The sequence below is a fragment of the Candidatus Enterococcus moelleringii genome, assembly GCF_017377575.1.
Classification (GTDB): Bacteria; Bacillota; Bacilli; order Lactobacillales; family Enterococcaceae; genus Enterococcus_A; species Enterococcus_A moelleringii.
In genome coordinates, this window is the sequence record NZ_JAFREM010000012.1 from 1 (window position 1) to 230,686 (window position 230,686).

Annotated in this window: 218 protein-coding genes, 1 pseudogene and 1 other annotated feature (1 of these 220 cut by a window edge); of the genes and pseudogenes, 120 read left to right on the forward strand and 99 right to left on the reverse strand. The window is 42.5% G+C overall.

Annotated elements, in window-relative coordinates; genetic code table 11:
* The 8 genes from JZO70_RS06950 to JZO70_RS06985 all read left to right on the forward strand — a co-directional run.
* Positions 1–303, forward strand: a 303-nt coding sequence (locus tag JZO70_RS06950; RefSeq protein ID WP_430748890.1) for a hypothetical protein, incomplete at its 5' end; no start/stop codon positions are given.
* A 105-nt stretch (positions 304–408) separates the two neighbouring features.
* Entirely contained in the window at positions 409–1,110 is a 702-nt protein-coding gene (locus JZO70_RS06955) for a class A sortase (protein ID WP_207672825.1), read from the forward strand.
* A 47-nt stretch (positions 1,111–1,157) separates the two neighbouring features.
* Positions 1,158–1,865, forward strand: a complete 708-nt coding sequence (locus JZO70_RS06960) for a winged helix-turn-helix domain-containing protein (RefSeq protein WP_207672826.1) — start codon at positions 1,158–1,160, stop codon at positions 1,863–1,865.
* 43 nt (positions 1,866–1,908) lie between these two features.
* A complete protein-coding gene (locus JZO70_RS06965; RefSeq protein WP_207672827.1) occupies positions 1,909–4,569 on the forward strand; it encodes a glycosyltransferase family 2 protein in 2,661 nt (886 codons plus the stop codon).
* A 47-nt stretch (positions 4,570–4,616) separates the two neighbouring features.
* The gene (locus JZO70_RS06970; protein WP_207672828.1) at positions 4,617–4,898 is read left to right on the forward strand and encodes a hypothetical protein; all 282 of its coding nucleotides are present in this window, start codon (positions 4,617–4,619) and stop codon (positions 4,896–4,898) included.
* A 55-nt stretch (positions 4,899–4,953) separates the two neighbouring features.
* Positions 4,954–5,745, forward strand: coding sequence for a DapH/DapD/GlmU-related protein (locus JZO70_RS22585; RefSeq protein ID WP_278252593.1), 792 nt, complete (start codon positions 4,954–4,956; stop codon positions 5,743–5,745).
* Positions 5,746–5,766: 21 nt separating this feature from the next.
* The gene (locus JZO70_RS06980; RefSeq protein ID WP_207672829.1) at positions 5,767–7,122 is read left to right on the forward strand and encodes a hypothetical protein; all 1,356 of its coding nucleotides are present in this window, start codon (positions 5,767–5,769) and stop codon (positions 7,120–7,122) included.
* Between the two features lie 48 nt (positions 7,123–7,170).
* Positions 7,171–7,941, forward strand: coding sequence for a helix-turn-helix domain-containing protein (locus JZO70_RS06985; protein WP_207672830.1), 771 nt, complete (start codon positions 7,171–7,173; stop codon positions 7,939–7,941).
* A 155-nt stretch (positions 7,942–8,096) separates the two neighbouring features.
* Here the strand turns inward: JZO70_RS06985 and JZO70_RS06990 are convergent, their stop codons facing one another.
* Positions 8,097–9,197 carry an NAD(P)/FAD-dependent oxidoreductase gene (locus JZO70_RS06990; protein ID WP_207672831.1) on the reverse strand — a complete coding sequence of 367 codons (1,101 nt, stop codon included), beginning with the start codon at positions 9,195–9,197 and terminating at the stop codon, positions 8,097–8,099.
* A gap of 227 nt (positions 9,198–9,424) precedes the next feature.
* Between JZO70_RS06990 and JZO70_RS06995 the strand changes: the two genes are divergently transcribed.
* From JZO70_RS06995 to JZO70_RS07005, 3 genes are all read left to right on the forward strand, one after another.
* Entirely contained in the window at positions 9,425–9,637 is a 213-nt protein-coding gene (locus tag JZO70_RS06995; RefSeq protein ID WP_207672832.1) for a hypothetical protein, read from the forward strand.
* A gap of 209 nt (positions 9,638–9,846) precedes the next feature.
* Positions 9,847–10,173 carry a PadR family transcriptional regulator gene (locus JZO70_RS07000; RefSeq protein WP_207672833.1) on the forward strand — a complete coding sequence of 109 codons (327 nt, stop codon included), beginning with the start codon at positions 9,847–9,849 and terminating at the stop codon, positions 10,171–10,173.
* Between the two features lie 2 nt (positions 10,174–10,175).
* Positions 10,176–11,147 carry a permease prefix domain 1-containing protein gene (locus tag JZO70_RS07005; protein ID WP_207672834.1) on the forward strand — a complete coding sequence of 324 codons (972 nt, stop codon included), beginning with the start codon at positions 10,176–10,178 and terminating at the stop codon, positions 11,145–11,147.
* A gap of 47 nt (positions 11,148–11,194) precedes the next feature.
* Here JZO70_RS07005 and JZO70_RS07010 read toward each other — a convergent pair whose 3' ends face one another.
* A complete protein-coding gene (locus tag JZO70_RS07010) occupies positions 11,195–11,941 on the reverse strand; it encodes an SDR family NAD(P)-dependent oxidoreductase (protein ID WP_207672835.1) in 747 nt (248 codons plus the stop codon).
* 144 nt (positions 11,942–12,085) lie between these two features.
* Complete coding sequence (abc-f, locus tag JZO70_RS07015) at positions 12,086–13,576, reverse strand: ribosomal protection-like ABC-F family protein (RefSeq protein ID WP_207672836.1); 1,491 nt, start codon at positions 13,574–13,576, stop codon at positions 12,086–12,088.
* 457 nt (positions 13,577–14,033) lie between these two features.
* On the opposite strand from abc-f, the gene JZO70_RS07020 reads away from it, so the two are divergent.
* From JZO70_RS07020 to JZO70_RS07040, 5 genes are all read left to right on the forward strand, one after another.
* Positions 14,034–15,779 (forward strand): glycoside hydrolase family 13 protein, encoded by a 1,746-nt coding sequence (locus JZO70_RS07020; protein ID WP_207672837.1) that lies wholly within the window; start codon positions 14,034–14,036, stop codon positions 15,777–15,779.
* Between the two features lie 632 nt (positions 15,780–16,411).
* Positions 16,412–19,036 carry a pyruvate, phosphate dikinase gene (ppdK, locus tag JZO70_RS07025; RefSeq protein WP_207672838.1) on the forward strand — a complete coding sequence of 875 codons (2,625 nt, stop codon included), beginning with the start codon at positions 16,412–16,414 and terminating at the stop codon, positions 19,034–19,036.
* 613 nt (positions 19,037–19,649) lie between these two features.
* Complete coding sequence (gene pepV, locus JZO70_RS07030; RefSeq protein ID WP_207672839.1) at positions 19,650–21,065, forward strand: dipeptidase PepV; 1,416 nt, start codon at positions 19,650–19,652, stop codon at positions 21,063–21,065.
* A 90-nt stretch (positions 21,066–21,155) separates the two neighbouring features.
* On the forward strand, positions 21,156–23,084 hold the full coding sequence (locus JZO70_RS07035) for an OPT/YSL family transporter (protein WP_207672840.1): 1,929 nt from the start codon (positions 21,156–21,158) through the stop codon (positions 23,082–23,084).
* Entirely contained in the window at positions 23,074–23,442 is a 369-nt protein-coding gene (locus JZO70_RS07040) for a PqqD family protein (protein WP_207672841.1), read from the forward strand. Before JZO70_RS07035 ends, JZO70_RS07040 begins: the two co-directional genes overlap by 11 nt.
* 120 nt (positions 23,443–23,562) lie before the next feature.
* Here JZO70_RS07040 and JZO70_RS07045 read toward each other — a convergent pair whose 3' ends face one another.
* Positions 23,563–23,946, reverse strand: a complete 384-nt coding sequence (locus tag JZO70_RS07045) for a hypothetical protein (protein WP_207672842.1) — start codon at positions 23,944–23,946, stop codon at positions 23,563–23,565.
* Positions 23,947–24,378: 432 nt separating this feature from the next.
* On the opposite strand from JZO70_RS07045, the gene JZO70_RS07050 reads away from it, so the two are divergent.
* The 5 genes from JZO70_RS07050 (at position 24,379) to JZO70_RS07070 (ending at position 31,644) form a co-directional block, all read left to right on the forward strand.
* Positions 24,379–25,500: an esterase/lipase family protein gene (locus JZO70_RS07050; protein ID WP_242703834.1), complete on the forward strand. Its 1,122-nt coding sequence runs from the start codon at positions 24,379–24,381 to the stop codon at positions 25,498–25,500.
* Positions 25,501–25,725: 225 nt separating this feature from the next.
* A complete protein-coding gene (locus JZO70_RS07055; protein ID WP_207672844.1) occupies positions 25,726–26,949 on the forward strand; it encodes a pyridoxal-phosphate-dependent aminotransferase family protein in 1,224 nt (407 codons plus the stop codon).
* A gap of 332 nt (positions 26,950–27,281) precedes the next feature.
* Entirely contained in the window at positions 27,282–28,763 is a 1,482-nt protein-coding gene (gene allW / locus JZO70_RS07060) for an allantoin permease (RefSeq protein ID WP_207672845.1), read from the forward strand.
* Complete coding sequence (gene allB / locus JZO70_RS07065; protein ID WP_347565110.1) at positions 28,759–30,153, forward strand: allantoinase AllB; 1,395 nt, start codon at positions 28,759–28,761, stop codon at positions 30,151–30,153. Before allW ends, allB begins: the two co-directional genes overlap by 5 nt.
* Before the next feature lie 234 nt (positions 30,154–30,387).
* Complete coding sequence (locus tag JZO70_RS07070; RefSeq protein ID WP_207672847.1) at positions 30,388–31,644, forward strand: MFS transporter; 1,257 nt, start codon at positions 30,388–30,390, stop codon at positions 31,642–31,644.
* A gap of 52 nt (positions 31,645–31,696) precedes the next feature.
* Here JZO70_RS07070 and JZO70_RS07075 read toward each other — a convergent pair whose 3' ends face one another.
* Positions 31,697–33,313 (reverse strand): PucR family transcriptional regulator, encoded by a 1,617-nt coding sequence (locus tag JZO70_RS07075; protein WP_207672848.1) that lies wholly within the window; start codon positions 33,311–33,313, stop codon positions 31,697–31,699.
* Between the two features lie 47 nt (positions 33,314–33,360).
* The gene (locus tag JZO70_RS07080; protein WP_207672849.1) at positions 33,361–34,119 is read right to left on the reverse strand and encodes an IclR family transcriptional regulator; all 759 of its coding nucleotides are present in this window, start codon (positions 34,117–34,119) and stop codon (positions 33,361–33,363) included.
* 166 nt (positions 34,120–34,285) lie between these two features.
* Here JZO70_RS07080 and JZO70_RS07085 point away from each other — a divergent pair, with 166 nt between their 5' ends.
* From JZO70_RS07085 to JZO70_RS07165, 17 genes are all read left to right on the forward strand, one after another.
* A complete protein-coding gene (locus JZO70_RS07085) occupies positions 34,286–35,965 on the forward strand; it encodes a thiamine pyrophosphate-dependent enzyme (protein WP_207672850.1) in 1,680 nt (559 codons plus the stop codon).
* Positions 35,966–36,062: 97 nt separating this feature from the next.
* Positions 36,063–36,965 (forward strand): sugar phosphate isomerase/epimerase family protein, encoded by a 903-nt coding sequence (locus JZO70_RS07090; protein ID WP_207672851.1) that lies wholly within the window; start codon positions 36,063–36,065, stop codon positions 36,963–36,965.
* A 14-nt stretch (positions 36,966–36,979) separates the two neighbouring features.
* Positions 36,980–37,936, forward strand: coding sequence for a D-2-hydroxyacid dehydrogenase (locus tag JZO70_RS07095; protein ID WP_207672852.1), 957 nt, complete (start codon positions 36,980–36,982; stop codon positions 37,934–37,936).
* An 18-nt stretch (positions 37,937–37,954) separates the two neighbouring features.
* Entirely contained in the window at positions 37,955–39,088 is a 1,134-nt protein-coding gene (locus JZO70_RS07100; protein ID WP_207672853.1) for a glycerate kinase family protein, read from the forward strand.
* Positions 39,089–39,103: 15 nt separating this feature from the next.
* A complete protein-coding gene (locus JZO70_RS07105; protein WP_207672854.1) occupies positions 39,104–39,466 on the forward strand; it encodes a cupin domain-containing protein in 363 nt (120 codons plus the stop codon).
* Between the two features lie 145 nt (positions 39,467–39,611).
* Positions 39,612–40,241, forward strand: coding sequence for a TetR/AcrR family transcriptional regulator (locus tag JZO70_RS07110; RefSeq protein ID WP_207672855.1), 630 nt, complete (start codon positions 39,612–39,614; stop codon positions 40,239–40,241).
* Between the two features lie 103 nt (positions 40,242–40,344).
* The gene (locus tag JZO70_RS07115) at positions 40,345–41,049 is read left to right on the forward strand and encodes an ABC transporter ATP-binding protein (RefSeq protein ID WP_207672856.1); all 705 of its coding nucleotides are present in this window, start codon (positions 40,345–40,347) and stop codon (positions 41,047–41,049) included.
* A 1-nt stretch (position 41,050) separates the two neighbouring features.
* Positions 41,051–41,755, forward strand: a complete 705-nt coding sequence (locus JZO70_RS07120) for a hypothetical protein (protein ID WP_207672857.1) — start codon at positions 41,051–41,053, stop codon at positions 41,753–41,755.
* Position 41,756: 1 nt separating this feature from the next.
* Positions 41,757–43,004, forward strand: a complete 1,248-nt coding sequence (locus JZO70_RS07125) for an MFS transporter (protein WP_207672858.1) — start codon at positions 41,757–41,759, stop codon at positions 43,002–43,004.
* Positions 43,005–43,240: 236 nt separating this feature from the next.
* Positions 43,241–44,470: an allantoate deiminase gene (gene allC, locus JZO70_RS07130; protein WP_207672859.1), complete on the forward strand. Its 1,230-nt coding sequence runs from the start codon at positions 43,241–43,243 to the stop codon at positions 44,468–44,470.
* A gap of 21 nt (positions 44,471–44,491) precedes the next feature.
* Complete coding sequence (allE, locus tag JZO70_RS07135) at positions 44,492–45,277, forward strand: (S)-ureidoglycine aminohydrolase (protein WP_207672860.1); 786 nt, start codon at positions 44,492–44,494, stop codon at positions 45,275–45,277.
* A 12-nt stretch (positions 45,278–45,289) separates the two neighbouring features.
* Positions 45,290–46,357 carry an ureidoglycolate dehydrogenase gene (gene allD, locus JZO70_RS07140; RefSeq protein ID WP_207672861.1) on the forward strand — a complete coding sequence of 356 codons (1,068 nt, stop codon included), beginning with the start codon at positions 45,290–45,292 and terminating at the stop codon, positions 46,355–46,357.
* A gap of 19 nt (positions 46,358–46,376) precedes the next feature.
* Positions 46,377–48,131, forward strand: a complete 1,755-nt coding sequence (gene fdrA, locus JZO70_RS07145) for an acyl-CoA synthetase FdrA (RefSeq protein ID WP_207672862.1) — start codon at positions 46,377–46,379, stop codon at positions 48,129–48,131.
* A 10-nt stretch (positions 48,132–48,141) separates the two neighbouring features.
* Positions 48,142–49,404 (forward strand): YlbE family protein, encoded by a 1,263-nt coding sequence (locus JZO70_RS07150; protein WP_207672863.1) that lies wholly within the window; start codon positions 48,142–48,144, stop codon positions 49,402–49,404.
* 45 nt (positions 49,405–49,449) lie between these two features.
* A complete protein-coding gene (locus tag JZO70_RS07155) occupies positions 49,450–50,268 on the forward strand; it encodes an oxamate carbamoyltransferase subunit AllH family protein (protein ID WP_207672864.1) in 819 nt (272 codons plus the stop codon).
* Positions 50,265–51,209, forward strand: a complete 945-nt coding sequence (arcC, locus tag JZO70_RS07160; protein ID WP_207672865.1) for a carbamate kinase — start codon at positions 50,265–50,267, stop codon at positions 51,207–51,209. The genes JZO70_RS07155 and arcC overlap by 4 nt, the downstream gene beginning before the upstream one ends.
* A 240-nt stretch (positions 51,210–51,449) precedes the next feature.
* Positions 51,450–53,837, forward strand: coding sequence for a Xaa-Pro dipeptidyl-peptidase (locus tag JZO70_RS07165; protein WP_207672866.1), 2,388 nt, complete (start codon positions 51,450–51,452; stop codon positions 53,835–53,837).
* A gap of 159 nt (positions 53,838–53,996) precedes the next feature.
* On the opposite strand, the gene JZO70_RS07170 is transcribed toward JZO70_RS07165, so the two are convergent.
* Positions 53,997–54,266: a hypothetical protein gene (locus JZO70_RS07170; protein ID WP_207672867.1), complete on the reverse strand. Its 270-nt coding sequence runs from the start codon at positions 54,264–54,266 to the stop codon at positions 53,997–53,999.
* 421 nt (positions 54,267–54,687) lie between these two features.
* Between JZO70_RS07170 and JZO70_RS07175 the strand changes: the two genes are divergently transcribed.
* Entirely contained in the window at positions 54,688–55,245 is a 558-nt protein-coding gene (locus JZO70_RS07175; RefSeq protein WP_207672868.1) for a hypothetical protein, read from the forward strand.
* A gap of 132 nt (positions 55,246–55,377) precedes the next feature.
* Here JZO70_RS07175 and JZO70_RS07180 read toward each other — a convergent pair whose 3' ends face one another.
* Positions 55,378–55,707, reverse strand: a complete 330-nt coding sequence (locus JZO70_RS07180; protein WP_207672869.1) for a hypothetical protein — start codon at positions 55,705–55,707, stop codon at positions 55,378–55,380.
* A 210-nt stretch (positions 55,708–55,917) separates the two neighbouring features.
* Here JZO70_RS07180 and JZO70_RS07185 point away from each other — a divergent pair, with 210 nt between their 5' ends.
* The 9 genes from JZO70_RS07185 (at position 55,918) to JZO70_RS07225 (ending at position 63,975) form a co-directional block, all read left to right on the forward strand.
* Positions 55,918–56,400: a hypothetical protein gene (locus JZO70_RS07185; RefSeq protein ID WP_207672870.1), complete on the forward strand. Its 483-nt coding sequence runs from the start codon at positions 55,918–55,920 to the stop codon at positions 56,398–56,400.
* Positions 56,401–56,404: 4 nt separating this feature from the next.
* Positions 56,405–57,619, forward strand: a complete 1,215-nt coding sequence (locus JZO70_RS07190) for an efflux RND transporter periplasmic adaptor subunit (protein ID WP_207672871.1) — start codon at positions 56,405–56,407, stop codon at positions 57,617–57,619.
* 1 nt (position 57,620) lies between these two features.
* Positions 57,621–58,325, forward strand: a complete 705-nt coding sequence (locus JZO70_RS07195) for an ABC transporter ATP-binding protein (RefSeq protein ID WP_207672872.1) — start codon at positions 57,621–57,623, stop codon at positions 58,323–58,325.
* The gene (locus JZO70_RS07200) at positions 58,322–59,536 is read left to right on the forward strand and encodes an ABC transporter permease (RefSeq protein ID WP_207672873.1); all 1,215 of its coding nucleotides are present in this window, start codon (positions 58,322–58,324) and stop codon (positions 59,534–59,536) included. The genes JZO70_RS07195 and JZO70_RS07200 overlap by 4 nt, the downstream gene beginning before the upstream one ends.
* A gap of 107 nt (positions 59,537–59,643) precedes the next feature.
* Entirely contained in the window at positions 59,644–60,138 is a 495-nt protein-coding gene (locus JZO70_RS07205; RefSeq protein ID WP_207672874.1) for an Lrp/AsnC family transcriptional regulator, read from the forward strand.
* Positions 60,135–61,304 (forward strand): aminotransferase class I/II-fold pyridoxal phosphate-dependent enzyme, encoded by a 1,170-nt coding sequence (locus JZO70_RS07210; protein ID WP_207672875.1) that lies wholly within the window; start codon positions 60,135–60,137, stop codon positions 61,302–61,304. Before JZO70_RS07205 ends, JZO70_RS07210 begins: the two co-directional genes overlap by 4 nt.
* A 142-nt stretch (positions 61,305–61,446) precedes the next feature.
* Entirely contained in the window at positions 61,447–62,328 is an 882-nt protein-coding gene (locus tag JZO70_RS07215; RefSeq protein WP_207672876.1) for a choline/ethanolamine kinase family protein, read from the forward strand.
* Positions 62,329–62,526: 198 nt separating this feature from the next.
* Positions 62,527–63,474 carry a hypothetical protein gene (locus tag JZO70_RS07220; RefSeq protein WP_207672877.1) on the forward strand — a complete coding sequence of 316 codons (948 nt, stop codon included), beginning with the start codon at positions 62,527–62,529 and terminating at the stop codon, positions 63,472–63,474.
* A gap of 93 nt (positions 63,475–63,567) precedes the next feature.
* Positions 63,568–63,975: a GNAT family N-acetyltransferase gene (locus JZO70_RS07225; protein WP_207672878.1), complete on the forward strand. Its 408-nt coding sequence runs from the start codon at positions 63,568–63,570 to the stop codon at positions 63,973–63,975.
* A 44-nt stretch (positions 63,976–64,019) separates the two neighbouring features.
* Here JZO70_RS07225 and JZO70_RS07230 read toward each other — a convergent pair whose 3' ends face one another.
* Complete coding sequence (locus JZO70_RS07230) at positions 64,020–65,429, reverse strand: helix-turn-helix domain-containing protein (protein ID WP_207672879.1); 1,410 nt, start codon at positions 65,427–65,429, stop codon at positions 64,020–64,022.
* Positions 65,430–65,854: 425 nt separating this feature from the next.
* Between JZO70_RS07230 and JZO70_RS07235 the strand changes: the two genes are divergently transcribed.
* The 9 genes from JZO70_RS07235 to JZO70_RS07275 all read left to right on the forward strand — a co-directional run bounded on the left by JZO70_RS07235 (position 65,855) and on the right by JZO70_RS07275 (position 74,996).
* Positions 65,855–68,482, forward strand: coding sequence for a pectate lyase-like adhesive domain-containing protein (locus JZO70_RS07235; RefSeq protein ID WP_207672880.1), 2,628 nt, complete (start codon positions 65,855–65,857; stop codon positions 68,480–68,482).
* Positions 68,483–68,491: 9 nt separating this feature from the next.
* Entirely contained in the window at positions 68,492–68,866 is a 375-nt protein-coding gene (locus JZO70_RS07240) for an EF2685/EF0750 family sortase-dependent surface protein (RefSeq protein ID WP_242703835.1), read from the forward strand.
* A 7-nt stretch (positions 68,867–68,873) separates the two neighbouring features.
* Positions 68,874–69,551: a WxL domain-containing protein gene (locus JZO70_RS07245; RefSeq protein ID WP_488473503.1), complete on the forward strand. Its 678-nt coding sequence runs from the start codon at positions 68,874–68,876 to the stop codon at positions 69,549–69,551.
* An 11-nt stretch (positions 69,552–69,562) separates the two neighbouring features.
* Positions 69,563–70,354 carry a WxL domain-containing protein gene (locus tag JZO70_RS07250; protein ID WP_207672882.1) on the forward strand — a complete coding sequence of 264 codons (792 nt, stop codon included), beginning with the start codon at positions 69,563–69,565 and terminating at the stop codon, positions 70,352–70,354.
* 12 nt (positions 70,355–70,366) lie between these two features.
* The gene (locus JZO70_RS07255; protein ID WP_207672883.1) at positions 70,367–71,098 is read left to right on the forward strand and encodes a WxL domain-containing protein; all 732 of its coding nucleotides are present in this window, start codon (positions 70,367–70,369) and stop codon (positions 71,096–71,098) included.
* Between the two features lie 69 nt (positions 71,099–71,167).
* On the forward strand, positions 71,168–72,241 hold the full coding sequence (locus JZO70_RS07260; RefSeq protein WP_207672884.1) for a WxLIP family cell surface protein: 1,074 nt from the start codon (positions 71,168–71,170) through the stop codon (positions 72,239–72,241).
* Complete coding sequence (locus JZO70_RS07265) at positions 72,228–72,989, forward strand: class A sortase (RefSeq protein ID WP_207672885.1); 762 nt, start codon at positions 72,228–72,230, stop codon at positions 72,987–72,989. Before JZO70_RS07260 ends, JZO70_RS07265 begins: the two co-directional genes overlap by 14 nt.
* On the forward strand, positions 72,986–73,576 hold the full coding sequence (locus tag JZO70_RS07270) for a hypothetical protein (RefSeq protein ID WP_207672886.1): 591 nt from the start codon (positions 72,986–72,988) through the stop codon (positions 73,574–73,576). Before JZO70_RS07265 ends, JZO70_RS07270 begins: the two co-directional genes overlap by 4 nt.
* A complete protein-coding gene (locus JZO70_RS07275; protein ID WP_207672887.1) occupies positions 73,560–74,996 on the forward strand; it encodes a helix-turn-helix domain-containing protein in 1,437 nt (478 codons plus the stop codon). Before JZO70_RS07270 ends, JZO70_RS07275 begins: the two co-directional genes overlap by 17 nt.
* An 8-nt stretch (positions 74,997–75,004) precedes the next feature.
* On the opposite strand, the gene JZO70_RS07280 is transcribed toward JZO70_RS07275, so the two are convergent.
* Positions 75,005–77,710, reverse strand: coding sequence for a transglycosylase domain-containing protein (locus JZO70_RS07280; RefSeq protein WP_207672888.1), 2,706 nt, complete (start codon positions 77,708–77,710; stop codon positions 75,005–75,007).
* A gap of 188 nt (positions 77,711–77,898) precedes the next feature.
* Between JZO70_RS07280 and JZO70_RS07285 the strand changes: the two genes are divergently transcribed.
* The 4 genes from JZO70_RS07285 (at position 77,899) to JZO70_RS07300 (ending at position 80,415) form a co-directional block, all read left to right on the forward strand.
* Complete coding sequence (locus tag JZO70_RS07285; RefSeq protein ID WP_207672889.1) at positions 77,899–78,852, forward strand: hypothetical protein; 954 nt, start codon at positions 77,899–77,901, stop codon at positions 78,850–78,852.
* Between the two features lie 284 nt (positions 78,853–79,136).
* A complete protein-coding gene (locus JZO70_RS07290) occupies positions 79,137–79,481 on the forward strand; it encodes a hypothetical protein (RefSeq protein WP_207672890.1) in 345 nt (114 codons plus the stop codon).
* A 191-nt stretch (positions 79,482–79,672) separates the two neighbouring features.
* Positions 79,673–80,071 carry a helix-turn-helix domain-containing protein gene (locus JZO70_RS07295; protein WP_207672891.1) on the forward strand — a complete coding sequence of 133 codons (399 nt, stop codon included), beginning with the start codon at positions 79,673–79,675 and terminating at the stop codon, positions 80,069–80,071.
* Positions 80,072–80,082: 11 nt separating this feature from the next.
* Positions 80,083–80,415 carry a hypothetical protein gene (locus JZO70_RS07300; RefSeq protein ID WP_207672892.1) on the forward strand — a complete coding sequence of 111 codons (333 nt, stop codon included), beginning with the start codon at positions 80,083–80,085 and terminating at the stop codon, positions 80,413–80,415.
* 46 nt (positions 80,416–80,461) lie between these two features.
* Here JZO70_RS07300 and JZO70_RS07305 read toward each other — a convergent pair whose 3' ends face one another.
* Positions 80,462–81,025: a helix-turn-helix transcriptional regulator gene (locus JZO70_RS07305; RefSeq protein ID WP_207672893.1), complete on the reverse strand. Its 564-nt coding sequence runs from the start codon at positions 81,023–81,025 to the stop codon at positions 80,462–80,464.
* A 407-nt stretch (positions 81,026–81,432) separates the two neighbouring features.
* Here JZO70_RS07305 and JZO70_RS07310 point away from each other — a divergent pair, with 407 nt between their 5' ends.
* From JZO70_RS07310 to JZO70_RS07320, 3 genes are all read left to right on the forward strand, one after another.
* Positions 81,433–81,621 (forward strand): hypothetical protein, encoded by a 189-nt coding sequence (locus JZO70_RS07310; protein WP_207672894.1) that lies wholly within the window; start codon positions 81,433–81,435, stop codon positions 81,619–81,621.
* A 242-nt stretch (positions 81,622–81,863) separates the two neighbouring features.
* Positions 81,864–83,054 (forward strand): GHKL domain-containing protein, encoded by a 1,191-nt coding sequence (locus tag JZO70_RS22680; protein ID WP_207672895.1) that lies wholly within the window; start codon positions 81,864–81,866, stop codon positions 83,052–83,054.
* 8 nt (positions 83,055–83,062) lie between these two features.
* A complete protein-coding gene (locus tag JZO70_RS07320) occupies positions 83,063–83,800 on the forward strand; it encodes a LytR/AlgR family response regulator transcription factor (protein ID WP_207672896.1) in 738 nt (245 codons plus the stop codon).
* Between the two features lie 34 nt (positions 83,801–83,834).
* Here the strand turns inward: JZO70_RS07320 and JZO70_RS07325 are convergent, their stop codons facing one another.
* Together JZO70_RS07325 and JZO70_RS07330 are read right to left on the reverse strand one after the other, a co-directional pair.
* A complete protein-coding gene (locus tag JZO70_RS07325) occupies positions 83,835–84,209 on the reverse strand; it encodes a hypothetical protein (RefSeq protein WP_207672897.1) in 375 nt (124 codons plus the stop codon).
* 285 nt (positions 84,210–84,494) lie between these two features.
* Complete coding sequence (locus tag JZO70_RS07330; RefSeq protein ID WP_207672898.1) at positions 84,495–84,851, reverse strand: hypothetical protein; 357 nt, start codon at positions 84,849–84,851, stop codon at positions 84,495–84,497.
* A gap of 692 nt (positions 84,852–85,543) precedes the next feature.
* Here JZO70_RS07330 and tnpA point away from each other — a divergent pair.
* Positions 85,544–85,945, forward strand: coding sequence for an IS200/IS605 family transposase (tnpA, locus tag JZO70_RS07335; protein ID WP_207673036.1), 402 nt, complete (start codon positions 85,544–85,546; stop codon positions 85,943–85,945).
* A gap of 23 nt (positions 85,946–85,968) precedes the next feature.
* A complete protein-coding gene (gene tnpB / locus JZO70_RS07340) occupies positions 85,969–87,087 on the forward strand; it encodes an IS200/IS605 family element RNA-guided endonuclease TnpB (protein ID WP_207672899.1) in 1,119 nt (372 codons plus the stop codon).
* Between the two features lie 289 nt (positions 87,088–87,376).
* Here the strand turns inward: tnpB and JZO70_RS07345 are convergent, their stop codons facing one another.
* Positions 87,377–87,913, reverse strand: a complete 537-nt coding sequence (locus JZO70_RS07345) for a prolyl-tRNA synthetase associated domain-containing protein (protein WP_207672900.1) — start codon at positions 87,911–87,913, stop codon at positions 87,377–87,379.
* A gap of 368 nt (positions 87,914–88,281) precedes the next feature.
* Positions 88,282–88,785, reverse strand: coding sequence for a hypothetical protein (locus JZO70_RS07350; protein ID WP_207672901.1), 504 nt, complete (start codon positions 88,783–88,785; stop codon positions 88,282–88,284).
* A 213-nt stretch (positions 88,786–88,998) separates the two neighbouring features.
* Here JZO70_RS07350 and JZO70_RS07355 point away from each other — a divergent pair, with 213 nt between their 5' ends.
* Positions 88,999–89,169 carry a hypothetical protein gene (locus JZO70_RS07355; protein ID WP_207672902.1) on the forward strand — a complete coding sequence of 57 codons (171 nt, stop codon included), beginning with the start codon at positions 88,999–89,001 and terminating at the stop codon, positions 89,167–89,169.
* Positions 89,170–89,197: 28 nt separating this feature from the next.
* On the opposite strand, the gene JZO70_RS07360 is transcribed toward JZO70_RS07355, so the two are convergent.
* On the reverse strand, positions 89,198–89,566 hold the full coding sequence (locus JZO70_RS07360; protein ID WP_207672903.1) for a YccF domain-containing protein: 369 nt from the start codon (positions 89,564–89,566) through the stop codon (positions 89,198–89,200).
* 127 nt (positions 89,567–89,693) lie between these two features.
* Here JZO70_RS07360 and JZO70_RS07365 point away from each other — a divergent pair, with 127 nt between their 5' ends.
* Positions 89,694–90,608 (forward strand): alpha/beta fold hydrolase, encoded by a 915-nt coding sequence (locus tag JZO70_RS07365; protein ID WP_207672904.1) that lies wholly within the window; start codon positions 89,694–89,696, stop codon positions 90,606–90,608.
* Positions 90,609–90,670: 62 nt separating this feature from the next.
* Positions 90,671–91,327, forward strand: a complete 657-nt coding sequence (locus JZO70_RS07370; protein WP_242703837.1) for a carbonic anhydrase family protein — start codon at positions 90,671–90,673, stop codon at positions 91,325–91,327.
* 78 nt (positions 91,328–91,405) lie between these two features.
* Here JZO70_RS07370 and JZO70_RS07375 read toward each other — a convergent pair whose 3' ends face one another.
* From JZO70_RS07375 to JZO70_RS07385, 3 genes are all read right to left on the reverse strand, one after another.
* Entirely contained in the window at positions 91,406–91,816 is a 411-nt protein-coding gene (locus tag JZO70_RS07375) for a YjdF family protein (protein ID WP_207672906.1), read from the reverse strand.
* 134 nt (positions 91,817–91,950) lie between these two features.
* The gene (locus JZO70_RS07380; protein ID WP_207672907.1) at positions 91,951–92,583 is read right to left on the reverse strand and encodes a pentapeptide repeat-containing protein; all 633 of its coding nucleotides are present in this window, start codon (positions 92,581–92,583) and stop codon (positions 91,951–91,953) included.
* Positions 92,584–92,599: 16 nt separating this feature from the next.
* Positions 92,600–93,430: a LysR family transcriptional regulator gene (locus JZO70_RS07385; RefSeq protein ID WP_242703838.1), complete on the reverse strand. Its 831-nt coding sequence runs from the start codon at positions 93,428–93,430 to the stop codon at positions 92,600–92,602.
* Positions 93,431–93,516: 86 nt separating this feature from the next.
* Between JZO70_RS07385 and JZO70_RS07390 the strand changes: the two genes are divergently transcribed.
* Complete coding sequence (locus JZO70_RS07390) at positions 93,517–94,524, forward strand: YeiH family protein (RefSeq protein ID WP_207672908.1); 1,008 nt, start codon at positions 93,517–93,519, stop codon at positions 94,522–94,524.
* A gap of 196 nt (positions 94,525–94,720) precedes the next feature.
* The gene (locus tag JZO70_RS07395; RefSeq protein ID WP_207672909.1) at positions 94,721–95,347 is read left to right on the forward strand and encodes a hypothetical protein; all 627 of its coding nucleotides are present in this window, start codon (positions 94,721–94,723) and stop codon (positions 95,345–95,347) included.
* 70 nt (positions 95,348–95,417) lie between these two features.
* On the opposite strand, the gene JZO70_RS07400 is transcribed toward JZO70_RS07395, so the two are convergent.
* The 4 genes from JZO70_RS07400 to JZO70_RS07415 form a co-directional block, all read right to left on the reverse strand.
* Positions 95,418–95,936 (reverse strand): hypothetical protein, encoded by a 519-nt coding sequence (locus JZO70_RS07400; protein ID WP_207672910.1) that lies wholly within the window; start codon positions 95,934–95,936, stop codon positions 95,418–95,420.
* The gene (locus JZO70_RS07405) at positions 95,923–96,411 is read right to left on the reverse strand and encodes a hypothetical protein (RefSeq protein WP_207672911.1); all 489 of its coding nucleotides are present in this window, start codon (positions 96,409–96,411) and stop codon (positions 95,923–95,925) included. The genes JZO70_RS07400 and JZO70_RS07405 overlap by 14 nt, the downstream gene beginning before the upstream one ends.
* A 351-nt stretch (positions 96,412–96,762) precedes the next feature.
* Positions 96,763–97,191 carry a type II toxin-antitoxin system CcdA family antitoxin gene (locus JZO70_RS07410; RefSeq protein WP_207672912.1) on the reverse strand — a complete coding sequence of 143 codons (429 nt, stop codon included), beginning with the start codon at positions 97,189–97,191 and terminating at the stop codon, positions 96,763–96,765.
* A 34-nt stretch (positions 97,192–97,225) separates the two neighbouring features.
* Positions 97,226–97,426 (reverse strand): type II toxin-antitoxin system HicA family toxin, encoded by a 201-nt coding sequence (locus tag JZO70_RS07415; RefSeq protein WP_207672913.1) that lies wholly within the window; start codon positions 97,424–97,426, stop codon positions 97,226–97,228.
* A 349-nt stretch (positions 97,427–97,775) separates the two neighbouring features.
* Here JZO70_RS07415 and JZO70_RS07420 point away from each other — a divergent pair, with 349 nt between their 5' ends.
* From JZO70_RS07420 to JZO70_RS07430, 3 genes are read left to right on the forward strand one after another with little or no spacing between them, the layout of a single operon-like run.
* Positions 97,776–98,618 carry a PRD domain-containing protein gene (locus JZO70_RS07420; RefSeq protein WP_207672914.1) on the forward strand — a complete coding sequence of 281 codons (843 nt, stop codon included), beginning with the start codon at positions 97,776–97,778 and terminating at the stop codon, positions 98,616–98,618.
* Positions 98,619–98,622: 4 nt separating this feature from the next.
* Positions 98,623–100,464 carry a beta-glucoside-specific PTS transporter subunit IIABC gene (locus JZO70_RS07425; RefSeq protein ID WP_207672915.1) on the forward strand — a complete coding sequence of 614 codons (1,842 nt, stop codon included), beginning with the start codon at positions 98,623–98,625 and terminating at the stop codon, positions 100,462–100,464.
* 18 nt (positions 100,465–100,482) lie between these two features.
* Complete coding sequence (locus JZO70_RS07430) at positions 100,483–101,928, forward strand: glycoside hydrolase family 1 protein (protein WP_207672916.1); 1,446 nt, start codon at positions 100,483–100,485, stop codon at positions 101,926–101,928.
* 53 nt (positions 101,929–101,981) lie between these two features.
* Here the strand turns inward: JZO70_RS07430 and JZO70_RS07435 are convergent, their stop codons facing one another.
* The gene (locus JZO70_RS07435) at positions 101,982–102,557 is read right to left on the reverse strand and encodes a DUF6630 family protein (RefSeq protein WP_207672917.1); all 576 of its coding nucleotides are present in this window, start codon (positions 102,555–102,557) and stop codon (positions 101,982–101,984) included.
* Between the two features lie 11 nt (positions 102,558–102,568).
* Entirely contained in the window at positions 102,569–103,198 is a 630-nt protein-coding gene (locus JZO70_RS07440) for a DUF998 domain-containing protein (RefSeq protein ID WP_207672918.1), read from the reverse strand.
* 72 nt (positions 103,199–103,270) lie between these two features.
* On the opposite strand from JZO70_RS07440, the gene JZO70_RS07445 reads away from it, so the two are divergent.
* Positions 103,271–104,233, forward strand: a complete 963-nt coding sequence (locus tag JZO70_RS07445) for a DUF561 domain-containing protein (protein ID WP_347565111.1) — start codon at positions 103,271–103,273, stop codon at positions 104,231–104,233.
* Between the two features lie 87 nt (positions 104,234–104,320).
* On the opposite strand, the gene JZO70_RS07450 is transcribed toward JZO70_RS07445, so the two are convergent.
* The gene (locus JZO70_RS07450; RefSeq protein WP_207672920.1) at positions 104,321–104,788 is read right to left on the reverse strand and encodes an Rrf2 family transcriptional regulator; all 468 of its coding nucleotides are present in this window, start codon (positions 104,786–104,788) and stop codon (positions 104,321–104,323) included.
* A gap of 114 nt (positions 104,789–104,902) precedes the next feature.
* On the opposite strand from JZO70_RS07450, the gene JZO70_RS07455 reads away from it, so the two are divergent.
* A complete protein-coding gene (locus JZO70_RS07455) occupies positions 104,903–105,748 on the forward strand; it encodes an SDR family oxidoreductase (protein WP_207672921.1) in 846 nt (281 codons plus the stop codon).
* A gap of 349 nt (positions 105,749–106,097) precedes the next feature.
* On the forward strand, positions 106,098–106,568 hold the full coding sequence (locus tag JZO70_RS07460; RefSeq protein WP_207672922.1) for a hypothetical protein: 471 nt from the start codon (positions 106,098–106,100) through the stop codon (positions 106,566–106,568).
* A gap of 145 nt (positions 106,569–106,713) precedes the next feature.
* On the opposite strand, the gene JZO70_RS07465 is transcribed toward JZO70_RS07460, so the two are convergent.
* The gene (locus JZO70_RS07465) at positions 106,714–107,859 is read right to left on the reverse strand and encodes a hypothetical protein (protein ID WP_207672923.1); all 1,146 of its coding nucleotides are present in this window, start codon (positions 107,857–107,859) and stop codon (positions 106,714–106,716) included.
* A 400-nt stretch (positions 107,860–108,259) separates the two neighbouring features.
* The gene (locus JZO70_RS07470; RefSeq protein ID WP_207672924.1) at positions 108,260–109,144 is read right to left on the reverse strand and encodes a DUF2382 domain-containing protein; all 885 of its coding nucleotides are present in this window, start codon (positions 109,142–109,144) and stop codon (positions 108,260–108,262) included.
* A 609-nt stretch (positions 109,145–109,753) separates the two neighbouring features.
* On the opposite strand from JZO70_RS07470, the gene JZO70_RS07475 reads away from it, so the two are divergent.
* The 5 genes from JZO70_RS07475 to JZO70_RS07495 all read left to right on the forward strand — a co-directional run bounded on the left by JZO70_RS07475 (position 109,754) and on the right by JZO70_RS07495 (position 117,783).
* Positions 109,754–114,514 (forward strand): SdrD B-like domain-containing protein, encoded by a 4,761-nt coding sequence (locus JZO70_RS07475; protein ID WP_207672925.1) that lies wholly within the window; start codon positions 109,754–109,756, stop codon positions 114,512–114,514.
* A gap of 203 nt (positions 114,515–114,717) precedes the next feature.
* Positions 114,718–115,590: a PD-(D/E)XK nuclease family transposase gene (locus JZO70_RS07480; RefSeq protein ID WP_207672926.1), complete on the forward strand. Its 873-nt coding sequence runs from the start codon at positions 114,718–114,720 to the stop codon at positions 115,588–115,590.
* A 92-nt stretch (positions 115,591–115,682) separates the two neighbouring features.
* On the forward strand, positions 115,683–116,453 hold the full coding sequence (locus JZO70_RS07485) for a DeoR/GlpR family DNA-binding transcription regulator (protein WP_207672927.1): 771 nt from the start codon (positions 115,683–115,685) through the stop codon (positions 116,451–116,453).
* A gap of 155 nt (positions 116,454–116,608) precedes the next feature.
* Positions 116,609–116,887: a PTS galactitol transporter subunit IIB gene (gene gatB / locus JZO70_RS07490; protein ID WP_207672928.1), complete on the forward strand. Its 279-nt coding sequence runs from the start codon at positions 116,609–116,611 to the stop codon at positions 116,885–116,887.
* Positions 116,888–117,018: 131 nt separating this feature from the next.
* Positions 117,019–117,783, forward strand: coding sequence for a DeoR/GlpR family DNA-binding transcription regulator (locus JZO70_RS07495; RefSeq protein WP_207672929.1), 765 nt, complete (start codon positions 117,019–117,021; stop codon positions 117,781–117,783).
* 45 nt (positions 117,784–117,828) lie between these two features.
* Here JZO70_RS07495 and JZO70_RS07500 read toward each other — a convergent pair whose 3' ends face one another.
* Positions 117,829–118,764, reverse strand: coding sequence for a 1-phosphofructokinase family hexose kinase (locus JZO70_RS07500; protein WP_207672930.1), 936 nt, complete (start codon positions 118,762–118,764; stop codon positions 117,829–117,831).
* Positions 118,765–119,038: 274 nt separating this feature from the next.
* Here JZO70_RS07500 and JZO70_RS07505 point away from each other — a divergent pair, with 274 nt between their 5' ends.
* From JZO70_RS07505 to JZO70_RS07585, 17 genes are all read left to right on the forward strand, one after another.
* Positions 119,039–119,485 carry a PTS sugar transporter subunit IIA gene (locus JZO70_RS07505; RefSeq protein ID WP_207672931.1) on the forward strand — a complete coding sequence of 149 codons (447 nt, stop codon included), beginning with the start codon at positions 119,039–119,041 and terminating at the stop codon, positions 119,483–119,485.
* Between the two features lie 19 nt (positions 119,486–119,504).
* Positions 119,505–119,783: a PTS galactitol transporter subunit IIB gene (gene gatB, locus JZO70_RS07510; protein ID WP_207672932.1), complete on the forward strand. Its 279-nt coding sequence runs from the start codon at positions 119,505–119,507 to the stop codon at positions 119,781–119,783.
* An 18-nt stretch (positions 119,784–119,801) separates the two neighbouring features.
* A complete protein-coding gene (locus JZO70_RS07515; protein ID WP_207672933.1) occupies positions 119,802–121,193 on the forward strand; it encodes a PTS galactitol transporter subunit IIC in 1,392 nt (463 codons plus the stop codon).
* Positions 121,162–122,205 carry an alcohol dehydrogenase catalytic domain-containing protein gene (locus JZO70_RS07520; RefSeq protein ID WP_207672934.1) on the forward strand — a complete coding sequence of 348 codons (1,044 nt, stop codon included), beginning with the start codon at positions 121,162–121,164 and terminating at the stop codon, positions 122,203–122,205. Before JZO70_RS07515 ends, JZO70_RS07520 begins: the two co-directional genes overlap by 32 nt.
* 3 nt (positions 122,206–122,208) lie before the next feature.
* Complete coding sequence (lacD, locus tag JZO70_RS07525; protein ID WP_207672935.1) at positions 122,209–123,216, forward strand: tagatose-bisphosphate aldolase; 1,008 nt, start codon at positions 122,209–122,211, stop codon at positions 123,214–123,216.
* A 55-nt stretch (positions 123,217–123,271) separates the two neighbouring features.
* Positions 123,272–124,171, forward strand: coding sequence for an aldose 1-epimerase family protein (locus JZO70_RS07530; protein ID WP_207672936.1), 900 nt, complete (start codon positions 123,272–123,274; stop codon positions 124,169–124,171).
* Positions 124,164–124,814: an HAD family hydrolase gene (locus tag JZO70_RS07535; protein WP_207672937.1), complete on the forward strand. Its 651-nt coding sequence runs from the start codon at positions 124,164–124,166 to the stop codon at positions 124,812–124,814. The genes JZO70_RS07530 and JZO70_RS07535 overlap by 8 nt, the downstream gene beginning before the upstream one ends.
* A 146-nt stretch (positions 124,815–124,960) precedes the next feature.
* A complete protein-coding gene (locus JZO70_RS07540; RefSeq protein WP_207672938.1) occupies positions 124,961–126,433 on the forward strand; it encodes a BglG family transcription antiterminator in 1,473 nt (490 codons plus the stop codon).
* Complete coding sequence (locus JZO70_RS07545) at positions 126,433–126,894, forward strand: PTS sugar transporter subunit IIA (protein WP_207672939.1); 462 nt, start codon at positions 126,433–126,435, stop codon at positions 126,892–126,894. The genes JZO70_RS07540 and JZO70_RS07545 overlap by 1 nt, the downstream gene beginning before the upstream one ends.
* Before the next feature lie 36 nt (positions 126,895–126,930).
* Complete coding sequence (locus tag JZO70_RS07550; protein WP_207672940.1) at positions 126,931–127,797, forward strand: ketose-bisphosphate aldolase; 867 nt, start codon at positions 126,931–126,933, stop codon at positions 127,795–127,797.
* Positions 127,798–127,813: 16 nt separating this feature from the next.
* Positions 127,814–128,122: a PTS fructose transporter subunit IIB gene (locus JZO70_RS07555; protein ID WP_207672941.1), complete on the forward strand. Its 309-nt coding sequence runs from the start codon at positions 127,814–127,816 to the stop codon at positions 128,120–128,122.
* A gap of 75 nt (positions 128,123–128,197) precedes the next feature.
* Positions 128,198–129,295, forward strand: coding sequence for a PTS fructose transporter subunit IIC (locus tag JZO70_RS07560; RefSeq protein WP_207672942.1), 1,098 nt, complete (start codon positions 128,198–128,200; stop codon positions 129,293–129,295).
* 18 nt (positions 129,296–129,313) lie between these two features.
* Positions 129,314–129,829 (forward strand): D-lyxose/D-mannose family sugar isomerase, encoded by a 516-nt coding sequence (locus JZO70_RS07565; protein ID WP_207672943.1) that lies wholly within the window; start codon positions 129,314–129,316, stop codon positions 129,827–129,829.
* A 60-nt stretch (positions 129,830–129,889) separates the two neighbouring features.
* On the forward strand, positions 129,890–130,852 hold the full coding sequence (locus JZO70_RS07570; RefSeq protein WP_207672944.1) for an aldose epimerase family protein: 963 nt from the start codon (positions 129,890–129,892) through the stop codon (positions 130,850–130,852).
* An 11-nt stretch (positions 130,853–130,863) separates the two neighbouring features.
* Positions 130,864–132,333: a xylulokinase gene (gene xylB, locus JZO70_RS07575; RefSeq protein ID WP_207672945.1), complete on the forward strand. Its 1,470-nt coding sequence runs from the start codon at positions 130,864–130,866 to the stop codon at positions 132,331–132,333.
* Positions 132,334–132,436: 103 nt separating this feature from the next.
* A complete protein-coding gene (gene xylB / locus JZO70_RS07580; RefSeq protein WP_207672946.1) occupies positions 132,437–133,936 on the forward strand; it encodes a xylulokinase in 1,500 nt (499 codons plus the stop codon).
* Positions 133,937–134,212: 276 nt separating this feature from the next.
* The gene (locus JZO70_RS07585) at positions 134,213–134,455 is read left to right on the forward strand and encodes a hypothetical protein (RefSeq protein WP_207672947.1); all 243 of its coding nucleotides are present in this window, start codon (positions 134,213–134,215) and stop codon (positions 134,453–134,455) included.
* Positions 134,456–134,526: 71 nt separating this feature from the next.
* On the opposite strand, the gene JZO70_RS07590 is transcribed toward JZO70_RS07585, so the two are convergent.
* Complete coding sequence (locus JZO70_RS07590) at positions 134,527–135,633, reverse strand: PLP-dependent transferase (RefSeq protein WP_207672948.1); 1,107 nt, start codon at positions 135,631–135,633, stop codon at positions 134,527–134,529.
* Positions 135,626–136,564, reverse strand: coding sequence for a LysR family transcriptional regulator (locus tag JZO70_RS07595; protein ID WP_207672949.1), 939 nt, complete (start codon positions 136,562–136,564; stop codon positions 135,626–135,628). The genes JZO70_RS07590 and JZO70_RS07595 overlap by 8 nt, the downstream gene beginning before the upstream one ends.
* Before the next feature lie 70 nt (positions 136,565–136,634).
* Positions 136,635–136,880, reverse strand: a binding site (T-box leader).
* A 214-nt stretch (positions 136,881–137,094) separates the two neighbouring features.
* On the opposite strand from JZO70_RS07595, the gene metF reads away from it, so the two are divergent.
* Together metF and xerS are read left to right on the forward strand one after the other, a co-directional pair.
* Entirely contained in the window at positions 137,095–137,973 is an 879-nt protein-coding gene (gene metF, locus JZO70_RS07600) for a methylenetetrahydrofolate reductase [NAD(P)H] (RefSeq protein WP_207672950.1), read from the forward strand.
* A gap of 827 nt (positions 137,974–138,800) precedes the next feature.
* Positions 138,801–139,898 (forward strand): tyrosine recombinase XerS, encoded by a 1,098-nt coding sequence (gene xerS / locus JZO70_RS07605; RefSeq protein WP_207672951.1) that lies wholly within the window; start codon positions 138,801–138,803, stop codon positions 139,896–139,898.
* 148 nt (positions 139,899–140,046) lie between these two features.
* Here the strand turns inward: xerS and JZO70_RS07610 are convergent, their stop codons facing one another.
* Positions 140,047–140,916, reverse strand: coding sequence for a LysR family transcriptional regulator (locus JZO70_RS07610; RefSeq protein ID WP_207672952.1), 870 nt, complete (start codon positions 140,914–140,916; stop codon positions 140,047–140,049).
* Positions 140,917–141,062: 146 nt separating this feature from the next.
* Between JZO70_RS07610 and JZO70_RS07615 the strand changes: the two genes are divergently transcribed.
* Positions 141,063–141,218 carry a hypothetical protein gene (locus JZO70_RS07615; protein WP_207672953.1) on the forward strand — a complete coding sequence of 52 codons (156 nt, stop codon included), beginning with the start codon at positions 141,063–141,065 and terminating at the stop codon, positions 141,216–141,218.
* Positions 141,208–141,798 (forward strand): LysE family transporter, encoded by a 591-nt coding sequence (locus tag JZO70_RS07620; RefSeq protein ID WP_207672954.1) that lies wholly within the window; start codon positions 141,208–141,210, stop codon positions 141,796–141,798. Before JZO70_RS07615 ends, JZO70_RS07620 begins: the two co-directional genes overlap by 11 nt.
* A 292-nt stretch (positions 141,799–142,090) precedes the next feature.
* Here JZO70_RS07620 and JZO70_RS07625 read toward each other — a convergent pair whose 3' ends face one another.
* Positions 142,091–143,113: a zinc-dependent alcohol dehydrogenase gene (locus tag JZO70_RS07625; protein ID WP_207672955.1), complete on the reverse strand. Its 1,023-nt coding sequence runs from the start codon at positions 143,111–143,113 to the stop codon at positions 142,091–142,093.
* A 134-nt stretch (positions 143,114–143,247) separates the two neighbouring features.
* On the opposite strand from JZO70_RS07625, the gene JZO70_RS07630 reads away from it, so the two are divergent.
* Both JZO70_RS07630 and JZO70_RS07635 read left to right on the forward strand, forming a co-directional pair.
* Complete coding sequence (locus JZO70_RS07630; RefSeq protein WP_207672956.1) at positions 143,248–143,790, forward strand: TetR/AcrR family transcriptional regulator; 543 nt, start codon at positions 143,248–143,250, stop codon at positions 143,788–143,790.
* A 345-nt stretch (positions 143,791–144,135) separates the two neighbouring features.
* Complete coding sequence (locus JZO70_RS07635) at positions 144,136–144,996, forward strand: acyl-CoA thioester hydrolase/BAAT C-terminal domain-containing protein (protein WP_207672957.1); 861 nt, start codon at positions 144,136–144,138, stop codon at positions 144,994–144,996.
* Positions 144,997–145,330: 334 nt separating this feature from the next.
* Here the strand turns inward: JZO70_RS07635 and JZO70_RS07640 are convergent, their stop codons facing one another.
* On the reverse strand, positions 145,331–146,212 hold the full coding sequence (locus tag JZO70_RS07640) for a PhzF family phenazine biosynthesis protein (protein ID WP_207672958.1): 882 nt from the start codon (positions 146,210–146,212) through the stop codon (positions 145,331–145,333).
* A gap of 64 nt (positions 146,213–146,276) precedes the next feature.
* On the opposite strand from JZO70_RS07640, the pseudogene JZO70_RS22400 reads away from it, so the two are divergent.
* Positions 146,277–146,427 (forward strand): annotated as a pseudogene (locus tag JZO70_RS22400) (tyrosine recombinase XerS); the annotation flags it as partial.
* A gap of 310 nt (positions 146,428–146,737) precedes the next feature.
* Here JZO70_RS22400 and JZO70_RS07645 read toward each other — a convergent pair.
* Entirely contained in the window at positions 146,738–155,587 is an 8,850-nt protein-coding gene (locus JZO70_RS07645; RefSeq protein ID WP_207672959.1) for a YDG domain-containing protein, read from the reverse strand.
* 1,713 nt (positions 155,588–157,300) lie between these two features.
* On the opposite strand from JZO70_RS07645, the gene JZO70_RS07650 reads away from it, so the two are divergent.
* The 5 genes from JZO70_RS07650 to JZO70_RS07670 all read left to right on the forward strand — a co-directional run bounded on the left by JZO70_RS07650 (position 157,301) and on the right by JZO70_RS07670 (position 161,631).
* Positions 157,301–158,026, forward strand: coding sequence for a hypothetical protein (locus tag JZO70_RS07650; protein WP_207672960.1), 726 nt, complete (start codon positions 157,301–157,303; stop codon positions 158,024–158,026).
* 379 nt (positions 158,027–158,405) lie between these two features.
* Entirely contained in the window at positions 158,406–158,795 is a 390-nt protein-coding gene (locus tag JZO70_RS07655; RefSeq protein WP_207672961.1) for a hypothetical protein, read from the forward strand.
* Positions 158,796–158,832: 37 nt separating this feature from the next.
* On the forward strand, positions 158,833–159,537 hold the full coding sequence (locus JZO70_RS07660) for a DUF2922 domain-containing protein (RefSeq protein ID WP_207672962.1): 705 nt from the start codon (positions 158,833–158,835) through the stop codon (positions 159,535–159,537).
* An 828-nt stretch (positions 159,538–160,365) separates the two neighbouring features.
* Entirely contained in the window at positions 160,366–161,223 is an 858-nt protein-coding gene (locus JZO70_RS07665) for an Rpn family recombination-promoting nuclease/putative transposase (protein WP_207672963.1), read from the forward strand.
* A 183-nt stretch (positions 161,224–161,406) separates the two neighbouring features.
* A complete protein-coding gene (locus tag JZO70_RS07670) occupies positions 161,407–161,631 on the forward strand; it encodes a hypothetical protein (protein ID WP_207672964.1) in 225 nt (74 codons plus the stop codon).
* Positions 161,632–161,927: 296 nt separating this feature from the next.
* Here the strand turns inward: JZO70_RS07670 and JZO70_RS07675 are convergent, their stop codons facing one another.
* Positions 161,928–162,086: a hypothetical protein gene (locus JZO70_RS07675; RefSeq protein ID WP_207672965.1), complete on the reverse strand. Its 159-nt coding sequence runs from the start codon at positions 162,084–162,086 to the stop codon at positions 161,928–161,930.
* Between the two features lie 117 nt (positions 162,087–162,203).
* A complete protein-coding gene (locus tag JZO70_RS07680; RefSeq protein WP_207672966.1) occupies positions 162,204–164,123 on the reverse strand; it encodes an aconitate hydratase in 1,920 nt (639 codons plus the stop codon).
* A gap of 107 nt (positions 164,124–164,230) precedes the next feature.
* Between JZO70_RS07680 and JZO70_RS07685 the strand changes: the two genes are divergently transcribed.
* The gene (locus tag JZO70_RS07685; protein WP_207672967.1) at positions 164,231–165,094 is read left to right on the forward strand and encodes a LysR family transcriptional regulator; all 864 of its coding nucleotides are present in this window, start codon (positions 164,231–164,233) and stop codon (positions 165,092–165,094) included.
* 679 nt (positions 165,095–165,773) lie between these two features.
* Here the strand turns inward: JZO70_RS07685 and JZO70_RS07690 are convergent.
* From JZO70_RS07690 to thrS, 14 genes are all read right to left on the reverse strand, one after another.
* Positions 165,774–166,070, reverse strand: a complete 297-nt coding sequence (locus tag JZO70_RS07690; protein WP_207672968.1) for a helix-turn-helix domain-containing protein — start codon at positions 166,068–166,070, stop codon at positions 165,774–165,776.
* Positions 166,067–166,444 carry a type II toxin-antitoxin system RelE/ParE family toxin gene (locus tag JZO70_RS07695; protein WP_207673038.1) on the reverse strand — a complete coding sequence of 126 codons (378 nt, stop codon included), beginning with the start codon at positions 166,442–166,444 and terminating at the stop codon, positions 166,067–166,069. The genes JZO70_RS07690 and JZO70_RS07695 overlap by 4 nt, the downstream gene beginning before the upstream one ends.
* Positions 166,445–166,907: 463 nt before the next feature.
* The gene (locus JZO70_RS07700; RefSeq protein ID WP_207672969.1) at positions 166,908–167,264 is read right to left on the reverse strand and encodes a DUF6483 family protein; all 357 of its coding nucleotides are present in this window, start codon (positions 167,262–167,264) and stop codon (positions 166,908–166,910) included.
* 266 nt (positions 167,265–167,530) lie between these two features.
* A complete protein-coding gene (locus tag JZO70_RS07705; RefSeq protein ID WP_207672970.1) occupies positions 167,531–167,893 on the reverse strand; it encodes a hypothetical protein in 363 nt (120 codons plus the stop codon).
* Between the two features lie 240 nt (positions 167,894–168,133).
* Positions 168,134–168,322 carry a hypothetical protein gene (locus JZO70_RS07710; protein WP_207672971.1) on the reverse strand — a complete coding sequence of 63 codons (189 nt, stop codon included), beginning with the start codon at positions 168,320–168,322 and terminating at the stop codon, positions 168,134–168,136.
* A gap of 115 nt (positions 168,323–168,437) precedes the next feature.
* The gene (locus JZO70_RS07715; RefSeq protein ID WP_207672972.1) at positions 168,438–168,698 is read right to left on the reverse strand and encodes a hypothetical protein; all 261 of its coding nucleotides are present in this window, start codon (positions 168,696–168,698) and stop codon (positions 168,438–168,440) included.
* A 260-nt stretch (positions 168,699–168,958) separates the two neighbouring features.
* Positions 168,959–171,049, reverse strand: a complete 2,091-nt coding sequence (locus JZO70_RS07720) for an FtsX-like permease family protein (protein ID WP_207672973.1) — start codon at positions 171,047–171,049, stop codon at positions 168,959–168,961.
* Positions 171,036–171,794: an ABC transporter ATP-binding protein gene (locus tag JZO70_RS07725; RefSeq protein WP_207672974.1), complete on the reverse strand. Its 759-nt coding sequence runs from the start codon at positions 171,792–171,794 to the stop codon at positions 171,036–171,038. The genes JZO70_RS07720 and JZO70_RS07725 overlap by 14 nt, the downstream gene beginning before the upstream one ends.
* Positions 171,795–172,089: 295 nt before the next feature.
* On the reverse strand, positions 172,090–173,289 hold the full coding sequence (locus JZO70_RS07730) for an ABC transporter permease (protein ID WP_207672975.1): 1,200 nt from the start codon (positions 173,287–173,289) through the stop codon (positions 172,090–172,092).
* The gene (locus JZO70_RS07735) at positions 173,286–173,969 is read right to left on the reverse strand and encodes an ABC transporter ATP-binding protein (protein WP_207672976.1); all 684 of its coding nucleotides are present in this window, start codon (positions 173,967–173,969) and stop codon (positions 173,286–173,288) included. Before JZO70_RS07735 ends, JZO70_RS07730 begins: the two co-directional genes overlap by 4 nt.
* The gene (locus tag JZO70_RS22590) at positions 173,966–174,088 is read right to left on the reverse strand and encodes a hypothetical protein (protein WP_278252596.1); all 123 of its coding nucleotides are present in this window, start codon (positions 174,086–174,088) and stop codon (positions 173,966–173,968) included. The genes JZO70_RS07735 and JZO70_RS22590 overlap by 4 nt, the downstream gene beginning before the upstream one ends.
* 298 nt (positions 174,089–174,386) lie before the next feature.
* The gene (locus JZO70_RS07740) at positions 174,387–176,858 is read right to left on the reverse strand and encodes an ABC transporter permease (RefSeq protein WP_207672977.1); all 2,472 of its coding nucleotides are present in this window, start codon (positions 176,856–176,858) and stop codon (positions 174,387–174,389) included.
* Positions 176,855–177,529 (reverse strand): ABC transporter ATP-binding protein, encoded by a 675-nt coding sequence (locus tag JZO70_RS07745; protein WP_207672978.1) that lies wholly within the window; start codon positions 177,527–177,529, stop codon positions 176,855–176,857. Before JZO70_RS07745 ends, JZO70_RS07740 begins: the two co-directional genes overlap by 4 nt.
* 335 nt (positions 177,530–177,864) lie before the next feature.
* On the reverse strand, positions 177,865–179,805 hold the full coding sequence (gene thrS, locus JZO70_RS07750; RefSeq protein WP_207672979.1) for a threonine--tRNA ligase: 1,941 nt from the start codon (positions 179,803–179,805) through the stop codon (positions 177,865–177,867).
* A 430-nt stretch (positions 179,806–180,235) separates the two neighbouring features.
* On the opposite strand from thrS, the gene JZO70_RS07755 reads away from it, so the two are divergent.
* Complete coding sequence (locus JZO70_RS07755; protein ID WP_207672980.1) at positions 180,236–181,330, forward strand: DUF3810 domain-containing protein; 1,095 nt, start codon at positions 180,236–180,238, stop codon at positions 181,328–181,330.
* A gap of 57 nt (positions 181,331–181,387) precedes the next feature.
* On the opposite strand, the gene JZO70_RS07760 is transcribed toward JZO70_RS07755, so the two are convergent.
* From JZO70_RS07760 to JZO70_RS07830, 15 genes are all read right to left on the reverse strand, one after another.
* The gene (locus JZO70_RS07760) at positions 181,388–182,206 is read right to left on the reverse strand and encodes a homing endonuclease associated repeat-containing protein (RefSeq protein WP_207672981.1); all 819 of its coding nucleotides are present in this window, start codon (positions 182,204–182,206) and stop codon (positions 181,388–181,390) included.
* 280 nt (positions 182,207–182,486) lie between these two features.
* Positions 182,487–183,632 carry a homing endonuclease associated repeat-containing protein gene (locus tag JZO70_RS07765; protein ID WP_207672982.1) on the reverse strand — a complete coding sequence of 382 codons (1,146 nt, stop codon included), beginning with the start codon at positions 183,630–183,632 and terminating at the stop codon, positions 182,487–182,489.
* 267 nt (positions 183,633–183,899) lie between these two features.
* Positions 183,900–184,256: a hypothetical protein gene (locus tag JZO70_RS07770; protein WP_207672983.1), complete on the reverse strand. Its 357-nt coding sequence runs from the start codon at positions 184,254–184,256 to the stop codon at positions 183,900–183,902.
* A 220-nt stretch (positions 184,257–184,476) separates the two neighbouring features.
* The gene (locus JZO70_RS07775) at positions 184,477–185,991 is read right to left on the reverse strand and encodes an AcpB/EbpR/MafR family transcriptional regulator (protein ID WP_207672984.1); all 1,515 of its coding nucleotides are present in this window, start codon (positions 185,989–185,991) and stop codon (positions 184,477–184,479) included.
* Positions 185,992–186,239: 248 nt separating this feature from the next.
* Entirely contained in the window at positions 186,240–186,770 is a 531-nt protein-coding gene (locus JZO70_RS07780; protein ID WP_207672985.1) for a hypothetical protein, read from the reverse strand.
* 181 nt (positions 186,771–186,951) lie between these two features.
* Positions 186,952–188,754, reverse strand: a complete 1,803-nt coding sequence (locus tag JZO70_RS07785) for a glycerophosphodiester phosphodiesterase family protein (RefSeq protein WP_207672986.1) — start codon at positions 188,752–188,754, stop codon at positions 186,952–186,954.
* Between the two features lie 84 nt (positions 188,755–188,838).
* Positions 188,839–189,264: a transcriptional regulator Spx gene (gene spx, locus JZO70_RS07790; RefSeq protein ID WP_207672987.1), complete on the reverse strand. Its 426-nt coding sequence runs from the start codon at positions 189,262–189,264 to the stop codon at positions 188,839–188,841.
* Positions 189,265–189,751: 487 nt separating this feature from the next.
* The gene (locus tag JZO70_RS07795; protein WP_207672988.1) at positions 189,752–190,489 is read right to left on the reverse strand and encodes a flavodoxin; all 738 of its coding nucleotides are present in this window, start codon (positions 190,487–190,489) and stop codon (positions 189,752–189,754) included.
* An 88-nt stretch (positions 190,490–190,577) separates the two neighbouring features.
* The gene (locus tag JZO70_RS07800) at positions 190,578–191,102 is read right to left on the reverse strand and encodes a cyclophilin-like fold protein (protein ID WP_207672989.1); all 525 of its coding nucleotides are present in this window, start codon (positions 191,100–191,102) and stop codon (positions 190,578–190,580) included.
* Positions 191,103–191,124: 22 nt separating this feature from the next.
* Positions 191,125–191,763, reverse strand: a complete 639-nt coding sequence (locus tag JZO70_RS07805; protein ID WP_207672990.1) for an NAD(P)H-binding protein — start codon at positions 191,761–191,763, stop codon at positions 191,125–191,127.
* A 13-nt stretch (positions 191,764–191,776) separates the two neighbouring features.
* Positions 191,777–192,610 (reverse strand): SDR family oxidoreductase, encoded by an 834-nt coding sequence (locus tag JZO70_RS07810; RefSeq protein WP_207672991.1) that lies wholly within the window; start codon positions 192,608–192,610, stop codon positions 191,777–191,779.
* A gap of 19 nt (positions 192,611–192,629) precedes the next feature.
* Complete coding sequence (locus tag JZO70_RS07815) at positions 192,630–193,013, reverse strand: MerR family transcriptional regulator (protein ID WP_207672992.1); 384 nt, start codon at positions 193,011–193,013, stop codon at positions 192,630–192,632.
* A 15-nt stretch (positions 193,014–193,028) separates the two neighbouring features.
* Positions 193,029–193,739, reverse strand: a complete 711-nt coding sequence (locus JZO70_RS07820) for a carboxymuconolactone decarboxylase family protein (protein ID WP_430748891.1) — start codon at positions 193,737–193,739, stop codon at positions 193,029–193,031.
* A 200-nt stretch (positions 193,740–193,939) separates the two neighbouring features.
* Positions 193,940–194,833 carry a LysR family transcriptional regulator gene (locus JZO70_RS07825; protein WP_207672993.1) on the reverse strand — a complete coding sequence of 298 codons (894 nt, stop codon included), beginning with the start codon at positions 194,831–194,833 and terminating at the stop codon, positions 193,940–193,942.
* A gap of 81 nt (positions 194,834–194,914) precedes the next feature.
* Positions 194,915–195,280: a nuclear transport factor 2 family protein gene (locus JZO70_RS07830; protein WP_207672994.1), complete on the reverse strand. Its 366-nt coding sequence runs from the start codon at positions 195,278–195,280 to the stop codon at positions 194,915–194,917.
* Between the two features lie 140 nt (positions 195,281–195,420).
* On the opposite strand from JZO70_RS07830, the gene JZO70_RS07835 reads away from it, so the two are divergent.
* The gene (locus JZO70_RS07835; protein ID WP_207672995.1) at positions 195,421–196,029 is read left to right on the forward strand and encodes an NAD(P)H-binding protein; all 609 of its coding nucleotides are present in this window, start codon (positions 195,421–195,423) and stop codon (positions 196,027–196,029) included.
* 201 nt (positions 196,030–196,230) lie between these two features.
* Here the strand turns inward: JZO70_RS07835 and JZO70_RS07840 are convergent, their stop codons facing one another.
* From JZO70_RS07840 to JZO70_RS07870, 7 genes are all read right to left on the reverse strand, one after another.
* On the reverse strand, positions 196,231–196,533 hold the full coding sequence (locus JZO70_RS07840) for a hypothetical protein (protein ID WP_207672996.1): 303 nt from the start codon (positions 196,531–196,533) through the stop codon (positions 196,231–196,233).
* 197 nt (positions 196,534–196,730) lie between these two features.
* Positions 196,731–196,985: a type II toxin-antitoxin system RelB/DinJ family antitoxin gene (locus JZO70_RS07845; RefSeq protein ID WP_207672997.1), complete on the reverse strand. Its 255-nt coding sequence runs from the start codon at positions 196,983–196,985 to the stop codon at positions 196,731–196,733.
* 22 nt (positions 196,986–197,007) lie between these two features.
* Positions 197,008–197,310, reverse strand: coding sequence for a hypothetical protein (locus JZO70_RS07850; protein WP_207672998.1), 303 nt, complete (start codon positions 197,308–197,310; stop codon positions 197,008–197,010).
* Positions 197,311–197,493: 183 nt separating this feature from the next.
* Positions 197,494–198,339 carry an SDR family oxidoreductase gene (locus tag JZO70_RS07855; protein WP_207672999.1) on the reverse strand — a complete coding sequence of 282 codons (846 nt, stop codon included), beginning with the start codon at positions 198,337–198,339 and terminating at the stop codon, positions 197,494–197,496.
* A gap of 123 nt (positions 198,340–198,462) precedes the next feature.
* Entirely contained in the window at positions 198,463–199,182 is a 720-nt protein-coding gene (locus tag JZO70_RS07860; RefSeq protein WP_207673000.1) for a dihydrofolate reductase family protein, read from the reverse strand.
* Positions 199,183–199,320: 138 nt separating this feature from the next.
* Complete coding sequence (locus tag JZO70_RS07865; protein WP_207673001.1) at positions 199,321–200,706, reverse strand: PTS transporter subunit EIIC; 1,386 nt, start codon at positions 200,704–200,706, stop codon at positions 199,321–199,323.
* 12 nt (positions 200,707–200,718) lie between these two features.
* The gene (locus JZO70_RS07870; protein ID WP_207673002.1) at positions 200,719–202,059 is read right to left on the reverse strand and encodes a glycoside hydrolase family 32 protein; all 1,341 of its coding nucleotides are present in this window, start codon (positions 202,057–202,059) and stop codon (positions 200,719–200,721) included.
* Between the two features lie 153 nt (positions 202,060–202,212).
* Between JZO70_RS07870 and JZO70_RS07875 the strand changes: the two genes are divergently transcribed.
* Genes JZO70_RS07875 through JZO70_RS07885 form a run of 3 tightly spaced genes read left to right on the forward strand, consistent with a single transcriptional unit; the run spans position 202,213 to position 205,722 of the window.
* Positions 202,213–203,076 (forward strand): AraC family transcriptional regulator, encoded by an 864-nt coding sequence (locus tag JZO70_RS07875; RefSeq protein ID WP_242703841.1) that lies wholly within the window; start codon positions 202,213–202,215, stop codon positions 203,074–203,076.
* Complete coding sequence (locus JZO70_RS07880; protein ID WP_347565108.1) at positions 203,073–205,265, forward strand: alpha-galactosidase; 2,193 nt, start codon at positions 203,073–203,075, stop codon at positions 205,263–205,265. Before JZO70_RS07875 ends, JZO70_RS07880 begins: the two co-directional genes overlap by 4 nt.
* Position 205,266: 1 nt before the next feature.
* Entirely contained in the window at positions 205,267–205,722 is a 456-nt protein-coding gene (locus JZO70_RS07885) for a PTS sugar transporter subunit IIA (RefSeq protein ID WP_207673003.1), read from the forward strand.
* A gap of 117 nt (positions 205,723–205,839) precedes the next feature.
* Here the strand turns inward: JZO70_RS07885 and JZO70_RS07890 are convergent, their stop codons facing one another.
* Positions 205,840–207,498 carry an alpha,alpha-phosphotrehalase gene (locus JZO70_RS07890; RefSeq protein ID WP_207673004.1) on the reverse strand — a complete coding sequence of 553 codons (1,659 nt, stop codon included), beginning with the start codon at positions 207,496–207,498 and terminating at the stop codon, positions 205,840–205,842.
* A 328-nt stretch (positions 207,499–207,826) separates the two neighbouring features.
* Here JZO70_RS07890 and JZO70_RS07895 point away from each other — a divergent pair, with 328 nt between their 5' ends.
* Both JZO70_RS07895 and JZO70_RS07900 read left to right on the forward strand, forming a co-directional pair.
* Entirely contained in the window at positions 207,827–208,378 is a 552-nt protein-coding gene (locus JZO70_RS07895; protein WP_207673005.1) for a hypothetical protein, read from the forward strand.
* 292 nt (positions 208,379–208,670) lie between these two features.
* On the forward strand, positions 208,671–209,801 hold the full coding sequence (locus JZO70_RS07900) for a hypothetical protein (protein ID WP_207673006.1): 1,131 nt from the start codon (positions 208,671–208,673) through the stop codon (positions 209,799–209,801).
* Between the two features lie 64 nt (positions 209,802–209,865).
* On the opposite strand, the gene JZO70_RS07905 is transcribed toward JZO70_RS07900, so the two are convergent.
* The 15 genes from JZO70_RS07905 to JZO70_RS07975 all read right to left on the reverse strand — a co-directional run bounded on the left by JZO70_RS07905 (position 209,866) and on the right by JZO70_RS07975 (position 223,206).
* Positions 209,866–210,399 carry a DUF4428 domain-containing protein gene (locus JZO70_RS07905; protein ID WP_207673007.1) on the reverse strand — a complete coding sequence of 178 codons (534 nt, stop codon included), beginning with the start codon at positions 210,397–210,399 and terminating at the stop codon, positions 209,866–209,868.
* Positions 210,396–211,865, reverse strand: a complete 1,470-nt coding sequence (locus tag JZO70_RS07910) for a xylulokinase (protein ID WP_207673008.1) — start codon at positions 211,863–211,865, stop codon at positions 210,396–210,398. Before JZO70_RS07910 ends, JZO70_RS07905 begins: the two co-directional genes overlap by 4 nt.
* 18 nt (positions 211,866–211,883) lie before the next feature.
* Positions 211,884–212,927, reverse strand: coding sequence for a zinc-dependent alcohol dehydrogenase (locus JZO70_RS07915; RefSeq protein ID WP_207673009.1), 1,044 nt, complete (start codon positions 212,925–212,927; stop codon positions 211,884–211,886).
* A 15-nt stretch (positions 212,928–212,942) separates the two neighbouring features.
* Positions 212,943–213,773, reverse strand: coding sequence for a PTS system mannose/fructose/sorbose family transporter subunit IID (locus tag JZO70_RS07920; RefSeq protein WP_207673010.1), 831 nt, complete (start codon positions 213,771–213,773; stop codon positions 212,943–212,945).
* A complete protein-coding gene (locus tag JZO70_RS07925; RefSeq protein ID WP_207673011.1) occupies positions 213,766–214,530 on the reverse strand; it encodes a PTS mannose/fructose/sorbose/N-acetylgalactosamine transporter subunit IIC in 765 nt (254 codons plus the stop codon). The genes JZO70_RS07920 and JZO70_RS07925 overlap by 8 nt, the downstream gene beginning before the upstream one ends.
* A gap of 78 nt (positions 214,531–214,608) precedes the next feature.
* Positions 214,609–215,085: a PTS sugar transporter subunit IIB gene (locus tag JZO70_RS07930; protein ID WP_207673012.1), complete on the reverse strand. Its 477-nt coding sequence runs from the start codon at positions 215,083–215,085 to the stop codon at positions 214,609–214,611.
* Positions 215,086–215,114: 29 nt separating this feature from the next.
* The gene (locus JZO70_RS07935; protein WP_207673013.1) at positions 215,115–215,528 is read right to left on the reverse strand and encodes a PTS sugar transporter subunit IIA; all 414 of its coding nucleotides are present in this window, start codon (positions 215,526–215,528) and stop codon (positions 215,115–215,117) included.
* 16 nt (positions 215,529–215,544) lie between these two features.
* The gene (locus tag JZO70_RS07940; protein ID WP_207673014.1) at positions 215,545–217,446 is read right to left on the reverse strand and encodes a PRD domain-containing protein; all 1,902 of its coding nucleotides are present in this window, start codon (positions 217,444–217,446) and stop codon (positions 215,545–215,547) included.
* Between the two features lie 27 nt (positions 217,447–217,473).
* Positions 217,474–218,310: a class II aldolase gene (locus JZO70_RS07945; protein ID WP_207673015.1), complete on the reverse strand. Its 837-nt coding sequence runs from the start codon at positions 218,308–218,310 to the stop codon at positions 217,474–217,476.
* A 489-nt stretch (positions 218,311–218,799) separates the two neighbouring features.
* Complete coding sequence (locus JZO70_RS07950) at positions 218,800–219,513, reverse strand: ImmA/IrrE family metallo-endopeptidase (protein ID WP_207673016.1); 714 nt, start codon at positions 219,511–219,513, stop codon at positions 218,800–218,802.
* A gap of 3 nt (positions 219,514–219,516) precedes the next feature.
* Positions 219,517–219,864 carry a helix-turn-helix domain-containing protein gene (locus JZO70_RS07955; RefSeq protein ID WP_207673017.1) on the reverse strand — a complete coding sequence of 116 codons (348 nt, stop codon included), beginning with the start codon at positions 219,862–219,864 and terminating at the stop codon, positions 219,517–219,519.
* Between the two features lie 342 nt (positions 219,865–220,206).
* Entirely contained in the window at positions 220,207–220,851 is a 645-nt protein-coding gene (trhA, locus tag JZO70_RS07960; RefSeq protein WP_207673018.1) for a PAQR family membrane homeostasis protein TrhA, read from the reverse strand.
* A complete protein-coding gene (locus JZO70_RS07965) occupies positions 220,848–221,498 on the reverse strand; it encodes a putative ABC transporter permease (protein ID WP_207673019.1) in 651 nt (216 codons plus the stop codon). The genes trhA and JZO70_RS07965 overlap by 4 nt, the downstream gene beginning before the upstream one ends.
* A gap of 71 nt (positions 221,499–221,569) precedes the next feature.
* Positions 221,570–222,232 carry a TetR/AcrR family transcriptional regulator gene (locus tag JZO70_RS07970; RefSeq protein ID WP_207673020.1) on the reverse strand — a complete coding sequence of 221 codons (663 nt, stop codon included), beginning with the start codon at positions 222,230–222,232 and terminating at the stop codon, positions 221,570–221,572.
* A gap of 17 nt (positions 222,233–222,249) precedes the next feature.
* The gene (locus JZO70_RS07975; RefSeq protein WP_207673021.1) at positions 222,250–223,206 is read right to left on the reverse strand and encodes a DUF4097 family beta strand repeat-containing protein; all 957 of its coding nucleotides are present in this window, start codon (positions 223,204–223,206) and stop codon (positions 222,250–222,252) included.
* 216 nt (positions 223,207–223,422) lie between these two features.
* Here JZO70_RS07975 and JZO70_RS07980 point away from each other — a divergent pair, with 216 nt between their 5' ends.
* The gene (locus JZO70_RS07980) at positions 223,423–223,887 is read left to right on the forward strand and encodes a hypothetical protein (protein ID WP_207673022.1); all 465 of its coding nucleotides are present in this window, start codon (positions 223,423–223,425) and stop codon (positions 223,885–223,887) included.
* A 173-nt stretch (positions 223,888–224,060) separates the two neighbouring features.
* Here the strand turns inward: JZO70_RS07980 and relB are convergent, their stop codons facing one another.
* From relB to JZO70_RS08030, 10 genes are all read right to left on the reverse strand, one after another.
* On the reverse strand, positions 224,061–224,282 hold the full coding sequence (gene relB, locus JZO70_RS07985; RefSeq protein ID WP_207673023.1) for a type II toxin-antitoxin system RelB family antitoxin: 222 nt from the start codon (positions 224,280–224,282) through the stop codon (positions 224,061–224,063).
* 116 nt (positions 224,283–224,398) lie between these two features.
* On the reverse strand, positions 224,399–224,671 hold the full coding sequence (locus JZO70_RS07990) for a type II toxin-antitoxin system RelE family toxin (protein ID WP_207673042.1): 273 nt from the start codon (positions 224,669–224,671) through the stop codon (positions 224,399–224,401).
* Positions 224,672–224,673: 2 nt separating this feature from the next.
* A complete protein-coding gene (locus JZO70_RS07995) occupies positions 224,674–224,892 on the reverse strand; it encodes a DUF6290 family protein (RefSeq protein WP_207673024.1) in 219 nt (72 codons plus the stop codon).
* 294 nt (positions 224,893–225,186) lie between these two features.
* Positions 225,187–225,849, reverse strand: a complete 663-nt coding sequence (locus JZO70_RS08000; protein ID WP_207673025.1) for a ribulose-phosphate 3-epimerase — start codon at positions 225,847–225,849, stop codon at positions 225,187–225,189.
* A gap of 15 nt (positions 225,850–225,864) precedes the next feature.
* Positions 225,865–226,743 carry a class II fructose-bisphosphate aldolase gene (locus JZO70_RS08005; RefSeq protein ID WP_207673026.1) on the reverse strand — a complete coding sequence of 293 codons (879 nt, stop codon included), beginning with the start codon at positions 226,741–226,743 and terminating at the stop codon, positions 225,865–225,867.
* A 69-nt stretch (positions 226,744–226,812) separates the two neighbouring features.
* Positions 226,813–227,523: a GntR family transcriptional regulator gene (locus JZO70_RS08010; RefSeq protein ID WP_207673027.1), complete on the reverse strand. Its 711-nt coding sequence runs from the start codon at positions 227,521–227,523 to the stop codon at positions 226,813–226,815.
* 159 nt (positions 227,524–227,682) lie between these two features.
* The gene (locus JZO70_RS08015; RefSeq protein ID WP_207673028.1) at positions 227,683–228,717 is read right to left on the reverse strand and encodes a zinc-dependent alcohol dehydrogenase; all 1,035 of its coding nucleotides are present in this window, start codon (positions 228,715–228,717) and stop codon (positions 227,683–227,685) included.
* Positions 228,718–229,189: 472 nt separating this feature from the next.
* On the reverse strand, positions 229,190–229,606 hold the full coding sequence (locus JZO70_RS08020) for a VOC family protein (RefSeq protein ID WP_207673043.1): 417 nt from the start codon (positions 229,604–229,606) through the stop codon (positions 229,190–229,192).
* A gap of 151 nt (positions 229,607–229,757) precedes the next feature.
* Positions 229,758–230,528: an SDR family NAD(P)-dependent oxidoreductase gene (locus tag JZO70_RS08025; RefSeq protein WP_207673029.1), complete on the reverse strand. Its 771-nt coding sequence runs from the start codon at positions 230,526–230,528 to the stop codon at positions 229,758–229,760.
* A 9-nt stretch (positions 230,529–230,537) separates the two neighbouring features.
* Positions 230,538–230,686: the end of an SDR family NAD(P)-dependent oxidoreductase gene (locus JZO70_RS08030; RefSeq protein ID WP_207673030.1), read on the reverse strand. It continues 703 nt past the right edge of the window; 149 of the gene's 852 nt are visible here — the last part of the coding sequence; the start codon falls outside the window, past its right edge; it ends in the stop codon at positions 230,538–230,540.

Below are 230,686 nucleotides of genomic sequence, written 5' to 3' on the forward strand. Positions count from 1 at the left end.
GATTCAGACAGCGATTCGGATTCAGACAGCGACTCAGATTCAGACAGTGATTCGGATTCCGATAGTGATTCTGACACGAATACTACACCGAAGAGACTACCTGCGACTGGGAAGACAGGCACTACAGGCACAGCTAGAAAAGGTGCGCTTCCTAAGACAGGAACCGATGTGAAGGAAGCTGCTTATCCTGCAGCCGGCTTAGGCTTGCTTGGATTGGGACTGCTTGGTTTGAAGGACAAGTTAAAACGGAAGAAACGCAAGGCTAAAGAGACAGTTGACGAGTTTTTTGACCAAGATGAGTAAGAAGTAAAGGTACGAACGATCTTTCTATAACAAAGAATTAACATGTTTAGATAGATCGTTCGTTCTTTTTGAATCAGGGTCTTTTTTTTAACAGAAAGGGAAGATATGAAGAAAAAAGTGATTCGATTTTGTTCATTTTTGCTGATTATCGGTGGGCTTTTTCTTCTATTTAATAAACCGTTGATCAAATATTTTATTCGAAATACCGGGACGGCTTATGACATTGCTCAGATCTCTAAGGATGAGCTGGAGAAAAATAAGCAGCGAAAGGCCATCTTTGATTTTGATCAAGTGGAGTCGTTGAGTTCGGCTGCTGTTATCCAGTCACAGTTAAATAGGAAGAAAGAGGATTTGCCGGTGATTGCCAGCATTGCGATTCCTAGTGTGAACATTCGCTTGCCGATCTTTAAAGGTTTGACAAATGAAGCACTGTTTTATGGGGCTGGGACGTTGTCTCCGGATCAGGAAATGGGCACCGGAAATTATGCCTTAGCCAGTCATTTGTCGGACCAGCCGGATTTGTTGTTTACGCCATTGGAGAATCTGTCGATTGGTGACAAGATTTATTTGACGGACTTGTCAAATGTCTATACATATGCGGCGGTGTCAAAGGAGAAGGTGGAGCCAACCAGGATCGAGGTATTGGAGGAAGTGGCGGATAAGGAGTTGGTGACTTTGATAACTTGCGGTGATTTGTATGCGACGAGTCGGTTAGTGGTCCAGGGTGAGCTGGTGAAGGTGACACCAATGGAGAAGATGTCCAAAGAAGCAGCTAAGGCTTTTGAACTTCCGATTCGATCTTATTAGTTTGATTCAGTGATACGAAGTTGCATGGGGAAAAGGAGTGAATGGGGATGCAGCCAATCTTGATTTTAACGAAGAATTTATTGGTGGAACAAAGGCTACAGGAACAGCTTCAGCAGTTGAACTATGAGGTGTTGAGCTCAGTTCGAGTGTTCAGATTGTTGAAAAAGAGCAAGCAGAAGATGCCAAATTTCCAAGTGATTATTTTCAGCGAAACGATTACGAATAAAGAAATTGAACTGGTGCTGCCGCGGATAGTGCAGGAGAAGGTAATTATTATTCGCAAGTTCAGTGTGGCACCATCGGTTGAAGACCAGGAACGATTAAGCGACTTAGGTGTGTCCGAATGGATTACCGAAGATATCTCACTCGATGCCTTAAGAGAACGGCTTGCAGAGAAAATTGATCAGCAGCAACGGGCGGAGCAGGAAGAGTTCCTTTCTCCCGATCATACTTCAGAGCTGACAAAGACACTGATGGGGCATTTTTTGGATGGATTAACCAAGCGGGAAAAAATGGCCTTTTTGTATTTGCAGCAGGCCGATGGCGAGACAGTCTCACGAGAGGACCTGTGCTACCACATGTGGCAGGAGGAGCTGAGTCATTCTCGGATGTCTCAGATGTCAGTCATCGTGAAGAATATCAAAACCAAGCTGCAAAAGGCCGGCTTCAATGAACGAATCCTGCGCACGATCTGGGGCAATGGGTATTGTTTGACTCCGGAGTATTCAGTGGAGTTTTCGAAGCGGGTGGAGTGAGAAAGTATGGTTTCATTGTGTAAATGTTGGGAGGTAAGAAGGTATGGTTAGTGGTAACAACAGTCTTTTAAAGGAAGTAAGGGAGACTTTACAAAGTAAATCAGATAAAAATAATATCCATTTCTTTGTAACAACCTGTTCGGAAAATGCCCGCGGTGTTGTTTGGCAGGCTACTGGATATAGGTTTGAAAAAGCTTGGTTAAAGGTTGAGCGTTACTTAAATGAGTTCGACAAATTTCCAAAATGGTTGAAGATCGAATTAGTAGACACAAGTGAAGCAGTTAGTGCTGATGAAGGGATTGCCGCCTTCTATCAAACACAGCGAAATAATTATTTTCGTTACGGAGTGAAGTTCAAGAAAGACAATACGTATACTTTTTTACCTGAAGAGATAGTGGGAAATTCTTTGTTGGTTCCCCCTGATGTACATGTTGTTGGCAAAAGGGATGCACGCCTTAAGATAAGCGAAGATAATTTTAGTCAGTATATTGCTTCCCGTGATCAAAAAACATGCTTGAAGCTAGTTAGTCATTTCGACAGTCAGTGGAGGTTTTTCACTAAAAAGGGTATCTTTATCGAGGATGGAATCATTTATCCTCTTGAGAATGAAGCATATGGACAGGGTGTTCGCAGAATCGATACTGAGAATCAATGGTTAATGCTGAAGCAGGGGATCGAACGAGGCGCGAACTATCTGGTGGATCAAGTGACTAACACTGGGAAATTTATCTATGGATACTTTCCTGTATATGGGCGGAAAATCAATAGCTATAACAGTGTTCGTCATTACTCTAGTTTGTATGCTCTTTTAGAAGCTTATGAATATTTGAAAGAACAAGGAAAAGCAGGCGATGATTTTCTACAAAAAATAGAGCAGGGTCTTCAATGGGGCTTAATGAATTTAACTCAAGTGACCGAGGATTGCTACTATGTTGTTGAGCGATTGAAGTCTGGTGTGGAGCTGAAGCTGGGTGCGCAGGCGATGGTGATTTTAGCGCTGACGAAGTACCAAACGGTGACAGGAAACCAACAATTCTTACCATCAATCAAAAAATTCTTAGCTGGTATGAAATCATTTATTGCTGCAGATGGGGCAACCACTCATGTGTTGAATGAAGATTTGACGGAAAAAGAAGCCTTTCGAATTATTTATTACGATGGGGAAGCGCTGTTTGCTATTATGCGAGCCTATCCGCTAGTGAAGAGAAAAGAATGGCTGGAATTGGCCGAACGGTTGATGAATCATTTCATTGTGAAAAAGTATGAACGATACCATGATCATTGGCTAAGCTATTCGGTTAATGAACTGACTAAGTATGTACCTAGAAGAAAATATTTTGAATTTGGGGTTAGGAATGCGTTAGATAATCTTAGTTTCATTGAAAACAGAGATACTGCTTATCCTACGATGCTTGAGTTGTTAGTAGCTGCGGTGAAGATGTTTGATCGCATTGAAGAAATAGGATTTAAGGAAACACTGTTTACGGAGGAAGAGTTCTTCCACTTGAAGCAAGTGATGGAAAAAAGAGCAATTCATGAACTGCGGACAGGTACGATGTGGCCGGAATTAGCGATGTTTTTTGTGAAACCAGAAACAATTGCCGGTGGATTTTACGTTCGACATGATCGCTGCCGAATGCGAATTGATGATGCGGAGCATTTCTTATCAGGACTGATTAATTATCAAGAGTATATGCAGCCGGATACAGTTATTGAGGATAGGCCTAGAGCTTTAGAAATGGATGAAGCAGATGTAGAGGATTCGATTGATATCTCAGTGCTGATTCCTGTCTACAATCGGGAAAAAGAAATAGCCGATTGTCTCAATAAGTTAGCTAGATCCACCTTTGACAAAGCCCGTTTTGAAGTGATTGTTGCTGACGATGCTTCGACAGATAATACGGTGAAAGCTATACAAAGTTTTGAAGATCAATTCGAACACTTGAAGATCGTTTGTTTGCCTGAAAATTCTGGCGGGGCCTCTGTTCCTAGAAATATGGCACTGAAACAAGCCAAAGGCAAATGGGTGATGTTTGTGGATTCAGATGATTACATCACGCCTTTTGCCTTAGAAGGTTCCTATCAGCTGGCAATAAAGGATGAAGAAACTGATTTAGTAGGTATGCCATATTTTAGAGCTGAAGGCAGTAAGCGAGCTCTTGGTCGTTCTTGCTTTTCTTCTCCTACGGCTGTAACAGGTCTGGACTTTTTGGATACAAAGCTGTACAACAGTTTAAATATCGTAGGAAAACTGATTAGAAAAGAAGTTTTAGATAAATATCCGATTGAATTCCCACTAGGTATTAAAGTCAGAGAAGACAATTGGTTTTCAATGAAGCTTTATGCAGTGGTTCGAAAGGTTGCCTTGCTAGGAAATAAGAAAAGTTACTATTTCTGCGGAGATCGGGACGGTGTCTCGTTATCTCGAACAGGAACGCCGCCGAGAGATGCTATGAAGATTTACTCAGAGGTGTTTCGCTTTATTTTTGAATTAGAGGAACTGTCGCAGGATAGGAAAGCAGATATTTTGGCGATTTATATGAACCGCTATGCTGGAATGATCCGACGGGGAAGATATTCCCCAGAGCGGCTCTTCAATCGAATCGGTCATTCGTTGTATTTAGTGAAAAAGAGCCGGTATCTAGATCCGATGCCAAAGCAATTCATTGAGGATTTGTATAGCGGTAAATATGAGAGGCAGTGAAAGAATTTGCGGAAGTAATTAGGCATGCATCAGAAAGAAGGATACAAATGATGGAAATTGGCCGAATTATTGTGGAAGTAATCAAAAATTTAGGAATGCGAAAAATTATACTGATTATCTTCATATCGGTATCATTCGTGTATTTTTTACGTCAAAAGTTTAAAAGGCGAAGACTTTATGATGAAGAATCGATCGAAGAGATTTATCAAAAAGATGAAAATGGTCTGTATCCTTGGGAAGCAGACACCGATGACTCTCCAGATCGAATACCAGAGGATGCCAAGAAGTATATTCATCAGGCTGGACCGAAAAGAGGCAGATGGTCTTGAATGAGGGCATCTCTGTAACACCAGACTCATTAAAAAATTGTCGAAGGAGGTTATCTTGAAACAGGAAGTACGAAGGATTCATAAGCTGATGTTTTCGGATGGATTGGATCGTTTGCTTGTTGAACGTGATATTTTTACGAAATTGACAACTAGAAAAAATAGATTTGTGCCAGAAAAGGATTTGCTATTTATTTTAAGTACGGCTGAGATTGAGCCCTTCACTATTTTTGTGAGAGGGAATCATTTTCATACCATGGGTGCCTTTAGCTACAGCCGCAGCAATCTTCCAGTGGATACGATTGTGGGAAGATACAGCTCGATTGCTCCTGGTGTAAGACGTATGGGGCCGAACCATCCCATGGATCGTTTTACGACTTCTCAGGTGACCTATGAAACCAAGAATATATCGCTCAATACCTATAAGGAAAAGTGGCACGATCAATTTGAAACAGCCGCAAACCAATTAAAGTGTCAACCGATCGTGATCGGAAACGATGTTTGGATCGGTGAAAATGTCACCTTTAGTTCAAAAGGAATTACGGTGCATGATGGCGCAGTAATCGCGGCTAATTCTATTGTGACAAAAGATGTGCCGCCTTATGCAGTAGTAGCCGGATGCCCAGCCCAAATTCTCAATTTCCGTTTTTCTCCCGAGTGCATTCATCAATTACTGGAATTGAAATGGTGGGAGTATGATTTTGGCCAATTTTCAACCATCCGTGGGGATGAACCGATCGAAGCGTTTATTGAGAAGATTGATTACTTAATGAATGATCAACAGCTGGAGCCTTTTCATCCAAAAGCAACAACGATTCAGGATTTTTTAGATGCGTCAGAGAGCAGATAGTCATCCAAGGGGGAAAAGAGTTTGAAGAAAAGAATATTTGTTTTGCTGCTAACACTATTTGCCTTTTCCTCTGTTTTTGGCTTGATCACCCAGGCGAAGAATGCCGACAAAATGCTGATGACTGATGCAAATGGGGAGGCCTCTAATTCTTTAGACAGGAAAGTGGTGAGTACCGAAACAAAGAAAGGCAAGAAATCGAGAACGATTGAACTTCAAAGATTCTATTTAGAGGTTACCGATGGCTCAGCAGCTGCTACACCTGTTCCTTTACCAAATTGTGATTATACGATCCATTTGGCTAAGGGTGATCGAGAGACTTTTCTTGATAATGGCGTGACTAATGATAAGGGAGAAATAACGGGCTTGGCTTTCAAAGATATTCCACTTACTGGTGCTTCGTTAAAAATAAGGTACTCTCTTGGCAACGAGCAAAGAGGGTATGTTCAAAAGTATGACAAAAAGCCCTATAGCTTTGTTTTTACGTTACGATTGGGAAATGAAAATACCATCAATTATTCGGATGATCAGGTTCAATTTGGTAAAGAAAAAGCGGAAGAGACTTTCTTTTATAACTTCCAAGCAGCACGAATCAACTATTATTTTGATCAAGGATTAGGCTGGCATTCTGAAGCTGTGAAGAAAGTGAATCAATTATTTCCTGATACAACAGAGTTTGAAGTAAAGCCCATCAACATAAACTTTGAAAAAGGACAGTATCTCGATGAAAGCAATGCCTTTTCTCGAAACGGTCATGACGGCAGTGGTGTCCCGGATATCGTCGTGGGTGATCGTAGCGATAAGATATTTGATACGAATTACTTGATGCATAACGTGATGCATGAATGGACGCATTGGACTATGTATGAAGCCTTTGAAATGCCCAGTGGTGACTATGATAGTCACTATGGGACGAATGATGATCCGCAAATTAGTTATAAAGAAGGCTGGGCGCTATTTGTAGGCGATGTATTTGCGGATATTGATAGTCTAAAAGCAGATGACATGCTGGTCCAAAAGGATAACGAAAAAGGTGTGAACCGGCTTTATGGAAAGTCCACCAATCTGACAGTCCAGCATGTTCTATACGATTTATACGATGCTGGTTCAAACGACGAAGCATTTTCGATTTCAGAAAGGTTTTTAGATGATGCGTTATCAGAGGATGAAGTGAAGCAATTGAACTTTGGCCTTCTGTCTGCAGCTATGATAGAGTCTAGAGCTACTACTTTACAAGAATTTCTTACATATTTAGAGGATAAATATGTGATTACTCGGTCAGACAAAGAGAAATTTGCTCAGGTACTTAAAATAAATGGATTATCCAGAAATGGAAAATTTAGTCTCAATAGTGATGAAGGCTCACCAAAGGGAGAGTAATTATCTTCTCTGAGCTTTAGATAACCAGACAAAAAAGGAGCGTGACTCATGAATAAAATACTAATTCTCACCAAAAATATCTTAGCGGAGCAAGGCCTTCAAAAGCAGCTGCAGCAGTTGAATTATGAAGTGTTTTGCTCGGCAGAAATCTATCGAAACCCCCAGTTATATCCGATTTTCCAATTTTTTCCGATCATCATGCTGAGCGAAACCATCAGCAATTACGAAGTTGAAAAATTCCTGACGCTGACAGAAGCGGAAAATAATTTGATCGTGCGATTAAGTATGACTGAACCGACTGGGGAAGAACAAATGAAGTGGGAGGAGATCGGACTGCCTGGCGGGCTGATCAAAGCGTCAACTCTTGATGGCATTCGTGAAAAGCTGGTTCTGCTTCAAAGTGTCTACTACGGCACCAAGCTGGAAAAAGAAAGTCAGGAATGCCCACCGATCCAAAAAATCGAGAATCGTTCGTTGGAGACCTCCAGCGGTCGGGTGTATTTCTCCAAAAAAGAGGAGAAGCTGTTCAAACTATTATTGGAATCTAAGGAAGAATTGATTGCCCGTGATCAGATTTGCAGCATCTTGTGGCCAGAGGGCGAGACCGACTCTAACCGAAGTCAGCTTTCTTGTATCGCTTCCAAGATTAAGCGGAAGTTTAAAGAAGCTGGCTACGAAGGCGAGACTATCATCACCAAGTGGGGGCAAGGCTATGGACTTGATCCGAATTTCTACCATTATTTGAGTACTGGTCGTGTAGACGACGACTTCCCTGAGTACTTGAATGTGGAGAAAAAAGTCGTGAGTGTGACGATATAATAGAAAGCAATAGGAGCTACATGTGGATTGTATTCCATGTCATAGTAATCAAGTTATAAAGGCTTCGTCTTCCGTTTACCCGTGGGGACTAAAAGACGAGCTAAGGCCAAAAGATGGCAGTCCACCAATCAGTGATCTGCCATCTTTTGTTTTGATTATTTCTCTTTCTTCAAATAATTCCCCAGCGGCTTCTGATAAATACTCCAATCAACCGTTTTACCATTCAAATATTTAGCCAACAAGTATCCGATATACGGACCAGTGGTCAGGCCGGAGGAGCCTAAGCCGCTGGCTGCCAGCAGGTTGTCCTGCACGATACCAAAGAAAGGCGCAAAGTCGGAGGTATAGGCACGGGTTCCGACGCGGTAATCATAAGGTTGGTCAAATAAACCTTCCGGATCGGCTAAAAAGGCAGCGGCACTGCTGGTTAATTGTTGGAAGGCTTCAGGTGTAGGAGCCAGATCCCAGCCTTCGTCATTTTCGTGGGTGGCACCTAGTAGAATCTTGCCTTGTTGAAAAGGAATCAGATCCGCTTCGCCATCCAGCATCGCTACTGGCCAATCAGCAGATTGGTGTTCCTTTGTATTGAACACCAACAGCTGTCCTTTTTGTGGCCGAATATCAGCTTTGATACCTAGTGGTGCCAACAGGTCTTTCAAATGGGGACCAGGTGTCAACACGATCCGGTCAAAATCCAGCGGCTGTTGGTCAACTAGTAGTTCTAGTGACGAGCTTTGCTGCAAACGAACTCGTTGGTTTTCCAAGCGAATGCCTTTTGACTCTGCCAAGGCACGCAGACGGCGCAAGTAGGCTTTGCCATCCAAACGCCCTCCGCCTGAGACAAACAGGGAAGGTGCTGGCTTTAATAAGGGAAAGCGTTCAGCTGTCTCTTCAGCCTTCAATAAGCGGATGTCGCCGATTTCCGGTGCTTCTGTCCGCCGGGTTTTTGCCAATGAATAAAGCTCCTCCAGCTGCTTCTCACCTCGCAATAGTATTGTGCCTGACTGCTGATAAATAGTGGTATCCAAGTCAAAGTCTTGAATCAGCCGCGGGAAAAAGGCGGCGCCGTCTTTTGCCAAGGCGTACCATTGTTTGTTGCGGCGCTTTGACAGCCAAGGAGAGATGATGCCGGCACTGGCGCCAGTGGCCTGTCCGGTGGGTTGATCGAACAGAGTAATTTCAAATTTCTTTCTATCTAAATAGTTGGCGAGGGTCAGGCCGATAATGCCGCCTCCGACAATTGCAATTTTTTCCATATTATTCCTTCTTTCGTTGTCTTTATTTTGACACAGATTATTAAAAGCAACAACTAATCGTTTTTCGAAAATTATTTTACCTGTTTCCCTGATTGCGTTATACTATTTACAGTACATTTATTTTGGAGTAAATAAACGATTCGCAAATTCGGATCGTGAAAGAAAACTCGTGGTCAAAGTGATGTTGAATCACTAAAACAGACACGATGAATGAAAGAAGGATGGCATTGGGTGCACTAAGGAACTATTTGGAAACAATTTTTTCGGAGTTTCCTCATACGGAAAATATTGCTGAGGCCAAGCAGGAGCTGTTGGCTGAGATGGAGGAGCATTACACGTCGTTGCGGCGAGCGGGGCGAAGTGAACAGGTGGCGATTGGTATCGTGATCGGTGAGCATGCCTTGGTGGATGATCTGAAAGAAAGTCTGCATCTGGTTTAACTGAATCGGCGAGTACTGGGGAGAAAAGCGGTTCTTTAACAGAAACGAATAATTGAAAATGAAGCAAAGCTCGGAGAACGTTCGTGTGATGGACGGTTTTCCGAGCTTTTTTGGTGGATCAATCTTTCTTAATATTTTACTTTACCTGTCGTAGTAATTACGGTATACTAATTACAACGACAGATGAAGTAATTATCGGAGGTGGCAAAATGATTTCTAGCGATGGGATTCGCGGCTACAACGACGTGATCATTTTGTCGGTCCTAAGTGAAGGAGATTCCTACGGCTACGCGATTTCGAAGCGAATCCGCGAGCGTACGGAAGAGTTGTATGTAATCAAGGAGACCACCTTGTATTCGGCCTTCAACCGGTTGGAAAAGAACGGATTGATTCAGCCGTATCCTGGTGAGGTGACTCACGGGAAAAAAAGGACGTATTACCGGATCACAGAGGTTGGCAAGAATTTTTTGAAAGAAAAGCGAGTCGAATGGCAGCAGACCAAAGAGGTTGTTAACCGATTTATGAAAGAGGGATAATGATGGATACGATAAAAAATTATTTGGAAACCTTGTTTATCGAGTTTCCTAAAACAGAGGAAGTCGAACGGGCGAAACAAGAACTGCTGACGATTATGGAGGATCACTACTGGTCTTTGCGGGATGAAGGCAAGAGTGAGCATGAAGCGATTGGTGCGGTGATCAGCGAGTTTGGCTCGGTGGATGAGCTGAAGGAAACCTTGCAGTTTGAAAGCAGAGTAGAAGAAGAGTTTGAACCAGAAGACGACTTCAATGCGATTACCGAAGACGATATGCTGGAATTTATGGCAAAGCGCAAGCGCAGTTCCTTTGGGTTAAGCTTTGGGATTTCTTTATGTATTATATCAGTTGCCTCATTGGTCGCCACGCAAGGGGTCTGGTATATAGGCGGTTTGGGCGCAGCAGTCTTTTTCATGATTGCAGCGGCAGGTGTCGGCATGATAATTATGAGCGGAATCGAGCTTTATAATCAAGGCAAGCCCTTGAATGACCGCTATGTGCCTAGAGAGGTTCAGAATTTGGCAAAAACGGAAAAGGAAGCCTACCATAAGAGCTTTAAGGCCAGCTTAGTTTTGGGGATTTCTAGTTGTGTGTTGAGTTTAGTTCCAGTAATCATCTTTTTCGAATACTACTATTCTGCGCTAGGTGTTGTGCTGATGTTTATGATGATCGCGGCGGGTGTTTTTCTGATTGTCTACGGCAGTTTGTACAGCAGCAGCTACAACAAGTTCATCAACAATCGCTACTATGTTCATGATGATGACAAGATGGGGCCCAATGCTCGTCGTGAGCGTTATGGGAATGCCGCACCAACGGTTCTTTTAATTGAAAAACTGTATTGGCCGTTGATCGTGTGCTTCTACTTCTTCTGGTCATTTTTGACAAACGCATGGGAAATCAGCTGGCTGGTCTTTGTGCTGGCGGCGGTGTTCCATGATTTATTAATTGGTTTTTTGAAAAAGACCTATAACTAAAAAGATCGAGAAACCTTGATAAGCGGGTTTCTCGATCTTATTTTTATCTATACCGCTGTATACCCGCCATCAACTAATAGCGTCGTACCGTTCACGAAGCTGGCTTTGTCGCTGGCTAGGAAGGCCACAGCTTCTGCTACTTCTTCTGGCTGACCTAGTCGTCCGATTGGATGCATATCTACTAATGCTTGCGTAGTTTCATCGTCCATATCGCCTAACAATGGTGTTTCAATGTAGCCGGGAGCGATGGTATTTACGCGAATGCCTTCTTTACCGTAGCTGGCTGCTAAGCTTTGGCTCAGTAATTTCACGCCGCCTTTAGATGCTGCGTAGGCTGGGATACCCGCTCTAGCATCGACACTATGAATTGATCCGCAATTGACGATGGTTCCGCGATCTTCTTGCTTCAGCATTTGTTCAATCGCTGCTTTATCGGATAAGAAGACACCCGTTAAGTTTACGTCAATCGTTGACTGCCAATCCTCTGGCGTCATTTCAGTGATCTGATCATCGTCCGATAAGCCGGCATTGGCAACCAAAATATCTAATTTGCCAAATTTTTCTACCGTATCGGCTACCATTTTTTCTACTTGATCAAATTTTGTCACATCTGCTTGTAAAAACAGTCCATCTTCGTCGCTAATGTTCAGTTCCTTCAAAATTTCACCGCCGTCATCGCTCATGTCGGCTACGACTACTTTAGCACCTTCATCGTAAAATACTTTGATGCAGGCAGCGCCAATCCCGCTTGAACCACCGGTAACTAATGCAACTTTTCCTTCAAAACGTTTCATAAATAATTCCTCCTTTAATTTGTTTACTCAATAACCGTAACAAGTTTTAAGAAGATTGACAAAAATAGTGCTTATAGTTGAAAAGGGAATTATTTACGCTAAAAACGTCCGACTCCGCAAAGGGAAATCGGACGTCATACTGACTTATTTCGCAAGTTTGATTTGCTGGGCGCCGATGGTTTCCAAAAAGCGCTGATCATGTTCGATCAACAGCATCGCCGGCTTGGCCCGCAACAAGAGTTCTTCTAGCTGCTGCTGATTAAAAACATCCAAATAGTTTAAAGGTTCATCCCATAGATAGAGCTCGGCGGACTGGGAGAGTGATTTGGCCAACTCGACCTTTTTCCGTTGGCCCATGCTCATTTCTTCGATCCGGTTATTAAAGACGTTGCGCTCCATACCCAGCTTCCGCAAATTATTCAAAAAGGCGGAGTAATCCAAGTGGTGCTCTTCGGCAAAGTCTTGCAGGGTGCCGCGATTATCTTCGTAATTTTGACGAACGTAGCTGATGTTCAAATTGTTCGGCTGAAGCCGTGTTCCTTCAAATTCCCCTTCAAACTGCTCCAGCAGGTAGGCGAAAATACTCGATTTTCCAGAGCCGTTAGGACCAGTCAGAGCGACGATCCCGCCTTTATTGACTTCAAAGGAGACAGGGGCAAATAAATCCTCAGTATAGCGCAGCCGCAGATTTTCGATTTTTAAGAGCTGCTGGTGATGGGTAGGCTGATAAGCCATCGACAATTGATCCACGTCTTCAATATCCTTTAGCAAGCCTTCCTTAACACTAATTTGTTCATTCATGCGCTTCGTAATATTTTTGGAACGTTTCATAACCTTTGCTGCGCGGGCACCGATGAAGCCGGTGTCGTTAATGGCGCCGCTGCCTTTTTCAGAAGGCTTGCCGTATTTGTCCGTTTCGCGATTACGGGACCACTCGGCTTTTTCGGCGGCGGTTTGCTTCAAGCGGGAAACTTCTTTTTTGATCTTAGTATTTTGGGACTGCTCAAATTCATCCCGCATTTTCTTCTGCTCTTCATAGGTAGAGAAGTTTCCTTGATACATCACCAGCTGGCTTTTTTCAATTGCTAAAATATGATCGGTCACCTGATCAATAAACTGGCGATCGTGACTAACCACAATAAAGCCTTGTTTCTTCTGAAGATAGTCAGCCACGTGCTGACGAGCCTCGCCGTCTAAATGATTCGTCGGCTCATCAATTAATGGAAAGCGGTCGTTCTGAGTAAAAAGCATTGCTAAGAGCGCTTTAGTCTGTTCCCCACCGGAAAGGGTAGAGAAGGGCTGCCACAATAGTTCAGGATTCAGCTGAATCAGGTTCATTTCCCGCTCCAATTCCCATAGCTCAAAGTTCTCGGTATCCTCCAAGACTTCATAGGTCAGCCGATCCTTGTCGCTAACTGGTGCTGGGAAATAAATGGCCTCTACTGGCATCTCGATCCGTCCTTGATAGGGATAATCCCCTAATAATAAGTGCAGCAGAGTGGTTTTGCCGCGACCGTTGCGACCGATCAGCCCCAGCTTCCAGTTGGTATCTAGTAATAAGTTTGCCTCAGAAAAAAGGGTGGTTCCTTGTTTGTCAAAGCCAAACGTCAGCTGTTCAATTTTAATTGTTGCCATATTTTGCTCACCTCGTTAAAAAAATCATGGTTCTTTCCAGGAGCGGCAAAAGAGAGGTACGCAAAAAGAGACCCCGCCGTAAAAAGCTAAGCCAATCCTGAAAATCTGCCCACTAATCCCGTTGGTTTGATCCAAAAACAGGTTCAGTTCGCAACTTTCAACATTCGCTTAGATTTTCAACGGCAAGATCCCTCATTTCTTCTTATTAATATATACTCATTAAACCAGAGGAATAAGTATTTGTCAAAAAAGTGGACGTAGTTGCTTCCCCTAACAACTACGCCCAGGAGTGATCCTCGATGAGTAGACGAGGTCCAGCGAGATAGTTCAAGAACTACCTCTACTATATATTAGCATAAATTACAGAAAATGGTTAAATAAATTTTCAATCTTCAGCATTTTTTTCGCTTTATTTGCTCTGGTTTTGGTAGAATAAAACAAACAAGGAGGTGCAGGAATGAACATAGCGGCAATATATCATCGACCAGAAAGTGAATTTGCTTATTTATATTCAAACGACACCATGCGAATTCGGCTGCAAACAGCCAAGGAAGACGTGAAGCTGGCGGCCTTAATCAGCGGCGACCATTATTTGTTTGGCGAAAAATGGTACTTGAACAAGGAAAATATGGGCAAAGGACTCTCCACAGCCTATCACGATTATTGGGAAATTGAAGTCAGCAGCGAATTTCGCCGTTTATCCTATGCGTTTTATATAGAAGACTTTGAAGGCAATGCTTATTTTTACTGCGATCAGGGGATTTTTCCTTATGAGGAAGAGTTCATGAAGCAGGACAGCTCTTATTTTCGCATGCCGTATTTTCATGAGATCGATCGTTTTAAGGCCCCTGAATGGGTGCATAAAACCGTTTGGTATCAAATTTTCCCTGAACGCTTTAACAATGGCGACCCCTCAAATGATCCTGAAGGCAGCCTGCCATGGGGCAGTAAAAAGCCGGATCGGGAAGACTTTTTCGGGGGTGATCTGCAAGGCATTGTTGATAAGCTAGACTATTTGGAGGAGCTGGGAATTACCGGCCTGTATCTGTGTCCGATTTTTACCTCACCGTCGAATCACAAGTATGACACGGTGGATTATTGGGAAGTCGATCCTCACTTTGGCGACAAGGCGCTCTTTAAAGAATTGGTGGATAAAGCCCATCGCAAAGGAATTCGCGTGATGCTGGATGCGGTCTTTAATCATTTAGGTGCCAGCTCCCATCAGTGGCAGGATGTACTGCAAAACGGCAGCCAGTCCAAATATGCTGATTGGTTCCATATTCATTCTTTCCCAGTTCATTACGATCCAGTTCCTGATTCGGAATTTGGCGAGAACATCAACTACGATACCTTCAGTTTCGTGCCTAATATGCCGAAGCTGAATACTGCGAATCCTGAAGTGCAGGAGTATTTATTGGAGATTGCGACTTACTGGGTCAAAGAATTCGATATTGATGGTTGGCGGCTGGATGTGGCCAACGAGGTGGATCACCATTTTTGGAAAAAATTCCATGAACGGGTACTGGCAGAAAAGGCTGATCTCTATATTTTAGGGGAGATTTGGCACTCTTCTCAATCCTGGCTTCAGGGGGACGAATTCCACGCGGTGATGAACTATGCCTACACTGACAGCATCAAGGCCTTTTTCCTGGATTCAGAGGTGACGGCTGCCAATATGCTGGATGGGATGAACCACCAGCAGGCCCTTTATCGCGATCAAACCAATGAAGTGAACTTCAACTTGCTGGACTCTCACGATACGCCGCGGATGCTGACGCTGTGTGAAGGGGACAAAGAGGTGATGAAAAGTGCTTTTGTCTTCATGTTCCTGCAAAAAGGGACGCCGTGTATTTATTACGGTACCGAGGTAGGCTTAGCTGGCGGGATGGACCCGGATTGCCGTCGCTGTATGCCATGGGAGGATCAAGATTTGGAGTTGTTGGATTTCTTTCAACAGCTGATCCATTTACGGAAAAAATATGCCGATGTTTTAAGCTTTGGCCTGTTGCGCTGGTCGGCGGAAAAAGATCGAGTGATTACGTTCCAACGCAGTTTTCTGGGTAAAACATTGCGCTGCAGCTTTAACGAGACTAGCGAAGCCCAAACGATTGAGAAATTAGGTGCGCCGCTGTTTATGCAGCTCACTACTGATAATGAAGACTATATCCTAGAACCCCACGGCTTTGTGGTGGAATTGGTATAACCGATAGAAAACCGTTATTCAGCGATAGAGCTGGGTAGCGGTTTTTTGCCAGTCCAACTTTTCGCAGTATGTAAAATTAGAAGGGAATCCAATGATTATTTAGCAAGAATCGTCCAAGAAGTTTAGTTGGATGGTAAGCGTACGAAGATAGACTTGATTTTTCGCTTTTTGAAAAATCAATCCGCTTCAAATGAGCTAGCTACCAGTTCAACTTTTCGCAGTATGTAAAGTTAGCAGGAAATCCAATGATGATTTAGCGAGGAATCGTCCAAGAAGTTTGGTTGGATGGTAAGCGTACGAAGATAGACCAGATTTTTCGCTTTTTGAAAAATCAATCCGCTTCAAATGAGCTAGCTGCCAGTCCAACTTTTCGCAGTATGCAAACTTAGAAGGAAATAAAACGATTATTTAGCTAAGAATCGTACAGAAAGTTTAGTTGGGTGGTAAGCGTACGAAGATAGACTTGATTTTTCGCTTTTTTGGAAAACCGTCTTCCTACCCATGATCTATCGGTCTAGTTCCAATAAGATCTTAATAAGCGTTTATATATTTTATTAATACACGTATTGACTTTGTATATGTGTAGTATTAAACTGTATTCATACCAAATAAACGATTAGAAGGAGATTTACATGACTCAATGGGTTTATCTATTTTCAGAAGGATCAAAAGAACAGAAAGGCTTGCTAGGCGGTAAGGGCGCAAATCTGGCTGAAATGACTAAATTAGGATTACCAGTTCCGACCGGGTTCACGGTAACCACCGATGCTTGTCTTTGCTATTTGAATCAAGGAAATGTGTTAACCGATGAGATGAAAGAACAAATAATCACTGCCGTGGATCAACTATCAGAAAAAACGCAAAAGGCCTTTGGCGATGCTAAAAATCCTTTATTAGTCTCTGTCCGCAGCGGCTCTAAATTCTCAATGCCTGGCATGATGGATACCGTGCTGAACTTGGGATTAAATGACAAAACAGTGGAGACCTTAGCGAAAAACAGTCAAAATGAACGCTTCGCTTATGACTGCTACCGACGCTTATTACAAATGTTCGGCGATGTCGTAATGGGGATCGACAACCAAAAATTCGAATCCCGCATTACTGCTATGAAGAAAGAACATCAGCTGAACTTTGACAATGAGTTGACAGCGGACCACTGGAAACAAATTGTAAACGAATACAAGGAGATTTATGTCCAAAGCATTCAACGGGAGTTTCCACAAGACCCGATCGAACAATTATATTTAGCGATTGAAGCGGTATTTGGCAGCTGGAACAATCAACGGGCTAAAACCTATCGCCGCCTGCATGACATCAGCGACAGCTTAGGTACTGCCGTGAATATTCAAGAAATGGTCTTCGGAAACTTCGGCGAGACTTCAGGAACAGGAGTAGTGTTCTCCCGCAATCCGTCGACTGGTGAGCCAGGACTATTCGGGGAATATTTGATTAATGCTCAAGGAGAAGACGTGGTTGCTGGTGTACGGACACCAAAACCGATCCAGACCTTAGCCGATGATCTGCCAGAGCAGTATCAACAGTTAAAAACCATTTGCGAAAACTTAGAGAAACACTACAAAGATATGCAGGATGTCGAGTTTACCATCGAACGGGAAAAATTATTTATTCTGCAAACCCGCAGCGGTAAACGGACCTCGAAAGCGACGATTACCATTCTGCTGGATTTGTTTGCAGAAGGCATTATTACCGAAACTGAATTAGTGGAACGCTTAGAAGCGAAGGATTTGGAAGCTTCCTTGCACCCAAGCTTCAATGCGGAAGTCATAAAAGATCGCGTACCATTTTTATCCGGTTTAGCAGCAAGTCCCGGAGCAGCAGTAGGTGCTGTTTACTTTGACGCTGAATCTGCGACGTTAGCCAAGGCTCGCGGCGAACGAGTGATATTGGTACGGGAAGAAACTTCACCAGAAGACATCGAGGGAATCGCTGTCAGTGAAGCAGTGATCACTGCTCGCGGCGGAATGACCTCCCACGCGGCCGTAGTGGCTCGCGGTATGGGGATCTGTTCGGTTGTTGGCTGTGAAGCCTTAACAATGGAAGAAGGACACGGAGTTGTCGGGGAAGAAACGATTCAAGAAGGAACGATTCTTTCGGTGGATGGCACGTCAGGAAATGTCTACTTCGGTGAAATTCCGTTAGAAGAATTAAGCAATACCGTTGCTTTGGACGATCTGCATGTTATCTGGGATCGCCACGCCAAATTCCAAGTCCGGGCGAATGCCGAGACACCAAAAGACATTGAGACGGCGATGGCTTTAGGTGCAACAGGAATCGGTTTAGCTCGGACAGAGCATATGTTCTTTGAGAAATCTCGTCTGCTGCAGTTCAGACGCTTGATTTTAGCGGATTCTTTAGAAGAGCGCTTGGAAGTATTAAAAGGCTTGAAGCAAGTCCAAAAAGAAGACTTTAGATTTATCTACCAAGCAGCACAAGGCAAGGCGACGACGATTCGTTTGTTAGACCCGCCATTACATGAATTTTTACCAAAGAACAACGATGAATGTCGTGAAGTGGCCAAGGATCTAGGCAAAACCTTTAACGAAGTAAAACGCAAAACTGAAAACTTGGCAGAAACCAATCCAATGCTGGGCTTCCGTGGCCTGCGTTTAGGGATTGCGTATCCAGAAATTTACCAAATGCAAGGAGAAGCCATCATTGAAGCGGCTCATGAAGTCATGGATGAACAAGGCTATACGATTCAGCCAGAAATCATGATACCATTTACTATCGATGCCAAAGAATTTGCCCGGGTACGGGAATCCATTGAAGGGGCAATTCAAGAATCCTTGAAGCAGTACGATGAAGTGATGGACTATCAAATTGGTACAATGATTGAAATCCCACGGGCCTGCTTAGTGGCGGATGAAATCGCCAAGCATGCAGACTTCTTCAGCTTCGGTACCAATGACCTAACTCAAATGGTGATGGGACTGTCTCGCGATGATTCACCACGGATTGTTTCGCAATATTTAGAAGCCGGAATTATGGAAGAAGATCCGTTCCAAGTCTTGGATGAAGCCGGTGTCGGGGCCATGATGAAGGTGGCAATTGAAAAAGGTCGTCAAGTAAAACCAGATTTAAAGATTGGGATTTGTGGTGAAGCTGCCGCGCATCCAAAATCCATCGCCTTTTTAAATGAACTGCCGATTAATTACATTTCATGTTCACCATTTAGAATTCCGCAAGCTAAGATGACGCTGGCGCAGCATGGTGTGAAGGGCTTGATCAAACAATAACAAGCAAGCTGCTGGTCGAAAAAATACTTTTTCGTTTGCTTATCCCTCGATCTGAGGTTACTTAGATCGAGGGATATTTTTTGTTTCTCACATGATAATCACACTGAAATTTTATATAGTAACAATACAATGAGAATAAAAGAACAAATATGAATGAATTATTATTTGTAACCGGATACACAGTGCGTTATACTTTGTTTAGAATTCGGTATTGATTGCTGTTAATATAGGCTTTCTCTAAGGTTGTTGGATAACAGAATTTACTTGATATATTAAACGTTTTGTTTTATATATTGTTGAATTTCTGTTAGAAAGCGAAATCGGCCTGAATGACGTACAGTGTTATTTAGGATATAATGTCCGATTAGGGGGGTGAGACAAACTGCAAGATTGAATTTGTTAGAATAACACTATTTTTCTCATAAAAGCTGAAAAGGCAATAGATTTCGAGTTCGTATCATTACTCTTTTGAAAAAAATTGGGGTATGATTATTAGTAAGAGGAAGTCAGCCTAACAGTCCGGTAAGAGAATATTCTGTGTTACGGCAAGAACTTTCTAATTCGTACTGACGGAATTATCCGTTAAATAAATAAGAGAGCAGGGAGATACAAGATGACAATTGATTGGCAAAAAGAAGTTGAAGCGCGCAAAGATGATTTGATGAAGGACCTTGGAGATTTGCTTCGTATTGACAGCGTCCGCGACGTAGAACACGGAACTAAAGAAGAACCTTTAGGACCTGGCCCAGCTGCTGCATTACGCAAAGTGTTGGAAATTGCAGAACGTGATGGTTTTGAAACGAAGAACGTCGAAAACGTTGCTGGACACATTGACTACGGTGACGGGGAAGAAATGTTTGGACTATTAGGTCACGTGGACGTAGTACCAGTTGATGACAATTGGGATACTGATCCATTCGAACCAGTCATTAAAGACGGTAAATTATACGCTCGTGGTTCAGCCGACGACAAAGGACCTTCAATAGCTGCTTACTATGCTATGAAGATCATCAAAGACTTGGAATTACCATTATCTAAAAAAATCCGTTTCATCTTCGGTACTGACGAAGAGAGTGAATGGGTAGGCATCCACCGTTATATGGAAGTAGAAGAAATGCCAAAAGTTGGTTTCTCACCAGATGCAAACTTCCCAATCATCAACGGCGAAAAAGGTATCTTATCTTATGAAGTTACTTTTGAAGACCAAGAGGGTGAAGAGGGCGCATTCACATTAGAAAGCTTCAAATCTGGTATGCGTACTAACATGGTACCAGGCGATGCGACTGCTGTTCTTAAAGTCAACGACGAAGCCAAAGCTGCTGACTTGAAAGCTGCTTTTGAAAAATTTGTTGCTGAAAAAGAAGTCAATGGTGAAGTTAAAGAAGAAAACGGTCAAATCACTTTAACTACTATTGGTAAAGGTGCCCATGCCCAAGAACCTAAATTCGGGATCAATGCGGCAACTTACTTGGCAACTTTCTTAGCTGACCATGATTTAGATGCTTCAGGCGCACACTTTGTAAAAGTTGTTTCTGAATACATGCACCTAGATTACAGCGGTAAGAAATTAAATGCTTATGTCAAACATGATGTGATGGGTGAAACCACTTCATCTGCTAACTTATTTGATTACAGCCAAGACGGCGTGAAGAAAGTCACTTTAAACATTCGTCACCCAGAAGGCATCACCAAAGACGAAATCATGGACAACATGAAGGAAGTCTTGAAAGACGCTGGTGTTTCGATTGAAATTATCGGCGACGTGAAGACTCCACACTATGTTCCTGGTGACGATCCATTGGTTAAAACTTTGTTGGACGTATATGAAGAACATACTGGCAACAAGGGAGAAGAACAATCCATCGGCGGCGGTACTTATGGCCGTATCCTAGAACGCGGTGTCGCTTACGGCGCAATGTTCCCAGGCGAAGAAAACGTGATGCACCAACCAAACGAATTCATGCCAGTGGACAGCTTGCTAAAAGCAACCGCAATCTACGCTGATGCAATTTATCGCTTAGCGAAATAAAATGACAGGCTATAGGAGCCCTGTCTAACAGCAGGGCTCCTTAATTACTGTGTACCTTAGGGGAAAAAGGTAGGAAAGGAATTTCGGATCATGAAAAAATTGTCGAAAGACGCATTTGGCGGCGTGTCCGGGAGAGACTACGTACCATACGTAGAGGACAAGCCGAAAAAATCAGGCTCAGGAATTATCTTAGTGCTAGGGATTATCTTAGCAGCGGTATTCGCAGCCTCAACTGCATATTCAGGGATGAAAGCGGGGCTAACTGTTGCCGCAGGTATTCCAGGAGCAATTATAGGTTCAGGTTTGGTTTCACTATTTGTTAAACCAAAAACAATTTTAGGTAAAAACTTGCTGCAGCTAATGTCATCTGGTGGGGAATCAGTAGCCAGCGGGATGATCTTCGTATTGCCAGCTGTAATTTTAGTCGGCGGGAAGATTAATTTCTTCGAAGGCGTAGCATTAGGTGTGGGTGCCGTACTATTAGGTGTCGGCGTATTCACTTTAGTGGAAGATTACATGTTAGTTGAAGAGCACGGTAAATTGGTTTACCCGGAAGCAATGGCGATTTCTGAAACATTAGTTGCGTCAGATACTGGTGGCGAATCCTTGAAATACATGGGAATCGGCTTTGGTATCGGGGGTGTCATCACTGTCTTAACTGGTTCAGTATTAGGCGTGATGAACAATGTCATCAGCTACGTAAACGAAAGCTTCTATAAATGGAAATTTGAAACAGAAGTAAACCCATTGTTGGCGGGTATTGGATTCATCGTCGGCATGGACGTTTCACTATTGATGTTTGCTGGTTCAATCTTGGCAAACTTCGCAATTGCACCATTGTTGGGCTACTTCATGAGTATGGCCGGCAGTGATGTAAGTATTTGGGATAATGCAGCTCAATTAGTGAACACTGCAGACTTCTCAATGATTTCTGGTTCGTATGTTCGTTACATTGGTGCTGGTATGATGATCTCAGGTGGGTTAATCGGAGCAATCAAATTGATCCCAACGATTATTTCATCCATTTCAGCAACTATGAAAGGCCGCAAAACCGAAGGCGCTGATTCAGAAGGCGGCGGCGGTATGTTGCCATTAATTATTGGTGCTATTGTGGCATTAGTTATGGGATTTGTGATTACAGGAAACATAGCAATGGCTCTAATCGGCGGCAGCTTGTCGATTATCTTGAGTCTATTGTTCGTCATTGTTGCTGGTCGTTTGACTGGTACAATCGGTACATCTAACTTGCCTGTATCTGGTATGACAATTGCTTCAATGGTTATTTTGACCTTAGTATTTGTAATGATGGGCTGGACTTCAGCTGAAAACACCCAACAACTATTATTGTTTGGTACTTTTATCGTATTGGCAATCTCAGTTGGTGGTGGTTACTCACAATCACAAAAAGTTACCTTTGTTATGGGCGGGAACTTCAATGAAGGTCGTCGCTATTACGTAATTGCCAACATTGTCGGGGTTGTGATCGTAACTGGTATGATGGTTATCTTAACACCTCAATTGCAAATTACTGGTGCGAACCCACCATTTGGTTTGCCACAAGCGAACTTGATGGCTACCTTGACTGCCGGTATTACTTCAGGCAGCCTGCCTTGGCACATGATCATTTCTGGTATCGTAATCGGTATCGTTCTGCAATTAATGGGCGTATCGATTATGACCTTTGCGATCGGGTTCTACTTGCCAATTTCTACGACTTCAATCATCCTAGTGGGTGCCTTGATTCGCGTATTCATTGAATACATGAACAAGAAAGAAACCGAAGAAGTCGCTGAAGAACGGATTACTCTTGGTGTCAGCTTGTCTTCAGGCTTGATCGCCGGTGGATCAATCATTGGTTTAATCGGAATCATCTTGCAAGTATCAGGAATTCTTACACCAGGCGCACCAACTGGATTCTTAGGAAGCAACGCAGCCGCTTGGTTGTTACTAGTAATTCTAGTCGTTGCAATCGTTGTTCCTTTGTTAAAAGTAAAGAATGTGAAAGCTAATGATAAATAAAAACTCAGCCACTATAAATGCTGAAACAGAACAATTACTGGAACGTGTCTACCAATTGAAACCCGAGCTGCGTTATGAAGTCCGCGAGGGCATCGTCTTTGTCATCAAAGAAAACAACGCTTGGATTCAACGGACTTTGCGGAAAATCAAGTACAGAATCCCCGAAACCTCCGAAATGGAGTTGGATGAGTACGGCAGTTTCATTTTCCAGCAAATTGACGGTCAACGGACAGTCCGCGAAATTGGCGAACGCTTAGGCGAAACCTATGAAGAAGCCAACCAGCAGCTCTACGATCGCTTACTGTTGTATTTGAATCATTTGGAAAAGAACGAGAAGTATATTGTGAGAATTGTATAGCAGAAAGCACAAGCTTAGGATTATCTAGGCTTGTGCTTTTTTATTCTAGCCCGAATTCTTCATGCTTTTCGGTGCCGTCTGGGGTAATCATGGTTAGGTAGACAGTGTCTTCTCGATTGTTCAGCTGGAAATTGATACATAAATGCTGGAAGCCCCGACCAGCTTCATAATCAGCAGCTCATCTTTTTGAGCCAGAAAATGTTTAGTAAAGACCGAGCTGTAGTAAAAGATACCGACAATCACAGCAGTTGCAATCGCCAGCCATGTCAAGACTTGAAGGACAGTTGAAAAACTAATAAATTGCTGCAAAGCTCCTACCTGATCAAACCCATCCAGAGCCTTCTGATTTTCCAGCTTGGCTTTTGTAAAAATCAGATATAGCCTTCCTAGTACATTTAATAGGAAGGAAAAAATGAAGAAAATTGTTATGTTTGCGAAGGTAACACCAGAGTTACGCTTCAAACTTAAAAGGGCATCGATTATTATATAGTAGATTTTGATCATGAGCGTCTCCTAATTGGTAATGCTTTATAATAGATTATAGAGTAATTCTGTTGAAGGGGGAATAGCGAAGGGTGATTCAGGGGAATTGAATCGTGTCTTACCGAGGCAGATTATTTGATGTACTAAAATTGGGAAGGTAAGGTTTTGCTTTTATGCTATACTTTTGATAAGAGACTGGGGAGTAAGCATAAGGGGATGTTGGAGATGCGGGAATTTTTAATCAAGGATTCTATTTTTACTTTTATCTATGGTTTTTTATATAATTTATGTATTCTAGCACCGATTTTGGGACTAGTCTTTTTGTCGGGGTTTTTTCTGAGATTCGGATTATTTCTTGTGGGTCTGGTACTAGCGTTGGTGATCATTCATCGCTTTCCCCAGAAAAAATTCCAGCGGAGATATCTATCCATTTTATATAGCGGATGCCTATCGTTGAAGATTTTTATCATGAGCTGCCTGCTAATTCTGGCAAGTCTGATTTTTTTCCTACTATTTAATAAGGTGTTTTTGCCTCACTTACTGGTGGGAGTATTATGGACTTTTCTGCTGGAAGCCATCCTATTCTGGAACGGGATGGTTCGCGTGTTCCTTTCTTCGGTTCAATTGGGATTAAAAATGCGAGTCATCGCTGTGCTTTGCGGCTGGATTCCGATTGTGAATATTGCAGCGTTGCTGCGGATTATTGACGTGGTGGAAAAGGAGCTGACCTTTGAATACCAGAAAGACTTGTTGGATGACGTAGCGGTGGAATCTCAACAGTGCCGGACGAAATATCCGATTCTGCTGGTGCATGGCGTCTTTTTCCGCGACATCAAATACTTGAATTATTGGGGAAGAGTGCCGCGCTTTTTGAAGCAGCGAGGGGCAATCCTCTATTATGGCAATCAGGAATCAGCGCAAAGTGTCGAGTATTGCGGGACGCAGCTGGCGGAACGGATTAAGCAGTTGGTAGAAGAAACCGGCTGTGAAAAGGTAAATCTTATCGCCCATTCCAAAGGTGGACTGGATAGTCGCTATGCGGTTGCTGTGGGTGGAGCTAGTCAATACGTGGCGTCGTTGACGACCATCAATACCCCTCACAACGGCTGCATTTTTGCCAACTATTTATTGAAGAAGGCACCTAAAGCTTTTGTCAATCAGGTAGAAAAAATGTACAACTCGGCTTTTCAAAAGCTGGGGGATCAGCAGCCGAATTTTTTTAATGCAGTGAGCAATCTATCTGACGAAGCATGTAAAGAATTAAATGAGATAATGCCGAATCAACCGGATGTTTATTATCAAGGTGTCATGTCCTATGTCAGAAAAGCCTCTAGCGGGAAATTCCCTCTAAATGTCTTTTATCCAGTGGTAAAACATTTTGATGGCCGGAATGATGGCTTAGTTTCGGTAGAATCGGCCAGCTATTTTGATAACATGCTGGTGATCGATCCTCCGGGAAGACGAGGGATTTCCCATGCGGACATGATTGATTTGAATCGGGAAAATATTGACGGCTTTGATGTTAGGGAATTTTACAAGGAGCTAATTGTGGGTTTGAAGGAGCAGGGATTTTAGCGAGTATAGAGCGGACTGATTTCAGTTTAGTTTTTGAGAAGTAGTAAGGATTAATAGCTGTGTTTAAGGACAATGTTTGTTCTTAGACAAAGCTTTTTTTGTGCTAACAACAACATTATTGTTTCTTTTGAATATTTTTCACTATCTCAATTGTCTATTTTGGACAAAGTCTTTATGCCAAGAATAAGGTAAAATGAAACTAATAGTAGGAAAGAAGTGGAAAATATGGAAGAAATGAAAATTGAGCGTCGTTTAATTATGACACCTGGACCAGTTGGAATCGACCCCCGTGTGTCCCAAGCAATGAGCGCATCAATTCTTGGACAGTTTGACCCAGAATTTACCAATATTATGAATAAAACAATGGAAATGATTCGCGCCTCCTTCTTAACAAAAAATCAATGGTCATTCCCCATTGATGGGACTAGTCGAGCTGGCTTAGAAGCGGTAATTGCCAGTATTGTGAGACCTGGAGACAAAGTATTAGTACCAATCATCGGTCGTTTTGGACATTTATTAGTTGAATTAGTCGAACGTGCCCAAGGTGAAGTTCATACAATTGAACGTCCAATGGGAGAAGTATTTGATCAAGAGGAAATTATTGAAGCACTCGATCGCGTGCAACCGAAAGTTTTGGCCTTTGTTCATGGTGAAACCTCAACTGGCAGAATGCAGCCGATGGACAAATTAGGCAAAGCTTGTAAAGAAAGAGGGATTTTCTCTGTAGTAGATGCCGTGGCTACTTATTTAGGTACGGTCATTCCGGTTGATGAGTGGGAATTGGATGCGGTAATTGGCGGCGCACAAAAATGTTTGTCTATTCCATCAGGGATTACGCCGATTACTTTTAACGATCGTTTTGCAAAAGAAATCAACAAACGCAAACGGGTGGAAAGTGGGATTCGTACCGCCGACGATGCTGAAGACAATCCGTTTATCACTAGTAATTATTTAGATTTAACTCAGCTTCAAGATTATTGGAGTGAGCGCAGACTCAATCATCACACCGAGGCTACTGTAATGATGTATGGTTTGTATCAAGGGCTGCGTCTTGCTTTAGAAGAGGGCGTGGAAAAACGGGCTAAACGTCATGAATACCACCACACTGCCTTGAAGAAAGCATTGAAGGCTTTAGGTTTAACGATTTACAGTGATAACAACCATGAAATGAAGATGGTTACCTGTGTCGAAATTCCCGAAAATTTAGACGGCGAAAAATTCCGCAGTGGCTTATTGAAGGAATACGGCGTCGAGATTGCGTCTTCTTTTGGTGCGCTTCATGGGAAAATTTGGCGAATTGGTACGATGGGCTATGTGGTACAAAAAATGAATATCATCACCTTTGTAACGATCTTTTCTGCCTACTTAGTCAACAATGGAGTTGAAGGCTTAGATCCTAATGCAGCCTTATCCGCGCTGTTTGATTATTACGAAAATGAAACGTATTAAATAACTTTAATAAGAGTTTGAACAGTCCTTTAGAGAATGTTCAAACTCTTATTTTTATGCCGTACAGTACATGCTTTGTTCGAAAAGCACAAAGCTACCGATACTATTTTAGTACTAATGACTAATGTAGAAACCTCATTAACCGCTTACAATTGAAAGTGATAAAGGAACAGAAAACTTTTCATTAGTAATTGAATAGAGGATGACGATCTTCTATGAACAAAAGGCGCGCTGCTTCACATTGCAAAATAGAAAGTTTCACTTCTCTTTTTATCAACCTGCCTATATTTCCTGTAAAAGGATTATTGGACTGAAGTTAGGAGGAAGGGATATTGAAGAACGAAGATTACCAGGTTTCTCAAGCAGAAATTGCTCAGTTTAAAGAGCGCGGGTATAACGACGACATGCTGCCCAAGACATCAGAAAAGCGAAACATGGGTGTAAAGAATTATTTCACTCTTTGGATGGGATCGGTGCATAACATTCCCAATTATACAGCAGTCGGCGGTTTTCTATTTTTAGGATTATCACCAATCAACGTAATGTTTGCCCTAGTAATCAGTGCACTTGTTGTTGCTTTATTTATGACGATGAACGGACGAGCGGGTTCCAAGTACGGCATTCCTTTTGCCCTGCATTTACGCTCAACCTATGGCGACCTTGGTGCTAAGCTTCCAGGATTTCTGCGAGGCTGTGTAGCAGCGATTGCTTGGTTCGGATTGCAGAACTATACCGGTTCCTTAGCGTTACTGGTTTTAATCGGTAAAGTATGGCCGGGCTTCTTGCAACTTGGCGGCGATGCCAGCTTTTTCGGAATTGGCATTCCTGGGTTAATTGCCTTTACCCTTTTCTGGGCATTGAATGTCTTAATCGGAATCGGTGGTGGCGATATGCTGAATAAGTTTACAGCTATCTTGAGTCCTTTAATTTACATCGTATTCGGTGGGATGGCAATTTGGGCGTTGCGTGTTGCTGGCGGGATTGGCCCAATCCTTTCCTTTGATACCAGCGGTGCTACCCAAAGTATGAATCCATTCTTCGCCTACTTTATGATCATTAATTCGGTGTTAGCAGTTTGGGCGGCTCCGGGAGCCAGTGTCTCCGACTTTACCCAAAATGCGAAATCTACTAGAGATCAAACGGTTGGTCAAATGGCGAGTTTGTTAGTGGCTTATGTCATCTTTGCTTTTTCAAGTGTAGCTATTTTAATCGGCGGATCGATTCATTACGGTATTCAAGAGTGGAATGTATTGAACATTGTCGATCGTTGGGAAAGCTTCCCAGCAATTATAGTTGCGATGACTGTTTTCTTGTTAACGACTATTTCAACCAATGCAACGGGGAATATTATTCCGGCAGCGTATCAGCTGTGTGCTTTATTCCCGAAAAAAATGACTTACAAAAAAGGCGTACTGTTAGCTGGTTTGATCAGCTTTATCATCATGCCTTGGAAACTGATGGAAAATGCCGACAGTATCTTCATTTTCTTGAATTCAATCGGCGCTGTTTTAGGCCCGGTTGCTGGAGTGATGATCGCTCATTATTTCTTTGTTAGTAAACAAAAGATTGATTTAAATGCTTTGTATATCGATCCTGAAGTAAAGGATTCTAAGAACATGTACCGCGGATTGAATCGCCAGGCTTATATCGCCACCATCATTGCTTTGATTGTTTCTTTAAGCGGACAATTTATTCCGGCAATGCAAGCGGTATCGAATGTGTCATGGCTAGTTGGTTTTGCTTGTGCGTTTGTTATTTACCTTGGTTTGAAGAAATTAGGCTCTGAAAGTAAAACTGAAGAGGCTTTTGATTAAACAAAAAGAGAGGACGGAAAAAAGTATGAATCACGATTTAGTAATTAAGAACGGTCTAGTTATTTTGGAAAGCGGAGAAGTCAAAACGGATGTTGCAGTGAAGGATGGAGTTATTTCAGCCATCGGGGCAGATTTAACAGGCGACAAAGTTATTGATGCAGAAGGCTTAGTAGTAAGCCCAGGGATGGTTGATGCTCACGTTCATATCACAGATCCAGGCGGCGGCTACCGGGATGAATGGGAAGGCTATGTAACTGGAACGGCTTCTTGTGCTAAAGGCGGCGTTACTTCATTTATGGAAATGCCATTGAACCAAGTTCCTGCGACGACTGATAAAGAAAGCTTAGCAATCAAATACGAAGCTGGAAAAAATAAATTACGCTCTGATGTAGCTTCCTTTGGCGGATTGACTCCGCAAAACTTGGAAGGCGGCATTCAAGAATTAAATGATGGCGGAGTAGCTGCTTACAAATGCTTCATGGCAACTTGCGGCGACCGTACCATCGACGGCGACTTCATGAATGTAGATGATTACTCTTTATATGAAGGAATGAAACAAATTGCTAAAACCGGCAAAGTCTTAGCGATCCATGCAGAAAATGCAGCAATCACTGATAAATTAGGAGATCTTGCTTACAAAAATGGCGAGACTACATTGAAGGCGTATGTTGAAAGTCGTCCAGTCTTCACGGAAGTAGAACCAATCCGTCGTGCAATTTTATTGGCAAAAGAAACGGGCTGCCGGATTCACATTTGTCACGTAGCTTGTCCTGAAGGGGTGGAAGAAGTTACCAAAGCCCGTGCTGAAGGCGTCGACGTAACCTGTGAAACTTGTACTCATTACTTGTACTTCCATACCGATGAATTGGATTCAATCGGACCAGTTGTGAAATGTTCACCACCAATCCGTGATTTGGAAACAAGAGCTGCTATGTGGGACAAATTATTGGCTGGCGAAATTGCCTTTGTTACTTCTGACCATTCACCATGTACACCAGATTTGAAGGATAAAGAGAATGCTTTTGAAGCTTGGGGCGGAATTTCCGGCGTACAAAATAACGTCGATGTAATGTTCGATGAAGGGGTACAAAAACGTGGTATGTCCTTGAAACAATTTGCGGACATTATTGCAACCAACCCTGCTGATCGATATGACTTAGATACCAAAGGTCGCATCAGTGTTGGTAAAGATGCCGACTTTGTCTTAATCAAACCAGAAGCACCTTACACATTAAAAGCGGAAGATTTAGAATACCGCAACAAAATCAGTCCATACATTGGTCGTGAAATTGGAGCTCAAGTTGTTGAAACAATCTTGCGGGGCGAAACAATTTACAGTCAAAGTGAAGGGGTAACCGCTGAGTTCCCAGGACAATTTATCAAAAAATAATTAGTGAATGATTGTTGGCAGTCTTCTGCCAACAATCCTATTTTAAACCAAAAAGAAAAAGTAATGAACGTGTGGTGGCATCGTTAACGATGTCCGGCTTCAAAAACCAGCTTTGTCGGCATTAAGTCAACATTTGAATGAATTTGATAAACGGTTTGTTCAAATGTTGATCGTAATGCTCCAAAGCCAAACGAGTTTGCGAAGCCTTTCTTACTAAAGGGAGGACGTAGTAAAATGGAAATCAATGAAAACAAGCGAGCTCCCTATTGGAAGCAGATCATTTTCATTTTAACAGCCGGCTGGATTGTCATTTGGATTTATCGGACGGTATTAACACCGATTTATCCGATTATTAGTGATTATTTTGGAGGAGCGACAGACGCTCAGTTAGGGAATATCTCCAGTTTTTATTTCTTAGGGTATGTAAGTATGCAGATTCCATCGGGATTATTGGTGGATCGATTCGGGAAAAAGAAAATCATGATTCCAGGCTTTTTGCTTTTTGGAGCCGGAACTTTATTTGTGGCAAGTGCCAGCAGTTTAAGCTTGGTCTTCATCGGAAGTGTATTGGCAGGACTTGGCTGTGGGACTTATTATGGTGTGGCGTACTCGTTAACAACTGAGTATGTTCCGGCCGAAAAGAAAAGCTTGGCTACGGCAATCGTTAACAGCGGGACAGCTGTCGGGAGCGGGTTAGGATTAGTTTCTTCCAGCTTCTTAGTGGGGGAAGGCGTCTTGCCTTGGCAGTATTTATTGCTGGCTACTGTTGTTCTGATTGTTGTCATGCTTGTGGTCTTCGCGAAATTTATTCGACCAGAACGAAAAGAAGTGAAGAAGGAAGCAACGCCAGCAGTAACGAAGGAAAAAAGCAAAGGTGCCATCAAGGATTTATTTAAATTACCGATGATTGCAGCCTATGTACTGTATTTCTCCACTTTATACACATATTATTTAATCGACACTTGGCTGCCGAACTTTTTGGAAACAGAACGCGGCTTTCAAGGGACTGCCATTGGCTTGGCGTCTTCCTTAGTGTTCTTTACGGCGATTCCTGGGGCTTTATTTTTCAGTCGGATCGCAGACAAGATTCCTAACAAGAAAACCACGATTATCATTATTTTAGAAATTTTAGCAGCGGGAATGCTGTTTTTCACCATCACAACTTCTAATCAAATGCTGCTGGTCTTTGGTATTATGGCTTATGGTTTCTTTGGCAAGTTGGCAGTGGAACCGATCATCATTTCTTGGCTGGGACAATTTGCTCCTAAGAAGAGTATTGCCACGACTTACGGAGTGTTTAACTTCTTCGGCATGTCGGCCTCGGTGATCGTACCATCAGTTACTGGTTTTATTTCCGATGCAACTGGCACGAAGGTATACGCATTCTACTTGGCGATCGGCATCATTTTGGCGGGGACTTTGGTGTTCTACTTAATCAATAAGTTCAGTCAACAAAAAGAAGCAAATGCAGTGGTGAATAATTCTAACTAAGGATTCAAACGTAAAGATCCGACTACCAGGTACAAATGGTAGTCGGATTTTTTTAATGAGATTCAGGCTCGGATAAAAATAGTGCCACCCGCAGCTGCAGAGAAAATTCTGGATCATTGATCGGCATGTTAAAGAGTTCTTCACATTTCTTAATACGGTATTTTACCGTGTTGCGGTGAATAAACAGCGCTTCAGCTGTCTTGGTAATTTCGCACTGATTGTCCAGATAAGTCATAATTGTACAACGCAAGTCGATATCCAGCTGACTTTCAGGATAAGCCAAGTTTTTCAATATGGAAATACAGAAGTAACGCAGATCTTCATCAGAAACATTTTCAGTAATGCGTTTGATCCCTTGGATTTTGTTGTAGTAAACAAATTTGTTGGAACCGGCAGCTTCGTCGAGAGCATTCTTACTTTCTTTATAGGAGAAATGCAGCAGATCAATATTGTTTACCGGATCACCAATACCAAAACGAGTGTAAACCCCGAAAAATTTTGCTAAGTAATCATGAACCTCTTCTAAAATTGGTAAAACTTCTTCTTTTTGCTGGACAATAAACACCCATTGGTTCAACTGTTCTGTAGGAAACAGCATCAAACTTTTGTATTTCTTCTCCACATTATCAAACAAATAATCATAGATTAATGCATCAATCTCCTTTGAGTAGTATTGCTTATTCATAGGAATCACAGCATGAATGTATACGACGCGATAATAGTTGGAGTTGAGCATAGGGAAATGCTTTTTGTACTCCATCCACTCAGCATCTTCGGTTACGGCCAAATGATTCAGCAAGTAAGTCAATAAGCTGCGGCGTTCGGCTCTCTTTTCATTTTTCAACGTTTGTTCTTTATACAAGGTTAAGGTCAAAACAGTCAATGACTGCTGAATCGCAAATTGCGAGAAGGGATAAGGAAGCTTTTCTGCTTCGAAAATCACCAGCATAAAGGGAAAATAACGATCAGAGCCGATGGGGAAAACGCTGATCAAGGTTTTCTCATCTTCAGATAATTCGAACAAGAAGCTTTCCTTCGCCTTCCGCTGTTGGCAGTCTTTGATTTTTTCTAGCAGGCTGTTGGTTTTCTTTTCTGAGTTTAATAGATCATAGTTGGAAAATTGCAGACTGGAGCAGGCGATTTGTCCAAAGGAATCTACTAACAGAATGGACTGCTTGATCATTGAACTTAATTGTTTGATCAAGGTATCCAAAGAAGCCCCGTGAATCATCAAGTTTACGAACTTCTGCTGGATTTCCAAAGAGAAAAAGATTTGTTCGGTTTGGTCCTTCCAAATATAGCTAAGCAATTTGTGGGAAATATCTCCCAAGGTCATGTTCATGGGAATCTGAACAATCGGAAAAGAAAGTTCATTGGCGGTGTCGATAACTTTTTGATCCAACTCCGGTAAAAAACGTCCCAGCTTAATTGCTATCCCAGCTGATGAGACCCGTGCCAAGGATCGAACAAACTCACAAAGACCGTCTACATCGTCGCGAAAAGCCATTGCGGTAGTAACTAATAAAGCATTACTGGGAATGTAGTAGCTGACATCGGGTGTTTCGGAAATTTCAACTGTATCTAACGGCCGTTCTAAATCAGCCTCTTCATTAAGCACCTTCAGTTCGGAAAAGCGTTGTATCTCTAAAATTTGTTTTAATGTAGTCAAAAAAGTTCCCCTCCTAATTTGGTGTTCATTATTTATTTTTCTTGCCTTTACACAGGTATCTTTTTGGTAACAGCTTTTAAAGTAGTGATCGTTTGCTGGATTTTATCCTCGGTTGCCCGAATGGCCGGCATGGAAACACTTAAGGTGCAGACGATCTTTCTTTGTGCATCGTAAACTGGCAGGGCCACACATTTAACTCCGATTTCACATTCCTCATCATCCATTGAGTAACCGTTGGCCTGAATTTCTCTGATTTTCGCTTTAATTGCTTCCTTACTAGTTAATGTATGGGTGGTTAATGGAAGAAGCGGTGTGCTATTCAGATAATCATCTAATTCGGCCGTCGTCATCGCTGACAGATACAGCTTACCGGCACCCGTGCAATACAACGGCGCCCGTTTACCAATTTTTTGTGTGACATTTAATAGATTGTCCAAACTGTCGATTGATTCAATGTAAACCAATTCCAAGTTGTCGCAAATGGACAAACAAGTGGCTTCAGCCAGCGAGTTTGAGACTTCCTGCATAAAGGGGCGAATCAATTCCACCATCTCACGATAGATATCCATATTGTTGGCCAGCAGTTGAAACTTTAAGGAAAGGGAATAGGCGCTGTTCTTTGAATTCTGCTGAATGTAGCCCATTGTTTGCAAAGTATAAATTAGTCTCAAAGCAGTAGCCTTGGGTAATTCAGTCTGCTTTGAAATATCATTTAAGGCCATTTCTTCACCAGAGGCAGCCATAATCTCAATAATGTTAAAAGCCTTTTGCAGCGAGTGATTGACCTTTATCTGTTTTTCTTCCATATTATTCAGCTCCTTACGGTTTGCCATGTTCAATTGTTCACTATGAACAAAACGTAAAATCTAGTGACAAAAAAACATCGCTTTCATTGTTATCCTGATGAGGCCATGATAACATACAATAAAGTGAAACACAATATCACTAAGTGAAACGAAAGAGGGAGATAATATGAAAGCAGCAGAAGCGATTGTCCAAATTATGGTAAAAGAAGGAATTACGGATGCCTTTGGAATTCCGGGAGCCGGAATCAATCCGGTCTACAAATATTTAGAAGATGCACCAATCGAGCATTTTTGTATGCGTCACGAGGAAGCTTGTATGCACGCAGCTGATGGCTACTACCGCGCTTCTCACAAAATCAGCGCTGCGCTTTGTACCTCTGGACCTGGGGCAACCAATTTCGTAACCGGTCTGTATACAGCTCACATTGATTCTATTCCAGTATTGGCCATCACTGGTCAAGCGAATACTTGGCAAATGGAGCAGGACGCCTTCCAATCAGTAGACATGGAAAGTATCGCTGCCACTGTTTGTAAAAAAGTTTTCTGCATTCGCGATGCGGAAAAAACACCTGAAATTGTAAAAGAAGCCTTCTATCTAATGCGCTCAGGCAAACCGGGACCGGTCGTACTGGATCTGCCATTGGATATTCAACAAACGGAAATTGATTTTGACATTGATGGTTATGAACCGGCTGCGATTGAAACCGTTGAAGCAGACGAAGCAAAAATTAAAGAAGCCATCGAAATGATCGAGGCAGCAAAAGCGCCAATTATCATCATGGGCGGTGGTGTCATTCTATCTCATGCTGAAAAAGAATTGATCGAATTTGCGGAAATGCTGGAAATTCCGATTATCACCACTTACATGGCAAAAGGCGGCGTGCCGATCGAGCATCCGTTGAACGCTGGACATGCCGGAATTCAAGTAGGTCAGCCAATCGGCAATAAATATTTCTTGGATTCAGATTTGGTTGTCGGTATCGGCAATCGTTTCACCGATCGTCATACAGGAAACTTGGATGTTTATCGCAAAGGCCGTAAATTTATCCACATTGATATTGAACAAAAACAAATCGGCAAAGTCTTTGATCCAGATCTAGGGATTGTCTCAGATGCCAAAAGTGCGATTCAGGCTTTGACTTCAGAAGCAAAAGCCCGCAACTTGGGACCAATTAATAAGCAAAGAGCTGCGGATCTTCCGAAAACGCGCAAAGAATTGGCACGTAAAACCGATTTTGACGGAACACCTATGATGCCTCATCGGGTATTCCATGAAATGAATGCCGGCTTTGATGCCAACACGATGTTTACTGCTGGTTGCGGAATCACCCAAATCTGGAGTGGTCAGCTGCAGGAAATTGATCGTCCGAGAAGATATTTGCCATCAGGTGGCGCGGGAACGCTAGGTTATGAAATACCTGCTGCCTTTGGTGCAAAAGTTGCTGATCCAGAAGCACAATCAGTAACGGTTCTGGGAGATTTCGGCTTCACCTTTATGGGAGAAGAAATCGCGGTTGCAGCTGCTTGCAAGAAACCAATCATTGTAATCATCGTGAACAATGCTTATCTTGGCTTGATCCGTCAAAACCAAAAAGGCGCTTACGGCTTTGAATATGCGGTAGACATGCCTTACAACCAAGATGGCACAATGGATTATATCAAAGTGGCAGAAGGCTTCGGCTGTCAGGGCGAACGGGTCTTCACACCGGATGAACTGAAAGCAGCCATCAAACGGGCGCAAGATTCCGGCAAAACGTACGTGATTGATGCCATCTGTGTGCAAGAACAGCTGTGTGACATGGGATCAGCTTTGGACAACGTGAAATCTTTTGTAAGTGCGGATTAATAAAGAAAATAGATTGGCAACTCCTCTTTCGAAAAGAAGGCATACAAAGCTTTCTTTTCGAAGGTCTAAAAAATTGATAAAGAAAAGAGTGATTCAGATGCAAGAGAGTATTCATAAATATTTTGATATGGGATTAATTCAATGGATGAGTTATCCGCCGCAGCGCTATGAGTTGTTGGATACCGTGACGAAAGTGGCTCGTGACCCGTTTTTTAATGCAATTGAAATGACCCAAATTAATGATGATAGTCAACGAGAAGCAGCTAGAGATTTATTGGCGCAAAGCCATATGCGGGTTTGCTACGGGGCACAACCTAGACTATTGGGACCAGGACTAAATCCCAATGCGATCGATGAAGAAGATCGATTGAAAGCAGAAAAAACGTTATTGGAAGCTATTGATGAAGCAGATTATCTTGGCGCTAAAGGGATTGCCTTTTTAGCTGGCAAATGGGCGGAAGAGACCAAAGAAGAAGCCTATGAACAATTATTAAAAACGACGCGCAATCTGTGTTCTTATGCAGCCAAAAAAGAGATGATGGTGGAATTGGAAATTTTCGATTACGACATGGACAAATGTTCCTTGATTGGTCCAGCACCGTTAGCCGCTCGTTTTGCTGGCGATGTTCGTTTGACTCATAATAATTTTGGTTTGATTGTCGATTTATCTCATTTCCCGACAACCTATGAAACCAGTAAATATGTGATCCAATGTACCAAACCTTATATTACTCATTTGCATATTGGCAATAATGTCGTCAAAGAAGGCTGCGAATGCTACGGCGATTTGCATCCCCGCTTTGGTTATCCTGACAGTGCTAACGATGTGCCAGAATTATTGGATTTCTTCCAAGTACTTAAAAATGAAGGATTTTTGGATGAACGTGACCCAATTGTTTTGTCCTTTGAAGTTCAACCTCGTCCCCATGAAGACGGCGATATCATTGTTGCGAACACGAAGCGTGTAATTGAACGTGCTTGGTCACTTTTAGAAGATTAGAAAGGAAGATTTCGATGAAAATTGTTGTATTGGATGGCTATACCGAAAATCCTGGCGATTTGAGCTGGGATGCGTTAGAACAATTAGGAGAATTGAAAGTTTACGATCGCACGCCCCAGGAAAATGTGCTGGAACGAATCGGCGATGCAGAAATCGTGTTAGTCAATAAAGTACAGTTGACTAAAGAAATTTTAGAAAAAGCAGCGAATATCAAATATGTAGGTGTTTTAGCAACGGGCTATAATGTGGTAGATGTAGAAGCGGCTAAAGCTTTAGGAATTGTCGTAACAAATATTCCAACTTACGGAACAGACACTGTAGCTCAATATGCAATCGCTCTATTGTTGGAGCTCTGCCATCAAATTGGTGCGCATTCTAATTCAGTTAAGCGAGGCGATTGGACCAACAATTTGGACTGGTGTTACTGGAATTCACCCCAAATGGAATTAGCCAATAAAACGATGGGAATTGTCGGCTTTGGCCGAATTGGTCAAAAAGTTGGTAAAATTGCTCAAGCGCTAGGCATGAATGTCATTGCTAACGATAAAGGAATTAAAGCAGATACTTTTGAGGGCGCTAAAATGGTCGATTTGGATCAATTGTATGCGGAAGCGGATGTGATTTCACTGCATTGCCCACTATTCCCAGATACAGAAGGAATGATCAATAGCGAAACAATTGCCAAAATGAAGGACGGCGTGTTGATTATCAACGACTCTCGCGGACAGTTAGTTAACGAAGCTGATCTGAAAGCTGGACTAAATTCCGGCAAAATCGGCGGAGCAGCTGTGGATGTCGTTTCAACCGAACCGATTCAAATGGACAATCCTTTATTAAAAGCCAAAAATATTATTATTACTCCCCATATGGCCTGGGGTTCCAAAGAAGCGCGTACGCGTTTAATGAACATTGCGGTTGAGAATGTTCAAAAGTTCCAACAAGGTACGCCTGAAAATGTAGTAAATCCTTAGACTAAAGGAGGAATTTCGATGAATATTTTAATTGCCATGGATTCCTTCAAGGGCAGCGTCACTTCGTTAGAAGCTGGCGCTGCTGTAAAACAAGGGATAGTAAATGCCGGATTAACAGCTGAAACTGTAATTTTACCAGTGGCAGATGGCGGTGAAGGGACGATTGAAGCCTTTGTTGATCAAACAAACGGCAGAACTCAGACCCTCACAGTTACCGGTCCGTTGGGAGAAAAAGTTGAAGCTGCTTTTGGAGTGATTGGAGACCAGGCCATCATTGAAGTAGCGGAAACCTCCGGAATTACTTTAGTGAAGAAAGCTGATCTGAATCCTTGGAGGGCCACCAGCTTTGGTTTAGGTGAGTTGATCAAAAAATTGATTTCTGATGGACAGCGCAAGTTCATTGTCGGTTTAGGCGGCAGTGCTACTAATGACGGTGGACTGGGAATGCTGCAGGCTTTGGGTTATCGCTTTATTGGAAAAGATGGCTCAGAAATCGGGCGAAATATTTGTGAAATAGAACACATGTCTTCGGTCGATGACAGCCAAGTTTTACCAGCCTTAAAGAAATGTCACTTCTTGATTGCCAGTGATGTGACTAATCCTTTAGTAGGCGAGAATGGAGCTACCGCGATTTTTGGACCGCAAAAGGGTGTGAAGGAAGCTGAGATTAAACAAATAGATCAGTTGCTGCAGCATTTTGCTGAAGTCACCACTGACTATGTACAAAAAGATGTCTCCGAAATTCCTGGAGCAGGAGCCGCTGGCGGCTTAGGCTTTGCTTTTATTGCCTATTTGCAAGCAGAAATACAACCAGGCTTTCCGTTATTAGCTAAAGAAAAGAATTTGGCAGAAAAAATTAAAGCTGCTGATTTAGTCATTACCGGTGAAGGGCGCTTGGATGCTCAATCGGTGATGGGGAAGGTTCCTTCCGCTTTAGCGAAGTTAGCTCAAAAAGAAGCAAAACCAATTATTGCGATTGCTGGCAGCGTGTCTGACGATGTGGGCCAATGCAATGCCCACGGAATTGATGCCTTTTTCCCAATCATTCGTCAAATTGCTCCAGAAGAGGAAACATTGAAAAAAGAAACTACGGTGGAAAGTATCCGTCAAACAGCTGAGCAGCTGTTTCGTTTTTATCAAAAAATGAAGTGAAAGAAGGAAAAACCTATGTCAAAATCAAAAATTGAAGATCGTCTGTTTAAAATTAGTGAGTTGGCTTGTTTTGATCCTAACGAAGGGAAAAAATCTTTCTTCTATGAAACGGATAAAACTGCTGGGGCACTCTGGTGTTTGGAGCCAGGCCAAACGGTATTCAAGCATTCCCATACTACTTCTGATGATCTATGGATTTGTGTTCAAGGAACGGGCACCTTTTATCCTGGTTTTGATGAAGAGGTGGAAATTACCAAAGGGGATTTGATTATCTCCCGACCAGGCGAACAGCATGGAATGAAGAACACTGGGGATGAGCGTTTTGTCTTTGTAGGAGTTGCCGGACCGCATCCGATGGACCTAATTGTACACGACTAAGCTGGATGTTTATCCGGCTTTTTTGTTGTCTAAGCAGTGTTGAAAAGATTGAAGCTTTTTGAGAAAGTAAATTTGTTGTTGACAACCTCTTACATACCGAGGTATGATGCTTTTAGATACTATTGGTATGTAAGAGGTGGAATAAATGGGAAGAGGACGTAATCCTGAACAAACTCGGCAGAAAATTTTAGAAGTAGCTGAGAAACTCTTTTTGGAGAAAGGCTACGATGATACAACGATTCAGGACATTATTGATGGCCTAGGAGGAATGACCAAAGGTGTTATTTACCACCATTTCAAATCTAAGTTTAATATTTTAGAAACCTTGATGTCCGAAGTAGGGGATACAACAGCATTTATCGACTGGCAGGGGAATACGGGAATGGAAAAACTGCAAAATTCGATGGAGCGGTCTTTTACCTCCTATAAAAAACAAAGTATAGGCTATTCGGCTGCCATTACCTTACGAAGTCCGCGGATTATAGGCGAAAACTACCTGCAATTATTTAGTGAAAGTGTTCCTCAAATTAAAGCGATAGTTGAGGAAGGGGTCCAGGATGGATCAATTCAAACGGATTTTCCGGAAGAAATTGCTGAACTGATGCTGCTGACTATGAATTTGTGGATTGGTTTTCAAACCAGTGAGCTTTCCGAAGCTGCTTTAAGGAGAAAAATGCTATTTGTCAAACAGTTGTTTGACGGTATTGGTGTACCATTGATCAGCGATGAACTGCTGGAAGAAAGCTACAAATTATTTGCTGTATTAAAAAAATAGTCTGCTTGTCAGCTATTTTTTTAGATAAATACATACCGTGGGTAGGTATATTTTTTTATCAGGATACATACCGATAGTATGCAAAATGAAAGGAAGTTATGTATTGGAAAAAGCACTTACGATTACACGTTTAGAAAAGAATTACGGGACAAAAGAGGTACTTAGAGGAATTGACCTGACCGTTGATCAGGGAGAAATTTTTGTTTTATTGGGAAAAAATGGTGCTGGGAAGTCCACCTTGTTTAAGATTTTAACAGGATTAGCCAAGGAAACTGGCGGAAGTTTCCGGTTTTTCGGTCAAGACTACGATTTGCAAACTGATAGTAAAAAGATTGGCTTTAACATTAATGATCCAGTCTTCCATGAAAATTTAAGCGGCAGAAAAAATTTAGAGATTCACTGTGCCTATATGCAAGTTTCAGATGCTAAAGTTGATTATTGGCTCAATTTGCTAGGGCTGAAAAGTGACGATAGTCCAGTTAAAAGCTATTCAACCGGGATGCGTCAACGTTTGGCCTTAACTCGCTGCTTGGTTCACGATCCTGCGATCTTAATTATTGATGAACCTTTAAATGGTCTTGACCCAAGAGGGATTCGCGAATTCCGTCAGCTGATCGAAGAAATTGCAGAAATGAACAAGACAATTGTGATGTCCAGTCACATCTTAGCGGAGGTGGAGGCCATCGCTACACGAATCGCGGTCATTTCTGATGGTGAAATTGTTTTGAATCAAACGAAGCAGCAGCTGGTTCATGATCAAGGAACCAACTTTGAAGATTACTTAATTGATAAAATGGAGGGCATCTAATATGAATCTAGTACAAATCGAGCGTCAAAAGAAACCATTGAAACCTTATCTGATAACAGCAGCGATCATTCCAATCTTCAGCTTATTGCTGGTCTACTTGATGGCAATCATTGCCCAGTATGAAATGTCCGAACCGATTCCCAATCAGGTAAATACCAGTTCTTATGTCTTTTTCGGACAAATTTCCTTCATCGGCAATGTAGCTGGTTTTGTATGCTTAGGTGCAACGATGTTGGTTAAATATGTGATGGAAGCTTACTCCGAACGCAATATTTATTTGACTCTTGGATACCCGGTCTCACGAACAAAGGTTTTTGCCAGCAAATTATTCTTATGCTTGTCGGTAATCGGTATTGGCGTTTTTGTCAGTATTTTCGTTACGAATACGTTGTTTTTCATCTCTGAGTCCTTTTACCAATTAGTGGATGACCAGTTATCTTTTCAAAGTGTACTTAGTCAGCTGCCACTGATGTTTACCGGAGTTATCTTGGTGATCGCCATCTGTCTAATCGCTTTATTTATCGGCTGGCTGAAGAATTCGATTCCGTTGGTGATTATTTCAGCCATCCTGTTGTACAGTATTCCCAGCAATTTATTTTCAAGCGGGAATACGTTGATTATGGTTGTTTTAGCAGTAGTCTTGTTCGTTATTAGTTTAGTAGTGGTCAATGTGTTGAAAAACAAAGTCCTGCGATTGGAGGCATAAGATGATCAAAGAGAAAAATTTCTTGTTATTGGTGGGGAGTCAGCTTTTCTCGGTGTTGGGCACGACGATTATTCAATTTGTGATATCTCTTTACGTTTTGGATATTACGCATTCAGCTCTGGTATTTAGTATCATCACCTCCTTATCGATTATTGGCCGCATCGTTTGTCTGCCTTTCTGCGGGATTTTAGCGGATCGCTTTTCAAAAAAACGCTTGATGATTGTGATGGACAGTTTGTATCTAGTGCTGGCAGTGGGATTGCTAGCTGCCACTCGATTAAATGAAGTTTTAGTGTTAGTTGGAATTTTGACGGTCTTGATGGGAATGGTCTCAGCCTTCGAGACACCTGTGGTTCAATCGGCGATTCCTATAATTTGCAGTCAAGAAGATATTCCGCAGGCTAATGGTATGATCAGCTCGATTGGTATGCTGGGAAATATTGTGGGTCCCGTAGCTGCAGGAATGATTTATCGTTTTGATGCTGTGTATCAAATTTTTGCTCTTTGCGGCGGGCTGTTTTTACTAGCAATTTTCTGCGAGTGTTTATTGAAGGTTCCCTATCTTTCAAGGGAAGCTGATGGCCAAACGGTCAAAGAAATCGTCGTGGGAGATTTAAAAGAAGTAACGATGTATCTAAAAACAGAGCAGACAATTGTCAAAATTGGTCTGGTAGCCTTTTTGTTGAATCTGTTTATTTCTTCTTTTATCCAGGTGATGATTCCTTTTATTGCTCGGATTCAAATGGGAGTCAGTGAAGGACAGTTTGGTCTAATGAATGCTTTCTTCGCTGGTGGAAGTTTGATGGGGACATTACTTTACAGTCTTCTTGCTAAAAAGCTTTCTCACGACAGTATTTTTAAAAGCTTGATGCTGACAAGTATGCTGTTTTGCGGTTTGGCTTTTCCTTTAGGGTTGATGTCAAACGGCAATTTGGCTTTTGGGTTAATGGTGGGCTTAGTGACTGTTCTTTTAGCGACGGTGACGTTGGTTTCGGTTCAATTGATTGTTTATATTCAAATGAGGGCTAAACAAGCTTTATTGGGGCGAGTGATGTCTTTTATTATGATCATTTCTACATTGGCAGTGCCGCTAGGACAGTTGATGTACGGTCTTTTGGGGGATATTCTTTCCAAAAATGCCGTGCTGCTGTTAATTTTAGCTTTGACAGCGATCACCCTTAGTATTTCATGGTATTCCAGAAGCGTGTTTAAGGAGATGGAAACAGTTCTTCCCCAAACAGATAACTAATGATTTATTTAAGCCAACTCTTTTACTAGGGTTGGTTCTTTATTTGGATTTAAACCATAATTGTCTGTTTTGAACAGTCGCAATCCTTGCTAACCAGAAAGGCAAGGATTGCGGATTTTTCTGTTGTTCAAAAGTGACAAAAAGAATAGCGGTTTTTATTGGCTTTAACTAGTGCTTAGATTTCTTGTAACGCTTACAATTGAGATAACTTAAACAGACAAAGGAGCAAATAGAAGATGGATCATTTAGTAACGCAAGTTGAAGAGAACGTTAACTGGTTATCAAGCATTGGCGCAGATCCTACTGGTGGTATTAGCCGGTTGTTGTATGACGAAAATTGGTTGATTGCTCAAAAGGGATTAGAAGAAAAGTTTAGTGAAATCGGGCTAAAGACTTCTTTTGATGAGGTGGGAAATTTATTCGGCCGAATCGAGGGCAGTAAATATCCAACAGAAACTATCATGTCAGGTTCTCATGTGGATACGGTAGTTAATGGGGGCAGTTTGGATGGACAATTCGGGATAATCGCAGCTTACTTAGCAGTTAAGTATTTGCTGGAAACTCATGGGCAGCCATTGCGCAGTTTGGAAGTCATCTCGATGGCGGAAGAAGAAGGCAGCCGTTTCCCATATGCTTTCTGGGGAAGCAAGAACATCTGGGGCTTAGCTAAGAAAGAAGAAGTGATCGATGCGGCAGATGCTGAGGGTGTGGCATTCGTGGATGCGATGCATAAATCAGGCTTTGATTTCCGGACAACTGATGAAATTCGCAAAGACATTAAAGCTTTTGTAGAAATCCATATTGAACAAGGCAATGTGTTGGAAACTATCGGCAAACCAATCGGTATCGTCAACAATATTGTTGGTCAAAAGCGTTATACTATCAAGCTGGACGGCGAAGCCAATCATGCGGGAACAACTCCGATGTCTTATCGTAAAGACGCGATTTACGGCTACAGCAAAATGGTCAGCCAAGCGATTGATAAGGCAAACAAAGCCGGAGATCCGCTTGTTCTTACTTTTGGACATGTTGAAGTGGTACCAAACACGGTTAACGTGGTGCCAGGGCAAGTAACCTTTACGATGGATTGTCGTCATACGGATGCAGATGCTTTACAAGCCTTCACCAAAGAAATCGAAGCAGACATGAAAGCAACCGCGGCTGAGCATGGCTTGGCAATTGACATTGATTTATGGATGGACGAACAGCCAGTACCTATGTCAGAGGAAATTGTTCAAGCTTTAGTAGCAGCTTGTGATGAGAAAGAATTAGATTACAACCTGATGCATAGTGGCGCCGGACATGATTCGCAAATTTTTGCACAATTCGTGCCGACTGCCATGTTGTTTGTACCAAGTATTGCTGGCATTAGCCACAATCCAGCAGAAGCAACTGAACTACCTGATTTAGTAGAAGGTCTCAAAGCGTTAATCGCCTCCTTATACAAATTAGCATACGAAGATTAATGAGAGAAAGCAGGGAAGATGATGGGTTATCGGACAAAACAGACGGGTTATCCCAACGAGCTGTTAGCCTCACGGGCAATTATTGAGCGAGGAAATTTTGCTTTGATTCCGCCAAAAGGCTTAGTAAAAAATGTAGTACCAGGATTTGAAGATTGCGAAATCACCATTCTTGCTTCGCCTAAGTTAGGTGCCACCTTTGTGGATTATAGCTGCACCGTTTTGCCAGGTGGGAAAAACGAATTGGGTTTTGGCGAAGATGGCGTCGAAAGTTTCCTCTATATAATAGAAGGAACTTTACAAACGAGAGTGGGAGAAGATAGTTTTTGTCTAGAAAAAGGTGGGTATGTATACGCACCGCCGACTAAAAAAATCTATTTCCGCAACGAAACAAATGAAAACGTCGAAATTTTCTTATACAAAAAACGTTACCAGCCGCTGGGCGAGCTAGAGCCTTATACGGTGGTTGGCAATGTGAACCAGATTGAAGCGGAAGACTATGAAGGTATGACGGATGTTCATTTGACAAATCTTTTGCCGTCAGGCTTGGAATTTGATATGAACTTTCACATTTTGGCATTTGATCCGGGCGCTTCTCATGGGTATATCGAAACCCATGTACAAGAACACGGGGCGATTATTTTAACTGGTGAAGGGCTTTATAATCTGGACAATCATTGGATTCCAGTTGAAACTGGAGATTATATTTTTATGGGCGCTTACAGCTTACAAGCTGGATACGCCGTAGGAAGAGAAAGTCCTTTCAGCTATCTTTACTCAAAAGATTGCAATCGGGACGTGACACTTTAGGAGGAAAAATTTATGACTGAGACAATCATTCGGATTCCTTCGCAGGAGCTGGAAGAATTAATTGCTCAAAAATTACTAGCTGCTGGTTTAAAGGAAGCTTTCGCCGCTGAGATGGCGGAGCATCTAACCTACGCAGATCGAAGAGGCATTCATTCCCATGGGGCTGTTCGAGTGGAATACTATGCCGAACGAATCGCTAAAGGAGGACTGACCATTGATCCAGTCTGCAGCTTTGAACAAACCGGACCTTCATGCGGTGTTTACCATGGTGATAACACCGTAGGACATGTAGTTGCCAAACGGGGAATGGAAGAAGCGATCACTTTAGCAAAAGAAACCGGTATAGGCATCGTCGGTATCAAGAAAATGGGCCATAGCGGTGCTTTATCTTACTATGTGGATATGGCCGCGCGGCAAGACATGGTAGCCATGTCCTTTTGCCAATCTGATCCGATGGTGGTGCCATTTGGCGGTGCTGAAAATTACTTTGGTACCAATCCAATTGCTTTTGCGGCACCTACTAACAATGATCGACCAATCGTTTTTGATATGGCAACTACAGTACAAGCTTGGGGCAAAGTGTTAGACGCCCGTTCTAAAAACAATGCAATCCCTAACGATTGGGCAGTGGATGGTTTAGGGAATCCGACTACTGACCCCTATGCAGTGAAGGGGTTATTACCGATTGCCGGCCCCAAAGGCTATGGTTTGATGATGATGGTAGATATTTTGTCTGGAGCATTACTAGGATTGCCGATTGGAAAACATGTCAGCTCAATGTATGAGGACATGACGGCTAAACGAGATTTAGGACAGCTGCATATCGTTATCAATCCAGCACACTTTACTGAGATCGAAGCATTTAAAGCGCAATTATCGCAAATGATTGAGGAGCTTCATCAAATCAAACCAAGACATGGCTTTGAAGAGGTCTTGTACCCAGGAGAGCTTTCAGAAAGAAAAGCGATTGAGAATGAGGAAAAAGGCATTCCGATTGCTAAGCAGGTTTATGACTATTTAGTCAGTGACGCTGTTCATCATGATCAATATGAGAACGCCAATGCATTTGCCGAAAAATAAAGAACGGTGGAGGAAAACAATGTTACAAACAATCATTAAACAGAACAGCTACCAAGATTCAGTCGTGTTGATGCTGCTAACTAGTAAAATTAATCAAATGCCAGAGGTTAGCCGGGTTTCCATTATGATGGGCACACCAGCTAATAAAGACATTTTTATCGCCAGTGGTTTTGAAACAGATGAATTAGCGGAAGCTTCAGCCAACGATATGGTAATTATGCTGGAGATGACCGACGAAGACAAAACCGATGCCATTTTAACCCAGATTGATGAGATGATTGCTACTCAAAGCGATGATTCCAGTCAAAAAGAAGAAAAAATCACTAGTTGGAAAAGTGCTTTGAAGCAAGCACCGGATGCCAAAGTCGCTGTTTTCTCAATTCCCGGAAGCTATGTAGCTTTAGAAGTAGAAAAAGCTCTGGACTATGGGCTGAATGCCTTTGTTTTCAGTGACAATGTGCCAATTGAAGACGAAATTCGTTTGAAGCAAAAGGCTCATGAAAAAGGCTTGATTGTGATGGGGCCTGACTGTGGTACTGGAATTATTCATTCATTGCCGTTAGCCTTTACTAATAATATTCGTGCTGGAAAAGTCGGCATTGTCGGTGCTTCTGGTACCGGGATTCAAGAAGTCAGCACGCTGATTCATCGTTACGGCGGCGGAGTCACCAACGCGATTGGGACTGGCGGCCGGGACTTGTCTTCTGATGTAGGAGCTATTTCCATGATCGATGCTATTTTAGCTTTGAATGAAGATGAAAATACCGAAGTTATCACGGTTATTTCTAAACCGCCAGCAAAAGAAATCGAAGAGAAAGTGATGTCTTTATTACGCAACATTAAAAAGCCGATTGTAACGATTTTCTTAGGGGTAGAACCTGAATATCACGAAGAAGATTTGTATCATGCCTTTACTTTGGATGAAGCGGCGCAGCTGTCAGCTAAGTTGGTTCAACAGGAAGCAGCACTTTACCAGCCAGCGGAAGCTTTACCAATTGGGATTTCCTTGAATCAAAAACAAACGGGTATTCGCGGCTATTATGCTGGCGGAACTTTAGCCTATGAAGCGGCCTTCTTAATTGAAAAAGCGTTCGGCATTAAAGGTGAACATCCAGATGGATACGTACTGAAAACAGACGAGCATGAAGTAATCGACTTAGGGGATGACCAATATACCCAAGGCAAACCCCATCCAATGATTGATCCGGAAAATCGGATGAACCAGCTGCGGGGAGTAGTCGAAGATGAAACAGCAGCTGTTGTGATGTTTGACATTGTTTTAGGCTACGGTGCTCATAAAAATATGGCGCAAGAGTTCGCTAATGTTTTACCAGAAATTCAGCAGGCGTTAAGTGCACAGGAACGTGAAGTTGCTTTTATTGCTACTATTGTCGGAACTGAATTAGATATTCAAAATTATCAACAGCAAAAGCAGATTTTAGAAGCTTGCGGTGTGACGGTTTGTCAAAACAACGTTCAAATGATTCAAACCGCGCTGGCAGTTGTTGAAAAATCGCTGGAATTTGCGACGAAAGAGATTATTCCTCGGAAAGCTTCAGACCAAGCAGTGGAAAAAGCTTCACCTTCTTTAGTCAAATTGTTGGCAGAAAAACCTGAGATTATCAATGTTGGTTTACGCAGCTTTACTGAGTCTGTGACCGAAAATAATGGAAAAGTCGTTCAATTCGATTGGCAGCCAAGTGCTGGCGGCAACGTGTATTTGCAAAAGGTTCTGCACTTTTTAGATACCGTTCAACTAAACGACGTGAAATAAGGAGATCATTATGACAAACTATCGAACAATAGATGAAGCAAATAAAGCGGTAATTGATAAAATCATTGCCTCTGCACCCTTTTTATTAGATGTTGTTCCCGCAAAATCAGTGATTCCGGCCTTAGATGGACAGGTCTTGCTGCATGCTGGACCACCGATTAAATGGGAAGAGATGACAGATCCGATGCAAGGCTCTTGTGTCGGTGCGGTGCTTTTTGAAGAGTGGGCTGCTGATGAAGACGCTGCGCGGGCACTGCTGGCGGATGGAAAAGTCCAATTTATTCCTTGTCATGCCGTAGATGCAGTCGGACCAATGGGCGGGATCACTTCGCCCAACATGCCGGTCTTTATCGTGGAAAACCAAACCGATGGTAATCGGGCGTATTGCACAATGAATGAAGGTATCGGGGCTGTTCTTCGCTTTGGTGCTTACTCTGAAGAAGTTGTTACTCGATTACGTTGGATGCGGGACGTGCTGGCACCGACATTGAGTGCTGCGCTGCAAACTATGGAAAACGGCTTGAACCTGAATGTTTTAGTAGCTAAAGCCTTAAGCATGGGGGATGAATTCCACCAACGCAACATCGCTGCTTCGTTAGTTTTCTTAAAAGAAGTTGCGCCGATTATTACGGATTTGGAAATGGATCGTAATGACAAAAATGCTGTGATGAAATTTTTAGCTGATACCGACCAATTTTTCTTGAATATTATGATGGCTTCTTGTAAAGCTGTTATGGACGGCGCTCGCATGATTCAAGAAGGAACAGTTGTGACAGCAATGTGCCGCAACGGAAAAGACTTCGGGATTCGCATTAGCGGAATGGGAGATGAGTGGTTTACTGCTCCTGTTAATACACCAAATGGCTTGTATTTTGCAGGGTATTCCAGTGAAGATGCAAACACGGATATTGGTGACAGTGCGATTACTGAGACCTTTGGTGTTGGTGGAATGGCGATGATCGCTGCACCTGCAGTTACTCGTTTTGTCGGGACCGGTGGATTTTACGAAGCCTTGTCTATCAGCAATGAAATGGCAGAAATTTGTATCGATCACAACCCTAATTTTGCTGTTCCAACCTGGGATTTCAAAGGGATTTGTTTAGGAATTGATGCTCGTAAGGTAGTGGAAACTGGAATTACACCAGTGATTAATACCGGAATTGCCCATAAGAAAGCGGGAATCGGTCAAATCGGTGCTGGTACAGTAAATCCGCCGTTGGAATGCTTCGAAAAAGCAGTTGTAGCGTACGCGAAAAAACTGGGATTGAAATAAGAAGTAGAAAGGTGAGGAGGCAGCATGATCTGCGAAGCAACTGTCATGGGACCAATTATTGAAGATGTGTGCAGAAATGCTGCTGATTCCTCTTTTTATCTACATAGCACATTTGCTAATGGGTTCAATTTAATGAACGACCAGCAGCTTGTGTTTATTGGTCATGATTCTAAAGGAGCCGTTCCTTTCGGTATTCATTTGTCGGCTGACGATTTTAACCAAGTAAAGCAATTATCAGAGAGAGTCTATCATTTTGAAAAAGATACTGAACAGTATTGTATTGTCGGTAAGCAGTCGCGGATTTTACTAAAAAGTGAAAGTTTGTATGATAGCAGTTTGGAACCGACTTTTGAGATTGATCAACAAATTTTTAAAAGAAACATTCAGCTACTGCGGACACGAACACTGGCAACGGGTTTGGCGTTTGAAGAAGAAATAAACGGAACAAGCATCCCGTTTCAAAACCTTTTTTCTGCTAAAAAAGCGGAAGTTGCCAAAGGAATCTTCTATTATATAGGGCGGGGAATCGGCTTAACGCCTTCTGGAGATGATTTTTTAGTTGGACTTTTGGCGATGGATCAGCTTTTTTCTATTTTACCGCAAGATTTTCGGGGAATTTTAGCTAGTCTAGCAGCAGAAGGAAAATGGACAACAGTTGTTTCTAACGCTTACCTAGCAAGTGCTTGTAACAATCAATTCAGCAGTCTAGTTAAAAATGCAGCAGCAGCCTTAGTGAATTCTGTGGCGTGGCCACAGGCTGCAGCAGAATTGGAAGCTAGCGGCAGTACCTCTGGGTGTGATACGCTGGCGGGAATTTTAGCTGGTGCTAATTTATATTTAAATAAAGGAGACAGGAATAGATGAGTGAACGAGTTGTTTTAGCTTTAGGCGGCAACGCGATTTTGCAGCCGGAACAAAAAGGAACCTACGAAGAACAAAAAGAGAACATTGAAAAAGCCTGCAACCGCATCGTTGAGTTGGTTAAGGCTGGTTATCAAGTGATCGTAACTCACGGAAACGGACCTCAAGTCGGGCAAATTCTTTTACAAAATGAACTGACACAGCCGGAAATTCCGAGTATGCCGCTGTGGGTTTGTACCGCAGAATCACAAGGGATGATCGGTTCGATTATGCAGGAAGCGTTGAAAAATGAAATCAATCGCCACCAATTGGACAAAAATGTTTCGGCAGTATTGTCTTTAACTGAAGTGGACGCAAACGATCCAGCTTTTGAAAGTCCGACGAAACCAGTTGGGGCTTTTTATTCAAAGGAAGAAGCGGATAAACTAGCTGAAGAAAAAGGCTGGGTAATGATGGAAGATGCTGGTCGTGGTTACAGACGAGCGGTTGCTTCACCAAAACCCAAACGAATCTTAGGTTTGGAAAGTGTCAAAACTTTACTAGACAATAATACTGTTGTGATTTCAGCTGGCGGCGGTGGCATTCCTGTGGTTCGCGATGAACAGAACAACTTGCAAGGAATCAGTGCTGTGATTGATAAAGACCTATCAGCTTTGGAATTGTCGAAGGAAGTCGAAGCAGATGTGTTGATGATATTAACTGATGTATCAAATGTATTCATTAACTACGGCAAAGAAAACCAGCAAAAGTTAGAAACTATTTCTTTAGCAGAAGCTGAGAAATATTACGACGACGGACATTTCTCGGCTGGCAGTATGGGGCCAAAAATGAAGGCAGCCATCGATTTTGCTAAGAATGGCAAGAAGGCCATCATCTGCTCTCTTGAAGAAGCCAAAGAAGCTTTGACTGGCAAAACCGGAACAACGATTTCAGGTACAATTTAAATAAGTCACCCTTCCTAAGTGCTGAATTTCAGTACCTGAAAGGCTGCGCTGAATTTTTCAGGGCATGACAGAAGCTGCCGATGTTTGTAATATGCGTCGGCAGTTTTTGTCGTGGCTATTTTGCTTAGAAGATTAAAACCTGCTTTATAATAAGCGACCGCTTTCATCGAACTCTAACCGACAGATTTCGGGAGGTTTGTTATAATTAAACTATCTGGAAAACGAAAAGGAGCGGTGACAATGAAACTAAATCAATTTGGTTTGCAGCAAGTATCATTAGAAACGGCCAAAAAAGAGTTAATAGCGATTGGATTTTTAGAAGCTGCATCTTCAAACGATGCGACTGATTTATATTTTGAATTATTGAAAAAAAGTTTTGTCTTAGTCCAAGATGAGGGCGGCTTTATTGCAAAGATGGGCAACTATTTGGCAACAGCCACTAGTGATCTGGCTAGTTTTTATCAAAGTAAAGAAACCATCACTCAGGAAGTTTTTTATACGGCAGCTTTACAGTTGCTGGAATTTGAGGTTGGGATTGATTTCAAACCTGAGACTTTAAAGGAAGATTTAGAAAAAATCAATTTGCCAACTTTATCAGGAGATTTTAGTCAAGCTGATACGATAATTGAAGCTTGGTATTTATTATTGAATAGCCACACGAAAAATGGCTTGGCTTTGATCGATAAGCTGGCGAATTTAGGGCTTTATCGCAGCAAGCAATTGGAAAAACCCTTCTTTTTCAACGGAAAAGCGCAAGCGGTTTTTGAAACGGAGAAAATTGTGCGAGAAGTTGTGTACGTTGAAGCACCTTTGGATACCGATAACGATGGCAAGCGGGATCTGTTGAAGTTGGAAATTTTACGTCCGGGTGAGACTGAAAGTGGCTTGCATGTGCCGACTTTGTTTACTGCGAGCCCATACAGCCAAGGCGTCAATGGACCAGCAGGAGAAGCTTTGACCTATGATGTGAATGTACCGTTAGAAAGAAAAGAGCCTACGGAAACGAAGTACGAGGACATACAATTCCAACCAGTGGAAAAAGAATTGCCAGCGGAACGGGAAGTTGCTGGTTCAGCAACTCATGCCACAGAAACCTTCGCTAAGGAAAACAATCATACGTTGAATGATTTCTTTCTAGCGCGCGGCTTTGCGGTAGTCTATGGTGCCGGGATCGGAACCAAGGATTCAGACGGCATTCAAACTTGTGGTTCGGTGGAACAGACGACAGCAATGGTGGCTTACATTGAATGGTTGGCTGGAAATCGTCGGGCCTTCACTAATCGTGTCGACAATATTGAAATCAAAGCTTGGTGGAGCAACGGAAAAGTAGCGATGACTGGGAAATCTTATCTAGGAACACTGGCGACCGCTTGTGCCACTCGCGGTGTGGAAGGCTTAGAAACAATCATTTCAGAAGCTGCCATTTCTAATTGGTATCAATATTACCGTGACAATGGTTTGGTCATCGCACCTGGCGGATTCCCTGGAGAAGATGCTGATGTGCTGGCGATTGAGACCTTCAGTAAAATGCAAAATGCCGGCGACTATCTTCACAGCAAAGCTTTTTTTGAAGATTATCTGAAACAAATGGCTGACTGGCAGGATCGTAAAACCGGAAATTACAATACGTTCTGGGACGAGCGAAATTATTTGCCGTTTATCAAAGACATCAAGTGTGATGTTGTGATGGTTCATGGTCTGAACGACTGGAATGTGAAACCACGGCAGGTAGCGGATCTTTGGGATGCGTTGAAGGATGTGCCGGTAGCCATGAAATTGATTCTGCACCAAGGTCAGCATATTTACATCAACAATGTGCCATCGATTGATTTCCATGACATGATGAATTTATGGTTGAGCCATAAATTGTATAATGTAGAAAACAATGCCAAAGAAATTTTGCCGGATATTGTTTATCAGGCGAATACGGATGCCGAAACCTGGGCAACCGCCGAAGATTGGAAAGGTAGCGAAACAAACACTTTCTACTTTGGTGAAAAAGAATTGGTGACAGAACCGCAAGATGGCCAATTCTGCTTTAAGGATCAGCTGCCAGAGGAACAGTTTAAAGCTTACACAAAAAATATTGATCAATGGGAAAAAGAGCTAAAAGAAGCTGGGCCGATGGATGGTCATCGCTATTTAGCGAAGTCAGCGGTCTTAAATGAAGATATTTTCTTGAATGGTCGTCCGAAAGTTATGATTAAAGTGGCTTCCAGCCAGGATTTGGGAATGCTGAATGTTGAGCTGATTGATTTCGGTGATGCAAAACGCTTGAAACCAGTGCCAGATGTCTTAGCGCCAAAAGGTTTGCAGCTGGGTTACAATTGGCGGGAAGATAATGTGATGGAGTTGAAGCTGGGTGCCGAAACGCCTCATAAGCTGATTTCTCGTGGGCACATGAATCTGCAGAATCGGGAGAATCCTTGGAAAGTCAATGACTTGAAGGCTGGCGAATTTGTGGAAATTGAGCTTGAATTGCATCCAACCATGTATCATTTGCCTAAAGGACGCCAAATTGGCTTAGCCGTTTATGGGACTGATTTCGAGAAAACGGTTCGGGGTAATCAAGATATTGAATATACACTAGATTTAAAGGCTTCTTATTTAGAATTACCAGTTGAATAAATCGATTAACCTCCAGAAATTCAAATCTGGAGGTTTTTTGACGAAAAAAACCAGCCAAACGTGTTGGCTGGAACTGAAATATGGGGTATAGGGATGTGTTACAAATAAATCATACCATCCTTAAGCACATGTGACAAAATATATGCACTTCTCATTTTATTATTCAGGGTCGAGGTAAATAATAGGTCGAAAAACGATTTCTTTTGACAATTTAATGCTTAACTCCAACAGTTGATGAGGATGAGCAACTATTTGTGCTTGGTCTTCAGTTAGATGCAAAGTCAGTTGTTCGAAATTTCCATAAGAATTGTCAGTTGTCACATTCACGTATCCAGCTTGATTTGTAGTCACGATCATTTTTTCTGTTGTTTGCAAGGTCCAGCCGTGGGGCAGATCGAAGGAAATCAATTTCTGTGTTTGTTCATTCATAAGAAACACTCCTTTTTTTCTAATATACCACAGCCTTGCACCTTTTTAAAAAAGACCAGCCAGCACTTGGTATAGCTGATGGGCGATGGCATAAATTATTAGGTCGTAGAAGATGTCTTTGGAAAAAGGGGCAAGTTTCTGTTTTAGGGTAGTATAAGTAGTTACGATCATAATAATCATCCTTTCGCTTGTTGATAAATTCATGTTACTTGAGTTGCGTGAACAAGCCGCAAAGGAAATAAGAAAAATTACTAAAGTTATTTATAAGGCGCTGTAAATTAGCCTAAGTATCCGTAAGATTTTCCTAAAGGACTGGCAAATGCTGTCAAAATAGGCACCCAAATACGGTTTCTGATTGAATAAAAAACGTTTGTTTGGTATAATAAGTTAAAAATATCGCAAAAGAAATAGGTGGAAATCCATGAAATTTAGACCAAGTGAAATAGAGCATCCAATCAAAATGTACATCCGCCGAGACTTAGGAATTACTGTTGAGCAGTTTGGCAAGGTGGCGGGTATTCCGCAATCGACCTTAGCTACTTGGATTAAGCGAGAGCGGCGGGTTGAAAAGCTGCCGATTGATTTTTACAGCTCGTTGGCAACCGTCAGTGAAAAGAAAATCGAAGAGGTGTATCGCGAGCTGCTGCAATGGCAGCAAAATTATGATCGCTACAAGCAAGAGCGTCTGCAATTATTGCAGGACGAAAAACCAATGTTCGCCTTAGCAGCTGAAGAGGGCACTAAAATTTATCGCTTATATCGCAGCCGTAAGGAAGAAACTCGTTTGCTAGAGCCAGCCAAGAAATTGCGCAAAGCGATTGATAAGCTGGACGGTGAGTCCTTTATCCAAGTGATGATTGAAATCTACGGCAATGTCGCTCAGCCAATGCCAACCTGGCTGGCTCAAACCTTCAGTAACAAAGCCCAAATTAAGGAAGTCGGGCAGGCCTTTTACAACGAGCTGTTAATTAAGGGTTAAGCTTTGTAGCAGCTGCTAACGACGAAGGAATCCAGCTGAAATTCCAACAACTCCTATCAAGACACTAAAAAGACTAGCTAAATCCCAAAATTTGGGAGCAGCTAGTCTTTTTTCTTCTATTATAATAGGTGTTTATAATTCTTCACGGATTGTAATTGCCAGCTTAGTTAATTCGTCGGTGGCACGGCTAGTGTGTCTAGCAATATCGGCAACGCGCAAGAAGCTGTTTTTGTACATGGCGACTTCCCGCAATCTTTTGTATTTTTCTTCGACTTCGTTATAGGCAACCGGTTTGCGGTCCGTTTGTTCCACCGTTTCAGAACCGTTTACATAATGTAAGCCTAAAAAAGACAACGCATCATTAACCCCGTCTAAGAACGCTTCGTATTCTTCTTGACGGATTTTTCCATCTGCCAAACGCTTCTTTTGTTTTTCAATAAAAAGTTCTACCACTGTTTCCATTCATTTACCCCCAATCGTTTGAATAAAGCACAAACGCTTTTCCTGTTTATTGTACTATGAAAAGCCGGGTTTGTGTCATCAAAATGAAAAAAGAAAGGCGAAATCGGATAAAAATTTCGCTTGTTATAATAAAAGTACAAAATTCTTAGAATCCTTTATATATTCGGCATCTTTTATGGTAAAATGATTAAAATGCAAAGGAGTGAAAAAATGGAAAGTATTGAAAAGCACCTCAGAAAAGCTAAAACTTGGAACATGGTTTTGTTTGTTCTTGGAATAATTGGAACGATTAGTAATTTGATTAGTTTACCAGAAACATTTAATCCTACAAAAGCAACGTATGATGCTTTAGGGGAATACGGTGCACAATCTTATGAATATGTATCAAGCCCTTTCGCAAAGGTTTACACGGTAGTTAGTATAGTTATTGGTATTGCCTTACTAGTAAGTTACTTTTTAGCAAACAAAAAGCTGAAAGAAGGAAAAGCACCAACCAAAATTCCTTATTTTACTAAAATTGCATGGACGGTTATTGCGTTAGTGATCACTTTTATGACGACACCTAATGTAGATTATATGGGCGTCAATATGGCACGCTTTACTCAATATACCGCAATTGGGACCAGTATATTAATCTCTATTCCGACCATTATAGTAATTGTTCACCTATTCAAAGCTGAACCAGAGGAGTAAAAACATGAAAAAGAAAATGACTAAAAAACAAAAGATTCGTTTAAGTATCATTGCTGGGGTAGTTGCCATTGTCTTATTAGTTGGTGCTTATGTATTTTCACAAAGTCGGACGACAACTGCAGAACAAACTAGTGATTATCAAATGACTACGTTGAAAAAAGCGGAGCCTTTGACTTTTAACGGTTCGGTTACTGCATCTGACACGCAAGACTACAGCTTGGATGCTACTCTTGGAAAAATCAGCCAAGTCCATGTAACCGACGGACAACAGGTTGAAGCGGGTGCTGTTTTGTTAAGCTATGAAAGCTCTGAATATCAATCACAGGTTGACGAGCAAAACAACAGCATGAGCAAACTGAACTTAGCATTAGCTAATGCTCAAGAAAACTTGGCAGCAGCGCAAGCGAAGCAATCAAAAGCTAGCCAACAGCTAAATGAAGCAGTTGCTAATTACAACAATACCAACGAAAACAACAGTGAAGAAGATGCGATGAAAAAAGAGCAGTACAAAGGCGAAATCACGCAATACGAAAGTGCGTTAGAAGCGGCCAATGATGCGGTTCTGCAAGCCCAACAAATGGTGGAGTCTTCTCAGGTGGACTTGCAAGCAGGGAACCAATCGATTGCTAACGTGCAAGCGAAAGCAACCAGCACGGTGACCAGCACGACTAGCGGGATTGCTCATGTTAATGAAAAAGGCAAGACTGATCCATCGGTACCAGTTATTCAAGTGGTCAGCTCTGACGTTACGATTGAAGGAAAAGCTTCTGAGTACGATTACCAACGCCTGCAAAAGGATCAACGAGTAACGGTTAAACCGGTAACTTCTGACGAAGAAATCGAAGGAACAATTACCCAAGTAGATCAGCTTCCTGAAGCAGCTGCAACTGCAGCGCCTACGCAAGGAGCCAGCACTACAACGGTTAGTGTAGCGAATTATGATTTTACCGTAAAACCGGATAAACCAATCCAATACGGGTACAATGTGCAAATTACGTTGCCATTGGATGAAGTTCGTTTGCCTAGCAACAGCATTGTAGAAGAAGATGGCAAGCAATTTGTTTATGCAGTCAAAGACGGCAAAGCGAAGAAAACTGAAGTGCAAACTGAAGAACGCGGCAGTGTGATTATCGTTACCAGTGGCCTGAAGGAAAAGGATCAGATCGTTTCGAATCCTGATGATAAGCTAAAGGATGGTCAGGAATTGGCGGTGAACTAAGATGATTGAGTTAAAAAACATTAACAAATATTACCGCTCAGAAGAAGAAACGCTGCATGTATTAAAAGACATTAATTTGTTTGCTGATGCTGGTGAAATGATCGCTGTCATGGGTCCGTCTGGATCTGGGAAGTCAACCTTGATTAACACCTTGGGATTTATTGATACCCAATTTGATGGTGAGTACCTGTTTGAAGGAGAAAACATGATTTCTTCCTCCGATGATCGCTTGTCGAAAATTCGGAATGAAGTCGTGGGCTTTGTTTTCCAAAATTTCAGCTTGATTGAAAACAATACGGTCTACGAAAATGTTGAATTACCGCTGCTTTACAGTGGTTTAGGTTTTCATCAAACCAAAGAACGGGTAATGGAGGCTTTAGAAAAGGTTGGCTTGGCGGATAAAGCAGAAAAGCATCCGAAACAACTGTCTGGTGGGCAGCAGCAGCGGGTAGCGATTGCTCGTGCGTTGATCAACCAACCAAAATTCTTAATTGCCGATGAACCGACTGGTGCCTTGGATACCCATACTTCGCAAGAAATTATGGAGCTTTTCCAGGAGCTGAACCGTAAAGAAGGCGCGACAATTTTCATGGTTACCCATGATCCGGAAGTTGTTCCCTACTGTACACGCTTAGTTTCAATTCGTGACGGGGCAATTATTGAAGATAAAAAACTCCTTGAGGATAGGGTGGTGATCAGCGAATGAAATTATACGTAAATTGGCGCTCATCACTAGGTTCGATTTTCAAAAATAAAAAGCGTAGTTTCTTAACTATGTTCGGGATCATCATTGGGATTGCGGCGGTTATTGCCATTCTTTCGATTGGTAATGCCTATGAACGTCAAATGATTAGTGCGTTATCGGCTGGGGATTCTGACCGTCTGGAAGTGAATTTGCAATTTACGCCAGATGACTGGAATTTGTATAACTCCAACATGGATTTGATTCCTCAAACGGACTTTGTAGCGTTAGAACAAATTCCTGGGGTTGAATCGATTGAATATCCTTTGCCGGATTATACCTCAGACATGTATTATTTTAGTCAAACTCTTTCGGTACGTGGCAAGACTAAGGATTACCGTCTGGGAATTAAGGACGCTGAGGGAACTGAGGCGGTTGTTGGTCGGTCGTTGACAGCTTATGACAGTGAAACACTGGAAAAGGTTGTTACGATTGATGAAGGTTTGGCGGAAGAGATGTACGGTGGCAGTGAAGAAGCTTTGGGTCGCGGTCTGACCATGAGTGATGATGCCGTAATGACAATTGTAGGTATCTATCCTAGAGTAGAGGGCGAAACAATGTTCTCTAATGGTGGTGCTGCGATTGAGATTCCACTGGAAACGTACAAACAGGTTTTTGGCGATGCCAAAGATACTAGCTCGATCACCTTAGTGTTAGCCACAGGAGCACAAATGAACAAAGTGGCTGATGAAGCGATTAACACCTTGGAAGAAGAAGGTTTGATGCGGGATCTTGGGACTTATTCGGTTTCCAACATGGCCATGATGACGGACGAAATCAGTAATATGATGAGTACGATCACGGTCTTCATTAGTTCGGTTGCCGGCATTTCACTATTTATCGCCGGAGTCGGGGTAATGAACATGATGTACATTTCCGTTTCAGAACGAACCAAAGAAATCGGGATTCGCCGTGCCTTGGGTGCAACCCGGGGAGCAATCCGTACCCAGTTCTTGCTGGAAGGGATGACCTTAACCTTAGTTGGGGGGATCATCGGCTATATTGTCGGCATGATTCTAGCTTATGCTTTAGGTTCAACGATGGATCTGGAAGTAACGATTGATCTGTCTACAGTTCTTTTAGCGGTGGGTGTCTCAAGCGGTATCGGGTTAGTCTTCTCGGTAATGCCGGCTTCAGAAGCGGCTCGCAAAGATTTAATTGATATTTTACGATAATAGCAGCAATCTAGGTCCAACTGTCAAAGTTAAATTGACAGTTGGCCTTTTTTTGTGAATAATAGATGGTACTAGCAAGAAAATAAAAAACACTGTGAGGGTTCGCTATGGAAAAGACCAAACGACATCAATTGCTAAAATTGATCGAAAAAGATTGCCGACTGACGACACAGGAATATGCCATCATGTTAGGCGAGGAAGAAACAATTGTAGCCGCAGAAATCAAACGGCTGGAGGAAGCCAAGGTTATTGCTGGATACAAGGCCTTAATTGACTGGGATAAGGTAGAGGATGACTGGATCGAAGCGTTAGTTGAGATTAGTACCTTGCCTCAAGGTGAAGACGGCTACAAGAAAGTCGGCGATACCATTCGCAAATTTCCAGAGGTGGAATCCCTGTTCTTTATCAGCGGCGGATTTGATTTTATCGTATTGGTTCAAGGACGCAATATCAAAGAAATCTCCAAATTTATTTCTACTAATTTAGCACCGATTCCAGAGGTGACAGGAACTAGAACGCATTTCCTATTGGATAAATACAAACAATGGGGGATCGATTTAGAAGACGACAGTACCGATCATCGGATTATGGTGTCGCCATGAGAAATTTTCTAGCAAAACAAATGGAGGACATCCAGCCTTCAGGGATTCGGAAATTTTTCGATATTGTTTCTGAACAGCCGGATGCGATTTCTTTAGGGGTTGGAGAGCCCGACTTTGATACACCGCGCCATATGACAGAAGAAGGTATCCGCTCGATGCGGGAAGGCCGGACCTTTTACACGGCCAATGCCGGTTTATTACCATTAAGAGAACGGATCAGCAGTTACCTGACGGAACGTGTGGGGGTAAAATATTCTCCGGAATCAGAAATTATCGTAACCGTTGGGGGCAGTGAAGCAATTGATTTAGCCTTGCGGGTCTTTATTGATCCAGGCGATGAAGTAATTATTCCGCAGCCGTGCTTTGTTTGCTACGAGCCGATCACCCAAATGGTTCATGGCAAGCCGGTGACGATTGATTTACAGGCGGAAAATGAATTTAAGCTGACACCTGAACAATTGGAGGAAGCAATTACCGAAAAAAGTAAAATCTTGATCTTGTCTTATCCCAACAATCCAACGGGAGCGGTCATGGATCGGGAATCCTTGATTAAAATTGCCGATGTAGTTAAAAAGCATGATCTGTTGGTGATTTCGGATGAGATCTACGCGGAATTACTGTACGATGAAGAATTCGTCAGCATTTCCTCGTTGCCGGACATGCGGGAACGCACCATTGTGATTAATGGATTTTCAAAGGGCTTTGCTATGACCGGCTGGCGTTTAGGTTTTGTGGCTGGACCAGAAGATTTTATCCAGCAAATGCTGAAGGTCCATCAGTACATTATTATGGCTGCGCCAACGGCTAGTCAGTATGCCGCTTTGGAAGGCTTGAAGGATTGGCATGATACGGTAGAAACGATGCGGGTATCTTATGAAGAACGTCGCAACTACTTGCATCATGAGCTGACCCGGATTGGGTTACCTTGCTATCGAGCGAAGGGCGCCTTTTATCTCTTCCCGCAGGTTAGTCAATTTGGCATCTCTAGTGAAGAATTTGCCTTGCGTTTGTTAGATGAACAAAATCTGGCAGTTGTGCCCGGCTCAGCATTTGGTGCCAGCGGCGAAGGATTTTTACGTCTGTCTTATGCTTATTCAATTGATGAGTTGAAGGAAGCTGTGAAGCGTTTGGAGAAATTTGTGCTGGACTTGCAAGAGAATAAATAGTTCCTTTCGATGTTTATCGAATTTTTAGACCTCAGGTGCCTGCATCTGGGGTTTTTTAGTTAGTAAATTTCTGCGAGAAAGCGTTATATTTGTCAAAAGTTATCATGCCAATTACTGTTAATAGTAGAATGGAGTGATAATTATGAGGCTAAACAGAGAGCTGATCCAGCATTTGGCTAATGTCTTTGAAATTTCCCCAGAAGACATCAAAGACATTGTTCCTATGGATGTTGGAATGACCAACAGTAGTTTTGTGTTTACAGTCAAGGATGTCCGCTACGTTGTCCGTGTTCCTGGCGATGGGACCGAAAACTTTATTTCGCGAAAAAACGAGGCGGAAGTTTACCAGGCGATTGAAACGTTGAAGATTGCGGATGAAGTGTTTGATTTTGATCCGGAAACTGGTATTAAAATCACTTATTATTATCCAAACTCACGTAATGTGGCAAACGATGAATGGCCATTGATTCGCCAAGCTATGCAAATTATGCGAAAGCTTCACCAGGCAGAATTAGTTGTGGATCATTATTTTGATATCGAGAAAAAGCTGCAGCAGTTTGAGGCGATGTGTCGCAAGGTAGATTGTCTAGATCAAAGAGATTACCAGAAAGCTTTGACGATGCTGGATGTTCCGTTGGAAATGATTCGAACGACTGATGCGCCGTACATTTTATGCCACGGGGACGCTGCTAATGTGAATTTTCTTGTGTTGGAGGATCAATCTTTGAAATTGTTGGATTGGGAATACAGCGGCATGTGTCATGGTGTCGCCGATGTAGCCATGTTCGGTGTGTTTTCAGATTATTCAGAAAAACAATTTTTAGATTTGCTGAAGTGGTATTTTGGAAGAGAACCTAAAATAGATGAAATCCAGTTGTATTACAGCTATATCGCTGTTTCAGGTATCCTATGGAGTATGTGGGCAGAGTATCGACAATACCATGGTGAAGATTTTGGTAATTACGCTCAAATTAACTACGAAATGGGCATAAATTATAGTAAACTGGTGGCTGATTATAAATAGGCTCATAACACAGGATAATTAATGAACAGTCAGCTGGAATTTTCTAACTTGCTAGTGGTAATTCTTGGGGAATTTCCTCGCAAAAATTTTTGAGTACTAAAAAATTTTCTAAAACTTCATATAGATTTGACGATCGGTTGAAAATCTGTCAAAATTAGATGTTATAATGGGTACAAATTATGGACAGGAGGAAACAGCTTGACCAAGAAAATGATCGGTTGGCTATTTCTGGGGATTCTGGTAGTGGGGACAGTTTCGTTTGCCGGCTATCGGATTTATCAAGACCGAGTAGTGGAAACAAAAAATGAGCGTAAAGAAGCCTTCAATCAAAAATTGAAAAATTTATACAGCAATCAAGAAGCCGGCTATTTTGCTAAAGAGCTGGACGAAGAACAGTTTGATCAGTTGGCGAATGAAGTTAGCGGTGCTGGTGAGAGCCAAACTGCCGAAGCAATCAAGCAGGCGAAAGAGAACTTTTTGCTGCAGCAGCAGATGAATACGTTGTTTGAGTCGGATGTTTTAAATGGCATGGAGCTTTCGGCTCATCCGGTGCTGACATCCCCTGACAGTGAAACCACGATTCCGGAATTAGAGGAACAGCTGCAAGGCAGCGATGCCAAAGACATCAGCTGGGGTCAGGATATTCAGATGATTTTGAATATTGCCAAGGAACAGGCGGAAAAATACAAAGCAGCCGATGATTCGGTGAATACTTTAACCGACAGTAAGGCTATATCGCTATCGGATTACTTAGGCACGGTGCAAGCAGTGGCTTTGTTACCGGAAGGGGAGTACAAAAAGAACCTTCTCGACAAACTTGAGCCGATTCGTACGAAACTCAGCGATTCCAACGAACAATTTGCGGCGCGGATGCAGCAGGATGAAAGTGCGATTGCTTCAGCAGCTGCCAGCTTCCGTCAACGCCAAGCTAAGGTATTGGAAGAAAAGAACAAAGACCTGGAAGAACTGCAAAAAGAAGTATCCGAAAAGCAGGAGACGTATGATTCCTACGCTCGGATTAGTCAATCACGAGCCGACAGTGTCAGTCGTTCCAAAGCAGCGGAAGAATCAAGAAATTCATCTTCCAGTTCCTCCGGCAGCTCTAGTTCAAGTTCCACCCAGCCGAGTGCTAGTGCGGAGGATTAAAAATTCTCGAACAGATAAAAAAGCGTTAGCTAGTCTAAAAACTAATCAACGCTTTTTGTTATAATGATACAAAAGAAAATCAAGGAGGTCATCATGGAAATTAGCATAGCTGTCTCAAAGGACCTACAATTTCTGGACAAAAACGATCCTCACATTCGCCGGCAGGATTTGTTGGATGCCATTCACTTAAATCGCGTCTATATAATAGAAGAAAACCGTCACCCCTTCGGCTGGCTGCGCTACAATTTGTTCTGGGACAGCATTCCCTTTATGACGATGCTCTATCTTTTGGATGATTATCGTGGGAAAGGGTACGGTCGCAAAGCTGTCGAATTTTGGGAATCAGAGATGCGTGACCTCCATCATGGACGGGTAATGACCTCCACTGTATCGACTGAGTTTGCTCAGCATTTTTACCATAAGCTGGGCTATATCCCGATTGGCGGGTTCACGCCAGCCGGGGAACCTTACGAAATCATTTTAGAAAAAGTTTTTGGATAAGCAAAAGTCGTTCTTTCAGCTGAGAGAACGGCTTTTTATTTTACCTAGGATTGATTTTCGAATAACTCCCGCAGGCATTCGGCAATGTTGTCCAAATCTTTTTGGGAAACGCGCGCCCGAACGATTAACTGCTTTTGTTTTGGTGAACATTGATCTTCGTAAAAAGGGATAGTGCCTATTAACAAGTCTGCCGCTTCCGGGATTTCGACAAACTTCAGAGCATAACGATTGCTGAAATAAAAATTGAGCTTAATTCTGAGATACTGCTTAAACGAGTCACTAGTTTCGGAATAAACGTAAACAGCAATTTCCGGCAATAGTTGATCCATCGGCATAATCGAAATACAGGTGGCTAAACTGAACATCCGAAACATCTCCAATTCCGGTCGGGACAATTGTGATGACCATTCCTGCCAAAACGCTTCAAAACGCTGCAGGTAGAGAGGGTACATTTCAGTCAGTTCATCTAAGCCGACAAACGCCTGGAGCGTAGTTAGAAACGTGCTGCTTAATGGAAAGAAATGCACGGTCATAGCCAGCTGATTCAATTTCGTGTGAATCAATTGTTCTTCCTCTGGAGTGAGCGAACGAAAGTATGCTTGAAATAATTGAATCCAGCTTTGTTGCTGGGGTGCTTCTAGTGAACTTTCGGTTTTTAAAGGCAATTGGAAGTTCTCCGACAGCGAGCAGTAGACCACTGTTAGTAAAAAATTCCAGTCTTGTGTTGACCAATTCAGTAAGAAGGCGGGTTGCTCTGGAAAAGCCAAGGTGTCCATTACCGTTAAATCGGCTTGCGAAAGCTGCAATTTCTTTCCCTTTGAAATTGCCAAACGAGTAATCAGCACCCAATAGGCAAAACGCTCAACCAAGGTCAAATCACCAGAAACACCTAAGTATTCTGTTAGCTTTGTTGCTAATTGATAGTCAGTCGCTAAATTCTGCATTCCGGGAATCGTAAAAAACTGCCGATGTACGCTACGCAGAAAAATATAGTAAAAGGCACGAACCTTGGCTTCGGGCCCTTTTAAGCTCAACTGTTTAGCACAAGTAATCCGCAAGTCAAAATCAAGAAGCTCACGATTAATATCCTTGATCTTTCGTTTCAAACTAGATTCACTCAGGCCGTGGTCCATACAAAAAAGAACGGTGGAGGTTTGTCGCTCAAACAAAAGTGTTTGAAGGATTTCGTAAGCCAAATCGGATGAATACAGATAGTCGTAGAAAACCTGCAGATTATCCGATGAACGCAGGAAAGTTAAAGTCGTTCCATGATTTTCTTTCTGAATGACCAGCGAACAGGAGTGATCGGGATAGAGTTGTTCCATTAGTTCGGCCAATTCCTTACAGGTGGCTTGCAGCGTAGTTACACTGGAAGACTGGAGCGCTTCGGCTAATTCTTTATATGTAAAAGGTCGGGTCCGTCGATCTAACGTATCAATAATTTTTCTTTTCAATAAAGTGTTTTTATCTAAACCAAAAATACTAATCCCCCCGTTTCCATCTTCTTGAATGTTTATAATAGTTATATTTCCCGAGTATTTCAATTTAAACGGGTCAATTTAAGGCGTCTTGGTAAATTCTTAGAGAAGATGATCAGCAGCAAATAAGTGATTTTCCTTCAGAAATAACCAGTAAAAATAGATGAAATAGATAAAAAGGTCACTTTTTGGTTTTGATAACTGAGAAGTTGATCTTTTTTTCTGTAAAACTATGATTAGAATAATAAGTGCACCATTAGTTTGTAGGTGTTAATTCTGAGAAAGAACTTGCGGAATCAAAGTTTATCTACATAGTTATAACGAAACTATCTTTTTTGCATAAAAAAATTATAAAAAAAGAATAGTTACTTTGTTAGTCTAATAATGAAAGGGGGGAGAGAATGAAACGAAAAACAGGACTGCTTCTTTTAGCGATTTGTCTGATGCTGCCTAACACAGCTGCGCTTGCGGTGACTGAATCCACTACTGTCTCGTCTTCAACAGGTGAGACGGAAAAGTCGATCCCGACACTCAGTGAAGATCCTTTGTCTTCTGTAAATTCCAGTGTAACAGAGGAGTCTTCAAGTTCCACGGTTGAATCAAAGGAACCAGAAGCAACAGTTGAATCATCCGCAAAAGAAGAAGCAACCAAACCCAGCAGTGATGACCAGTCGGAAGAAGCGATCAACCGAGTGGCCGTCCAACCTTTTGCAGCTGGCGAAGTGGCGGTTGGTGATTGGACCACCTTTGTGAATAGTATTCGCGATGAAACAGTTACTAAGATTACACTGACGGGAAGTTTTACTAACCCAACGACGAGCGATGGTCGTCTTTCTACTTATGCGCGACGGAATAATCTTGAAATTGATGGGCAAGGCAATCGGGTGGATTTTAGAGATTCGTCGATTTGGCTAGCGGCTCCTACTAACGCTACGGGTTCATTTCACATGCATGATATCGTTTTGAACCAGCAATACCTAGGTGGTTATTCCGAGGACATCGTTGGAACGCGGTTAAACTATCCTAACGGTGGAAAATGGCGCTATCGATTTGGAAATATCAAGACAGAACCTGGTGTACAACGGCTGGCACGAGCCTCCTATGGCGAAGTCACCGTTTACGGGAATATGGACATCGATACCCGAGCTGAGAATTTCTATCTAGGAAGCTTCATTATGGAGGATAACACGGTTTATACCGGCAATGTGAATTTTTATGATTTTTCCGTTTTTTGGTATAACGTAACGGCCGCCACCAATTCAACAGGTGCCTCAAGAGAATTCACGATCGGCCAAAACTGTCGCGTCAATATTACGCAAAGTCAAAAGGGCGGAACCACTTATCCGGCAGTCTACCTTTATTACCAGCGGTTAACGGTTGGCGAAAACAGTGTGTTCAACGTGAACATGCCGGGAAATGCAGTACGTTTTGATGAAAACGGTTCGGGGATGATTGTTAAGCCTGGCGCCGTGGTGAATCTGACCAGTAAACAGACCTCAGGATCAGTCGTCGCTTTTTCTAACAACAACACCTATCTAGAAGTGAATCCCGGCGCTTACTTTTATGTAATCGGCCGAAGCACCCAACCATTAATTAATATGGCTGCGGATGGACTGGGACTCGCTTCTTATCCTAGACAAAACACGCGAATGATTTTGGATTCACCCGCGCAGTACGATTTGCGGAATCTGGTTGATGGCAGACAAGCCGTTCAAGTGTCAATGGGCAGTTATGGGTATAACTCGTTTAAAATTGTCGACTCAGATATTGATCTGTGGAAGTTGACTACCCAGCCATTAGGGCCATCGGATGAAACCCATGCAAAAGTAGCCAGCTTCGAAGTGAAAGGAAACGGAACTGCTCAAAATGTCACTACGACTGAACCGGGACTTACAGGATTCAAACAAAATAACTACCGGCGAATTTCGGGGATGAATCAGAATCCTACTATTGAATGGACCCCAATTACCGATGCCGACAAAACCTTGCAGGCACAGGTAATTATCGGCATGGTGCCTGACAACAATGGATCAAATAGTTCAGGAGAGATTAAGTACATTCCTGTCTATGCTTCAAAGGATCAGGCAACTGTGACCCTGACGGATTCTTATGGCAAAGTTATTTCTGATTTGTCCACCGATCAGAACGGGTACATTACTTACCAGGCCGACGCCTTCCAAAAAGCTGGCAAAGAAGTGTCCGGTATTGCCAAAAGGGGACCGTGGATTACCGAAGAGGCGATTGCCACAACGGTCATCGACGTTACACCGCCAGAACCAGCGACGATAAATGATGGGACGAAAATTGAAAGCATTACCCCGCAAATTTCTGGTACCGGTGAAGCAAACAGCCTCGTTACTTTGACAGTCAACGGTCAAGAGGCTGCCGGTCTTTCTACCACCGTATCAGCCGATGGCACTTGGACGTTGGATATTTCTAGTTTGCCGTTGAAGCAAAACGATGTTCTTCAAGTCTTTTTACGGGATCAAAGTGGTGCAGCGACGGGAATTGACAATCCACCGGTTACTAATAATGCCGTTGGGAACATTCAACCGGCTGCCGACATGAATTATCGCGATGCTACCTTTAAAGCGGCTTCGACTGTTACCCTAGTTGGTTATCTGTCACTAAGAGAAGTACCTGAGCAGCTGAATTTTGGCTTGAATGATATTTCCAATAAAACGGAAACCTATCAACCGCAAGTCAGCGGCAAGCTGGAAATTTCCGATTCTCGCAGTGACGCCCACAAGCCTTGGCGCATCACCGTCAACCAATCGGAAGAAATCAAACTGGGGACGATCTCCTTAGTCGATTCGTTGTACTACACGTCTCAAAAAGGTGAATTGCCAGTAAATGGCGGCAATCAAGTGATTGAAACCGGTGAATTTACTGAAGACGGTATTCAAGACATCTCCGCAGGCTGGCAATCAGACGAGGGCTTTAAACTAGTCGTTCCTCCAGAAAAGCAGCGTGTGGGCACATACTCCGGGAAATTATCTTGGAAATTAGAAGATGTACCGGGAAATTAGGTGATGACAATGAAAAAAGTATTTTTTGCCTGTATAGCGTTCTTCTTCTTAGCAGCCACACCTGCTTATGGTGAAGTCAACTATGATTCCAATGGAAAAACCGGCTTTTACGGAGTGTACGAATATCCCAATGAGCACCCACCTGCAAAGGAAGAATTGCCAGGAACGACTGGTGATTCAAATGGTTCAGTGGGCAGAAGCGAGGCAAACGTGCAAAGTGCTCTGCCCTCCTATGAAGGAAAAGGTCGGATTTTACCGCGAACCGGCGATCGGTCTTCTTCATTCACGACAATAGCAGGAATTGCCTTGTTGGCATTCGTCGGATTTAAACTGAAGCGAGGAGGGGATTTATCTGAAAAAAGCAGTCATTCTCCTCGTTGGTAGTCTATTTCTGGTAAGCACTCCCGCTCTGGCAGAGGAATCACAAACGAGCCTTTCATACCAAGTCGACAGCAGCACAGTCATTCGGCCGCTGGATCCATTGGCCCCTGATCCAACTAAGCCGATTGTGCCAGCAGATCCCGTTGATCCTGCGGGCCCCACTCCCGGGACGGGCGGAATTCGTTCGATTGATTATGCCTCAAGCTTTCAATTTGGCAAGCAAGGAATTACTACCACCGACCAGACTTACTACGCACAGGATTTGAGCTATCAAACAACGGAAGGCGCCCAAACCAGCGGTCCGAATTTTGTTCAAGTCTCAGACCTTAGCGGAACCGGGAGCGGTTGGATATTGAGTGTGAAGCAGAACCAACAATTCCATACAACGGCCAACCAAGAGCTGAAGAACGCTGAATTAGCTTTTCTAAAAGGCGAGGTAGTATCCAACGTGGATCAGACTTATGCCCCGCAAGCCGAGGAGGAAGTTGTTTTCCGGACTATCGGCGAGGAGAAGAATGTCGTTACAGCAAACGCAAACCAAGGAACCGGCACCTGGCTTTATCGCTTTGGGCAGAAGCCCGGCGATCAGGCGGTTCAATTAAAGGTACCAGGAAGTTCGGTAAAATACGCGAAAGAATACCGCACTTCTTTAACCTGGGCACTTAAAAATGTGCCTGGAAACCAATAAGGAGGACAAACATGAAAAAGAAACAAATGATTACCACCGCAGCAGCGACTGTTTTAGCTTTTACCACTCTTAGTGGTGCCGCTGTTGTTCATGCAGCAGACGGGGGAGAATACACGTCCAATGGAGCGGTTAAGTTTATCCCTAACACCGACCCGACACCGCCAGTAAATCCAACCGATCCTGATCCGGGCAAGCCAGTTGATCCCATCGATCCAACTGATCCAGATGGTCCAAATCCTGGAACAGATGGTCCGTTGTCCATCGACTATGCGTCATCATTGGATTTTGGTTTGAACAAGATTTCTAATAAAGATGAAACTTATTTTGCCCGGGCCCAAGCCTACAATGGCACAACGCCTAAAACCGCAAACTATGTTCAAGTTTCTGATAATCGCGGGAATAACGGCGGTTGGGTTTTGAAGGTGAAACAAAATGGTCAATTCAAAGCGGAAACCATTACCTTGAACGCTACTTTAACCGGAGCTGCCATCACTTTGGATAATCCAACAGTTGCCAGCAACTCTTCAGCTGTCGCACCAGTAGCAGAAAAACCTATTACCTTGAATCCAAACGGCAACGAATCAATTGTCTTGTCTGCGGTTAAGGATAGCGGTGCCGGAACGTGGGCAAATCGCTGGGGTGCAGTTGAGACCGTGACTGAAAAAGACGCTGACGGGAACGATGTACAGGCAGACGTAACGAAGGATGTTTCCTTATTTGTACCCGGCAGCACACCAAAAGATGCAGTAAATTACACAACCACATTAACTTGGAATCTATCTGATATTCCAGAAAACGTTTAGAGGAGAGAAAACATGAAAAAAATTCAATACGCAACAGTAGCCGCTTTAGCCTTGGCAGGGTTGGCATTACCAGTCACTAGTTTCGCAGCAGACGGCGCAGAATACACCTCCAATGGAGCCGTGACCTTTGAAGCCAATACAGATCCAACCAAACCGGTGGATCCCACTAACCCGGTTGACCCAGTTACACCGGTTGATCCAACTGATCCGACTGGACCAAACCCAGGAACAAATGGTCCCTTATCAATCGACTACGCGTCAAGCCTAGATTTCGGTACACAAAAAATCACTTCGACTGATGAAGTCTATAAAGCAAAGGCACAAAAATATGTCGATAAAGCAAATGCTGAAAAAACTGGCCCGAACTTTGTACAGGTTACCGATAATCGCGGATTAGAAACCGGCTGGAAGCTGCAAGTGAAACAAAGCGGCCAATTTAAAACCGCCGAAGACCAAGAATTAACGGGGGCAGCCATTACCTTCAAAAACGGAAACGTGGTTACTGCCTCTAGTTCGGCAAAACCTACAGGCCAAGCAACGATTAATTTAACGCCGAATGACGCATATGTAAATGTAATGTCCGCAACAACCGGCCAAGGTGCAGGTACGTACTTATTAGCCTGGGGCAGCGATGCGGCTACCGGAGCTGACAGTATCGAATTAGCAGTACCAGGTTCTACTACAAAATACGCCAAACAATATACCACAACCTTTACTTGGGCGTTAGCAGATATTCCAAGCTAATAAAACGAATAATAACGAAAGAAGGGGTGTGCTTTTTGCATCCCTTCCTTTAACTGAAAGGACGAAACAATGAAAATTTTAAAAAGAATCGCTTTATGTATTTTTCTACTGACTGGCATCGGCGCATTAACTAGTATCACCGGTGAGGCGGCCGAATTTAATTTTGCGGTGACGCCACAAATTCCCGACAACCAAATTGATAAATCCAAAACCTATTTTGATTTGCAGCTTACTCCAGATCAAAAACAAGAATTAACTGTGAATTTGAGAAATGATACTGATCAAGAAGTAATTGTCGAAGCGCAAATCAACAGTGCCACCACCAACAGCAATGGTGTGGTGGAATATAGTACCAATGAAATCAAACCCGATTCATCGTTGACCTTCAATTTGAAGGATTATGTGGAAGCGCCAGGCGAGGTAACGTTAGCGCCCCATTCTGAAACTGAATACAAATTAAACATACATATGCCGAATGAAGCATTTGACGGGGTGATCGCTGGCGGAATTACTTTCCAGGAGAAAAGTGCCGAAGAAACGGCTGCTTCTAGTGAAGAATCTTCTGGCTTAGCCATCAAAAATGAATATTCCTATGTGGTGGCTTTGTTGATGCGCCAAACCACTGAGAACGGTTCGCCGGATTTGAAGCTGTTAGCTGCCGGTGCCGATCAGGTTAATGCTCGGACATTAATTTATGGGAATTTACAAAATCCGAATCCGGTATATTTGAATCAATTAGCGGCTCATATGACCGTTACGAAACAAGGTGCTAGCGAGATTATTTACGAAAACACCCAGACTGGCATGCAAATGGCCCCTAATTCTAATTTTAATCTAGGATTGCCACTGAATGGCGAGCGGTTAAGTCCTGGGAAATATGTTCTGAAGGTAGACGCCTATGGACAAAAGGATGAAGCCGGAGAATTCACTTTGGCAAATGCCGATGGTGAAGCAGAAAATTATCGCTACAATTGGCAGCTAGAAAAAGAATTTGAAATCAAAGCCGATGAAGCGCGAAAACTAAATGATGGCGATGTAACAGTTAAGAAGGACTTTACTTGGTTGTATATTTTAATCGGTGTGATTTTGCTGCTGCTGATTATTTTGTTTATTTGGTACAAAAAGAAGCATGAGAAAAAGTAGCTACCTGCTGATTTTGGTTTATTGGACAGCGTTGTTATTGCTCTGTTTTCCAATGCTGAAACAAAGTGTGTTGAGTTACAAATTAAACCAAGTGTCTTTAGCTGAGACCAAAGTGGTTGAACAGCCGTTAAATCAAGCGGAGGCGGTGCAACCGCCAACTTTTTCTGAAATCTTGGCTTTTCAAGGAACCGATCAGGCAATCAGCGGCAAGCTGTTGATTCCCAGTGCCCAATTTCTGGTGCCGATCTATCCGACGGTTACTCAAGAATCGTTGTTAGCCGGTGGTGGTATGCTGTTTCCAGAACGCAGTCCGCAAACAGACAACGTGGTTTTGCTGGGCCATCACCTAGGGAATCAGCAGTTGTTGTTTGGGCAGCTGCTGTCTTTAACAAAAAAGGATGATTTGTACCTTGATTATGAGGGGGAGGTCTACCACTATCAGGTAACAACGACCAAAATAATCAAGGAAACCGACCTTAGTGTGTTGGAAGAAACCACAGAGCCGCAATTAACCTTGATCACCTGCGACAAGCCGACCCAAACCGATCAACGATTTGTGGTTACTGCCCGTTTAATCAATCGTTCTTCGGTGACGAATGAATTTGTTAAGACGGAGCAGCGGCTGGAAAAAACCACCTCGAAAAGAAATCGACAAAATGTGTGGAGGGTTGCTGCTGTGTTTTTTAGTTTAATTGTCATAGGAACCTTGATTATTTTACGGCTTTTGCGAGAGGAGGAAATGCGATGAAAAAACGGGTCATTGCCCGTTCGGTCTCACTAGGAATGGGGGCGTGTCTTTTTCTCTATTCCAATCATGCCCTCGCCGCGGCCAACATTTACGATCCCATGAATCCCAGCGAGGCGATTACGCCGATTCCTAATAATGAACTGCCGGAAACTCAGGATTCAGATGCTGAGATTATTTTCGAGTCGACTGAATCATCGGAAACAACTGCAACAAGCGAGATGGCAACCACAGAATCATCGACTGAAGCTGCCAAGCAAGAAAAAACCAGCGAAGCCGACAGTAAACCTGATAGAACCACTGAAAGGAAAGTAGCGGAGGAAACAAAATCAAATGCAGAAATTCAACATACCCAACAATCTGACCGAATGTGGAAGTTTGTCCGTCAGCCGCAAACACCGCTTATGTTAGATGATGATTTTTTTAGTGCTGCACCGCTAAATATGCCAGAACCCATTTCTGGCGGGGAGGCAGGTGAGGACACAGCGTTCAGTCAGACTGCCCTTAGTGCCTACCTGTTGTCAGGCGTGGCTCTTTATGGCGAGGCAATAGCAGAAGGAGAGACAAAGTTGAGTGATTACTTTGCTTGAACAATTTTTAGCAAAAGACGAATGGCGAAAATATCGAGTGGTGGGATTGCTGGAGCGAAGTCCCTTTTTTTCGGTTACTAAGCAGGAGCTGATGGATCACCTGGAGATTTCCAGTTATGTATTAAAAGGGGTCATCGAAGCGCTGATCTATGATTTAGAACGCTATCAGCTGGACCAAGCGATTTTGATCTCCGATGAAGATCCGTTTCTTCATTTAAAGATCAGCGGGGAAGCCAGTTCGGCATCCCTGCTGGAAAACTATGTGGAGGATTCCCTGAACTTTCAATTGTTTTGCAGCGCGTACATGCAAAAATATAATTCTGTGAATGACTTCTCAGTTAAAGAGCTGATTAGTTATCCGATTGCTTATAAGGAATTCAAACGCTTGAACCTTTTTTTGAAGGATCACGGGATGCAGATTAATCGAAAGTTTCAGTTGGTTAGTCAGGATGAACAAAACTTGCGGCTGTTCGTGACGGAATTATTCAGCCGGATTTTCAAGGATGAGGTGTCTTTGTATGAGGATAGTTACTTAGTGAAGCAGCAGATTGCAACTTTGCCGCTGGAGCATTTTACCATGCATCAGCGAAATGACTTGATTCATTATAGCTACGTGACGGATATCCGGCTGCGGCAGGCCCATTATTTAAAGGAAACCTGTTTACCATTATTAAATGCCGAAGGACCAGAGCAATTTTGTCAGCCGTATTTCTTTTCCCGGGTACCGGCAACTGTTGCGTCAGTGGAAAAACAAGCTTTTACCAATTACTATCTTACTCGGTCAGCAGATTCAATCGATCAAGTAACGGTGGGGGATGCAACCGCAAAGGAGTACAGTCGGCAATTAGTTGATGCACTAAAAAAGAAGTTCTCAGTAGTGAAGCAGCACCCAGAAAAGCTGGCATATTTTACCCAGCGTTTGGATTTTTTGCATTTGCAGCTGAAGGAGCTGAGCTCCGGTTATGAAGATTTGCAGCCGGCGATTGACATCAGCTACTTTCAACAAAATTATCCCGAGATTTTGGCCTTTTGCCGGCAGTATTTGGAATCGATGAAAAAAACCCAGCTGTATGGAAAGAAGAAATTTGTCTTCTTTAATTATTTGTTGCTGATTGTGAACTCTTTTCCTAAAGAGGTGCTGTTGCACACAGTGAAAATTCATGCTGATTTTTCTTATGGGGAGTTATACAATCAGTTTATTGAAGGGAATCTGATTTTCTTCCAAACTGCTGGGGCAATCATCACGGATCGGATGGAAGAAGCCGATATTTTATTGACAGATAATCGTGCGTTAGGGGAGACTTGCGAGTGTGAATATGTGGTTTGGCTTTCGCCGCCGCGGCCGTTGGATTGGGCCAATTTAGGTCAAAAGATTGTCCAGCAGCGATCAAAAAAATTTATCGATGAAAAGAGGGATTAGCCAGTCGGCTAATCCCCTTCTTCTGCTTCACTGGAGCTGCTAGGAGTTGTTCTTGAAGAACTGCTTCCGGAGCTGCCAGAACTGCGAATATTTAACTCTTTTTTGAGGTCTTCGATTTGCTGATCAAGCTGTTTGCTTTGATCCTCAGTCGTCTTGATGTCGTTGTTGATACGATCAACATCGGCGGTCAAGGCGGCTTTTTCTTGTGCATATTGCGCTTCTTTGTTGCGGTAAACGCTGGTGTACTGGTTAGACAGCGTGCCACCGGCCGGTTCTACGTTTTGAACCAAAGCCCAAACTTGCTGCGCATACTGGTCAAAGGTTTTCCAGTTATCCTGATTGTCGGTAACAATCAGCTCAAATTGGCTTAAGGTTTGAATCCGGTCCGCTAACAGCTGCGTACTAAAGCTGGATGCTTCAGACACCGTTGGACTGTTTAGTTTTTCTGCAATCAATTCGTTGGCTTTGGTTTTAGCTAGGCCATCAATATTCTGGGTCGTTGCCGCCAAAGCACTTTGACGGGTAGCCAATACTTGCTTGGCTTGGCTGGAACGTGTCACCAATTGTCCGTCTTGGTTTGTCACTGAAGCAGGCATTTGGAAATCGACATCTTCTTTTCCTTCATTTAATAGATCCATCGCTTCTTGGAAAATCTGACGAGTCGCTTTACCGACACTGGCATTATCCTGCGGCTGCGGTGTATCATCGCCGGCCCAAACGGCCACTGTGTAATGAGGAGTTGCCCCCACAGTCCACAAGTCCTTCGCTTCATCAGTCGTACCAGTTTTAATTGCCCAATATTGGTTATGAGCCAAGTTAGTATCTGTGGCTGTTCCATCTTCATCTTGATGGACAGCTTTCATAGTATCAAGGGTCAAGTACGCCGCATCTTCGCTGTACACTTTCCGTTGCGGTGAATCGTTCAAGTTAAAGATTTCTTGGTCGTTGTCTTTCCGTTTGATGCTTTGAATATTGGTTGGCATGCGGTAGTTTCCTTGGTTAACCAAGGTCGCAATTCCGCTGGCCATTTCCTGGGTGGTTGCCCCGTAGGTCATCCCGCCGACTGCGATAATCGGATTATCATCGGCTACATCTAGACCGGTAAATTGCATTTGAGCCAACGGTTGGTAAACCGGCTCTTGCAATTCGGCTTGGTTGTCCATCGCTAATTTATAAGCGACCACGTTGGAAGACATCGCCAACGCATTGCGCAAGGTTAGATTTCCTCGTGAACCCATATAAATGTTGTTAGGATAGTTATTGTTTGGTCGATCATCTGAAACAGTGCTGGTTTCCAATAGTCCGCGCCCATAAGCAGGGGCGTATGAAACTAGCGGTTTAATCGCTGAACCTGGTTGACGATAGGATAGGAAGGCTCGATTGTAGGTATTGCCTTCTTCCCCGCGACCGCCGATACTTGCTACGACACTGCCAGTGGCATTATCAATCACCGTCATGGCTGCTTGTTTGCTGTAAATATTTTTCTCAGGGTCCATGTTCGGCCAGCTTTCCATCACGCGGGTCAGGATGTCCTGCATTTGTTGATGGATCGTTGGATCGATTTTAGTTTGAATCTCGTAACCGCCGGATAAAATCCGTTGGTAAACCTTGTTGTAGGCATCTAGATATTCTTGATTGTAACGTTCTTCCTCTTCGGCACTGTCAAATTGATACTGGAAGCGGAAATCCTGCTGCTCCATCAAAATTTTCGTAGCCGAATCTACCGCTAAAGCTATTTCGTTGTCGCCCAAGTCATTATCCAAAGCTTCAGAATGAATGCTGGCAGTGAAATCATCGTTGGTCGCTTTTTCGAAATCGGCATTGGTGATATAACCTTGGTTTAACATCTCATTTAAGATGGTTTTGCCCCGTTTCATGGCATTTTCTTTGTTGCTGACGGGATCGTACATTCCAGGATTATTGGTAATTCCTACCAACACAGCCTTTTCCAACAAGGTCGTATCGTTAATTGATTTGCCAAAATAAACCCGCGATGCGGCGTTGATGCCGTATGCGCCATTACCAAAATAGACATTATTTAAATAGTATTCTAAAATCTGTTCCTTGGAGAATTTCTGTTCCAAGGCCTGAGCCATCACCATTTCTTCCACTTTACGGGAAATCGAAACCTCGGGTGTCAGGTAAATATTTTTTACCAGCTGCTGGGTGATGGTGGAGGCTCCACGAACCCCGCGACCCAACGCGGCATTTAGTCCTACCGTGATCAGTCCTTGGGTATCCACGCCGTGATGCTCGTAAAAACGCCGGTCCTCAATCGAGATCAAGGCCTCAGATACTAACGGATCAATATCCTTGTAGCTAAGATAATCCCGCTCTTGGGTTTTCAGCTCTTTAAGTGTATTGCCGTTAACATCCAAGATGGTTGTTGGTCGGAATTGCTTAAAGTCGCTTTCTTGGATCGACTTCGCCTGCTGCTGTCCGGCATCTACGGCAGTGGTGATCACTTGACCATATTGTTTCAAAAAGAACACGCCTCCGGCAATAACGGCGATCACCATTAAAGTTAATACGGCGATGGAAATTTTGGTTACTTTAGATAAACCTGGGCCTTTAGGCTTTTTGGTTTTAGTTGTTGATTTACGGTTGGTTTCGTTTTTCTTTGGCTTTTGACGTTTTTTGTCTGCCGATACAAAAGGCAGAACCAGCTTTTTCTTGTCTTGCTTTTGACGTCGATTTTTTCTTCCTTCTGACATGTGGCTCCCTCAAAAAAATCATTTTCTTCTAGTTTAATAGATAACAGCAGGAATGACCATGGTAATCGACGCTTTAGCAGCAAAAATTTAGAAAAATTAAGTAAAATTCCACAATTTTATACCAAGAAGGGTTGACGAAAAGGGGAAATGTCGCCACAATGAGGAAGGAAAACAAAACGAGGTGAACTATGAGAACCACAAAAAAATGGTTAATCTTCTGGGGCATCCTGGCTGGTTTGTTTGTCGCATCTGTTGCGGTCGTCTTAACGGGGAACTTTCCACAGTTTACGATCCCCTTCAGCGTCTTCGCCAGTGACGAGAAAGAGCAGGAGCAGGCGGAATTACCGAAGCTGCCGGCATTGGCCTTAAAGGATGTAAACGACCAAGAGCTGCTGAATGCTCAGACGGACAAGATTAACGCGTTGAATGATGGCTTGGAGCAGCCGGACAGTCTGGCCAGCTCGCAGGATTTAGAACATATCTTTTTAACCGTGTTTGGCGATGTGGCCGATACGGGTGTTGTGTACGAATTGTATCGCAAGGTGTATCCCATGATTAGTTCGGAGGAAGCCGCCTTTGTACAAGTTGGATTGATCGGCTTTGGCCAAACACTGCAAGACGAAGAAGTAGTGACCAATCAGCGCCAACAATGGACCTTTACTTCTGCAGACGGGACGCGTAAGGATTATTTAGTTGATCTAGCATACAATCCTTCAGAGCTGTTGTCCCTGACGGTTTCAGATGGCACCGACAGTTCGGCGCTATTGATTACTTCTGACGATACTTATTTGGATCGCTCGGCTGATTTTGAAACAGAATGGTCAGATGTGATTGCCAGCGGGTCGGATGAACGACTGTACCAGCAAATGCGTCAATCAGAATTGAGTCCGGATCAGACAGAATTTGCGGCTTTGGAAAAAGAAGTTCCGATGAAGGATACGGCAGGATTCTTTGATCTCTATGTAGCAACGCGCGGAGATTTGCGCCAAGCGTATTTGAACCGCTTCTATCATTCCAACAGTCCAGTTGATGGTGTGACTGATTACTACTTCCAAGTACCAACCTCACAAAAAGAGGCGGATACGTATAAAGTAGAATATGATCGCCTGCAGCAGCGGATTAATTCGGTGACGAAGCAGTAATGAGAAAGCTGAGAAGATGGCGACATTTTCTTAGCTTTTTTCTTTGGAATAATCCAAAAGACTTTTAAAAGATTATATAAAACGCTTTCTGAAGATGACCTAAAATATTATGTAAACTTGTATAAATGCCTTCAGGAAGCCTTTAAGACTTTGTAAAGACTATTAAAAGTCTATTTGGGAGAAAATTGATCTGTTTACTGTTAAACAAAAGACAAAAATTGTCATACCATTCAAAAATACAATATGATACTATTAAAGAGAGAAAACGAAAAAGAGGAAACGATATGAAAAAAGGACTAGTGGTTTGTTTGTTATCGATGCTGCTGCTTTTCACAGGATGTCGCGTAGAAAAAGCGGCTCCGGCTCCAGAAACTCCAGTTGCTTCAGTGGAAGTGCCGGTTGAGACCAGCGGTGAAAATGAGCGCCAATATTATGCGGAATTGATGCAGCAATGGGAAGGTGCCGAGATTCAGCGGGTTCGTTATGATTCTTATGATCAGCTGTTTAAAGAGGATTTAGAAGCGAGAGACAATAAACAGTACAGAAAAGGCAGCAATTTAGAACTGATCGGCTCTCACGTCGACGATGCCGATAATAAGGTTTGGTACGGGTATTTTGTAGCAAGTTAATAGTAAAAGGCATGATTGGACGAAAGTTTGGTCATGCTTTTTTAGTCTATTTGTTCCAAAGTTGAGGGAGTTTTTGCAGTCATTCATCGTAAAAAAGCCTAATATAGCGGGATGTAAAAGCATTTTTACGTCTTTTCAAACGGTTTTTGATTTAAACTAAAGACAAAAGAAGAGAAAATGAGGATAAGCAGATGGAAGTTGGAGCAAAGCTGAGAGAAAGAAGAAATATCTTGCATATGACGCAGGACGAAGTTGCCGAAGCATTGGGGGTGACGCGCCAGACGATCTCCAATTGGGAGAATGGCCGCAGCTACCCAGATATCGAGCGAATCATTCGTTTATCGGATATCTACCAATTGTCTTTGGACGAATTATTGAAAGGAGACCATAAAATGGTTCATCAACTGCAAAAAAATACCCAACAAAATCGTTTCATCAAGACGTTTATCCTTTTATTGTTAGTCAATGTTGTCTTAATGTTAATACTAGTTTTAGCCAGTCCAGTAAGTAAAATCATTTGGGCGTTAATCTTTCTCTTAATTATCGCGAACTGCTTCAGCATCTTCTACTTAATAATCAAGAAAATATAGGAGGAGATCTTATGAGTAACACAACGTTAGTATTGTTTCTATGTGTGGGTATCATCTTAATCTCCAGCAGTTTTATGTGTTATTACGTTTACTCGCTAGTGTTGATTGATGCTAAGGCCCGGGGATTAGAGCGTCCTAAATTGTGGGCGTTGTTAAGTGCAGGCGGACAATCGGGGCAGGGAATGCTGCTTTATTTGATCAAACGCAGAAAGTATGACGTGCAGTTGAAGCCTAGTCAACAAGCTGAGATGGATCAGCTGAAACGCAAAATTGTCGCGTTGATTCTAATCAGTACAGTTGCTATAGTCTTTTTCGTCTTTACGGTATTGCCGATCATGTTTTAAGTGAAATGATCCTCAGTCGTTTGATAACGGCAGAGGATCATTTTTTTTAACTAAAATGAAGACTAAGTGCAGCTAAAAAGCCACCTACCACACCAAATTCAACTACCAAGGCTACCTTAATCCAGAAGTCTCTTCTGGCATTTTTTCGGACTTCTTCTTCCTCAATGGTTTTTCCATCATAAAAGGCGATGATTTGCGAGTAGGTTTTCATCTGGCGGTCTTTCTTCATTTTTTCGATTTTTAAAGCACCGTGCATAGCGAATAACCAGCACACCGCAGGGATAAGCAAGCCGATATTACCAAAAAAACGCGTCGATGGGCCAATTAACAATGTCGTTCCTAACAAACCTACGACCATCTGGACGCTGCGCTTGTTCCATTCCTTCTTACTTAATTCGTTTCTCATGATCTCCACGTCTCCTTTGACTAATTCATCCAAAGTCACGTTGAATAGAACACTCATTAATAGTAGGTTGTGAATGTCAGGATAACTGTGTTCATTCTCCCAATTGGAAATTGTCTGGCGGGAAACGTAGAGTTTTTCTGCCAGCATTTCTTGGGATAGGCCGTCGCGATCCCGATATTTCTTGATTTGTTTGCTGAGGTTCATTTTGCTCGCTCCTTTGTATCCTTAGCTTAAAAGATCGTGGGGATTTCCGCGATCAAATGTCTTTATAATAGTAGGTTTTCGTATGTCAAAGACTTTTGACATCTTGATTTGACAAGGTTTCTTCCTAGTTTAGCGTTTCATCACCGCAATCGTCAATCTTTTTTACCAAACAAGCAATAGAATGGACCGTTTGGGAAAAAGGGCTCTTTTTTTTCTGCTGTTGATTAGAATAGAGGAAAAAGGAGGGGGAAATTATACTTAAAATAGTCCAACAACTATTCATACTAGTCAAAGCAATCGGCGGCTTCCTCTTCTGTCTCGGAATAACATATTTGCTTAATCCTGAGTTTGTGTCTCAGTATCTTTTTCTAGTTGTTCCTTTTTTTATTCTGGTAGTAAGTGGTGTGATGTATTATCTTCGCTTGCAAAGGAATCTACAAAAAGAATTGACCTTGGAGGAAGAAAAACTAAAGCTGAGACAGGAAAAGCTGCAGCAAGATTTTGCTGAAACGATGAAGGAATTAGTTGTGATGCAAACGGAAATTCGGGGTCACCATCAAAAAATCGATGAAATCACAAAAAAGGACATTGAATAGAAGATTTTAGATTGTAATAAGATTAAATTTGGCATAGAATTATCTTAAAAAGGGAACGGAGATTCAATACCATGTTTATGTCTTTTAGTCGCGTGATGGAATTTTTTCTTTTGAATAGCCTCACTTATTTCTTTGTTAAATGGTTTACCATCGAATTGTTCACTTTTTTTACTGGCAGGAAACTTACTCGAAAACAAATAATACTTTGTCTTGTGTTATACCTTCTTTTGGTAATTTTTCCGGTGTCCTTTTTTACAGAAATTGGTGCAGATGGTTGGATGACCGAGCGGGCCAACAATATTCTGATGGTAATTATGATTATCGGCGAAATTGTTTTCTATTTATATTTGAACCGCGGCATATCCTTGCGAGGAATTTCAGGTTTTTTTGTAGCAGAAATGTTGTTAGCTGTTTTCGGAGGATTTAGTAATCTGTTCGTTGGTCGAGCTATTGATCATTTTGACTTAACCTTCCCGTGGCCGGCTTTTTTGAACCATAATATTGTTATGCCGATTTTTTATTTGATCTTTATTAAGCTCCTGCGTTCAGTTGACTTAGCTCCTTTTATCGATTCTCTATTTGAAACGCGGAAACGGGCTGTCTTGGCAACAATCAGCTTTCTCGCCCTGGCCTATTTGGATAGGTTTATCGAATTTTTAGCACCAGAGTTCACAGAAGAATATCCCTTTGCCCACAATTTCTTTATTTTCATCTTAGTATGCTTTTTGATGATTTTCTGCGCCTTTTACAAAAATGCCCGGCTGCGGATTGCTGAACAAGAGGCGACGCTTTTACAGCAGGAGAGTTATGTGAAGAGTTTGGAAACGATCCAGCGAGATATGCGGACTTTGCAGCATGACTACAAAAATATCTTGTCAGGCCTTTATTTACAATCAGAAGAGGGCAAAACGGAAGAGATCAAGTCCTACTTAAGTCAGACCCTCGGGCAGTTAGACGAGAATGTAACTAACAAGATTAAGGAAACAACCCATTTAAGCAATATCAAAGTGTCGGCGGTTAAAAGCATGGTGCTGACCAAGTTGGCAGCGATGGAGCAGCAGGGGATTCAGTGCAACCTGGAAGTGAGCGGCCCCATCAAAGAAATCAATATGGATTTGAATGATTTTGTCCGCTGTTTGGGGATTTTGCTGGATAATGCTATTGAGGAAGTTCAACAGCTTCAAGCCGATGCGGCCAAGCTGGATGTGATTTTGAGTAATGAAGCCGAGGATTTAACGGTGATTGTCAAAAATCCGACTCGGGAAAAACCGAAGATCCACCAAATTTGGCAAGAAGGATTTTCAACCAAAGGAGACAATCGCGGATTAGGCTTGTTTAGCTATCAACGAATTTTAGACAAGTATCAACATGTTTCCAAGCAGACGATTGCCAAAGACAACGAGTTTGTCCAAATTTTAACGATTAGAAATTAGGTGAAGCGATGGTAGCCATTTATATTTGCGAAGACAATTTAGTCTTTCAGCAGGAAATTCGCAAGACGATTGAGAACTATCTGATGATTCAGGCCTACGATATGCAGGTGGCATTGGCAACTGCGAAGCCGCAGGAAGTCATCGAGGCGATTCAAGTGGAGAAAGCTCGCAGTATTTACTTTTTGGATGTGGATTTAAAGGACGAGGCCATGAACGGATTTGACTTGGGGAAAGAAATTCGCAAGATTGATCCTCGGGGCTTTATCATTTTCATTACTGATCATAGCGAACTGTTGGCGGAAACCTTTAAATATCGCTTGGAAGCGATGGATTATATCATTAAAGGGGATATCGTGAATATCCAGCGACGGGTCCGGGAATGTTTAGACAGTGTGCAGGAGCGGCTGCAGCTGGAGCAAAAGGAAACTCGCCGCTATTTGCCAGTTAAAATGAACAATGAAGTATTTTATGTAGCCATCGATGACATTTATTTTATGGAGACATCGGCCCATAAGCATAAGGTAGTGCTTTATGCAGTGGACCAGCAGCTGGATTTCTTTGGCAACCTGCAGGATTTGGAAGAGGAGCTGGGTGCGGATTTTATGCGGGTGCATCGTTCTTATTTGGTGAACACCAAGCAGATCAAGCAGATGGACTTTAAGACCAATACGATTTACTTTGAGGATGATCTCAGCTGTTTCTTTACGCGTGGTAAGAAGAAGGCGTTGAAGGAATTGATGGAGTAATAAAAAATAGATTTTTAAAAGCCTAACGATCCCGTTAGGCTTTTTTCAGTGTATTCTGATTAGAATAGCAAACGTGCTTTAATTTATGTTGAACATAGACAAATTGCGCTGCTAGTAGTAAAAACAGCATGGCTGCAATCACCATCGCGCCGGTTTCTTCACTGATCCGGTTGGAGGCTAATAGTGGTACTGCTACGACAAATTGGATGATCCCCGCGGCATAGCAGAACTTTTTAGCCCAAGACTGCGCCAGTTTCCACCATTTCCAGCTGCCGACAGCTAATGTGGAACGAAACCCGATTACTGAATGGATACGATAGCGGTTATTTGATTTTGCTACGTCAAATTGGAAGGGCAGAACAACCCACCAAACGACACAAACCACAAACAGCAATACCCAGTCTAACATACGCCTTTGCCTCTTTTCTTCTTTGAATTTAAAGGAAATACTAGCACACTCCAATCGAAATAAAAAGGAGAAAATGATGAGAGTTTTATCATGGAATTGTTTTATAACGTCAGGGGTGGAAAAAGCCCTGATATTCCCTTAAGGACGGGATCAGTCAGCTGCTGATAAGCTTGATCCATCTATGTTTCAGCAGGGTCCAGCCTTAGTTTTTTTTAGGAAAGCTGAAATAGAAAAACAGCTGCCGAATCTATTTCTTTTTTCAATAGATCCTTTTTATGGTTAATCCTATTTTGTGCCTTTAAATTTAAAGGAACCCATTAGTTTTTCCCGTTCTGCGACTGGTTTTTGGTAAAAGCTGCAGCTGAAAAGATAGACGATTAACAGCAGGACAACATCCAAGGATAAGCCTTCACCAATAGCTCTAATTTTGCTAAAAAATCCGCTGAAGCCGGCAATTGAATGAAGCAGCTGTGCACCGGCATCGAGAAGCCATAAAAAAATCATCGTGGAAGCAGTTAACGCTAATGCGTTGCGATTGATTTCTTTTTCTTTCTGGGTGCCAGAAGTTTCGGTTTTGTAAATGCAGTAAGTAATCCCCATCAAAATAGCAAAATCAAGTCGGTTGGATAGAAATGGATACATAGTCTTGTGCTCCTTTATCTGTTTTATTTGAATTTAGTTTACCAAGTTGTTGGCATCAAAAGCACCGCATTTCCTAATTGGTAGTTTTTATGACTTAAACGAACTTTTTTCAAGATTGTTAAATGATTTTTCCGCTTGCTTTGTTAATATATAGTGAGCACATCGGAAAGAGGTGGTACTTATAAGATTTGCGGGCGGGAAACCCATCGGTTTTAATCGTGGAATGATAACCCGTAGATGTACTGTAAGAAAACTTGCATTTAGAGGCTATGCAAAGACTCGCATAGTCCAACAAAGAAACTGAATTGCGGGAATCCCCTAAAGCGAGTGGAACGACAACGTGGTTTTGAAAAATAGACGAGCGTGAACGTTGCGAAAGCAGAAAAAATTCACTCGATCGCATAAGATTAAATTCTAAGTGCTCTAATAATGGGCAATCCGCAGCCAAGCTCTAAACAGGAGAAGGTTCAACGACTATTCCTCTTGAGGGAAGTACACAAGCGTGTGGAAGTGGTTTCGTTGTACTGGGTAAATATAGTCTATGCTTGCGTGAAAGCGTAAGAAGTTCATCAGAGAACTGCATAGGAGGTAGCGAACCTGTGTGAACGAACTCTACACAAAAAGGTCAAGCAGTTTTAATATTTGTGTATATTACGGTTTACAACGTACACACCGCGTTGTATAATTTACTCATGGATAGCGATTACAGACATTCAAAAACGACTGTATCGTTACTCAATTACCATTTTGTTTTTTGCCCCAGGTATCGACGGAAAATTTTTGTCAATTCCGAAGTGGATGCTAGATTCAAATCCCTTGTTCATTCAATTTGTGAAGAAAATGAGTGGTCAATCCTTGCAATTGAAACAGATAAAGACCATTGTCATCTATTCGTCAATGTTCAACCTACCTATTCCCCAGCGGATGTCATGAAAGTGATAAAAGGACGAACTTCGAGAGAGTTACGACAATCCTTCGAACATCTAAGCAAGATGCCTAGTGTTTGGACACGATCTTATTTTGTATCAACTGCTGGAAATGTTTCTAGTGCAACGACCAAACGATACGTAGAAAGTCAAAGAACAAGATATTGAGTACGTTAAGGAGGTGTGCAGAAATGAAAAAAGCTCATAAAATCAGGATATATCCCAACAATCGTCAGCAAGTTCAAATACAAAAAACCTTTGGTTGTGTTCGCTTCTATTGGAACTTTTTGTTAGAACAAAGAATGACCAACTACAAGATGAAACAAGTCGACGAGAACTATCAAGAAGATAAAACCACTTACGCTGCGTTAAAAAAACAAGAAGAATATGCTTGGTTGAAAGATGTAGAAGCTCAAGCGTTAAGTCAAGTAGCTATGGACTTGAACAAAGCATACAAAAACACATTCAAATCTAGCTTTGGGTTCCCTAAATTCAAGAGTAAAAAATACTCGAAAAAAGCTTACAGAACCGCGGTTGGTATGAAAGTGAATGGGCAATACTTCTATGTTGCAAAAGTAGGATGGGTGAAAATGGCTGAAATATTACGTTTTAAAGGAAAACTAATGAACGTAACCATTAGCCAATCTAAAGCTGGTAAATATTTTGCGTCGTTTTTAGTGGAGACTGAAAATATCACAGCAGAACCGGTTCAAGGCGTGATCGGGATAGATTTAGGGCTTACGCATTTCTGTATTACGTCCGCAGGCGAAAAGATAGAAAATAATCATTTCTACCGTTCGCTAGAAAAACGTCTAGGCATTGAACAACGAAAACTTTCGAGACGCTTAGAAACGGCTAAAAAACAACATCGGCCACTAGCTGAGTGTAAAAACTATCAAAAACAAAAATTGAAAGTGGCGCGTATCCATGAAAAGATTGCGAATCAGCGTACTGATTTTTTGCATCAACTGTCTTCAAGAATAACTGATGAGAATCAAATCATTTGCATTGAAGATTTAAATGTAAAAGGGCTGATTAAAAATCATAAATTAGCAAAATCAATTTCAGATGTATCTTGGCATGAGTTTGTTCGTCAACTTACGTACAAGTCAGAGTGGAAAGGTCGCACGTTAATAAAAATCGATCGGTTCTTTCCTAGTTCACAGATTTGTTCTTCTTGTGGCCATAATGATGGCAAGAAAGAGTTGAATATTCGAGAGTGGACGTGTACTGTTTGCGGGACAACTCATGATAGAGATATTAATGCGAGCATAAATATTAGAACCGAAGGACTTTCGGGGATAGCTTAGTAAATTTAGTACCGATAGGTACTATTACCTAAGAACCCCACGACTTTAGTCGTGTGGAGTGTCAGCAAGGATTATTTGCTGGTGAGGCAGATCAAGAGGGGCGATCCGGAGGCTTGGGAGCAGCGGTATTATGACACGATTAATGCTTATTGCTGGCGGCGATGCTTTGGTACTGGCGAGTTAAAGTTTATCGGATCTCTAAGGCGAATTTTTTAGAAGGCAGAATGAGGTTCATTGTTATAAAGTTAAAATAAGCGAACTTCTTTTCAGGAGGTTCGCTCATTTTGCATCAATCGATAAATAGGGCTTCGTGTCCAGTGTAAGGCAGGAATTTTTCAAATAAATCAGTGGTTTTGAGCTTCATATAATTAGTAATGGACCCGGAGCTGCAGCCGTACCATTCTCTTTCGGACACCGATTTGTCAAAAACCAGTTGAATTTCGTGATCTGTGTCTAGTAGAAGGCCAAAAATCGTGGCAGCACCAGGAATCACGCCTAGACGTTCCTTTAGCAAATCCGCTGTGGCAAAGGATACTCGCGGGATTTCCAGCTTTTTACCAAATTCTTTGGTGATGAATTTGAAATCTGCGGGTGTAATATACAAATAGAATTTCGTTTTCTTTTGGTTACAGAGAAAAATGGTCTTCACCACTTCAATTCCTAGGCGGTCATCGATGTCTTGGCAATCCTCCATCGTGATCGCTTCACCTGTTGCGACTTGGAAAAAGGGAATCTCCAGCTTTTCCAAGGTTTCATACGTTTTTGCTTCCAATTCAGAGCCAAACTCCTCTGGCACAGTCGTGCGCATTTCACTAACGTAAACCATAGCAACCTCCTTTTTATAGGATAGTTTAGCATAGATTGATTGTTTGGCAGGGATTCTTGGGAAAGATTTGTATATTTTAGCAAGAACGCAAGCTAGTCTCCTTACAACAAAAACCTTAATGGTTTGAGACAGGATAGAATGATGGCAATAGTTAGATTGGATATGAAATATTGTCGATAGAATTTCAGTCAAAAATGAAACAGATGCCATGATTGTTAAATTTGTGAGATAGTTGTATGTTGGAAAGTTTGGATATTTTAGGGCAGGATGTTAATGAGATTTTTCAGTTGAAGAAAAATCCCTGAATTCAAGCAAATTATCCAATTAAAAGGAAGATCTGCGAATTATACCGACAGATCTTCCTTGTTTTATGCCGCTTCCCAAACTTTCTCAATTTCTTCACGATAAGCACTGTTAGTAAACTGATCCAGCTCTCCATCAATTTCATCCGTCAGTAGAGGATGTTTTAATAGTAGCGGATTCGATTTCCTTAATTGCTTTTTCCCGTCGCGGATAATAGCGAACAGTTCGTTGAACAAACCAGAAAAGGCGTTGTTAGAGTCAGGAGTTATAAACTGCTCGCTGGTGCGGCGATAAACTTGAATACTGGCTAAAATGACTTTGCTGGTGTATCCCTCAGCCAATTGATTTTGCAAAATGTAACCAAAGACCATCGAAAGATCTTCTGCTAATTTTTCAGGTTTAACCAGTTGATTTCGGGCGCAAATGCGATCAAATACGCGATCAATTCCCTCAGTACTGATGTCGTCCGTCAGCATGTCTTCCATTCTAACTGCCAGCTCTTCATCTTTTTCCATTAAATAATCAACCAAAAACAACAGGTCAATTTTTGATAATTTCTCAAGTTTCATGCTCATTCCCCCATTCAGCTAATTGAAACCCCTTACAATTTAAGCATATCAAAAAATCGCCTGATTGCCTATTTGGTTTGGAAATTTTAAGAATTTCGGGGGAGCTGATTTTTGTCTGGACGACTTCCTAATTTTCTTGTGAGAAAGACAGCTGCTAAACTTGTAGAAAGCGCTTAGGCAGGATAAACTGGTAATGTAGGGGAAGGTGAGAAAATGAACGCGAGTTTTTTACTAATTTATATTATCCTCATAGGACTGTACAATATTTCGCTGAACATTAGCCGTCGCAAGGGCAAACTGGTGGGTAAAAGCTTGATTTATCTTCAGGTCGCCATGAACTTGATCTTAGTTGTTTGGGGTTTGGCCTACTTATTTTTAGGCTAAGCAAAAACCAGATACGTGTCGTACCTGGTTATCTGCTATAGACAATTTCCGCGCCGAAAGGCATTAACGCCAGGCGGGCTAATTTCAACGATTGAGCGGCAAATGGAATACCGACGATGGTGATACACAATAATAAGGCGCTAATCAGGTGACCGAGAGCCAAAGGAATACCGGAAATGATCAACCAAATGATATTGACGATAAAGTTGATGCCGGTGGTGTGATAAACCACATCCTTGCCGAAGGGCGCAAAGCTCAGGCTGGCGAATTTGAAGCATTGCAGGCCGATGGGAATCCCAATAATGGTGATGCACCAAAGTATCCCGGCTAAACACCAAGTGATGCCGCCGATTAACCCTCCAAAAATGAACCATATAATATTGCCTAGACAAGACATTTGTCATCTCTCCTTTGATAATAGTGTACCATTTTCAGCAAAAATTACCTCCTACTAAGGATTGATCTTTAGAAGGGCTGAGGGAGTAGAGCTAAGGTGAAACTTTTTTAAGAAAGGCGGAAGAAGGATGCGTGAATCATTTCAATTGCCCTCCGTGGACCAGAAAACGATGCTGCAGGGATATTTGTGGACCTGTGAAGAGCCCAAGGCTGTCCTGCAGCTGAGTCACGGAATGGCAGAACATATTTTACGTTATGAAGAATTTGCAATGTATTTGAATCAGCACCAAATCGCGGTAATCGGCCACGATCATTTAGGCCATGGCAATTCGGTGGCAGGGGATAATTACGGTTATTTCCACGGAGATCAAATTGAGAATGGCTTGATTGAAGATTTACATCAGGTGACGGAGTATGGAAAACAGCGTTGGCCGGGTTTGCCGTATTTTTGTCTGGGACACAGTATGGGTTCCTTTGTTTTGCGCAATTATTTGTACGATTATGCCCATGAGCTGACGGGCGCCATTATTGTCGGCACTGGTCAGCAGCCGAAGTGGTTGACGAAGACTGGACGGGCGATGGCTCGCGGGCTGGCTCAGATCCAAGGAGACGATCATTACAGTAAGGCGATTGATCAGATCGCATTTGGCGGCAACAATCGGCGAATTTTTCCGAAGCGAACCGACAAGGACTGGCTGGTGAGCGTGCCGGAAGAGGTGGACAAATATATTGAAGATCAGTTGTGCGGTTTTCTGTTTACTTTGAATGGGTATCAAGAGCTGTTCTCTTTGATTATCGGCTCGCAGGATCAGGGAAAAATGCAGAAGCTGCCGGCTGATTTGCCTTTACTGTTTTTATCTGGCCAGGAAGATCCGATTGGCGACTATGGAAAGGGCGTGCTGAAGGCGGCGAAGTCTTACCAGCAGGCGGGTCTTGAACGGGTGGAGGTTCATTTGTACGAGAACGCTCGCCATGAATTATTAAACGAGGCGCAGAAATATTTAGTGTACGCTGATTTGGTCAAATGGCTTAAAAAAGTCTAGGCAATTTGATATTCTTTTTCTTGAAAAAATGATATGATTGGAAAAATCTTTTTTTCGAGGTGATGAAGTTGCCAGCACGATTTTTCATTGACTACCAAAACCAAAACGATTGGCTTCCGCTTGCCGGAACGTTGCAATCGCCGATCAATATTGATACCAGTCTCGCAGAAACAGTGACAGCTAGAGAAGCTTCCAGTATCAAGCTGTTTTTCGATTCCAATCAGCGGTCTTTTTTTAATAATGGCCAGAATTTACAACTGTTGTGTCATGGGAAGGCTCGCCTGAATGGTCGCCGTTTCTCCTTAGTGCAGCTGCACTTTCATGCGGAAAGTGAGCATACGATTGATCAGCAGCAGTTTCCGCTGGAGGGACACTTTCTGTATCGAGCAGCGAACGGTCAAACAGCTGTCGTAGCGGTGCTTTATACGATTGGCCGTCACAACTCGGCTTTCGAGCAGGTGCTGCAGCAGTTTGCTAACGAAAATGCGGAAGGTGAGTGTGCCTTGGATACTTTGCTGCCGATGGATAAGAGCTATTACCATTATTTAGGCTCGTTGACGACACCGCCATTGACGGAGAATGTGGAATGGTACGTATTGCAACAGACTATGAGTGTGTCTGCTGAGCAAGTCGCGAAGTTTGAAAAAATCCATGGGAAAAACTGCCGGAATCTGCAGCCGTTGAATGATCGATCTGTCTTGCATTTTGCCGAAAAATAAACGCGCCAGCGCCTGGTAAAATAGGTGCTGACGCGTTTTTGAGGTTTGTGGGGCGGCCATTTGTGACCAGCCGTCGCCTTAATGCCCTCGTTTTTTCTGCCGTTTTTTGGCTTGTCGCAAGTCAAATTGTTCCTTGGCCAGCTGCGCTTTTTCCGCTTTTGTGCGGGTGCGGCGCTGCGTTTTGGCAGCTTCCCGGGCTTCACTCATGGCTTGTTGGGCCTTGGTGGAAACGGCGGGCTGACGCTTTTCACGATTGATCAAGCGCTGCATGCGTTTGGGGCTGACTTTTTTGACGGGCTTCGCTTGAGCCGTCGTTGGAACGTTTTGCCTTTGCAAAAGCTGCGGCAATGTTTGACAGACGAAATCAAAGACTTCGCTGTCTTTTGGTTCAGGACCGAACACGTAACGAATCGCTTGATAGTTCTTCGTTTCATCCAGTTCGATTAATCCGCACCAAAAACTGCCATCGAAGTAAATCGTAAGCTTCAAGATGACACCTCCCTTTTTGGTTAATCAAGCACTGGACGACCCGGGAGGGAAGGTTACTGACATTTGCATGCGGCGGACTACCAACCGCCATGTGTTTTTATGCTCAAAAATAGTTTACTCGCTTTAGCTCAATTTTACAAATAGGCTTCGGCTTCTTCGCGGGTCATGAAAAAATTAATCCCGCCGGTGGAGTCCACCCAGCGATCGGGATTGAAGTTTTTGGCTTCCACCCATTCGCCCCGTCGATAAATAAAATCCCCATCGGCATAGGCCACGGCCTCATCGTAATCTTCATTGGTGTACATATCCTTAATCGTCAAAACCTTGGCTTTGTCGCAGCGGCAGGCATTGTTGGTGGCAGAAGTCCGCCGAGCGTCCTCTGGAATCAACAGCTGAACAATCCGAAAGCCAAAGCATTTTTTATAGCCGACAATCGGGCCTTTTTCTGGACAATACATTTTGAAATACTGGGTCTGGTCATCATAAATAATATCCGTCAAATTAGCACCTTCCAGCATGGAAAAATACATGTTGGCCCCAGAAATATCGGCTCCCTCCAAATCACAGCCCCGCAAATCGGCGCTCTCAAAGGAAACATTTTTCAAGACAGCGTAGGAAAAATCACAATCAATACATAGGCAATTGGAAAAATTGGCGCCCTCCAGGTTCGACTCGGAAAAATTCACCCGTTCAAACTGAATATCATGAAAATTGGCACCGGCGAGCTGACGATAACTATAATCTTGGTCGGTTAAAATTGCGGCCATTTTTTAATCCCCCTCTTTAACTGAATCGACTCCATTGCAAAATAAATGTGATACAGCGGGATAGTACTTCGCCATCCAGGCCTTCTCGCTGCAGCAAATAAAAATTCCGACGATAACCTTCGGGTAATTCTTTGTATTCGATCCCTTCAGCGGCTCGTTTGGAGAGAATCGATCGTCCTACGCCTTGTTTCAACAATTCGCGAATGACTTCATTGTTGTGAACCTCCATCAAAGGCGGCGTCAAATTATTTTCCTCCAAGTAGCGCTTCGTATAATAGTAGACACCCGATGAAGGCTCCCGTACTAGCCACGGTGTGCTGTCTTGTTTTCCGGCAAGTACTAACTGATCTTCCATTAAGGTAAAGCGCTGAACGTTGCCGGTGGACAAGGGTTTTTCAATAAAGCCTAGATCTGCCTCGTGCTTACTGATGGCATCTAAAACCTCCATTGAATTCAGCATGCGCAAAGAAAAGCTAACCTCAGGAAATTTGGGCACCAGCTCCTTCATCAGCTGCGGCAGCACATAGACCGCAAAGGTGTGAGACGCGGCAATTCGGCAAACAGTCGTTTGATCCCGCTCGCTGGAGAGTTCCGTTAACAAGCCATTCCAATTTTCCAGCAAGTCCAAGGTGCCTTGATAAAGCAAATCGGCTTGTGGAGTGGCCACTATTTCCTTGCGGCCGTTTCGCAAAAATAAGGTCGTTTTTAATTCTGCTTCCAGCTGCTTAATTTGACTGGAAACCGAGGGCTGAGAGATGAACAAAATTTCTCCCGCCTTGGAAAAGTTCCGCGTTTCGTAGACCACCCGAAAGGTTTCTAGTAATTTGAACAAAGTAATCACTTCCATTAAGATATCCTATAGTAACTATTATAACAATCATTCATAAAAATAGTTAGAGGAGAGTATAATCAAATTTGGAAAGGAATGATCAAATGAATAAACTAAAAAATAATCAAATTCTGCCTGGCTTACTGCTGTCCTTTGCAGTGGCGGCAATCAGCAAAGGCTTAGCAACATTTTTCCCGGAAATCGGTGGGGCTACCATTGCTATATTATTAGGTATTTTACTAGGAAATACATTTTTCCGCCAGCCCGTTTTGGCGACAGGAACCAAATTTTCTGAGAGTAAGCTTTTGGAGTACTCAGTAGTGCTGCTTGGATTTACGGTAACATTTCAAACCATTAGCGAAATCGGCGTAACCGGGGTCCTATTTGTTGTGCTGCAAATGTCCGTCACGATTGTCTGTGCATATGGAATTGGCCGCAAGCTGGGCTTTGGTGAAAAGCTGGGGTTGCTAATGGCTGGCGGCAATGCCGTTTGTGGTTCGTCTGCGATTGGGGCAATTGCACCGGCGATTGGTGCTAAGGATGAAGAAAAGGGTCAGATCATTACGTTGGTGAATTTATTGGGAACTGTGATGATGCTGACGCTGCCGTTTTTAGGGATTGCTTTGTTTGGCGATAATTTATTGAGCAAGAGTGCCTTACTTGGAGGAACCTTGCAATCAGTAGGGCAAGTAGTTGCAGGAGCCAGCTTGATCGACGCGGCGACGGTGCAATACGCCATGCTGTTTAAGATCATGCGGATTATGATGCTGGTGGTAGTAGTCTTTTTGTTTGAGCAAAAGGTTAAACGTAGTGCTGAAACCACCGTTGAAACGTCCGGCAAAAACAAAAAGTTACCGATTCCTTGGTATGTACTGGGCTTTTTGATTGCCTGCGTTCTGAATAGTTTTGTTTCACTGCCAGAAATTTTCGATACCAGTGCGCATTTTATCAGTACCTGGTTTGAAACCACTGCGCTAGCTGCGATTGGCCTGCGTTTGGATTTCAAGAAGTTTTTGAAGGAAGGTCCGCGCTTTTTGATGTACGGTGTGTCAGTCGGTGCGGTGCAGACGGTGGCCGCGGTAGTGTTGATTTTTCTGCTGCATATCAAATAATGGCAACAATTTAGAAATTTAGAAATTTTTCTAAATTTAGCGAACCGAATATTGACGTCAAGCCATCAAGTTCGTTTTTTTAAATAATAGAACCCGTTTGTCTCAAAGCGAAATGGTTGAATTTAATTCATAATTGTGTTTTTATTTAGAAATTAGTGGTACACTTATAGAAATATTTCTAAAAGGGGTAAAAACTATGCATGAGATTGGGTTGAATGATTTAAAAAGGGAACTGAAGATTCTGTTTGACGAAGGGGTGGATACGTATCCGGTAGCCCTTTTTGGCATTAGCAATTATTACATGTTCAATAATCAAGAGAAGATTGAAGAAGGTTTTCGTTTGTTTCTAAGGGAAGTTGAGCTAGGCAATCCGGCGAAAAATAAATCGTTGGAGGATATGGACTTGGTGCTGGAATTGTTGGCAGACTACTATCTGTTGGCGCGAAACACCAAAGAATTCAAAAAAAGTGTCAAATGGCTGCCTTCGTTGAATGCCGAGCAAAAGCGCAAGATTGTTAGTTGGCCGGAAAAATACATTCTTAGCTACTTCCAGTTGATCGTTAAGGGTGATAGAGGCTATTTCAAGGATTTGAAGGATGGTCAGGAATACTTAATGGATTTTGCGGAAGATGATCTGGAGCTGCTGGATCCTAAAACGCATCCGAATGTGTTGACTGCCATCATGCCAGGCGAGGGCGACAGCTACCTTTCTGCACCACCAGCTTTTTATTCCATTGACGAATTAAGCATGGCGAAGCTGCGGAAGATCAAAGAAAAGAAAGCTTATGAAGCAGAAGCGTTGCGCACATTCCTGAGAACGTAAAAAAGTAGGGTACTGTAAACCGTATTCTATGGACGACAAATCGATAAAAAACTAGCGGACGCATTGTTCGCTAGTTTTTTTTGATGGGATTTAATTGTAAAATCAGCTGAATGTTAGTGTCATAGTCCTCAAAAAGCTTTTCAATCACGAAGCGGGTGAAGCCTTGGGGCACTGAGTAGCCGTTCAACCATTTTTCCATGGTGCGCCTGGAGACATTTAGCAGGATAAAAAGGTCAAGATCTTGTGCCCTCGCTTGCGCATTTACTTGGCGGATTTTTTTAGCAAAGTCAGGGAAGCGGTTTTGTTTATACTTCTCTTCACGAGCCAGGATTTCTTTCCTACTGGCTGCTATCCACTCGTCATAAAGGGGTTGCAGCAAAAGCAAGGCTTGATTGACAATATCTTCTGAAAAGACTTCCTGCGTAATTACTGCCCGCAGCAAATCGCCTGTAATATCCAGCTCAGAGGCAAGCTTATCTAAATTCCAACCTATATTGTTCTTGAGAGCCATCATATCGTCAATTTTATTTGTATATTCTTCCGACATCACATCGGAGGATGCCACGAAGTCGTATTTAGGATTCCACATTTAGTTCATCTCCTTTTTCTTTGACTGCTTTTTCAAGTTGTAAGCTCTCGAATTCTAAAATTTCAAAGCAACCATTATAAAATACTGTATTCCATTGCTTGTCGAAGAAAGCGAGAAAGTATTTGTTAAGTGTAGGCTCAAAGCCTGGCCGGTTGATTTGTATTCTTTTGTTTCCGACCAAAAACACGCCACGATAAACGATTCTATTTTCGAATAAAACAGGATACAGCTCTTTTATATGGAGTTTTTTGGCATTTTCCAAGGTGAAATGCACCCGAGCTTCGAACAGTGAAAGAGGCGGATCAGTTCTAAACATTTTTTTGATAAACTTGATGTTTTCCAAAATTTCCAACTGACCGTTAAAATTGATTCGTATATCGTCGCGACGAACATACGAGATCCCTCCATGAGCTTCAATTTCTTTACTAGCATATCCTTCGAAATTTTCAAAATGTATCCAGGAAGTACGATCCAACGCTTTGAAAATCCCATCTGAAATACTCTCCTTTAACTGTGCGATGCATTTGGCTTCGGAATTGTTGTGAATAAATCTGGTGTAGTTGGGTGAGACGCCGTGGAAATAGCCAGAGTTAAGACCAATAAATTCGTAACTGCAATAGGGCTCCATTAATTTGTTTGAAATGCGTATCATCAATAATTACCTCCATTATACCCAAGTAGCGTATTTTCCTCAAGAAAACCTGAAGAAGAGTACGGCTGCAGGGCCTGTATTTTTCCCATCACTCTAATATACGCATTTTATTGATTTTTTGTTTTAACAAACGAAAAAAATCCCTTACGAACAAATTGTCCATAAGGGAAGGTACTAGGATTGCAGTTCTTTTATTTCTTTGACTTCTTTATAGAGGGCTTTGGTCAAGACCGCTGAAAAGTTCAGGCCAAGTTCTTCGGCTTGGCTGGCTAAGTCTTTCGGGATGCTGGTATTTTTGTTTACTTTGGGAACAACCTTGGTGACCCCTTTGGCAAATTCCTCTAAGTCCACGAGTACATATTGAACGATGGAATCAGGGTGCTCTTTCTGTACGTCTTCTAAGGTAGAAGGTTCAGGCAGATTTTTTTCATCATATAAGTTCAAGCCTAAAGACTCCCACGCGTACTGGGTAGCTTCTTTCAGGCCTACGCCATAAGTGTTAGCGGAGGGCACGTCAGGGAAGGAGACGTTGTAATAGTTTTCGTAACCAGGTTCGGTTTCTAATTGGAAAATCGCAGGGTAGATAACAATTTTTTCTGACATAGGTGACATCCTTTCTAGAAAGTATTCGTGATTGCTAACGCAACCCCATTTGTTTTCTGATTGATTTGTAGGTTCCTGGTGGAATAACATCTTTTAATCCGTGATAGGCAACAGTCACATAGTGTCCCTTCCCATCAGTGTAACGATGATGAGAACCATTAGTTCGTTTGTCCAATTCATAAAAACCGTTCATTCTCAATTCTATTAATACTTGTTTTACATAAATCGCTGGCATAGTCTTCTCCTTTCTATTATACGCATAAAAGCGCATAATTCAATATAAAAGTGTGTAAAATTTTACGAAGCTTAAGAAAAATTAGCTAGCTGAAGCATGATAATTTTTCATATAGCTTGCGTCACAATAAATATACGCAAATAAATCTGTATTGATTCAAAGGAAAAAATGTTGTTCTTCAAAAATAAAATTGACAAAGGATTTTGACCATGCTATGATACTTTTTGAATAGATAACGGTTACAGAAGTGCTGTGACCTTGAGGCGTGTTACTGAAGAAGGCAAACCTCATACTCCAATCAACGGGTGGAGTATGAGGTTTTTTGTGTCTTAAAAATGGGGAGGGTAAAATGAAAATCAAAAAGTTTCTCAACAATAATGTCGTATTGTTGAAAAAAGGCAGCAGTGAAATCATCGGGTTTTCATCAGGCATCAGCTTCAAGAAAAAAGCAGGAGATGATGTGGAGGAAAGTGATTTCGAGAAAATTTTTGTCTTGGACACCCATGCGATGCTGGAGCATTTCAGCTTTCAGCTAAGCAAGTGTGATCCGAAGTATGTGGAGTTGGTGACGCAGATTGTTGAGTATGCCAAGCAAAATTATCAGTTAGGAATCAATGATTATATTTATTTAACCTTGTTGGATCATATCGACTTTACGGTACGGCGTTTGAAGGAGAATGTGACCTTCAAAAGTCCGCTGCAATATGAAGTGCGTCGTTTTTATCCTGATGAGTATGCGATTGGGGTCTATGCGGTACAGCTTTTGGAACGGGAGCTGGGGTTAGAAATTCCTACAGAAGAGGCGATTTCAATTGCCTTGCACTTTGTCAATATTCAATCCAAGAAGCGAGACATGACTGTCACTAACAAAATTACTAAATTTATCGAAGATGTACTGACGATTGTGCGCTATGAGTATAAACAAAGCTTTGACGAAAGCAGCTTTCATTTTTCCCGCTTTGTGACTCACCTGCACTATTTTGCTCAGAACGTTATCAATCACACCATGCCCAGCTATGAACAAACAGATTTGTATGAGCAGGTGGAGAAGATGTATCCTCAAGCCTTTCATTGTGTGGGAAAAATTAAGATTTATATTGATAATACCTATGGCATAACTATTTCTGAGAACGAAGAAATTTATTTAACGCTGCACATTCAAAAACTTACCGAACAAATTGAAAAGGGGTAAAAAAATGGACTACAAACAGTTAGCTTCAGATATTTACGAAAAAGTTGGCGGAGCCAAAAATATTCAGCACGTCACTCACTGTGCCACGCGCCTGCGTTTCACCTTAGCCAATGACAAAAAGGCGGACGGCGAAGGTATCAAGAAATTAAAAGGGGTCACAGGTTTAGTGGAGGGTAACGGTCAGTTTCAAGTCATCATCGGACCAGATGTTTCCAGCGTTTACGCGCAATTACCAGGAACTGGGTCAGATGAAGCCACCAGTAACAAGGATCAATCGGTTGTTTCCCGTTTATTAGATTTTATTGCCGGCTGTTTTACACCAATGATTGCTATTATTGCGGCGGGCGGGATGCTTCAGGTGTTGTTGTCATTACTGCAGCTTTCTGGTGTGTTGGCAGAAACCGACGATACTTACTTGGTGCTTTATCAAGTTTCGCAAGCGGCTTTCTTCTTTATTCCAGTCTTTCTAGGTAATTCAGTGGCAAAACGCTTGAAAATTGATCCGTTTCTAGGAAGCTTTATCGGAGCGATTTTCGTTATGCCAGGTTTGACTGCATTAATTAGTCAAGAAGGCGGAATTTCGTTATTAGGCTTTGCGGTACCGAATGTCAGCTATAATGCGTCAGTGCTGCCGGTGTTGTTAAGCGTTTGGTTAATGTCTTACGTGTACAAATTTGCGGATAAAATTTTACCCAACAGTGTGAAATTTATCCTGCGACCGTTGATTTCGGTTATTGTGATCACGCCGTTTGCGTTGTTGCTATTAGGCCCATTAGGGGTAATGGTAGGGAACTATGTAGCAGAATTTTTGAACTATTTAACCAACAATTTTGGACCATTAGCAGTCTTGTTCATGGGAGCCTTTGCTCAGCTTTTGGTTATGACCGGGATGCATACCACTTTGACACCAATTTTATTAGCTTCGTTAGCAACTTACGGCTACGACAATTTAATTGTTCCAGGAATGTTGCTGGGCTTAGCGGCTGAAGCAGGGATTTGTATTGCGGCTGGGATTAAAGCGAAGGATACTGAATTCAAGCAATTAAGCTTTTCATCTGCGATTACTGCATTAATGGGTGTTTCGGAACCAGCTTTATACGGAGTAACTTTACGTTTGAAAAAACCGATTGTCGGCATGATCCTAGGGGGCGCGGCCGGCGGATTGTATTTTGGTCTGACGAACATTAACACACCAGTAGTTATCGCGTCATTTGTTGCTTTGCCATCTTACAGCAATGTCTTGCATGCAGCGATTGGTTCACTGATCACCTTTGTGATTGCCTTTGGTTACACTTGGGTAGTGGTAAAGGATGCTGATTTTCCAAATGGGAATGTCGCAGAAGCAGCAGAACTTGATGTAGAACAAGCAGCGGAACCGTTAAAATCAGCAGTTGAATCATTTGTCGCAGCACCACTTTCTGGCGCAGTGATTCCGTTAAGTGAAACCAATGACCAAGCCTTCGCATCTTTAGCATTAGGCAAAGGCTTAGCCATTAAACCAGCCGACGATAAAATCGTGGCCCCTTTTGTGGGTAAAGTATCAGCGGTCTTCCCTGGAAATCACGCAATCGGCTTAACTAGCGAAAACGGCATTGAGCTGTTGATTCATATTGGGATTGATACAGTAAACATGAAAGGCGCGGCGTTTGTGCGAGAGGTCAATGAAGGCGACACGATTCAACCAGGACAAACCTTGCTGCAATTTGATTCTAAAAAAATTCAAGAGGCTGGCTATGATGACACAGTGATGATCACAGTCACTAACACGGCTAACTATTTGGATGTTATTCCAGCAACTGAAAACAATCAAGTAACCGCCAATGATCAACTGTTGGCAGTATTTTAGAAGGGTAGGCAACAATAGATGAGTTTTCCAACGAATTTTTTATGGGGCGGCGCTTCGGCGGCTAACCAATATGAAGGCGGCTATAACGAAGGCGGGAAAGGTCTGGCCTGTGCTGATCTAATCAGCGGCGGAAGCCACACGACTTCTCGGCAGATTACTAAGACGGTGAAAGAAGACTTGCTTTATCCTAGTCATGAAGCTACCGATTTCTACCATCATTATAAGGAAGATATTGCGTTGTTTGCGGAAGCAGGTTTTAAAGCCTTCCGCTTATCCATCAACTGGTCGCGGATTTTCCCGACTGGAATGGATCAAGCACCCAATGAAGAAGGGCTGCAATTTTACGACAATGTCTTTGATGAATGTAAAAAATACGGCATTGAACCCGTTGTGACCATCGCCCATTTTGATGTGCCAGCTTACTTAAGCGAGCATTATGATGGCTGGTCCAGTCGCGAGGTCATCGACTTTTACACCCATTATGCGGCAACAATTTTTGATCGTTACCAGGACAAAGTCAAATACTGGATTACCTTTAACGAGATTAATACTGCGACATTGACGATTGGCAATTTTCTTTCCTTAGGTTTACAGGTGGGTGAAGCGACGTTTATCGATCAGCCGGATGATCCGCAGCGCCGTTATCAAGCACTGCATCATCAATTTGTGGCTAGTGCCAAAGTTGTGAAATTGGCGCGGGAAAAATACCCGCAATTTCACATGGGCTGCATGATTTCTTACATGCCAAGATATCCATATACTTGCCATCCTAATGATGTATTGCTGGCAAAACAGGAAGAAAATATGCATTCAAAATTCTGCGGCGACGTGCAGGTAACCGGCAAATATCCTTACTATGCTAAAAGTTATTTTGAGCAGCAGGGAATCGAGATTAAATTTGCAGAAGGGGATGCGGAAATTTTAGCCGAAGGAACCGTAGATTACTATACCTTCAGCTACTATTTAACTTTGTGTGTATCAGCGGATCCTGAAGTGGAGAAAAATGGACATAGCATGATCGGCGGCTCTGGGGTGAACAATCCTTATTTGGAGCAAACCGAATGGAATGCCATGATTGATCCAGTCGGCCTTCGGATTACCTTGAATGATATTTACGATCGCTACCAACTGCCGATGATGATCGTAGAAAACGGCATCGGAGTTTCCGAAGATTTAACGGAAAACGGTGAAGTTCACGACAGCTATCGTATCGATTATTTGCAAAAACACATTGCAGAGATGGAAAAAGCCTTGGCAGATGGTGTCGATTTGTTTGGCTACACTATTTGGAGTGCGGTGGATATCGTCAGTGCTTCCACCGGCGAAATGAAAAAACGCTATGGCTTGATTTTCGTCGATAAATACGATGACGGAACAGGCAGCTTGAACCGTTACAAAAAAGACAGCTTTTATTGGTATAAGCAATTGATTGCGACTAATGGTGAGAGTTTGTTGGAGAAATAAGAAAGAAGGAAATCCCATTGCTGAATGTAGCGATGGGATTTTTTTAGCTGAATTTAGGTAAACTTGTTGTAAAACCGAACTTCCATTTTCTGCCCCAGCGCAACCAGCTGATTCACCTCCGTCAACTCCACCATAAATAAATGATAAGAATCGCTATCTGTATCCCAGCAAATTAGAGTGAAACCTTTGTCTTCGAGAAACTGCTTGATATTTTCCAAGGCTTCGTCTGTGAATTCTTCGCCAGTAAAGGTAATGTCACTCAAGTCTAGCGGATAGTTCTTTTTTTTTATACTGGGTTCCAAATTCCACAAAATGTCTTCGGTGGCTTCCTTCCAATCGATATAGGCGCCGAAATCGTGAGGAGAATCGTAGCCGGTTAACCAGTAAGCAGCTAGAATATCCGGGTGGTGGGCAGGGGAAAGCCCCATGGCTTGAACCCAATCATAATGCAATTCCTCAAACTTCTGTGGATTTTCCACTAATAAGCGGATAACCTCAACGGCTTCCCCGTGATTTTGAGTAATTATTTTGGCAACTTCAATCAACGGATGGTAGTCGATCTGCTTAGGTTCACTCACATCTTCTGATTCAATAATTTTTTCTTTTTTCAACCAATCAAAAAGTCCCATTATAACGCTCCTTACTTAGCTGATTCAAACCCCATAAACAAATAAACGCCCAAAACAGCATTAAACCCAGTCGCTGCGAAAACACTAAACCGTTCAACGACACCGAAATACTCTGGTGGTACTGTCCCGACACCGATTGCTCCCACCATCATCAATAAAAAAGCGGCAGCTGCCCAAATGGCTAACCCTCGATAGCTTTTGCTGCGAAACCCACTGACAATAATCGTCAACAGGGATACAATCGAAAGCAATACTACCAGCACCGTCACCGCAGCGTGCATAACGTCCTGCAGATTGCTGGCAAAGCCGCTTTCAGTCAATGGAAACATCGTAAACCCCACCGTGGAAACCCAGTTCATGGCAGCAAATAAATAAATCCCAATGCGCAGTCCCTTAGTTAGCTTCCCTTGAATGTACACACAGACCATCATAATTGAAACCAAACCACACACGCCATATAAAGCCGAAAGCTGATTCCACAGCATCAACGATGGCGAACTTGAGGCACTCAAATCACTCACTGCCTGGGCCATCCAATTATATCCAGGGTATGCTAGTGGGCTGAAAGCAACCGCCGCTGTATACGAAAGCAAACTTACTACTCCTAACAAACCTAACCAGTTAATCAAATTTTTCTTCATTTTTACTCCTTTTTGCTTCGTTTGATCCATTATACTAAAATTACATGCCGGAAAGTAGTCGTGTATAATAGTATCTATAAAGCAAAAGAAAGGACGAAACTTATGACTTCCATCACCGAACTATTCGACCTGAAATACCCCGTTTTCCAAGGAGCTATGGCTCAATTTTCCAAACATCAACTAGCCGCAGCCGTTTCCAATGCCGGAGGACTGGGGATTATCGCTTCAGGCGGCATGAGCGCCGAAGAACTGCAAACTGAAATCAAGGCTTGTCAAAAATTGACAGATCGACCCTTTGCCGTGAATTTGATGCTGATGGCGCCGAACGTTCCGGAATTAGTCAATATTATAATAGAAGAAAAGGTTCCGATTGTGACTACAGGAGCTGGCACGCCGAAGAAATACATGCCTCAGCTAAAAGCGGCAGGAATCAAAGTGGTTCCGGTAGTCCCTAGTGCAAAATTGGCCAAGAAAATGGAAGATTTGGGAGTTGATGCGGTGGTGGCAGAAGGTTCGGAAGCAGGCGGTCACATCGGGGAGCTTTCCACTATGGTGCTGGTGCCGCAAGTAGTGCAGGCCGTCAACATTCCGGTGATCGCGGCCGGTGGTATTGCCAATGGCAAAGGTATGGCCGCAGCATTTGCCTTAGGCGCGCAGGGAATTCAGATGGGGACGGCCTTTTTATTGGCAGAAGAGTGTCCGATTCCGCAAAATGTCAAAGAATTTGTGGCGAACGCCGGCGAATTGGACACAGTGGTGACTGGCCGCAAAGGTGTAGCTCCAGTACGCAGCATCAAAAATAAAATGATCGATCAATACCTTCAGTGGGAAAAGGAAGACATACCTTTTGCCCAGCTGGAAGAGTTGACTCTAGGCTCAGCTCGCAAAGCAACGTCCGGAGATATCGAAAACGGCTCGGTGATGGCAGGGCAGATTTCTGGGCTGGTTCATGAGATTGAGCCTGCCAAGGAGATGATTGAAGGTATTGTGGCAGAAGCCAATGAAACCATTAAGCAATTAAAAACAATCGTTTAACAAAAAAGCGCTAGACAGTTTGCGACTTCAAGCAGTTAGTTTAAAGCTAACCTGCTGGAGTTTGCAAAAACGTCTAACGCTTTTTTATTATAGAAATTTTTCCAGCAACTCGCGATTTTCTGGATGCTTTTCCACTTCTTTTTGAGCCAATTTTTGCAGCAGGGAAGCTAGAGTGATTTGTTCCATTTCCGCTTCGACGGTAGCCTGAAGCTGACTGTAGGTTTCGGTCAATACATCCTGAATATTAGCCCCCACCACACAGGCCGGGTTGGTTTTGGGATCGACTTGGATCAGATTGGTTTCTCCATCGATACTGCGATAAATGTCCAGCAGATTAATTTCCTCCGGTTTTTTTGCCAGCGTGGGCTGGGCCTTCCCGATTTTCGTCAAAATCAGACCGGCTTTACGCAGGCTGCTCATAATTTTTCGCACGTTGGCTGGGTTGGTTTCAATGCTGCTAGCAATCATGTCGCTGGAAAGAGAGTCGGTCTGCTGGTAAATTTCGATGTAAGCCAAGATATGAATGGCGTCACTAAATTGCATCGAATACTTCATTTTGTCCTCCTTGTAAATAATTCTCTTGACTTATTGTAGCACAACCGATAAGCTAAAGGTGTAAGTTAGAAATGTACAGCTAAATAATTTACAAAAACTAAAGGAGTGAAGAGAATGACATACTTAGTAACAGGAGCAACCGGTGAATTAGGCGGGAAAGTGTTGAATCACTTGAAGGAATTGGTTCCAATGGAAGAAATCTTTGCCTTGGCCCGCAGTGAAGAAAAAGCAGCCCCATTGAAAGAAGCAGGCTTCCAGATCCGGATTGGTGATTACAGCGATTCAGACGCCTTGGAAAAAGCTTTGGCTGGGATCGATCGTCTATTATTGGTGTCTGGGGCACCAGGAAATCGCCAAGCAGAGCACGAAAACGTAGTAAACGCTGCAAAAAAATCCGGTGTATCATTTCTAGCTTACACTAGCTTGGCCAACGCGGTGGAATCAACTAGTTCTTTAGCTGATGATCATGTATATACCGAAAAAGTGATTGCGGCATCAGGAATTCCTCACACCTTCTTACGAAACAATTGGTATTTGGAAAACGAAGTACCGTTGCTGCAAACAGCTTTAGCCAATGGCAAATTTGTCTATGCGGCTGGAAACGGCAAAACCGGCTGGGCGTTGCGCCGGGAATATGCGGAAGCAGCCGCAAAAGTCTTGGTGGGAGCGGATTTTCCTGAAATTTTGGAGCTTTCAGGCACACCGATTACTTATGAAGAGCTGGGACAAGCGTTGCAAAAGGTGACGGATAAAGAAATCGAGATCATTTCAGCCGATGATCAAGGGTTTGTCGAAAATATGACAGCTGGCGGTTTGCCGAAGGAAGTGGCCGAGGTCTTCTTAGGCTTCCAAAAGGATATCGGAAACGATGTGTTGGATGTGGCTTCAGATGATTTTGAAAAAGTTTTGGGGCATCCTTTAAGCAGTAGAGAAGAAGCAGTAAAAGAATTGATTGGTTAACTGTATAACGTTCATGACGCTAGGAATAGGTCATGGATGTTTTTTTAGTATTATAGTTCACTGAGGAGAGAAAAGCGGAAGCTGATTGTTTCATCTTTTGGATCGGCGCGTTGATTATTTGGGGATCCACAGCTTAAACCGGATGCTTCAAAATTGCAGTCTGAAGGATCGACACGGCGCAATTTTGAAAAACTAGGAAAAACAAATATCGATCTTCAACGCACTCTGTGTTTTAATAATAGTAATGAGAAATGTAAGCAAGCTAAAAAATTAAATTTCCCAACGAATAGAAAAAAGGCTCATTGTCCTGTATGTCAGTTGTTAATTAATTCAATACTAGGAGACAACCATGAACAAGAAAAAAATGATACTCTTTTTCTCAATAGTCATTCTATTCACTACAGGCTGCAATGATGAAAAAATTAACGGTAAAAAAAGTAGTGAACATAGCATGAGTGAACTAGAAGTTAGCACAACATTTGAAGAATCAGACAAACCTCAAAAAATAGATATTTCAAATCTTATTGGTGATTGGTCATCCTCGACAAATCAGATAAAGATTGTGCTAAAAAATGATGATCAACAACAAATCGAGGTTGAATCACAATATATGCTTGGTGGAGAGATGTTTTTGGCCGATTATGATCAGCAAAACAACATTTACACCTTCGAAAACAAGGAAGAGTTTATCAGTTTTCAAGTTTTGAATGAGAGTACAGCGCTTATTTGGTATGGAACAACTAAGGAGGAAACAACGGGAGTTTCAGCTCCTATAGAGTATTCAAAAAATAATAATCTCTCACCTCAACAAAACCAGTAACTGAAAACATGAAAGACAGCTGGAAAAATTGCGTGCAAGGGTTAAATGAAGCATCCAGAGTTTTCTTTGTATATAATTCAATAAACCCTCAGCTTAATCAATCGATCGAAATTTCTCCTAATTAGCAGAATCCAGCGGTAGACGCCTACCGTTTTTTCCCCTTTCCATTTTTGCCTTTTTTCCCGCCTTTACCTTTTCGCTGCAACGCTTTATCGATTCTTTGTTGTTTCTGTTTTTGCTCCCGCTGTCTTCGGATTTCTTCTAGGCGGGCTTTTTCAGGATCAACGGTGTCAGCCTTAGCAGTATCCGTCTCCGAGTTATTTTTCGGCTGGGGTATTTCTGCTTCGAGATTGAAGACCCATTCGCCGTCAAGTTCGTCAATATCCTCTTCCGACTCCTCATCTACCTGGAAATTGGCCCTAGCATCCTTCACCTGAACTCCATCATAAAGGGCAGTGGCTGTGCGGCTGATCAGCTCCTTCTCCGAAATCGTGCTTAGATCAATGCCTTCCAGCAGGAATTTTTTCCAATCTGCGTAGGTTGTACCCTCGAAGTTGGCTGGACGGTCAAAATTCTTCGGCAGAGGACGAGGATCGTCTAAGTAAAGGGAGTGTTTTGGTTTTTCGGCGGGCTGCTGAAGGTCAGTTTTCACCGCTGGTTCCGGCTGCTCTTCGTTATTGTCGCAATCGTAATCATCTTCTGCCGTGATAAAGCGAGATTTGGCCAAACGGGTAAAACGGCGCACGCGGTCCTTTTCAAAGATTGTTAGGGTGCCCAAAATGGACAGGGCAGCACAGTTTTCCTCAGCAGAATAGCTGCGATGAACATTTTTGATGGTACAGCGGTGCTTTTTGCCAGCTGCGTCAAAAAAGGTGAGGGCTAGGTCTTTTGGAGTTTCCACTTCACACGTGCCAGCGTGCAGCAACGGGCGGATGTGTTCGGTATGTAAACGAGCGTTCTCGGTAAGTTTTAAATATTCGTCGTGATTGGCATAAAGGGAGGAAATCACGGTGTCCCATTCTTCAGCATTAAAATATTCACGAAAGTAAATGGACAAATGACGCACGGAAACCAGTTCAGCAGGTTTATCCATAAAAAGCTCACGAATCAACTTTTCAGCTACGAATGACAGATCCTCGAATGAGAAAAAATTACGCACCATCACCATAACTGCTGCCTGTAGAATATAAGCGGCATCTTTATGTTCTTGATAATGATCAAAAAAACGCTTATTCAACGTTTTTCGTTTCAATTTTAGCAATTGATGTTGTTGCAGTAATACTGTCTTCATTTTCCATCGCTCCTTAGTTATGTATGAATTATTTTCATGGTAAGTGATTTCTTCGGATAAATTGTTCCGTTAGAAAGCGGTTCCTCTAGATTTTGATTTTATTGTAAAGGACTGATAAAACGTTTGCAAGTCTTTTTTTGCTTTCATGCCATATTTTCTTAATCTTTTTCACAGAAAATCTTTTTACATGGAAGTAATTCGTTGATGCCAGTGCTTTTCCACGAGATGTGTCAAGACACCCTGTTATCTGAATAATGCAAAACATAACGTGAATAGTTGAACAAACGCTTCATCAAAGTACGCAAATCGAATCGTGGGAGAAAAGGCTGCCAGGAAAACACACATTTAACAGCACAAAAAAACCTAGCGAAGGCGATCTTCGCTAGGCGGAAAAGGCGATTTATATTTTATCGTTTGGATCGTCAACTTCTTGGACTAAGCTGTCATCTGAAGCTTGAACATCCAAATGTTCCTTATGAACCGTATCACTGACGCTTGTAGTATCCCGCACTTCGCGTTTTGAAATGCGAACCTCCTCAGTAACCACGGGCTCTTTTGTGACATGAACCTGTTCCTCGGATAACGGAATACGAATTTCGCTCTCTTCGTTATGGAAACTCACGTCGCCGCTGGGCTGATCAGCCACTGGCTTGCGTTCAATCACTAATTCTTCCTTGGTAACCGGTACTTCAATGGTTTGGGTTTCTTCGGTAATTACTTTTTTCACCACAGCTTCGCCAGTTTGAACATTTTCCTTACCAATATCTAAGCGTTCCTCTCGCATTTGCAGGATTTCATCAGAAGCTTCTGACATAGCAGGCTCGTCTGGCAGTCCCATGGTGCCGACGCCTGGTCCGATATCATCCATTGGCGAGATAGCGGCTGCCGTATCCATTGAGGTATCGGTAATCGTGGTATCGTTCAACGGTTGTCCGACAGTTTCGGTTCCATGTTCAAATTCCTCCGGCACCTGATCGGTATCCACCGCAACTAAAATATGGCCGCTGGCAAGGTCGTCATGATACGTATCATAATAATCTTGACGCACCGCTTCATCATCCTCACCGCTGACAAAGTCTTTAATTCGTTGCCACAGACTTTCATCGTGCTCACCTTCCAAGCGGCCGGTTTCTACGCGAATGTCTTGATATTGAAGAGATGGTACACTACGTTCATCGACAATCAAGGTAATGCTTTCTTTCGGATAGCCCTCTGCTATCAAGGTTTGTACAGCTGTTTCTACTTCATCGATTGTTGCATAATTTCCAGTAATTCGTTTTGTCATCATAAAGTCTCCTCTCGCTGTATTCGTTTCCAATATTCATCTTCCCACCATCTGCCCAATCGCGCAATTTTTCTGCTTGTGCACAGAAAGTAAAAAATGGCTTGCTTTGAAGTCCACTTCAAGGAGTACACTAAAAACGAGGAGAGAGAAACAGATCAATAGTTATTACGGATAATTGATCAGCAAGTGCGAGGGTGAGAAGAATGGAGAGATTGTCCGATCGATCAACAAATTGTGCCGCTGGAACCAGGGTGATGAGGGATGAAAGGAGCAGAATTTCTAAATATTTCACTTTTTACGATTTTCTTAGTAATTAAGCAACTATTGCCAATTTGCTATATTCAACCTATAAACCAGGAGGAAATTGACCTTTGAATCTATTTTTCTTCCGCAATCTTTTGAGCGGAAGGACAGTTTTAATCTCCTAGTTATCATTAATACACATAAAGAATTAAATAAAACAAATGTAAAACCAAGTTGTCAAAATGGTCTCAAACCTTATTATTGATTCACTAGTTTGTATCTTATATAATTAAGTCGATTGAAAAAATAAAACTAACACCTGGAAAAAAATCCCCCAAATATGATTTGAAACGAGGGTGTGTGACGTTGAAAAATAAACGAATAAATACGATCATTGTTCTGCTCTTTTTATTGTCGCTAGTTCTCCCGACCGTTTTTGCGACTCGTTCGTTGGCGGAGGGATTAGAAGGCAAATTCAGCTTAGATTCTTTTGAAAAAATCAGCCAAGTTAACGAACAATTAACAGCCGAAACCAAGTTAACGGTGCAGCCATCAGAAGAAGAGCAGGAAATCCAACTGGAGCTTTCAGATAATTTTCTAGTTGTAGAGGCGGATCAATCGATCATAAACACTTCAAGTAATGAAACATTAGGCGCCTATTCCGTGGACGGCCAACAAGTAACGCTACAGCTGCCGGCATTAGAAGAAGCGACCCAAATTGCTCTCCAGCTAGCTGGTACTTATCAAAATGACGGCAATGACGTGACCATTACCCAACTGGAAACTCAGGAACAATTGGCCTTTCTGCCAGATCAAATCCCGATTGTCGAGGAAGAACCAATAGAAACTGGTTCTTCTGAGGAAACCAGCAGGGAAGTTGAGGAAACGCCCGACAGCGTAAGCCCATCAGCTAGAAATACCACCTTGTCTATGACCGCTGAACTGTACGAGCGGGATATTGTGGATGGAACCGAGAGCTTTGATGACGACAGCAGTCCTGGAAATGATGACGACCCTAATAACCAGATTGTGCGTTCTTTTGATACTATCACGTATCCTTTAAAGATGACCATCAACGATTCTGCCGGGGGTACCTTGCAGAATATTAAGGTGCGTATTACTGGAATTTTGCACAATGGAATTGTGAATGGGCGAACGAATGCCGTTTTCACGGATCATTCAACCAATGACACCACCAATAACACGGTGACTTATGAAGATGAATACACGATTACTTCATCCTCCAGCGCCATTACGTACCCGATCATCGTTAGTGTGCTGGGAGCTGATCACGGGGTGAGCCTCCATCCGGAGTTTCACGTCCAGGTGATCAGTGTCGATGGGGTGGATGTGACTGCCGAAAATATCGAAGAATCATTTACCGACATTGCGCCTAGAACCGTCAGCAGCAAAGTAAGTATTGCCCCGAAGATCTCATCTGGGACAATCAGATATGCTTCAGAAACAATTATTACCGAAAGTGCCTATGACGAGAACCATCGAACGATTCCCATTGGCGTGGAGTTGATGGCAGTACCGCTGGCGGGCAAAACCGATATTAAAGGTGCGGCTTTTCCTAGCGGCGATCTGAAAATGAAGCTTTCTTTAAATGGACGTGTGGTCTGGGACAACGCTGAAGGAAATCCCGGTCCCGTTCAGCAGCTGGATTTTGATGGGGTGGATCAGGCACCGTTTATTGTCGACTATCATAACAATACTTACGGCCGCGGCCCCAACGGCATCAGCCAAAATCCGAATACCTGGAGCAATGCTGCCAGTGTAGAATATCGCCAAGCTCAATTCAATGATTCCCGCAGTTATTGGGCCGGCTCCAACATCGCCGATCGTGAGACCTATAATGGAACAAATAGTGTCTACAGCAGCGGACGCTATGGAATTGATGGCTTTGATTTAAAAAATGATGTGGAAATTGATGTATCAGACTATGAAATCGGCGACAGCTTTCCGACTTGGCGAGCAGACGGCTATACCGGCAGAGTCGTCTACACGCCGCAAGAAAAAGTCTTCACCAATCAAACGCTGGGGCTGCTTTTGCCGGATGACTATGCCTACGAAGGCAGATTGAATCCAGATAACCGCCACAATACACTGTACTATCGAGCAACCCTGACGTTTGTGGAAGAAGACGGTACTGAAAAAACAAACACCACGGAATTTTCAATGCGTAATGAAATTCCGGGTTTGAACGGGGCGTTATCGTCTATTTTCAAGAATCCTGATACCGGATTGGCCTTTGGAAAATATGATATCAGCAATGACATTCATCCTTATGGCGATGGACAAGCTGTCAACGGGGCTAAGGTTGCTCTTTCGGGCGGCGGCGGTTTTGGCGATTCAGCCAGTAACGGCGGGTATCAATATTTGCAAAAGTGGAACACTGATTCGTTTCAGATGAAAGCCGACGATTTTGCGTCAAACGAAACGATGCTGAAAAAGATTCATATCTTTGGACGGATTAGCAACAATACGCCTTTAAATGAAGGATACTGGTACGGCATCAGCAAAAAGTCGAATCCCAACACCTTGAAAAATTTAAAGAATGCTACAATTAAAGATTACGACTGGTTTACTGGCAGTCAAATTCAAGCCAATCATTCTTACCAGCAAGTTGGTGCAGTATTGATTGACAAGAATATCCCTGTCGCAAGAAGCTGGAAATACAATGCTTCCGAAGGGAAAAAAGGTGTTCAGCTCACCATCGTTACCGATAAGCTGGGCTCTAGTACGACAGCAGGCACTCCCAACGTTTATGTGGCTGAAATGGCGGTCTTTAGAGACAGCGAGCGACACTTTTTTGATCCAAATGATCCAGCAGAAAGCTACAATGATCCAAATCGTTACAGTATTACTGAAGGCTACTCCGTTTATAACGAAACGAAATATGATGAAGACAACAAGCTGGAGGAGCTTCAATCGCCAGTCAACCGTCACACGAAATTTGACACGCTGGGTATTGTGCCAGTAAAAGTCAGCAATGCCATAAAATCGGATAAAACCGGTTATTACAGTACGGAAACGACGACATGGACCATTCATGACAATGGCTTCATCGCTAGTCAGAATTACAACGACGATGACGAAATCGTCTGGACTGTAACCTTGCCGCCAGGCTTATCCTATCAATACGGCACTGGAAAATACGGCGGGATCGATTTGGAACCTGCAACAGTGGTGACCAATCCCGATTCCTCTCAGACCTTGACCTGGAGAGTACCAGTTACCTCCACGCCTGAGCAAACAGCCGTGTTGGATGATATTCAATTTGAAACGCTATTTGATGATCTGAATATCGATTATGTGAATAATACAACGTCACTGGAGGTCAAGTCAGTAATCAGTACCGAAAAGGACACCAGCGATGAAGAGCTGCGGACAGCTACGGCAACGATTAACGTAACCAACATTGGCCGTCTAAGCATTTATCAAACAATTGCGCCCGCATTCGGCGAAGTCGATGATGCGTATAAAGTAACGATTACCCCTTATACGTCCATGAATGACGAAGACAAGGTGCGGGGAATTGTTCCGTTAGACAAAGGCGGCAGCAATCTAGGCAGTAATTTCACCGGCAGCAATCAGCTAAAAGCCATCGACACCGAACTGGAAACAGATCAAACGGTTCGGATTTATCTTAATAACAGTCTGATTAAGGAGCGCAATCCCAACGCGGTGAATGTTGGGCAAAATGGTTGGTATCCGTATACTGGTTCGAGCCAAGATCTGTCAGATGTTCAAACGGTCCTGTATGAATTTCAGGAGACACTCAGCCCCAACGATACCGCCAATATTCATTTAACTATGGAAAACGACGGGAACAAATATGGCGATATTTACCGTCATCAAGCCTATGGCAATTCGGCTGCCAATTATCGGGAGCCAGTCCATTCAAGTATTGCCCAGCATAGTATCAAAGGCCGCAAGCTTAGCGGCAGAGTTTGGCTGGATGACAATGAGGATGGTCAGCTGGATGCCAGCGAGCAAGGGATCAAAGATGTTCCAGTTACCTTATATAAAGAAGAAAACGGAAATTATGTGAAGGTGACGGAAAACCTTCGAGGACAATCCTTGACAGCGGTGAAAACTGACGAAGACGGGAAATACACCTTCACCTATTTGCCAGCAGGTAAGTACGTAGTTGCCTTTGATTCTGATTCTTCCCCATTGGAAGATATGGAGGTTACTCAATTTAACGTCGGTAATGCAGCGACTAGCTCTAAGGTGGACTTAGATGATCAATTGACGGAAATTGACGGTTGGAACACGATTTTAAGTACTGAGTTTCCTGAATTAACGGCGATGCCGAATCCGCTGTTCAAGCAAACCAACTTGAACTTAGGTGTGTATCCTAAACCAGTTGATCCGCCGACCACCAGCGAGTCTGAATCTTCGACGGAGGACACAACGACACCGCCGACGGATACAGGTACGGTTCCGACAACAACACCGCCGGATGAATCAAGTACACTGCCAACAGAAACAAGTCCAAGTACTGCTCCGCCAGACACAAGCGAAACAGTACCGAGCACGGAGCCACCGAAGCCTAGCAGTGATCCAGAGCCAAGTTCAGAGCCACCTGAGTCAAGCAGTGAACCAGAACCAAGTTCAGTGCCGCCAAAACCAACAGAACCAACCGGCGATACAAGTACCGACTCCACGACGAAACCGTCAGAGTCCGATTCGGAACCGAGCGATACTACAGGTACAACAGGCACAACAACTGATTCGACCACTAGCGGAACCAGTAGTACAACTAATAGCACAACAACGCCGCCAACCGGATCAACAACCAGCAGCTCCGTCTCAAGGCCATCGTCATCAGGGCCTGGCTCAAGCGAACCAGGATCATCAGCTCCTGGAAATGGTTCGAATAACGCAGAACCACCTGGCTCAGATACAAACAATCAAGGGCAAGTGGTAATTCCGGGTAACAGCAATGTTCCACCAGGAAGTCGCATAAATTTACCTAGCACGACTGCTTCTAACGAAAGAAGACGTACGCTTTTGCCAAGAACCAATGATACTAAGCAAAATTTGATCTTTGTTTTAGGGATTGGGGTCCTGGTGATTGCTGGCAGATTGTGGTACAAGCAAAGGAAAATAGATTAGAAAATTGCCTGTCGGCGCGATAATCCGACAGGCAATTTTTATTTTGTGTGAGTTAACGCATGCCGGTGCTGCAAAACTGACAGTCACTTAAATTTCTTCCGCCAGAAAAAATGTACGTTTTTTTATTTTCCCAGAACCAATCCTGCTTTCTTTGCATATCTTATATATGAAACACCAAAAATTAAAGAAAGCAGGGAACAACTATGGAATACTATTCACCAGTTAACGACTTAATGCTGAAGAAAATTTTGACTAGCGAGGAGGATGCCCACGAGATATTGACCGCCTTCGTGAACGATTTATTAGGTAAAGACTTCAAAAAAGTCACACCAATGAGCTACTATCACATTGACGGCTATAAAAAGAACCAGGAAATGACCGGTTTTACCGTGCCAGAAGGCGATATCTGGGCCATGACGGAAGAGGGCAGCGTGATCACCATCGATTTTCAGCGCTGGTATCATGATTATTCAGTGGAACGGGCTTATAAGTATTTAATCGAAGCTTTTTGCGAACTGCCGCTAAGCGATCAGGAATTATTTGGCGAAAAACTTTTAGCAACCCCGCGGCCAACCTATCGGATCGTGATGCTGAACTTTGATTTATTTGAAAGTGAAGACAAAGCACTGAGAGCATTTGATTTACGAAATGAGGTCACCTACGAAGCTTATCCTGGACCGCGGGGTGAAAATCCACTAAATCTGTGCTTTTTCAGCTTGCGAAATGACAACATTGAAAAAGGCTCGGCGGCTCATTATTGGCAGTATTTCTTCAAAACCGGAAAACTATTTGATGATGATGCGCCTGCCTATATTAAAGATGCACATCTGAAAATTCAGTTCTCCTTTCAAACCGAAGAAGAAATCCAAACGATTATGCAAATCGAAAAAGCCATTGAGATACGGGATGCTGAAACAGTCACTGCTGAAATCCTAGGTGAAGAAAAAGGCGCGAAGAAAAAAGGCAAGGCGATTGCCAAGAGAATGGTGAAGAAGATGTACGATGTTGAGACGATTGTCGAGTTGACAGGATTGTCTAAGAAAAAGGTGGAAGAGATAATGGAAGATTTAAGCTAGTCTTTTTTGCCAAAACCGTCACTATTCTTAATTTGCCAAATTCTTTATGGTATCATAAAGAAGAAAGAATTTGTTTTGCAAAGGAGAATTGGATGAATTCAGAAGCCAGAAGAGAATATATCATTAATCAGTTGGAAGAAAATCATACGGTAAAAATTCTAGAGCTTAGCCAGCAGCTGAAGGTTACCCGCGAAACCATCAGAAAAGACCTCTATTTCCTTGAGAAGAAAGGGATTATCAAGAAGGTTCACGGAGGCGCGGTGCTAGAAATCTCCAACCAAGAGACTGATTACGAAAAACGCAAAAACGAATTTCACGATGAAAAGGCGATTATCGCCAAGAAAGCTGCTGCTTATATTGAAGAAGGGGATACAGTTTATCTTGATTATGGCACAACAACCTTGGCATTAGCCAAAGAAATTGCCAAAATGAAAAATTTGACGGTGGTGACTAACACGATTCCAATTGTTAATCTGCTGCTGAAGAACAAGAGCATCAATTTGATAATGCCTGGAGGAATTGTACGCAACAACGAATCTTCCTTATATGGACCGTTTGCTTCCAACAATATCAAAGAAATCTATGTATCGATCGGTTTCTTTGGCTGCAGCGGCATTGACGCAGAACGAGGGATTACTTCCCATCATACCGGAGAAAACCTGGTTTCTAAGGAGATGATTGAGCACAGCCAAACCACGATTGTGCTGGCTGATCACAGCAAATTCGGCACGGTAGCGCTGAATCGTACAGCAACCATCGATCAACTAGACATCGTGATCACCGATCGAGCGAGAAATAAAGACGAGCTTCAGCAATTCACCCAACACGGGGTAGAACTGATTGACGGCTCAAAAGAAGAGTAATGCTAACTGGCATGCAGTGATCTGCATGTCAGTTTTTTTTGGTTCTTTTGCATTTAGTTTGCATAAAGCAAAATAAATGGTTGCAAAAGCAAAATTATATGCTATTATAATGGTAACGATTACAAAAAATGCAAACAGAAGAAAGAGGGATTTAGATGAAAAAGGTTATTGTAGCATGTGGCGGAGCAGTAGCAACTTCAACAGTGGCGGCCAACAAGATTCGTGAATTAGCAAAAAAAGAAGGCATTCCGGTAGAAGTCTCCCAATGTCGAGTGAATGAATTGGAATCGAAAAAGGATCAAGTGGATTTGATTGTCACCACCGCCAAAGTCAAAAAAGATTATGGAGTTCCAGTGATCCACGGAGTAGCTTTTATCTCAGGTGTGAATATCGCAGCTACCGAAGAAAAAATCCTTGATGTGTTGAAGAAATAGCTTAATAACGGGCGCCAATCATTTCTTTTTGGTTGGCGCACTTTTTGGACGAATCATACGCTTTCGTTTGATTGCAGCTTATTAGTGAAAAAGTTAACGGATTTACCAGATAAAACTAATGGAGGGATGACATGAACTCAACCCAACGGAAAGAATACATTCTTGATTCCCTGGATACCAAGCATTCAGTCAGAATCAATGAACTAAGCAAAAATTTGAAGGTCACTCGCGAGACAATTCGACGAGATTTAAATACGCTGGAAGAAGCCGGCATGATAAAAAAGGTTCACGGCGGGGCGATTCTCGACAATCAAACCGGTGAGACCGACTACGAAAAACGCAAAATTGAGCGTTGGCATGCCAAGGAGAAAATTGCCAAGATAGCAGCTGGCTATATCGAAGAAGGGGATAGTGTTTATTTGGACTATGGCACGACCACTTTGGCTTTAGCTAAGGAAATTTGCCACATGAAAAATATTACGGTGGTGACCAACACCATTCCGATTATCAATACGCTGTTAAAAAACGAAGCGATTGATATCATCATCCCTGGTGGCCTGCTGCGCAGCAACGAATCCTCTTTGTTTGGGCAATTTGCCTTAAACAATATGCAAGAAATTTTTGTCAATCTTGGCTTTTTCGGCTGCAGCGGCATTGAAAGCAAAGCAGGAGTAACCAGCCATCATATGGGGGAAGTCCAGGTTTCCAAGCAAATGATTCAGCAATGCCAAAGCAATATCGTACTGGCGGATCAAACCAAATTTGGCAATATGGCCTTTAATCGGACGGCTGCTTTAGAGGAGATCGACATCGTGATCACGGATATATTACTGGAGGACGCTAAAGAATACGAAGCCCTAGCTGAACACGGGGTAGAATTGGTTTCAGCCGAATGAAAAAGCAACTAGTCGCGTCAACTGACTAGTTGCTTTTTTTGAGGTCTAATAAATTTTCACTTCCAGGGAAGCGTAAATCTCGTCGATGTCACTTTGCTTCAATTCAGGAAACCAGCTTAGCACATTGGCCGTGGAATAACTGATAGCCTTTTTTAGTGTGGTCACTGGATCACTTTGCAACGCAATATACTTCACTAAACCGCCTAAAAAGAAATCGCCACAGGCAATCGGATTTTTGGCGGCGACTTTTTGTGCCTTTACATAGACGATGTCCTCATTTATTTTGGCAATGATGCCTTTCGCACCTAAAGTAATAATGAAAACGGGAATGTCGGCAACCGCCTCCGACTTCAGCAGCTCCCCATAAGATTCCACACACTCCAGTTCAACATCTGGAAAAAGATCCAAAATTTCTTCGTCATTAATCTTAATCGCATATGGTCTGGCTTCAAATGCATGAACCAAGGCCTCGCCGCTGGTATCCACGAACACCTTCACTTCTTCGTTGCGAAACTCTTCTACCAACTTGGCGATGTAATCTGCAGGCATGCCTTTCATCAAAGACCCGCTGAAGACCACATAATCCCCAGGGGCAATGGCTGCTTTAAGCTGCTGGGTAAAATCTGCTAATAATTCCTGGTTCAAATCAAAGCTGTTTTCGTAAATAGGAAAGGTCAAATTATTCTGAGTATCCATGATAATGTTGCACACACGGGTATTAGTAGCCACTTCAGTTAACTTCAAGGTAGTTTTGTTGGCATTTGCCAACTCTTCCAAAAGCGCTCCGTTCCGACCGCCGGCGATGGTATGGACACAAAAATCAACCGTTGGTGCTTCAAAAGCCATTGCATAGGCGACGTTAAAGCTTTTTCCGCCAGCAAATTCCCTGACTTCATAGGGACGATTAGGTTTTCCTTCTATAAAACCGTCGATCAAAAGTGTGCGGTCAATTGCGGGGTTGGGACAAATTAAATGAATCATAGTTTGCAACTCCTTCTCTTTTTTGTCAATAGTAGCACCTTTGCCAATTTAAAGCAATGTAAACTAGCTATCAAAGCGGATTTAATTGGCTTTATTGGAGAATAAAAAGATTTTTGCCAATAAATGCAAACAAAAGTATTGCAAAAGCAAAATATTGTGCTATTATGGTGATAACGATTACAACAGAAACAGACTTATCGGCCGATAAACCAGTTGTTATCAAAAATAAGCAAACAAATTGCAAACTGTCGCAAACAATCTAAGGAGGAAGAAAATGATTACGAAGGATTTCTTGTATTGTCATTACACGGCTAAAGACAAAGAGGACTTATTTGATCGCTTAACTGCCGATTTAATGACAAAGGATATCGTAAATGAAGGGTTCGCTCAGGCATTAAAAGATCGGGAGGCTGAATTTCCCACGGGACTACCAGTTCCTCATGGCGTAGCAATTCCCCATACTGATGGCTCCCTAGTCAATTCAGATCAGCTAGTGTTTGTTACTTTAACTGATCCGATCACGTTTAACGAAATGGGCGGTGACGATGAAGACACCATCAGCGTAAAGGTTGTTGTGATGCTGGCAGTCAAGGATGGCAAGAAGCATTTGACGGTTTTGCAAAATTTAATCGAGTCCATTCAAAAAGAAGGCTTCGTTGATCAGCTGGTGGCAGCTAACAATGAAGAAGAAATAATGACAACAGTACAGGCGTTCTTATAAAAGAAGGGAAAGATAAAAGATGAAAAAAGTAATTGTAGCATGTGGCGGAGCCGTAGCAACTTCAACAGTAGCAGCGAATAAGATTCGTGAGCTGGCTAAAAAAGAGGGTATTCCAGTGGAAGTAACTCAGTGTCGAGTGAATGAATTGGAATCGAAAAAAGATAATGTGGATTTAATTGTAACCACTGCCAAAGTCAAAAAGGATTACGGCGTACCGGTCATTCACGGGGTAGCCTTCATTTCCGGCGTGAATATCGCCGCCACCGAAGAAAAAATCTTGGATGTACTAAAAAAATAGTCTTGGAGGGAATTAATCATGGGAGTTATTCAATATATTGTTGATCTGGGCGCTAGCGTAATGCTGCCAATCGTGATTTTAATTTTAGGTTTGGTTTTAGGGCAAGGCATCGGCAAGTCGCTAAGAGCGGGGATTACTATTGGGATTGGTTTTGTTGGGATTAACTTGGTCATCAGCCTGCTGACGGAGAACTTAGGGGCCGCAGCTGAAGCAATGGCCGAGAACTTTAACTTAGGTCTGAACGTAGTTGATCTTGGCTGGCCCGGTACTTCACCAATGGCTTGGGCATCTGACCTTGGTCTAATCGCAATTCCAGTGGCAATCGGGGTGAACATCGTGATGCTGGTATTGAAAATGACGCGAGTCGTCAACGTGGATATTTGGAACATTTGGCACATGGCCTTTACTGGCGCAATTGTACAAACTGCAACTGGCAGTTTTTATATGGGTATTTTAGGTGTCGTGGTACATGCCATTCTGGCTTACAAGCTGGGAGATATGTTTGGTTCAGTAACTGATGAGTATTTTGGTTTGGAAGGTATTTCAATTCCTCACGGCTCTTCGGCTTACATGGGGATTTTCGCTTCACCGATTGATGATTTAATTGAAAAGATTCCTGGCGTGAACAAAATCAACATCACCTCAGACAAAATTGAGCAACGTCTAGGAGTCTTAGGTCAACCAACCATCGTGGGGGCATTCTTAGGCTTAGTGATTGGTCTGTTAGCCGGCTACGAAATTGGAGATTCTTTACAACTAGCGATTCAAATGGCAGCTGTTATGGTCTTAATGCCAATGGTAGTTAAGCTGATTATGGAAGGCTTGATCCCGATTTCCGAAGCTGCTCGCAATTTATTAGACAAACACTTTAAAGGCAGCGAACTGCGCATCGGTTTGGACCCAGCCTTGCTTTTAGGGGACGCACAAGTAATTGCGGCCAGCTTGATCTTTGTTCCATTAACTATTTTGATCGCAGTAATTGTTCCTGGTAACCAAGTATTGCCATTTGGTGACTTGGCAACTATCGGCTTCTTCATCGCAATGGCCGTTGGGGTGCACAAAGGCAATCTGTTCCGCACGTTGATTTCCGGTTCTGTGATTATGTTTATCACCATCTGGATTTCCAACCAAATGATTACTCTGCAAACTATGCTAGGGCAAAACGTTGGTTTAGTTGGCGCAGGCGAACGGGTTTCTTCACTGGACCAAGCCGGCAGCCCGATCACTTACTTGTTGGCAAACGGCTTGACCTTTGAAATGGGCATGGGCTTCTTCATCATCCTAGCCTTGTATATTGCAGCTTTTGTTTACACCTTTATTAAATACAAACGCAACACCTTATATGTAGAAACGGAAGAACTTGAAGGGGATGAATTAGGTGAAGGCATTAGTCGTAACCAAGAAGCATAAACTGGAGCTGCAGGAAATTGAAAAACCAACCGTCGCAGCAGAAAAAGTTTTAATTAGAGTTGCCTATTGCGGTATTTGTGGATCGGACTTGCCTCGCTACTTTGATGGCGGCGTTCATTCCTTCCCCCAGGTGCTGGGACATGAATTTTCCGGCGTTGTGGAAGAAGTCGGCGAAAACGTCTCTAACATTCAAGTCGGGGATAAAGTTGCTGTTGCGCCCTTGGTTCCTTGCGGCAAATGCGAAAATTGCCAAAAAGGTGAACCGGCGATGTGTACCAGCTACAGCTTCATCGGCTCTCGTGAACAAGGAGCGATGGCGGAATATGTAGCCGTTCCGGAAAAAAATTGCGTCAAGGTTCCAGACACCCTATCCTTGAAGGAAGCCGCAATGGTAGAGCCATTAACGGTGGCGATCCATGGAATCGAGCGGATCAACATTTCGGCTGGGGCGGATGTCTTAGTTTTAGGAGCCGGCACGATTGGCTTATTGACAGTCTTGTCTCTACGAGCGATCGGTGTTGGCAAAATTACCGTGGTGGACCTAAATGACAAAAAACTAGAAGTAGCAAAAACAATTGGCGCTGATGAAGTCGTCAATCCAGCAAAGCAAACGTTGGCAGACTACTATCAAAACAATCCGTTGCCGGAAGCCGTGATCGAAACCGCCGGCAGCTCGATTACTCAAAAACAAGCGATTGAGTTTGTCGCTAAACGAGGAAAAGTTGTTTATGTAGGCACCAGCACCAAAGATGTAGTGCTTGATCCAGAAACCTTTGAAAAAATTCTACGAGGCGAACTGGAAGTTACCGGCTCTTGGATGTCCTATTCAGCACCTTTCCCTGGCTACGAGTGGGAAACTGGCCTGCGTTACATGTCAACCGGACAGGTGGATGTCAAGCCGCTGATTACTGGACTGTACAAGCTGGAAGATTTGGACGCACCTTTTGACAAAATGGTGGAGCCAAACTCTACCGCGATCAAATTACTATATGCCATTAATGAGGAGAATTAATTGATGAAAACTATCACTGACAAACAGTACGCAGCTTTAAAAAATACTAGTAATGCAGACGGCGTGATCGGGGCCTTAGCCATTGATCAACGGGGCGCGTTGAAAAAAATGATCGCCAAACACAAGGAGGAGGCAGTTGATCAAGATATTATCGACTTCAAAAAAATCGTTTCTGAAGAGCTGACACCTTATGCTACCTCCATCTTATTGGACCCAGAATATGGTTTGCCCGCAGCCGATGCTCGTGCCGAAAGTGCTGGCTTGCTGCTGGCCTACGAAAAAACTGGCTACGATGCCTCAACTCCAGGACGTTTGCCGGATTCATTAAATGTATGGTCGGTGAAACGCTTGAAGGAAGCCGGCGCCGATGCCTGCAAGTTCCTACTATATTATGATGTAGACGAAGCAGACGAAATCAACGACCAAAAGAAAGCTTATATGGAACGCATCGGTTCTGAATGTGTCACTGAAGAGATTCCTTTCTTCTTGGAATTAGTTTCTTATGACGCCAACATCAGCGATGCAGCTTCGAAAGAGTACGCGAAAGTGAAGCCTCACAAAGTCAATGATATGATGAAGGAATTCTCTGACCCTCGCTACAACGTGGACGTGTTGAAAGTAGAAGTACCCGTGAACATGAAGTTTGTCGAAGGCTTTGGCGATGAAGTAGTTTACACGAAAGACGAAGCGGCGCAATTATTCGCGGAACAAAGCGCAGCCACCGATTTGCCATTCATCTTCTTAAGTGCCGGAGTAAGCGCAGAACTATTCCAAGAAACTTTACGCTTTGCCAAAGAAGCCGGTTCAACCTTCAACGGTGTGTTGTGTGGCCGAGCTACCTGGGCTAATGGCGTAGAACCGTTTATCACCCAAGGCGAAGAAGCGGCGCGGGAATGGTTGCGAACTGAAGGACGTAAAAATATCGACGAACTAAATGCCGTATTGAAGGAAACCGCCTCTACTTGGCAGGATAAAATTCAAGGACCGCAAAAAGTAGCTCGTTTTTCATAATAGCTAAGAAGGTAGATCTTCTCTACCTTCTTTTTTTAGAAAGGAAGGAAAACAAATGACTCACTATATGATCGAAAATGACGAACTCCAGGTGAAAATTTTGGCAAAGGGTGCCGAGCTGACCAGTATTCAAGCTAAATCTGACAACACCGAATTTTTATGGCAGTCTGATCCCGCCTATTGGAGCCGACACGCCCCAATTTTATTCCCAATTGTCGGCAAGCTGAAAAATGATTCCTACTATTATAAAGGACAACGCTACGACATGACTCAGCACGGCTTTGCTCGAGATATGGACTTTTACGTGGTAGAGCAGCAGGCTGCCAAAATTCGTTTAGTACTGGATTACTCCCAGGAAACCTTGCGGAAATATCCCTTCAAGTTTCGTTTGGAAGTTGAGTACAGCTTGCAGAACAACCAGCTGTTGACTCGTTACGTGGTGACTAATTTATCAGATGAGAAAGAGATGCTGTTTTCTGTCGGAGCGCACCCAGGGTTTAAGGTTCCTTTGGATGATGAGACCACTTTTGAGGATTATCGCTTGGAGCTGCTGCCGGAAACGAGTCGGACCTTTATTCCGGTGACGGGGGAAGTATTACTGCAAACCGATCAAGCAGAGAAGGCAGCTCAATCTAGCTTTCCTTTAACTCGGGAATTATTTAAGGATGGCGTGCTGGTATTTGAAACCCCGGGAAAAACTCAAATCGTCTTAAAATCGGACAGAACCGATAAAGCCATTATCATGGATTACCAAACACTGCCTTATTTAGGCATTTGGTCGACTTATCCAGCCGATGCGCCATTTGTCTGTCTAGAACCTTGGAACGGCGTGGCCGATATCTTTGATGCCAGCGGACAATTATCGGAAAAATTGGGAGTCAATCAGTTGGAGCCACAGGGACAATTTGCTACCGAGTATACGACTACCTTCATTAATGGAGTACGCGATGAATAAGATGGAAGCAGTAATTTTCGATATGGATGGCGTCTTGATCAATACCGAAAAAGTTTCCAAGCAGGCCTTTGCTGAAGCTTTCGATTCGGCGGGCTTAACCTTTACTGAGGAGATCTACCAACAAATACTCGGTCGAAGTCTGCCAGATATTCAACTTTTTTTAACCGAGACCTATCATCAGCCCCAGCTTGCGGCGGAAATTATCCAGCAGCGAGAATCGGCATTTGCCACTTACTATCGCACCCATCCAGTAGAGGTGAAAGAGGGTGTTTTTGACTTGCTGAGTTTTGTTAAGGAGCAGGGTCTGAAGATAGCAGTGGCAACCTCAGCCAAGGAATCCATTGCCGTTCCTTTATTGGAACAATCAGATCTTATCCAGCACTTTGACTCTCTGACCTTTGGCTCGCAAGTCAAAGAGGCTAAGCCGCACCCAGAACTATTTTTGAAAGCTGCTCAACAATTAAACGTTTCTCCTGAAAAAGCTTACGTGATCGAGGATGCCCAAGCCGGGATCATTGCAGCTAATCACGGCGGCTTTCAAGCGATTTTTATACCGGAGGTGAAACCGCCGGAAGAGTTCGGGCGGGAGTGTGATTATCGGTTGTTTAAACAGATTAGTGAATTTCAAGCAACTTTACAATAGAAGAATTTGGATGAAGGATAGGAAAGTGCTCATTGCTTTCCTATCTTTTTTCTATTAAAGTAAATGCTTGTCCGCATACTGTGGACAGTAGTTGAAGCGCATTCATCTCCTGTCCCGGTAAAATATAAATCAAGAGGTGGGGGAAAATGATATTTAGTTCAAACGAAAATCTACTAATCAACCTTTTAAACTACTCAGATTTTATCTCGAGTAAATATTTAGCTAATCGCTTATTTGTTTCAACCAAAACTATTTACCGCATTGTAAAACGTATTAACAATATTTCTATGGAAAGTCACGAAAACCCCTTAATCGTGTCGGAACCTGGAAAAGGCTTTAAGCTGAACCAACACTTTAGAAATCAAGATATTCATACGTTGATGGATTTTACCGAAGAGAATAATCTGAATGATCTGATTTTATCTTTTCTCTTCAAACATCCGAAAAAGGTCAAACGTACGGTCTTTGATGAAGAGTACTTAAGTGAAAGTTCAATTGAACGACGGCTAAAGAAAATGCAGGATAATCTGAATCAGTACCACATTCGATTGCACTATGATTGGGAATACATCTGGTTGGAAGGCGAAGAAATTAATATTCGCCGAGCCATCAATGATATTTTTCTGGAGATTAACAAAATCAACAGTCTCAACGAAATCGGGGTAAAAATTAACCAGATCGACAAATTCTTCATCGACAAACAAATCACTGTCATTGAAGAAAGCTTAAACGAATACCTGAGTTACCCTTACGATCTCACGGTATACACTCATATCTATATGATTATCAAACGTTACCGTGAAGGTGAAGTAAAATACCTGTCCAGCCAAGAACCGTTGGAAAAAGATGAAGAGCAGCTGATGCTAGCGAATCGTAAAATTACCAAGACAGCTCAGACAATCATAAAGAATTTAGAAGATTATCTAGGGATCAAAATGAGCGAATTGGAAGTCTACTTCGCCTTCCAAAATATTTATTCCATTAACATCCAAAAACGAGAAAGCAGCAATATCGATAAAAAGCTGGCTGAAGAAATAGCCAAGCACTATATCACCAACTTTTTCTCGATTTCTGATGTGACTCTATTGCCAGCTAGTCGATCTTTGTATCAGGATCTTTATCAACATTTACTACCGATGCTTAGTCGTTTAAGAATGGGTATCAAAATAGAAAACAATCTGTTGGATGAAGTGGTTTTGGAGTACGAAGGGACATTTAGCAAACTGACAAAAATCACCGAGACTATTAATAATGAGCTGATGTTTGATACTAAAATCAATGATGCCGAAATCGGATACTTAACCTTGTACTTCGAGAAATACAAAATTAATCGGCGCGAGACGAAAAATATTCTCTTGGTTTGCTCAACCGGAATTGGAACCTCGGAGTTGTTGAAAACGCGAGTTGAAAGTAATTTCCCAAATCTAAATGTAGTAGCAACGATGAGCCAGCGGCAAATGAAGAACAATCAGACCTTCATTAAAGAAAATGTTGATCTAATTTTTTCAACGCTGCGAATGCCTTTTGATCTTGGAACCATTCCCGTTTTAACAATCAGTCCATTGTTAACCGAAAAAGATATTCAACATATCAATTTAACCCTAAAGGAGCTTGAATAATGGAAAACATCGAATTAGAAAAAGTCATTCATGAAGAGCTGATGGTGATCGATTCAGCAGCTTCCAACAAAGATCAAATCCTCAGTGAACTGGCCCAGCTACTGTGTGCCAAAGGCTACGTGGAAGATGCCGATACTTTTTTAGCGGATGTCTATCTGCGTGAAGAAGAAGGGGAGACCGGAATCGGTCAAGGCATTGCTATCCCCCACGGGAAATCACAAGCGGTTAAGGAAACAACAGTCGCAATTGCGACGTTAAAAAATGAAATAGAGTGGGAAACTTTAGATGATAAGGGGGTAAAGGTAGTTATAATGTTTGCGGTCAAAGATTCCGATGCAAACACCACTCACGTATTGTTGCTGCAAAAAATTGCTATTTTGTTAGCCAACGATCAGTTTATTGAACAAATAAAGAACGTCCAGACTGTTGATGAATTATTTCAATTAGTTATCCATTCTTAACAAGAAGAAAACCATAAAAGAGGAGCGAAAACGTATATGTTAGTATCAGGAAAAGAAATTTTAAGCGTCGCAAAGGAACAAGGATTTGCTGTACCAGCCTTTAATGCCGGATCAGGACAATTGGTTAATGCTGTAATGGAAGCTTGTGAAGAAGCTCAGTCACCCGTTATGATTGCCATCCATCCCGATGAGTTGAGCTTTTTAACCGACAGTTTTGTTGCACAAGTAGCTTATTTAGCCAACCACACAAAAATCCCAGTATGTATTCATTTAGATCATGGTGCCAGCTTTGAACAAGTGATGCATGCAATCAGTATCGGCTTCACTTCTGTCATGATTGATGCCTCACATCTATCATTCGAGGAAAACGTGGCAATCTCTAAAAAAGTTGTGGAAGCAGCTCATGCCGCGGGCGTCTCGGTGGAAGCAGAACTAGGAACTATCGGTGATACGGGCAATACTGTCGAAGGCGGCGTCAGCGAAATCGTCTACACAGATCCTAAAGTCGCACAAGATTTTATTGATCAAACAGGAGTGGACAGTTTAGCAGTAGCCATCGGTACAGCTCACGGAATTTATCCGAAAGATGTTGATCCAAAATTGCGCTTAGACATTTTAGAAGAAATCGAAGCCTTAACTGATATCCCATTGGTACTACATGGCGGTTCAAGTAATCCAGACGATGAAATCAGCAAAGCCGTTACAATGGGCGTCAACAAAATCAATATTTCTAGTGATATCAAAATTGTGTTCGCCAATGAATTACGAAACGTTTTAAATGCTGGCAATACTGAAGCTAGAGAACCAAACGTGTTGTTCCCTGCTTGTATGGAACAAACGAAGAAAGTAGCATTAGACAAAATCAAACTGTTTAAATCGGATGACAAAGTGAAATACTACTAAGAAAGGCGGAATTAGGATGAAAATCGTAGGAATTGCTGCATGTACAGCCGGGATCGCTCATACGTACATTGCGAGAGAAAAATTGATGCAAGCCAGCACCAATCGTGGACACGAAATTCATATCGAAACCCAAGGATTAGCTGGCACCCAGGATGCATTGACGCAAAAAGACATTGATGAAGCGGATGTGGTTATTATCGCAGCTGATATCAAAGTGAATGGTCGTGAGCGGTTCAAAAATAAAAAAATCGTTGAAGTTCCAACTGGTTTAGTCGTCAAGTCCCCTAATAAGTTAGTCGAAAAGTTAGAAGAAGTGAAAGCGTAAAAACTATTTCTTGATCCGGCTGCTTTGTCATAAAAGACAGCAGCCGAATCAAGAAGTTAAAACAGGAGGAATATCATGGAAAAGATCAAAGCGATTGGTTTCAAAAAACATTTAATGACAGCGATTTCGTTTTTCTTGCCAATTATTGTTGCTTCAGGTTTCTTGCTGGCAATTGGGAATATGATGGGCGGCGCAAGCATCGAAGATTTTAGAGCCGGCTTCAGTTTTGCCGACACAATGACTACGATGGGCGGTTATGGTTTGGGCTTTCTGCCAATGATCGTCTCAACGGCAATTGCTTATTCGATTGCTGACAAGCCAGGTATTGCACCCGGTTTAATTGTAGGGTTTGTTGCTCACGGAATCGGCACTGGTTTTCTTGGTGGTGTCGTTAGCGGCTACATTTCCGGTTACATTGTCGTGATCTTAATGATGGTCATCAAGGTACCAAAATGGATGGAAGGTTTAATGCCAACCCTCGTTATACCATTTCTAAGTGCTTTTATTGCTGGGATGGTGATGTATTATGTAGTCGGAACACCGATTACCTGGTTCACCGATTTGATTACTGGTTACTTAGGTAACTTGAATACCTCGTCACTATTTGTTTATGGAGCAATTATTGGGATTCTAGCTTCCATTGATTACGGTGGAGCTATTAATAAAGTTGTTTTCGCCTTTGTCTTTGCTTTATTCTCGGAGGGCATTTACGAACCGATCACTGTGTTGATTTTGGCATCAATGGTTACTCCGTTTGGTTTAACAATGGCTTATTTTATCGGCAAAGTGATCAACAAAAATATTTTTAATCGTCAAGAAATCGAAACGTTGAAAACGGCTTTCCCAATGGGGATTTGCCAAATTACCGAAGGCTGTTTCCCAATTGTTTTAAATGATTTGGTCCGTAATGTAATTGCCACTGGTGTTGGTGGAGCAATCGGCGGCGGATTGAGCATGCTATGGGGAGCGGACAGTCATATTCCCGCTTCTGGTATGTTTGCAATTCCAACTATGACAAACCCTTGGGCATTTGTGGCTGCCTTGGCAATTGGCTCTCTAGCCACTGCGATTACAATCTTGGTTTTGAAAAAACGAGTAGATCCCAACGCAGAAGTGATTATGGAAGAAAAAGAAGAAGACGATATTTCTTGGGATGATTTGACAATTTCATAGTGGAAAGAGGCAGACAGAATGAATTATCAAGAAGAAGTAAAACAACGCTTTTTAGATTCAGGCATTGTTTTTACAGATGAAGAGTTAGCGTCAATTGATTTTGCGGATTTTAGCTTAAATCGACTTGAAACAGAAGGTTTAAACTTAATTGTTTATGAAAATAATGACCGTTATTGTGCTAAAGAAATGGTGCTGCTTCCAGGACAGACCTGTCCCGAACATCGCCATCCACCTCGTAATGGCGAAGAAGGCAAGCGCGAAACCTTCCGTTGTCGTCAGGGAAAAGTGTACTTATATGTCGAAGGTGAAGCCGAAGCTGCTATTCATAGCAAAATTCCTGAAGGTCAGGAAGACTTTTACACCGTAAGGCATGAAATTATGCTAGATCCTGGGCAGCAATACACGATTGAACCAAATATCAAGCATTGGTTTCAAGCTGGTGAAGAAGGCGCAGTTATTTCAGAGTTTTCTTCTCCTAGTGATGATGCCAGCGATATCTTTACGAATCCCAATATTAAACGGGTGACTGAATAGCACGTATTTCTTAGACTAGGAGCTCCCATGTTCCTAGTCTATTTTTGAAAGGAGCAGCCGATGGAATCTTATCAAATCGAAAATGACCAAGTGTTGATTGAGTTTTTAGATTATGGCGGGATTATTACCAAAATGATTAACAAGAAAACCGGGCAAAACTATGTACTGGCTTACGAAAATAAATCAGATTACCAAGCTAACCCGTACTTTTTCGGCGCAACAATTGGGCGAAACGCAGGTCGAACATTTCCACCTTTTTATAAAAATGTTAGAGGTCAAAAAATCGAGCTGGATAGGAACGAAGGAAACGTCCATTTACATGGGGGAAAGAATGGATTCCACCAAGTTCAGTGGCAGGTTGAACAAGTAACTGAAGACAGTTATCAATTAACTTATGAAGACTTAGGTTCTCCCTATGAACCGATGAAGATAGTGCTGGCTTATAGATTAGTCGACAATAATTTTTATATGTATATGAAGGGGCAGGCCAATAAACCAACTATCTGCAACTTAACTAATCACAGCTACTTCAATTTAGGAACAGAAACAACAGTTGAACAGCATCTCCTGCAAACAGCACCGGCGACTATCCAGTTGATTGATGAACAGTTTGTACCTACTAAACATTATTCTGCGATGGACACACCTGAATATGCTCCCTTTGATTTTTCCCGGGAAAAAGAAATCCAAGCAGCTTTAAATCTGAATACCTCGTTATCAAAAATTTGTGCAGATGGGATCGATTTGGCTTATTGTTTTACTGAAGCAGCTGAAAAAATAGCCAAAATTCAATTGACCGATCCTCAACGAGAAAACAAATTAACTATTTATTCAGATCAAGAAGCTTGTATCCTCTATACGCTGAATAAACTCTCTGATAAAGTAAAACTGGAGAATGGTTTTATGGTGGAAAAATATGGCGGGGTTACTTTTGAAATGCAGCGTCGACCTAATTATGTACACACAGATGCTGATTATTTAGTAACGGATTATGAGGCTTGTACCATTTATGAAATAGACTAGGAGGACAACTGATGAAGTATTTTTTAGGTGTAGATTTAGGGACTAGCTCTTTAAAAATTATTTTAGGCAATGAAAATGGTGAATTATTGGGAAGTACCAGCAGTGCCTTTTCAATTCATTCACCTCAAGCTAATTTCAGTGAGGAGAATCCGGCCGATTGGCTGCAGGCCTTTGATCAAGCATTAGCCGAACTGACCGATCAATTTCCAGAAATAAAAACCGCTGATTTAACCCTGGGCTTTTCCGGCCAAATGCATTCGCTGGTATTGATCGATCAAACAGGAAAAGTCTTGCGTCCTGCCATTTTATGGAATGATGGAAGAACAACGGAAGAAGTACAAGAGCTAAGAGAGTCCGTTGGGGAACACTTATTAATAGTAGAAAAAAATATTCCGCTGGAAGGCTTTACTCTGCCAAAAATATTGTGGGTACAAAAGCACCAACCGGAAATCTGGAAACAAGTCTGGAAATTCATGCTTCCTAAGGATTATTTGGTTTATTATTTGACTGGAAAAGTCTTCACTGATCCGTCAGATGCATCTGGAACGATCTTCCTGGATAGCGAAAAGCAGTGCTGGGACCAAGTCTTGTTAGAAAAATTTGGAATTCGGGCCGATCAATGTCCAGAAGTTAAACCATCGACTGAAATTATAGGAGAGATGACAACTGATTTAAGACAGCACTTTGAACTCAGTGGAAAAGTTGAATTGGTGATGGGCGGCGCTGACAATGCTTGTGGCGCTTTTGGAACAATTACTGATCCGCAAACACAAGGGCTGATTTCAGTGGGAACCTCAGGCGTCGTTCTCGTTTACGAGAATGAGAAAACATTAGAAGCTTTAGGGAAATATCACTATTTTTACTCAGTGATTAAAGACGTCCATTACAAGATGGGAGTAACGCTTTCGGCCGGTTATTCGTTAGATTGGTTCAAAAACATTTTAGCCCCTGATGATAGTTTTGCTTCATTTACTCAAGCGGCTGAGAACAGCCCCATCGGTAGCCAAGGTCTAACCTTTTTACCCTATCTCTTCGGCGAGCGGAGTCCTTATTTCGATCCGACATTGAACGGAGCTTTGCTAGGTTTGCGGGCACATCACAAGCGTAACGACCTGATTCGAGCAGTGATGGAAGGAATCACATTTTCACTAAGGAATGTATACGAGAATATGGGAATTGGTCAAAGTCATTTAGTCGAACGCTTTCGTATAACCGGCGGCGTAGTTAAGAATCCGTTTTGGTTGCAACTGTTTGCTGATGTCTTCCAAACGGAGCTGGAAGTGCTGAGCTTTGACGAAGGTCCAGCTTACGGCGCACTTCTTTGTGGTGTGGCTGGAAGAAACGATACTGAGATTTTAAAGAACTGGCAAAAGGCTAACCAGGTAAAGACGATTTACAAACCAAATTATAAACATTTTGCTGAGTATCAGGCAGCGTATAATCGGTTTAAACGATTAAGTGATTCTGCTAAGGAACAATAACAACGTAAAGCCAGCGCATTGAAATATTAGTGGGCTGGCTATTTATATGAGCTGCTGAACATGCTAATCTATTAGTAACATTATTGATAAGGACGGAAAAACTATGTATCTACTAGGAATCGACATCGGGACCTCATCCTGTAAGGCAGCCTTGTTTGAGCTTGACGGTCAGGTGGTGGCACAAGCCAGTGAAAGCTACCCGATATTTTATCCCCACGAAGGCTGGGTTGAACAAAATCCAGAAGACTGGTGGCGAGCAGTTTGTAAAGCAACAAAGCAGTTGATGCAGCAGACGCAGCTTGATCCTAATCAGATTGCCGGGATTGGTGTGGCTGGTCAAAGCTGGTCAGCTATTCCACTATCTGCTGAAGGGAAAGTTTTAGGCAATACGCCGATTTGGATGGATACCCGAGCAAATGACATTTGCCAGGAGCTTGATCAAATCATCGGTGAGGAAGCGTTGTTTGAATTAAGCGGAAATCCCTTGCAGCCAGCCTACACCTTGCCGAAAATCTTATGGTACAAAAAACATTTACCAGAGATGTATCAAAAAATCGACAAAATCCTGCAATCCAATAGTTACATTGTCTATCAGCTGACTGGTGTGATCTCCCAGGATGTATCCCAAGGTTACGGGTATCAGTGCTTTGATATGCATCAAGGGACTTTTGATCAGACGGTTTGCGATGAAGTTGGACTGGATATGAATATGCTGCCGGAAATGTATGCTTGCCACGAGGTTGTTGGGATGGTGACGAAAGAAGCGGCGCAGCAATGTGGTTTGGCCGAAGGAATTCCAGTGGTAGCAGGTGGATTGGATTCCGCGTGCGGAGCTTTGGGAACCGGAGCGATCCACGATGGCGAAACGCAGGAGCAGGGTGGACAGGCTGGCGGGATGAGTATTTGCTTGGATAGTTACAAAGCCGATCCTCGCTTGATTCTCAGTATGCATGTAGTTTCTGGAAAATGGCTGCTGCAAGGGGGAACGGTTGGTGGTGGCGGTGTATTGAATTGGCTGGAAAAACATCTCGGTTATCAGGAACGCCAGCTGGCTGCCGAAAACCAGACCAGCAGCTTTGAAGAGCTGTGTTTGCTGGCGGAAAAAGTGAATCCTGGTTCAGACGGCGTGATTTTTCTGCCTTATATGGCTGGCGAGCGATCCCCGATTTGGAACCCGCAGGCCAAAGGAGTTTATTATGGTCTTGATTTCAGTAAAACCAAAGGTCATCTGATCCGAGCGAGCTTAGAAGGTGTTGCTTATTCCTTGAAGCATAATTTGGACATCGCTGAAGCAGCGGGTGCAAAGGTTACGTTACTGCGGGCGATGGGTGGTGCGGCGAATAGTCATTTGTGGACGCAAATAAAGAGTGATGTGACAGGTAAAGAGATGCGCGTTGTGAACACCGACACGACTACTACGTTGGGCGCAGCTTTATTGGCTGGGGTAGGTACTGGCATTTATCGAGATTTTGAAGAGGCGGTGAACAAAACTGTGACTTATGGCCGAAGTCATTTGCCGAATGCTGAACTAGCTGAGGTATACCAAGCGGGCTATCGAAATTACTTGGCCATCTATGAAGGACTGCGTGGGTTGATGCGTTAAACTTGCTGAGAGAATTTTTCTCAGCTTTTTTGTTACTATCAATCCGTATAGCTCATAATTAAATTATGTAAACAAAACCTCCGCTGGCACACTTTTGAAAACAATATTCTGAAAATCTGATTACTCTCAATGAAAATTTTGTGGTAAAATCATTTTGGTAGCAGTTTTCTGCTTCTTTCAAATAGTCTGAGAAGAAATTGCGTCTCTAGACCGAGGTGAGAGACTAAGTGAACATGCTACACTCTTTATATAGGAAGAGATAGGGAGGAAAACGAAATGGAACATGTAGAACACGGAATGGAGTATGCTGCAGCTGAGGACAAATTGGCGCAAGCTGCCACTAAAGTTCGTTGTAAGCAAGCGAAAATTTCAGCAGTCGCTTCCATGGCTGTTGCCTTAGCAAGTTTTAATGTGGATGGGTTAGCCCACAGCACACTTGGACCTGTCGTAATTGCCGGTGGGGTTGCATACGGCTGCGCAAACATTTATTTAGCCAAAAAGTACAGCAACAAATTGTAATTGCCATTATATCAGTTCAACTTATTTTGAAACATCCCAGCGAAAAGTTCAATTCGCCAGGATGTTTTTTTCTATTGCGTAGCTTTTTCCAACGCCTGACGCAAATCCGTAATTAAATCATCAGCATCCTCAATCCCAATCGACAGCCGCAGCAAATTATCCGTCAGTCCGTAGGATTCCCGCAGCTCTTGCGGAATTTCTGCATGGGTTTGCGTAGTGGGGTAGGTTACCAAACTTTCCACACTGCCTAAGCTTTCCGCAAAGGTGAACAACTCCAGCGCAGACAGAACGACAGGCACCTGATCCGCTGAGTGCAGTTTTATACTGATCATACTGCCCCGACCAGGATAAAAAACTTCTTTAATTCCCGGCTCGCTTTCTAGATATGCCGCCAGCTCCCGAGTATTATCCTGCTGCTGCAGAACCCGCAGTTTCAAGGTCTTCAATCCGCGGATTAACAGCCAACAGTCAAAAGGTGCTAAAACGGCACCGGTAGTATTCAAGCTGTATGCTAACTTTTCGCCAAGTTTCTCGGAATTGGTAATTACTGCTCCCGCCAGCAGATCGTTATGACCGCCCAAAAATTTAGTCGCTGAATGAACCACAATATCCGCGCCTAAGTCCAACGGCTTTTGCAAGATCGGCGTATAAAAGGTGTTATCGACAATTAACAAAGCGTCGCAGGCTTTCGTTAACACCCGCACCTCCAAAATATCCACCTCCGTCATCAAGGGATTCGTAGGTGTTTCCAGGAAAACTGCGGCAATTTCAGGATTAATTTTTTCAGCTAAATCCTCCAAGGTGTCAAAATAATCAAAGTGGTACTTGCCTTGCTGGGACAATGCATTGAAATAACGATAGCTGCCGCCATAAAGATCGCGGGAAACTAAAAAGCGGCTGCCGCAAGGAAACAGCTCGAACACCAATTGAATCGCGCTCATGCCAGAACTAGTAGCAAAGCCAAAGCGGCCATTTTCCGAACGCGCCACAGCATCCTGAACAATTTGCCTCGTTGGATTGGCCGTGCGGGTGTAATCAAAGCCGGTACTTTGCCCCAACTCAGGGTGCGCGTAAGTAGTAGAAAGATAGATCGGCGGATTCACCGCGCCGGTGTGTTCTTCAGAGTGATTGCCGATTTGGGCTAAATAAGTTGCTTCTTGCCAGTTAGTTCTAGACATGTGCTTCCTCCTCAATAGGTGCAAATCCGTAATCGCGGATGTGCTTTTTCAATGTGTTCAAATAATGTTCTCCCAGCGGTGACAGATAGCTGCGCTGATACTTGATCCAGCCGATTTCCATCCGGTCGGGAATATCCAGCGGAATCGCCACGATACTGTCATCGTTCAGCTCGCTGCTGATGATACCGGTGCTGAAGGTGTAGCCGTTCAAGCCCACCATCAAATTGAAAATCGTCGCCCGGTCGCTGACTTTGATGTGCTTCTTGTAGGGACGCGTGCTCAAAATTTCTTCCGAGAAATAAAAGGAGTTGCTGTTGCCTTGTTCAAAGGACAGATAGGGCAGGTCCGCCAAATCCTCCAGGGTGACCTCAACTTTTGCTGCTAGCGGATTGTCCTTACTGATAAAAATATGAGGTGCTGCGAAAAAGAGGGTAGAAAAGACCAAATTTTTCTCGGCAAACAGTTTTTCCAGCACCTTGCGATTGAAATCGTTCAAATACAAAATCCCAATCTCGCTGCGAAAGCTGGCCACATCCTCTAAAATATTTTGCGTCTCGGTTTCTCTTAAAGTAAATTGATAGCTGTCATCCTGGTAGGCTTCGATAAATTCCACAAAAGCGTGCACCGCAAAGGCGTAATGCTGGGATGAGATCGACAAGCGGGAGTCGCGCTTATTAGCATTTTTGTAGCGCTTCTCCAGCAAATCCACCTGATCGGTCACTTGCTTGGCATAGGTCAAAAATTCCCGACCTTCTTCTGTCAAGGAAACCCCCAGCTTGCTGCGGTGGAGAATGCGGATGCCCATTTCGTTTTCCAACTCCTTGATGGCATTGGACAGGGTGGGTTGGGACAAATACAAACATTTTGCTGCTTCGTTAATTGAGCCGATTTCGGCAATTTTTTCTAAATACTCCAGTTGTTGAATTCGCATCGCTATGCGCCTCCTTATTTTGTTCAGATAGTTTTCTGAGCACAAAAAAAGTCCTTTTTCTCATTACAAGAAAAAGGACGAATGAATTCGTGTTACCACCTTTGTTTGCTACAGCTTCACAGCTATAGCCTTAGCCAGTACGAGCGTTCGCTGATACTGCGTTGCGATATCGGGCACCTCCGTCAGCAGCTCATCCATCACTCACCGCTGAATGCTCAAAGACCATTTTCCAAACGTTTGCCATTACTCCTTTTCACCAACCGGAGCTCTCTGTTAAATGGGTTGCTATTTGTACTCTTCTTTTCGACGCATCTTATTATTGTTGTTTACTATAGCTAACTTTTTCTCATCTGTCAACAAATTTTCTCATTATATTATCATCTAGGTTATAGGGATTCGTTGCAACTGGTTATAAAAATTTACAGTTAGTCAATCACTCAGATGCATGATAAAGTTCAATTTATAAACATTTCAGGAGGAAAAATACATGCAGAAACTAGCCAACAATCAAAAAGGGGAGGTCCAGCTAAATGATTCCCAACAATAACGGCGCAACCTTGTCCTTTGAAGTCTTTCCCCCCACGTCAAAATCGTCCATCGACAGTTTATACCATTCGCTGAGCCAGATGGAGGACTTGGCACCGGAATTTATCAGCGTTACCTGCAGCAATCAGCAGCTGTCACTCACCGACAGCACCGTCAAAATTGCTCAGCATATTCAGCAGCAGCACCAAGTTCCCAGCATTGTTCATTTAACCGCGGCGTATTTGAACAAAGGGGAGGTGGATGACATTCTTGAAGTCCTGCGGCAGAAAAATATCCGGAACATCCTGGCTTTGCGAGGGGATATTTTGCCAGACAAGCCTAGAGGAACCGATTTTCAGTATGCCAGCGATCTGATTTCTTATATTAAGGGGCAGGATGACCGCTTTTCGATTTCGGCAGCTTGTTATCCGGAAGGCCATCCTGAATCGGACAATACGGTGGCGGATATCCATCATTTGAGAGAGAAGATCCAAGCCGGTGCAGATCAGCTGGTGACTCAAATGTTTTTCGACAACGAGTCATTTTACCAATTTCAGGAAAAATGCCAGTTGGCCGGGATTGATGTACCGATTTTAGCCGGGATCATGCCGGTCATCAACAAACGCCAAGCCGAACGAATCATTCGCACCGCCGATATTCAACTGCCGCGAAAATTCCTGGCAATTTTAGACAAATACGGCGACAATCCGGTAGCGCTTAAGGATGCCGGCACAGCATATGCCATCGATCAGATTGTTGACCTGGTTACACAAGGCGCCGCTGGAATTCATCTGTATACTATGAACAAGGCTGAGACTGCACGAAGGATTTATACCGCGACCAATTCGTTGTTTGGGATACAGGAAACTGTCGAAATATCATAAGAGAAAAACTCAGGAGGACAAATTTTTGCTTCCTGAGTTTTTTGCGTGCTTGATAGGAACGTATGTTTTTGTTTAGCAGAATCTAACGAACCAGTCGCAAAACTTTCTGACTTTACTGAAGATTCTTATGATCATTTGTTAACTCAAATAGATTGTCTAACTACTTAGAAACCTTAATCTGATGGGATTTGTGAGAACAAGAGACCATCTGAAGACCTTATTTGATCTATCAACTCAGTTTCATCTTTCTAAAAAATGTACGTTTTTCGGAAAGATGGGTATAATGAATTGTATAGATCAGCCGCAATTAATGGATATAGGTTAAAAATGGTCAAATTTGTGGGTTTTCACGGGTTTAGCTATGTCCGTTCAGTTGCTGCACTTTTTGTGACAATTTTTAGCATTTTTTCGATTTTTTGTGTGCTTCATGCGCCGGACTTGTACAGTTGATCTCTGGCCGGCTGGCGAGTTGCTGCAGGAATCAACGACAAAACTAAAAGCGTTAGGAATTTTTTTGAGGTGTTTTGAAGGTCTGATTTTGATCCATTTGGTGATTTTGGTTCAGCTGCTTGGCTGATTTATCCAGTCGTGGCTTTCTATAATTGTATTATGTAAACAAAATCCCCATCATTCTGAAAAGATAAGTTTTTTCAGAAACATAAAATAACATTTAAAACCCTTATCACCTCTCCTTTTCCGCTCCGTTTAGGCGTTTTGGAAAAATAAAATAAAAACTAGTTGACAAATCGGTCTATACCCTCTATTATTATGTTAAGGGGTTCTCCCCCTATTATTCAAAAATTGGTACATACAGGAAGGTGATTTTTATGTCCAAAGAAAAAGCCAACGAAAAAATTGATCAACTTCTTGCGCACATGCCCTCATTCATCCATGAGTTCGTTGAAATAAAAATTGCTGATGAATATTCCCCCAACACGATTTTGGAATATTTAAAAAATTATCAGCAATTCTTTCAATGGTTGATCCAGCACGATCATGTGCCTGAAAAAGAAATGAACGTAATCGCACCCTCCTCTTTAGATAAATTGCAGCTGCGGACCGCTACCCAGTACAAGTCTTATCTATTGAGACGCAAAAAACAAAACACCCGCCAATTGAATCAAGACGGGTCAAAAAAGCTATCCAGCGAAACCTTGTCGAAAGTAACCATTCAGCGGAATATCACAGCTTTAAAGGTCCTGTTCAAATATCTAGCGGAAAGCTCCAATAATATTCAAAACAAGCCCTACTTGACTCACGACATCATGCGGGAAATTGCTAACGTCTCTGATCGCCGCACCCTGCAGTCTCGAGCGGACACGATTGAAGACAAGCTGTTCTTAGGCGACGAAACCGAGAAATACTTGGAATACATTCGCGATATCTATCCCGAAACCCTTTCGCCTCAAGCCATGAAGTTTTACCGCCGGGATTCTGAACGGGATTTAGCTATCAACGCTTTGATGCTGGCTTCCGGCCTGCGTTTATCTGAGGTTGTCAGCATCGACGTGAATGAAATCAACTTTGAACAAAATCGTGTTACTGTTATTCGCAAAGGAAACAAAACCGATTCCGTCCGAATCGCCGCTTTTGCCATGGAATATCTGGCTAACTATCAAGCCATTCGTGAGGAACGCTACCATCCAGATAAATACGAACCGGCCTTCTTCCTTTCCATCAGCAAAGGCAAAGCCAAACGCATCACCGGCTCCGCCATCGAAAAAATGGTAGAAAAATATTCCGCCAGTTTCAAAGTTCGCGTCACCCCCCATAAGCTGCGGCATACTCTAGCAACCAGACTTTACCAGCAAACCAACAACCTGGTACTGACTGCACAGCAGCTGGGACATAGCTCGACAACGACAACTACCTTGTACACGCATATTGAAAACGATAAGACGACGGATGCGTTGAATTCGTTGTAAAAAAAGAAGATAAGCGATGTGCGAACAAGCACATTAGCTTATCTTTTTTGCTGAGGGTGAACAAGTAAAAATACTTCGTGACCTTGGTGAAAAATGTACTCTAAACCATACTGAGATTTCCAAATCAGCTATATGCTTCAATTTATTCTCAATCTAACTTATCCTTGTTTTCAAACAGGAAATCGATAAAGATTTTACTGGCAATTGGCAAGTTGATCTTCTCTTTGTAACCGATAGCCACCGTTCGGGAAATCGGCGGATCAGTTGGTCGCATAACCAGATCGTAATTCGTACGCTGTAACACCAAGTCTGCTAAGATACTGACACCTAATCCAGCCTCCACCATCGTCATGATCGCATAATCATCATGAATAGTGAACTTGATATTTGGTCTTGTGTTGCAGGATTTAAAAGCCTCCAAGGGCTCACTGTAATGACCTTCCTCCAGCAAAATGAAGGGACTATCTGCCAAATCAGCAAGTTTAATTCTTTTATTAGCAGCCATTGGATGGTCACGGGGCAAAATAACCGACATGGCCCCTTCTTTAATTTTTCTTGTCTCGATTCCAGTAACCGCCTCCGGATTGATAAAACCAAAGTCCACCGAACCATTTTTGATCCATTCATGAATAGAACTGTAATCACCTTGATGAAGAACGAATTGGATATTAGGGTATAAGTCCTGAAATTCTTTCATAAGCGGCGGCAGCCAGTGGACAGTAATACTTGAAATCGCACCGATTCGGATGATTCCCGTGTCCAACCCTCGTATTTCGTTGGCACGCTCCTTCATAGCACGATATTGCAGCAGCATTCGCTCGATAAAAGGATACAGAGATTTACCTTCCTCGGTTAACCTAACACCTGTTCGTGAACGATAAAGCAGTTTGAAGTCCAGTTCATCTTCCAATGAAGCAATCATTTGACTGACGGCTGACTGAGTATAGCCTAATACAGCAGCGGCTTTTGTGAAGCTGTTCAGCTCAAGAATTTTTTGCAATACAGCATATCGATCCATCTGACAAATCACCTTTCCTAATCTTTAGATGAAAAAGATTAATTTTACTAATCTATCCATTCATCATACAATCAAAAAAAGAGGAAAACAAGTAGTCATTTCTGAGATTGCTCAAGAGGGAGTTTTTTAAATGAAGAAGGTTATTGTTGGCACTACCACGAAGCAAGCACTCGCAAGCAGTCTTATTGACGTATGCAGCTGGAAGAAGAAGTTTCTTGAAGAACTTAATAAAAGCGGATTTTCCAAGAGTAATCAGCTACTTCAATGGATATTGCAAGATGGGAGAAGATTATGAGTATTAATATCTGGTTGTCTTTTCTTTCCTACACGATTTTTACAGCATTATCACCAGGACCTAATAATATTCTAGCCCTAAATGCTGCGAGCCTTGAGAATCAGGGGCAACGAAGAAACCTATTGTTGGGGGTTTATTGCGGTTTTGCGACAGTCATTTTTATATGCGGTTTATTCAGCACAACCTTGATTCGGGTAATGCCAAACGTAGTGGATTATTTAAAATATATCGGAGCTGGTTATATTATGTGGTTGGCTTACCACATCGCCTTCAGTAAACCTGCCGAAGCCAACGATAATCTAGCTGCTCACTCCTTTTGGAAAGGCTTTTTTCTTCAATTTGTCAATGTGAAAATCATTCTGTGGGGCATTACTGCTGTTACTAGCTTTGTTATCCCGTATTACCAGTCACCAACAGTCATTTTAGCTTTTATTGTACTGCTTTCGGGAATTGGTATCAGTGCCATGATGGTTTGGGCAGTAGCAGGTTCTGCTTTCAATAGGTTTTTAAGTCAGTACTGGCGCGTTGCGAATATTTTGATGGCGTTGTTTTTAGTTTTTAATGCTTGGAGCCTTATTATTCAGTGATTAGAGCTTTTGATTAGATTAACAATAGCATTACGCTGGAACGTAGAATGTGTATTTTGTTTAGGATAAAAACTCTTAAAGAAACAACTGCTTTATGCACTTATCATCTAGGATAAAGTGCTCTGAAACGCCCATAAATAGGACAATTTCAATTTCTAATTTTCCCCTTACACATCTAATTCTTCCGATTAAAGCGTTTGGTTAATCTTGATAATGAAAAAAACTATTTCTCCACAGATAATTGCTGAGAAATAGTTTTTTTGCTAAGGGATAAACTGATTGCTACAATTTTTCACTCAATATGATAATCAATTAAAACTTTTTGCGCTTGATTGACATCCGTGGCAGTTTGAATTGCCTTTTCTAAATCTTTCCAATCAAACTCTTGTGTAACCATCACACTCAAATCAAAACGTGAATCTTGCATCATTTCAAAAACAGTCGTTACGTCTTCTGGTCGATAGCCACCTGAACCACCAATTGACTTCGTGCTAAAAATTAGCTGCAGCATATCGATTTCAACTTTGCTATTGTTAACACCCACCGTGATAAATCGACTACCAACAGGGCCATAATCAAAAAATTGTTCTAAAATACTTGAATGACCAGCTGCATCAATAAAAATTTGCGCATTAGGATTTTTTCCGTTGCGAGAATATTCCGCTTCGCCAAAAATGGAAACAGCTTTTTTTTGCACATTTTCTTTACTAGGGTTGACTGTTTCAAAACCAAGTTTATCAGCAATCTCCAAACGAAAATCTGAATAATCCACTAACAATACTTGGCTGATACCAAGATATTTTAATGCCACAGCAGCAGCTGTCCCAATCGTCCCAGCGCCATAAACGATAGCATTTTCACCGACTTTTGGAAATGCTTGCTTTGCAGCTCTGGTCCCAACAGTAAACGGTTCAATCATCGCCGCAATTTTATTGGAAATTTTATCTGGAACAAAATACAATTGACGATTTAATTTTGCATTAGGAATTAAAATATATTCTGAAAAACCACCAAGGCTTCCAGCTCGGCTCGTGTCCCCTCTTGCCAGTAAAGGATATGGGTAAACACGATCCCCAACTTTAAATTCCTTCACCTCATCACCCACAGCTACTACCCGACTTACCATTTCATGACCAAATTCCAAACCAGTTGAAATTTTGTGACCTGTTCCAGAACCATAATTATATACTGCCACATCTGAACCACACACACCCGATAATATATTTTGAATCACGACATCATTTTTTCCTAGTACCGGCATAGGTAACTCGGTTAACTCAATATTCTTTTTTCCTTGATATAATGCTGCTTTCATATGAATCGCTCCTTTTTTTGCTTTGCTGCAATTTTCATTGGTTCAACAGCTCTTGCTTAAGCTCATAGTAAATCAATGCTATACTAGTCACAACCAACAATTTACCAACAAGTGTTGAAAGAATGAGGCGAATGATGAACACTAAGAAGAACAAGCAATTTCAAGAAACCCATCAACTATTGCAATCGCTTATTACAAAACTATTAAGCGAGAAAGACATCACTAAGATTACAGTTAGTGAACTTTGCGAGTTAGCTCAGATTAATCGTTCCACTTTTTACTATCATTATCTTGATGCCTATGATTTGGCTGAAAAAACTTTTGCTCAAACAAATAAAGAATTACTGACTACTTTTAAACTATCTAAAACCAATGAACCTTTTTCTGAGACAACGTTCTATGAATTTTTTCAATTTATCAAAGATAATCGTCACATCTATCGTTTAACCAATGCTAGTCGTACGACATTTCCAATTGATGAAGGGCTTGAACAAATGACTGAACTTTTCCAATCAAAGAACTTGCATGAATTCCCTGACAAAATTTTGAAGGGACAGATTACTTTTTTTCAAGCGGGTTTTACTTTTTTATTGAGAAATTGGTTGTTGGATGATTGTCGTCAGCCAATTGGAGAATTAATAATTGTGCTAAAATCTTTTAATATGATAGAAAACTAAAGGAGTTTATTCTGCCATCTGCTGTCAACAATTTTCCAAATCACTGCTACTACCAATTTCAATCAAATTGCCTTGCTATAAAATTCGACCGTCTTTTCCATATTACCAGCAAGTAAACCTGCACCAACCCTAACTTCTTTTCCAAGCTGTGAGTGATAGATTGTGGCCTTTTTAGAAATAAGACGATTCATGAGTTATAGTGGTTAGAACAAGCTAATTGTAGTAGTTTCGCGTTCCATATCATAGTTTGAAATTCAACGCACATCGGACCGACCTTTAGTTATCGTTGCAACGCACCCACTTATATTGCTACCGATTGTTCTACGTTGATTTAGGAGGAATAAAATGGAAAGAATGGAAGTAGAAAAGGATGGGTTTCACGGCTATTATCATCCGGCTTCAATGCCCCACGATAGAGACCTGGCGGTAGTGGTGGTTGGCGGTAGTGAGGGCAACGATAATGTCCCTTTGCAAATGGGTCAACATTTTGCAAAGCATGGCATCACCGCACTTGGCGTTTGCTACTGGAATGTACCTGGCTTACCTGATAACCTAGTTGAGGTGCCGCTGGAGCCTTTCGAGAGCGCAATACAGTACCTGCATGAAAAAGGTCACAGCAAAATTGCCATGTACGGCATTTCTAAAGGTGCAGAGTTGGCTTTGCTGTGTGCCACAAAACTGCACGACATATCAAAAGTGGTTGCAGTATCCCCTTCCCATTGCGTATGGGGTGGGATTACAGAAAAGATGCTTTCAAAGAAATTCACTGCTGTTTCAGAGTTTACTTGGCGCGGCAAAGGTTTCCCTTGTATGGTCGGTGAATTAAGCTATGGCAGAGCTATTTGGAATTTGCTTACCCAGCAGCAAATCAATCTGGCCTATATGTACGCCAATCCGCTAAGAAAATTTGATGAAGCAACTGCGATTCCAGTTGAAGAGATTGAGGGCGATCTATTGTTCATTTATGCCAAACACGACACCATGTGGCCGAGCATGGCTTCTGTTCAATATATGATGAAGCGTTTGAAGGAACGCAACTGGAAACATCAGGTGACCGAGTTCGGTTATGAAAAGGCCAGCCACATTATTACGCCACTGAATCCACCTTCACTGAAAATGTTTAAGGTTGAAAGAAAATATCCAGATGCTTGTAACCAAAGTAGACAAGATGCTTTTGAAAAAACTTTATCTTGGCTAAAGGCCTAAATAAAGGGTTCTTTGTTCGTCTGATCCCCAAATGGCGATAGGAGCAAAAGCGCTGGGTGACTGGGTGACATTTGAGAAGCTGGGAAAATTTTTGTTCAATATCTATTTTAGACAAAAAAGCTATAAAGCCTTTTATACTGACCTTATAGCTTTTTTCAACTTTGAAAGTCGGTTAAGCGATTTTTCCGCATTTGCTGCTCTAATTCACGGGGGAATCTCATATATATTTCCTCAGTAAAAACTCCTGTGAAGGTCAACTTTTATCTAAGAGGTGGTCAAAAATCCCTCTTAAACACAAAAGCCTATCTTCTTTTTGTCGTCTGTATGCTAAAATCTACACGTAGTAAACCCCATCCGTCCGCACCGTCGCGCTTCCGCCAAACAAAACAGCGCCGTCGATGGAAGATAAATAAATATCATTGAACACACGATCATTTCCACCTTGTTCAAGGCAACAATCGCCGCCATCCCATAGCTGATATTTCAGCATATAATAGCCGAATGCACTATTTCCAGATCCGGTTGCAGGGTCTTCCAGATAACCAAATTTAGGCGCAAATACTCGTGTATGTGCGATATGATCCGTTTTTGCCACCTCACTGGAAAAGATCAGAATGATATCTATACCATTTTCAATACAAAATGTTTCTAACTTTTTTCTGTCTGGAAAAAGCGAGACCTCGTTTGCCAAATCACGCATTGGAACAATCAATGTCCGCAAGCCCGCGTCAACTAAATCGACTGGAAGCTCCCCATCGATTGCGTCGACCGTTGTATCCAGTGTTTCGGCGATTTTTTCTTTAGTTAACTCAGTACCTAGATAGTTTGGGACTGGTGCAGTAATAAGAACTGCATCCTGTTCCAAGATTCTATTGTAGACAACCAAATTGCCTTTTCTATTCGTCTGTATCTGTATTTCCTTTTGCGCCAATAAATCAGGGGTATCTTTTATAAGACTATAGGTACAAGCAATGGTGCCATGCCCACAAAAGTCCACTTCGCATTCTGAGGAATAATAGGTCAGGTGAATAGTGTCCGGATCCTTTTTGCAGTAGACCATCTCAGAAACGTATCCTTTATGTTGCTTCGCCACCTCAAGCATTTCTTCCTCCGTCAATTCTTGCCCCAGACTTAGATAAAGACACGCCGCCGGATTGCCCAACGATTTCCCAGCAGTAAATGCATCAATTTTCTTGTATTTGTAAACCTTGCTCATCCTCTGATCCCCTTTCACACTAGCTAATTGATAATATATCTGTAAATTATATCATTGCCCTAACACCGGTACAATGATGGAAGAAATGCTAGTAAAATACTCAGCCCAGTTCAAAGTTCGGGTCACCCCACAAGCTGCGACACAGTTCGACGACGACAACTTTGTATACGCATATTGAGAATGACAAAACGACGGATGCGTTGAATTCGTTGTAGCAAAAAGAAGATAAGCGCTGTGTGAAAAGCACATTCGTCTATCTATTTTTTTTGCATTAGGCTTTCATCTCGTTCTTTGCAGAAAAGATATATTTTTTAGAAAGATGAAAAAGTGTTGATAGATCAAGCATAGTTCAGCAATAGCCCTCCTTTATAGAAAACTGATATTGTCTATAAAGCATAGAGTCACTCTTCTGAAATTGAATTACGACATTTCAGACGTATTTCAATACTGTCCTCAAAGCAAATTTATTTAGTCGTATACAAAACAACACCGCAACCAAAACTCTGGTTGCGGTGCATGTTCGTATTATCCTTTACGTTTCTTCCAAGCGGCAATCGCCGAAGCAATTGCGCCTAGTCCTAACATTGACCACATATTGTTGAGGGAATCACCTGTGCTCGGCAAGGATTTCCCACTTGAAGAAGTGGTGGTATTTCCAGAACTTGTTACCACTCTTGGTGTGACTATATTCCGATTGGTCGTGGTAGCGACTGGTATATTTCTGCTCCATTTTGGATACAGCGTTACATTTCCAGTAATCGGCTGATCGAAATCGAATGGCTGCGTCAGAGCTTCATCCGCGTACCAGCCCTCAAAGGTAAAGCCGTCCTTCACCGGATCTTTTGGTCTCGGCAGCTTCGCCCCTTCTTCCAGCTCGACTTCTTGCTTGTTGCCATTTTCATCGACGATGGTCACGATGACTTTCTTCTTGGTAATATCCACCGTCAAATCAGTCGGCTGAGTCAAGGTGTAGTTGCCTGCTTCGTCGCCAGTCAGCTGGATATTGGTGGTAACTGCTTTGCCGTTGCCAGCTGCCGCATCCGCCATGGTTCCTTGACCTAAGTTGAAGCCTACAGCGTTTTGGTCTGCTGGCAGCACACCCTCTAAAGCGGCATTCGTACCAACTAAATCTACCAAACGACTGTCATTTGCCCGACGGTTCACGGTTTGCACGCCGTGAATGGATAGTGCTTTTTGTTGGATATTAGCAGTAATACCAATGTCCGGTGTGGCAAACTCATAGTTTACTGCTGCATCGCCAGTAACTTCACTGCTGGTGATGGTTACAGCTTTGTTGGCTCCGGCGTTCTTATCGACAAACGCTCCGACTCCTTTAACAGTCACTCGATCATTTGCGACAAGTCCATTAACGCTTGCTTGAACGGTCGCGGCAGTTGTTCCATCGTAAATCTTATCAGCTACGGTCCAGCGAATGGTCGCTACGCGTTTGGTAATCGTACCTTCCAAAACAATCCCGGCTGGAAGTTCACCGATTACTGCATTGTTGCTAGTGATGTTCCAATCCGTCACATTGAAGCTTCGTTCACCGGCATCGGATTGTTCAAAGGTTCCGGTCACATTCAACAGAATCTGAGTCGGTGTCGCTGCACGTCTGGTTGGTTCACCGAAAGCGCTGGTAATATCTAACTCAAATTGATGCACTGAATTTCCATCGTATTCTTTCTCAGGTGTCTGTTGTTTCAACAACTCAATGATTCGGGCTTGCGTATCGTCACCAACAGTTGGCGCTGCAATCGCACCGGTTACCGCTGGTTTTTCTGGCAAGCGATAGTTGGCCTCGTCTGCTCCGGTCAATTTCCAGTCATAGCTGATGGCTTTGTTTTCACCAATGTCGCTGTCTGGATAACGAGCATCCGTAATATCGATTCGCAAATCATCCAGTTCTAATGGCAATCCAATCAGTCGAGCGGTTAGTTTAGCCGCTGCACTTTGATCAAAAGCTTTGACTGTTTGCCCAAAGCTGATCTGATCCAACTGAATGTTGTAAGGACTGATGGTTGCCGCAACTTCAGCTGGCGCTGTGATCGTGTAGTTCTGATGATCTGCTCCACTGAAGGTTGGCGTATTCACGTGAACAGGCTTGTTGTCACCGACGTTTTTATCGACAAACTGAGCAGTGGTTGCCACCATTACCTCATCATCAGGTACAAGATTGTTCAAAGTACCAGTTACTGTCGCATCAGGTTTCGCATCGTACACCTTATCTGCCACTTGCCACTCAACTGTCACCGGCCGTGGCGTAATCTCGATGTTGCAGGTATCATTTTGAGTTTCTACTATATAATTACCTGCATGTGCACCGGACAACTGAACACTTGCCGCATCCAAACGAACTTCATGGCTGCCGCAGTTCTTGTCGTCGTAGGTTCCAGTGGCTGCGAAGGTTACTTCATCGTCAGGAAGAATATCCTCACAAACGGCGGTCAGTGGTGTATCTAGTGATCCGTCGTACTCCTTATCGGCTGCACTCCAATTTACGGTGATAGCTCTCGGCTGAATCTCACCAGTTACTTGGAATGGTTTTGTCAAAGCTGGCAATGTCGCATTACCTGAAGTAACTCTCCAGCTAGTAACATTGAAGACTTGTTCACCTGCCGAAGCTTGGACGAATTCGCCAGTTACTTCCAACAGAATCTGAGTTGCGTCCCTGGTCTTCCGTTGGGCTGCGTCCGTGATATTAACAGTAAACGTGTGATCCGTATTTCTATCGTACACTTTAGTTGGTGTTACCTGCTTGATCTGTTCCATCACTGCTGCTTCCGTCATTACTGCTTCCGTAATATTTCCTTGCAAGACTTTCTTGTCTTCTGGCAAGCGGTAATTCTGTGCATCCTTACCGGCCAAAGCCCATTCATAAGAGATACCAATATCCTCACCAATATCTGATTGAGCGTAGACTGCATCGGTCAGAGCAACACTTAGGTCATCCGCCGCAAACGGTACTTCTTCTGGTAAGTTCGCAGTTACTTGCGCTGCTGAATCTGTCGTATCAAATGGTTTGTTCAGATTACCAAAAGTAATTTGGTCTTCCTTGATTTGATAAGCCAAAATTGCTGCTTTTATCTCACTATTTTCAGGTACAGTATAGTTACCAGCATCGGCACCTTCCAACTGAATCGCGGTAACATCTACTTTCTTGTCTGGTCCACTGTTTTTATCTTCAAAAGCACCAGTTCCTTTAACAGTTACTTTATCTTCACCAATTAGCCCAGTTAGTTTGCCAGTAACAGCAGCTTCTGTCGTGCCATCGTACACTTTACCTTCAGCGGTCCATTCGGCTGTCAAAGCTTTCGGTGTAATCTCGCCGGCTACTTTCTCTTCTTTCGGCAGACTGTAGTTCCCGCTGTGTTCACCAGTTAGCGTCCAGCTGTAGCTGATCGCTTTGTCTTTACCCGCTTGCACATCGTTAAATTCCGCTTTAGTGATTTTAATTGCAACTTTGTCTTTACCAAACAATACTTTGTCCTTAATCGCAGCTTTCAGTAAACTATCAACTTCATTATCGTACTCTTTGTTCAATCCCGTAAATTCAATTTGATCCGGCTGTAATTCATAAGCGTTGATGGTTCCCTTGATATCACCATTGTTTGAAGGAAGAACCAAGTAGTTGGCTGCGTCTTTACCCGTCACGACAGCCTCCGGAATAATCATTTCCTTATTCGTACCAGCATTGGCATCCACAAAGATTGCCGTGGTGGTAGCGAATACCTCGTCACCTTCAACTAAGCCTTTCAGTGTGCCACTAATTTCAACCTCATCTTTGCCATCGTAGGTCTTCTCCGGGTGATCCCAGTCAACAGAGATGCGTTTTTGCGTAATGGTTCCTTCTATATCAAAGGATTTACCAAACGCTGGCACCTCTGCATTATCAGAAATCACTTTCCAGCCAGTAACCGTGAAGGTTTTGGCATCCACCGTCTTCTGATCAAAGTAACCAGTCACTTCCAACTCAATCTTCGTCGCAGTTCGGGTTTTCTTGTTAGCCAACTCAGTGATGTCAATGGTATATTTGTGATTTTCGTTGCCGTTATAAACCTTCGTTGCCTTTACCTTATTAATCTGATCGATCACAGCCTGTTCAGTCAGAACCGCGTCCGTAATATTACCGGTTACCGTTGGCATGCCAGGTAATTGATAGTTTTCAGCATCTTTACCGGTTAGCGTCCAGTTGTAGGTGATAGTTAGTTCCTTACCAATATTTGGTTGGCTATACTTCGCATCCGTTAGACCTATACTTAGGTCATCTTTTGCAAACGGTACTTCTTCTGGTAAGCTCGCAGTTACTTGCGCTGCCGAATCGGTAGTATCAAATGGTTTGTTCAGATTTTCAAAGGTAATTTGGTCTTCGCTAATTTGATAAGCCGTAATCTTGGCTTTTGCGTCCACTGTTTCAGTCACTTCATAGTTTTTGGCTCCATCACCGGCTAGTTTACTGTCGGTAATCGTCACTGGTATTGTTCCAGCAACATTTTTGTTCGTAAATTCTCCCGTACCGTTAATGCTTACAGCAGTTTCTTCTCCAGGAATCATTCCCTCCAAAGTACCGGTCACTGTTGCTTTAGTGGTTCCATCGTAGACTTTATCGGCTGCTGACCAGGTAGCTTTCAACCCTTTTTTGGTGATCTCGCCTTTGACAGCTACTTCTTCCAGCAGCTTGTAGTTCCTGCTTTGGTCACCAGTCAGTTTCCATTTGTAGCTGATAGCTTTTCCTGAACCAGCTTGCTCATCGGCGAATGCTGCTTCACTGATTTCGATAGCTACTTTGTCCTTGTCTGACGGAACTAATACATCATCTTTGATCGTTGCCTTCATCCGGCTATCGACTTCTTTGTCGTACACTTTATTGTATTCGCTAAATTGAATTTGATCTTCCTGCAATACAAACGGATTAATTATCCCCGTCGTAGTAGCCTTATCTGGCATAGAGTAGTTGCCCGCATCCTTACCGGTCAAACGGATGTTGTTTATATCTACCTGCTTCGTCTCACTGGCATTGGCATCCTTATAGTTTGCATCATCAAAGGCAACTTCAACAACATCCTTAGAAATCACACCTTGCAGCTCACCAGTTACGGCAGCCGCTGTTAGACCATTGTAGATTTTGGTTGGATTGCTCCACTTAGCAGTTAATCCTTTTTTAGTGATCTCACCTTTGACATCTACTTCATCCAGCAACTTGTAGTTCCCGCTTTGTTCACCAGTGAGTTTCCATTTGTAGCTGATGGCTTTTTCTTTCCCAGCTTGATCATCGGCGTATGCTGCTTCAGTGATTTCAATAGCTACCTTATCTTCCCCAAATAGCACTCTTTCTTTGAAGGTTGCCTCTAGCAAACTGGCTTTAGACTTGTCGTATTCTTTATTTAGTTTACTAAATTCGATTTGATCTGCCTGCAATACATATTTTGTAATGGCTCCGGTGGTAGTACTAGTTTCATCGATTGAGTAGTTCCCTGCATCTGTACCTTCTAATTTAATTTCATCAATATCGATGTCTTTGTTTGGACCAACATTTGCATTATCTTTGAAATTGCCTTTCGCAGAAATAGTGACTGCATCACTACCAACCAACCCTTCTGGTGTACCCACTACTTCCACAGCTGTCTTGCCATCGTATTCTTTTGTTGGTTTATTCCATTCAGCAGTGAGGGCCTTTTGAGTGATCTTTCCATCTATAGTAAATGGCTTAGTTAAGGCAGACAGCTCTGCATTTCCAGAAGTCACATTCCAGCTTTTAACAGTGAATTTTCTATCCCCTGCGTCTTCCTGAATAAATTCACCGGTCACTTCTAAGATAATCTTAGTGGTACTACGGGTTTTCTTTTCCGCTAACTCCGTGATATCAATCTCAAACGTGTGCCCTTTTTCGCCATTATATTCCTTGGTTGGCGCTTGTAGTTTGATCCTTTCGATCACTGTTTCTTCCGTCAAATCAGCATTGATGATATTCCCAGTTACTGCTAACGGCTCCTGCAACTTGTAATTTTTTCTATCCCCACCGGTTAGCGCCCAATTGTAGGTGATGCCGATATCATTACCAATATCTGATTGATTATAGGTTGCGTCAGTTATGGAAATACTCAACTTGTCATCTGCAAATGGAACCCCATTTTGCAGAGTTGCTTTCAGCTGTGATGCTGATTTGGTTGTATCAAAAGCTTTATCTCGATTGATAAAGTTTATTTGATTGTCTTGAATCTGATATGGCGAAATCGTAACTGTTGCATCGGCTGTCTCTGAGACTTGATAATTTTTAGCAGCCGAACCTGTCAGCTCAGTATTAGTAATAGTCACTGGTTTGTTTTCACCAACATCTTTGTTTGTAAATGATCCAGTGCCGGTAATCTCTACATTATTTATTTCATTAAGTAGTACGCCGTCTAAAGCGCCATTGACGGTTGCATCCGTGGTTCCATTATATTCTCTGTCTTCAGCCGACCAGGTCACCTTCAGATCCTTTTTCTTAATCGTTCCTGTAGTCGTTCCAATTTCATCAATTGAATAGTTACCTATATCGTCACCGGTCAAATTGACATTTTGAATATCAATCTCTTTATCCGTACCTGCATCCGCGTTCTTGAAGTTTGCATCAAAGGTAGCTTTGACATCCTCTGTTCCAACTACTTCAGGCAATTTAACAGTAACATCAGCTGCCGTGGTTCCATCATATGGCTTCTCAGGCTTGCTCCAAACCGGTGTAATTGCCCGTTTCGTAATCGTGCCCTTCACTTCTCGTTCTTGCGGCAAACTATAGTTAGCACTTTGCGGGCCGTCCAAGTTCCAGACGTAGGTGATATTCTTGTCAGTGCCGACATCTTTGGTATCGTATTCAGCGTTGGTGATGACTAACTTAGCCTCATCACTACCTAATAGGGCATTAGTCGCGATCTCGCCTTTTAGTTCGCTGGTTACTCTCCCGTCATAGGTCTTCGTTTCCGTGCCCTCTGTGAATACTAATTGTTCCTGAGTCAGTTCAAGAGGTGTAATTTTCCCTTTATCTATCTCAAACGATGCAGCTAACGGGTCAATTTTGGCATTCCCTTCAACAACTTCCCAACTTTTAATGGTGAAGGCTTGGTCTTTGGCATCCTTGCTGGCAAATGTACCAGTGACCTTTATCTTCAGAGGGAAAGCAGTTTCTTCTGTTATGCTGGTAAGATCCACGTTGAATTCGTGTTCTCTATTCCCGTTATATACTTTGGTAGGCGCTTGTTTTTTGATTTCTTTTTCCACTAAGCCGCTGTCCAACTTCCACTGAGCGTAAAAAGGGACAGTGCCATTATTCTCAGTCGTTAAGTTTTGGACTGATTCGCCATCGTTATAGATTATTTCCCCATCTGGTTCTGTTGACCACCCAACAAACTGATAACCTTTTCTGGCAAAACTATTGTCAGTTAGTTTCTTCGGCTCACCGTAGGTCATGGACTGATTCGCCATAGAACCCGTTCCACCATTTGCAATAAATTGTATATCGTAAGTATTCGCTCGCCATTCAGCGATTAGTTTGACGATCCCATAATCAACGTCAGTTAAGTTTGCGACACTTTGTCCGTTACTATAAGTAGTACTCCCGGATTCAGTCTTCCAGTTTTTGAAATGATACCCTACTTTAGTGAAGCTATTTGGCGTTAACTCTTTACTCTCGCTGTATTCAAAATCTTGAGAGTAAAAAGATTCGGAGCCTTTTTCTGGATAGAACTCAACTTTGTATTTCTTATTCCGGAAAGTTGCTACTAGTTCTGATGGTGCATTAATAGAATCTTTCGTAATATCAAAAGGGGCTCCATTCAGCCGCCAACCATCAAAAACTTGATCACCTCTTGTACCTGAGTAGTTTGGATCAGTTGCTGTCTGGCCTTCAAAAACATAATGCGAGTCAGGCGTATTCCCGCTACCACCGTCTAGTTTAAAAGAAACCTCATGCTCTTTTTGAATCTTGTATACATGGACTTCACCATCGTTCAGCAAGTTATGAGCAGCTATCATCTCCTCAGTGGTGTTATAAGTTTTTGCAAAATTATCTTCCCAATAAACCTTTGTCTTCTCACCAAGTCCTAAATCTGAAAGTTTCAGCAAACCGTGGTCAGCATCCTTAAATTCAAACTCTGAGGAAATAGTCAGTTTTGTCAAATTTTGACAACCTGCAAACATGAAAAATATAGCCGAATCCTTCCAACTAGATGTATTCCAACCACTCAAGTCTAGGGTTTTCAGACCACTACAGCCGTCAAACATACTAAACACATTCTTCACTTTAGATGTATTCCAGCCGCTTAAGTCCAGCGTTTCCAGTTGGCTGCAACCGGAAAACATAAACATCATGGTATCCAAAGAAGACGTATTCCAGCCACTCCAATCCAGGGGTTCCAGTTCGCTACAGCCGCGAAACATAAAGCTCATATCCAACACTTCAGATGTATTCCAACCGCTCAAATCTAGGGTTTTCAGACTACTACAGCCGTCAAACATAGCGTACATTAACGTCACCCTAGACGTATTCCAGCCACTCAAGTCCAGAGTTTCCAGTTGGCTGCAACCGTTAAACATTTCCCTCATAGACGTCACACTAGATGTATCCAATCCCGTCACGTTTAAAGATGTTAAATTTGTACAGTTTGAAAACATACGAAAGGTTGAATCAATTGAAGTTATATCAGCATCGCCGAAGGAAACCTGTTCAATTAGTGGATTACTAGTATAGTCCCCATAGAACAGCCTATCTAAAGTCCCCGTAAGCTTAACTGGAGAAAAACCGGGTTGTGATTCTTTAATTTCAAAATAAGTAGTTGTTTCATATAGGGCTTCACCGAATACTTCTTTCAAATCAATCACTACTGATTTATTATCAATGACTGAAGGAATAATAATCGAGGTGGGGTTACCTATATAACCGGTTATTTCTACTGTATTTGAATCAATATCTCGTGTTTCCCAAGTTAAATTTCTAGGTGTTCGATCTGTTAATTCCTCAGATTCCGCTTCTGAAACAGCTGCCGCCCGTTGGAGGGGCTCAGTTTGTTCACTGGAAGCAGTAGTGGCTTCAGCAATTGATTCTGTTGTTTGCTGCGGAGCGGCTTCTGTTATAGGTGCTGCTTCCGATTCCGTTGATGAGCTAGGTTCAGTTGTCGCTGTTTGTGCGAGTGGGTCCTGAGTTATTGATCCTATTTCCTCATTTGTTTCACTAATGGTGTCGGTTGTTTCCTCCGCCAGCACTTGCAATGGGAATAACCCATAGTTACTGAATAAAAGCAGAGCCGTGCTGGTAACACTAATCAGCTGTTTGTTAAACTTCTTTTTAGAAAATTGGTGCTTTTGTTTCCCCAGATGAACCTTAGTACCTTCATTTTTCCTTTTCATTGTCTTCCCCCCTCATTTCTATCTCCATTCAATTTCCTAACAAATCCAATTTACAATTTTTCTATATTGACCAAACAAGAATCAACTGACAGACGAATACAAATATTTTTTATCCAAATCAAAACATTCCAACAAGAGTTAAAAATTCAATTCACTATGCTTCACTCATTTTGCTGGTACAAGCGGTCTCATAAAAATAATGGATTTTCGACTTTTTACAAAAAAACAGACAGCAATCATCGTCCGATCTTTATCCCTCAGCAAACCTCCACTCAACCAATTTTTTTACATATAAAAATGACCTGCGAAACTTCTTCAATAAATTCCGATCACTTTTTCGTATTATTATTAATTATACCAACTTTCCCCGCTGTTTTGGGCCAAATGGTGTAAACTGTATGCTCAAATGTTGTAATCTGTATGTTTTGGACGTAAATTGCACTTGACTTTTCGAAATTCTTCCGTTTTTTGGCGAAAAAGAGAAGAGATTTTTCTGGATTTGCTGCTCGAAAACATGGGGGAATTTCGTATTTTTCCCTCAGTAAAATCTCTTGTAAGCACCAATTTTTATCTAAGAGTGGGCAAAAATATATGCCGTTTATGGTATAATGGAGATACCTTAGAACCGTAACACCTTTTCAATATCTAACTCCTTGCTAGTCGGTCCCCCCGACTAGCTATTTTTTTGTCATCGTTTTCAGGATGATCCAATCAAAACGTAGATGGTCTTTCTTAAAATTATACATTTTTTGGAAAGATGAATAATGGTGACGAATCATTCATTGCTTATCTGTGTCACTCGTACATTATACACAGTGCGCATTATCTAAAATCCTTAAAGCATGTTGAAACTTTTTTATCAGTCTATGTTCAGTTCAACTGAATACGTGCCTCTCCTGATCAGTCCTCATAGCTGCCACGTCAGATCGACTCCTCCCAAGTTACAGCTATCGCTTTTTCCTAAATTTTTTTGTTCGGAAAAAAGTTGTAATATAATGTTTTTGTTAATCATTAATAAAAGATTCAACCGGGTAACAGACCCGTGATTGTTGTTTAAATAATCAATATTCACAGATTCCAACGATTGATTGACCAGCTATTTCGCTTGATAGATCTCGCTGTCTTGGATATACCGGTTTGAATTAAATAACTAAATGCTTCGATTTGCAAAATGTTTATTTGTTCCCAAATTTCACCCCACACGAATAAACTTTTTTAAGTCGATTTTTATTTTGAAATAAGTGATTTACAAAAGCCGAAAGTACCGTATAATTGAGGGTGTAGCAAGCATACGCTGGTGAATGTCAGTGGAAATATCTCCTCAATGATCTGGCTGCATGGATGGGACCTTCTAGCGTTTTTGACGTGCTATCAGCCAGCTAGAATAACAAAATGAGCAGCCAACCTTATTGCAGCTGATCGGCGAAGGTACCAGGTGCGGGATGGAAGAAAAGCTGTTTACGGATGATTTGCTGTTAATGCAGAGGTGTTATCCAATGCTGAAACCGCTATCTATCCAAAGAGGACTCCCCACCGCCTTGATCTAGTAGGGGACTTTACCCTTTTACGTTGGATTGTTAGGGCTCAGCTTTTCAATCCAGCGGCATAGTTCCCTATTATTCCTTGCTGAAGGCTATTCTATGATTTAATAGCAGTTTGAGAAATTTTTTTGATAAAACGAAATGACAATTGGTAAGAATTGGAGTGGTTTTGATGAACGAGGTAAAAAGCGAATTGTTTGATGGAAAATGTTTAATCCCCACAAAATTATCTAAGGACTGGCAGGAGATCTTAGCTGCTTCTGCCGTATTTCATGACATGATGAGGGGGGAGATTAGTTTAATTTGTCCTGTACCAAATAATAAAGGCACCTTGATTGTGCAGGATCACAAGCCTTATCTGGCAAATGAAAAAACCTTGGCAGTAATCGAAAAATTCTTTGCGGCACATCGCTTGATGGACTACCAGCTGATGAAGCGGGTTTGTTTGTCTTTACAATCGCTGCCGTCAAAAAAAGTGCCGATGGTCAATGCTCATTTTGCCTTATTCCCCCTCACTAAGCCCGAGAATTCGATTTGGCTGAATCCTTTAGCTATCGATCAAGTGGTTGAAAAGGATCGCGTATGTATGGCGCGGTTGAACAACGGTCTAACTGTTGAAGTTCCTCTGTTAAAAAAATCGTTCATTGCTACCGCAAGCAAGGCTGTCTATTCTTTGGCAACCTATCGGCGAGATTATTCCGCCATCTTACTTTCTAATGGACAACCATTAGACTATGTCAGTCTCCCAACTACTCCCTTTGGCTTTCAGTTAAGTAAACACAAGATTCTGCAGGAATGGCTCTTGACTCCAGGAGAATTCATGAATCGCTACAAGCTGGAGGAGCACTTGCACTGGTACCGCAATTATACCGGGGATTTCCCCGAAATCGATGATTAGACTGAATGAGAAGAAGGATTCTACCTGGTTTTTTTGCACAGGGGAGTCCTTCTTTTTTTATTGTTTTGCAGGAAAGTCGGAATTCACCTCCTAATGAAAACGTTATTTTATCAGATGATCTTTTCTTACTCATTACCACCTGTATGTAAAGAACCCTATGATATCAGCTTTTGCCACATTTCCCCTCCAAAATCGAAAATTGTCAAAACACCCCCAAAATTGCTTTAAGTAAAATTTACTATGCGATCAATTCAACAAATTGTATTTTCAGCCTGGCAAATAAGTACCCTTTTTGGCAAAAATCGGGTTTTGTTCTTTTATGGTTTTGGTTTATCTTTTAGTCACCGGCCGGAACAAAAAACTTCAGGAGGAAAATCGTATGACCGATCTACCATTTACGCAATATCAAGTCTTTCATTCAAAAGCCGCAACATTAAGAGAGCAGATCATTGCTTATTATCAAGAAACCAAAAATAGTGCCGTCACCATCCAGCTGTTATTAGCCATGAAAATCCGGAATCAGCTGGGTGAACAGGATTTCGACCTATTTTTGAAGGATTTAGTGCGCCATTTATTTAGTAAGGCCACCATCAATCGTGCTTTACGCCGCTATTTCTATTTTTTTACCGAATACTTTGAAAAAGGCGAGTTGGAAATCGTGTCAGACAGATGTTTTCCACCTCAACATGTCACTACTGATTTAATGGAAGTCGTCCAAGCAACTGTACCTGTCACTGGAACCAAATCCGAACTCTCGGAAAGTTCCTGAAAAATAAAAAATGAACTAATAAAGGAGAATATAAACTATGTTAAAACTAGTAACTGTATTTGAAAATGCCCACGGTAAAAACCACCGTTGGACGTACAACAACCCAGATCCAAATAAAGCACCTGAAAAAATCAAGGAAGCATTAGAAGCCATGACCACCTTGAACCTGTTCCAAAAAGACGGCGTTCGCCAATTTTGCAAAGTCGTTTCTGCCAAATTTGTGGAAACCATCGAAACACCGATCTTTGATCTAAGTCAACAGGCCGAAACTTATGTCGCAGATCCCGACAACGCTTTTGCGCCGTTTATTATTGCGGATGAAGTTACTCCAGTCGAAGAAGTAAAACAAATCGAAGAACCAAAAGCAGTAAAACCTGCTGAAACAGCAGCAATTGAAGTTGATCGCAAGTCTGCACTAACAACAACCGAAGCTGCGGGCGTATCGAAAACGGTCTTGGAAAAAGCAGGCATTCACAGCCAAGCGAAAGCTACTTTGGACGCAATGGTAGCAGGAACAACAACTGCTAAAGATCCCGTAGTGAATCCAGATTCTCTGTCCAGGGCTGTCGCAAAAGAAGCTGAACCTGAAGCAATTCCTGCTAAAGCAGAAACCGAGGGATCAATCGAAGAGAATACTCCGGTTAAGAAATCGACTAACCCTCGCAAAGAAAAAGTCGATCGACTGCGAGCCTATCATGAAGCCAACAAGAAGAAGAAAAAAGGGAAAAAGAAAAAACGCTAACTAGCGGCCCCACCCTCTTGTGGTGAATAGGTGGCGATGCTTAAACTTACAGTATTTATGGCTATGGCTGAACTCTAATTAAAGGAGGGATGCTAATGTTCATCCTAGGTAAGGAACATTTGCCCTGACTGTCTATCAAGCATTGCTCCCGACACCATAAGAAGTACCGGCTTTTCAAACTCGCTTAAAAACGACAAAGATAGTTTGTGAAGCCGGATATTAATAAACCAAACTTACTCATAGACGGCCATCGTCTTAAACGGTGCTGCTTTGAAGGTGCGTGCGCGCCGCACCTTCTTTATGGGTAAGAATGGTTTATTTAGGGGGTTATTTTTCACTTGTGAACATCCGACCTTTGAAAACTACATATTTATACGATGCCAGTTCTACTTTTTGCAGTGATCGGTCGCTGGAAAGGAATTAAGAATCTCAAATCCGAATACTGTAACGAGATCATAGTAGAATGGTATGCGCAGTGAGAATCAGATTCATTTTTCCAAAGAAAAATGATTTCCCTATTAACGAACTAGCTGCCAGTTCTACTTTTTGCAGTGATTAAATGTTCGCAAGTAAGTAAAGACTCCAAATCTGAACACCATATCGAGATCTTAACAGAAATGATGAGAATAAAACAGCAGGAGGAAAGTACCTCCCCTCTTTCAAGCAGCAAGTGAATTTTTTGCGTTCATTCAAATTTTTTGGGATTTTTTCGAGAAATTTCTCTTTTTTTGCGTACCTTTAACTGTAAGCAAATTTTGATAGAGAATAGTTTGCCGTGGTATACTATTGGTGAAATCTTCTCTATCGCTGAAAGCGGAGGAGAAAATAATGCAATATAAAGCGACCAACGATCTGATCTTCAAAAAATTAATGACGGGACAAGGATCATCCCACATCCTAAAGGCCTTTGTTCGAGACATTTTAGGCAAAGAATTTAAGACACTAATACCAAGAGAAACGTACCACATTGATAGTTACAAGAAAACATTTAATAAAACCAAGATTTTGCGTACAGAAGTCGACGTGTTGGCAGTAGCTGAGGACGGCAGTCAGGTTACGATCGAAATGCAGGTAAATCCGCATCAATTCTTTGAAGAACGGGCTATTTTCTATTTAGCGAATGTCTATACATCTCCATTTGGCGATGAAGAGGCAAAGACTTATGTGGAGAGCAACAACTACTCTCCGCTGTGTCCTGCTTACGGGATCAACATTATTGACTTTGATTTATTTGAAGAAGACGAAGATGCGATCCAGACCTTTAGTTTGCGTAATGACAAGACGTATAAGCCATTTTTGAATAAACGGAAACAGAAGATTTTAATGCTTTGCTTTTTCAGTTTGAAGAATGTGAATATTGAAAAATCCAGTGCCGCGTATCACTGGCAAAAATTCTTTACTACTGGTGAAGTCAGTAAGGATGCCCCGGATTATTTGAAGGAAGCGCAGCGTATAACGGACTATCATTCAATGGGAAAGGAGGAACAAACGATGATTATGAGAGTGGATAAGGCGCAGGCTATTAAGGATGCTGAAATTGCTTATGCTTTGGAGGAAGGCGCTGATATGAAAGCAGTGGAGTTTGTCCTGAAAATGCTGGAAGAAAATGAACCCGTTAAAAAAATTGTGAAGTATACAGGACTTACAGCTGAGCAAATTAAGAAAATTCAAGAGGACGTGAATTAATCGAAGAACCTTTAATAGAGCTCTAGATTTTTTTAGATGTCATTAGCTAATTATCAGTGTTTTATTCGTTCCCATTTGAAATATTCAATGCATTGGTGTGCTGGCACAAGTGGTGAAAATCAGACGTATTTTTTCAGAGAAAAATGATTTCCTTATTAACGAAATAGCAGGAGGAATATGATTATGGATATGAACAAGGCAAAAATGATTAATGATGCCGTAGTATCTACTGTGGAGAGGAAAGCTGAAGAGCGTGGGATTGAACGTGGCATTAAAGAAGGTCGCGAAGAGGAAAAAATCGAGATTGCTTTGTATATGCTGGAGGAAAATGAACCTGTTAAAAAAATTGTGAAGTACACAGGACTTTCTGTCGAGCAAATAGAAGAAATTCGTGGTAACTTACGCTAGCAACTCATAGAAAAGGAACATTCACATAATTCGCTAGGCAATTAACAGTTGTCAGAGTTATTATGTGAATGGTCCTTTTTGTTCTACTCACTAACTATTGCCAGTTCTACTTTTTGCAGTGATTAATTGTTCGAAAGCAAGTAAAGATTCCAAATCTGAACACTATAACGAGATCATAGTAGAATGGTACGCGTGGTGAGAATCAGACTCATTTTTTCAGAGAAAGTGGTGAGAATCAGACTCATTTTTTCAGAGAAAAATGATTTCCTAGCTGCCAGTTCTATTTTTTGTTTCGCTCAGTTGTGGGCTAAACGATCCTCCAAGGTTAATCCGTCAATCAAGCGAATCTCAATTTCCCCATCCTTCAGGTCATCTTCTAATAAGTAGGTTAACATACGCATCGCTTGCTCTACTAAAAGTGCGCCGATGCCAGCCCCTGGCAAAACGCCGATCATCGGCTGCTTGGATTTTCTTTGTGGGACTTTCTGGCTTTAAGATCAGCGATTCTTTGTTGTTCCTCTTCAACCAATTTTGCAAAATGATTATCTATTTTATCCACCTTCTTTCCTTTTTTACGTAATACGTTGCTTCAGCTCGTTGATTCTTCCTCCGCAGCGCACGACTGCTAGTTCTTCTTTTGATATGGGGGTATTGACTAAAAACGAATAGCCTTTGGTTTGGTTCAGTATTTTAAATGGCGCATCCACTTGGATATCTTCAGTTTGAATGTTCAATACATCTTCAGGCTCGAGTGTCTGATAATCTTCTTCCTTTAAAAATTGCAACGGCAGTAAGCCCCAATTCACCATATTGGCTAAATGCAGACGAGCAAACCCTTTGGCGATCACTGTGCTTATTCCTAAATAACGAGGAATAATCGCGGCCTGTTCTCGACTGGAGCCTTGCCCATAATTTTCGCCAGCAATCAGAATTCCGCCTTGTTCTTTTTTGGATCTTTGAGGAAACTCGGGATCAACTAGCATAAAGGAATGTTGAGCGATCTTGGGAATATTTGAACGTATAGGCAAATACAGCGCACCTGCTGGACAGATTTGATCGGTTGTCACATTGTCTGGCAATTTAAGCAGGACTTTTTGTGTAAACTGCTCCGGCATTTCAGAAAATGTCGGAATGGGATTGATGTTGGGTCCATAATGGATCGGTCCTGCGTATTTTTCATTAGGATAAAAGAGATTTCCCGGTTCAATAAATTTTTCCGGTAATTCATAGGTGAATTCTGGAACGTTCAGCCGTCGTGGGTCTGTTATTACACCAGTAATCGCAGAAGCAGCGGCGATTTCTGGCCCAGATAAATACACCTGATCATCTTTTGTACCGCTGCGTCCGTGAAAGTTTCGCGGCGTAGTTCGGATCGAAACGCCCTTGCTCTGTGGTGCGTAGCCGCATCCGTTACATCCGCCGCAGCTGGGCTCAAAGAATCTTACGCCTGTTGCTAAGATATCGTCATAAGCACCCCGCTTAATACTCTCTCGAATCACCGTTCGCGTGGATGGGTACAGGCCAACATCGACACTCCCGCAAATTTCTTTCCCTTTTAAAATGTTTGCGATAGATAAAATATCGTTTAAAGCCGTATTCGTACAGCTGCCCAGCATCACTTGATCAATCTTCGTTCCCTCTACTTCGGTTACCGGTACTACATTATCTGGTGATCCAGGGAGTGCTATCAATGGGACTAGTGAAGTCAGATCAATCTCAAGCTGTTCATCGTAAACAGCATCTGCATCAGCTGAAATTTCCTGCCAATCCTGTTCACGACCATAGGCTCGCAACCATTTTCGTGTCTCTTGATCGCTTGGGAAAACCGAGGTAGTTGCCCCTGTTTCGGTCCCCATATTGGCAATTGTAGATCGTTCGGCTACAGTTAGGCTGTCTACTCCAGGACCGGTATACTCTAAAACTTTTCCGACGGCCCCTCGAACCGAGAGTCGTCGCAACACTTCAAAAATAATATTTTTAGCCGAGACCTGGGGTTGGAGCTGTCCAGTGAGTCGTACATTCACGATTTTAGGCATGGTGATATAAAGCGGCTCACCTGCCATCGCCATCGCGGCATCAAACCCGCCCACACCGACAGAAAACATCGCCAATGCTCCTTGGGCAGTGGTATGAGAATCACCGCCAATTAAGGTTTTGCCCGGAATGCCAAAATGCTCTAAATGCAATTGATGGCAAATACCGCTGCCGGGACGGGCACAAATCACTCCCAGCTTAGCCGTCATTTCCCGTAAAAAGCGATGATCATCGGCATTCTTGTAATCTGCCTGCAGCATATTGTGATCGATGTATTGGACGGAAACTTCTGTTTTTACTTGATCAATACCTAAAGATTCCAAAGCTAAAAAAGTCATTACCGCATTCAGATCATGTCCCAACGTTTGATGGGCTTTAATACCAATTCGGCTTCCTCTGATCAGTTCGCCTTCCACTAATGATTCGGCTAAAAGTTTCTCTGTGATTGTTTTCCCCATGTTTATCCCTCATTTTCTCTTACTTCCTTAATTTTAGCGGATTGAGGTATAATGTAAAATGATTTATATTGATGTCAGCCATTACTAAAAGTTATGAGGAGATCGCTATGAACTTTAAGGATATCGAATTATTTCTAGCACTTTTCGAAGAACAAAACATCACTAAAACAGCCGACCGATTATTCTTGTCTCAACCCGCTTTGACAAAAAGGATCAAAAAGGTGGAGGCTTACTTAGGAAAGCCGTTATTAATTCGTCATCATGACGGGATCACCTTCACACCTGCTGGCGAAATTTTTCTGATTCACTGTCGAAAAATTATGGACGCCTATAATGATATGCTGAATCAAATGAATTCCGAAGAAAACGATCTTCAAGGGACAGTAAGATTGGGAACAACCCCCATTTTTGCTCATTACAAATTGCCTTCACTTCTGGAAAAATTTAAGGAAGCTTATCCGAAGGTGGATTTTTTTATTCAAACCGATTTAAGCAGAAAAATCTATCGCCAGCTGCAAGAAAAAAATCTGTCTGTAGCGATTCTCCGAGAAGGCCACGCTTGGGAGGCCGAGAAAAAACTGCTTTTCAGCGAACCGATTTGCCTTGCCTATCATCAGGAAATATCTTTTGACGAATTGAAGCATAAAAACTACATTCACTATCAAACAGACTCACACTTAAGCTACCAAATCGAGCACTGGTGGGACGAACGCTTTTCTGAACGTCCTCATATTAGTTTCAGCACCAGTAATGTCGATGCTGCACTGGAATTAGTCAAACAAGGATTAGGCTGGTCCATACTACCAAAGACCGGCTTGAAAAATTTTGATGGCTATTTGGAGGAGCTGCACTGGTTGAATCAGCAACCCTTTTCCCGAAGCACGTGGCTTTGCTACACGAAGGAATCCTTTAATTCTGCAGCCACTTCAAGCTTTATTGAATTTGTTCAGAATTATGATTTCTCTATCTGATTGTCCACCTGCATTTTGCAAAACGTAAAAAAGTCTACCAACAAATTCAGTGGTAGACTTTTTATTGACCGTAAGTGACGGAGTAAGCCATTAGGTGATTCTTTCAGATATTTTATGAAGAAAGAAGTCAAGGTTGACATGTCTAAATAGGACGAACTATACTTTTTTGATTCAATCAGTAAAAAGGCCTCATGGATTTTTCTTTTCTCCACGTACTTTTCCAAGCTAAACGTTGCTGCTTTGAATGTGCGTGCGCGCCGCACCTTCTTTATGGGTAAGAATGGTTTATTTAGGGGGGGCTGCTGTTTGTTCGTTGACAATTGAATGGTTATGGGGTGAATTTTACAAGGTTACATCAACTTATCTGAGATCTACAGAAATGCTTTAGACACCAAAACTAACAGGTAGAAATGGGCCCTTCTATTGTGCTTAATGATCTTGTGGTCTAGTTTTCAGCTGATGGTTATCCATGCTTGAGCGTCTCACTTTGCATTTTACCTAGTCTTTCCGTTTCGAAAGAGCCAACAGCTCTACGCTACATACATTCAAGAGAAGAAACCAGCATCAGGAGAGCTTCAGGCAATTCCCGGTCGAAAAAGCAGCAGGATAGAGGCAAAGAAAAACATCCCTACATTTTGCAAGGACGTTCAAAGGTACTATTTTTGAGAGGAAATACTATTTAGCCATATGCAACATTAGGATCTGGCTCAAAAGTTATTGTCACTGCATGATGTGAAACATTCGCTAATTTAGGCAATATATCTGCGTCGGGAGCCTTTCGGCATTTTTCCCAGTCGTCAACATCTTGTTTAGTAACGTTCAATAATTGCGCTAAGTCTTCTTGGCTTAAATCAGAATTAGCACGGACATTTAGAATGGAAATGGCAAATGGCATAAGCTGACGTTTCTTCTCAATTCTTTTGCCGAACTCTTCGTCTGTTTTAGAACGATTTTCGATATATTCTTTTGTATTCAATCCTTGCCACCTCGATTTCTTTGAGTGAAATTCTTCTTAATTGAAGTTGCACGTTTTATTTCTTTCTTAGGTGTCTTTTGCGTCTTTTTAGTAAAGCCATGAGTGATTAGGTATTTGCCTTTGTCATATTTAAAATACAAGCCTCTTTGCTCATTTTCTTCGCCAGATAATCTTAGTTCAAACAGATTATCTTGACCAGACATATTCTTTGTTAATCTTAATTTTTGAGATTGTTGAAAACCAATTATTTCAACCTGCTCAATTAGAATCAAGAAATCATCTCTGTCGTTTTCCGATAATTCATCTAAAAACTCTTGAAACGGACAATTACCTAGTTCAGTTACATAATACTCGAACTCTATATTGTATTTGATGCTTCATCACAACCTTTACAGATAAATCTAGCTTCTCAATCTGACTAGCGATGAGCTAAGTAGAACATGTTTTCACGGGTTAAAATATTTCTATATATTATACAAGAAGAAAGAAATATGAACTCGTCTCAATGTATATTATAGCATAAAAGATGAGGGCCTATCTATGGACCTAACTTCCTAAATTAAAATCTTCAGTAACCACTCAAAAAAAGCTTGGTGAAGAAAATCCAGACCATGCTTTTCAATATTTATCATTTATTGATATTATAAGCTTTTGAAGACTGGCTAATTATGCTGTACTCTCTTACTGCATGACTTATATTTTCTGTTGGCAACATCAACAAAGCAGTTTTTCTTTTTCAATACTTCTAGCAAGGCATCTACATACAATACTCCAGTCACTTTCTTCTCAATACAGCAATGACACTCACCGAACAGGGTTATTGAATGTCCCCGTCCGTTAAGTGTCAATGGTTTTCTCAATATCTCTTTTTCCTTGAAGTATTTCTTCTTTTGAAAAACCTCCTCGCTTCAAATCATCTTCACTTAGTTCATCAAGTTTATTATAAAACCATTCAGCGGTACTTCTAATTTGTGATGTTGAAAGCCTTCCCAAGCTTTCAAAGAGTATATTTTCAGCTTCAGATATTTTCAAGAATACTATTTTTTCGAGTAGAAGTTGAGTGAGTGGAACAGATCTACGTTCACCAGTTATGTCATCCTCCACGTCAATTAAAGGATCATCATTAGTTTCTTTTACCGTAGATAACTTTAACGGCACAATTGTTAGTTGCTTCATTAACCAATCATCTTGCATTATATTCATTCCTTTGTATATTATGACCTACATGCTGTATTTTCTATGGATATAAAGTTACAGTATCAAAATTTGTGCGTCCTTTTCAGTTTTACATGTTCTATTTCACTTTCTCGTTCCTCATAATCGTTATAGACTTTGTCAATGTACTATTATAAGTCTACAATGCAACCCCCAATTAAACCTATATTCGGAGCAGCATATAGTTCCATCAAGTGATGCGGCGTATTGATTGAATCAATCACCTGATTCAGTTAATCGATTTTCTACAACTCCTCCAATTTCTCCTGATAATAATCGATTTTCTCCGGGCTAATATTCAGTGCCACTCTCTCATCAGCCGGTAATTCTTTCAGATATTTTATGAAGAAAGAAGTCAGCGTTGACATGTCTAAATAGGACAAACTATACTTCTTTGATTCAATCAGTAAAAAGGCCTCATGGATTTTTCTTTCCTCCAGGTACTCTTCCAAAAGCTGGTTTCCTGATACAAGCTTGCCATTTTCATCTTCCACTTGTCCCAGATTGATGCTGCCTTTTTCCAAGCTAAACGTTGAAGCAATAATCCGACCGGCTGCTTCGCCGATCGTCTTCAACTGCCTTACCAAGTAATCTTCTTCAAAAGCCATCGTCTTACTTCCCTTCTCTGGTGTCCTATCATTTTTTAGTATTATTTATCATTCAGATTAGCTTGAACATGTCCTAACTTCTGACCGATTTTTAGTTCTGGTTTAACATTAGCACGCTGAAATAGATTGAACAATCGGACTTAAGAATGATAAAAGTCGTCGGTTAACGTACATAAAAAAAAGACAAGCAATGTGCACACGACACTTGCCTATCTTCTTCTCCGAATCAATTATGGGACGCTATAGTTCACTAAGATACATCCCGGTATAAAGCACAATACTTAGAACAAACAGCCCCGGGACCGACCAAAAGAAAAAGTTCTCTCTCCCTTCAACAAAAAAATCAGCCACGAGTAAGAAGGTTGCCAATAGTGAACAGGCTCGAGCGAACAGTGTAACGACCTTTCGTCCTTTTTTCTCAACTTTCATCTGGATATCCTCATTTCGTTTAATTGCCAAAAGAAAAAGCCAAGTCTCCCGCAAGCTTGGCCCGATCTTTCAATCAGTTGACAAATGCCCTCTAATTGCCTTCTTCATTTAAATATTACAACTCACTTTTCACCTTGTTTAGAACCCGCCGAAAAGTGATACAGCCACGCCCGTTCATGAAATATCTCGGAATCATTACACCAAATTCGTCACGAATATCCAGAAAAGCCAAAGCAACCTCTCTAGTGGTAAAAGAAAGCTCACTCCCGAAAAAGCTCTCCTCCCAATAATCAATACAATCATTCAGATCAAATGAAGTCCGAATCTTGAATATTTCTACTAATTTGTCCTCAACTTGTACATCTCTACTCATCATGATCATTTCTCCTAACTTTATTATTAGGCAACTATTTACATATACAATTATAAACTGTCTGTTCAACCGTGCACAAATTTAGATTTTAACGATCGGTAAATACATTCAATAGTTTTATGGTTCATAATTAATTTGAATAAAACAGATCCCCCTAACAGAATAAAGGGATTTAGTTACTCTATCTATTTTCTTGCACACAAAAAGAAGACAGGCAATGTGCAAACACACGTTACCTATCTTCGATTGAATTACTTCAAAACTTACACTTTTAGAATTCGCAGCATCTTCTTGAAGGATACACGGTACAGAATGAAGATGTATACACACACCGCTGCAAATATCAGCAAATCATACCTGTAGGCGATCATTTCTGAAGGAGAGAACCGACCATCGTTGACTACGAAAATCAAGAACATCATAAACAGCATCCCTACTCCGCCGATCACAGTTGGGTAAACAAAGATCTTCGTCAGCTGTGAGTTCACGGTGCGGCGAATGTATTTGTTATTAGCCCCCAGCTTGGTTAAATCTTCAAAAAGCTGTTTGTTGTTGATGGCAATCGTGATACTGCGGGTGTAGGCAATAATCCCTACCGCTGCTAAACAAATAATCGCAACATAGACAAACAGCAGGAAGAACACGGCCATATCCCGTAAAAAGTTTTGTTTCATGACGGTTTTGATACTCGGATAATATTTCCAATAATTCCGCAAATCAGGATTACTGGTATCAAGCTCCATCACGATGTCCCCATCATAATGCTCACCGGCAAGCTTCGCCTGTTCCGATTGATAGGCATCATAGGTGGTGGTTCGCGCCATTTCTGCCGGTGCCCTAGCGATGAATTCGCTAAAAACTTCTTCAGCAAAAGCCTGCTCAGCCTCGGATTCCTCCACATTGAACATCAGTTGTTTCACTTGGTGATCTTCTGAAATGCCCGCTGTAATAGCCTCAAAATCGGCATCATTCAGCACATAGCGATTGGTGGCTAAATGGAACAGCTCTTTATCATCATCCAACGTTCCAGTTAAACTTAACTTGAAGGTTTCATCTGTGGCTGGATTGGTGACCTGATCCATATCATCGAACTTGGTCCACGTATCCTCAGGACCATTTACAAAGATGTAATAGCCTCCTTGCGGTACAGTCAGCTGTTTACCAGTAATTTGTTCATATTCCGAAGCACTGATAAATTCAGCGTATTCATGTTTTTCTTGGTACTCTTCCACTAATTTCCCACTATCTGTCCAGTCACGTTCAATCCCGCTGCCTAGCAGCTCAGCGAAGTCGACTTCCATATAATCGGTTGCCTTCACGTCATGCTTAGCCGCTAGACTCTCAATATCCTCTTGGTTCAATTCATCGATATTAGCTGGATACACCAACGAATAATCTACCGGACTATCATCAATCTGCCAGTAGCTGGTGGCAGACATCGGCACGTAGAATAAAGCGAACATACTCGCTAAAACTAACAAAGCCATAACACACATATTGCGGACCGTTTGTTTCCCTTGGGATTTCATCATGCTGTAGGGAATAATGTTTTTGTAGTACTTTTGCGGCCGTTTGCCCCGTTCATGGTGGGAAATCAAATAGGTCACCAGACGATAAATCCCCACAATCGAGATCAGGTAAGTGGCATTCCATAGGCCAGGCAGGTTGATTTTGAAGGCACTTGCCACAGCAAATGGCACCACATAGCCCAGCAGTATCCCCAATACGGTCATAACCAACCCGGTTAACCCGTAAGCTCGCGTCACCTCTTGGATCGGTTCGTTTTTCCGTTGTTCGTTTAGGATGTCCATCAAATTACTGCGCTTCATAAAGATATACGCCATCACAAAGATACAAAGACCCAAGACTACCGCAAACATCAAGCCCACCAGCGTACCGGTGATAGAAAATTGATACGGCATCTGGCTGGTATCAATCACCAGCACCCGGAACAATTGCCAAATGATCACGGAAGCAATATTCCCCAGAACTAACGCAACCAAGGTACAAGCTGCCCAGATTTTTGCCAGCTCTTTGTAAAAGGTCTTAGTCAAGACTCTTTTTGAGGCACCCAACGCTAGGAAAACGCCGGTTTCCCGACTTTTATATTTGAAAAATAAGCCAGTGGCATAAATGGCAAACATCAAACAGCCAATTAAGGCAATCACAAAAATCATATTGACTTGTTTACGAGAATCGCCGCCTACCGGCAAGACCGTTAAGATCGTTGGACTAAAAAGCATCGCTGAAAATGACGTAATCAAAAAGACCGCAAAGGCGATACAAAAGATCAGCTGAACATAGTTGCCGCGATTATAACGCCGCAGCTTATCGAAAATTTTATCCAAGTTCATTGCCGACGCCCCCATTCAGCTCTTTCAATACTAGCAGCAGCTCATCGTGAAAGGCAGTTGGACGACTAGAACGAACCATTTCTTTGAAAATATGTCCATCCTTCATGACGATTACCCGATCACAGTAACTAGCTGAAAAACTATCATGGGTAACCATACAAATAGTTGCCCCAAGCTCCTCTTTCGCCTCGGTAAAAGCACCAATAACCGCTGCTCCGGATTTACTATCCAGATTTCCTGTCGGTTCATCGGCTAAAATCAATAATGGATTGTTCATTAATGCACGAGCTACGGCAGTCCGCTGCTTTTGACCACCAGAGATTTCTACCGGATATTTATTGCCCACTTCGCGAATGCCGAACATGGTTAACAGCTTCTTGGCCCGGGATTCCATCTTCTTGTAAGGAGCGTTTTTAATGATCTTTGGCAGACAAATGTTTTCAAAAATTGTCAGTCCGTCTAAAAGCATAAAGTCCTGGAAGACAAAGCCTAGTTTTTCGTTCCGAACTTCCGCCATTTGTTCTTCGTCTAAGGCAGCGATCTTCGTGCCGTTTAGCAAAATTTCGCCTTTTTCATAAGGAATAAAGCAAGAGATACAGTTCAGCAAAGTAGTTTTCCCACTACCTGATGACCCCATAATTCCAACAAATTCCCCTTTACGAATGGTAAAAGACACATCCTTCAACACATTGTAAGTAACATTCCCGCTTTGGTAGCTTTTGTATAAATGATTGACCTGTAACATACTTAACTCCTCCTTATTTTTTAAATCCCTATCTTCTCTTTTATAATAGAAGAATTTGGGTCTCCAAAATAGACCCGGAAATGTAAAGTTTGACATGTTTTTTGTAAAGTTTGGTAAGCGGTTTATGATGAGAGGGAAACTTCAAGCTACAGTGTGATCTAAACAATCATTTGAGTGTCGGCGGAAGGGCAGATGTTGGTTGAATACACGACTAAAAAAGCTGATGTAAAAATTCTAATAAAAGAATTTCACTTCAGCTTTCTTCATTGACTTTTCTTACTCGCAACAGCTTTATCTACCGCAATATATCAATCAAATCCTTCTTAGCAGCAGTTCCAGCCGGCATCACACTGAAGACAATTCCGATAGCCGTTGAAACGCCAATTGCCAAGGAAACCGTAAACAAATCGATGGAAACGGAAATTCCTAAGAGCTTTCCGATCAGATAAGCCACGCCGATTCCTATGATGTAGCCGACAAAACCACCCAGCAGCGTCAATGTGACCCCCTCCATCAGAAACTGCATCCGAATCGAATTCTCGGTAGCCCCTAATGCTCGGCGGATGCCGATTTCTTTGGTACGTTCTGACACAGAGATGTACATCATGTTCATCACACCAACCCCGGCAATAAACAGCGAGATGCCGGCGATTGCTGAAATAAAGTACGTCAAAGTGCTCATGATTTTCCCGATGCCGTCCGTTAACATGGCCGTATCTGTTGTGGTATATTCACCCATACTGGTCATCGTGCCGCTTTTGGTTAGTTTTTTAATCACGTCACTAGTTACAACACTAGGTGTATATCCATCAGCGATCATTACCTCCACTGAATTAGTAAATACCTCCTTATCAAAGTAGGTATAGTAGCTTTTCTTCGGAATCTTTACATTGGATTCAGGCATCGAGAACATACTTTCCAGTTCCGATCCCTCAAAAACCCCAACGATGGTAAATAAATGACCCTCGATATCTACACCGCGGCCTAAAGCCGATTCTTTCTTGTCATACAGATCTTTGGCTGTCGTGCTATCCACCAGTGCGATCTTTTGATGGGAATCATTGTCGTAGTCTGTTAGATCTCGGCCAACCTCCGGGGTTTCGTTGGAACGAGCCACCAAATCGATCTGTTTATTTTCTTTTTTCTGCTTCACAGGAATTTCTTTGTAGATAGAGTCCATATTATCGCTAATATAATCAGCACTTTTCACACCGTCCACCTGCTGGACCATGTCAATATCCGGTTTCTGAATGAGATCAATCGTTCCATTATAGAGACTCGTATCATCGGGAGTAAAATTGACTTGGACTTTGATCTCTTCACTGTCTGAATCAGTTAAACTTTTGATCGTATCTTTTTCAAAGCCGCGACCAAGGGCCATAATTGTAATCACCGAGGCAATGCCAATGACGATACCGAACATTGTCAAAAGACTCCGTTTGCGGTTATTGCGAATCGCCTTAATGGCGGTCTGCCAGTTTACAAGAAACTTCACGAAATCAGCTCCTTGTCTTCGATGATGGCGCCATCTCTGATGGTAATCATCCGCGAACAATAGGGGATCAGCTCTGGGTTATGGGTGACAAGAATCAGGGTAATGCCTTCAATCAGATTCAGTTCTTTAAATAGTTCCATGATTTCCGTTGAAGTCCCTGAATCCAGCGCACCGGTAGGTTCATCGGCGATTAAAAATTTTGGCGAATTAACTAACGCTCGGGCGATGGCCACCCGCTGCTGCTGACCGCCGGAAAGTTGTTTCGGATACTTACCCGCCTTATCCAAAATCCCTACTTTTTCTAAAACCTCATCCACCTTATGCTTAGTTTCCCCGTGTCTATGGTGATTGTATAAAAGCGGCAGCTCAACATTTTCAAAAACCGTATTGTTTTCGATCAGGTTGAACCCTTGAAAGACAAAACCTACTGCCTCATTACGAATGCTTGAAAGCAGCCGATCACTGCTTTCAACCAATGACGATCCTTCAAATAAATAAGTACCTTCATACTTGCGATCGATAAAGCCTAACAGGTTAATCAAGGTCGATTTCCCTGAGCCTGAAGGACCCATGATCGCCAGCATTTCACCTTTATCAATATGAAGGTTCACATCCTTTATCACGTGCAGCGATTCTTCATCAGATTCATAATATTTGTTGACATCAATTAATTCGATCATTTGCGCACCTCAACTTTGTCGCCATCGGTCAGTTTTTTGTCTGGATTGCTGATGATCCAGTGATGATCAGCAGCATCATATTTCATTTCTTTGATTCCTGACATTGTATTCGTTTCCATTTCGTACTTCCTCTCATATTTCGCTGCTCTTACTCATAAAGTAGGCAACGAAAATAGACTCGTCTAATACTGCTCACTTAGCTCTCTTCAAGCTTTGGAGTCATCATATTCTTTAAATAGAACGAATACAAAGATTATGAAAATTCACGCATAAACTCCTCATTTAATTATACAAGTTGGTGAATAATGATATTTGTAAACACCAATGCAACGATATTTCCAACATAAAAGAACCACTATTCGCGGGTGCAATTCGCAAATAGTGGTTCTTTTAAATGCTCAAGATTCTTATTGATTTTTAGTGGATAGTTCTCCTCACCTTCACCTGGGTCAGCAGATAACTACAGTAATTAATCCCAGCAATTATTACCCAAAGGATTGCATAGTAAGCAGGGTTAAACTGGTATCCCTGAGCACTAAATTCACTGCTGGTCAGGAAACGAAGCGGCTCGATGAATAAAGCGATGGTCACAGATTGGATCAAACTGATGACCAGCTTTTCTAAAAGCATGATTTTTCTCAGCTTTTGATTGCTTAGTCCAAAGCTGAACATGATTTGATAATCGTTTAAACGTTGATAATTCACGATAAATTGAATACACACTAGCAAGAACAGACTAGAGAAAATACTCACCACAATCATATTGTTAAAAATCGCTTTTTGATCATCCAGAAATACTTTGACGATCCCTAAGAAGTCGCTGTCTCTTTCTAAGAAGCCATCGGGATCTTCGCGGATTAATTCACCAGCAATTTCTTCAAAACTGCTATTGTAAAACTTAAACTGCGGCACACTTTTTAGCAGCACATTTTGCTTGAGGAAAGCCGAATTATTTATATAAGCGAAAATTCCTTTGCTGGAATTGCTGCTTCTTAGCAAACCGCAAATAGTAAACTCCTGGCTTTCTCCTTCAATAGATAAAAGGATTTTATCGCCAATGTTATAGTTGTCGGAGGATACATACATATACGGATTCAGAACGATTTGATTTTCCTTTTCATAGTCCAACCACTGTCCTTTTTCCAGTTCTTGTTTTTGGACACTTTCTAAGAATCGCTGGCTGATATTAACAGACAATCGGTCAAAATTCGCCGCTGTTTCAGATACATATACATCCACAACCCCGGCTTTTGAAACAAACTCCTCGATGGAATCACCGTTTACCTCCAGCAGTTGTCCATTTACTGAATAATCCAACGTGTAGTCCTCAATCGAATGGGTCTGCAGCTTTGAACTTACTGGCACTACACTGTCGGAGGAGGTTGTGTAAACCGCTGATACCACCCCACTCTTCTCCTCTTGAGGCGTTCCTGAAAAAGAAGTAATAAAATTGGGAACCATGATCAAGATCAAAATGAAAATCAGTGATATGGTAAAAATGGTGGTGCTGAAAGCAATCATGCCACTCGTTTGTTTCAGGGACGAAAACGCAAGATAGTACTTGTTTTTTATGACAAAACGCAGCCTGCTGACTAAACGAATGCCCACATAACTGATGACAAACACCAGCAGTGAAAGGATCAATATCCCAAGCAAATAAATGAAGCCTGAGAAAGATCCTAGATACAGGGAAATAGTTAGCGACAGCAAAAGATACACCACAAAAATACTCAGCTTGATGCGACTTTCCTTCAGCAAGTTCACCTGTTTCTTTTTGAAAAGTTGGAAAGAAACGGCTTGCGCGCAAGATATTGGAATCAAGGAAAAAATCAAGGTTTCTAAATAAATCAATCCCGTAACCAGCAGCACATTTTTCAGCTGCCCCAGTGAAAAGAACTTCAACGTCGAGTTAGCAATCGAAGACACGTAGGCGACACTGCCAATATGTCCAACAATCAGACCAATTACTAACCCCACTGATGTAATCAGCAGCAGTTCCAAAAGAATAAACGCCGCCACTTGTTTGTTTTTCATCCCCATTACTTTCATCAACACGTAATCCTTCATTCGTTGTGTCACGAAGAACAAAAAAGCGCAGCTGACACAAATCCCGCTGATAATGAAGGTTATCGCCCCGATTAATTTCAATCCTTGGAGTCGCAGCTCAATTCTTGGCGCAATTTTTTCCGTCAGCTCCTCGTGGGTACGGGTAGAAAAGTTTAGCGAAAAGACGTTCTTGGTTTCTTCGATGGTTGATTTACTTGGAGAATCTAAATAGGCCACATTCTGAACTGGCTCATCCGGCAAATAAACCCAAGCATTGCCAATCATGTTTTCCGAATATTCCATCTCCGTATCCGAAGCATCTAGGTAGCGATTGGATGGCAAAATCTCCTTTACCGTAAACAGGCGATCCTTTTCTATTTGCGAATGCAGCTTTACAAACAGCTGATCATTCACTTGAACCCCCAAACGATCCGCGGCTTTACTGCTCAGCACAATTTCGTCTTTTTTCAGCTTTTGGAAATTTTCTTGTGGTTTAATCATCACGTTTAGAAAAACGTTACCAATTTGATCGTCTATCATAACATTCGTGACCATTTGCCGCCCGGTTGAATAAGTAGTGTTCGGCAAACTTGTTAAATAGCTGACCTGGTCATCAGAAAATGTATGTTGGAAATAGTCTTTGTCTTGAATTTTAATCGCAGCATGGCCATTAACCTTGGAAATTTCTTCAGCTGCAGTATCTTGGTAATAATCAGTCAACGTCGACATAAAATAAGTGCTGGCTGCAGCCAAGACAATCGATAAGATACAGGCGAAGACCAATAGCTTATGTTCAACGAAATTGCGGAGACTGTATACTTTAAATAGATGCAAAAATTTCATAACGCCGCATCTCCTATTATTTCCCCATCATGAATACGCACGATCCTTTCGCTGTAGCTGGCCATTTCTTCGTCGTGAGTCACCATCACGATGGTGGTGCCAAATTGTCGGTTGATCTCTTTGAACAGCTGCATGATATTTTCGCTGTTTTTACTGTCCAGGGCACCAGTTGGTTCATCGGCTAATAATAATTTCGGTTGTCGAATTAAGGCTCGGGCGATGGAAACTCGTTGCTGCTCCCCGCCGGATAGTTGGGAAGGATATTTTTTGAGCAAATCTTTTAGACCAAGATCGGCCGCTAATTCTTCGGCGGTCGCAAAATTTTGTTTAGTCGCAGAAAAATACAACGGCAGGCGGATATTTTCCAGCACCGTCAAGGAATTGATCAAATTGTATTCTTGAAACACAATCCCAACCTGCTCATTTCTAAAATCAGCTAATTGATTCTCGTTTTGATTTTTGAAGGTGACCCCAGCAACGTCCACCTCACCGCTGTATTCAGCGTCCAGGCCGGCAATAATATTCAGCAACGTGCTTTTTCCGCTGCCGCTTGCCCCCATAATCGAGACAAACTCGCCGCTGTTGACGGAGAAGTTGATGTCATTTAAGATAACCTTCTGATCGCTGGTGGTTTTGGTGAGGGAGAGTAGTTTGATAATTTCATTGTTCATTTGGCCGTACCTCCTCTTTGCGTCGGGTTTGTACTATATAATAATACCTTACAAAAACAGTATACAATACTGATTTAACGAGTGTCTATATAATTATCGACAATACATTTTTATAGCACATCAGATATAAGAAGTACGCTTTTTGTTTTCTCCTGTAAGAAATTAGTAGATGCAATTTCTTGCTTGCTGCTAATCGGGTCTGATTATGATCAAAAACAAGACTTTTATGACTGAAAGATCTTGAAAATAGAAATGTCCCCACCCAACTTGTTTAATTGAGTAGGGACATTTTTGTATATAGGGACTTATTGATTGACTACAATTTCCGAAATCTTCTAATCTCGACTATACTTCGCAACATCTGCCATCATCGTCTGCACAAAATGCTCCAGACTTTCAACAGCTGTTTCTTTACTGCCATACCGGCGAATATTTACAGAGTCGTCTTCAACCTCTTTATCTCCCACGACGATTTGATAAGGTATTTTTTGTGTTTGAGAAGTCCTTATTTTGTATCCCATTTTTTCATTCCGAGCATCAACTTCTACCCGCAGACCTTGTTCCTGCAAACGTCTTTTTACTTCATGAGCGTAATCGCTATGAATATCCACCGACACGGGAATGATGGTTGCTTGAATTGGTGCCAGCCATGTAGGAAAAGCTCCCTTATAAACCTCAGTTAAATAAGCAACAAAACGTTCCATGGTGGAAACAATTCCGCGATGGATGACTACTGGGCGATGAGTGTTTTCACCGTCTGCTCCTACGTAAGTTAGATCGAATCTTTCGGGAAGCAAGAAATCCAATTGAATAGTGGACAGTGTTTCTTCATTGCCTAAGGCTGTTTTCACTTGAACATCCAGTTTTGGTCCGTAAAAGGCCGCTTCTCCTTCTGCTTCAAAGTACTCTAAACCTAACTCATCCATCGCACCCTTCAGCATTTTCTGGGCGTTTTCCCACATAGCATCGTCATCGAAATACTTATCGGTGTTGTTAGGATCGCGATAGCTTAAACGGAAACGGTAATCGGTCACGTTAAAGTCCGCATACACATTAATCATCAAATCCAAGGTACGCTTGAATTCTTCATTGATTTGATCTGGACGAATGAAAGTATGCCCATCGTTCAACGTCATTTCCCGCACCCGCTGCAAACCAGACAGCGCCCCGGATTTTTCGTAGCGATGCTGCATCCCCAATTCAGCGATTCGAATCGGCAGCTCGCGATAGGAGTGAATATCATTTTTATAGACCATCATGTGGTGTGGACAATTCATCGGACGCAGCACCAGCATCTCACCATCCCCCATGTCCATTGGCGGGAACATATCTTCATGGTAGTGATCCCAATGGCCGGAAGTTTTGTAAAATTCTACATTGGCCATAATCGGAGTATAAACGTGCTGGTAGCCCAGACTAATTTCTTTATCTGTAATGTAACGTTCAATGGTACGTCGAATAGTCGCACCCTTTGGCAACCAGAATGGCAGACCGGAACCCACGTCTGAGGAAATCATAAATAGATCCAATTCTCGGCCTAATTTCCGATGATCTCTTTCTTTGGCTTCTTCCCGAATTTTGATAAATTCCTTCAGCGCTTTTTTATCAAAGAAAGCTGTACCGTAAATTCGCTGCATCATTTGGTTTTCTGAACTGCCTCGCCAATAAGCACCTGCCACTGACAACAGCTGGAAAATCTGAATCCGACCGGTTGTCGGCACATGCGGTCCGCGACACAAATCAATAAAGTCTTTTTGTTCATAAGCAGTGATTATTTCATCATCGGGAAGTTCATTAATCAGTTCTACCTTGTAAGGATCGCCGCCAAAGATTTCTAAAGCTTCCTCTTTGGTTAGAACTTTACGAACAATTGGGTTGTTCTCTTTTACAATTTTCATCATCTCTGCTTCAATCGCTGGCAAATCCTCAGAAGTGATCGGCTGCTTGCCGTTATCGGTATCGTAATAAAATCCTGAATCAATCGCTGGCCCAACACCAAAGTGAATATTCGGGAACAAGCGTCGCAGGGCATTTGCCATCAAATGAGCCGCAGAATGGCGCAGAATTCCCAATGCATCCTCATGATCTGGTGTCACGATTTCGATTGTTCCATCTTCTTCAATGGCCTGATTCAAATCGATCAACTCACCATTTAATTTTCCCGCCAAGGCTTTTTTAGCTAAGCTTTTAGAAATCCCCTCAGCAATAGTCAGAGTTGTTACACCTGATTCGTACTCTTTTTTCATTCCGTCTGGGAAAGTAATTCTGATTGACATGTAAATCTCCTCCTATTTTTGAATAATAAAAAAGTCCTAGCATCATTTAAGATACTAGGACGAATTATCGTGGTTCCACCTAAGTTTGAGCTCCAAAAAGCTCCTTGAACGTGATAACGGGACGACCGCCTTTGGATTTAGCAAAGGTCTGAAAAAAGTGGTAAAGCCTTGAGGATTTGGAAAACTTGCAGCCGAGGTTTTCCTCTCTTAAAAATCTAGATCAAGGATTCGTGTCTTTTTCTCTAATCAATTTTTAACAGTATACCCATGAATTTTGAAAATTACAAGGAAATTTTACAAACAAGCGAAGAAGGGGGATTCCGTTTCCCCACGTTTGTCCCGATTATGTTGGTTTGCTATAATGAGAAAACAGTTCAATTCTTCTTGTTTTTCCTGCTAAGCTATTTTATAAGCAATCAAAGGAGCAATTATGCGAAACTACTTTTTAAAACGCTGGTTTTGGGTGATCCCCGGTATACTGGCTTTTTTACTAACTCAATATGCCCGGCTTCATCCAGCTTGGACTGAGACAGTCTACAGCTTAACCATTTATCCAGTTTTGGCGAATGTTGTCGGATTTTTGCCGTCGCTGGTGTCTTTTTCGGTAACTGAATGGCTGATGCTGCTATTCATTGTCGCCTGCTTAATTGCTATTATTTTTTCTGTTCGGAAATTCATTGTCACGAAAAAGGAACGAAAAATGCTGGTGTACCGTGGCATAGTAAGTGTGCTAGCGATCGTCAGTATGATTTATTTCCTGTTCACGCTGCTGTGCGGGTTGAATTATTATCGTTATACCTTCACTGATTATACTGGTTATGATATCGGTCATAGCAGTCAAGGGGAGCTGGGGCAGCTTTGTGCCAATTTAGCGGATGAGTTGGTGGAAATTCGCGAGGAGCTGCCGACGGACATTTATACTTCGACAGAATTTGCGACCTATTCTGAAAAATCAGTTGACGCGATGCAGGAGCTTGCCGATGACTATCCTGTGCTGGAGCGGTCGTTTTATTCCCATCCTAAGCCGGTGCTGCTCTCAAAAATAATGTCGAGTGCTGGAATCACCGGTGTGTTTTTCCCATTCACGATGGAATCAAACGTCAACCGGGATGTTCCCTTCTACACGATTCCCGCAACGATGACCCATGAACTGGCCCATCAAGTAGGTTTTATGCGGGAAGACGAGGCAAACTTTATCGCCTATCTCGCCTGTAAAGAAGTAAAGGATCCGCTGATGAAATACAGCGGCTTATCTTTGGCCTTCAGTTACGCTATTTCAGCCTTAAATCGAGTCAGTCCGGAAAAAGCGAACGCCGTGAAAAGTCGCTTGTCGCCGCAAGTTCAGCAAGATCGTGCCTATAATTCAGACTATTTCCGTCGTTATCGGGGCAAGTTTTATGATTTTTCAACCAACGTAAATAACACCTACTTAAAAGCCAATAACCAAAAAGATGGCGTTGCCAGCTATGGCCGTATGGTGGAGCTGTTGTTGGCGGAACAGCAGCATCAGCGAAATTCTGAATAAAAAACAAGCCAGACCCGAATGCAAAAACAGGTCTGGCTCATTTTATTCTGTAACCCGCTATTTTGACTCCAAGCCGGCCTGTTTCAAAAATGCTTTCCACGTTTTAAATTTTAGCGTTGCATGTCCACTTAGCTTAAACTCATCCTCAGTCGGAACGCGGTCTAATTCGGCTGTTTTTTCTTTGACCGCTTGAATCAGTTCCTCTCTGCTGTAGCCCTTTTTCCGGGGTGGTAATCCAGTAGCCTTGACAAAGTTTGTCCACGAGCCGAATTTCTTAACGGCTTGGGTCTGGTAAGGAAACTCCTTCACACGGGGTGTTTCCCCCAGCTGTTCACTCAATTCGATAAATTCTCTGATGATACTCTCCTTGGATAAATCTTTTTTCGAAACTTTCTTACTTGGGATCAACCCCGCCGCTTCGAGAAAATTGTCCCATGATTTGAATCTTCTGATGATCTCAAAAGGATTGTCTACGTCTGAAGACTTGGGTATCCGACCTAACTCAGCCGCTTTTTGCTGGACCTCTCGAAGGTACACCTGATTGGAAATCCTTACGTTGGAACGTCTTTTCAAGCCACTTTCGTCAATAAAGGTTGTCCATAAGCCGAATTGATTAATAGCTTCATTTCTATATTTAAACTCATTCATACGAGGCGTTTCGCCAAGTTCTTTGCTTAATTTCAACAGTTCGTCAATCAACGTTTGCTTATCCAGCTGGAGGATCAAACCAGCTTCTTTAAGAAAATTAGTCCAAGATCCGAAGCGATTGCAAGCTATGGTAGCCTTTTTAAATTCTGCGCTCCCTGGTGCCCGTCCCAATTCAGCTGCTCTTTTTTGAACCAGCTGAATCAGCTCTTCATTACTGATGTTTTTCACTCTGAAACCTCCCTGATAAAAAAATGACTCTCCCATCAGTCGCAATCGACTTGAAAGGATTTTAAGCCGACCTTTCCTGCTCTTTAGAAAGATACGCTATTTTCGATAATTTTTGCAGAATCTTTTATATTTTTAGGATGTGCGGAAATTAATTGCAGTTATAGTATAACAAAACAATATATTTAAGAAAACAAGAAAAGCTGATTGCTGTAAACAAAAAATCAGCTGGTCAATGTACAGTTGACCAGCTGTTTCAAGTATGATCAAAATGATGATCTAATTAATATCTCAGTCGTAAATCCAACCAGTGTTTTTGTTTTGAGGGTGCATCTTTGCCACGCTTTCGGGGCTCTAATCCACTGGCTTTAACAAATTTTGGCCACGAGCCAAAAAGCTGGAATGCTTGTCTGTAGTATTTGAAATCAACTGAACGAGGGGTTTCTTCCATTATGTTACTTAAGTGGATAAATTCCTGGATCAACTCTTCTTCTGATAATTGGTTCGTTTTTACATAAACTGGTTTATGGGGTTTCAGCCCTGCAGCTTTAAGAAATTTTTCCCATGAGCCAAATTCCCTAACAGCCATTGTATAGTCGGGAAATCTATAGGAAACCGGCGTCTGTCCGATTCTCTTTGCTTCTGCTTGAACCAATTGGATTAACTCCTCTGAGGTGAGTTGTTTTCGCGGTTGTTTTTTCACCTTAGGTTCTTTAGGCTGCTTTTTTACCTTAGATTTTCGAGTCCGCTTTTTCAGTCCGCTGGCTTCGATAAAGCGGGCCCATGAGCCGAATGCTTTGATCGCTTGATTATAGTGTTTGAAATCAGCTGAACGAGGGGTTTCTCCTAGTTCATCACGTAATTGCCGGAGTTCATTTATCAGTGCTCGTTTCTTTTGTTTGGCGAATTTGGATTTATTGTTGACCGGTAACCCCGCTTTCTTAACAAATTTCTCCCAAGAAGGGTATCTTGTTTTGACAGTTTGGGAGTGTTTGAATTCCGAGGCAAGCGGCGTATAGCCTAATTCGGCAGCTCTTTCTTTCATCGCTGCAATCAGCTGGTCCTCGCTCAGGCCCCTTGAGCGCTTTTTCAGTCCACTTTTTTTGACGAAGTTTGACCATGAACCAAATTGAGCAAGCGCTTTTTTATAATAAGCAAAATCAGCTTTTCTGGGTGTTTCTCCCAGCTCAGCACTTAATTTTACTAATTCGTCAATCAGCTCACTCTTGGATGAAGGATAGTCTGAAGCTTCGCTTTTGCTTACCTTGCTAGGGGTTAATCTCGCGGCCTTCAGAAAATTATTCCAGCTGCCAAACCGTCTAGCGGCCATCGAATAATACCTAAATTCTTTTGAAAGCGGCGTCCTTCCTAATACAGCTGCTCTTTGTTGAACTGATTTTATCAGCTCCTCATCACTGATGTGTATCACGTGTAAATCCTCCTCAATAGTAAAGAAAAGTACGACAGGCTGTTCACACAGACCGTCAAAAAAAACATATTCGTATGTAATTACATTGCAGGTCTAACAGATTAATTATACCAAATGATCGTCAGAAAATGTCTGTATATAGCAAATTTTTGATAAATTCTGACGCTTTTTTTCAAATAGATTTCCCCTCAATAAAAAAAGATAAGCATATGTATTATTACACATCGCTTATCTTCCTATTTAAAGCTATTTTCTTTGAAAAAGGCCTCATCCTGATTTTCTTTCCCAATTGATCAGGAAAAAACTCAAGATCACAATGTACAGAACCACACTAAGGGTTCCAAAAAGAAAAACCTCGATTAAATTGAAAGCCAGTATCCCTAAGCCTACTCCTGCTACAATTGCTGCATTGGCATTTGAACCGGCCGATTGACTTGATCCGTAAAAATAAGGCGCTTTGGAGCGAATTTCAAAGAAAAAGTAGACTAGGCCCATGACAAGCAAGGCCCCGCCGATCCAGCGCAGAAGCTCATTGGCAGGATTTGTGCTGATGACGATTTTAGCAGCATAGGTTAGTAAAGATGCAAGGTAAAATGTGAGAATTCTTAAGGTGTGCTTGTTCATGGGAATCCCTTCTTCCTTCTTTTTATCCAAATTGGTGCGTACGGTCCTTTACACCTTTAATTATAAATTGCTGATCAAACGCTGCACAAATCTAGATTTTAAGCATCCTTAAATTCCTTCAATAATCATAGGAAGCATTAATAATCCGAATTATTTATCGTTGTAACACAAAAAATCGCAAGAAGATAGACAAACTTCTTCTTGCGATGATTCAGATTTTTTATTGTGCCAATTCGTTCTTCAAGGAAAGTTCGTTGATTAAATTCTGGATGCTGACTAACGATTTCGTCGTCACATATGGCCCCATCACAATCACTGGAAAATCATCCGGCAAGCCTTCCACTGAACCGGTGGTAATCAAGGCATCAAAGTTCAGCATCTCTTTATACATCCCCTGCTTGCGTTCCACCACCTGCTCGAAACAGTAAATCTCAAAATTGCCCAGCGCCATCCGGCGAATATGCGTCGCCAAAAAGTCCTCTTCTGTCGGCGTCAAATCAGACAAAAGCAAGATGCGGACCTTTTTGTTTTGTTCTATCAGCATCGGCAAACTGTCCCTTTCAGCGGTTAACAGCAAATAGACATAGTTCATCACAAAATCTTCTTCGCGATACATGGCATATTTGGTTACAAATTCCTGCACGATCTCTTTTACCCGTTCGATAGGCTTTTGGTACATAACCGAAGCTAAGGATAAGAAGGTATTCCGGCTGCGGCGCAAAATCGAGACAAACGCCCCATTGCGGTCATACAGGTAGCAGTCATTCAGCAGCACAGTGGTGGTATCAATCAGCCCCCGCTGATCCATCTTACCGCCGGTCAACTTATTAAACTCCTTTGTCAATTCAAAGTGCTGACGAAACAGTATTTGGTAGCGGGAATTATCTGCCAAAGCCATTTCCCGATGCTTGATACTGAAAACTACCGCATCAGAATAGATCAACCATAGACAATCCCGGACGGTTTCGTCAGTCAGCGGAACATTAAACAGCTCCTTTGTCGTTTTGTCTAAATCATTGTAGGTTTGCGGATCTGGTAAAATAAACCCGTCTTTTCGCAGTTCATTGGCTGGATACTCATGACCATTTTTAATCCGCCATAGGCTGACATAGACATTGTAAATCAGGCGCTTTTGAAAAATATATTTCCGGTACAATCCGTTTTTCTCAATAAATTCAATCACAAACTCTTCAATTGCGTTGAATTGCTCGTCCTTCAGCATGGGTAAAAGATTTTCAAAGGCATTTTGTTTCTCGATAAAATAATAGTAATAAAAATGGCGAATAACACTTTCCTTGCCTTCGATACGCAATGGCCGGTAACGCAGATGCATGCCTGCCTTTTCTAATGCAAGCTTGACCTTTTTCAAACAGCGCTGGGTGTTGGAAACGCTTAAGTACAACCGATCAGCTAAGTTCGTAATGTTGTCGCATTCCTCATACAGCAGCTGCTCAATAATCTGAAACTCTGGCGAATTGATTAGAATATCTGCATACATGTTCCCAATACTAACCCGATCCTGAACCAGCAAACGATAGATGCCTTTATATTTTTCAATCTGAAAATTGTCGATTTGCTCGTTAATTAATCGTATATCATCCAACAAAATGGGCAGAGAACACTCTAGTTCGCTTAACAGCTGGTCACTTGGAAAGCCGTCCCGATTGTAATACAATTCCTCAATTAATCGCATCCTACGTGTGGTGCTATTTCCCAGAACTTCACGAAAGTTCATCCGATCTCCTCCTTTTTCCCTCAACATTAGTTATTGGATATGAACATTTATTTCACCTAGTTGATAATTTAATTATACCAAAAGAATAGTAAATAAAAAAACTGCGAATTGAATTTTTTGGCAAATAGAATAATAGTCCTTATTTATCACCAAAGCATAAAACCAGCCTAACGGACTACTCGTCCATTAAGCCGCTTGTTAGTTTGTTTCAGTAGAACGGGGGTCTTTTCCTCTCTTGCCAAATACAGCTAATTGCTTGTATCGGTTTCTTCGCTGACATTGAAAATATGCCATTCAAATTCGGCATTGTCCTCCTCCAGCGATTCGCCATACAATTTATCTTGCAGGTAGATCTTAGTGGGAATACCCTGGGATTGATCTCCCGAAGACAGCTTCAAATAATCGGCAATCAGCGGCAGGGCTAAATCCTGAGCAGTGTGGAGGATGTTCCTACGATCTCCGTTGGAACGAAAAACCGCAAATTGACTAGCCACCGTAACGGCTAACGTATCATCTTCTTCCAGCTTAATTGCTTCGATAAATTTGTAGTCATTGGAGGTTTTCTCTTTTTTCCGCTGGGCTAGCAGATCATCCAGCTCGGCATTCAGCTGTCCTCTTGACTCGAATTCGCTATGGGACTCTGTTCTGCTTTCAGGATTGGTCTCGTTATTTGTCGAATTGCAGCCAGTTATCAGAAATAGACAGGAAAATAGAAGAAGGATCGGTACGAAAAGTGAATGGTGGAAGATAGCTTTGAAGTTTTTTCTACTACGAGTCATTTTAATCGTCCCCTTTTTCTTAAACATCGGAAAAGAAACGCTTACATCATAAGTGTAACATGCCGCTAATTTTTACTCGATGCAAAATACTAAGGGTTGATAAAGAAAATGAATTTTCCGGTTCTAAAAGCCCAAAAAAGACAGCTTAATTCAAAAACTAAGCCGTCTTTCTTCTATTATATTATGCTTTTTTCTTTGGTCCGGTTTTGGCGGTAATGAAATCGACCCCCAGCCGTTTGGCAGTTTTCCATTCTTTTTTCGGAATCGTCCAAGCATTGACCCGCAGACCGCGTGCTTGGGCTTGGGCCACCAGCTCAACTTGAGAAATAATGCTGTCGTAGCGAATATCCAGACCAGCGTTGCTGCCTAAATTGTACACATCGGTGATCAGCTGTTCGTTTAGTTCATCGCTTAACAGCTGCACATGGATATTCGGCAAGCGCTGCTTGATCTCCTGCAGATGAGGATAGTCAAAGGAGATCACCATCCCGCTTTCGGCAAAGCCGTAATAATCGATCAAATAAGCCAAGCTATCGTAATCCGCCGCCGTCATTTCTGTGGGCTTCAAATCAATCACCGGTGTTTTGCCAATTGATTGCACGGCAATCAAATAATCCTCTAGTGTGGGAACTACCAGTTGGCTCTGGTCGTAGGTTTCAACGTTTGTGCCATGATCAATGCGCAGCCCGTTGATTTCCGCTAACGTCAACTCACTAACCAGGCCTGTGCCATTGGTCATGCGATCGACAGTGTCATCATGCATCATCACCCACTGACGGTCCTTGGTCATGCGGGCATCGGACTCGACGCCCCAGGTAGTTGCCTGTTGAAAGGCTGGAATCGAATTTTCCGGCGCCACTCGACTGTTGCCGCGATGGCTGACATACTGCACGTTTTCGCTTTTTTCACTAACATCCAGGTTATCGGCAGGAATGTAGCCTTCTTTAGTTTTGAAAATCTTTTGTTCGTCATTGTAGACAACACCTTCAACCTCGACCGTGGCATTACGTTCCAGCGGAGTTGCCCCTTCCGTCAAGGCCCGATTTTGGTAAATAGTAGCCTCCTCCAGAACCCGTACTCGTTTTGGTAAGGTCAATTTGATTTCAGCTTTGTTTTGTTCACTTTGGGCTGATAAACCGTTTTTGCTGGTTAGAAAGACTTCCGAATGGTAGGTGCCGTTTTTAAAGTCGAAATCCTCGTAGTCCATCCGAATCTTGTAGGTGGTGGGATCTTGTTGCTGAGCCTCGTACACCTTCAGATCGCTTTTGTCTTCTTTGGCCCACACTGGAACTTCCAGCTTCTCAATATCCGCCGCACTTTGCACCTGTATTGAGAGGTCAAATTGGCCTTTGTCGGTTCTGGTGGTATCCAACTTGGCAGAAACAGTTGGTTGAGTGACTTCAAACTCGCCAAAATTCAACTCATCAGAGCGGTCGTCGGTCTTAGTCATCAAAAGCCGTACTTGATAGCGCCCGGCAACTTTGTGATCAATGATCGGAACATCTGCCTGCCAAATCTTAGCTGCTGGATCAAACACCGCGGGATATTTTTTCATATCCGACTGGTCCTCCGCGCCCCAAACTACAAACGCCACTTCTTCAACGTCACTGGTGTAAGTCAAATCCGCCATTAAATGATAAATTGTTTGTTTTTTCTCGCTGTTAATTAGCCGGAAAACTGGCCGGCTGTTGAACTCGTTTTTTTGCTGAAACTGATTATCTAAGGTCTCTGCATATTGGCTGTTCACCCAGCTGTCATCCTGGGAGTTCCACTTGAAATTGTCTGCCGACGCGTACTTGGGAAAGTTGGTCTGAGAAAACAGCGAATCCTGAATGATTTCTGAACTGGAGACCGGCGCATCCACCCGTCGTCCGACAAAAGCGCAAATCAGCACCAAAAGAATGCTGCCGCCTATTCGAATTATTTTTAAGAAATTAAATTTGCTCATGTAAGCAGTATAAGGAGATTTTAGCGATTTGTCCATTTTCCTAAGAATTTGCAGTGTTTTTCTTAAACTAAAGCCCAAAAAAGCCCTACTCGTTAATGAGTAAGACTTTCGGATTGATGGTTAAACTAATTCTTGCTGCTGCATTTCTAAATACATTAATTGTCTTGCTTTCACTTGAGCGTCGTAAAGGCGAATTTTACGAGGGATAAATTGATGAATATCCTCTTCGTTGTAGCCCACCTGCAAGCGTTTGGAGTCGATCATAATTGGTCGTCTCAGCATCCCAGGATTTTCTGCCAATAAAGTGACCAATTCGTTAAAGCTCAAATCATCCAAATCAATGTCCAATTTTTCATAAACCTTTGAACGCGTCGAAATTATTTCTTCGGTGCCGGTTTCAGTTAATAAAAGAATTTCTTTGATCTCATTTCTTGTCAACGGCTCAGAAAAAATGTTGCGTTCTTGGAATTCCAATCCCGCATTCTTTAGCCAGGCCTTCGCTTTTCTACATGAAGTACAACTTGGGGAAATATATAATCTAATCATTTTAATCTCAGCCTTTCTTATTTTCGATAGTTATTATTAGCCATCTGCTGAAATCAATTTACCTCTTTTTTTATCGTTTGTTAAGCGATTGGATTCAAAATTTCCACTATTTTTGACTTAGGTTTCACAATTGCTCTTTTTATAACTTAACAATAATTCTATTTAGGGTTGATGCGGCAGGAAAAGCCTGTTGTTACAGTCTTTCTAAGATTTTTTCTACAATGGTCTATTCCAATCAACAACAGGAGAATAATGCTCAAATCGCACCATCAACTTTTTCTATTTTGCAGAAAAAGTTGATGGTGCCGCTGGAATCACCATTGAAAAAAGCGCTGCTCCAGTTGAAACAACGCTGTTTGTTTGAGTTTGTGATAGGATGGATTAATTATTTAATTGCATAAGACTATTTTAACGAAAGCGCTATTCTGCCAATTTAATTGGAACGTCTACTAAATCCTTGATTTGATCTGACAATATATGGTTTTCCTTATAAATCCAAACCAGCTAACCAGCTTTGAATTTCACCGTCGGCATTTGAGGCATCTGAGCCATGAATCGCTAAACCTTCGTTTACTTGTGCATCTGGACAAAGTGCGGCAATATCCCGTTGACTACTGCCTAGGCGGCTGCCTTCGTGGGTGCAAACTGGCGCGATGGTCTTACCCGAAAAATCATACGCTTCTAAAAAGCTGGCTACCGGCATTGGCAAGCTGCCCCACCAGTTTGGGTAAACTAAAATGACCGTATCATACTGATCCATATTTTCCACGGTAGTTGACAATTCTGGTCGAGCTTCCTGACTCTGCTCTTCACTGGCTTGGTCGGTGGTGTCATTATAATCAGAAGGATAAGCTTCGACAGTTTCAATTAGAAACTGGTCCCCGCCGGTTGCTTCTTGAACCGCATCTGCCAGCATCGTTGCATTGCCGGTCATTTCGCCATTGACTTCATTTAAACTTGCGGATGCCGTCACATCCACATCTGAGTCAAACTCAGTGTTTCCTACTCGGGAAAAATAAGCGATTAGGAGATTGCTTCCGGTTTCTGAAGCTTGTGTGCTGTCGGTGTCAGCGGCACTGTTTTCGCTTTGATTACTTTCTTCAGCTGTTGATTCCTCTTGAGAGTTTTGACTGCTGACGGAAGTGTTGGTTTCCCCGCTGCATCCGGCAAAGACGCCGCCCACTAGCAAAAGAGTCATGCAGGTAAAAAGTTTTCGCTTCATCATATTTTCGCTTCCCTTCTGTTATCATTTGCTAAAAATGCCATGCACGATCAATTATGCATGGTATTTTTATTCAATCCTCGGCTACTCGTTACTCTGCTATTTCGATAGTCATTTCTACTGTATCATCCAGCTCGCCAAAAGCAGCTAGATCGGAGGTGACTTCTCCTAATTTGATTAGCCCGCTTTGATTGGAGCTTTCTTCTTGGTTGTAAAAAATGGCGAAGGAGGGCCCTGGCGGGTAGTAGCAGATATCGCCATTGGTGTAATCGTCAATTTCTTCGCCGGGCTCTGTGATTTCGTCTATCGAAGCATAATATTCGCGATCCCCGTAGCTGTTCATGGAAATCGTTTGCGGCAAAGTTTCAATGAAAGCTTGCGAAGCAGCGGAATTGTCTAGGACGCCGGTAATCACGGTATCGTCGGCTGTCATTTGGATCGTGGTTTGTGCCTGATCACTTTGGCTCTGATTCTCTGGTTCAGCTGACGACTGACTGGCTGCATTTGCAGTACTAGATGACGAACTTGCTTCTGTTTCCGTTGTGTTCTCTTGACTGCCGCAGCCGGTTAAAAAGGCCAGGCCTGAGATAAAGGCGACGAATAAAAGTTTTTTCATGTATTCTCCTTATTGGATGGCTTTAGTAAAAAGACGGTTTGGCAAAATCGGTGTCGGGTTCACTGACGCCTAAGCTGGTATTCTTGTACGTATCAAGGTCTGCTAGAATATCTAAAATCAATTGGGTGACAGCTTCGCGAGAAACTTCAGCACCAATAAATGGTTCACCCTTTTGGGAAATCATGTAATTGGTATTACCAGCTTCGTTGTACAGCCAAGTCAGTCGCAGCAACGTGAAACTTAAGCCAGATTCTTCAATAGCAGCACTGGATTCTTTGTGGCGATTAGTACCGGGTGTACCCACCATGCGAGCATTCCATTTTCCAAACTCACCGACTACTTCATCATAAATTCCTAAGATGGTTGCGCCGATTATCCAAGGAACACCAGTGTTTTGCATCGCAGACACGATAGTTTTAGTGGCTTCCGGCGAATTCATATCATTTAGATAAACTAAGTCGACGCCGGCAATATTTTTTTCGAGTAATTCTTGGTCGTTGAAATCTCCAGAAACGATCGTTACCCGTTCAGGATTGGTATTTTTTATTCGTTTTTCAGCATTGCGAGCATATAAGATCAGCGCATGATCGGTTTCCTTTAGTAATCTTTCCCTTAGCATACCAGCAATCTCGCCAGCTGCTCCTAAAATCATGATTTTCATTTTTTCTCTCCTTCTACTCAACTATATCCGTCGAAGCGGCTAATTCTCTTTGAGCTTTAAACTCTGCTAAACGTTTTTCCAAAGTATCAATTGTACTGTCCAGCGCGACGGTGCCTAAAACCATTCGCAACGGTGCTGGATTGATATCGACACTTTCAATAATGCGTTCCGCCATTTTGACAGGATCACCGGGAGCCAAGCCATTCGCCGGATCCAGCATGGATAAAAAGGCATGGGCTGGATTGCCGTTGTATTCCGGCATTAATTTAGCCACTTGGGCAGAACCGTAACGGAATTCGGTGCGGGCACCGCCAGGCTCAACCAAGGTCATGCCGATATTAAAGGGGGCCATCTCTTGTGCGACGGATTCCACGAAGCCTTCAATCCCCCACTTGGTTGCGTGATACATGGAATTTCCGGCAAAGGCCACTTGACCGCCGTAAGTTGACATCTGAATGATGCGCCCGTGTCCTTGTTTGCGCAAGTATGGCAAAACGGAACGAATCAATTGAATAGAACCGGTTAAGTTGGTGGCAATAATGTGTTCTACTTGTTCATCGGTTAGTTCTTCAGCTGCTCCGAACAGGCCGTAGCCGGCATTGCTGATGACGACATCGACTGCGTCTAAGTGGTCAAAGATTTTTTTCACTAACGCTTGGATGGCTGAAACGTCTGTTACATCTAAAAATTTGCGGAAGAAGGTATCAGGATATTCTTCCATCAAATGTTGGACATTTTTGTCGTTGCGAATCGTACCAATGACGGTTTCACCTTTGGCTAGTAATTGTTTGGTTAATTCGTAACCGAAGCCGCTGCTGACGCCGGTGATTAAATAAGTTTTTGACATGTTGTTTTCGCTTCTTTCTTTAGCCGACTAATAAATCATCCGTCGACATACTTTCTAAGGCTTCAATATTGGTTACTCGCAAGTCCAGGGCATGAATCGATGCTTCCAGCTCCTGCATTTTTTCCTGCATCAGTTGACGTTGTTCTAACAAGATATTTTTTCGTTCCGGAATGGTCGCATCGCCGCCGGTATCGTAAAGGTGAATATACTTGATACTGGCTTCAATCGATAAGCCGCTGCTGCGCATCTCCTTGGCGAAGGTCAACCAGCAGAGGTCTGCTTCGGTAAAATTGCGAATGCCGTTGTCGCGACGGTTGACTGGCGGGATCATCCCCACTTTTTCATAATAGCGAATGGTGTCGGCTGACATTCCCAGTTTTTGACTAGCTTCTTTGATATTCATAAAATCATCCTTTCGTTACTTGCTGGCAGTGTTGACACAGTTTAAGGCATTTAGACTTCTCGGATAGCCGATAAATGGCAGAATCTGAGAAATAATATCGATTAAATATTGTTTATCGTTGCCGATCCGCATGTTGATGCCGGCATGGGATGTCAACTGGGGTTCGCATCCGCCTTGAGCCGCCAAGAAACAAAAGGTAATCATTTCCCGTTGTTTGTGATCCAAGCCGGTGCGGGTGTAATAATCGCCAAAGCAATTGTCTACCAGCCATTTGTTGATGTGCTGGAATTCTTTCGAACCAGAGGTGGCAAAACCTTTCATCTGTTCACCGATGATCGCTACTTGAACTTCTTCACCTTTTTCTAAGCGATTCTCAGTTGTTGTGGTGGCCTGCTCTTCCAGCGGCAACGGAATACCTTGGGCTTCAAAAATTTCGTTTACGGCTTTTAAAAATGGAAACACCCGGCCGATGCCGAGATAAGCGACACTTTGATAAACCACTTCTTTGATTTCAATCGGGGTAACACCCAAATTCATCGCAGCAGGCACCATCGCTTTAAATTCGTCAATCCCCTGCTGACCTAAAAGAGCGGATAAAATGGCGATCATTCTAGTTTTGTCGTCTAGGTTAACTTGCTGAATCACCTCATCAAAGGCGAAATTATCAAAGCGTTCGATAAATTCAGGATCGGTTCTTAGAAAATCTGATACATACCCGGGAAACATTTTTTCGTGGAAGTCTATCGCACGTTGCGTCAGCGTCATTTTATTTATCCCCATTTCTGTTGTTCTTCTCTATAGGCTTCATTCTACGCAGAATGCTGCGGAGGAACAATTTGGGTTGCTAATCTCATGGATAAGTTTTGCTAATACAAGAATGCAAAGAAACCCTCGGCTGAAGTTTTGGCTTCAATCGAGGGTTTCCATTATTCTTCTTCATCAAACAATTTCTTCAACACATTGGCAAACTCTTCTATATAATAGTTGGTTCGCTCCTTGCGCCAAAACGCGCAATAATTGCGAATCAAGGCTTTGCCGTTTTTGGTCAGTGGCAGCCGCTTCACGGAAACCGCTGGTGCTGGCAGCGTACCGGCAACTTCAATCGGTAAAAAGCCGCGATTACCAATCACCATCATCCGGCCTTCTTCCAGGCTTTCCGCAAAAAGAAACGTACCGTCAAAGCCTAATGTGTTCCGGTAAAAATCTTCTTCTGAAGCCTGCTGCTCAGAGTTGGCAATCAAAATACACGGAATCCCCTTCGAGGCCTGAATATCTATCGCATCCTGCTGGCTTAACGGATTGCGGGCAGAAAGTTCAATCTGAACCTCCGGCTGAACCAGTTCAAAGTTTACATATTCATCGGAAAACGCCCGCCGCTGATCGCTTAAAACGACATCCACCGTATTTTGCCGCAGCTCTTGGTACAGTTCTTCATGGGTGCCGTTGACGATATTAATCGAAACTTCGGGATAAGTCATGGAAAACTCGGCAATCGCTTGGTGCAATTCCTGACCACTGTAGACTCGCAGATACCCCAGGTTCAGCTGCGTTTCTTCGTCTTCAGCAATCCGTTTGGTTTCGGTCACCAGCTCATCGATTTGCGCCAGCATTTGTTTAGCCTCACGATAAAAATGTTCACCTGCCGGAGTCAAAGTAAACTTGCGGTGCTGCCGCTGCAGCAATTCCACCCCCAGCTCCTCTTCCAAGGCCTGGATCTGTTGGGAAATGGCCGATTGGGACACAAAGGACTCGGCGGCTGCTTCAGTAAAGCTGTTTTTTTCTACCACGGTCACAAAATAGTTCATCTGCTTAAAAAGCATCTTCTTCACCACCACAACTTAGTACCTCAAGTAAAACAAACTTCATTGGAAAAAGCAATTGTGGTTTTTTCAATGAATGGCTCAATACATACTAGCAATGGCATAGTTAATCAGCCATTTTCCATCAACCTTTTGCAATTCCATCTCTAATTGCAGCGGCCAAGTACCGTGAGTGCCATGAATAATCGCTTCGACCCGATTTTGACCGATTAAATGAGCCGTGTCGCCAGTCACGATGACTTCTATGTTCTCTTCTTTAGAAGTTAAATAGTTCATGCCACCTGTAGCAATTTCTTGCAGCCAGACTTGTTTGGGCTGCTGGAGGCCTGACATATGGCGTAAATAAAAATCCGGTGCCAACGTTTCCTGCAAGTTTTCTAAATCCGCTTCTATCATCCACCTATGATGATTGCGGTAAGCTTCAACTACTTCTTGTTGATCCGTCAATTTTTTGTCCACCTTCCTAACTACATTCATCATAAGTCTTCGAGTACACTCCAAGTCAATAAAGAAATAATCCTTGACTTAGAGTGCACACGAACCTGTAGACTGAATCTCATAGTAGAAAAGAAAGAAGGATATTCGTAATGAAAAATATTTTAATTGTTGGTGCCACCGGATCGGTTGGTCAGGTAACAAGAAAGCTTTTTTTAGAACAAACACAAGATCAGTTAACCTTGTTTTCCAGAAATGCCCATCGTTTGCATGGCATCGATGAAAACCGGGAAAAATTTTTTGCCGGTAGTGTCTTGAATCCCACTGAATTAGATGAAGCAATGCAGGGGCAAGATGTGGTTTTTGCCAGCTTGAGCGGTGACTTGAAGAAAATGGCTGAGGCGATTGTGTCTTCTATGAAGCGAGTAGGCGTCAAAAAGATTATTTTCATTGCTTCAATGGGCATTTACAACGAAATTCCTGCTTCACTAGGTGCCGCTGGCAATCTGCAAAGCAGTCCGATGCTGCAGAATTATCGCGATGCAGCCGATGTGATCGAAGCTTCCGGATTGGATTACACCGTGATTCGGCCTGGTTGGTTTGACAGTTCCAATGATACTGACTACGAAGTGACCTTGAAGGGGCAACCTTTTGGCGGGCATGACGTTTCCCGTAAAAGTATTGCCGATTTAGTGGTGAAAATTGCCGAAAGCGATAAGTTATATGTGAAGGAAAGTGTCGGTATTAACCGGCCGGAATAAAAAATTCCCGCTCCAGTTTATGCTGAAGCGGGTAAATTTTCTTTGTTGGATAGTAACAATTCTAATCTTCAATATTTAGTTCCTTATTCCCACACCCTTACACAAGAATAATATGCCATTAATGGCAACATGAAAATACGACGAGATACAACGAGATTCAAACAGCATCGATTGTGCGGATAAACAATTCCTTAACAGGATTCATGTATTTTTAAGTATGTGTATAAAAACAACTAAAAAAAGAGCTGAACAAGTGATTGTCATATCGATGATATTTTCAAAATGCCTTGTGTGTTTTTTCAAAAACGCACCAGGATCGGTAGAAGAGAAATTAGAGCGATATTTGAGTGGAAGAGCATTTGTTAATTGTATTCCTATTAACACAAGATATATAGGCCAACTTGACAGACTAAAATCCCTTAATAAAACTGCTGTTACTGAAATCGCGTAAGTACAATATTGAATAGACTTTACAATGACAACTTTTTTCAACTCTTTACTCATAGGTCGTTCTCCTCAAATACAATCGGAAAAACAAACAAGTCCTGTTTGTCTTCAACTAGCTTTTGAAAACTAATTCTCAGCGATCATCATAGCCAGTGTATGCTTTTTTTACTAACTTACAATCAAAGCTCGCTAAAAAGCCCCGCTCCAGCTTTCAAACTGAAGCGGGATTTCCTCTTATTCAGATAGCGACTATTCTAATCTTCACTATTCAGGTCCTTCATAAGTTCTTCTACGGAATTGAACGTTTTGTAGTTGCCGTGCTCCATATCCATTAACGCTTCGTCAAAATCACTTTTTGGTGAGGTCCAGTCGAAAGGAATTCCTCTATCTCTAATAACTCTTGTCAGATAGATTCTAATACCTGTAGTCAAATCCATTTCCAAACTGTCAAAAACTTCGCAGGCCTCTTTTATTAGATTGTCATCAAGCCTCATATTCAGATGAGCCATAAACTTACACCCTTTCACAGGTTCATATATTTTTAAGTATGTCTATAACAGTAACTAAAAAGATAACCAAACAATTAATTGTCATATCGATGATGTTCTCTAAATGTCTTGTGTGATTCTTTAAAAATAAACCAGGATCAGTAGAAGAGAAATTAGAGCGATATTTTATAGGGACAAGATTTGCTAAAAGTATTCCTATTATCATAAGATAGAACGGCCAATTTGACAGACTACGATCCCTTACTATTACTGCGGTTAGTGAAATCCCGAAAATTGAATATTGAATAATCTTTATAATAAGAATTTTTTTCAGCTCTTTACTCATGATCTAGCCTCCTCGAATAAAATTGGAAAAACAAACAAGTCCTTTTTTGTTTTCAACTGGCTTTTGTAAACTAATTACCAGCAATTATTATGTTTTGATTGTAAGCGATTCTCAACGTACTTTCAATAAAATTTCGCTAAAAAGCCCCGCTCCAGCTTTCAAACTGAAGCGAGGCTATTTCCATTATTTAAACATCTTTGGCGATAAATCCCCATACCAGTAAGATGCCGTTACTCCAGCATCCATCAAGAAATCACTGCCGGAGATAAATGAACCGCGGTCACTCATTAACAATTCTGCTACGTTGGCTACTTCATCCGCGGTTCCTGCCCGGCCAACCGGTGAGCCGTCGATCATGCGACGATAACCTTCACCACGAGGTCCGTTCAATTCGTCGTTGGCTAGTGGTGTAATGATGATCCCAGGACTAATGGAATTGATTCGCGCGCCTCGTTTGCCCCATTTAGTTGCTTCGGACATTACCCGCAAGACGTTGCAGCGTTTTGATAATTGGTAGGCATGCAAGGTGTCTTTGACGTTTTTGGCTTGCACCATTTCAAGATTCAGTAGTTCTTCTGTTGGCGTGGTTGCCAACAGTTCGCTTTCTTCTTCAGACAAGGAGCCTAAGCGGTGGCCGGATTGAGAAGAAATGGTCACAGCAGATCCGCCTTCAGCGATGACTTGTCCAAACTCTTCTAATAAAACAGCGGTGCCGTATAAGTCCACCTTCAAAACCGCCTCGATAGGTGCTTGAGATGGTGAAACGCCCGCGCCATTGATAACTCCAGTAATTTCGCCAAAGCTTTGCGCTTCTTTAATTAAGGCTTGAATGGATTTCCGAGAAGAAATATCGACCGTCGCAGCAGTTGTTTCAAAGCCAGCGTTATACAAATCCTTCGCCACTCGTTCAGCATTTTCCATTGATAAATCGGCAACAACTAAGTGCTTACCAGCGCCAACTCGGCGGGAGATCGCTACACCAATTAGGCCAGCTCCGGTTAGTACAACAACATCTTTATTTTTACTCATTTTTGAATTCCTCCAATAGTTTCTATCTGCTACCTATTCTAAACTTTTTAGCCGCTGGAACAATTTTGATTGCTAATCAGTTGGATAAGTTAAACTAATGCAAAAATTAGAGGAGATTCGTTCCTATTTTTTCACTTTATAGCGCAGCCACAAGGTGCCGTCTTCCTGCGTTTCGGCTTGCTCTAATGAAAAAGCAACGGCTTTATCACCGCTCAAGCTGCCGTTTTCAAACACCGATGGACTGTCAGAAGAGCCATCAGCCACGGGTGCCACCACTAAACTGACCTCATCACAAACACCCGCTTCAATAAATGACCAGTTCAATAATCCACCGCCGCCTAGCATGATGGACTCAAGGTTGAAGTGCCGTTGCAGCTTTTCGACAGTTTGTTTGGGATCAATGCTTTCTTTGCCGGCGATGATATATGGGATATCCAAGCTGCGTAAAAAGGCCTTATAGTTGTCGGATACTTTTTCGGTCAAGACTTCGATCACCGTCGCCGTTGTATCCTGGTAAGTAATCGTGTTTTTCTCCCAACCTAGTTTGCCGGAAGGATCGATCGAGATATAATAAATAGGTTTGCCGGTTTCGATAATGTAGTCTCCGGCTGGAACCGCCTCGAAACTCTCTGGCAAAACAGGTTCTTTGTACATGGTAAAGTTGTCATCGGTAGTTTTACGGCCGGAAAGCCAGCCTTGATTTTTATAAAAAGGCTTTTCACCAAAGGCCACTTGGTAAAAGAAGTCCCCTGCCGCCTCCCCTTCCGGTGTATTCATGTACTTTCCGGTAATTTTCCCGTCAATTGAAATCAGCATGTGACAAAAGATAAATGGTTGTGTCATGATTTTTTCCTCACTTTTCTGTTTTTTAGAATTACTCACTATCAACAGTCTAACTGCTGAAGTTAACTTTAGGTCAAGCAAAAAAACTGCCCACTTCAGATTTTCCAATCGAAAGTGTGCAGGTAAACGAATAAAATTTTATAGTTCCTGATCCTTCTTATAACCGAACGTCCAAGTTAAACCGAAGGCTACCGCAAAGGCGACTAAATTCACCAAAATGTACAACGGTAATTGTTCATTTAAGTAAAGCAGTGTTCCCGGAATTCCTGTTAAAGCCATCCCAGTTGCCCGCAGATTCAAAATCGAAGCAAGAAATCCGCCGATCCCGCCGCCAATCATCGCCATCATAAATGGTTTCATCAAACGCAAGGTTACACCAAACACTGCAGGTTCAGTAATTCCTAGAGCAGCCGATAAAGCCGATGGAAAGGCAATTTGTTTCATTTTAGGTGAAACGGATTTGATCGCTACTGCCAATACCGCTCCGGCTTGGGCAATATTCCCGCAAGTCCCAATCGGATTCAAATAGTTCCAGCCGTCTTGCCCCAGCATGCTGATTTCCAAAAAGTTCAAAATGTGGTGGATACCGAAAATTCCCAACAATTGGCCGAAGCTGCCGTAGATTAGTCCGCCGATTCCTAATGGCAGGCCTAGTAAAAATTCAACTGCATGCAATACGCCGATCTCAACTTCGTGGAAAACCGGCCCGATAATGAATAATGCCAAAATAAGTCCAATTAATAAGGTTAGAAACGGAGTTAAAATCAAATCCAATGAATCCGGAATCCGTTTCCGCAAGAAAATTTCGATTTTGGAACCTAAAATCCCGGTCACAAAAGCTGGCAACACTGAGCCCTGATAGCCGACTACATTAATGAAGCCGAAGAAGACTAACGGTTCCGCTGCCTGCTGCCCAACATCATAGGCATTTGGCAGAACTGAGCTTACCAACATTAAGCCAAGTACAATCCCTAAAATCGGTGTGCCGCCAAAAATCCGAAAAGTCGACCAAGCGACTAAGGCTGGCAAAAAGGCAAAGGCTGTATCCGTCAAAATCTGCGTGAACAACAATAATTGCTGCGGAATGTCATCAGCAGTTAAGCCAACAATTCCTAAAATGGCATCTTGAGTAAACAGACCTCTTAACCCCATGAATAAACCAGTCGCTACTAATACAGGAATAATCGGTACAAACACATCACCGAAGATTCGGATCGCCCGCTGGAAGGTCATTTTTTGTTTGCCTTCGGTTGCTTCCGCTGACACTTTACCTGAACCATCGATTAATGGCATAAACTCATCATAAACTTTGTTTACCAAGCCAGTTCCTAAAATCACCTGATATTGACCGGAGTTGAAGAAGCTTCCTTTGACTTTATCAAGATTCTCAACGGCCTTCATATCGATTTTGTCTTGATCGTTGGTGATAATTCTTAATCGGGTGGCACAATGAGTTGCGGATTGAACATTTTTCGTACCGCCCACCAGCTCTAATATTTTCGCAGCTATTTCTTTATTCGTCATTTTTCATTCTCCTTAATAATTGTAAAATACAACCGAACCTTTTTCATTCAAGTGTTTATAGGTAATATCGCTAGACGACCGGGTGCGGAAGTTGCGCATCGAAAAAACAAATTGTCCATCGTTGATAAATATTTCCAACGTAGAAGTGTCGCAAAAGATTTGAAGCTTGTGCAAGCTTTCTAACGGGATTTCTTTTACTTCTTTTTCCCCAGAAACCCAGTTGATCCGGCTAACCTGCAAGACGTTATCTTTAAATTGAAGCGAATTGGCTTCAGCATTTAGTGTCAAATCGAATGCTGAAACTTCTTCTTTAAAATCAATTACTAATTCATAAGCTGTCTGTTGATTTTTGATGACTTCTTCAGCAGCTGTATACGTTTGTTGGTCTTTTCTTAGTTGCTGATACTCTTTCAGCGGAACTTGCCGCAGCTGGCCCTGCTCCCACTTTAATTCTCGGGGCATGGTCAGGCAATGGAGATAGCCTTCTTTAATAGTAGGACACTGCTTTTCTTGTTCCTCATCCATTCTGGACATCCAAGCGACAATGATTCGTCGGCCCTTATCATCCTGAAATGATTGTGGGGCGTAAAAGTCAAAGCCTTGATCTAGCAGCTGGATTTCGCCTGTAGGCACAAATTGCTTCTGCTGGTAATCCACTTTTCCTACCGAATAACCAGCATAACTAGACACTGGCAAATCGATTTCTTCATTAGATGAGCGTTTTTGCGGACAAACGGTTAAAATATCCACCTCATCCGTCAGGGAGAACACATCGGGACATTCACACATCTGCTCTAAGTCTGGATCGGAATAAAAGGTCCCTTGAAAGGCCCAATTGATTAAATCAGTCGAAGTAAACAAGGTAATTGCCCCGACATTCTCCGTCGTTTGAGCGCCGACGATCATCCACCACTTGCCTTGGCTTTGCCAAACCTTGGGATCACGATGATGTTCGGTAAACCCAGCCGGTGTCTCAATCCCTTGAGGCTCTTTAATGAAGGTTTTGCCATCAGCGGAAACGGCAATTTTTTGCCAGCTTTTTCTGATGCCCTTTGTTTTAGTATTTCCAGTATAAAACAAATACATTTTCTGATCATGCTCAATGGCACTTCCTGAATAGATCCCGTCTTTGTCGTCAGCGAGATCCGGCACAAGGGCTGTCCCGGGATTCTCCCAGTTGACTAAGTCAGTGGATGTGAACAGGCCCCATTCTTTATATTCATGATTGGTATTGAAGCGATTCCATTGATGAAAAAAATAATATTTCCCTTGGTATTGGATCAATCCATTAGGATCATTTAACAATCCCTGCGCCGGCTCTATATGGAAAGAATTTTTATATTTGTGTTTCAAATTAGAGGCTCCTCTACTGTTTATTTTAACATTAATGCGTTTACATCGCCTAGGTTACTGAAAGCTTACCATCGATACCCCTATTTCGAATATGGAAAAAAATAAGGAAAATATGGAAATTTCTAAGATTATGAACTTTTGTAAAGCGTTCCCATGTATAATGCAAGCATGGAAACTATTTTGAAGGAATACACCGACCGTTTTACCGATTTCTCGAAGAAAAGTATCTCAGACTTCATATTGTACAACAGCGGCATTGAGTATTGTGAGCCTGGCTACAGCTATGGCCCCAAAAGACGGGATTATCACTTTATTCATTTTGTTAAGGAGGGCAAAGGTCTGCTGGAAATTGAAGATCGTACCATTGAAGTTCATGAGAATCAGTTCTTTATCGTCCCGGCCAATGTAGTTTCTACCTATACAGCCGACAAGGACGACCCTTGGAAATACTGCTGGATTGGTTTTACCGGCATCGAATCAGGGAATTTTATCCATACCTTGATTCAGTCCAGTGAGCAGGGCTATGTGATGGATTGCGAGAATGCTTCCTTTTATGAAGACGAAGTCAATCGAATTCTGGCGCTGAATCACAACAATCGTTCCTCTTACTTTAAAATTAACGGAATTATGTACAATATTGTCGGTACCCTGCTGGAGGAGGTTCAGGCCAAGGATGCGGCCAGCGTTCATGATGCTTCGGCGGCCTTCCAAGCGATGCGTTACATGGATTTGCATTATCACGATGACATTCACATTTCTGATATTGCCTATTCCGTCGGGGTTCATCCTAATTACTTGTCCTTGATGTTTAAAGAAGAGATGGGAATCTCGCCAAAAAAGTATCTGACCAATTTGAAAACAAACAAAGCCAATAAACTGTTGATGGAAAGTGACGATCCTATTAGTCTAATCGCCAGTTCGGTAGGCTTTAGCGATGCCTTGTCCTTTTCTAAGTTTTTTAAGAAGGAAATTGGCTGTTCACCCTCGGAATTTAGAAAGGAGCACCGTGCCAAGTGAAAAATCTGATCCAATTTGATCCACAAACCAACTTGTTTCACTTAACCAATGAAAAAATCAGCTACATTATGGAAATCGTGGAGGAAACTTACCTGATCCATCGTTATTGGGGGAAAAAGCTGACCAGCTATCACTTCAGCAATCGGCCAACACTGAAGAAACGCACCTTTGCGGCAGCACCCAACAACGAAAAGCCGGAAATTTCGCCAGAATTTTTACCTTTTGAGCTGCCTTTTGCCCATCAAGGGGATTTTCGCAGTCCCGCACTGCAAATTGAACAAAAAAATTGCGAAACGATTACCCGTTTCTCCTATCAAGGCTACGAAATTGTTGATGGTGCACCGGAACTGACTGACCTGCCCCATGCTAGAAATACGGAAGAGCAGGCTCAAACGTTAATTGTCTATTTGTTCGATGAAATTGCTCAAATTGAAGTGGCTTTGTACTATACGATTTTCGCAGAATCATCGGTGATTGTTCGTTCGACTAGTGTTAAAAATGCTGGTTCAGAAACCGTTAAAGTGACTAAGTTGCTGAGTGCATCGCTGGATACTAGGTATGACGGGCAAGTTTCTACTACCTTTTACGGTACCCACCAAAAGGAATTTCAGTTAAATCGGCAGGAAATCCAGCATGGTATGTTTAAAATCGGCAGCTCTCGGGGGGCCAGCAGTCCGCAATATCCGCCTTACCTGGCGCTGTCAAAGGACGCCAATGAATTCCAAGGCGAGGTCCATGCCATGACCCTGATCTACAGCGGCAATCATGAAACTGCCCTGGAACTGGATCAATACAATCACCTGCGTCTGCAAATTGGCCTAAACAGTGAAACCTTCGCTTGGCAGCTTCATTCCGGTGAAACGCTGCAAAGTCCGCAAGCTGTGCTGAGCTACAGCGATCTGGGATTTAACGGCAGCTCCCAAAGCTTCCATCAATTTTTTACCGATCATTTGATTCATCCGGCTTGGAAAAACAAGGCGCGGCCGGTATTAATTAACAGTTGGGAAATGACTTATTACGATGTCAACGAAGCCTTGATTAAGCAGTTGATTGATTCCGCCAGTGAGCTGGGCTTTGAAACGGTTGTATTGGATGACGGCTGGTATAGCAAGCGCAACAGCAGTAAAACTTCGCTGGGTGATTGGGCTGTCGATGGCGAGAAGTTTCCTAATGGGATCAAACCCTTAGTGGAATATGCCAAAGAAAAAGGCCTGGGCTTTGGGATTTGGTTTGAGCCGGAAATGATTTCCCCCAATACTAAGTTAATCCAGCAGCATCCTGATTGGGTGATGCGCAGTGCTAATTACGAACCGATTCTAGGCCGCAGTCAGTTGGTCCTAGATTTAACTAATCCCGATGTTCAACAGTTTATCATCCACACCTTATCTCAAGCGATTGAAGATTTTGGCGTGAACTATGTGAAGTGGGATATGAATCGTCACCTGACCGATCCTTTTTCGCAACGGGGAGATTTTCCGGCCTTTGAATATGGGCATCGCTATATGCTGGGGTTGTATCGGATTATTGATGCGTTAACCAGCACCTATCCTGAAGTGTTGTTTGAAAATTGTTCCAGCGGCGGGGGCCGCTTGGATGTTGGGATGTTGTATTACTTCCCGCAGACCTGGATCAGCGACAATACCGACGGCCTGGATCGTCAGGAAATTCAATCCGGTGCCAGCAATTTGTTCCCGATTTCGTCCATGACCGGTCATGTTTCAGATGTGCCTAATCATCAAACCAATCGAACGGTGCCTTTTGAAACGCGAGCGGCATTAGCTTCTTCTACCAACATGGGGTACGAAATGGATATTATTCATCTGAATGAAGCGGAAAAGGAAATGATTCGCCAGCACCTGCAAACCTATAAAGCAGAAAGAGAATTGATCATGCAGGGCCAGTTTTATCGCCTGCTCTCCCCTTTTGAGGGGAATCTATGTGCTTGGCTATTTACAGACAAGGCGCAGGAACAAGCAATCGTTTATGTTTTCCGCAATCGCTATCAAGTGTTTGATCTGTCATTGCTGGTAAAAATCCCTTATCTGGATGAAGACGGGATGTATCAGATAGTCGGGACCGACCAGGTGTATTCTGGTTCAGAGCTGGCTCATTGTGGCTTGGCGTTGGACAATAAAAAAGGTGATTTTGCCGTTCAAAAAATAACACTAAAGAAAATGGAGAGTGAATAGTATGTTTTTTAACAAGAAAAAAGAAATGATTTTTGCCCCGGCATCTGGTACGTTACTTAAATTGGAACAGGTGAATGATCCGGTGTTTTCTTCCAAAGCAATGGGGGATGGTTTCGGCATTGAGCCGGAGGGAAATCAAGTGTTCAGTCCCATAGTGGGCAAAGTAGTCAGCGTCTTCCCTACTAAGCACGCAATTTTGTTGGAAACCAAGAAAGGTCAGTCAGTTTTAGTCCATATCGGGATCGACACGGTGGAACTCAAGGGACAAGGAATTGATGTTCAAGTTACGGAAGGCCAAAAAGTCACACAGGAGACCTTGCTGGCAGAAGTAGACTTCCCTTTCATTCTGGAGCAAGGCAAACAAACAACGGTGATTGTTGCTCTTGAAGGAATTGATTCGATTGAGTTGACCAGTGATCAACAGGTGAAAGCCCACCAATCTTTAGGTGAGTTATAAGATAATGTTTGAGTATAGGCGGCCGCCTATACTCATTTATTTTGCCGAAAAATCCCATGAAACGAACGATTTTTCTCGCTCATTCATGGGATTTTTGGGGAAACGTATGTTAGATCCTTATTTTTGGTAAATCATCAAGCTTTCATAAGGCTTCAGCTGAAACGCTGCTTCTACTTGTTTTCTGCCGTAATTACTTTCGAGAATCTCAGCGGTTTTGTAGTCACTTGGCAGCTGATAAGCTACATTTTTCCGGGTGAAATTGCTGATGACCAGCAGTTTTTCTTGATTGCAGGTTCTTTCGTAGCAGAATAATTCGCTGTGCTCTTCATCCAGCAGCCGGTAATCTCCTTCTGTAAAGACGGGGAACATTTTACGATAAGCGATCAGGCGTTGATAGGTATAAAAAATCGAATTCGGGTCCTTCAGTTCTTTTTCGGCGGATATCTGGTTATTATTAACTACCAGCCACGGTTCAACCGCTGAAAAACCTTGGTACTTGCTGTCATCCCACTGCATTGGGGTGCGGGCGTTGTCTCGCGATTTCAGCTGCAGGATGATCAGCGCTTCACGGTCAGAGACACCAGAGGCAAGCAATTCGCGATAGGCATTCAAGCTTTCGGGATCACGATACTCTTCAATGGTGGAAAAATAAGCGTTGGTCATGCCGATTTCTTCGCCTTGATAAATATAAGTCGTTCCCTGCTGACCAAAAAGGGTGATCGCCAGCATTTTGGCACTTTCTTGACGATAGATGCGATCATCGCCGAAACGCGACAAGGCTCTAGGCTGATCGTGATTGGAATAAAATAACGCATTCCAGCCATTTCCTTCATGCATTTTTTGCTGCAAAAGCGACTGGCTTTGTTTCAATTTTGCTAACGAAAATGGTTCATTGGTCCATTTGGCGTTGTCCTGATAATCAGCCTTCATGTGATAAAAGCTGAAAATCATGGAAAGTTCTTCCCGCTCCTCCTGAGAATACAAAACACATTCTTCCGGCGTAGAAGAGGACATCTCCCCCACCGTCACCAGCTGCATAGGCCCAAAGACCTGCTGATTCAGTTCGTGAAGATACTGATGGATTTTAGGACCATCCACATTATGGGTTCGACCATCTCCGGTGGGTCCAACAATCGGATCATCCGGCAAGCCTGGCGTTTTCGACAGCAAATTCACCACATCTAGGCGAACCCCCTTGATGCCCTTCTTGGCCCAAAAGGCTAAAATTTTCCCACACTCTTTTCTAACAGCTTCATTTTCCCAATTCAAATCAGCTTGGCTTTCGTCAAATGAATGCAAGTAAGACTGGCCGGTGGCTTCGTCATATTTCCAGGCAGTGCCGCCAAAACGGGATTTCCAATTATTCGGGGGAGTACCGTCTGGCTTAGGATCTTGCCAAAAGTAAAAGTCGCGATAAGGATTGTTCCGGCTTTTACGGGCTTCCTTGAACCATTGATGCTCTGTTGAGGTATGATTTAAGACCATATCCATCATAATTGCGATCTTTCTTTTCTCGGCCTCCTGCACCAGCTCTTCAAAATCCGCCATCGTGCCATATAAAGGATCAATCTGATAGTAATCGGATATGTCGTAACCATTATCCTTTTGCGGCGAGACATACATGGGAGTGATCCACAACAAATCAATGCCCAATTTTTCCAAATAATCCAGCTTTTCAATGATGCCGCGAATATCCCCGATTCCGTCATTGTTGGTATCTTTGAAACTACGGGGATAGACTTGATAAACGGTTGCTTTCTTCCACCAGTTGTTCAATTTTACGCTCCTCTATTTTCCTGTTTGGCTTTAATACTACCTATAACTATCTAAGGGATATATGGGAAAAACTAACCGATCTATGCAAAAATCAAATATTTGCTTAGAATTCTGTAAAGATAAAGCGAAATGATATAATCTGTCGCTTGTTAGTTTACATAATTATGTTATGGAATACTTTTTTCTCCCTACCGAGAACCACTGACTTTTCACATCAACTGAAAGATGTTCCCCCGCACATAAATGCTGGTGAAAATTGCACTTGAAATCGGTTACTGTATTGATTACAATTAAATAAACATTTTATTTCAACGAGGAGCAATCAACGATGACAACAGCCCTGCAGGAACAAAATTTGTTTAGCTTGGACAGAGCCAGCTTAGAAAAATGGCTGATTACCCATTACCAGAAAACCAACGACGCCAACTATCTGATTGAAGCAGCCGTCGCTGTTTTAGTGAAAAATGCCTTCAATAAACAGGACTTTTCTTTTATCGCCAAGGACTTGGTTCGCACAATTTTTCTAACTAGAAACGATCTCCAGTTCGTCCGGCAGCACTGTATTCATTTCCGCGAGTATTTTAATAAAGATGAATGGTGCACGCTGATTGCTCGCCTGTTTAAGAGTCCCGAGAAATTTTTGGATCTGACTGAGCTTTCCCGTTCCCGCACTGAATACCTTCATCCCCTGCTGCATTCTGGCTGTCAGGAAGTCACGAAAAGATTGGATGTATCCTTCGTCTACGAAGGACAACGTGTGGTCGGCAAAGATATTATGGGGAAATTTAAGACGCCAGAAAGTGCCGATCTTTTATTCGTGCTCAGCACCTTGAAGCTTTTCGCGGGAAAAGACCTTAATCAGCTTACCAAGATCTTGTGATTTTTCGTTTTTCCTTGGTGCAATAGCCATTCAAGGGAGCTGGTTATTGTTGAAATCCATTTAAATAACAAGTGTTCTTTTATGATTTCTAACTAAGTCTCAAAACTTTTCCGCTGTGAGAGAAGTTTTGATTTTTTTTGTTTTGCTGGGAAATTATGATTAAAAAAATATGGCAAATTGATAAATTTCTTCTTGCAAACGTTTTACTTATCTTTTACAATAGAATCAAATTTAAGGCAAGCATTTATCCTGCCATGAAATCAATTCACCTGTAGACGAGGAGCAAAAAAAAATGACAAGCAAGAAACTTCCGTTATTAAAACAAAAACAACTACTTAATCTTTCGAAACCTTCGATGGACAAGCGTTTTTTACAGTACTTCGAAGCGACAGCTGATGCGGTATATATTATCCAAGCAGCTGTTATGGTAATGGTCCGCAACTTTTTCTCTATTGAGAATTTATCCTTTGTTGCTCATGATACCATTCGCGACATCTTTTTAAATCATACCTCCGAACTGACCTCCGTGCGCCATTTGTGCATTTACTTTGAAGATTATTTCGATAAAAAAGAGTGGCAAGGAATCCTAGACAGCCTATTTACCGACCACAATGAATATTTACAAGTCACCGAGTCCGCTCGTTTACATACCGAACACATCCGCCCGCTGCTGCACGTTGGCCGCTGCGAAGTAGATACACCGAAGAATCTGGCCTTAACCTTTTTCGATGAAACCGGCAAAAAGCATCGCTGTACCATCAAAAATGTTCACCGCAGCTATTCTACCCAGGAAAACTGCGATGCCCTGTCCATTTTAAGTACCTTGAGCATCTTTGAAAAGGATGGCGTGCGCCATTTTACCGAATTAGCCAAATCCCGCTTTGTGACTCCTGAAGATGACTACGATTGTGCCAACCAAGAAGAACCGGTAAAACTATGGGGAATCAATGAGCTGCTGCATCAGGCTGAAGCCGCGGAAGATGCCACTGAAGCGAAAACAGAGACCCAGCCGGCTCCTCAAAAATATGCTGCTCACTCTAATTTAAAAGGAAAAACGAAGGATGAATTGTACGACTTTTTATTTGAGGGCGTTCATATCAATCGGTTGCCTGACGACGAAAAGATCAGTCGGACGGCGATGGCTATGTTGGAGGGAACCCCGGTAAAGAATGTCCGGACAAGGTTCGCGCCCGAAGAAAATCCTAAGGAAATCCTGGATTTTCTGTTGAAGGATTGGCAAAAACGCCTAATGACTAGGGAAACTTCTCAGGAAGAGGCAGATACCTCAGAAGACCTTTTCCGTAAAGAAGAAATCTACCGACAGCGCCAGGAAAAACAAAAGCAGCAGAAAATTGATAAAGCCCTGGGCAAAAAAGGTAGAAAAGGCAAGAAAGGCAAAAACGGGAAGCGGAAAAAACGGTAGGCATCTACCGTGCATAAAAAATAGGAGGAACTTTTTTAAGTCCCTCCCCTGCTGCTTCATTTAGTTAGGCGGCCGCATTTCGTGATTGGTCAATTTCCTTGATGATACTTTCTGCCAGCGAACGCATCGTTTTGTAGGCCATGCTAGTATTGTCGATCAAATTAGGAATCAACCAAATATCCCGGGTCACTGGCTGCTTACCAGCAAATGTGATCACCACTTTGATGGTACCTAGCGTTTGTTTCTTTTTCTTAACGATTTTTTCGACTTGTTCCTCTACCACTTGGCAATCTAGGATCGAAGAAAAGGGATAAAACTCAGGTTTCAAGTTTTCTTTGGTGTATTTCTTATGGTTGGGTAGGCAAAGCTGCTGCTGGTTGTCGTCAAATAAAATCAGTTGATTGACTTTTCGCGAGATTTCAAAGGCATCGGTTGGCTCATTTTCTAAACGGGCCAGCAATTCTTCTTTTGTGTTTGTTTTGATGGTTTGGGTAAAATTCAAGCTGACTTTTTCGTAACAGACCTTGCAGACATGGCCTTCTGCGCATTTGAATTTGACTAATTTTAGTGGTGCGCTGCATAATAGGCATTCTTTCACTCTTCTTCACCTCCGGCTAGTAGGAACAATTGCGTCAATTTCAGATATTTTTTGTAGCGTGTCGTGTATTTTTTGATTAATGTCGGATCTGGCTGGACCATTTGGTAGTCACTTTCCGGAAATTCAAAACTGCCTTCGACGCCCATAATGGCTAAAATCGCTGCGCCGTGGACAGCTTCCTGCGAGGTCATCACCCGTTTGATGGGATAACCCAGCACATTGGCAAAAATTTCGATCCATAAGGCACTTTTCGCCCCGCCGCCAACAATGGTAAAATAGTCCGGCTGCTCTTCGTTTTTCATAGAAACAAACAGCTGACGAATGCCAAATGCTAATCCTTCTAAAACGGCCAAATACATTTCTTCTCGGGTGGTTTCGAGACTCAAACCTACAAAAGCACCTCGTAATTCAGGATTAGCGAACAAAGTTTTCTCCCCATTCATATGCGGGAAAAACAGGACATCGTTTTCGCCTAACATTTCGCGAGGGATTTTTTGCTGCTCTGCTGGATAATCGCTTGTATGTAAAATTTGTTCCAGCCACCAGCTGTTTACCTTGGCTCCGGCTTGAACGGTTCCTTGCGTGATGATGGACTGGTCCTCTGGAGTTAATTTGGCGACTACATTTTTGCCGGTTTGCTTCAATTGATGATGTTTGTTGGGAATCACTACTACACCTGAAGTCCCCAGTGAAACTAACGGTTGATCATGGTCAAAACTTCCAGAAACTAAAGCCGAAGCCACATTGTCTCCAGTTCCTGCAATCATTGGAATCTTACTCTCGATCCCCAGCTTTTTACATATCTCTTCTGTCAACTCACCAATCATGGTCGCTGCTGGCAAAATTTCCGGAAACACGCCAGCATCCAGACCAAATAATTCTTGAACTTCTTCAGACCAGGCATCTTGATTCAAATCATACAAAGAAGACGTGGAAGCATCACAATAATCGGTAGAATAAGTGCCAGTAAGCTTCAACTTCACGTAATCCTTCGCAATCAAAAATTTATTCAACTGCTGGTAATTTTCTGGTTCATTTTCCTTCAGCCACAATAAACTTGCCAACGGACTGCCAGTGGAAACAATTTTTGCAATATGGGCAGCCTTGGAATTGGTTAACAGCTGCTGCTTGATCGCTGGAATTTGTTCTTTCGTGCGATGATCATTCCACATAATCGCCGGCCGAATTGAATTCCCGGCTTGATCGACAAAAACCGTCGTGTGCATCTGACCGGTAATGCCAATGCCGGCAACCAGCTTTTCTGAAATATGCTGGAAGAGCTGAGTCAGCCCCTCCAACACAATTTCCATCCAAGTATCAGGTTCGATTTCGGTCCAGCCTTTATGAGGAATCAGATAGTCATACCCATATTGGACTTCATACACGGTTTCCAGCTGCTGGTTAACCGCTGAAATTTTTACCGCGGTGGTCCCAATGTCTAAGCCCACATAAATTGGTCGCTTCATCTTTTCCCCTGCTTTCTCTTAATCAAAAGTAATAATCGTTTTTAATGTTTCCGGCCGCAGCGCATATTCAAAAGCATCCACCGCGTCCTTGTAATCAAAAGTCTTATCCAATAAAGGCGTGATATCCACCAAGCCTTTGGCGATCAGCTGAACCGACCGATAAAAGGTACGAATCGTCGGACTCACCGTTCCTGTGATCACTTTTTCGTAGGAATGGATCGCACCCATGTTGGTAGGCACTGGATCATTGGGATGCAACGAACTAAAGACAAACGTCTGACCGCCAGTTGCCGTGAAATCCATCGCCTGTTGAGCAATCACAGGTAGTGCCGTCGTATTGAAGACAACATCGGCGCCTCGACCTTCTGTCTGGGATTTAACAAACGCAACTGCATCACCTTGCGTCGGATCAAAAGTTACATCCGCGCCAAGCTTTTCAGCTAATGCCCGCCGTTCCCCATTCGGTTCACTCACAATTACCCGAGCTCCTTGCAGCTTCGACAACATCACATGCATTAAGCCCATGACTCCGCCGCCGATCACCACAACATCTTGTCCAAACAAAATCTTCGCCCGTTCCACACTATTGACCACACAAGCCAACGGTTCAGTGAAGGCACTGTGAGTAAAAGGAACGTCTTTAGGATATTTGTACAAATCGCGACTTTTCACCGCAATATACTGGGCCATTCCGAAAAAGCCGGAAATGCCGTCAGGTTTTTGGAAAGTAGGTGAAGAAGCGACTTCGACACACAAATTCTCCCGGCCAATTTTACAGTAGTGGCATTCGCCGCAAGCGGGAATAATGTATTTCACCACATGATCCCCCACTTGGAAATGTTCCGGATTCACATCCGAACCAATCTCCACTACTTCCCCACTAAATTCATGGCCGCCTACCCGGGGGAAGGAATACACCGTATCCCCCAAGTAGTCACGAATGTCGTTGGTGCACAAGCCATTTGCCCGCACCTTCATTAAGACTTCATCTTTTTCAATGACCGGTGTGGGCAGCTCTTGAATTTCCAGCTGCTTCACACCCGTTTCTACAATTGCTTTCATGCGAAAATCTCCTGTCTACCCTAGAATTCCTAAGAAGCCGGTCACAATCCCGAATACCACGATCAAGCCGATAACTTTTAGTGAAGACCAGCCGCGTTTCATCAACCAGAAAATAAACATCGTGAAGGCAAACGGCAGGATATTTGGCATAACAGCATCTAAGAATTGTTCTTGTACATTAAAGGTCGTAGTCGAGCTGGTGATTTCCAAAGCAACATTCATTTTCACGTAGCTGGAGATCAAGCCGCCCATTACCATACAACCCATGATTTCAGCGCCCCGCAGTACTTTGTTCAGGATACCTTTTTCCAGGAAGTCCATAATTGCGTCGGCCCCGGCTCGATACCCGAACATGAAGTTGGCATAACTCATTCCCCAGGCAATCGCAATGATCGCTACCGCATAAATGATCGAACCCCAGATAGTACCTTTTAACGTCAAATCAATGGTGATAGCCAACAGAATCGGAATTAATACCCCTTGGAAAATGGTATCGCCAATCCCTGATAATGGTCCCATCAAGGAAGTTTTCAAACTAGTAATAAATTCACTTGGGATCGCTACGCCTTTGGCTTTTTGTTCCTCCAAGGCGATAATCATCCCGATAATACAAGAGCCAAACTCAATATGCACGTTGAAGAATTCGATTTCCCGTTTCATCATTTCTTTTTTCTTTTCCGGGTCATCGTTGTGGAGCCGTTTTGAAATGGGGACGAAAACGTGAGCTACGGCTTGCCCCATCATGCGTTCATAGTTGTAACAGGTTTGCGGCAAATTTTCCCAAATCAGCCATGAGCGGATTAAATCCTTTTTACGGATCAAACTTCCTTCGACTTCTTTACTCATAGATTTCGTCCTCCCCTGAATCAGAATTGTTTCCAGTCGCTTGTACATAAATCAGTGCAGCCAAACCAGCGATGATACCTAGCGGCAATAAATCTAGTCCTGAATAAGTTGCTAAGATAAAGCCTAAGAACAAGAATACCCGCGCTTCGCCTTTGAAAATGTATTGCAACGTGATCGCTACCCCAAGTGCTGGCATCATACCACCGATAACGGTGAAGATTGTCAAGGCAGTTCCGCTTAGTGCTTCGATGAAACCAGAGATATAACTAGCACCGAAGTAAGCAGCCAAGCCGCAAGGAATGATGGTCATTAAAGCAGTCATCAACTGCGGGAATAACACGTTGGCCCGCCAAATTTTGTGGTACTCGCCTTTTTCGATATAGTTATCCGCTACGTGAACAAATACAGAACCGAAAGTCATCCGTCCATACCATACGATCGTTCCTAACAAACCAATTGGAACCGCAACCGATAGTGCAGTTTCGGCATCCAAGCCACCAGTAATCGCAAACGCCGTTCCTAAAATCCCCGCCAAAGCCATATCGGCTGGCATCGATCCGCCGGCTGAGATGAAGCCCAAGTAAACCAAGTTAATTGACGCCCCGGTCATGGCTCCCATCAGTGGATCGCCTAAAATAATTCCGGTAATAAGTCCGCATACTAACGGCCGCTGCAACGACCACAATCCTACAAAGGGCAGATTCCCTATTGCTAGGAAATAGACGACCCCACATAAAAATGCTTGAAAGACTGACATACATTTTTCCCCCTTTTTTCTATACAAATATGGTGTTTCTCACAGCCAGCCGAAGCTAGCTGTGTCCAGCTGCCGAGATTATAGTAAGTTGGTAATCTCAATCAACCGTTGTTCTGGTACTAATTGATAGAATACATGAATGCCTTTATCCACCATTTGACGAATCGCTTCTACTTCAGCCTCGTCACAAGCTACGTTTTTAATGAACGGCTTGCGTTCGTCGCGAATTCCCATGCCGCCTAGATTTACCTGTTTTAGCTCAATCCCTCCTTCCACTAATTTGGCATAGGTAATCGGTGATTTCGTTAACAGTAACACGCGTTCCTTTTCGTTGAAGGGTTTCATCAACTCCTCGATGCCTTCCTCCACGGTAAAGGCGTCCACCCGAACCTTAGTAGGTGCCAACGCTTTCAGAATCCTTTTTTGGAAAGGATCGCTGGCCACGACATCATCGATAATGACAATGTGATTAATGCTGAAGCTTGGTGTCCAAGCCGTTACGACCTCCCCGTGAATTAGTCGATCATCCACTCGTGCAAATACAATGTTTTTCATCCTGCTCGCTCCTTAAATTTATTTGTCTGCTATTCTTCCATATTGACTTGCAAATAATTATTTACATCGATAAATGTTTCCGGTGCCTGGCTTAACAGCTTGGCGCTGATGTCTTCGGTCGTAAGCTCTTCGTTCATCCGTGACATGAAAGCTTCCAGCACCATCGGCAGGTTCATGCCGGTAATGTGACGAATTGGGTAGTCACCCATTAAGCCAACCACTGCGTTAAAAGGACTGCCGCTAAACAAATCAGTGAAACAGATAATGTCCTCGCCGCCGCCAAATTCTTCAATCGCCTGCTGCACCTGATCCTTCAGTCCGCCAATATCGTCGGTGGGATACAGACCAAACGCTTTCGCCTCATCTTGTTCCCCGACGATCATCTGGGCACTTCCCAGCATACTTTTTGCCAAATCTCCATGGGATACAAAAATATACTTCATACTTCATCCTCCTAATCTAAATGTATTCATCCAATAGCTGCGACAAATTCTCTCGGAAATTTTCGAAGGTCGGCTCTTTAATCAAACGATCCACAAAGCCCTTTTCTTGAATAATTTTCCCCAGATAGTTCCACAGCTGAAACACTTTTGCATTATTTTTTTCGATAGCTACTAACATGACTAAACGAACTTTGTTGCCATCGGTATCCCAATCCAGCGGTTCCTTCAGTAAAATCACCGATACAAAGGTCTCTGCCAAAATCGGATTAATCGGATGGGGCAACGCAATTCCGTTACCGAAGTAACTGCTGCCTAAGCCTTCTCTTAACCCCACCGCTTCTCTTAACTGGAAGACCTTGTCCCCCACTTTGGAAACTGAGTTGGAACAGATCTTATCCAAGACCTCTTCCTTACTAACGAAGCTGCCGTAATGGAACAACTCCTCATTAAACAAATTAACGATTTCGAATTTGTCGTTGAAGCCGTCGATGGCTAACTTTATTTTTGAGTACTCCGCTTCACTTGGGTAAAAACTGATTAAGATGGCGCCGATGTTTTCCGTCAGCTCCGTCTGTTCCGTGGTAAAAATCACATCATAGTCCTCTACATCAATCGAACTTACCTCGTGAGTATTCAACAAAGTCAGTACCGTAATTTCATTGGCAAACCAGGTAGCGAAACGCTGACGCAGCAGGACACTTTCACTGCGCTTCAAGCTGGTAATGATCAAAATCCGCTTTTTGCCAGAGATGTCATTGTATTTTTCCCAATATTGATTGAAATAAATCGCTAGATAGGCAATTTCGTCTTCTTCAATCCGTTTGTCAATGTTTTCCTGCAGCAGCAGACACATAAAGGCGGCCATATCGAAGGCCAACGGGAAGGACTGCTTAATGTGATCCAGCAATTGATTGTCGTTTTGAATGTTGTATTCAATCCGCGTCAACAGCGGCATCAAGTGCAGTGCCAGCGAGATTCGCAAATCAATTTCTTGCGTGAAGTCGATGTCGAACTTTTCCTTGATCTCTCTTAATGCATACAAGATGAAGGTGTTAACTTCTTCAGAAATATAATCATCATTCTCATAATCGCTCTTGCCTTTAATGTAAATCGCCAGGTTGATAATTTCTCCTTGAGAAACCTTGAAGTGGCAGCGTTCTGCCAACCGATCAAAGATTTCCTTGGACACCTCAATTTCTGAATCAAAATCATTCACTTCAGCTAATTCATGAGAACCAATGTAAAATCCGGTGCCCATTCGCTTAATCGCCATCTCGATGTGGACGATCAGATTTTGGAACAGCGTCTCGGAAATATGGTAATGGTGCTTCAACAGCACACTGACTAGAATTTTTTCAATATCCTGCCGCAGATTTCCTTGACTGATCATGCTGTTTTGGCTCTGATGATTATCCATGTGACCTAATTTCAACAAACATTTTCGTTTATTGTCTTCGCTGCCGACAATCGAAATCCCGGAGTTGCGTTTGCGTTCGATCTCTAATTGATAGCTGGACAGCAGCTTGTCGGCTTCCTTCAAATCCGCATTCAGCGTCGAAGCTGCGATAAACAATTGATCCATCAAAAATTGCCGACTGACCGGTTTCATTTGATGCAACAGCAGGACACATAACTTTCGAATGCGATCCGATTGATTTTGTTCGCCTAATTGATCCTTTGTCTCAAAGGTTGCTTTAAATTGCTGCGGATCACTGATGACTAATTTGCTGCCTTTAGAGGCTACTGAAATTAGCTCCGCATATTGGTTGCCGGTTAATTCTTCCCGGACTTTTTTGATGTCGGACTGGACCGTCCGCATACTTACTTTAAATCTGTCTACAAAATATTCAGCAGTTAAAAAAGAGGGGCTGTGCTTTTCAAATTCTTTCACGATTTCTTGTTGTCTTTTATTCAACACGCTGATCCCCCTCACGTTTTGTTCAATTTATTTCCCGTTCACTTCTGCAATAATCGCTTTTACTCGTTCTTCCACATTGACGATTGCATCTTTTGACAGTGCCATAATATCGAATTCGTTGTGATTTTTCTCATAGGCTTGTCCGAAGGTCCGTATGAAGGCTTGACGCAGATCCGAGCCGTAATTGACTTTGATCAAGTTTTGTTCTTTGGCTTTTCTGACTTGATCAAAAGGAATCCCTGATCCGCCATGTAAAACTAAAGGAACCTTCGACAGCTGGGCGATTTCTTCTAATAATGGGAAGTCCAGATTCGGCGCTAAGTCCATGCCGTGAACATTGCCGATCGATACCGCTAGCAGATCGCAATTGGTGCGTTCCACAAATTCCGCGACATCGTTAGGATCCGTCTTGGCATCCTCTTCTGAGATATGATCGTCTTCTTTTCCGCCGATCGCGCCTAATTCCGCTTCAACCGGAATGCCGTAAAAGTGACAATACTCAACCGTACGTTTAACTTCCTCAATGTTTTCTTCAAATGGCAGATGCGATGCGTCCACCATAATTGAAGTAAAGCCAGCATCGATACAGGCTTTCACATCTTCAAAGCTTTTCCCGTGATCCAAGTGCAACGCAATTGGTGTCGAGACATCCTGCATCACTGACTTCACCATATCGGCAATAATTTTCGGACTGGAAAGCTTCAAGTTGCTGGATGAAATAGCAATGTAGCCGCCTAAGCCCGTCGCTTGGTAACCTTTAATAATTGCTGCGGTTAATTCATAATTTGTTGTATTGAATGCAGGTAAGACCAAGCCCTTTTCTTTTGCGTAATCCATCAGCTTAAACCCATTCACAAGTTGCATTGTTCAACCCTCTTTCTTCTCTTTCTACGTCTATCTTATACCGAAAAGAAAAGCCTTAGGAGCAGACAAATTGCAGGATTAATCATGCAATTAATAATATTAAAAAAGACCAAAACACGAAAAACACCTCTTATATTGCGAATTAAACCTACTAATATCCGCTATTAGAATCAAATACTTGCTTCAATTCACTATTTTGCCTTTTGCATTTTCAACACAACCTTCAACGAACAATCAGTTGCATGATATTGATGCAATTTTTCATTTGTAAATGTGGAGTAACTCTCAATTTTTGCAGCAGGAAGTATTTCGTTTCCTCTTTTTTATCTGTCTATTTGACATAAAAATAGGAACCCCGGAGAGGCTCCTATTTTCAAACTACTATTAACGAAAGAAAATGTGCTTTTCTTTGGTATGTGGTTGCTGGCTTTCGCGACCGTCGTATTGGTCGTCTACCAGCATGCGTAATGAATCTCATTACAAAATTGTTTACTCTTTGGTAAGTTTCTTCATTATATGCATCAGCCCTGGAAAGCCATTCATCTTTTCTGGATAGTCTAATGGAGACTTGGATGGTCTTCCATACAATGAGCGTAAATGGATAAATTTGTTCTCCAGCGCATTTTCAGCAAGAACTTTATCTGTTCTCAGATCAGGATCTTTCAAATGCGTTTCAATTTCTCTTACTGATAATTCCAGTTCGACAAAACGATGATAAACTGCTTGATATGGACAATAGGAAAGGTCGGCAATTAAGAAGAGAATGTCCAGCTCGCCCCATCCATCCTTTTTGTTATGCAGATAAATTGTTTCTACTCTGTCCTCAGGTAATAATAATGCCGTTGCAAAGTGATCCGCAGCCTGCTCGTTTTCTATTTTGGAATAGTTCAAATCATCAGACAGCTCCGTTTTACTGTAAAAATACCACAGCCCGCAAGCGATGCTGAAGGTTATGGTGCGCTTATTATGGAAAGTGTTAATACCAATAAAGCGGTTTCCCTTTCCAGTTGCCGACATCCCATAGAAAGCTTGATCCTCAATAGATTTATACATTAAGTGAATCCCTTGTTTTTGAACAATCAGCTCTAATCCAGCACCGCAGAAGGTATTTGTTAACGAGTTCTCTTTCAAAAAACGGTCTGCTAACATTTCAGCCACGTTGTGTACTTTCGAACTATCGATAGATTCCTTATTCCCTACCATAACTTAACACTCCTCCTGAAAAGAGTTGCTTAAGCGCGTAAAATCGTTCATCTCTATAATCCAGTCGCTGATAGCCTCTTTAGCGATGCCACTAGTTGCTTTACCTCTTACGTGAATGACATACTCCGAGCTGTTGATTGATTGATGCTTCGTCAAGTCAGAAATACGTACATCTAACACTTCTGCTAATTGTTCCAACACGTTTTGCGAGAAATTTCTTTTGCCATTGAAAAGCATAGAAATAAAGCCTTTTGAAACCTTCAATTCTTTTGCTAACTGTGCCTGATTTAGGCCTTTTTCTTCAATAATCCTTTGTAAGTTTCTTATCACAACCTGCCTTGATTTATTCATTCTCTTCCTCTCCCTAATTCTAGAATATCAAACTTCATATAAGTTCACAATATACTTGTGAACTAAGTTAACTTTGTTCAAATACTTCAACCATACCTTCGTCGCTGACTAAGTGTTCGTATTCTTTCAGGTTTGACACCGATTCCTTTGCCAAATCATGAGCGACAGTGTTACTTAGAAATCACGAGTGGGACTTCACATCTTCCTGACCACTTCAAGTTCCCTCCACGAATGAAATTAAGCGCTATCAGTTACTTTTATTATACGTAAATGCCCATAAAAGAAAACCCGCAAAATAAATAGCCTATCAACCCTCGTCGATAGACTATTTACCATATTTCACTAAATAACAAACTGATACATAAAATAATAGTGACAAGCCGCCCCCGCCAACACAAACAAGTGGAACAGCTCATGACTGCCAAACGCCGGAAAATGAAACTGCAGCCGCCGCGCCGCGTAAATCACCGCACCCACCGAGTAGCAAATCCCTCCAGCAGCCAACCAGAAAATCGCCGCCCTTGGCAAGACCTGCAGCAGCTCACCGGCAAAGAAAACAATCCCCCAGCCCATCGCCAAATACACCACCGTCGAAAACCATTTAGCATAACGAAACCACAGCACTTTCCCTAAAATTCCCACTAACGCCAACGACCAAATACTTACCAGCAATATCAGACCCGGAACCTTATCCAGCACCAACAAACAAATCGGCGTATACGTCCCGGCGATCAAACAAAACACAAAGGAATGATCGATCTTCTGCAGAATACCGTGAACTTTAGGCGAAATGTAAAAGATGTGAAAAACGGTGGAGGCTAAAAACAAGCAGATCAGCGAGGCACCATAGATACAGGCTGCCACAATCGCCAGCGAACTTTCCGCACTAAGAATCAGCAGCACCGTCCCGCCAATCGCCAATAAGAATCCCCACAAATGCAATAAACCGCTGGTGATACTATCTGCTTCACAATAAAGTTGTTTCATTTTTCTTCACTCCTGTCCGCCAACTGCAACGCAGGATAAATTTCGGCTAATGATTCATCGTGAAAATGCTGATCAAGCTTTTGATCCAGTACACTGTCACAGCCCTGTCCCTGGCATCTTTCCGCCCAGCGATTCAAGGCCAAGCCAGAAAGAGTGAAGTTAAATAGGAAGAAAACCATCACCAGCCGCAGCGAAGCGCTGTGCTTCACCAAGTAACGGCGGATATCTTTCAGCAGAATCGGATACAGTACTTTCAAGTAAACCGTGCCGAACACGCCCCAGTAAAACATGAACAACAAGCTGGTTCTACCTTCAAAATGATACGTCTGTTGGCTGAAATCCCATAGCCTGATTCCCAGCAGCACTTCCTCCAGCAGACTGCCGAAAAATTCAATACCGCCGCCTAACAAACTGGATAAAACAAACAATAGAATCGGATTTTTTCGATTCCTTGGACCCAAAATCATGGCAAACAAAACAGCACCCACCCCATAAATCGGTACAAACGGCCCTAACACCAGCCCTTGGCGGGAGGTCCATTCCCCCACCTTCACCCAGCAATAGACATTTTCAACCAAAAATCCTGCCAGAGCACCAATCACAAATAACCAAACGTAGCTGTGCCGTACCATTTTTCTGCGTCTCATTTTACTCACCTTCCCTTTAATTGAATCATTCATTTAATTTTGTGAGCTAGAAAATCCGGAGAAGTTCCAGATTAATCTACAACATACGCGTGAATCAAATTATCTAAACAAATTGCCTTGGCCTTTTCATGGGTAATCTCCTGGTCTATTTCATAGGCATCGTTCATGATGTGCATGCCCCAAAAAGCCATCACTTCCACCATTGCCCGAGTTGCATAATGGATATCCGGCACTGCTCGAAGGCTGCCATCCTTGATGAACCGTTCTACATACTGATACACCTGCTTGAAAAACAATTGACGAAAGGTTTGATAAGTCTCGGTTAACTCTGGCAAATCGTCGGGATTATGCTCGATGATCAAGCAGCCGACGCCATATTTGGCAATTACATCAAAAGCATCTGAGAACATTTTCTCCGGTGTATACGCCGGATCATCGATTCCTGCCTTTAACGTTTTGGCGTTTTCCTGCAGCGCCGCATCGATTTCATCATCTAAATAATCAAATTGATCCACCTGAATCGGATACTCCTGTTCCAGCTCCAAATAAGCAGGCTCAATCGTGCACTTCAAAATGAAGCTTAGCAACTCATTTTTCCCCTTGAAATATTGATAGATCATCCCGGTGGACAAACCGATGTGCTGCGCAATATCCTTCATCTGCGTCCGGGCATACCCTTTGTTAATAAACAAATGACTTCCAGCTGCATAAAATAAATCCAAACGATTCTTCATACTTCGTCTCTCCTCTGCTAATCGGTGGTCAGCCGAATGTCGCCATTTCGTGTTTCTAATGTGACCTTGTAGGCTGGATTCGATCCCAGCTCGCCGCTGATTTCTTTTTCGTCCCCTGACAGTTCCGAGAAATTGTCAGTTTGAATCTCGCCGTCTTTTGTCCTAGCGCTGATTTTACAGGAAGCATCCGCCGGCAAGCTTAAGATCAGGTCACCATTTTTGGCATTCAGTATTACGTCTTGATTGATCTTAGTATAACCCAGCTCCATCTCACCTTCACCTGTCGCCTCGAAAGTGCCCCCGCCCGTTAAACCTGAAGCAGTTAACGTTCCGCTTTTCGTCACGTAGGCAATCGGACCTGTCAGCTCCACTAATTCGGTGGAACCACTGGTAGTTTCGATCCGAAAATCTTCAGCTTCACCCGCAGCAAGCCCAACCGATCCACTAGTACTTTTCACCGTGAGCATTTTCGCCGTAAGTTGGTTTCCATCAATCTCGCCGCTGGTACTAGTCAGCTTGAAAGACTCTGCCCTGCTCTCCCCCACCCTGATTTTTCCGCTAGTGGTATCCAAGGCCAGCTCCTGCAAAATTTCCTTTGTCTCCAACATATCGATTTCGCCACTGGTGGTATGCACCGACAAGCTTTGATCATAGGTGGCCGGCAAAACGAGCTCTACATAAGACTGAAAACTAGCCCGCCGCGGCCGTTTTCCTTCAGTGATTGACAATTCTTGACCTTTCTCATCAATTGAAGCATAGTATTTTTCATTATCTTCATTCATATATTCCTTCAGAATAATCGTATCTTCCTCGTGAAAGCCGACACTCACATCATCCGCATCGTAATCCACCGCGATTTGACTAAACTCATGATCCAATTTCTGAGTGTTGACTAATTTCGGCTCAGAATCATTCCCGCATCCACTAAGCAAAAGCACCAGGCAGCATCCCAACATGAGCCACAACTTTTTCATCCCGCTCAACTCCTCAAGGAAATAAATTGAACCGTTCGTTCAATTTAATTGTAAGCCCTATCAGCCATACTGTCAAAATTGCTTAGAACTCTATCATTTATTCCACAAACCAGGTTTTCACCACTAAAACACGGACTTTTTCGATTATTTTCCACTTAATATGGCAAATACATTATAATATTAGTAACAGGAAACTGAAAAGGAAGTGAGATTGCGATGAAAAAATCTGTTTTGGTGGCTATTTTATTCTCTTTGATTGTCGCAGGCGCACTTTTATCGATTAATCTTTATTTTTCCTATCCGAAAGATTTTCGAACATTCGCCAGCAACAAAGTAGAAATACCGCTAGACTTCAATGATCGCAATCAATATCATGCAGCGAATATCCAAATTGAAAATGGCGACTTATTGAATTTAACTCCCAGGAAAATACCTTTACTGAAGGACCAAAAAATCACCGTTTACTCTAAAATGGACCCCGCAGCCGCTGGTGGTTTGTATCTCTCAATGATCAATCAAAGCAAACTTTTCAACAAAACTGAAATTCCGGTATACGAGGGCCGCTTTGGTGTCGAAATCGAACAAGAAATTATCGTCCCAGAAGATGGCAATTATTTATTCTATTTTTTCGGTGGAAATGCTCATACCGTCGTTTTGGACGAGTTCGTGATTACCCAATAACTGATTCCTCAGCAAACAAACCAGCCGTTTTGCATAACAGTACCTATACAAAAAAGTAGATCTAAAGCATGACTGCTGTTTCAGTCGCTTTAGATCTACTCTCGCTTGAAACTTATCCATTTTCTTTAAAGCTTTTTGCGCTTCCTTCTCGTATCTAACTTTATATACCATTGCTAAAAGCCCAATTCTTTCATCATTTCATCATGAGAAATACTTTCATCCTTTTCATTATGCTGAGCCATGAACTCTTTAAACGTATTGAAATCAGTAAAAGTTTCAGCTGAATGAAGTGCTTCGCTTCTAACAAAATCTGACAGAGAATCGCCTTTAAACGCTGCTACGCTCTCCAAAAACGTTTTTTCATCATCACTAACTCTAAAAGTTATGGTTGCCACGATATTCACCTCTTGTTGTCATACGTTTATCTTACAAACTGATCTTAATCCAGAAGTTAAAAAATGATCACTTACTCTAACCTCATCTGTGACTCTTTTACAGTCATCACCAAAACTTAGTGGTCGAGGTACACGTCCCCACGTTTCGCTACTTTAATGACCGCGACAATAAATTTGTCATCCTTTATGTCAGCAATGATTCTGAATTTCCCTACTCGATAACGCCAAAGCGTTTGGAGGTCTCCCTCTAAAGCTTTTCCATGTATTCGAGGGTTGGTTGTCCCAGAGATGTTGCTATTCAACCAAGCAATAATACGTTTTTGAACAGTGTGGTCGAGCATTTTGAATTGTTTTTCAGCCTTTTTGTTGAATGCCCAATCATACTGCATCATCAAAGATACCTCTTCATCATTTCTTCTTTACTAATTAGAGGTTCATCTTTACTATCCTCAATGCTTTGAATACCATCGAGATAGTCTTTATCATCCTCCATCTTTTCTCTCAAAATATCACTGATCACTTTTGTCTTGGTCGTACCATTGAAATCAGCAAACTCTTTTATCCATTTTGATAATTCATCATCTAGTCGAATTGAAGTCGATGTTGCCATAACTATCAGCTCCTATACTAATTTGTATTACACTTGTAATACATTGTTTTTGTACCACAAGTATAATACGTTTCCATTTGTATTGCAAGTGTAATACGCGGAAAGTGATCTCTTTGTCGAATTATACAGAAAAGACACGCCAGAAATATCCAGCGTGCCACATCAACTAATCCTCCTGAATCTTCAAGCCTTCCACAATATCCAGCTTTTCAATATGCCGATTAGACAGCAGCAAACGGCTACTTCCCAACTCAACAAAAAAGACCGAAAGATCTCTCTCCCAGTCTCTAACTTCTATTGAATAACTTCCTCCATCGCCAACACCTTATCCCGATACGTTCCCGGCCGATCATTAAACAAGGCCGAGGTTCCCACTACATAAAGGTCGGCCCCGAATTGACTAATCGCCTCAGAAGTTTCGCAATTAATATTGCCGTCCACTTCAATCAGCGGCCGTCTAGATTTCCCAGCCAACTCCTGATTCAAACGCTCGATCTTATCCAACACCGCCGTTTGAAAAGCTTGACCCGCAAACCCAGGATTCACCGTCATCATCAACACCAGCTCCAACTGATCCAAATAAGGAAAAATCTTTTCCACTGGCGTTTCCGGACTCACCGCAATTCCGGCTTTAATCCCAGCTTGATGAATCTGATCAATCACGGCCTGAGGATCATCCGTCGTTTCCACATGAAAAGTAAGATAATCCGGTTTTACAGCTGCGAACATTTTCACATATTTCGCCGGGTCAACGCAGGCCAGATGAACATCGGTGGTGAAGCGTTTGGTCTCAATAATCGGCTCCAGCACATAAGGTCCCATCGCCAAATTATTAACAAACACCCCATCCATCACATCGCAATGCAACCAATCGATGCCAGACGCCGTCAAATCCGCCAACTCTTGCGCCAAGTTCAATTGATCGGCACACATAATAGAAGCTACAACTTTACTCATGCTCTGTCTCCTTAATTAGGGATTCATAAAGATTGCCATGGCTGCTTTTGCATTTTCCTTCATAGCCGCTGTAGCCGCCAACGAAATCTCATCAAAGAAAATCGAATCTTGATCGGCTTGCTCCGCCAAGTATTCCTTCACCGCTTTGCCAGCCGCTTTATTCATATAAGTATAGTAGTTGATTTTGCAAATTCCGTTTTTAATGGCGATCTTGTAGTTTTCCTCAGAAACCCCTGACCCACCGTGCATGACAAACGGCACATCAATTTTTTCTTTAATCAAAGTAATCCGATCCAAGTCCAACTTCGGTTCCTTCAGATAAACCCCATGAACCGTTCCAAAGCCGATGGCCAAGCAATCCACGCCAGTCGCGTCCACAAAGCTTTTGGCTAAATCAGGATCCGTGTACACATCATCCAGATCTTCGTAATCTTCGCTGGAATCAGATCCGCGCCCCTCGCCGCCACCGACAGCTGAAGTGAAAATGTGACCAAGCTCAGCTTCCACTGACACGCCCACAGCATGAGCGATCTTGACGATTTCTTTGGTTTCATCGCGATTGACTTCATATTCCTTGCTGGAAGCATCGTACATGACCGAGGTAAAGCCCATGCGAATGGCCTTCACACACATTTCATAAGACGCACCGTGATCCAAGTGAACCGCCACCGGCACCTTTGCTTTGCGGGCAAAGTCCAGCATGATCGGTCCGATTTCTTCGATGGAAACCAGGCCTTCATGAACTTCCGCGTGCTGCAAAATCACTGGCGAATTCAACTCTTCCGCGGCTTCCACCACTGCTCGGACAGCTTCCAGATTGGGCACGTTGAAGGCCCCAACGGCATATTGATTTTTCTTGGCATCGGTCAACAGTTCTTTTAAAGTAACTAACATGATTCTCCCCCTGTTTTTACCACGGGTACCATTCCGCTAATAAGCACGTTACCGGCACCCTGATTTTCGTTATCGGTTGAATCGATATTCAAGGTTGGTGGAGAAGACATCGGTATAGACATAAGACAGCTCGATCGGCTTATCGTCAAAGTAGGCCATGTTGTTAACCACCATAACGACTGCCGGATTGGTAATGTTCAAGTACTGGATTTCCGTGTAATTCGCCATCCGGGCACTGACTTTTTGACTAACAATCTCAGGAAAAATGCCAAATTCATTCAGCGTTTTCCACAAGGATTTATTGGTCAAATCATAGGTGCCGATTTGCGGGCAGCGATTTAACGGAATAAAGCTCTCGGTTAACGAGTAAACCATCCCGTCCACACTCCGCAGCCGCAATAAGTGAAACACGTAATCGTTCTCCTTAATTTGCAGCTGCTGGCTAAGTTCCTTGTCGGCTTCCAGCACAGACTTTTTCAATACCTTCGAACTGATCTTCTTTTTTCTGGAAACAATATCTTCGTAGAATCCAGAAACATGCATACTAGAATTGATTTTCACATCGCGATCAGGAATAATGTAGCCCTTCCCTTCGATATAGGTCACAATTCCTTGTCTTTCCAACGACTCAAGGGCCCGCTTAATCGTAGTTCGGCTCACCTGAAAGGTATCCGACAGCTTGCGCTCACTAGGCAGCGGCTTGCCCTGACCACTTAACACCTTGGCTAAGTTTTGAATATCGTCACTGATTTTTTTGTATTTTGGAATAAAATCTTCCATTGAGAAACCTCCTTATGCGTCTGTCTTACCAAGAAAGTCTTCCAAGGAAGCAGTTCTCTCAAAACAGACAGCCTGACTTGTTGCGTGATCCCTTTTGATTATAGCTTATTTCCCAAAAATCCTCATGCATTAATGGAAAAAGCCAGGCTGACTGCTCGCTTAAAACTTGACAACTACGCGATATTTATCGCCCTTAATCGCTGACTTGAAACCTTTCTCCACATCATCAAATGTGACCACTTCACTAATAAACGGCCGCATATCAATGGTTCGTTCGCTGATCATCTTAGAAGCCCGAATGAAATCGCGGCTGTTGGAATTGGCCGTCCCTCTGATGCTGTAGCTGCCCTTGTGAAGCTGATCCGGACTGAAGCCCACTGGCTCATCAGGATAGAAGGAAGAATATAGAATCACTCGACCCGTATTGCCAACAATCGAAACCGAATCCTCCACCACTGAAGCAATTGGCGTAGTATCGAAAACGACATTTGCGCCTAAGCCATGAGAAATCCGCGCCACTTCGTCTTTCAGATTTTGCGTCCCGGAATTAATTACATAACGGGCACCATTTTCCTTCGCCAGCTGCAACCGTTCCTCATTCAAATCGCAAGCCACCACCGTCGCCCCGCTTTTCACCGACAACGCAACGTGCAATTGACCCATAATCCCACAGCCGATCACCACTACCAAATCACCATAGTGAATATCCGCCGTCTCGCAGCTGTGCACCACACAAGAAAGAGGTTCCGTGAAGGCCGCTTCCTCAGGAGTTACATTATAATAATGGAACAAATGCTTCGGCTCCACCAGCATGTACTCCGACAAACCGCCCATACCTTTATGAGGAAGACCTTCCAGATGCTTGCTGTGGTTAAAGTCCTGACAGCTTTGTTCCTCGCCGCTCTTACAAAACTCGCAGTTGCCGCAGGCCAAATTGGTACCGAACACCACTTTATCGCCGATTTTCCAATTTTTCTGATCAATTTCACTGCCAAGGTCAACAATTTCTGCTGCAATCTCATGCCCGCCGATAAAAGGATACTCCACTTTTTTAACGCCAGTGTACACCCGCTGCTCCCAAGTACAGATGGCACAGGCATCAATTTTGATCAAAATCTTGTTAGCGGAGGCCTCTGGGGTCGCACACTCTTCAATCCGTAAATCTTCAACACCATAAAAAACTGCTGTTTTCATCAAAACCATCCTCTAAAATATATTTAACGCGCCGAAAACTACACCGATCAACACTACAGCTTAGGAGCGTTATTCCCAAAACAAACAATTTATTCTTACTCTCGAATCAAAGGAGCGGACCTCACAATCTAAAAAGATCCACCTTTAACCCTTTGGTTCTAAAAAAGAACCATTGGCTCTAATCACAAGTTAAATATATTCCTAGCTGATCGGTTTGTCAATGAGAAAAGATGATTTATTTTTATAAACGCTTTAATATAGCCGTTTCAGGGCTCATATTTTTTTGAATCGAAGGGAGGAATCCAAACCTCCTCGTCGAGTTCTGCCGCCAAAATTCACATATTACTGCTAATTCCAAAGCAAATCCAAAACAACTGGCTCTTTTTCTTCATTTTTTTGGCACTAAAAAAAGCACCCCTTGAAAGGAAGTGCTCACTGCTGGGAGTTCTCTAATACCTACAAAAAAATCTCTTCAAACTCGATTCATACTGCCAATCTCCAACAAATTCCCCTCTGGATCAGCCACATAAAAGTTGCGGATACCAAAAGGATAAGTAATCGGTTCACCCTGGGGAAATTGCACATCCAACTTGGACAAGCGTTCATATTCTGCATCTACGTCAGCATAACTAGGCAGCCAGAGAGCAATTTCGAAGGTCTGGTTGATGCCTTTTGGAGGAAGATAATCTTCTTCAAGCGCCTCTGCAAATCGTTCTCTACTGTACATGAATACTGACAACGGCCCGCTGGTTGTCTCAAATGCCGCGAAATCTCCACCATCCCAATCCGTTTTAAACCCTAAAATATCTCGGTAGAAACGCACCATATTTTCCATATCACCGGCCAACAAACCCACGCCGATCCTCGCTTTTCCTCCTATCACCGTCATCCACTCCTTTATTCTTTGTCTGGTAGCCTTATATAGCATTATTACCATTAGAATCTCCAGCTTGCAAGGTCTTTTGCCGATCCAAGTAAAAAAGACTGCCAACAACACCCCTCAAACGAGCATTACCAACAGTCTTCACCAAAAACAAATACTAAATCGTCAACCAACCGCCATCCACCGCTAAATATTGTCCCGTCGTATAACTGGTCATATCAGAGGCAAAGTACAGAATCGCCGTATCCAGCTCGCCTTCATGGCCTTTGCGTTTCATCGGGCAAGAGCGTTTCAGGTAATCAGTAAACCAATCGGTATCAATATAATCATTGGTCATTTCTGAGTTGAAATAGCCTGGTCCGATACAATTCACCGTAATCTTGAATTCCGCCCACTCATTAGCCAGCGCCTTGGTCATCATCACCACGCCGCCTTTTGAGGTACAGTAAGCCGACAAATCGAACATATCGAAGCTGGCTGCTTTACTATTGATAGAGGCAGTATTAATAATCCGACCGTAATTATTTTTCTTCATCAGCTTAGCTGCTTCCCGCGCCACCATGTAGACCGCGTTCAGATTCACATCAATCACGCCCAACCACTCTTCGTCGGTTTGTTCTTCAGCCGCGGAACTGATACCCACACCAGCATTGTTGACTAAAATATCCAGCTTCCCAAAATGATCTTCTACCTTTTGCACTGCGGCTGGAATGCTGGCAAAATCCGATACATCGCAAGGTACTACCAACGCTTCTGATCCTAGAGCGGTAATTTCTTCTGCCACAGCCTTCAGCCGATCTTCGCGGCGAGCCATCAAAGCTACCTTGGCCCCCTGATTCGCTAAAGCCATGGCAAATTGCACCCCCAACCCTGAAGATGCACCAGTCACCAGCGCCACCCGGCCTGTCAAATCAAATGGATTTTTCATTTTCTCCTCCTATAAAATGGTAATGTGAGGACTGACATTGCCTAAAATCCGCAACGTCCGACGACTAATCACATCGTTCAAATCCCCATCCGGCAACAAGTAAAATTGATCATTTTCAATCGCTTCAAATACCAGCGGACCAAAGCCCTCCAGCGGTT

Excerpts from the sequence above, each read along its gene's own strand:
- JZO70_RS06955 (WP_207672825.1), top strand. The coding sequence starts at position 409 with ATGAAGAAAAAAGTGATTCGATTTTGTTCATTTTTGCTGATTATCGGT.
- JZO70_RS06960 (WP_207672826.1), top strand. The coding sequence starts at position 1,158 with ATGCAGCCAATCTTGATTTTAACGAAGAATTTATTGGTGGAACAAAGG.
- JZO70_RS06965 (WP_207672827.1), top strand. The coding sequence starts at position 1,909 with ATGGTTAGTGGTAACAACAGTCTTTTAAAGGAAGTAAGGGAGACTTTA.
- JZO70_RS06970 (WP_207672828.1), top strand. The coding sequence starts at position 4,617 with ATGATGGAAATTGGCCGAATTATTGTGGAAGTAATCAAAAATTTAGGA.
- JZO70_RS06985 (WP_207672830.1), top strand. The coding sequence starts at position 7,171 with ATGAATAAAATACTAATTCTCACCAAAAATATCTTAGCGGAGCAAGGC.
- JZO70_RS06990 (WP_207672831.1), bottom strand. The coding sequence starts at position 9,197 with ATGGAAAAAATTGCAATTGTCGGAGGCGGCATTATCGGCCTGACCCTC.
- JZO70_RS07000 (WP_207672833.1), top strand. The coding sequence starts at position 9,847 with ATGATTTCTAGCGATGGGATTCGCGGCTACAACGACGTGATCATTTTG.
- JZO70_RS07005 (WP_207672834.1), top strand. The coding sequence starts at position 10,176 with ATGGATACGATAAAAAATTATTTGGAAACCTTGTTTATCGAGTTTCCT.
- JZO70_RS07010 (WP_207672835.1), bottom strand. The coding sequence starts at position 11,941 with ATGAAACGTTTTGAAGGAAAAGTTGCATTAGTTACCGGTGGTTCAAGC.
- abc-f (WP_207672836.1), bottom strand. The coding sequence starts at position 13,576 with ATGGCAACAATTAAAATTGAACAGCTGACGTTTGGCTTTGACAAACAA.
- JZO70_RS07020 (WP_207672837.1), top strand. The coding sequence starts at position 14,034 with ATGAACATAGCGGCAATATATCATCGACCAGAAAGTGAATTTGCTTAT.
- ppdK (WP_207672838.1), top strand. The coding sequence starts at position 16,412 with ATGACTCAATGGGTTTATCTATTTTCAGAAGGATCAAAAGAACAGAAA.
- pepV (WP_207672839.1), top strand. The coding sequence starts at position 19,650 with ATGACAATTGATTGGCAAAAAGAAGTTGAAGCGCGCAAAGATGATTTG.
- JZO70_RS07035 (WP_207672840.1), top strand. The coding sequence starts at position 21,156 with ATGAAAAAATTGTCGAAAGACGCATTTGGCGGCGTGTCCGGGAGAGAC.
- JZO70_RS07040 (WP_207672841.1), top strand. The coding sequence starts at position 23,074 with ATGATAAATAAAAACTCAGCCACTATAAATGCTGAAACAGAACAATTA.
- JZO70_RS07045 (WP_207672842.1), bottom strand. The coding sequence starts at position 23,946 with ATGATCAAAATCTACTATATAATAATCGATGCCCTTTTAAGTTTGAAG.
- JZO70_RS07055 (WP_207672844.1), top strand. The coding sequence starts at position 25,726 with ATGGAAGAAATGAAAATTGAGCGTCGTTTAATTATGACACCTGGACCA.
- JZO70_RS07070 (WP_207672847.1), top strand. The coding sequence starts at position 30,388 with ATGGAAATCAATGAAAACAAGCGAGCTCCCTATTGGAAGCAGATCATT.
- JZO70_RS07080 (WP_207672849.1), bottom strand. The coding sequence starts at position 34,119 with ATGGAAGAAAAACAGATAAAGGTCAATCACTCGCTGCAAAAGGCTTTT.
- JZO70_RS07085 (WP_207672850.1), top strand. The coding sequence starts at position 34,286 with ATGAAAGCAGCAGAAGCGATTGTCCAAATTATGGTAAAAGAAGGAATT.
- JZO70_RS07090 (WP_207672851.1), top strand. The coding sequence starts at position 36,063 with ATGCAAGAGAGTATTCATAAATATTTTGATATGGGATTAATTCAATGG.
- JZO70_RS07095 (WP_207672852.1), top strand. The coding sequence starts at position 36,980 with ATGAAAATTGTTGTATTGGATGGCTATACCGAAAATCCTGGCGATTTG.
- JZO70_RS07100 (WP_207672853.1), top strand. The coding sequence starts at position 37,955 with ATGAATATTTTAATTGCCATGGATTCCTTCAAGGGCAGCGTCACTTCG.
- JZO70_RS07105 (WP_207672854.1), top strand. The coding sequence starts at position 39,104 with ATGTCAAAATCAAAAATTGAAGATCGTCTGTTTAAAATTAGTGAGTTG.
- JZO70_RS07110 (WP_207672855.1), top strand. The coding sequence starts at position 39,612 with ATGGGAAGAGGACGTAATCCTGAACAAACTCGGCAGAAAATTTTAGAA.
- JZO70_RS07120 (WP_207672857.1), top strand. The coding sequence starts at position 41,051 with ATGAATCTAGTACAAATCGAGCGTCAAAAGAAACCATTGAAACCTTAT.
- JZO70_RS07125 (WP_207672858.1), top strand. The coding sequence starts at position 41,757 with ATGATCAAAGAGAAAAATTTCTTGTTATTGGTGGGGAGTCAGCTTTTC.
- allC (WP_207672859.1), top strand. The coding sequence starts at position 43,241 with ATGGATCATTTAGTAACGCAAGTTGAAGAGAACGTTAACTGGTTATCA.
- allE (WP_207672860.1), top strand. The coding sequence starts at position 44,492 with ATGGGTTATCGGACAAAACAGACGGGTTATCCCAACGAGCTGTTAGCC.
- allD (WP_207672861.1), top strand. The coding sequence starts at position 45,290 with ATGACTGAGACAATCATTCGGATTCCTTCGCAGGAGCTGGAAGAATTA.
- fdrA (WP_207672862.1), top strand. The coding sequence starts at position 46,377 with ATGTTACAAACAATCATTAAACAGAACAGCTACCAAGATTCAGTCGTG.
- JZO70_RS07150 (WP_207672863.1), top strand. The coding sequence starts at position 48,142 with ATGACAAACTATCGAACAATAGATGAAGCAAATAAAGCGGTAATTGAT.
- JZO70_RS07155 (WP_207672864.1), top strand. The coding sequence starts at position 49,450 with ATGGGACCAATTATTGAAGATGTGTGCAGAAATGCTGCTGATTCCTCT.
- arcC (WP_207672865.1), top strand. The coding sequence starts at position 50,265 with ATGAGTGAACGAGTTGTTTTAGCTTTAGGCGGCAACGCGATTTTGCAG.
- JZO70_RS07165 (WP_207672866.1), top strand. The coding sequence starts at position 51,450 with ATGAAACTAAATCAATTTGGTTTGCAGCAAGTATCATTAGAAACGGCC.
- JZO70_RS07170 (WP_207672867.1), bottom strand. The coding sequence starts at position 54,266 with ATGAATGAACAAACACAGAAATTGATTTCCTTCGATCTGCCCCACGGC.
- JZO70_RS07175 (WP_207672868.1), top strand. The coding sequence starts at position 54,688 with ATGAAATTTAGACCAAGTGAAATAGAGCATCCAATCAAAATGTACATC.
- JZO70_RS07180 (WP_207672869.1), bottom strand. The coding sequence starts at position 55,707 with ATGGAAACAGTGGTAGAACTTTTTATTGAAAAACAAAAGAAGCGTTTG.
- JZO70_RS07185 (WP_207672870.1), top strand. The coding sequence starts at position 55,918 with ATGGAAAGTATTGAAAAGCACCTCAGAAAAGCTAAAACTTGGAACATG.
- JZO70_RS07190 (WP_207672871.1), top strand. The coding sequence starts at position 56,405 with ATGAAAAAGAAAATGACTAAAAAACAAAAGATTCGTTTAAGTATCATT.
- JZO70_RS07195 (WP_207672872.1), top strand. The coding sequence starts at position 57,621 with ATGATTGAGTTAAAAAACATTAACAAATATTACCGCTCAGAAGAAGAA.
- JZO70_RS07200 (WP_207672873.1), top strand. The coding sequence starts at position 58,322 with ATGAAATTATACGTAAATTGGCGCTCATCACTAGGTTCGATTTTCAAA.
- JZO70_RS07205 (WP_207672874.1), top strand. The coding sequence starts at position 59,644 with ATGGAAAAGACCAAACGACATCAATTGCTAAAATTGATCGAAAAAGAT.
- JZO70_RS07210 (WP_207672875.1), top strand. The coding sequence starts at position 60,135 with ATGAGAAATTTTCTAGCAAAACAAATGGAGGACATCCAGCCTTCAGGG.
- JZO70_RS07215 (WP_207672876.1), top strand. The coding sequence starts at position 61,447 with ATGAGGCTAAACAGAGAGCTGATCCAGCATTTGGCTAATGTCTTTGAA.
- JZO70_RS07225 (WP_207672878.1), top strand. The coding sequence starts at position 63,568 with ATGGAAATTAGCATAGCTGTCTCAAAGGACCTACAATTTCTGGACAAA.
- JZO70_RS07235 (WP_207672880.1), top strand. The coding sequence starts at position 65,855 with ATGAAACGAAAAACAGGACTGCTTCTTTTAGCGATTTGTCTGATGCTG.
- JZO70_RS07240 (WP_242703835.1), top strand. The coding sequence starts at position 68,492 with ATGAAAAAAGTATTTTTTGCCTGTATAGCGTTCTTCTTCTTAGCAGCC.
- JZO70_RS07250 (WP_207672882.1), top strand. The coding sequence starts at position 69,563 with ATGAAAAAGAAACAAATGATTACCACCGCAGCAGCGACTGTTTTAGCT.
- JZO70_RS07255 (WP_207672883.1), top strand. The coding sequence starts at position 70,367 with ATGAAAAAAATTCAATACGCAACAGTAGCCGCTTTAGCCTTGGCAGGG.
- JZO70_RS07260 (WP_207672884.1), top strand. The coding sequence starts at position 71,168 with ATGAAAATTTTAAAAAGAATCGCTTTATGTATTTTTCTACTGACTGGC.
- JZO70_RS07265 (WP_207672885.1), top strand. The coding sequence starts at position 72,228 with ATGAGAAAAAGTAGCTACCTGCTGATTTTGGTTTATTGGACAGCGTTG.
- JZO70_RS07270 (WP_207672886.1), top strand. The coding sequence starts at position 72,986 with ATGAAAAAACGGGTCATTGCCCGTTCGGTCTCACTAGGAATGGGGGCG.
- JZO70_RS07280 (WP_207672888.1), bottom strand. The coding sequence starts at position 77,710 with ATGTCAGAAGGAAGAAAAAATCGACGTCAAAAGCAAGACAAGAAAAAG.
- JZO70_RS07285 (WP_207672889.1), top strand. The coding sequence starts at position 77,899 with ATGAGAACCACAAAAAAATGGTTAATCTTCTGGGGCATCCTGGCTGGT.
- JZO70_RS07290 (WP_207672890.1), top strand. The coding sequence starts at position 79,137 with ATGAAAAAAGGACTAGTGGTTTGTTTGTTATCGATGCTGCTGCTTTTC.
- JZO70_RS07295 (WP_207672891.1), top strand. The coding sequence starts at position 79,673 with ATGGAAGTTGGAGCAAAGCTGAGAGAAAGAAGAAATATCTTGCATATG.
- JZO70_RS07300 (WP_207672892.1), top strand. The coding sequence starts at position 80,083 with ATGAGTAACACAACGTTAGTATTGTTTCTATGTGTGGGTATCATCTTA.
- JZO70_RS07305 (WP_207672893.1), bottom strand. The coding sequence starts at position 81,025 with ATGAACCTCAGCAAACAAATCAAGAAATATCGGGATCGCGACGGCCTA.
- JZO70_RS07310 (WP_207672894.1), top strand. The coding sequence starts at position 81,433 with ATGTATTATCTTCGCTTGCAAAGGAATCTACAAAAAGAATTGACCTTG.
- JZO70_RS07320 (WP_207672896.1), top strand. The coding sequence starts at position 83,063 with ATGGTAGCCATTTATATTTGCGAAGACAATTTAGTCTTTCAGCAGGAA.
- JZO70_RS07325 (WP_207672897.1), bottom strand. The coding sequence starts at position 84,209 with ATGTTAGACTGGGTATTGCTGTTTGTGGTTTGTGTCGTTTGGTGGGTT.
- JZO70_RS07330 (WP_207672898.1), bottom strand. The coding sequence starts at position 84,851 with ATGTATCCATTTCTATCCAACCGACTTGATTTTGCTATTTTGATGGGG.
- tnpA (WP_207673036.1), top strand. The coding sequence starts at position 85,544 with ATGGATAGCGATTACAGACATTCAAAAACGACTGTATCGTTACTCAAT.
- tnpB (WP_207672899.1), top strand. The coding sequence starts at position 85,969 with ATGAAAAAAGCTCATAAAATCAGGATATATCCCAACAATCGTCAGCAA.
- JZO70_RS07345 (WP_207672900.1), bottom strand. The coding sequence starts at position 87,913 with ATGGTTTACGTTAGTGAAATGCGCACGACTGTGCCAGAGGAGTTTGGC.
- JZO70_RS07350 (WP_207672901.1), bottom strand. The coding sequence starts at position 88,785 with ATGAAACTTGAGAAATTATCAAAAATTGACCTGTTGTTTTTGGTTGAT.
- JZO70_RS07355 (WP_207672902.1), top strand. The coding sequence starts at position 88,999 with ATGAACGCGAGTTTTTTACTAATTTATATTATCCTCATAGGACTGTAC.
- JZO70_RS07360 (WP_207672903.1), bottom strand. The coding sequence starts at position 89,566 with ATGTCTTGTCTAGGCAATATTATATGGTTCATTTTTGGAGGGTTAATC.
- JZO70_RS07365 (WP_207672904.1), top strand. The coding sequence starts at position 89,694 with ATGCGTGAATCATTTCAATTGCCCTCCGTGGACCAGAAAACGATGCTG.
- JZO70_RS07370 (WP_242703837.1), top strand. The coding sequence starts at position 90,671 with ATGAAGTTGCCAGCACGATTTTTCATTGACTACCAAAACCAAAACGAT.
- JZO70_RS07380 (WP_207672907.1), bottom strand. The coding sequence starts at position 92,583 with ATGGCCGCAATTTTAACCGACCAAGATTATAGTTATCGTCAGCTCGCC.
- JZO70_RS07385 (WP_242703838.1), bottom strand. The coding sequence starts at position 93,430 with ATGGAAGTGATTACTTTGTTCAAATTACTAGAAACCTTTCGGGTGGTC.
- JZO70_RS07390 (WP_207672908.1), top strand. The coding sequence starts at position 93,517 with ATGAATAAACTAAAAAATAATCAAATTCTGCCTGGCTTACTGCTGTCC.
- JZO70_RS07395 (WP_207672909.1), top strand. The coding sequence starts at position 94,721 with ATGCATGAGATTGGGTTGAATGATTTAAAAAGGGAACTGAAGATTCTG.
- JZO70_RS07400 (WP_207672910.1), bottom strand. The coding sequence starts at position 95,936 with ATGTGGAATCCTAAATACGACTTCGTGGCATCCTCCGATGTGATGTCG.
- JZO70_RS07410 (WP_207672912.1), bottom strand. The coding sequence starts at position 97,191 with ATGTCAGAAAAAATTGTTATCTACCCTGCGATTTTCCAATTAGAAACC.
- JZO70_RS07415 (WP_207672913.1), bottom strand. The coding sequence starts at position 97,426 with ATGCCAGCGATTTATGTAAAACAAGTATTAATAGAATTGAGAATGAAC.
- JZO70_RS07420 (WP_207672914.1), top strand. The coding sequence starts at position 97,776 with ATGAAAATCAAAAAGTTTCTCAACAATAATGTCGTATTGTTGAAAAAA.
- JZO70_RS07425 (WP_207672915.1), top strand. The coding sequence starts at position 98,623 with ATGGACTACAAACAGTTAGCTTCAGATATTTACGAAAAAGTTGGCGGA.
- JZO70_RS07430 (WP_207672916.1), top strand. The coding sequence starts at position 100,483 with ATGAGTTTTCCAACGAATTTTTTATGGGGCGGCGCTTCGGCGGCTAAC.
- JZO70_RS07435 (WP_207672917.1), bottom strand. The coding sequence starts at position 102,557 with ATGGGACTTTTTGATTGGTTGAAAAAAGAAAAAATTATTGAATCAGAA.
- JZO70_RS07440 (WP_207672918.1), bottom strand. The coding sequence starts at position 103,198 with ATGAAGAAAAATTTGATTAACTGGTTAGGTTTGTTAGGAGTAGTAAGT.
- JZO70_RS07450 (WP_207672920.1), bottom strand. The coding sequence starts at position 104,788 with ATGAAGTATTCGATGCAATTTAGTGACGCCATTCATATCTTGGCTTAC.
- JZO70_RS07455 (WP_207672921.1), top strand. The coding sequence starts at position 104,903 with ATGACATACTTAGTAACAGGAGCAACCGGTGAATTAGGCGGGAAAGTG.
- JZO70_RS07460 (WP_207672922.1), top strand. The coding sequence starts at position 106,098 with ATGAACAAGAAAAAAATGATACTCTTTTTCTCAATAGTCATTCTATTC.
- JZO70_RS07465 (WP_207672923.1), bottom strand. The coding sequence starts at position 107,859 with ATGAAGACAGTATTACTGCAACAACATCAATTGCTAAAATTGAAACGA.
- JZO70_RS07470 (WP_207672924.1), bottom strand. The coding sequence starts at position 109,144 with ATGACAAAACGAATTACTGGAAATTATGCAACAATCGATGAAGTAGAA.
- JZO70_RS07480 (WP_207672926.1), top strand. The coding sequence starts at position 114,718 with ATGGAATACTATTCACCAGTTAACGACTTAATGCTGAAGAAAATTTTG.
- JZO70_RS07485 (WP_207672927.1), top strand. The coding sequence starts at position 115,683 with ATGAATTCAGAAGCCAGAAGAGAATATATCATTAATCAGTTGGAAGAA.
- gatB (WP_207672928.1), top strand. The coding sequence starts at position 116,609 with ATGAAAAAGGTTATTGTAGCATGTGGCGGAGCAGTAGCAACTTCAACA.
- JZO70_RS07495 (WP_207672929.1), top strand. The coding sequence starts at position 117,019 with ATGAACTCAACCCAACGGAAAGAATACATTCTTGATTCCCTGGATACC.
- JZO70_RS07500 (WP_207672930.1), bottom strand. The coding sequence starts at position 118,764 with ATGATTCATTTAATTTGTCCCAACCCCGCAATTGACCGCACACTTTTG.
- JZO70_RS07505 (WP_207672931.1), top strand. The coding sequence starts at position 119,039 with ATGATTACGAAGGATTTCTTGTATTGTCATTACACGGCTAAAGACAAA.
- gatB (WP_207672932.1), top strand. The coding sequence starts at position 119,505 with ATGAAAAAAGTAATTGTAGCATGTGGCGGAGCCGTAGCAACTTCAACA.
- JZO70_RS07515 (WP_207672933.1), top strand. The coding sequence starts at position 119,802 with ATGGGAGTTATTCAATATATTGTTGATCTGGGCGCTAGCGTAATGCTG.
- lacD (WP_207672935.1), top strand. The coding sequence starts at position 122,209 with ATGAAAACTATCACTGACAAACAGTACGCAGCTTTAAAAAATACTAGT.
- JZO70_RS07530 (WP_207672936.1), top strand. The coding sequence starts at position 123,272 with ATGACTCACTATATGATCGAAAATGACGAACTCCAGGTGAAAATTTTG.
- JZO70_RS07535 (WP_207672937.1), top strand. The coding sequence starts at position 124,164 with ATGAATAAGATGGAAGCAGTAATTTTCGATATGGATGGCGTCTTGATC.
- JZO70_RS07540 (WP_207672938.1), top strand. The coding sequence starts at position 124,961 with ATGATATTTAGTTCAAACGAAAATCTACTAATCAACCTTTTAAACTAC.
- JZO70_RS07545 (WP_207672939.1), top strand. The coding sequence starts at position 126,433 with ATGGAAAACATCGAATTAGAAAAAGTCATTCATGAAGAGCTGATGGTG.
- JZO70_RS07550 (WP_207672940.1), top strand. The coding sequence starts at position 126,931 with ATGTTAGTATCAGGAAAAGAAATTTTAAGCGTCGCAAAGGAACAAGGA.
- JZO70_RS07555 (WP_207672941.1), top strand. The coding sequence starts at position 127,814 with ATGAAAATCGTAGGAATTGCTGCATGTACAGCCGGGATCGCTCATACG.
- JZO70_RS07560 (WP_207672942.1), top strand. The coding sequence starts at position 128,198 with ATGGAAAAGATCAAAGCGATTGGTTTCAAAAAACATTTAATGACAGCG.
- JZO70_RS07565 (WP_207672943.1), top strand. The coding sequence starts at position 129,314 with ATGAATTATCAAGAAGAAGTAAAACAACGCTTTTTAGATTCAGGCATT.
- JZO70_RS07570 (WP_207672944.1), top strand. The coding sequence starts at position 129,890 with ATGGAATCTTATCAAATCGAAAATGACCAAGTGTTGATTGAGTTTTTA.
- xylB (WP_207672945.1), top strand. The coding sequence starts at position 130,864 with ATGAAGTATTTTTTAGGTGTAGATTTAGGGACTAGCTCTTTAAAAATT.
- xylB (WP_207672946.1), top strand. The coding sequence starts at position 132,437 with ATGTATCTACTAGGAATCGACATCGGGACCTCATCCTGTAAGGCAGCC.
- JZO70_RS07585 (WP_207672947.1), top strand. The coding sequence starts at position 134,213 with ATGGAACATGTAGAACACGGAATGGAGTATGCTGCAGCTGAGGACAAA.
- JZO70_RS07590 (WP_207672948.1), bottom strand. The coding sequence starts at position 135,633 with ATGTCTAGAACTAACTGGCAAGAAGCAACTTATTTAGCCCAAATCGGC.
- JZO70_RS07595 (WP_207672949.1), bottom strand. The coding sequence starts at position 136,564 with ATGCGAATTCAACAACTGGAGTATTTAGAAAAAATTGCCGAAATCGGC.
- metF (WP_207672950.1), top strand. The coding sequence starts at position 137,095 with ATGATTCCCAACAATAACGGCGCAACCTTGTCCTTTGAAGTCTTTCCC.
- xerS (WP_207672951.1), top strand. The coding sequence starts at position 138,801 with ATGTCCAAAGAAAAAGCCAACGAAAAAATTGATCAACTTCTTGCGCAC.
- JZO70_RS07610 (WP_207672952.1), bottom strand. The coding sequence starts at position 140,916 with ATGGATCGATATGCTGTATTGCAAAAAATTCTTGAGCTGAACAGCTTC.
- JZO70_RS07620 (WP_207672954.1), top strand. The coding sequence starts at position 141,208 with ATGAGTATTAATATCTGGTTGTCTTTTCTTTCCTACACGATTTTTACA.
- JZO70_RS07625 (WP_207672955.1), bottom strand. The coding sequence starts at position 143,113 with ATGAAAGCAGCATTATATCAAGGAAAAAAGAATATTGAGTTAACCGAG.
- JZO70_RS07630 (WP_207672956.1), top strand. The coding sequence starts at position 143,248 with ATGAACACTAAGAAGAACAAGCAATTTCAAGAAACCCATCAACTATTG.
- JZO70_RS07635 (WP_207672957.1), top strand. The coding sequence starts at position 144,136 with ATGGAAAGAATGGAAGTAGAAAAGGATGGGTTTCACGGCTATTATCAT.
- JZO70_RS07640 (WP_207672958.1), bottom strand. The coding sequence starts at position 146,212 with ATGAGCAAGGTTTACAAATACAAGAAAATTGATGCATTTACTGCTGGG.
- JZO70_RS07645 (WP_207672959.1), bottom strand. The coding sequence starts at position 155,587 with ATGAAAAGGAAAAATGAAGGTACTAAGGTTCATCTGGGGAAACAAAAG.
- JZO70_RS07650 (WP_207672960.1), top strand. The coding sequence starts at position 157,301 with ATGAACGAGGTAAAAAGCGAATTGTTTGATGGAAAATGTTTAATCCCC.
- JZO70_RS07655 (WP_207672961.1), top strand. The coding sequence starts at position 158,406 with ATGACCGATCTACCATTTACGCAATATCAAGTCTTTCATTCAAAAGCC.
- JZO70_RS07660 (WP_207672962.1), top strand. The coding sequence starts at position 158,833 with ATGTTAAAACTAGTAACTGTATTTGAAAATGCCCACGGTAAAAACCAC.
- JZO70_RS07665 (WP_207672963.1), top strand. The coding sequence starts at position 160,366 with ATGCAATATAAAGCGACCAACGATCTGATCTTCAAAAAATTAATGACG.
- JZO70_RS07670 (WP_207672964.1), top strand. The coding sequence starts at position 161,407 with ATGGATATGAACAAGGCAAAAATGATTAATGATGCCGTAGTATCTACT.
- JZO70_RS07675 (WP_207672965.1), bottom strand. The coding sequence starts at position 162,086 with ATGATCGGCGTTTTGCCAGGGGCTGGCATCGGCGCACTTTTAGTAGAG.
- JZO70_RS07680 (WP_207672966.1), bottom strand. The coding sequence starts at position 164,123 with ATGGGGAAAACAATCACAGAGAAACTTTTAGCCGAATCATTAGTGGAA.
- JZO70_RS07685 (WP_207672967.1), top strand. The coding sequence starts at position 164,231 with ATGAACTTTAAGGATATCGAATTATTTCTAGCACTTTTCGAAGAACAA.
- JZO70_RS07700 (WP_207672969.1), bottom strand. The coding sequence starts at position 167,264 with ATGCAAGATGATTGGTTAATGAAGCAACTAACAATTGTGCCGTTAAAG.
- JZO70_RS07705 (WP_207672970.1), bottom strand. The coding sequence starts at position 167,893 with ATGGCTTTTGAAGAAGATTACTTGGTAAGGCAGTTGAAGACGATCGGC.
- JZO70_RS07710 (WP_207672971.1), bottom strand. The coding sequence starts at position 168,322 with ATGAAAGTTGAGAAAAAAGGACGAAAGGTCGTTACACTGTTCGCTCGA.
- JZO70_RS07715 (WP_207672972.1), bottom strand. The coding sequence starts at position 168,698 with ATGATGAGTAGAGATGTACAAGTTGAGGACAAATTAGTAGAAATATTC.
- JZO70_RS07720 (WP_207672973.1), bottom strand. The coding sequence starts at position 171,049 with ATGAACTTGGATAAAATTTTCGATAAGCTGCGGCGTTATAATCGCGGC.
- JZO70_RS07725 (WP_207672974.1), bottom strand. The coding sequence starts at position 171,794 with ATGTTACAGGTCAATCATTTATACAAAAGCTACCAAAGCGGGAATGTT.
- JZO70_RS07735 (WP_207672976.1), bottom strand. The coding sequence starts at position 173,969 with ATGATCGAATTAATTGATGTCAACAAATATTATGAATCTGATGAAGAA.
- JZO70_RS22590 (WP_278252596.1), bottom strand. The coding sequence starts at position 174,088 with ATGGAAACGAATACAATGTCAGGAATCAAAGAAATGAAATATGATGCT.
- JZO70_RS07740 (WP_207672977.1), bottom strand. The coding sequence starts at position 176,858 with ATGAAATTTTTGCATCTATTTAAAGTATACAGTCTCCGCAATTTCGTT.
- JZO70_RS07745 (WP_207672978.1), bottom strand. The coding sequence starts at position 177,529 with ATGAACAATGAAATTATCAAACTACTCTCCCTCACCAAAACCACCAGC.
- thrS (WP_207672979.1), bottom strand. The coding sequence starts at position 179,805 with ATGTCAATCAGAATTACTTTCCCAGACGGAATGAAAAAAGAGTACGAA.
- JZO70_RS07755 (WP_207672980.1), top strand. The coding sequence starts at position 180,236 with ATGCGAAACTACTTTTTAAAACGCTGGTTTTGGGTGATCCCCGGTATA.
- JZO70_RS07770 (WP_207672983.1), bottom strand. The coding sequence starts at position 184,256 with ATGAACAAGCACACCTTAAGAATTCTCACATTTTACCTTGCATCTTTA.
- JZO70_RS07775 (WP_207672984.1), bottom strand. The coding sequence starts at position 185,991 with ATGAACTTTCGTGAAGTTCTGGGAAATAGCACCACACGTAGGATGCGA.
- JZO70_RS07780 (WP_207672985.1), bottom strand. The coding sequence starts at position 186,770 with ATGACTCGTAGTAGAAAAAACTTCAAAGCTATCTTCCACCATTCACTT.
- JZO70_RS07785 (WP_207672986.1), bottom strand. The coding sequence starts at position 188,754 with ATGGACAAATCGCTAAAATCTCCTTATACTGCTTACATGAGCAAATTT.
- spx (WP_207672987.1), bottom strand. The coding sequence starts at position 189,264 with ATGATTAGATTATATATTTCCCCAAGTTGTACTTCATGTAGAAAAGCG.
- JZO70_RS07795 (WP_207672988.1), bottom strand. The coding sequence starts at position 190,489 with ATGATGAAGCGAAAACTTTTTACCTGCATGACTCTTTTGCTAGTGGGC.
- JZO70_RS07800 (WP_207672989.1), bottom strand. The coding sequence starts at position 191,102 with ATGAAAAAACTTTTATTCGTCGCCTTTATCTCAGGCCTGGCCTTTTTA.
- JZO70_RS07805 (WP_207672990.1), bottom strand. The coding sequence starts at position 191,763 with ATGAAAATCATGATTTTAGGAGCAGCTGGCGAGATTGCTGGTATGCTA.
- JZO70_RS07810 (WP_207672991.1), bottom strand. The coding sequence starts at position 192,610 with ATGTCAAAAACTTATTTAATCACCGGCGTCAGCAGCGGCTTCGGTTAC.
- JZO70_RS07815 (WP_207672992.1), bottom strand. The coding sequence starts at position 193,013 with ATGAATATCAAAGAAGCTAGTCAAAAACTGGGAATGTCAGCCGACACC.
- JZO70_RS07820 (WP_430748891.1), bottom strand. The coding sequence starts at position 193,739 with ATGTTTCCCGGGTATGTATCAGATTTTCTAAGAACCGATCCTGAATTT.
- JZO70_RS07825 (WP_207672993.1), bottom strand. The coding sequence starts at position 194,833 with ATGCTTTTTAAGCAGATGAACTATTTTGTGACCGTGGTAGAAAAAAAC.
- JZO70_RS07835 (WP_207672995.1), top strand. The coding sequence starts at position 195,421 with ATGAAAAATATTTTAATTGTTGGTGCCACCGGATCGGTTGGTCAGGTA.
- JZO70_RS07840 (WP_207672996.1), bottom strand. The coding sequence starts at position 196,533 with ATGAGTAAAGAGTTGAAAAAAGTTGTCATTGTAAAGTCTATTCAATAT.
- JZO70_RS07845 (WP_207672997.1), bottom strand. The coding sequence starts at position 196,985 with ATGGCTCATCTGAATATGAGGCTTGATGACAATCTAATAAAAGAGGCC.
- JZO70_RS07850 (WP_207672998.1), bottom strand. The coding sequence starts at position 197,310 with ATGAGTAAAGAGCTGAAAAAAATTCTTATTATAAAGATTATTCAATAT.
- JZO70_RS07855 (WP_207672999.1), bottom strand. The coding sequence starts at position 198,339 with ATGAGTAAAAATAAAGATGTTGTTGTACTAACCGGAGCTGGCCTAATT.
- JZO70_RS07860 (WP_207673000.1), bottom strand. The coding sequence starts at position 199,182 with ATGACACAACCATTTATCTTTTGTCACATGCTGATTTCAATTGACGGG.
- JZO70_RS07865 (WP_207673001.1), bottom strand. The coding sequence starts at position 200,706 with ATGACGAATAAAGAAATAGCTGCGAAAATATTAGAGCTGGTGGGCGGT.
- JZO70_RS07875 (WP_242703841.1), top strand. The coding sequence starts at position 202,213 with ATGTATAATGCAAGCATGGAAACTATTTTGAAGGAATACACCGACCGT.
- JZO70_RS07885 (WP_207673003.1), top strand. The coding sequence starts at position 205,267 with ATGTTTTTTAACAAGAAAAAAGAAATGATTTTTGCCCCGGCATCTGGT.
- JZO70_RS07895 (WP_207673005.1), top strand. The coding sequence starts at position 207,827 with ATGACAACAGCCCTGCAGGAACAAAATTTGTTTAGCTTGGACAGAGCC.
- JZO70_RS07900 (WP_207673006.1), top strand. The coding sequence starts at position 208,671 with ATGACAAGCAAGAAACTTCCGTTATTAAAACAAAAACAACTACTTAAT.
- JZO70_RS07910 (WP_207673008.1), bottom strand. The coding sequence starts at position 211,865 with ATGAAGCGACCAATTTATGTGGGCTTAGACATTGGGACCACCGCGGTA.
- JZO70_RS07915 (WP_207673009.1), bottom strand. The coding sequence starts at position 212,927 with ATGAAAGCAATTGTAGAAACGGGTGTGAAGCAGCTGGAAATTCAAGAG.
- JZO70_RS07920 (WP_207673010.1), bottom strand. The coding sequence starts at position 213,773 with ATGAGTAAAGAAGTCGAAGGAAGTTTGATCCGTAAAAAGGATTTAATC.
- JZO70_RS07925 (WP_207673011.1), bottom strand. The coding sequence starts at position 214,530 with ATGTCAGTCTTTCAAGCATTTTTATGTGGGGTCGTCTATTTCCTAGCA.
- JZO70_RS07930 (WP_207673012.1), bottom strand. The coding sequence starts at position 215,085 with ATGAAAAACATTGTATTTGCACGAGTGGATGATCGACTAATTCACGGG.
- JZO70_RS07935 (WP_207673013.1), bottom strand. The coding sequence starts at position 215,528 with ATGAAGTATATTTTTGTATCCCATGGAGATTTGGCAAAAAGTATGCTG.
- JZO70_RS07945 (WP_207673015.1), bottom strand. The coding sequence starts at position 218,310 with ATGCAACTTGTGAATGGGTTTAAGCTGATGGATTACGCAAAAGAAAAG.
- JZO70_RS07950 (WP_207673016.1), bottom strand. The coding sequence starts at position 219,513 with ATGGTAGGGAATAAGGAATCTATCGATAGTTCGAAAGTACACAACGTG.
- JZO70_RS07955 (WP_207673017.1), bottom strand. The coding sequence starts at position 219,864 with ATGAATAAATCAAGGCAGGTTGTGATAAGAAACTTACAAAGGATTATT.
- trhA (WP_207673018.1), bottom strand. The coding sequence starts at position 220,851 with ATGAAACAACTTTATTGTGAAGCAGATAGTATCACCAGCGGTTTATTG.
- JZO70_RS07965 (WP_207673019.1), bottom strand. The coding sequence starts at position 221,498 with ATGAGACGCAGAAAAATGGTACGGCACAGCTACGTTTGGTTATTTGTG.
- JZO70_RS07970 (WP_207673020.1), bottom strand. The coding sequence starts at position 222,232 with ATGAAGAATCGTTTGGATTTATTTTATGCAGCTGGAAGTCATTTGTTT.
- JZO70_RS07975 (WP_207673021.1), bottom strand. The coding sequence starts at position 223,206 with ATGAAAAAGTTGTGGCTCATGTTGGGATGCTGCCTGGTGCTTTTGCTT.
- JZO70_RS07980 (WP_207673022.1), top strand. The coding sequence starts at position 223,423 with ATGAAAAAATCTGTTTTGGTGGCTATTTTATTCTCTTTGATTGTCGCA.
- JZO70_RS07990 (WP_207673042.1), bottom strand. The coding sequence starts at position 224,671 with ATGCAGTATGATTGGGCATTCAACAAAAAGGCTGAAAAACAATTCAAA.
- JZO70_RS07995 (WP_207673024.1), bottom strand. The coding sequence starts at position 224,892 with ATGGCAACATCGACTTCAATTCGACTAGATGATGAATTATCAAAATGG.
- JZO70_RS08000 (WP_207673025.1), bottom strand. The coding sequence starts at position 225,849 with ATGAGTAAAGTTGTAGCTTCTATTATGTGTGCCGATCAATTGAACTTG.
- JZO70_RS08005 (WP_207673026.1), bottom strand. The coding sequence starts at position 226,743 with ATGTTAGTTACTTTAAAAGAACTGTTGACCGATGCCAAGAAAAATCAA.
- JZO70_RS08010 (WP_207673027.1), bottom strand. The coding sequence starts at position 227,523 with ATGGAAGATTTTATTCCAAAATACAAAAAAATCAGTGACGATATTCAA.
- JZO70_RS08015 (WP_207673028.1), bottom strand. The coding sequence starts at position 228,717 with ATGAAAACAGCAGTTTTTTATGGTGTTGAAGATTTACGGATTGAAGAG.
- JZO70_RS08020 (WP_207673043.1), bottom strand. The coding sequence starts at position 229,606 with ATGACGGTGATAGGAGGAAAAGCGAGGATCGGCGTGGGTTTGTTGGCC.
- JZO70_RS08025 (WP_207673029.1), bottom strand. The coding sequence starts at position 230,528 with ATGAAAAATCCATTTGATTTGACAGGCCGGGTGGCGCTGGTGACTGGT.